The organism is Enterococcus termitis, from assembly GCF_001730305.1.
Classification (GTDB): Bacteria; Bacillota; Bacilli; order Lactobacillales; family Enterococcaceae; genus Enterococcus_L; species Enterococcus_L termitis.
The window spans coordinates 173,015-353,663 of record NZ_MIJY01000034.1; the positions used below are offsets into that span (position 1 = coordinate 173,015).

The following is a 180,649-nucleotide window of genomic DNA, read 5'->3' on the forward strand; positions in this document are numbered from 1 at the left end:
TTCTAGCTGATACTGTTCTTCTGATGTTATTTCGTCTTTCAGATGAATCAGCCAGTCTGTCTTGCTCCAGCCTTTTCGTTCTAAAAAAACATACAGAATACTATAGCCTTCTACTCCTTGCTTTTCTAAAAAAGAAGAAGCCCGTTCAAGGACTTCAAAATAACGGTTACCCATTTTGCATCTCTTCTAATTTTGATGTTTGATCGTATAAAACTAAGGCATCTACGATTTCATCTAATTTCCCAGCTAAAATCTGATCCAGCTTTTGAACTGTTAGACCGATGCGGTGATCTGTCACACGGTTTTGTGGGAAGTTGTACGTACGAATTCGCTCAGAACGATCTCCCGTACCAACAGCTGATTTACGATTTGCATCGTATTCGTTTTGTGCTTCTTGCTGGATTTGGTCATATACTCTAGCACGTAAAATTTTCATCGCTTTTTCACGGTTTTTGATTTGCGAACGTTCATCTTGCATCGCAACTGCAATCCCAGTTGGAATATGAGTCAAACGAACAGCGGATGCGGTTTTATTGACGTGCTGACCACCTGCACCGCTGGCATGGTAGATATCCGTACGAATATCTTTATCGGCAATGTCTAATTCTACTTCTTCCGCTTCTGGTAACACCACGACTGTTGCCGTTGATGTATGAATACGACCTTGTGATTCCGTTGACGGTACACGTTGAACACGGTGTGCACCACTTTCATATTTAAGTTTAGAGAAAACATTATCTCCTGAAATCATCATGATGACTTCTTTGTATCCGCCGATTCCTGTGATACTAGCTTCCATGACATCGATTTTCCAGCCTTGGGATTCTGCATATTTTTGATACATGCCAAATAGGTCACCTGCAAATAGTGCTGCTTCGTCGCCTCCAGCGGCACCACGGATTTCCATGATAATATTCTTATCATCATTTGGATCTGTTGGTAATAATAAAATTTTGATTCGTTCTTCCAGCTCTTCTTTTTCTTTTTTTAAATCAGAAAGCTCTTCTTTTGCCATTTCGGCCATCTCAGCATCTAGTTTTTCGCCTAATAATTCTTCTGTGTCACTGATCCCTTCGACCACTTGTTTATAGCGGCGATATACTTCAACTGTTTCTCGAGTATTCGCTTCTTCCTTGGATAATTGCATAAAACGTTTCGTATCACTAATAACTTCCGGGTCACTTAATAACTCGCCCAGCTCTTCATAGCGATCTTCGATTGATTGTAACTGATCGTACATAGTTGGTTGCTCCTCTTTTTAGTTGATTACGTATCATTTATTTTTTACTTGTTCACCGTCGATTGGCGGATGAAAGTAGTGATTACGGCATACTGGATAATAGGCTTCATTGCCGCCGATTTGGACTTGAGTTCCTTCATAAACAGGCTGACCATCGATATAATGTAAATTCATCGTAGCTTTCTTATGGCAAAACCAGCAAATTGTTTTTAGTTCTTCTAATTTATCAGCATAAAGCATCAAATATTTTGAACCTTCAAAAAGTTCATTACGAAAATCATTCTTCAAACCAAATGCCATGACAGGAATATTTAGTTCATCGACTACACGGGCAAATTCAATGACATGGTTTTTGCCTAAAAATTGTGATTCATCCACTAAAATACAATACGGTTTATACTCTAGTTCTTGAATCAATTCATAGACATTGGTTTCTTTGAAAATTGGAATTGCTTCTCTTCTGAGACCGATACGACTTGAAACAACACCTACGCCATCTCTAGTATCAAGTCCGCTTGTCATAATCACAACTGGTTTGTCTTGTTCTTCGTAATTGTGTGCTACTTTTAATATTTCAATGGTTTTCCCACTATTCATCGCGCCATATTTAAAAAATAATTGTGCCATTTATCCGTCGTCACCTTTCGTTTTGCTCCTCTCGTATTTTACTATATTTTCGGAGTTTTTTACAGTGGTAAATTTAAGGCTTATGTATCAAGGGTTTTCACTTACCTAAAAATTTCTATACCTGCAGTCATACCTGCTCCTTTTTTTAAGAGAATAAAAAAAGGATAATTATCCCACTTTAATTAGTGGAACAATTATCTCATCTGCTTTGTTGGCTATTTCGATTATATAATTTGGACTTGTATGAGTATAATTATCTGTCATACTTTTATCTTTTTTGACATGACCTACATATTTACTTAGTTTATTTTTAGTCGTTTCATATTCTGTTAATAGCGTTATAAAAGTGTGTCGAAAGGCATGAGCGGTAAATTTTTCTCTGCCCATCGATTCACACAAAACTTCCAATTTGTAATTGATTGTACTATTGATATATCTTCTTTCTTGTGCGATATTGTAAAAAACAACACCTGAATACTCACTACCTACACGATTAAATTTTTCTTCTGTTTTTTTCTGTGCCACTTTCCATTCTTTTAATAATTCTAGTAAATAATCTGAAGAAATCGGAAGAACTCTAGTAGAATCTGCAGTTTTAGGAGTTGATACATTTACTTTTCTTTTTAATTCCACTTGTATTTTATTAATTGTTAATGTCTTTTTGTTAAAATCGATATCTGACCAATTTAATGCTAACGCTTCTCCAATACGAATACCTGTCATTGCTAATAAACTAAATAATGCTTTGTATTGTACTACTCGACTATCGCTACCCTTCTTTAATTTACTTTGTTCCTCAAATCCTTTAAAAAATTCTTTTAATTCTGTTGCTGTCAAATACTTTTCCTCCTCTTTTTTCTTAGCTTTCAATTTTGATTTTTGTACTACAACAATATTTACTGGATTTAACCTAAAGATTTATATCAAAATTACTTTTATGAGCCACCAGATGTGTTCTAAGCATCTTTGAACTTGAATATACACTTCATAAACTCGGCTCTGGACGGCTCTCAGAGACTTTCATAATGTGAGTACAAAAAAGAGAGTACAATCAATATAATTGTCTCTCTAAGCCTACAGCCTATGATTTTATATGTTATCAAATTGTATAAAAAGGTATTATTTTAATACCTTTTTTCAAAAGCAGGTGGAAAAGTAGAGATTATGTCTATAAGGTCATTTTCTGTGATAATAACATAATGTTCTACATCACCACAAAAACCAGCACTTTCTTTTTCTATCCATTCAATATATTTTGATTGCTCTACCTTATAGATAGGATTACCAACAAAATTCTCTCTATATTTTTGGATGCCTGCTACTTCATTATATGTTCTAATTCGTCTTCCCTCATCTGTAATTCGTAAAGAATCAACAAAACCGAAAATAACATCAATATTATTTTCTTTTCCTACAAGCTTTATTATTGTTCCTTCTGAGTTTTGGACTATTTCAGATACTTCATAAGTATCAATCGGTATATTACTGTCATCGTATTCATACCATCGTTCTAACATATTTGTTTCTTCCTTTCTATTTTCCGTACCTAACTTTTATTAATGGTTTTCCTGGAGCCTTTATTTCTAAGGTTGAGCCTCCAGTACCACTACCAGGTCTTACCGAAATTCTAGTACCATCTTCTAAAACACCATGAAGTCCATCTCCATACTGAGTCTTAATTTCTTTCACATTTTTAGGATTTAATGAATTGAAATCATCAACAGCATCATCCATGTTACCATCTTTTTCAAAATTTTTTGCTTTCCCAATAGGTCTAGTGGTATCTTTAGCACCTTCAAGAATATCATCCACAGTTTTGTCACTACTTTTAGAATTGCTTATTTGTGGTGCATTGTTTATTATATCCAAAATAGATTGTCCGACTTTAATAGTTCCTGCGCCTTTTCTTATTATATCAATACCTTTACCTACTTTGCCAATGTTTCCTAATATCCCTCCCAAAGCAGGTGAAAAGGGCATTTCATTTCTCATTATTTTTACATTTTCGACTTTGTATTGGTCTTTACCTAGATAATCTTTACATTTTTCTAGTTGATTATAGAGATTAGGATGAGCATTTGGTGATACAATTTTGCCATTTTTCATTAAATACCATGTTTTTTTGGTTCCCAGTGCACTGCAAATAATGGTATAACCATTTAAACTTGCAATTGTCTGTTTCATTTCTCGATTCTTCGCTTCTTGTTTCATTTTTTCTCTTTGTTGCCAGCGTGCATTAATGGGGCTTGCCCATGTCATATTTAATCGACCAATGTCAAAAGTTCCAGAAGCTGAATTCCAAGCTTTACAATCCTTAACCTGTGCTAATCCATTATTAAATTCTTGCTGACAAGCTTCATATTCCGCAAAAATACTGGCTGAACGAGCATTATACGCATGGAATTTCTCAAGCTGCTCCCTTTTTTTAGAAATAACATCACAGGCATTCATATATCGGCGTTCTAAATTCGGTCGCATTGTTTTAGCTGTGTGCATTTGTCTTTCTAACTCTCGTTTTAACTGCTCAAATCGCTCTATCTGGCTTTGAATTTGGTCTTCGTCTGTATCAATGCTACTAACCATTCCTTGATACTCGCTTAACAATCGTTTATGTGCATTTTCAAGAGCTTCCCCAGTTAAAATAGCAGATCGACAAAGTGGTGTATACACAGTACCAAAGTAACTTTTTGCTGAATCATAAGCTTTACCAGAAAGTGGTGCAGATAAAAATTGTGAAATACTGCTTTGCAATGAGGAAATTGCTTGATTCGCTTGATTATTCATACGAGAAGCTTCATTTCCTTGTTGCTGTATCTCTCCTACATAAAATTTTAACCCCATCCTACTGCTCCTTTTCTTTCACTTGCTCTTTTCTTTGTTGAATGTACAATTCTTCTTTATCAATCAGTTGTCTTCTAGTATTTTTCAGCTCATCTTCTTGTTCTTCCAATTGCCGTTGTGCTTTTTTGGCTAAAGAGAAACTATCTTCTCTTCTGCTTTTAAAATACTGACGTTCTTCTGGAGGACTTGTTTCTACTATTTCTGAGTAAAGACGTTGTTCCTCTTGTTGTAGAGAGAAAAATTCTTCTTGTTGTTGTTCAACAGAACGAATTTCTTGCCTTATTGAATCTTGTTCATCTTGAACTTGACGGATTTTTGTTTGATAGTCTATCTCCATTATTTAAACCAACTTCCTAAAGAATTAGATTGAAATTGTTGAGAAGCTTGTTGGTCTATAGTAGCAAAGTCTTTTGCGACTGAATGAATCGCATTACCTGCCGAAACAATGCTTGTAGATAGTTGTTTTAATCCTTTTCCGTAATTAATTGTGGACGTTTTTGCTACTTCGTTTCCAGCAACATTTGTTCTTGATGCCACACTCGTAGAGGCATTGATACTATTTAATGCACTAGCAGATTTGCTAAATGAAGCGGATACACTGCCTGCAACAGTTGTACTACTTTTAATGCCCATTATCTTACTCCTCCTTAGATATATAAATGCAACTTATTATCTTGTTCAATATCTAATTGTAACAAATTTTCTATTTTTATGTTCTCTTTTTTTATCAATTTCCGCAAATTATTGTTTCTTACTTAGAATAGCTATCTATTATCCAATTAGACATTATATAACTCGTGGCTAGTTTTAAATAGGGTGGTATACATTTATGCAATTTCAATTTGAAACCTCATAGAACGAAAATGTGACCTTATTTTTTCATTTCCGTTTCCTCTCCATCTGAAACATCTGTTTTCAACACTTCTTTATTCATTTTTTTCTCAGAAATTTTATCTGCTAACTTTTGTAAATCAGAATTTATACGTTCTAATTCTTTTAGAGCCTTTTCATGCTTATTAATAATAGCTTGCTCAGATTTGTTTAAAACATAATCTTGTACCTCTAATTTAATACTTGTTGCCTCTTTTAAATACTTATTGGACATACCTGCTAAATAATTGAGATTATTGCTATTTAAAATGAATACATTTTTGCCTTCTGCATTCTTAATAATTTTAATTCCTTCTACAGCCTTCCCACCTTTTTTTATCTGAGTTTGTAACCTAACAACAATTCCCTCTCGTCTTTCACCATCAAATACTAATTCTTTAGCAAGTTCTTTATCTTCAAATAAATAATCCCAAAACTCGCTTACCGTAATTCCTTCGCTTTTTTCCTCTAAAACAGTATATAATTTTTTTAGTACTTTGCTTGTTGTAGACATCTCAGCCACACACCTTTCTTTATTTATATGTGATGATAACTCTATCTACATATGTAGTCAAACCTTTCTTTTGAAAAAACCATACCTGCTCTTGCAAAACTTCGTGCATCTTTCATACTCTCAACTGGATATCTCATTTTTTAAAACATTACTTTATCAGTGGTATTGCTCTGTTCTACTCTCATCGTTTATCAGCAAAGCAAAATTACTATATTTTCGGAGTTTTTTACAGTGGTAAATTTAAACGTTATGAATCAAGGTATTTTACTTATTGAAAATTTTCTTTACCTGTTACTTTTTCGGTTATCAAGCATTGTAACCTTTTAGATTTTTATGCCATTTTTAATTGTTAAAATTGATCATTTTATCCCTATTAGTTATTTAATCGTAAACATGTTATTGCTTTGAAATTTTAATAGTCTATGAAAAAGAGATAGCACGCTTTTCAACGTGCTATCTCTACTATTTTTTGACTACTATCGCCTTGTAAAGGAATTAATTAGCCAATATCAATTTCTTCGTTGTCTATTAACTACATCTTTTTTATTCTTTCTGAGTTCTTTTATTAAACAATAAAACAATTCCTATAAATGCTATCAATATCATCCCAATAATATTGAACAGTAAACGATTAGATTCTCCTAATGCTGGCAGTTCAACTTTACTAGTATTGCTTTTTTTATTTTCTTGACTGCCTTCATTGGAAGGTTCTTCTGGTTTTGAATTAGGTACTGGTGTTACAACATTCTCTTTATCTTTTGTATAGATATATATTACTGTTTGCTCTTGATTCGTAAATTTACCTGTTGGATCTCCTTGTACTTCTTTAAACGTATAACCAGCGATTTCTTGTTTCTCTGTTGTATAGTCTTCTCCTATAATGCCAGACTTCAAAATATCATCAGAAATTTGATTTCCTTCTGTATCAACATATTTTACAGTGATATATCCACTAACTTCAGGCAATATAGTTACAGTTACCTCAATCGGCTTAGCTTTAGCATCAGAGTCAATCGTTGAAGATAACTCAGTATCGAGCTGCACTTTATATTCTCCCGGCTTACTAAAATCAACTACTTCTAAAAAATTACTCGTTATTACTACATCTGATTCAGCTGGTAGTTTCGCTGCATAATCTGCAGAAATATCTGAAAGAAAGGTTTCCTCAGAGATATTTGCATTAACAGTATATGAAATTTCCGGATCTGCTTGAATCACAAAATCTCCATAAACCTGCACATTGAAATTGACCATGTAAAAGTAATATTGTATTTTCCACTCATTATCTGCAAAATACAATTCATCAATTAGATTATTAGCTGGGATTACCATCGTCCCATCATCAACCTCTGTAAAAAATAATCCTTTTTCTGAATCATAAGAAATATCTGATGAAGGAGATTCAATACTCAACTCCTCACTTGCAGTCCCCTCTCGACTGATAAATGGATTGGGAATAGCATATTTATATGCTGGACTAGGAACAATAATATCCAAATTCATAAAGTTGACATTTGGAGGAAATCCTCTGTCTAATAGCTCATTAAAGTGAGTCAAATCAACACTTGATTTTTCTGACGTTCCATTTGGAATTAAGGTATGCTCATTCCCTCCGTCACCATCATAAGTTAGCGTTTCAAGCTGCGTCAAAGGCAGCAGATACTGAATATCTTTTTCTGGATGGCCAATTCCTGTGAAAATAACTAATTCATTAAGATTAGTTAAATATTGAAATCCTTCCCACCCACTTGCAGATGCTCTTAAAGTCGTGATTGTGTCTAGTTGCTCCTGTGTCACTTCATCTGTTGGAAGTATACCTAGATTCTCACTGATATCCGCCACCGCTTCTGGATTGTTGGGAATCAGCTGTTCCAAAGTCCCTAAAGAATCTGCTAAGCCTTGGATCGAACTTGATTCTTTACTATCATCAGCTTGTTCTATTTCGCTTTTATTATCAGCCAGAATTTCACTTGATTCTAATAAATGATCTTCTATATCGTTTTCCTGACCGATAGTTTCCACAGTTGTCTGATTCTCAATTCCTTCTGATTCTGTAATCATCTGATCAGACATATGTCCTCTTTTATCTGTAGTCACTTCTTCTATATTTTCACTATAGCGTGTCGCAGTTTTTAGTTGACTTGATTTATCTAATTCCACAGCATGGGTAATCGCTGGCACCAACTGTGTGGTGCATAGTAGAACTGTTCCCAGTATTACTATACATCTTCTTTTTTTCACTATTCATCACCTTTGGTTTTAATTATTTTTGCTCCGAAGCAAAGGTTGCAGCTTCTGTTCCGGCTTGGCGACCAAAAATAATGATGTCTGCAACTGCATTACCGCCAATGCGGTTTGCTCCATGTAATCCGCCAGTCACTTCACCAGCAGCATAAAGTCCTTTGATTGCTGTTCCGTCTTCTTTAAGAACTTCTGTTTTTGTATTGATTTTCACGCCACCCATTGTGTGGTGGATACCTGGTGCGATTTTGATTGCATAATATGGACCAGTTGATAAATCATTGTCCATCCCAGTTTCACGTCCAAATTGTGCATCCGCTTTTGCTTGAACATCTTTATTCCATTGTTCAACAGTTTCTTTTAATGCAGCTTCTGGCATATCGATTTTTTTCGCAAGTTCTTCGATCGTATTCCCTTCAACAACAAATCCTTGCTCATCATAAAAATCGATCGCTGTTGCACGTTCACGCACACCTTGATCAAAGACTAAGTAAGCTGATTTTTCTGGTAATGCTGTGATCGCAGCAGAAACTTTATCACGTGTATCCATTTCATTGACAAAACGAGTCCCCTCTTGAGAAGCTAAAATCGCTCCTTCACCACGAACAACTTCACCGATCAAGAATGATTTATCTTGCTGAACGGTTGGGTGAATTTGAATTTCTTTCATATCCACTGTAGCGCCGCCTAATTTTTCGATCATTTTGATTCCGTCACCCGTTGTACCTTCTTGGTTTGTCGTTACGTAATCTTTTAATTTTGGATCATATTCTTCAAGCATTTCTTTATTCGCACCAAAACCACCAGTCGTTACAATCACTGCGTCAGCTTTGATTTCTTTCGTTTTACCATCTTCTAATTTTACTTTAACGCCGTTGACTTGATCGTCTTTTTCTGTTAGTTCTGTCACATCTGCATTAACAAATAGTGGAATGCTTTCTTCTTTTACATTTCGAACTAGTCCATCCACTAAATAACCACCGATTGCTGAACCATCAGCTGGACGATGCGTACGTTTTTCACTCATACCTCCTGTAATCGTTAAATTGCTCAGTTCAATTCCTTTTGTGTCTAACCAATCGATTGCATCTGCAGAATGGTCCACGAAAAAGCGAAGTAATTCTTGATCGTTTGTTCCTTTTCCGCCTTTTAAGGTTTCTTCAAAGAATTTATCATTGCTATCTGTGATGCCTTCTTCTTTTTGGAATTTCGTTTCTGATGCATTCATTCCTGAAGAAGATTTGATTGTGTTCCCACCAGCAACAGGCATTTTTTCTAAAATTACAGGATTCATTCCTGCTTCTTTTGCTTGTAATGCAGCGGTCATCCCAGCTCCACCGGCACCGACGATAACAATATCATAATTATCTTTCAATTCACTTATGTCAGTGTAGCCGTTCGCAGATGCACCTGACGTTACTTCTTCTGAACTGTCTTTAGATTCTTTGCTCTTAGCAGCTTTTTCTTGATCACTCGTGCAGCCAACTGCTAATCCAGCAAACAAGCTCAATGATACTAAGCTCATGATTACTTTTTTCATTAATTTCCCACCTCATCTAATTTGGACATCACAGTGTTTTCGTTGGTGAATAAAATCACAATCTTTGATAAAAAAATAAAGGCGATTAACACTGTTGCTACGTACAGCTACAATATAAAAAGATTATTTCAATTTTTTTCACAAACTAAATTCACTATCATTTGTCTTTTCATAAAATAGCATGTTCTGTTTCATTTGTCTTGATTTCTATATTTTTTTAATCAATTTCTTATCTTTTTTAAGAATTTTTCTTTATTTGCCCAGCTTTCATTTTCTGCTATACTTGATTTAATGATATTCAGGAGGTCCACTATGAATCGAAATCGGCTTTTGTGGCTGGCACAACGAAAAGGGAAACGCTTTTCCAATAATTTTTCATCTATTCAAATCATTGTTTCTTATTATATTATTATGACCGTCATTTCCTACTTACTGTTCTGCCTCCCTTTTTTTAGGGAAAAAGGTTCTCATGTTCATTTCATCGATATGTTGTTTATGGCAATCAGTACAGTCAGTGTAACAGGATTATCTACTTTTGATATAAACTCGGTTTTTAATGATCGCGGTGTAGTATTGCTTGAGATTTTATTTCAAGTTGGTGGTTTGGGCATTATGATGATTTCTACTGCGTTCATTATTTTATCCAAACGCAAGATTTCATTGAAGCAGCGTCAGTTGATTATGACCGATATGAATCAGCCAAAATTAAGTGGGATCGTTCGTTTGATTCGGATCACATTTACAATTATTTTGTGGTTCCAAGTGATTTTCGGTACATTTTTTTCAATTTATTTCTATTATGCTGGTTATTATAAAACCTGGCCAAAGGCGATTTTTTTCGGGTTTTATCAATCGATCTCTGCTGTAACAAACTCGGGGTTCGATGTAACCGGAGATTCGATTATTCCTTTTGCTAATGATTACCTGTTTCTGATTGTGATCATGTTCTTGATTTTTGTCGGTGGGATTGGCTTTCCAGTTTTGATGGAGGTGCGTGAGTGGCTGTTTTTCAAAAAGAAAAAACGCGGCTTGCCTTTTCGATTCTCTCTTTTTAGTAAAATTGCATTGTTGGCATTTGTGATTCTATTTGTCGGCGGAACTCTTTTGATTTACTTACTTGAAAAAGATCACTTATTTGTTGAAATGGGTGAGATTCAGCGTTGGATCACATCAATGTTTTATTCAATGACTACTCGAAATGCCGGCTTGCAGATCAATGATCTAGGCGATTTTCAGATCACCACACTGATCGTCTTCTCTTTGCTGATGTTTATCGGCTGTAGCCCTAGTTCAGTCGGAGGCGGAATTCGGACAACGACAGTTGCCATCATTGGTTTATACCTCTATGCTTTCTTAAAAAGTGAAGATAACATCAATGTTTTTGGACGTAGGATTGATGAAGATGACGTAAAAAAATCAATTGTTGTGTTTATGCTTTCATTGATCATGTGCTTTTTTGCAGTTTTATTTTTGACTGCGACTGAAGATCATCCACTGATAGCGATCATTGTAGAAGTTGCCTCAGCGTTTGGAACAACGGGTTTATCTTTAGGAATCACTTCTGACTTAACGACTGTTGGGAAATTGATGATTGCTTTGTTGATGTTTATTGGACGAATCGGCATGCTCTATACATTGATGCTGTTTGTACCAAAAGAAACACGAGACATCGGCTACGAATACCCATCTGAAAAAATTATTATTGGATAAGACAAAAGGAGTATGGGACAGCAGTGTTTAATCACGAACACCCGGTAGGGATTGTTCTGCATTAGTTCGTGCCTCACTGTGTTTCAACCCCAGCACCAAGTAGGTACTGTTCTACATCAGCTCGTACCTCACTGTGTTTCACAGCAATTTCAGCTTATTTCAGAAGAACTTGCTTCTGTTTCCATCGTTTATTCGGATTTTTAAGTGTCTGGGATGTAACTCATAGAGTTATGTCCCAGACTTTTTTTATAGTTCATTTAAATTAGTACATTAACGATCAGATACACTAAAAATAAACCAGAGATCAAGTACATTGGGAAGGACAGTTCTTTTTTCTTCCCAGCGATCCATTTCGTTAAGGGATACGCAACGAAGCCAAACGCCATGCCGTCAGAAATATTCATCGTAAACGGAATCAAAACGATCATCAGCATTGCTGGAAAATAGTCACTAAAATCCTCAAAATCAAGTGTCTTTATTTGTTGGATCATCAAAAAGCCTGTAATAATGATCGCTGGTGCCAGTGCAGAATCTGGTATGTACGAAAGAAGCGGTAAAGCTAATAAAGCTAAAAAGAAACAAATACCGCTTGTAATCGATGTCCAGCCAGTTTTTCCGCCTTCTTCAATACCTGTAGCACTTTCTGCAGCTGCAATTGTTGGACTCGTACCAAAAAGACTAGACAGCAATGTAACTACTCCTGTGACGCGATAAGCTCGTAAATACTTATCTTCGTCAGCTTCAGGCATCAATCCCTTTAAAATCCCCATTGACTCAAAAATCAAGATCATCGACAAAGCAAAAACACCTAACAAAAAGCTTTTTGTGAAAAAAGAATGAAAATCAAGCTGCATAAAAATCTGAGAAATATTTTTCAAGCTGCTTAAAGAAAAGTGTTCTGTTGGATTCACTAAGCCTAAGAGATTAGCAATTAAAGTCACCACGACGATTCCAATAAAGAAACTGCCCTGAACTCCTTTTAGAAAAAGAATGACTGTCAGCACCAACGAGAATAATGTTAAAAGAGTCAAGCTGTTATTCAACGGTGCCAGCTGAGTAAACGTATGCTCGCCACGTAAAATCAGCTGCCCTTTTTCCAATCCGATCAACACCAGAAAAAAGCCAATTCCGACAGTTATACCTGTTTTCAACGTTCCAGGAACAACTTCTGCAAATAATTTACTTAATCGGGTAAATGCGACGATCAAGTAAATGACTCCTGAACAAAAGCTGACTGCCAAGGCTTCTTGCCAAGTTAAACCTAAAGACAGCACCAGGGTATAAGTGAAAAATGAATTGACGCCCATACCAGTCGTCAATACGATTGGTGCATCTGCGATCAATCCCATCAGGATCGAACCAATGATCGAAATAAAAATCGTGCCGAAAATCGTTAATTCTTTCGGCATTCCTGCTTGAGACAGGATCACCGTATTCACCATAATAATATATGAAATAGCAAAAAATGAAGTTGTCCCTGCGACTATTTCCCGCTTAAATCCTTCTCTAGTCAACTTTTTCAAATGAAACATATGCTTCCTCCTCGTGTTCAATCGATTACTTTTTTATTGATTGAGCGTAAATTTGGTATTTTTTACTTAAATGCTGATTCTAAGGATACCATAATGGAAACGTTTTTTTCTAATTCTGATAATTTTTTTAGAATCAATCACAAAAAAACAAAAGCAAAACGATCGATTAGCCGTTTGCTTTTGTTTTAAGCTAAAAAAATGAGTTTATTTTTTGATCTGACTTACTAATTTCACGTAGTTTTCAGAGCGATCCTCAGCATCTTCTTTGGTTTTCGTTAATAAATGCTCAACCACTTCTTGGTTGTCTTTGATCGTATGCAATGCAGAGAAACGAGTTTGTTTTTCAAGGAAATCGCGCATTTTAGTAAAGTCAGCCTTTTTGTAATCAATGACCATTGGATCTTTGCCCTTTTCAACCAGCTGTGGATTGTAACGGTACAATTGCCAATAGCCAGATTCTACCGCTTCTTTAGCTAATGAAAGTGTTTCAATCATACCGCCTTTTACACCATGATTGATACAAGGTGTGTAACCGATAATCAATGATGGTCCAGGATAGCGTTCAGCTTCGTCGATAGCTTTGATCGTTTGCATCGAGTTCGCTCCAAGAGCGATCTGTGCCACATAAACATTGCCGTAAGTCATTGCCATCATGCCTAGATCTTTCTTAGAGGTTTGTTTACCACCGGCAGAGAATTTTGCGATCGCAGCTGCTGGTGTTGCTTTAGACGTTTGACCTCCTGTATTGGCATAGACTTCGTTATCCATAACAAATATATTTACATCGGCACCGCTTGCTAATACATGATCGATTCCGCTAAACCCAATATCATACGCCCAACCGTCACCACCAACGATCCACTGACTTGTTTTTACAAATAAATCACTTTGTTGGTAAATTTGTTCTAGTAAAGGATTGTTTTGGTATTCTTCACTTAAAACTGCCGCCAGTTTTGTCGCACGCTGCTGGGTTCCATCTCCTTCTAAATAGTGCTCATGCCAATCTTGAAGTAAGGCTTGAAGATCTTCTGATCCCAATTTTTTATCTATCGCTTCTTGAACTTGATCAGCTAAATATTGACGCTTCGTATTGTTCGCGACGTACATGCCATAACCATATTCTGCGTTATCTTCAAAGAGCGAGTTACTCCATGCAGGTCCTTGCCCACATTCATTTGTTGTATAAGGCGTCACTGGCGATGAACCACCCCAAATGGACGAACAGCCTGTTGCATTAGCCATCATCATTCGATCGCCGAATAATTGGGTCAAAAGTTTGATATATGGTGTTTCACCACAGCCTTCACAAGCTCCTGAAAATTCCATCAACGGCTGATTGAATTGTGAGCCTTTAACAGATAGTTTCCTGACTGGGTTTTCTTTTTGCTGCAAGGTCATTGCAAATGCCCAATTGATTGCTTGTTCTTTTTGCTCTTCATATGGTTTCATCAAAATTGCTTTTTCCTTCACTGGACAAGCTTGAACACAAAGTCCGCAACCTGTACAATCCTCCAATGAAACTTGAATACGATACATCAAGCCATCTGCTCCACGCATTTCTCTTGCTACAAAGCCTTCCGGTGCTGTTTCCATTTCAGCTTCGTCTGCTAAGAATGGGCGAATAGCCGCATGAGGACACACAAAGGCACATTCATTACACATGGTACATTTATCCATTTGCCATTCTGGAACTTCCAAGGCAATGCCGCGTTTTTCGTAGGCTGCTGTGCCCATTGGCATTTCACCTGTTTTCATACCATTATCGATCAAATCACCGACGGTTAAATCATTTCCTTCTTGTCGATTGATCGGTTGTAAAATATTCGTGATATATTTTGGCAGCGTAGGATCTACTGCTTCTGGTTTGATTTCGATCATTGCCCATTCTGCTGGAACTTCTACTTTCTGCAATGAATCAAAGGTACCATCGATTGCCTTGTAGTTTTTTTCAACGATTTCCATTGATTTTTTTCCATACGCTTTTTGCACTTCTGCTTTTAACAATGGTAAGTATTGATCCCGAGACATCAGGTCTGTTACTTCAAAGAAAGCAGTGGACATAACTGTATTGATTCGACGCCCTAAGCCTACTTCACGTGCTAGCTCGACTGCGTTGATAATATAAAATTGAATGTTATGTTCCCCAATATATTTTTTTAGCTTAGCCGGTAATAAACGGTAGACCTTTTCTTTATCCCAAATCGTATTGAGCAAGAAAATTCCGCCGTCTTTTAATCCTTTGAGCAAATCATAGTTATGGATATATGATGCATTGTGACAAGCAATGAAATCGGCCTGTTCTACTAAATAGGTTGAAGTGATCGGCTCTTCTCCAAAACGTAAATGAGAGACCGTCAGCCCGCCTGATTTTTTAGAATCATAGCTAAAATATGCTTGCGCATATAAATCTGTATTATCACCGATAATTTTGATTGCTTGTTTATTTGCGCCTACGGTTCCATCTGAACCAAAGCCCCAGAATTTTGCTTGGAAAGTCGAAGGAGCTGTTAAATCTAAAACCTCTCCTTGTGGTAATGAACGATACGTTACATCATCAACGATTCCGATAGTAAAACGTTGTTTCAAATCGGCAAACGGTAATAGTAAATGATCATAGACTGCTTTGATCTGATTTGGTGTCACATCTTTTGAGCCTAATCCATAACGTCCCCCAATCACGATAGGACGATTTTCATGCTGATAAAGCGCACTTTGAACGTCTAAAAGTAGAGGTTCTCCATCTGCTCCAGCTTCTTTTGTGCGATCTAAAACCGCAACTTTTTGAACCGTCTTTGGCAATTTCTCTAATAGGTTATCTGTAGGGAATGGACGATATAAATGAATATTGATAAAACCAACTTTTCTCCCTTGTTCGTTCAGATAGTCTACTGTTTGCTCGATCACTGGTGACGCAGAGCCCATAGAAATTATTACTTCTGTCGCATCTTTTGCCCCGTAATAATCAGTTAAATCGTAGGATGTTCCTCTTATTTCATTGATTTGTTTCATGTATTTTTGAACGATTGCAGGCATCGCTTCATAATTTGCATTGACCGTTTCTCTTTGTTGGAAATGAATATCTGGATTTTGAGCAGTTCCTGAAACGGTCGGATGATTTGGATTCATCCCTCTACGGCGAAAACGATCAACAGCTTCTTGATTCAGCATACCTTTTAAATCGTCATAATCGAGTACTTCGATTTTTTGTAACTCATGACTCGTTCTGAAGCCATCAAAGAAGTTTACAAATGGTATACTGCCCTCAATACTTGCTAAATGAGCCACTGCGGATAAATCCATCACTTCCTGCACACTAGATTCTGCTAGCATACAAAAACCGGTTTGACGAGTAGCCATCACATCACCGTGATCACCAAAGATACTTAACGCACTTGTTGTGATCGCTCTAGCAGCTACGTGAAAAACTGAAGGTAACAGCTCTCCTGCGATTTTGTACATATTAGGAATCATTAGCAATAATCCTTGCGAAGCCGTGTAAGTCGTCGTTAAAGCACCTGTTTTCAATGAGCCATGAACCACGCCGGCTGCTCCAGCTTCGGATTGCATTTCAATGACTTGAACTTTTTGACCGTAAATATTTTTAAGACCATTTTCAGCCCATTCATCGACTAATTCTGCCATTGTAGAGCTTGGCGTGATTGGATAGATCGCTGCTACTTCCGTAAATGCATAGGAAATATACGCTGCTGCTGTATTCCCATCCATTGTTTTTGTTGTTTTCATTTCTTTTCACCTTTTATCTTTCATCAGACTTTTGTTGTTACGGGCGTTTTCTTTTTTTCTTGGACATACTTGTCCATTTGAACTGCTGCAACTTTTCCAGCACCCATGGCCAAAATCACTGTTGCCGCACCTGTAACGATATCTCCGCCGGCAAAAACGCCGGGAATCGAAGTTTCTCCCGTTTTTGGATCCGCCTCAATATACCCCCATTTAGTCAATTCAAGTTCTGGGAAAGTGGATAACAACACTTTATTGGATCCTTGACCGATTGCTTCGATCACTGTGTCAGCTTCGATAATAAATTCACTATTTTCAATAGGAACAGGTCTGCGTCTTCCAGACGCATCCGGCTCACCTAATGCCATTTGTATACATTTTACTCCTGTTAACTCACCATTTTCGTCACCCAGATATTCAACCGGATTCGTCAGCCAGTGATAATGAATTTCTTCTTCAACAGAATGATGATACTCTTCAATTCGTGCCGGTAATTCTTCTAATGATCTGCGATAGACGATACTTACTTTTTCGGCACCTAGTCGTTTTGCTGATCGTGCTGCATCCATCGCCACATTTCCACCGCCAATCACGACAACATGTTTTGATCGTTTGATCGGTGTATCATATTTAGGAAATTCGTAGCTATGCATCAAATTGATTCGTGTTAAATATTCGCTAGATGAGTACACACCATTTAAGGAGGTTCCTGGAATCCCCATAAAATTCGGTGCTCCTGCTCCAACAGATATATAGCAAGCATCAAATTCTGCTCGAATCTCATCCATTGTGATCGTTTTTCCAACAACCATGTTCGTTTCGATCTTGACACCTAATGCTTCGATACTTTGTATTTCTTTTTTGACAATTCTCTTTGGTAAACGAAATTCTGGAATACCATAGGTCAAGACTCCGCCCGCTTCATGAAGTGCTTCGTATACGGTGACATCATAATTTAATTTTGCTAAATCACCTGCAACAGTCAATCCCGACGGACCAGAACCTATCACAGCGATTTTACCGCTGCTCGGTTGATCACTAACTACATGCTTTGAAAAATCTTTATTTTCTAATGCCCAGTCGGCAACTAAACGTTCTAGTTTACCAATAGCAACTGGCTCAAAATTTTTAGCTTTCCCCAATTTACACACTTCTTCGCATTGCTTTTCTTGTGGACAAACTCGTCCGCAGATTGCGGGAAGGTTGCTATACTTTCCTAAGATATCCGCAGCTTCTTGCATGTTTCCTTCTTTGATCGATAGGATGAATCCGGGGATATCAATCATGACTGGACAGCTGGCAATGCACGGAGCATTTTTACATTGCAGGCAGCGGGTTGCTTCTGCCTGCCCTTCTTCAATCGTATAACCTAAACAAACTTCCTCAAAATTCGTTTTTCTAATTGCCGGACTTTGTTCGGCAATAGGTGTTTTTGTTCTACTTTTTCTAGCCATTAGCTTGTCACCTGCGCTTTTTCATAGTCCGCTAAACACACTGCTTCTTCTGTTTTGTATTGTTTCATTCGATTGATAAATTCATCCCAGTCTACTTCTGTACCTTTGAACTCTGGACCATCAACACAGGCAAACTTAATACTGTCAGCCACCGTTACACGGCAACCGCCGCACATGCCGGTTCCATCAATCATGATCGGATTTAATGAAACATAGATTGGAAGGGTGTATTTAGATGCTGTTAATGTACAAAACTTCATCATTATGCTCGGACCGATTGCCCAACTACAATGAACAGGTTCTCTTTTGATCACTTGCTCCATGGCTTCTGTCACTAAGCCTTTCATTCCTAGAGAACCATCATCTGTTGTAATGATCAATTCATCTGAATACTGGCGGCATTCTTCTTGCAAAATCACTAATTCAGCTGTTTTAGCACCAAGTATCGTGATCACTCGATTTCCCGCTTTTTTCAAGCCTTTTACGATTGGATAAATCGCTGCAATCCCAACTCCACCGCCAACAATCATAACCGTTCCATAATTTTTGATTTCTGTTGGCATACCTAAAGGTCCAGTCAAATCCAGCAAAGCAGCTCCGGCCTCTAATTTGGACAATTCTGCTGTTGTTTTGCCGATCACTTGAAAAATCAAGCGAATCTGACCTTTTTTTGGATCTGCATCTGCGATCGTCAATGGAATTCTTTCCCCGACTTCGTTGATACGTAAAATCACAAATTGTCCTGGTTGGGCTTTTGCTGCGATGCGTGGTGCATCGATCCAAAAATCAAATTCATTGTTCGAAAGTTTTTCGCTTTTGGTTATCTTATACATATGCTTTACCATTAAGGAATCGTTTCATTCATTTTTCCTTCTTTCATAGGGTTTGCATCGCTTATAAACCTGCTGTTAGCTCAGTTACAAACTTTTTCAAGGCTTCTACATCTTCGTCTTCAGCGTTGTTCTCGATTTCTACTGTTTCTGCTACTTTTTTAGCCCCAGCTTTTTCCAATGCTTCAACAAAATCATGCGCTGATTTACAGAACAAATCACCATATTCACGATCTCCTGAACCAACGACACCAAAGATTTTTCCAGCCATATCTTTATCTTCCAGTTCATCATAAAAATCTTCAAATTCAAATGGCAGCTCACCGTCACCATAAGTATACGTGGCAATAATACACGCATCTGCATCATCAAAGAAATCAACGTCTACTTCTGAACATTCTTCTCTCTCTACGTCAAAACCAGCTTCTTGAACTGTGCTCTCCAAAATTTCTGAAATCTCCTCAGTGTTTCCTGTCATACTTGCGTAAACGATTTTAACTAGTGCCATATTTGCTCATCCTCTCGTCTTTTTTTAAAATATTTAAAGTATAAAAGTCGAACGTAACCCCTTTCATTCCTCTCATACTTAATATCGATGATATGTACAGATTTGTTGCATTCAAGAACAAATTACTTTTTTCACATACTAATAAAACGCTTTCTTTTCTAAAAACAGAAAGTAGCTAAAACTTCACTTATACTATACCACAAACCGCCCCTGTTAAACAATATTTTTTAGGTTATAAAAATATTTTTTAGCAAAAGAAACTCATTCTGTAAAATGTTCCGAGGAACAGCTCCCTCAAAATAATCCTTTTTGCCGTCCTACCAGGAACACAGCCTCTAAAACTGCTCCGCCTAAGGCTCTGGCTTTGTCAGAAATCGTCCGATAATCAACTTCCTCTGCTGACCTAGGATCAACATCTGCACATTTTAATCCTTTCGTACATTCTACCTGATCAGAAATTAATCCTCGCAACACACCATCCAGAGGTGAATAGACCGGTTGATCAGCGACATAAAACAGGAGTTCACCTTTTTGAACGACTGCACCAATGTCTTTTACATGTCTGACTTGTCCAGACGCGGGGGAATGAATCACTCGTTCAGCGCTTTTTCCGCCGATTTCACCTGGAATTCCAGTATTAGCTAGTGCAGAGCCGTCAGAGTAAAGCCTCCCTAAATGATGACCTCTCATCGTTTCGATCACCACATCGACATCTTCTGGCGCTGAAAAACCGGGTCCTAATGCGATGGTGATTGGCGCCATCGTTTTCTGTGTTCCAATATTTCTTTTAGCTAAAATAGCATCTACAAGAACTAGCGGCTGTAAAAGAGGCAGACAAGTCGCGTGTTCATCAATTAAAACAGGGAGCCATTTTTTAGACCAACAGTCAGCGCATTCTTCTATCGAATTGACTAAAACAGCGTTTAAATCTTCAACTTGCTGTTCTTTTTGAAAAACAGCATTACATAATGCAACTGTTCGTCTAATGGCTAATGGTTTGGCCGTTTCTAACACAATGACCTTAAAACCAGCATGATGCAGCTTTTGTATTACACCTGTTGCTAGATCCCCTCCACCACGAACAGCAACAATCGTTTCTGAAAGTATTTGACTTATTTCTCCCATAAAATGACCCCTTCTTTTGATTGAACATTACAGGCAATTACCTTGGATAATCGTTTCAGCAGCATATAAGGCAGCAACGACAAGATTTTTTCCGCCTGTTTTAATTGCTCCGCTGATTCTACTTGATTGATACACAAGATTCGTTGCCCCTGACTTTTCGCCCAAAGCCCTTTTGGACTTGAGATTACTTCCGCTAACGTCTCTTCTTGAATGATTTCTCCTTGCTCTACACCAGTTGCTCTTATAAATAGAGGCAGTCGATGCACGGTAGTTTGATCGATCGTTTTTCCTAAAACAGAAATAGGAATCATTCCAATCGTAACAGTCGTTTCAGGTGTTACAACAGGTTCAAAGGTTTCCCAGCCTTTCAAAGGTAATTGTTTGGACCCATCTGCTTCTAAAAAGATTTTATCGAATCGTGAAAATGACTGCTGGACGCTGGCTGGCGGTGCACTTAATTTGTGTCCATCTGCTGTAATAATTCCGGCTAACGTGATTCCTTGGTCGTCTTTTCCTAATCTAGAAAAATCGTCACTGTAAAAATAATCAAATAAACGATGCGTAGGATAACCAATTTTTGTTGTTGTACTGACTAAAACTTTTTCTTGACGATAGCAGTCTGCCAAATACCACATCATACTTGTTTTACCGCCGCTTCCGATCAGTGAAACAATTTGCCTACCTTGGAATGCAAAACAATCGATCAGTTTTTCCATGGTCTATAGCTCCTTCCTTCACCTTGATTTTCAATGATAAATATTCCTTCAATCGGCAAACCAGCCTGCAGCAAATGACGCCGACCTTCAATAAAGTCCTTTTCCTCTAGTCTTAAACATATTCCGCAAAAATCACCTAAGCTTGTTGGTAATGCCATCACTGCCACAGGAATCGTCTGTTCAACTAATACTTTTTCACTGTGAACAGCATAATGAGTATTTTGAAAAGTCAAAAGATACTCCATCTTAACACCTCATTTTTAAAAATTAATGACCTTTTTTGCCTGAGCCATTGTTTCAGCAATGCCATACATGTTTGTGATTTCTCCGATCGCCAATGTTTCTTTGATATGATAAAAATCTAAACAAGCCCCACACGTGCTGATTTGTGTCCCTTTTTCTTGCAGTAATTTTAGGTCTTTTAGAGCAGCAGAATTTTCATTTGTTAAAAAAGCTCCACTGTTGAAAAATAATAGATGTTCTGGTGGTGTATCTAGTTCAGTCAATGCATAAATATAGCTTTTCATCAACAGTTCTCCAAGATCCGAGTCACCATCTCCCATCGTTTTTCTACCAATAGCAACAACCCAGTCACGATCTGTCTGCTCGCTTCTTGTTTGCTCCATGTTTTTTGGAACTACGATTTCAACGACTCGTTCTTCCGCTTGGACCTGTTTACTTGTAGTGATCAAGCCTAATCCGACAGCCATTTTTTCAATATTTTTAACAGCAACCTCATTGTCTACTACTATCTCGATCGTTCCGCCGTCTTTCTGAAGTTCACGAATGGCTTTTTTTGCTTCAATAACTGGAATCGGACATGGTTTTCCTAAAGTGTTGATTCTTATCATTTGCTACCCTTCCTTCTTATAAAATGATCAATGGCTGATCCATCGTTCTCTCACAAACGGTGCCAATGATCGCCGCAACTGGATCTTCTTTTTGAATTGCTTTTAAACAGGCCTCTGCCTGATCAGGAGCTACACTAAGCAATAAGCCGCCAGAAGTTTGTGGATCGAATAATAGTTCTTGGTATGCTGGTGAGACAGAGGTTAGATCAATTTTCCCAGCCATGAATTGCCGGTTGCGCTCGCCTGCTGCTGTCGCTAAAAACTCTTCTGCGTAGTGATAAGCTTCAGGTAAAACTGGTAATTGCTCTGTATCGATCACTAAGGTAACCTTTGTATCCGCCATTTCAGCCGCATGAACCAGCAGCCCAAAGCCTGTGACATCTGTACAAGCATGAACAGAAAATTTGCGCATTTTTTCTGCAGCATATTTGTTTAAACGTTCCATTGATTGGATAGCAGCTTTTTCTGCCTCTTTTGATGCAACTTGACCTCTAACTGCTGCTTGAATCAATCCAACGCCAAGTGCCTTAGTCAAAATCAAAATATCTCCTGGTTGCGCCGTGTTATTATGAATGATTTTTTGTGGATCTATTTTACCTGTCACCGCTAAACCGTACTTTGGTTCATGATCATAAATAGAATGCCCGCCAGCTAACGATGCCTGTGCTTCTTTTAGCTTTTCTGCTCCACCGTAAAGGATTTCGGAAAGATACTTTTTATCAAGCGTTTCTGGAAAACAAACAAGATTTAAGGCAAAAAGCACTTCTCCGCCCATTGCATAAATGTCACTTAGCGCATTAGCGGCGGCAATCCGACCAAACGTTTTAGGGTCTTCAACCATTGGTGAAAAAAAATCAACAGTGGAAATCAGCGCTGTCTCTTCCGATAAGTGATAAACTGCGGCATCATCAGAGGAATCAAAACCTACTAATAAACGCTCATCTGTAAATACTGGTAATTCATTTAAAAGACCTGCTAATTCATTCGGTCCTATTTTTGCTCCACAGCCTCCTGAGGTACATTGTGATAAAAAATCCATTTTTATTCCCCTTTTAATTTACTAGAATTGCTTCTAGCGCTGATAATGTATAATCGATTTCTTCTGTAGTTGTTTCTAATCCAAAGCTAAAACGAACAGCGCCAGTTTTTAACGTTCCTGCTGTTTCATGTGCCAGTGGAGCACAGTGTAATCCTGATCGAGTAATAATTTGAAAGTCATCTGCTAATTGCTGGGCAAGTTCATTCGTATCTATAGTTGGCGCAACAATCGATACCACTGGAACAGAGCACTTTGCCTCTTGGGTGCCTAAAATTTGCACCGGCAATGCTTGTAATCCTTTTAAAAACCTGGCTGTCAGCATTCGTTCTTGAGCCATGATTTGCTCTAATCCGTATTCCTGAATCGCTCGAACTGCACTTTTCAAGCTAATAATTCCTAACATATTCAACGTTCCAGGTTCAAATTTGTCAGGTAAAAACGCTGGCTGCTTTAAAGACATAGAGGCACTGCCAGTTCCTCCTGTCAGCCAAGGATCGAGCTGTTTTTCAATATCTTTTCCTAAAACAAAACCGCCAATTCCACTAACTCCCATCAAACTTTTATGCCCTGTAAAGCTTAAAATATCAATGCTCATTTTCTCCATATCAATGGGCAGAAAGCCTGCTGTTTGAGCACTATCTAAAACGGTAATAAGTCCTTGTTTTTTCGCTTGTTCAAAACAAGCCTTCACAGGAAGTACGGTTCCTAAAACGTTTGATGCGTGAGTCATTACTAAAACTTTTGTTTCAGGTCGAATCGCTGCAGCGATCTGTTTGGGATCAAGCGTTCCATCTTTTTCGCAAAAAAGTCGTGTTACAGCAACATTTTTCTCTGTTTCAAGTAAATGCAATGGACGTGAAACTGCATTATGCTCGACCATTGTGGTCAACACATGATCTCCTGGTTTTAATAGCCCATGTAAAATCATATTCAAAGACATCGTTGCACTTGACGTGAAAATCACATGTGCTGGATCCGGTGCGTGAAAAAAACGTGCCAGTAGTTGGCGTGTTTCAAAAAGCAGATTAGCCTCATTCAGTCCATTTGCACTGCGGTTTGTATTATTGTTGTTGTTCTCTTTTAGGTAGGTGCACAACTCATTGACTGTTGTTTCAAATTTATGATTTGACGTTGCTGCATGATTTAAATAGACAGGCAATTTCATGGCAGATTCCTTTCGTAAGTCGTTTTAGCTAGTAATTCTTGGTAATCAGATATTGTATCAATATCGATTAATTTCTCTGATTCCTCAACGTTAATCTTGCACCATTTTTCTGGATATTTATTACGGACTTCCCGTCCTCCAGATGAACCTGTCACTTGCATTAATTCCGTGCGGAAGTCTTTTCCAAAATAGATTGGGCTGCTTGGATCACCTGCTTTGGTAACTGGAAAAACAATATTTCCAGTTGAAAAAGCTGTTAAAAGCGGTAGAAATACTGATTCATCTAGCAATGGTTGGTCCACCGTCAAATACAAATAACCCTCTCCGGAAGCTGCTTGAGTGCCTAAACGAACGCTAGCACTTTGCCCTTGATCTGCTTCATGATTAAGCACCACTTTTACTCCTTGAGGTAAGGAGACTTGGGCTAAATTTTCAGGAGAAATAACTAAAATTCGTTCAAAGAAGTCCAGTTGTTTCGCCAAATTTAAGCTATGCTCTAAAAAGGTCTGCCCTTGATAATCAAGAAATAACTTGTTCCTTCCCATTCTCTTTGAAAAGCCGGAGGCCATAATGATCGCGCTTGTCTTTTGCATAGAAGTTGCCCCTTTGTTTCTGATTTGATTATGAAAAGAAAAACACATCCAATCACCACAATTAGATGCGTTTTTCTACCGCCTGTTATGAGCGATTTTTCAAGCACATCACAGTGTTCATTTCTTATTTTTTCCTTTTTTGATAAAATGTATCTTCCATTGGCAAGGTTGGTCGTAATTTGCCATCAAGAGCGTAATAAGCACCTGCTAAAGCTGGTGCAGTCGGAATTGTGGCCAACTCACCGACGCCTTTAATCCCATAAGCTAATCCATCATGAATGTTTTCAGCTTGGACTAAGATCGTTTCGATTGGCGGAACTTGAACAGCGTTTAACAAACCTAAGGTCGCATATTTTGCTTTTACATAGCCTTGTTCCATTGCGAATTTTTCTGTCAACGCATACCCCATGCCCATCACGATCCCGCCTTCGATTTGTCCTTCGGCAGCTTTTGGATTAACGACTTGGCCCATGTCATAAGCAGCGACAAATTTTTCAACTTTGCCTTTTTCATCTAAAATCGCTACTTCCGCTGCATAGCCATAGCCAGCATGACTGACTGGACTTTTTTTATCGTTGATCAGAGGATCTGTTTTCGCTGAATATTCACCATAAAATTCTTGTCCTTCTAAATCGGATAATGCACGTCCCATATCTAATTCATAACGTAGCTGCATCGCAGCTCTTCGCGTTGCTTCTCCGGTAAATAAGGACTGACGAGAAGCTGTCGTTGTGCCTGAGTCTGGTGTACGACGTGTATCCGGCGCTTCGGCGATGATCATTTCTGGCGGTAAGTTTAAAGTTTCGCAGGCAACCTGTGTCGTTACTGTTGCCATTCCTTGACCGATACAAGCAGCACTCGTTCGTACATGAACTTTACCCTCTTCTACTGAAACAATACAACGACCGACATCTGATAATCCTACACCGATTCCACTATTTTTGAAAAAGCATGAAATCCCTGCAATATCGGCCGTTTCATAAGCCTCCTTGACTGCTAATAAGGTTTCTTTAAGAGCTGCATTGTTTGAGACCAACTGCCCATTTGGCAGAGAATCGCCTGGAGCTACAGCATTTTTGTAACGGATCTCCCATTGAGAAATACCAACTTTTTCTGCTAATAAATTTAGATTGCTTTCAATTGCAAAAGCTGTTTGGCAAACACCAAAACCGCGGAACGCCCCTGCTGGCGGATTATTCGTATAAACAGCAAATCCTTCTACATCGATATGCTGATACTTGTACGGTCCTGCTGCATGGGTACATGCTCGTTGTAAAACTGGTCCGCCTAACGATGCATACGCACCTGTGTCCGAATAAATCACAGCTTTCATTGCAGTTAAGTTGCCCTCTGCATCACATCCTGTTGTGAAATCCATCTCCATTCCATGACGTTTTGGATGGACCATCAAGCTTTCTTGACGACTTAATAACACTTTGACAGGTTTTTGTAAACACCATGCGGCAAGCGATGCATGATGCTGCACACTCATGTCTTCTTTACCGCCGAAACCACCACCGACTAATTTTGCTTGAACATGGATTTTTTCTTTATCGACACCCAGCATGCGTGCCACTTCCCGCTGTTCATCGTAAATACTTTGACCAGCACTATAAAGTAAAATCCCCTCTTCGCCTTCCGGCATTGCAATCGCACATTCCGGCTCCATGAAAGCGTGTTCATTAATAGGTACGGAATAATGCTGTGTAACCACATGTGCCGAAGCAGCCAACTGCTCATCTGCGTTGCCGCGAACCAGATGTTCATGAGATAAAGTATTTCCTTTTTCATGAATCAATGGGGCACCCTCTGCTAGAGCTTCTTCACAAGTAACCATCGGTGTTAACTCTTCATAATCAACTTCTACTAATGCTTTGAGCTCTTCTAGAGCTTCTTTTTCTTTTGCCACAACCAATGCGACCGCATCACCAACATAGCGAGTAATTTCTCCTTCTGGAATCATGACATCCCAATCTGAAATAAACTCTAAATGGCCAATCTTATTGTTGCCCGGCACGTCTTTAGCTGTTAATACAGCAACACATTCCGGGTGCTCTAGCGCTTTTTCTGTATTGATCTTCAATACTTTAGCGCGCGGATATTGACTACGGACCGCTGATGCATGAAGCATTCCTTCTACCGTGATATCATCGACGTAAAGACCGGTTCCAACAGTTTTTTCGACAGCATCAACACGCTTGAAATCTTCTCCAAGTTTACCACTTGATTCTTCTTCTGGAATGCTCAACTCTTCACGAAACATTTTAGCTGCCAATTGAATCGCTTCGATGATTTTTACGTATCCGGTACAGCGACAAATATTGCCTCTAATCGCCTTACGAACCTCCTCATCACTCGGATCATCCTTTTTATTCAGCAATCCTTGAGCAGAGATGACAATCCCTGGAATACAGTAGCCGCATTGCACTGCGCCCATTTTTGCAAAGGCATAAGCATAGACATCTTTTTGCCTCTGGCTGATTCCTTCAATTGTGATAATTTCTTTACCATCAAGTTTTTCTAAGTTGAACAAGCACGCTTTGGAAACCCTTCCATTAATTAGTACAGAACAAGCGCCGCATGACCCCTGATTACAACCATCCTTCGTACCTGTCAGCTTTAAATCTTCTCGCAGAAAATCCATCAGCTTTTTATTGGTACTGCATGTTTCAGTGTTGCCGTTTACTACGAATGAATACATTTTCCTTTACACCCCAATTTCTATTATAATATAGCTTTTGATCACTATGATTATAACACAAATCATGAAACTAAAAATTATTTTTTAGCAAAAAAATATTTTTATTTAATTTTGATGTAAACCGATAATGCCAGCTCCGATAGCTCCAGCATATTGAGAGAGCTCTCTGTCATAGTATACCTCTTTATTGGTATACTCCGCAATCAGGTTCGCCATTACTTTACTGTGTGACAAACCACCAGAAAAAAAGAGCGGTCCTGCTTCTGGATTGAGCTGTCTCAGCTGATTACTAATACGACTAGCGATCGAATGCAATACGCCTAAAGCAATGTTTTCTCTTTTTTCTCCTTTACCAATCAGACTAATTACCTCCGATTCCGCAAACACTGTACACATACTATTGATTTTTATTGGTGCAGCAGTTGAAACAAATGTATCGATTTTTTCAATTTCTTCCCCTAAGGTTCGCATCAAGACCTCTACAAAACGACCTGTCCCAGCGGCGCATTTATCGTTCATGCTAAAATCCAATACTTGTCCATATTGATCCAGCCGAATAACTTTACTATCTTGACCGCCAATATCGATTACGTTTTGAATATGTTCTCTTAAATAGGCAGCCCCTTTGGCATGACAGGTGATCTCAGTCACTACTTTGTCGGCTCTGATCAGTTTACGTCCATAGCCAGTTGTCACAACGTACGTGTCAGTTTCATTTTTTAAAGCCTCTAAAATACTTTCAGCAGCTTTTTTAGGATCACCTGATGTCAGTACGAGTTGTTTTTTCGTCAGTTTTCCCTCTTCAAAAAGAACGCCTTTGGTTGTGGTCGACCCACTATCTAACCCAATCACTCGCATGATTTTACCCCTCCAACATCTCGATAAAAGCTGTAACACGTGTATTGATTTGTTCGATATCAGCAGTTGAATAGTCAGTTTCTAAATAGAGATACGGAACCTTTTTTTCTTCCTGACAGAAACGTCTCACTTTTAAAGATTCGATCGAATATGGGTGACATGATTGTAAAACCATATCCAGTACACCATCGACCTGATAGTCATCGATCATTTGATCCAGTAAATCAAAGCGACTAGTATTATTTGACATACAGGCACAACCAATATCGATGTACTTTTCAGCTAATGCTTCATAGACATCTTCTTTTTCTTCATCAACAAGACGTTCAACAGCTTTAGCCACTGTACAGTTTTCAAAACCGACGATCGTTCCGCAGTTTTCTTCTACAGCACGAATGACTTTTTCTGTCACTCCGCCCATTGGAGAGCCCGTGATCAAAATACGTGGTTTACCACCTGGCTGATGTTTCTCCGGATAATGTGCTTCGATTGCCTTCGTTGTATCATTCAACGTTTGAATCAGCCCTTCTTTATCGAACGAATAATTAGCCCCATACATTACCTTGAAAATTTCAGAACCTTCAATTGCTGGCGGATTTAGTTTGCCTAACCCATAAAAATTTTTTCTAGCCTCTCGTTCTCTGTTTTTCAGATGAATAGCTTGGCGAATTTGCTCATCCGTGATTGTGACATTTAAAAATTCTTCTAGTTTTTCTTTGAAGCGAATGATTTCATCTTTCCATAAATCAAAAGAGGCCGCGGAATGGCGCATGTTTGGCAGCTGCATTAGATAAAGTGGTTTAAACTCTTCCATGTATTCATACATTTTTTTCTTGCCATCACACGTTGTTTCACCAACAACTAAATCTGAAAAATAGAAAAAAGGGCATTTATCTGTTTTGCCGAATCCGTAACTTGATTTAATTAGAGGACAAAGATTTCTAGGCAGATCTTCTTCTGCTGCAGCGATTGTTTCATCTGAGGTAGAGCAAAGACTGATTTGAATTGCTTTGGCGGCTAAAACAAGTTCTTCCGGCATAAAAGTACAATAGACACCAATAACAGGCACACCTTTTTCCTTTAATTCTTTCACTTGGATAAACCCTTGACGTCGTGCTTCATCAAATTCAGCAAAAATTTCTGGTAATTCTGTTTTGATTTGCATTTTTTATCTCCTTTTTTTAATTTATTGAGCATTTTCAAGCAGGCTATCTATCTGTTGTGACGTCGGTTTGACATGATAAAATAATTTGTAAAATTCTTCAACTGATGTTGCTATCGTTAATTGATATTCATTTGGATAAAGCAGTTGCCCCAGCCATTGGATGCCAATCATACGATTGACAGATGGAGGAGAGCCCAAGAAATTATATGGAGCAGTTGGGACTTGATAGACCTTTCCTTCTTTAACAGCTGTCAATTCTTTCCACGAATCATCTGTAGTGATCAGCTCGTATACATTTTTTGACTCTGCAAGAATGTACTCAGGTTGCCACTGAATCAGCTGTTCCATCGAGACAACTGTGCCGCTGCCTTTTGAAACGATGTCGACACCTATGGCAGCATTTTTAGCCCCGACCTCTTCGATGACTTGTGCGTGAAAAGAGCCTTCAGCGTTAGTATTTAATCCAGCATTTCCAGCCGCGTAATAAACACTTTTTCGCTCGGAATCTTTTAACTTTTTCCGAACAGCTTGTGCTTGAGTCAATACTTTTTCGCAATATTGACTTAATTGATCCGTATGTTTGGTTTCTCCAAGTAATTCACCTAGCTTTTTATAGGTATCTGGCAAATTATCTAAATTCGCTTCGATAAAGAGGGTCGGTATACCTAATTGGTCCTGTAACTTATCCATATCTTCCTCAACTGACTGCTTCACCTCGCCAATATCTATAACCACATCTGGATCAGCTGCGCTTAATGCTTCCATATTTAAACTGGCATTTTTCCCGTAAAACTGACCAAATTCTGGTAATTCTTGGTATTTTTTGTCGATGAATTCCTTAGCATCTTCAGAAAATGGACTTGCCAGGCCAACCAGTAAATCCGGTGAACTTGTATACAAAACGATTTGAGCTAATGGACCTGAAGGAGCGATTTTTTTGATTTCATTTGGAACTTCTACTTTTCTTCCAGCAGAATCAGTAAATATTCGTGTTTCTTTTTTGTCTTGCGAACTGCTGGCTTTAGTGTTTTCGCTATCAGCTGTTTGAGTATTCTTTCCTGTACAGCCTGTTATCACTAAAAAAATTAGTCCGAGTATTAAAAGAGCGTGTGTTTTCTTTTTCATATTTTCTGACCCTTTCCTTTTTCGATCATGATCGAATGACCGTATTTGCTGAGAGGCAAGCCGCCCGCCGATTTTTTAGCTTGTAATTCAGTGAGAGAATCCTCGTAGAGTGTACTGGCAAGTGTATCGATGCCGTGATTAAACAATCCTACACTTAATGGACAGCTGGACCCGACCAACACTGTTGTCGCATTTTCAGAAAGCTCCAACAAGCGGGGCAGCGTTTTATTGATCAACGTTGAACCAGTAATATAGACAAGCTCCATCTGAGGCAATAAGTACTCACATGCGCTTGCTGGATAATCACCTTTTCGAGGTTCCAGTTCAAAAATACTAATTTGTTTTCGAAGTTCAGGATAACGATCAATAAAAGGAAAATGACCGATCATACCGATTTTTTTCTGATTTGGTTCTGTCAACAGCTGATCAAACGCGTCTCTATAATGTATTCTTTCTGGTATAAAATTTTTGCTTACTTTTTCCCTTTCATTAAAAAAGCTATTGATAGTAGCCAAACCAAAACTAGCTTTTTGAAAATCCCAAGATTTAATCAAGGCAGCCGCTTCTTGAAGCTGAATACTTTGATATTGTTCAAGAGGCTGATTGCTCGAATTGAACTTCATAGCCGTTCCTATCGTTTTATTATTCGCGACAAATGTCCAGCGACTCGTTTGTGCTATATCAGAAATTTTGATTCCCGCAGGAATAGCTTCAATCAATTCATCATACAATTTCCACATACTCTTCTCTCTTTCTACTGGTCTCTTGTTTTTTTAGGCAAACAAACCCATTCTCCACTCTTCTTTATCTCATAAAGTGTGACTGGTACTTGATAAATTTCTTCTAGTTGTTGCCCAGTCAATACTGTTTTTGGCGGTCCTTGAACGAATAAAGCGCCTTCTTGTATGATCAATACCTTGTCGGCATATTGCAGTGCATGGTTTGGATCATGAGTCGCTTGAATTATCAAATAGCCTTGCTTACTTAACGTTCGAATCATTTCCAAAACCATGATTTGATTGCCATAATCCAAATTGGCACATGGTTCATCCATAATAATGATTTTACTCTGTTGTGCTACTGAGCGAGCAATAATGACAAGCTGCTGTTCCCCGCCACTGATTTCTGAAAAAATCTGATGCTTTAAATGAGTGATACTTAACTGCGCTAAGGCAGCTTCCGCAAGTTCATGCTCTGTTTTTCCCGGTTGTTGATAGGCTTTCAAGCGGGCAGTAGTTCCCATCAGCACCATTTCAAATACAGTAAAGTGGACATAGTTTTTTTGTTTTTGTGGAATATAAGAAATCAGTTGTGATAGCTGACTTCTCGAAAAGCTCCGAAGCTCATGACCATCGAGTAAAACAGTCCCATTCGTTGGCTGTAGCACATTTAATAAACATTTGAACAATGTACTTTTCCCTACACCATTTTTCCCTAACACGCAGACAGACTGCCCATAGTCTAATTCGAAGGAAATATTCTTTAGGATCTTTTCTTTTTTATAAGCAAAATCTAGATTTATCACTTCTAACATCGTCTCTTCCCTCCAACTCATTCCCGCATGGAACGACTATTTTTAGCAATCAGAATTAGGAAAACTGGTGCTCCAATAAAGGAAGTCAAAATTCCAATCGGTATTTCACTTGTCGAAACCAAACGAGACACATCATCGACGACTAACAAAAATGTGCCACCTAAAATTGCTGTCACAGGTATGCTATAGCGATGATCATTCCCAATGAGCAGACGTGAAGCATGAGGGACAATTAAACCCACCCAGCCAATCAAACCGCTGACTGACACTGCTGCTGCGGTAATCAAGGTTGCTGCGATAATCAATAGCACACGTAGTTGACCGCTATTGACACCTAAACTCAATGCCTCCTCCTCACCTAGAGAAATAATATTTAAACGCCAGCGCAATAGAAAAATTGGTACCATTCCTGCTAAAATCAACGGAACGGCAAAATGAAGATCTTGCATTTTGATTGCCGATAAACTGCCCATGAGCCAATAAGTGATTGCGGGCAAGGTATTTGTTGGATCTCCGACTAATTTTAAAAACGACACAGCTGACGAAAATAATGAGCCAATCATCATTCCGATTAGTACGATAGTTAAAACAGAGTGACTGCGCAGCCATCTATTGATCATCAACACTGCTCCAACAGCCAGTAAGCCAAAAGTAAAAGAGAGTGAAATAACCTGCTCATATCTAAGAGAAAAGAATAAGCCGATTGCAGCGCCAAAAGCTGCCCCTTGAGATGCACCTAAAATATCTTGGGAAATCATTTGATTTTGAAATAAGGCTTGATAGGTTGCTCCAGCGACCGAGATACCGCTTCCGATGACCACAGCCATGATAATTCTTGGAAAGCGTATTTTGAATAAAATCGTTTCAACTTGACTGCTCCAGGTTTGTTTTAACGGGATCATTTTATTAAGCACAGCTCGAAAAAAATCATTCATGGCAATGGGGTATTTTCCTAAGAAAAAAGATAGGATAAACACGCCTAAAAAAAGCACGATTGCGCCTAAAAGAATTCGTTTCTTCTGCTTGACCATTGATTGTTTATTTTTCACTGTGCCCACTCCTACAGACTAAATTTTATTTTTCTGATCGTTTGATGATTAGTTCTCCTGCCACACTAATAGCAAGTTCTGCCGGAGTTTCTGCTTTGATTTTCAAACCGATTGGCATGTTGATCCGCTCGATTTCAGAAGCTTCGAACCCACTCTCTTTTAGCCGTTTGATTTGAACGGCAATTTTATGCTTACTACCCATGACACCGATGTAATATGGCTTCATCGGTAAAAGCTGTCTGGTAACTTCAAAATCAAATTGATGCCCTCTTGTCATAATCACCATATAATCGTCAGCTGTCACGTGAATAGTTTCTTCAATATGCTTTAAATCAACCACTATAGACTGATCTGCATCAGGAAAATATTCAGCTGTCAGTAACTCTGCTCGATCATCTAAAACAACACAATAAAATGCCAATCGTTTCAAAACGGGAACCAGTGCTTGGGCAACATGACCGCCGCCAAAAATATAAACTTTACCAGTCTGCAAAAGAGATTCGACTAAAAAGGTTCCTCCTTCACTAGAAACAATGGAGATTCCCTGTTTAATATCTGCTTCCTTCAATCCTTGAAGATCAGAGCTTGAAAGGATAGATGCCTTGTCGTAAAGACTTATACGATTACTTGGCTTTTCGCCGATTTCAGAAATCAACCAGCATTGCTGATTCTTTGCATTGTATTCTTGAAACAGGTTACAAATTTCTAAATTACTTGGTTCTTGGTAGGAAAGAAATTGAAAAAGCACCTCAACGTTTCCACCACAGATCATTCCTAAATCGGCCACATCATTCGGAGCTAAAATAAATGTCTCCTGGATCGCTGTTCTTGTTTTCAGAACTTCTTTGGCCAACTGCTCAGCACGAAACTCAACTGCGCCACCGCCAATTGTCCCAGCAATTCGTCCACTATCAGAAATCAGCATTCGAGCTCCTTCGCTCCGTGGTGTAGAACCGGAACTTGAAATAACCGTTACTAAAACTGTATCTTGCTGCTGATTGATTGCCTTAGCTAGCTGCTCAAAAATCTCCCTCATATTTCTTCCTCCAACCGTTTCAAATCATCACTGAAGATTTCACTAAAATATTGGTTTGTAATGTGATACGTTTTTTTCTGGAAAAGAAGAAATTTTGCAGTCAATCGTTTTCCTTCCACTGTCACCGTTGAGCCACCGCCGTTACTTCCGCCCACACTTTTATGAATCAATGCGTACCCAAGCTCTTCCTCTGCTTTTTGGATCATGCGCCAAGCTTTGTTGTACGACATCTTCATTTGTTTAGCCGCTGTATTCAAGGAGCCCGTTTGAGAAATTCGTTGGAGTAATTCAACAACACCGGGACCAAAAAAAATCCGATTCGTCCGCAATTTTAAGCTGAGAGTATAATTAAATCGTTCTTGTTCCTGCACATTTATTCCCCCTTCATCCCCTTCGTTATACTCAAAAAAGATAACGAAGCTAAAAAAAATTAACTAGTCAGAAAATGACGTAATTCCGCTTCAACCATTTGATGATTCTGTTCAGTCAATGTCCTGATTTGCCCATCAGCTACATTAATAGCTTCTTTCAAGGTCTCTCTTTGTTCATCAATATCTAAGCTCTCCAGAGTATGCTGCTTTTGCCGTTGATAGTTTTTGTCAGATTTAAATACACCAATGATTTTTTGCGGCTGATTAAGAGTCAAATATAATTCTTTCATAAATGACTTTGATAATAGTTCTACTCCACCGATTTCATCTAAAAGTATCACCTGTTTAGACCTTCTAGCCTCTTGCAATAGACTGCAGCCATAGGTTTCAAAAACGGTTAAATTTCGACTTCGTTTTCCTTGTTTCATCTGAATAAAACAATGATCAGCAACAGCACTACTTTTTTCTGACAAAAGTAACTCAGAAGCTGGCTTCAATTCGAACCCAATGATTCTTTTTTGCTCATCTCGTCTTCGTTCAACATAAAAGCCACTGACTGGAAGTGCCATCTCTTTCAAAACCGTTTGAAGCAGCGTAGACTTTCCGATAAATTTGTCTCCTTCTAAAAAAAGCTGTTTCATCTCAACCTCCTTATCCTTGTTCAAGTATTACAACAATGGTGAGGCAAACGATGCTACGTCACCTCAACCATTGCTTGCAATGACAGAACGATTCTTTTCAGTTACTCAAGTGCTACTTCCTTTTTTTCTTTTAATAGTACATTCAAAATCACGGCAACGATGGTTGTCAGAATCACTTCAGAATTACCGAAAATGGTTGTTACCCATGGCGGAAAGCCACTTAAACTCCCTACCGATAGTGTCACACCGATACCAAATGCCAGCGCGATGCCAACCACGCCAGTATTTCTTGGTGTTAATTCTTGTGACGAAATCATTCGAATACCTGTCATTGAAATTGAAGCAAAAACAGAAATCGTTGCACCGCCAATTACTGCGTATGGGATAGTCGTTAAAATAGATGCCACTTTAGGCACGAATCCAGCAACCAGTAAAATGACAGAAGCAAAAACCATGACATATTTATTGATCACTCGTGTGACCGTGACTAACCCAACGTTTTGGCCGAAGGTCGCCACTGGTACTGACCCAAAAAAGCTGCCAACAAAATTAGAGAAACCGCTTCCCATAATTCCGCCGGAAAGCTCTTGATCTGTTGACTCACGATCCATCGCTCCAACAGTCGTTGCTGTAAATTGACCGATTGCCTGAACAGCATCAACAATAAACATGACAACTAAAGTCAAAATCGGAACAAGTTGAAAATCCAGTCCGAAGTATAGCGGTGTAATCACTTGAAAAACAGAGGCTTCTTGCACAGGGCCAAAATCGACCATGCCCAACACGAGAGAGACAATATAACCAATGATCATGCCATTCAAAATTGAAGATAGCTTTAGAAAACCTTTTGAAAAATAATTAAAGTAAAATACCACTGCAAAGGTCAACAACGCTACCAGCCAGTTTTGAGCTGAACCAAAGTCAGCACTGCCGGCGCCTCCTGCCATATATTTGATCGCCACTGGAAACAATGACAAACCAATACTCAATATAACTGTACCAGTAACGAGAGGCGGAAACAATATCCGAATTTTTTTTATTGACAAACCAACTAAAATAACTAAAATACTGCCCACCAACTGCGAACCAAATATTGCTGCGATCCCAAAGTCTCCACCAATCGCCATTAAAATCGGAACATAAGCAAAACTAGCCCCCATCATAACTGGCAAACGTGAACCGACTTTTCCAAAAATCGGAAAAAGCTGAATCAATGTGGCAATTGCAGAAAAAATTAGTGACGTTTGAATCATGATCGTTGTATCCCCAGAATCTAGATTACAAACTTTTGCAATCATGATACCCGGCGTAACGATGCCAACCACTGCTGCTACAACGTGCTGTAATCCCATTGGAACAGCTTCTTTGATCGATAATTTCGCATCGTATGAAAACAATGCTTTTTCTTCCTTTTCACTCATAGGCAAGTTTCCTTCTTCGCTTTTTATTTTAAAAAGGACTGCACTTATCGAGTCTTAACATTTCGCAACCCTTTTCTTCACACAGAGTTTTTCAAAAATTAATTTTTGACCGCGATTGCTTCTACTTCAAAAAGCCCATTCTTAGGTAGTTCACAGACTTCCACACAAGAACGAGCAGGAAGCGTGTTTGAGAAGTATTTTCCATAAATATCATTTATTTTTGCAAAATCAGACATATTCTTTAAGAAGACAGTCGTCTTCACAACATTGTCATAAGTCATATCTGTTTCTTTCAAGATTGCCCCTAGATTGATTAATGCTTGTTCGGCTTGTTGTTCGACCGTTTCTTTCATTTCTCCGCTGACAGGATCAAGTCCGAGTTGACCAGAAATATATTGTGTTGCTCCTGCTAAAACAGAATGTGAATACGGTCCAACTGCTGCTGGCGCATTAGCTGAATTGATCATTTTATTTGTCATCTACTTCACTCCTATTCCTACTTTGATTTGACTTTTTTATTGCTGAATAGTTGTTCCAGTTTTCCCAAGAATCCCATCTTTCGCTTTTTCCAATAATGTGATCAAGGTTTTACGTCCTGGTTTTGATTCAGCGAATTGAATCGCTGCCTCTACTTTTGGCAACATAGATCCTGGAGCAAACTGACCATCTTTGGCATATTGCTTCATTTCATCAATCGTGACATTGCTTAGTTCTTTTTGTGTTGGTTTTCCAAAATCAATACAAACTTTTTCAACTGCTGTCAAAATAATCAGTAAATCAGCATCAACTAATTCAGCCAATAATTCACTACAAAAATCTTTATCAATCACCGCTGGAACGCCGCTTAAATGATTGCCTTCTTTAACGACTGGAATTCCGCCACCGCCACAGGCAATAACTGTTTGCCCTGAATCGATCAACGATGTAATTGTTTGAACTTCTATGATTTCTTTTGGCTTGGGTGATGCTACGACTTGCCGATAGCCGCGACCAGAGTCTTCAATGACAGATACCTGTTTTTCCTGCACTAATTGATCCGCTTCTGCTTTTGACATAAAGCGACCAATCGGTTTTGCTGGTTTTTCAAAGGCCGGATCTTTTGGATCAACGCCTACTTGCGTGATTACTGTTGCTACTGGCTGCGTAAGATTACGGCTCAAAAGTTCCTCACGAAGGGCATTTTGTAAGTCATAACCAATATAGCTTTGACTCATTGCTACACAAACTGATAAAGGTACTGTTGGGTACTTCTCAGGATTTTTCAACGATAATTCTTCCATCGCTAATTGAATCATCCCAACTTGGGGACCATTTCCATGAGATAAAATCACTTCATATCCTGCTTCAATCAAATCTGCGATTGCTTTTGATGTTTCTTTTACTGCTGTCATTTGTTCTGTTAGATTATCGCCTAGGGCATTTCCGCCAAGAGCGACTACTACTCGTTTTACCATTCGATTATCCACCTCATTTTATAGGTATTTTTAGTAAAAAAAGTAAGATGCTTTCTCTTCAATAAATCATGTCAATGAGTGTTAAGAAAAAACGGAATCGTGCATGAAGTGGTCAGAACCTGTGGACAGCAGATTCTTATCAAAACAGTTTTTTCTTAACCGATAGCATACATAAATGGACTTGGAAAGGTCTTATTAGCTTTTCATTGTTATTTCTAAAAGAGAGCAAATTAGTTTACTGATGACTATCATCATTGATAGAAAAAGCATCTCACTTCATGCCGAAATTCAGTACGCCGTTAGTTTACTTCTCTTGGCGTTGCTTTTTGTTCAAGCTCTTTCAATGTTTTTTGCGGACTTTTCACTTTACTTAGGAAAATCATCGCAGCAATAATGTATGGTTTGTAGCTTGCTTCTTTATATAATGGTACACGGTAGCGATCAAATACAGATGCTTCCACTTCTCCTTCTTCACAACTAACACCCGTAATATCTGCAGGTAAACAGTGTAAATACAAGGCTTTGCCATCTTTAGTCGTTTTCATTAATTCTTCTGTACATTCCCAATCTTTGTGGTTCGCATTTTGAGCAAGCAATTCTTTTTCTAATTTATCAATGCCGTCAAAATCTCCATTCCCATATAAATCAGTTCGTTTTTCCATCATGGCAAATGGCGCCCAGCTCTTAGGATATACGATATCTGCATCTTTAAAGGCTTCCGCCATGCTATTTGTTTTAGTAAATGAGCCACCAGCTTCTGCTGCATTTTTCTTCGCAACTTCTTCAACTTCCGGCATGATTTCATACCCTTCTGGATGAGCTAACACAACGTCCATACCTAAACGAGTCATTAAACCAACGATTCCTTGCGGTACAGATAATGGTTTGCCGTAAGAGGGTGAATAGGCCCAAGTCATGGCGATTTTTTTGCCTTTAAGGTTTTCAATTCCGCCAAATTCATGGATCAAATGGAGTGCATCTGCCATTGATTGCGTTGGGTGATCGATATCACATTGCAAATTGACTAACGTTGGACGTTGCTCCAACACACCATCCTTATGTCCTTCTTGAACAGATTCAGATACTTCGTGCATGTACGTATTTCCTTTTCCGATATACATATCATCACGAATTCCAATAATATCTGCCATGAATGAAATCATGTTTGCAGTTTCACGAACGGTTTCACCATGAGAAATTTGGCTTTTGCCTTCATCTAAATCTTGCACTTCTAAGCCTAAAAGGTTACAAGCAGAAGCAAAGCTAAAGCGAGTTCTTGTAGAGTTATCACGGAATAATGAAATACCTAAACCACTATCGAAGATTTTTGTTGAAATATTATTTTCACGTAAATAGCGTAACGTATCAGCAACTGTAAAGACTGCTTCTAATTCATCACGTGTTTTTTCCCATGTTAAGAAAAAGTCATTTTCGTACATTTTATCAAATTCTAATTTGTCCAATTTTTCAATATATTCGTTAAACGTTTTCATATTCGTTCTCCCTTTTGATTAGTGATAGCGAATCGATTATCCCGACGCCCTTTACACATCGGGATAACCATTCGATGATTCCTATTGTCTTTGTACCTGTTTCTACTGGTAAATGATTAGTTATTTTCGCAATAAACGCTTGGTAATGCTGCATAAACTGCCGCACAGCGAACCAAATCGTCTTTCCATGTTTTTTCATTTGGCGCATGTGCTTGAGCTTCAGCACCTGGACCAAATCCAATACAAGGAATCCCATTACGACCCATGATCGATACACCATTTGTTGAGAAGGTCCATTTATCAAGAAGCGGACGCGCTTTACGCATGTCGATTGTTTCTTTTGACCCTTCACGTTCTTCACCATATAGGTTTCTGTGCGTTTCCATCAACGCTTTTGTCACGCCGTGATCTTCTGGAATGACCCACGTTGGGAAGTAGCATTCGATTGGATAAGATAATCCTGTGTATGATGGACGATCGTAGTCATACATTGAGACAACAACATCATCCCCATATTTTTTCACTGCCGGTAATTGACGGATTTCTTCTAAACAACTTTCCCAGGTTTCGCCTGCGGTCATACGACGGTCTAATGATACTGTACAACCATCTGCAACGGCACAACGGCTTGGAGATGAGTGGAAAATTTGTGATGCTGTAACTGTTCCACGACCCAAGAAACGAGCTTCTTTCCATTCTGGATTATATTTTGGATCAAGCATGCGAACCAAGCCTCTGATTGCAGTGCTTTCTGTATCTCCGTTATTATTTAATGCGCGTACATCTTGTAAAATATCTGCCATTTTATAAATCGCGTTATCACCACGCTCTGGTGCCGAACCATGACAAGAAACCCCTTTCACTTCTACTTTGATTTCCATCCGACCACGTTGCCCACGGTAGATTCCGCCATCCGTCGGTTCAGTTGATACAACAAATTCCGGACGAATATTGTCTTCTTTGATGATATATTGCCAGCACAAGCCGTCACAATCTTCTTCTTGAACCGTAACTGTTACCAATGCTGTATATTTTTCTGATAACAAGCCTAAATCTTTCATGATTTTTGCGCCGTAAATTGCTGAAACGATCCCACCTTCTTGGTCAGAAGTTCCACGCCCGCCGATTTCAGTATCCGTTTCATAGCCATCATATGGATCGAATTCCCAGTTGCTCATTTCACCGATTCCAACTGTATCCATATGTCCATCAAAGGCAATCAGTTTTTTCCCTGTGCCCATATAGCCTAATAAATTTCCTTGAGGATCGACTTCGATTTTGTCGAATCCTAATTTGGTCATTTCTGCTTTGGCCCGATCCATTTTTGCGCCTTCTTCAGCACTTTCTCCCGGAATTTTTACTAAATCACGTAAAAATTTAATCATGTCTTCTCTATAACCTTCTGCTGCTGTGTTAATTGCTTTGAAATCCATTTACCATTACCCCCATAAGATTTTTTTATAATTATCTGGATCTGTGTCGCCTTCTGTTGAGAACATCAAAACAGTTGAGTTTTCATCTAGTTTCAATGTGTCACGTAATTCTTTGTATTCAGGATCTTGCATAGCTGTTGCGACTAAGCCCATTGCTACGGCACCTGATTCTCCCGAAATAACTTGTGGATCTCCTTTTAATGGAGCACCTAGCATTCTCATTCCTTTTTCTGAAACCCAATCTGGTGCTGAAACAAAAACAGATGTATGGTTTTCTAAAATATCGAACGAAATCGTATTCGGCTCGCCACAAGCAAGTCCTGCCATGATTGTTTGCAGATCACCTTCGACAAAACGGATTTTTCCATCTTTTTCAATCGCTGATTTATATAAACAATCTGCTGCCTGTGCTTCAACCACAACCATCGTTGGCGGGTTATCAGGATAAAGATTAGCGAAATAACCTACGACTGCTCCTGCTAGACTTCCAACACCAGCTTGTACAAATACATGTGTTGGACGTTTATTGCCTGCGGCTTCTAATTGTTTTGAAGCCTCTAAAGCCATCGTGCCATACCCCTGCATAATCCATGTTGGGATTTTTTCATAACCATCCCAAGCGGTATCTTGAACCATGACACCGTTTTCAGTTTCTTCAGCCATCTTGTTGGCCATCCGTACACACTCGTCATAGTTGACTTCTTCGATGGTTACTTTAGCGCCTTCTTTTTCAATATTTTCCTTCCGTGTTTGAGTTGAACCTTTCGGCATTAAAACAACTGATTTTTGTCCTAATTTGTTCGCCGCCCAGGCAACTCCTCGCCCGTGATTTCCATCTGTCGCAGTAAAAAATGTTGCTTGACCAAACGCATCACGCAGTTGATCAGAGGTTAAAACATCGTAGGTCAGATCAGCCACATCTTTCCCTAGTTTTTCTGCAATATAGTTTGCCATTGCAAATGAGCCGCCAAGTACTTTAAACGCATTCAACCCAAAGCGATATGATTCATCTTTGACAAAGAAATCTTTTAGCCCTAGATAAGCTGCCATATTTTTTACCTCAGCCAAAGGCGTTTGACTGTATTGCGGAAAACTCTGATGAAATGCTAAAGCTTTTTCAATCGAGTCCTTTGACATCAGTGATAGATACTGATCATCTGTTTTTGGCATTTCATTTGCCGTCCATTTTATTTTTTCCAAAAATGTTCCCCTCCGTAGTTAGTATTTAAATCAACTAAGTTGATTGATTCCCTTCATTCATAGGATCGATCTTGCGGAAAACGAAGTTCCCTTGCTTTTCAGTGATTACGTGACCAGCTTCAGCAACCTTTTGCCCTCGCAGATACACAGCTCTCGCTGATCCTTGTGTTTCAAAACCGTCATATGGTGTATAATCGACATTTTGTAGCTGCGTTGCTGCTGAAATTACACCACTTGTTTCAGGATCCCAAATGACGATATCCGCATCACTACCTGTCTGAACAATCCCTTTTTGAGGATATAAAGCAAATTGCTTCGCAATGTCTTCAGACAATAAGGCGACCATTCGTTCTAAGGAGATTTTGCCGGTCGTTACGCCATAGGTATAAATCAGCTCCGGACGCGTTTCTACTCCCGGCATTCCATTCGGAATTTTGCTGAAATCTTCTCTGCCAATCGTTTTTTGTCCCTCAAAATTAAAGCTGCAATGATCCGTAGAAATCGTATTGACTGCACCATTTATAACACCTGACCATAAAGTCTCTTGATCTTCTAGAGACCGCAAAGGTGGAGAACAAACGTATTTGGCGCCTTCAAAATTAGGAGCATCATATAGGTGCTCATCCAAGACCAAATATTGCGGACAGGTTTCTACATAGACTTTTTGTCCTCTTGCACGTGCTCGACCTACTGCTTCTAATGAACGTTTTGTGCTTAGGTGAACAATATTTACCGGAAGGTCAGCTAAATGTGCAATCATCAAGTAACGTTCTACAGCTTCAGCTTCTACTGAATCTGGTCTAGTTAGAGGATGATAATGTGGACTTAGTTTTCCCTCTGAGACAAATTTTGCGATCATCTCATTGACCATGTCGCCATTTTCACAATGTATGCCAAGCATTCCCTGATAGTTACGAATCTCCTCCATCGCCTCGAATATCTCCGCATCTTTTGTACGTAAGTTATCGTAAGCCATGTACATTTTAAACGAAGTAATACCAGCGTCGATCATCTCTTTGATTTCTGCCTTAATTTCAGGATTCCACTCAATAATCGACATATGGTAGGTGTAATCGCACGAGCTATTGCCTTGTGCCAGCTTATCCCAAGAGGCTAAACAGTCTTTCAAGGAACTGCCTTTGTTTGGTGTTGCCATGTCGATAACCGTCGTTGTTCCTTTGGCTACGGCTGCTTTACTGCCGGTGGTGAAATTGTCTGCAGTTCCCATCGATCCTTTGCCATTGTTTAACTCTAAATGTGTATGTGCATCAATAAATCCTGGCAGTAGAAAACATCCGGAGACATTTTCTACTGTAGAATCATTGACCGTTAAGTTTGTGCCCATTTCCACTATTTTTTCGCCATCGATTCGGACATCTAATTGACGGCGCTCGTTTGCGGATACCACTACTCCGCCATTTAAAAGAATAGACATTTTTTAACCTCCATCAATTCAGAAGTTGTTTTTGCGCAACTCATGTCTTTTACATTTGCATACAATAATCATAGCTCTCGATCATCGTATCCATCAATTCAATAATATCCGCTGGAATATCCACCCCTTGATCCGTTAAACGAATCGTTGTGACATTGCCCCATAAACGAACGAGACATGTTTTTTCACGTGGATCAATTACATAGAACCCTGAATTTGTACTATCGTTGAAATCTGCTTCTGTATTGAACAAAGTAAATTTGTCTTTGTATGGTGCACTTGCATAAGGACAGAAGGTCTCACAGTTCCCACATTCATTACACATCCGATCGACATGGACAATTTGCGGTTGACCTTTGACAGTCACAACGATGTTGGCACGATTTGGACAAACATCCATACAGGATTCACAAATCGTTGAACATTCTAAACAGTTACTTGCTTGTCCACATAGTGCTTCATTAGGTTCAAGAATCCCGCGTTTGTTGCGGACAAAAGCCACATCATCATTTAAGTTTGTTTGTTCGTAATGCTCGTTATGGATCTGACAAATATTTTCAGCGGCTTTTGTTGCATCTGCGATTGCTTCAACGATCGTCGCAGGTCCTAAATTGGCATCACCGATCACGTAAACATCTTTTAGATTTGTTTCTAATGTTTCTGGGTTTGAGACAACTTTTCCATATTGATCTGTCGTGATTCCGATAGACTGATAGAAATCAGTATCCACCTTCTCACCAACAGCGGCAATAACAGTATCTGCAGATACTTCTGTCAGTTCGCCAGTTCCAACAGGTCTACGTCGTCCAGAAGCATCACGTTCACCTAAACGCATTTTTTCACAAGTTAAGCGACCATTTTCTAATTTGATCGGTGATAATAGCTCTAAGAATTCTACGCCATCTTCTAAAGCGAAATACAATTCTTCTTCGTCTGCTGGCATATTCCGTTTGTCTCTACGATAAACAACAGAAACTTTTTTCACACCTGGCAGCGTCGTCGCAGCTCTAGCACAATCCATCGCCGTATTTCCTCCGCCGACAACAACAATTTGTTCTCCATAAGGATTGACTTGTGTATTTTCACGATTTGCTTTTAAGAATTCAAGTGAATTGATTGTTTCACCAGCTTCTAGTCTTAATTTTCCATGTTTCCACGCACCGATGGCATAAATCACATTTGTATAGCCTTGTGTTCTTAGTTCTTCTAAACTTGGTGCAGCTTGTCCAGTTTTAAATTCAGCCCCCATGAATTTTGCCATTTCTACATCATTTTGAACTGATTTCATTGAGATTCTAAATTCTGGAACAATTTGGCTACAAACCCCGCCAATCGTCTCTGCTTTTTCAAAAACGGTGACTGGCATTCCTTCACGAGCAAGTAGATACCCGGCTGAAATCCCGGCTGGTCCGCCACCAACAACAGCGGTTTTAACAGCATCTTTCTTCTGAATCGGTTTTTGCATTGAAGCCATTAATTCATCATAGGCATGTTCTGCTGCTTCTAATTTTGCTTCACGGATTTTAATCGATCCCTCGTAAAATTGACGTGTACATTTTGTCATACATGGATGTGCACAAATAGTACCTGTAATAAACGGCAATGGATTTTTATCCACGATTACCTTCAACGCTTCTAAATAGTTTCCTTCACTCACATAACGAAGATACGCTGGAATATCCTGATTGATTGGACAGCCGCCGTCACTTCGACAAGGCGCCGTATAACAGTTGGTCAAAGGTACAGTCGCCCGTAATTTAGGACTTTCTGATAATTTTATTGACTTTTTATAACGTCCCTGCGTTTTTGCTTTTTCAACAATTTTTGTTAGTTTATCTAGGTCCACTTGAACTGTCGTTGGATAATCTGATTCACCAAGTAAGTTTGCAACTTGATTCATCCGTTGATAACCACCTGGTTTCAACAATGTCGTTGCCATTGTAATCGGCCAAATTCCTGCATCGAAAATTTCTTTAATATTGAAAATGTCTGCACCGCCGGAATACGAAATTTGTAATTTACCATCAAACGCATCTGATAGTTTTTTTGCTAAAGAAATACTCAATGGGAATAACGAACGTCCCGACATATACATTTCATCACCAGGCAGCTCATCTTCTGCAATCCCAACTGGAAAAGTATTCGTGATTTTCACGCCAAAATTAAGTCCTTTGCTATCAGCTAGCTTCTGTAAACGAGTAAGCATCGGTACCGCATCTTCAAACTGCAAATCTTCAAGAAAATGATGGTCGTCAAATACCATATAATCAAAGCCCAGTTCATCCATCGTTTGGCGAGTATATTCGTACCCTAACATGGTTGGGTTACACTTAATAAATGAATTAAGTCCTTTCGTCTCAAGTAAATAGGTGGTAATTCGTTCAATTTCATCAGAAGGACACCCATGCAATGTGGAAAGAGTGATTGAACGGCAAACCTTCGGACTAATAGCATCAATATATGCTTTATCAATCTGTTTAAACTGAGGTAAATAGTTATACGCTGCTTCAAGGCATTCCTGCCAGATTGGAGTATTTTCAGCATTTTGCATATCTGTAATGTATTTATCCACTTTCGGTGATTGGATTCCTGCCAAGTCATAGCCCACACTCATATTAAAAATAAAGCCATCTGGATCCCCCAAACCTAATTCTTTACTCAATATTTTTAAAATAAACCACGCTTTTACATATTCGTCATAGGCTTCTGGCACGCGTAACTCTGTTGACCATTCGACGTTGTAACATTCATCTGCTGCAGTGATACAGGGTTTACTGACTGGTAAATCTTCGCCATCAATAATTTGAACGGTTTTGACTTCAAAAAAGCGAGAGCCAGTTAAATAAGAAGCAATGATATTTTGCGATAATTGTGTATGCGGACCAGCTGCTGGACCACATGGTGTTTCCATTTTCTCTCCAAAAAGCGGAATCGTTTTTGTTGGATCTGCTTTATAAAACTTCCTTACACCAAATATTGTTGATTCGTTTTTGTATTCATTCAAAATCCAGTTCAATAACCCATCGACCGAAATCGGGTGCATGATGTCACTCATGTTTGTCACTCCTTTTTATTTTATACTTATCATTGCAACTGAAACAAAGGCGTTGATCCGCTGTACAATGATCAAAACATTTGTTTCAGCACGTTTTTCTTTTCACTGTCTAAGCGTTGATCCGATTCCAAAGTGATTGCGCTTGTGCTTGTGCTGCATGCCATATTTTTTCTTCATCAACACCTTGTACTTCACGATTTCTCATTCGAACCTCGCCATTGATGATCGTATCTGTAACTGCTCCTCCATTCATTCCAAATAGAATATGAGCATTATAATTATCTTTAGTCATAGGTGTCGGACCTTTGTAAGCTAAAACAATCACATCCGCTGCTGCACCTTCTTCTATGACACCAAGTTTTTTCTCAAAATAACGATTGGCCATTTTAGGATTATTGGTAAAGAGCATTTCAGGAATTTCCGCCCAAGCTGCATTTGGATCTGCCAAATGATGTTTATGAATGATGTTTCCCACCTTATAGGATTCTGTCAGATCATTGGTATAGCCATCTGTTCCAAGCCCCATCAAGATGCCATAGTCATTAAACATACGCATTGCCGGCGGACAACCAACCGCATTGCCCATATTAGATTCTGGGTTTGTCACAACCATTGTATTGGTATCGCGTAACATTTCCATTTCATGCGGACCAATGTGAATGCAGTGACCAGCCATTGTTTGTTTCCCTAAAATCCCAAGATCATATAAACGATTGATAATTGGTTTGCCATGTTTTTTCAATGAATCATAGACATCTGCGATATCTTCTGCGATATGAATATGATAGCCTACGCCTTCTGGAGTATACGCTGCGCAATGTTCTAATGATTTATCTGATAGAGTAAACGCTGCATGCATGCCCATCATTGCTTTTTGCATATCGTCGTTTCTAGCAGCACTTGCTTTGATAAAATCAGCGTTTTCCTTAACAGCGGCTTTCATCTTGTCCTCTCCGTCACGATCGGACACTTCATAACATAGACATGTACGAACGCCCAGTTCATCTGCTGCGTTTGATAATTGTGTCAAACTTCCTTCGATAGCTCCATAGCTTGCATGATGATCGAAAACAGTCGTTACACCATTTTTGATACTGTCTAAATAAGCAATTTTTGCACTATGATAAGAATCGTCTAAATTCAATGTACGATCGATCCGCCACCATTGTCCTTCTAAAATATCCATGAAATTTTTAGGATGATAGCCATTAATACTCAATCCTCTGGCAAATGTACTATAGATATGATTATGCATATTGATAAAACCAGGCATGATCACGCCACCTTTAGCGTCAATAAACTCTTCCTTTGGAAACTCTTTCCGTAATTCAGCTGTCGTTCCAACTTTTTTAATTGTCTGTCCCTCAATTGCGACACAGCCATCTTCGAAAAATGTTCCTTGTGCATCTCTAGCAATCAACCGCCCGTTTCCTATTAATAACATCCTTGCTCCTCCTATTACTTCATTTTATTTTTTTAAAACCAAAGAAATCGCTTTCAACAATGATTGTTCAAATATTCACGAAAAGATAAATCGTTGTTCGCTTCTCTCTTTTCTGTTATCCTAAGGCTAAGAATGAAAGCGTTAGCATCATTGCTTTCAGCCAACTATTTCCTCTAACTCGAATAAATTATACCACTTAACCTAAAAAAAAACAATGCTGCCTAAAAAATATTTTTTAGTGCATAATGCCCATTGTCTTGTATTATAATTTGACGCATGATATCATTACAAACAGAGACTGGTAAAGGACTTTCTTCTATCGAAAGTAGTACATATGGTTGTTTTTCACTACCACAGTAATGGATTAATAAAGTCAAAAAATATCTTATCCAGTTTTAAATCATCTATTCATAGAAAGGAGAAGCATATGCTTTCGGATGAAAAATTAATTTTTCTCACTCAAGTTGCTAAAGCTTTAGCTGGCCAATTTGGAGAAAATTGTGAAATCGTTATTCATAAAATCAACGAAGATAATGTGAACAATACGATCGTTTCGATCGAAAACGGTCACGTTTCTTCTCGTCAACTTGGAGATGGACCTTCTCAAGTCGTTCTTGAAGCCTTGAAAAAAGATCCTGCAGACCTAGTTGATCATATTAATTATTTGACAAGAACCCATGATGGGCGAATTTTAAAATCAAGTACCATTTATTTCAAGGATAAATCTGGCAGTCTAGATGGGATCTTTGCCATCAATTACGATATTACTTCTTTGATTGCAGCTGAATCAACCTTAAAATCTCTAATTTCAATCGACGAACAAGAAGATACGGATAAAGAACCAGATTATATTCCTCAAGATATCAATGAGCTTTTAGACGACTTAATCGAAGAATCTGTCAAACTAGTTGGAAAACCTGTTCCATTGATGACTAAAGATGACAAAGTCAAGTGCATCCAGTTTTTAAATAACAAAGGAGCATTCTTAGTAACAAAATCAGGCGACAAAGTAGCGAACTTCTTTAATATCTCGAAATACACGTTATATAGCTATATCGATGCAAAATAATCGTCGCTAGCTATAAACCATTTGAAGTGATAAGTTGATTAAGTGATCAAAAGATAACTTTTCGAAGTGTCTGATGATCACTTTTTATATGTGCTTGTAAATTCTTTATATTATAGTAAGAAAAAGCAAAAGGAATTAATTTTTTTTTTTAATTGTGGTATTATAGATTGAGTTTATTGTTGAATGAAACAATAATTTTTGAGACGAATTGGAGGACACTTTATGGGAATCAGAAGCCAAGCAGCTATCTTCGCTGGAAAAACTTCTCAATGGCTATTACAAACTTTTTTCAAAGGGGGCAGCAGCTACCCGGGAAAATTAGCATTAAAAATCGATCCAAAAATTTTAGATACATTAGCAAAGGATTACGAAATCATCGTTGTCACTGGAACCAACGGAAAAACCTTGACTACAGCTTTGACGGTGAATATTTTGAGACAGGAATTCGATCATGTTTTGACTAACCCAACAGGTGCAAACATGGAGCAAGGAATTGTTTCGACATTCTTATCAGCTAAAAACAAAGGTGCAAAGAACAAATTTGCGGTCCTTGAAATTGATGAAGCTAGCTTAAGCCGTGTAACAAAATACATCGAACCAAAATTATTTTTGTTTACCAATATCTTTCGTGACCAAATGGATCGTTACGGTGAAATCTATACGACGTACAAATTAATCGTAGATGGTGCAGCACAAGCGCCTAATGCGCCAATTCTATGCAATGGCGATTCTCCAATTTTTAATTCTGTTGAAACGGTCAACCCAAGAAAATATTACGGCTTCAATCATCAACCAGATAAGGAACAAATGGCTCATCATAATACAGATGGTTTACTTTGCCCTAAGTGCCACCATATCCTACATTATAAGATGATCACCTATGCCAATTTAGGGAAATATTATTGCCCTCATTGCGACTTCCATCGCCCAGAATTAGATGTCCAGCTAACCGAAATGGTTCGTATGGATAATGTTTCTGCTGATTTTGTTATTGATGGTGCAGAATATGGCATTGCAGTTGGTGGTATGTACAATGTCTATAATGCTTTGGCTGCAACGGCCGTAGCAGAACATTATGGAGTAGCTCCAGATAAAATCAGAGCAGGCTTAAGCTACGATGAAAAAGTTTTCGGACGTCAAGAAATCATCAACATCGAAGGAAAACAATGTACACTGATCTTAGTAAAAAATCCTGTAGGTTTGAATCAAGTTATCGATATGATGGGATTAGCTCCTTACCCGTTTTCTTTAGTTTCATTACTTAACGCTAATTATGCTGATGGAATCGATGTCAGCTGGATCTGGGATGGTGACCACGAGGCATTAGCTACTATGGATATCCCAGAAGTGATCGCAGGCGGTGACCGTCATCAGGATATGGCGTTACGCTTAAAAGTAGCAGGCATTTCTGAAGATAAATTGCGAGAAATTCCTGCATTAGATGATACAGTTCAAGCAATCAAAGAGCTGCCAACGGATCATGTTTACATTTTAGCAACCTATACCGCAGTATTGCAGTTACGAAAATCTTTAGCTGCTCAAGGCTATATTCAAGGAGGAATGAATGGTGCCTAAAGAATTAGTTGTTTGTCATTTATATGGCAATTTATTGAATACCTATGGTGATAACGGAAATTTATTGATGTTAAAATATCTTTCTGAAAAAATGAATGTTACCTACCGATCTGAAATCGTGAGCGTTTATGAAGATTTTGATCCCAATAAATATGATTTGGTCTTTATTGGCGGCGGGCAAGATTTTGAGCAGCTGATCATCTCAGATGACATTCAGACTAAAAAAGAAGCGCTAACTGAATACATCGAAAATGACGGTGTGATGTTGGCGATTTGTGGCGGCTTCCAATTACTTGGCCACTACTACATGGGCGCAAAAGGAGAAAAAATCCACGGCATCAGCGCGTTAGACCATTATACTCTTAGTCAAGATAACAATCGCTACATTGGAGATATCGTTATTCATAATGAAGAATTTAATGAAACCTATTATGGTTTCGAGAATCATAATGGCCGAACCTTCTTGGGCAAAGGTGAACGTCCTCTGGGAAACGTTGTTCAAGGAAAAGGAAACAATAGTGAAGACGGTTCTGAAGGCGTGATTTATAAAAATGTATTTGGTTCGTATTTCCATGGACCGATTCTAGCTAGAAACCAAAATTTAGGCATTCGGTTGATCAAAACAGCTTTAGAAAAAAAATATGGAGAACCTTTGGTCATTCCTCAGGAAATGATTCCAGTTGAATAACACGCTCTATAGAATAGCTTTACAAAAGTACACGAATTTTCACTAAAAATCGAACCGTAAATAACTGTTGTCTTTCTGATAACAATTATTTACGGCTCTTTTACGTTTGGTGAGCTTACATCGACACACGACCATGGATTTTTTCATTTTACTCTCCCCTTTTTTAATTACTTTTATTGATTTTTTTTATCCCCTCTACTCTTATTCATTTTGAACAACAATTAGACAGATTTACTCGAAAAACAAAGAATGTATCTCTTCCAAATTATGCTAGAAATAGTTAGACACAATACAACTTATTTTCAGCTGCTCTTCGTCAGTAAAATTTCACCCTTTATTCGTATTGTTAATTTGTAGCAACCTTCGTAATATGCTACAGTTAAACGAGCAGATGAGAATTATTTAAGAAAGAAACAGATTATTCTCACAGAATACATACTTATTTACAACGAATCATCTAAATAAATCAACTGGAGGTAACGATGAAGAAGAATTTATTTTTTGGGTTAATTGGGATCACTTTATTTTTTACAGTGGGGACAATTAGTGCTTCCTCCGAAGAAGTAGTAAATGAGCCTCAAAGTACTGTAGAAAATGAAATCACTGAAACAACAACTAGTGAACAAGCAATACAAAGCACACAAAGCACTACAGAGACAACAGAAGCAGTAACTACTAGCTCCGAAAGTATTACAGAGTCCAAGCCTGAGCCTACAGCAGAAAAGACTACAGCGCCAATGACTCTCAATTATTCAATTTACAATGAGCAATCTGGCTGGCAAGCAAACCAAAGCAACGGAGCCGTTGCTGAATATCCCAATGGCAGAATTGAAGCGTTAAAAATCAACATTGAAGGTTCTACTGCAGAACTAGGCACGATCCAATATCGTGCACATGTAGCCGATGTCGGCTGGCAAAATTTTGCTGATGTTAATAGCATTAGTGGTATCTCCGGCAAACGGATGGAAGCTGTCCAAATCCAACTAACAGAGACTCTTAAAGCAAATTATGATATTTACTACAGACTCCACGTCCAAAATTTTGGCTGGCTAGACTGGGCAGCCAATGGGCAAACCGCTGGTACGACTGGTTTTTCCTATGAGATCAAAGGGATCCAAATTCAACTAGTAGAAAAAGGACAAACGGTACCTGGCAAAACTGTGCGCCCCTTTGTCCAATATAAAAAACCGAATATAAAGTATCAAAGTCATATCCAAGACATCGGCTGGCAAGGGATCAAGACTAATGGTGAATTGAGCGGAACAACAGGTCAGTCAAAGCGGATGGAAGCGATGAAGATTACAGTGGATAATACACCTGTTTCAGGTGGTATTGAATACCGCAGTCACGTTCAAGACATTGGCTGGCAAGGTTATGTTACCAACAATGCAATGACTGGCACAATGAAGCAATCGAAACGAATGGAAGCACTGAGTATTCGTTTAACTGGGGAATTAGCCCAACACTTTGATGTCTATTATCACGTTCATGCAAAGAATTTTGGCTGGATGGACTGGGCAAGTAACGGTCAAGATGCTGGTACATCAGGCTTCAGCTATCAATTAGAATCAATTGAAATTCGTTTGGTTAAAAAAGGAACTGCCGCACCCGGCGCAGTAAAACGCTACTTTGTTCAATATAAACAGCCTACTGTTACTTACCAAAGCCACGTCCAGGATAAAGGCTGGCAAGCGCCAAGTACAAACGGACAAACGAACGGCTCTACCGGCCAAAGCAAGCGTGTGGAAGCAATCAAAGTAAACGTTGCAAATGCCCCTGTATCTGGCAGTATCGAATATAGAACCCATGTCCAAGATAAAGGCTGGCAACACTATGTAGCGAATAATCAGCTAAGCGGAACAACAGGTCAGTCGAAGCGTGTAGAAGCTTATGATATTCGTTTAACTGGCGAATTAGCCAAACATTTTGATGTCTATTATCGAGGTCATATTGAGAAAATAGGAAATTCAGGCTGGAATAAGAACAGCGGAATTGTCGGCAGCTCAGGATTTAGCTTACGTTTAGAAGCTATAGAAATCCAGTTGGTGCGAAAAAATCAAAAAGCACCGACCCTTTCTAAAAGCTTTTGGGAAAATAAATCAGCTGAATTGAATGTACCATTTATCAATCAATACGCTTCAAATGCACCTATGGGCTGTGAAGCAGCCTCTTTATTACAAGCACTCAAAACATTAGGCTATGCCAAAAACTATACGTTAACAGCATTTCTTAATGAAATGCCGATCTCATATAATAATGATCCTAATAATGGATTTGCCGGAAACCCTTATATAATCATGACAAATGGAGTTTACCAATCAATTTTTGCAAAACCATTAGCAAATTGGGGAACAAAATATGGCAACGTACAAAATATTTCAGGCAGCTCTGCTTCTAACTTAAAATTACAACTAACCTTAGGACGTCCGGTTGTTGTGTATGTCACTTATAATTTTGAATCACCAACTTACGGTTATTACTTTTGGGGCAAAGGAGTAGATAATGCACATATCATGACCTTAGCTGGCTATAATAGCACAACGAAGAAATATTTAGTTTCGGATCCGGCTAAAGGAAAATATTGGGTCGACTATGCTGTTTTTGAGAAAGCCTATAACCTTACTAAAGGAGCAGTCGTTGTTCGCTAATCTGCAAAATAAGCGCACTTAAGAACATAACCATTCAAAAAAAAAGCCAAAAAGTAACAGGGTCATAACTCTATGAGTTATGACCCTGTTACTTTTAATCCTAATAAACGGCGGAAACAGAAGTCACTCCTTCTGTCCATCCTGCTTTATACACTCCGATCAGATAGATCAACTATCTAATGCCTCAAACATTAGTAAATATATTCTTAATGCGATTACGCATCCACACCAGGTTCTGATGCGATGATCGTTAAATCACCTTCAATACGCCATTTGGTAATATCGCTTGGTAAAATAAAGCTAGTGCCTTTCGTTAATTCATAGCTTTCAGTTTTAGTAGTGTCATCCGTTTCAATGACTAAATGCCCAACACCAGCAATGACTGTTGCTAAAGTATATGGCGCATTTTTCTTTAATTTTAGAACACCATTGACTTGCCATTCATAAACATTGAAGAAGGTTGTTTTTAAATACGTAATAACACTTGATTGACCTTGATTTTGCTGATGAATGTTCAGTTGAGCATCCTTTGCAGGTACCGTTGTTACATCCACTGATTGTTGGATATGCAGTTCGCGTGTTTGACCTTGATCATCTTTTCGATCGTAGTCATAGACCCGATAAGTAGTATCGCTGCTTTGCTGCGTTTCTAAAATCATGATGCCTTTACCGATCGCATGGATTGTTCCGCTAGGTACATAGAAAAAGTCGCCTTTTTTCACAGGAACCTTTTTCAGTAAATCATCCCAACGCTCTTCTTTGATCATCGCTTCAAGCTCTTCGCGAGTCTTTGCATTATGTCCATAGATAATCGTTGAACCTGGCTCAGCGTCGATAATGTACCAGCATTCTGTCTTACCAAGTTCTCCTTCATGCGCTAGTCCATAGGCATCATCTGGATGGACTTGTACGGATAAATCGTCTTCTGCATCTAAAATTTTCGTTAATAAAGGAAAAACTTCTCCTTTGGCATTGCCGAACAATTCACGATGGTTTGTCCAAAGTTCATCAAGTTTTTGTCCTGCATATTCGCCATTTTCCACGACACTTACACCATGTGGATGGGCACTGATCGCCCAGTCTTCGCCAATTTTACTGCTAGGTAGGTCGAAACCGAAAACAGTGTGTAAACGATCTCCACCCCAAATTTTTTCTTGAAAAACAGGTGTTAAAAATAAAGGTTGCTGCATTGTTAAAGACTCCTTCCATTTTTACTCGAATCTATTATACCACTAAAAAGAAAGCGATTCATCTTTGATTGTTATTTTTCATTTAAATATAGTTGGATCAATTCATCACGCTTTTCGATATATTCCGTTCGTTGATCTACAGGATGAACACGATTAGAAAGAAAAATAAAGCCCTCTTTCTTTGGTATATCCATCAGTATAAAGGTTCCAGTATAGCCAGTATGAAACAATAAGGTTGAGCCGTCTACACCTTCTTTTAAATCCCAGCCGAGTGAACGGTGTCCTTTTTTATTTGGTGTCTGATCAACTAAAAGTGAATCGATCGTCTCTCTTTTTAATACACGAGATGGTTGATACGCACCTTCATTTAAATACATCCAAACAAATTTTTTCAAATCGGTTAAATTAGTAAAAAGTCCAGCATTGCCCGCATGTTCTGCTAAAACAAAGGCTTTAGGATCATGTGTCTGGCCACGAATCAATCCTCGGACAGGATGAATTTCTGTTGGGACAGTATCCGAAGCACGTTCAGGTAAAAAGCGACTTTCCGTCATAGATAACGGCTGCAGTACACGTTCTTGGAAAATCGCAACAGCATCTTTTCCCAAGATATTTTCCAGCATAAAACCCAATAAAATTGTTCCTGTGTCAGTATATGCAACCTTTGTTCCCAGCTGATCACCAGATTTCACATGATGATAGGCCTCTTTCAATGCTTCTTTTGACAACGCATCACGATTCTCGATATAACTTTGTATATCAGAAGTGTGTGTCAACAAATGACGAATCGTTATTTTTTCATCATCAAAAGCTGGATAATAGGTTTTAAATGGTTGATCAAGCTCGATCACACCGTTTTCAAGTAATTGTAGAACCACTGTTGTCGTACAGACAACCTTTGTCAATGAGGCCACATCAAAAAGCAGCGAACGCGTAAGCGGTTCAACTGTTGGTGTTGTTTGCGCCTTCCCCCATGTAAAATCTTCACTACTAGTTTTGGTGATAAATGAAAAACTAACACCTGAAAAAATACCATCATTCATTAATTGTTCAATTTTTGCTTTTGTTTTATCATACATCCTCGGATTCCTCTTAATTTCTTACAAACCACCATTCAATATTACTTGGGTCATAAATGGTTAATATCGTTTTTTTATTATCAATAAAAAAGTCTTGCTCATGCTCTTCTAGATGATTTTTTAAACGAACCATTTCATCTTCATGGTCAACATTTAACACAAAAAAATCAATACCAAGTGCCTCGTCTTCTGATTTTTGAGGTTTCATAATTTCTGATTTTTCTAAATGAATAGAAAAATTATGATTGTCTAACGTTAGTTTATCCGTTCTATCCTGTTGCGGAATCATTCCCAGCATATCTTGGTAAAACTGAAAATGCTCAGCTACATCATTCACAAATAGCTGAACTCGATCCAATCGAACACCTGAGGATAAGCTGGAATACAACACCTTACTATTCTTGATCAAGTCTGCAATATCTAATTCTTCCTTTTCTCTCACAGGTGACTCAATCCCCTCTTCGTAACTGACCTCAATACGATTTCCTTCTGGGTCACTTAAAAAGATACTTTTTCGACTGCCCAGCTGAACAGCACCCATAATAGGATAATTGTGGACAGTGATCCTCCTCAACAGACTGCTGAATTCTTCAAGCGTTGGAATCAACAACGAAAAACAGATAGAGTTCTCGTTGGATTTCATTAGCTCGTTTTCAACTTCAGTCTCCTCTAGTATCAATAATCGGCTATCCTTTTTTAAAGAACCGAAAATAGACAAATTATTTTCCTCTAGCTTTAAAACAAAACCCAACACATTCTTATAGAAGTTGATCATTTCATCCACTTCTTTTATTCGAATTGCAACCGTTTCTACATAGACATCTTTTGATAGTTTAAATTTCTCCATTCGACTTCCCCCTCCGAATGTCTCCTAAATTTCATTCTATACATCTCTACTAAATTCAGCAAGCAAATGCGCTTATCAAAAAAGTAAGTGTAGAAAGGGGTTTGTGAAAAAATTCTGCTTCTAAAATAAGCGTCTAGCTAAAATGATTTTTCAAGGTATTGTTGACAACCTCTTTGACATCCTTGACTACTGAAGAAAACGGCTGATTTGCATCCACGATGAAATGGGTTGGATAGTGCTTGATTATTTCTTTATTTCGAGCCTCCTGTTCATATAAAGCAGAACGTTCTTCAATAATCGTCGGAGCTTCTCCTCTTTCCTGCAATCTAGCTAACATATTTTCTTTAGAAACCTCTAAAAAAATGGGAATCACCAATGGTTTAAAAAGCTGTTCAATTGCTTGAAATCCTTGAATCGTCAGCACGTCATACGCAGGATGAGCTGTTGTCTTCATGATCAACTCATCGATGCCTACTCCATAATTGTATCCATTGTATGTATCAAATTCAGCTAAAGCCTTTGAACGGATCAACTGATCAAAGTGCTCTTGTGTTTCGAAATAATAATCAATTCCTTGCTTTTCGTTTACTCGTTGTGGTCGCGTTGTATGTGAAATTACTTTGTACTCTTTAGGAAAGACTGCTTCCGCAACTTTTGTTTTTCCAGATCCGCTCGGTCCGATAATAACAAAAAAAGGATGCTTCAATGCCCGTGTCTTCATCAAAATTCCTCCTTAACAAACTTACTATAACTATACACTAGCTTCAATAAAAAAACAGCTCTACTGCCACTAAAAAGTGACGGAGAGCTGTTGATTGACTTAGCTTAAATCTTGTCCGTTTGTTTCAATTACTTTTTTGTACCAGTTAAATGATTTTTTCTCATAGCGATTTAAAGTACCTTCGCCATTATCATCTAAATCTACATAGATGAAGCCATAGCGTTTGCTCATTTCTCCAGTTGAAGCACTGACTAGATCGATACAGCCCCAAGGAGTGTAGCCCATTAAATCAACACCATCTTTTATCGCATCTGTCATAGCTTCGATGTGTCGACGTAAATAGTCGATACGGTAATCATCCTCAACGTAAAAGTTTTCATCTACTTTATCGATTGCACCTAGTCCATTTTCAACGATGAACAATGGTTTTTGGTAACGGTCATATAATTCATTTAAAGCAATTCTCAACCCTTCTGGATCGATCTGCCAGCCCCATTCACTTGCTTCTAAGAATGGATTACGCACACCACCAAGCAAGTTACCAACTACTGTGTCCTCTTCTTCGGCAGTTTCGTTGACTGCTGATGACATATAGTAACTGAAACCGATATAGTCAACGGTATACTTCTTCATTAAGTCTAAATCATCTGGTCCGATTTCTAACTCTGACACACCATACTTTTCGAACATTCGTTGTTGATAAGCTGGATATTCTCCACGAACTTGTGCATCTGTACAGTAGAAATTAAATTCTTGATTTTGAGCAAGAGTCGCCATTTGATTAACTGGATTTGCATCGATACTATACGTTGTTGCATAAATGATCATACAACCAATTTGCATATCTGGATTGATTTCATGGCCGATTTTGACTGCTTTTGCACTAGCTACAAATTGATTATGCCATGCTTGGAAAACATTTTGATAATCGCCTGCACCAGTTGCTTTGACCATTCCTTGACTAAGAGCTGGGAAATGAAAAGCAGAGTTGATTTCATTGAATGTCATCCAATATTTGACTTTTTTACCATAACGATTCAGTACAACTTTGGCATAGTTTTCAAAGAAACCGATCAGTTGACGATTTTTCCAGCCGCCATATTCTTTTGCTAAATGCAAAGGCATTTCATAATGAGAGATAGTCACAACTGGTTCAATATCATGTTTTAAACATTCATCGATCACTTGATCATAAAACGCTAGCCCCGCTTCATTCGGCGTCACTTCGTCTCCTTTAGGAAAAATTCTTGCCCAAGCAATAGAGAAACGGTAACTTTTAAAGCCCATCTTTGCAAAAAGGGCAATGTCCTCTTTAAACCGATGATAATGATCGATCCCGCGATGATTAGGATAAATGTATTTATCTTCATCGATTTCCCAATTAAATGTATCACTACCTAAAACTTGGAAACGATGTTTACCGCCCGGCATTGCATCTGCAACAGACAATCCTTTTCCATCAGAAAGATACGCTCCTTCTAATTGATTGGCCGCTGTAGCTCCGCCCCATAAAAAACCTTCTGGAAATGCTGTAGCTTTAATTGACATACGATTTTCCTCCTTATTTTAACCTTCGCAGACTCTCTGCAAAGGATTCTAACAAAAATCAAAAAATAGTATCTTTTTTAAATCAACGTACAATAGCTAAAAAGTCTTCTCCATGCAATACATCTGTCTGCTCCATGTCCAATACGTCTAGAAAATCTCCACTGTTTGTTACAACGATCGGTGTAACGATTGGATGACCAGCTGCTTTAATTTTATCAATATCAAAGCGGATCAATAGATCTCCTTGTTTTACTTTGTTTCCTTGTTTTGCAAGAATTTCAAAGCCGTCTCCATCCATTTCAACAGTATCCATACCAATGTGCATTAAAACTTCAGCACCATCAGCAGTTGTGATCCCCACAGCGTGTCCTGTCGGGAATAAAGTTGTGATCTCTCCATCAGCGGGCGCATAAAGTTCACCAACTGTAGGTTCTACGGCAATCCCTTTCCCTAAAGCACCTGATGAAAACACTTGATCCTCTACCTTATTCAACGGAACGATCGTACCTGTTAAGGGACTTGTTAAAACAATTTTATCTTTTTTATTGTCATTTTTTATTTCTAAACTATTAGTTGAACTAGTTTCATTTGCCGATTTTGTTTTATCGTCAAATTTTAAAATGAAAGTAAGTACAAAAGCTACAACAAACGCAATAACGATACCAATAATTGCTGCAATAACGCCCGCCATACTTTTAGTGTCTTTTGGAATAAAGTTAGGTAAGCTAAACAATGTAGCTAATCCAAATGAATAATTTTTTACTTGACTGAAACCTACAAAAGCCGAACCGATTGCTCCACCAACACATGCTGCAATAAAAGGCTTTTTCAATGGTAGTGTAACACCATAAACCGCAGGCTCAGTAATACCAAAAAGTGATGTAACCGTTGATGATAATGCCAACCCTTTTAATTTAACATCTTTTGTCATAAAGAAAACAGCTAAAGTTGCACCGCCTTGTGAAATAACAGCTGGAATCAACAATGGCATCAATGTATCAACACCTCCGCCTGCTGGCGACAAGTTCAACATCATAATTGGAACAAAGCCCCAGTGCATCCCAAACATTACAAAAACTTGCCATAAACCACCCATAACAGCTCCGGCAATCAAAGGACTAAATCCATAAATACCATTATACCCTTTTCCAAGAAAATCCCCAATTACTGTTCCAATAGGACCAATTGCAATAAATGTAACTGGTGCCATTACTAAAAATACACCTAGTGGAACAAAGATAATCTGTAAAAATGACGGGACAATTTTTTTAAAGAATTTTTCAACATAGCTTTGTACATATACCGCTAAAATGATCGGAATTACAGAGGATACGTAGCCCATTTGACCAATAATCACAGGTATTCCCAAAAAGCTTAAGGTTTCGCCGCCCAATCCATTGATTGTCGGATGTACCAACGCCATAGCCAAACAAACAGCTAAAAACTGATTCGTATTAAATTTCTTAGCAGCTGTAAATGCCAATAAAATTGGTAAATAAGTAAAAATGCCATCTGCAATTGAGAATAATACTACGTAAATACCGTCAGTTTCAGCTACCCAATTTAATGTAAGAGCCAGTGAAAGGAATCCCTTTAAAACCCCTGCTCCAGCCATTGCACCTAAGAAAGGCGTAAATATAGAAGAAATAATATCGATCAATTGATTAAAAACATTCCCTTTCGGTCCTTGCTCTTTTTCTCCACTATCTTCACCTAAACCGCTGTGTGCCATCAATTCTTTATAGACATCGCTAACATGACTGCCAATAACCACTTGGTATTGTCCACCACTTCGAACAACTTGAATCACATCTGGATCTTGATTCAGTTTATCCGTTTCTGCCTTTTCCTCATCTTTTAATTTGAAACGTAAGCGTGTTGCACAATGAACCACACTATTTACATTTTCTTCTCCGCCGACCATCGATAAAACGCGTTCAGCAATTTCTTGATTTTTACTCATGTTTTTCTTCTCCTTTTCCTATTTATCAGGTGGATACATGTTTCCATGAAATGAATACAATAACACTATATCCGCTGTTTGATTTTTTTATATAAAAAAACCTAAACTGAAAAAACAATATTCGTCTACACGTGTTGAAATATGCGTATAGATGAATCGTTTGTTTTTTCAATCTAGGTTTTGCCTGCTAATCAGTAACAATCCGCTACGATTGAATATAAATGAGTTATTTGTGTATTACTTTTTATCTCCAACCACTCGTTGGATATGTATGGTCAGATAAATTTGTTCTGCTTTATCAATTGGTTTTTGATATGTTTTTACAAGATAATCATTGATTCGTTGAACCGATTGAAATGCTTTAGGATACTTACTTTGAATCAATTCATATAAAAAATCGTCTTCTTCATCATGGGCTTCATTTTGCAGATAACGCTGTGCGAAATATTGTAAATGCGTTACAATCCTTTGGTAGTTCAATGAATCTTCATCAAAGGGTTTCCCAAAATAACGACTAATGATTGTCAAGATATCACGGACCATTTCGGTTGCTGACATGGTTACTTCCATGTTGCCATTGGCCTGTTCACTGTTAACGATGTGAAAAGCAATAAATCCAGCTTCACTTTCTGAAAAATCAACTGCTAGCTTTTCTTTGATCAAAGCAACACCTTTTTTCGCAATCGCGAATTCTTTAGGATAAAACTTTTTCGTCTCGAACATCAAAGGGTTAGGCATTTCAAGTCCCTCTTTTGCCCGCATGATCGCATAGTGAATATGATCAGTCAATGTTAAATAAATATTAGAGGAAAGTTCGATCCCTAAATCTGCCTCCGCCATATCGACGATTTTTTTAACGATTTCCACTTCTTCCAGTGGAATATCTGCAAACAGTTGTTGGAATTGTCCCGATGTGACAGAATCCTTCAAAACGAATTCTTTTTCAATAAAAGTCGGATCAATCAAATCACCAATCTTTTTCTGAAACGCTAGTCCTCGGCCCATACAGACAATTTCTTCACCTGATTCATTTTTTGTCATAACGACATTGTTGTTTAAAATTTTCTCAATATACATAATGAACCTCACCTTTTACAAATACAAATGAAAAAAACCTAGAATCTGCCCATTACAATCAATTACGGACGATTCAGGTTTTGCCTGCCGAACAGTAACAATCCTTAGTGCATGCATAGCATAACATTAATTTAAATTAGATGCAACCCTTTTCAAAGAAAAATCTACTCATCTATTTTTTAGACAACTATTAAAAACTGTCAAAGACAGGTTGCAAAATCTAGAAAATGGCGTTACAATCCTTTCCAGAGAATTAAAAATACGTTTAAAGGATGTCAATCATGTTTGAATCAATGTCAGTGTTAGATTTTACAACTCTTTATAATGAAGACGAACTTAATGTCATCGATATTCGCGAAACAGACGCTTTCTTACAAAAACACTTAGCCCATTCGATTTCATTACCAGCGACGGTTTTACCGAATATGTTAGATCAACTCGATAAAGACAAAACCTATCATATCATTAGTAATGGCGGCCGTCGTTCTGAAACGATCGCAGCTTTTATGACTGCTAAAGGCTATCATGCAGTCCACGTTATTGGAGGAATGGACTCCCTCTCACTGTAGTTTTTTTAGTATCCAGACGTTTCTTGCGCTGGATACTTTTTTATTTTAGAGAACTATATAAAATATTTTTTATATAAGTTGCACAAAAACATTGCTTTTCTTACTTTTTATTAGTAAAATAAGATTGCTTATAAATAATGATACTTCGGTATTTAAAGGAGATTTTACATGTCAAAATTATTAGTTGTTAAAGCACATCCGCTTACAAAAGAAGAATCACGCTCAGTTCGTGCGTTAGAAACATTTTTAGAAAGCTATAAAGCTGAAAATCCAGCGGACGAAATCGATGTACTAGATGTCTACGCTGATTACGTTCCAGAGATCGATGAAGAATTATTGTCTGGTTGGGGCGCATTGCGTACTGGTACAGAATTCACCGCATTAAATGAAAACCAACAAACAAAAGTTGCTCGCTTCAACGAATTGACGGATCAATTTTTAGCAGCAGATAAAGTAGTTATCGCAAATGCGTTATGGAATTTAAACGTTCCAACACGTCTTAAAGCATGGGTCGACACAATCAATGTTGCTGGTAAAACATTTAAATATACTGAAGAAGGACCAAAACCATTAACTGAAGGTAAAAAAGCCTTACACATTCAATCAAATGGCGGTTTTTATGAAGGACAAGATTTTGCTTCTCAATATGTAAAAGGCATCTTAAACTTCATTGGCGTTTCTCAAGTGGATCAATTATTCATCGAAGGAATCGACCACTATCCTGATAAAGCAGAAGAATTATTAGCAACCGCTATGAATCAAGCAACCACTTATGGAAAAACTTTTTAATAGCAAGAGCCATTATAGAATTCCATAAAAGACAGCGAGAAAAAAGCATTTAGCTCCGAAAGAGTGGCTTTTTTCTCGCTGTTTCTTTAGAGTTTTTTTTGATTTTAAGGTACATAAAAAGCACATACCTGAGTGAGTGGAAGGAATCCAATCATACAGGCGTGTGCTTTTGTATTTAAAAATAGACCATCAATCAAACAAGTTTCCTGCTAAACATGAAAAAGCATATCTAAAAAACGATCTTATATTCCTTTTTCATTTTACAGACTGGGCTTTCTCAATCTCTTATGACGGAGGATTCTCTTCCTCTTGTTTAATTGACCCATCTTCATGATACAAGCTAGATACGTTTTTATACCACTCGAATACATGTGTAATAATAACTTTGGCTGCTGCGTATACTGGAATTCCTAAAATCACGCCAACAACACCAAACAACTTTCCTGAGGTCAACAGCACTACCAAAATGGTTACAGGATGGATATCTAATTGACTTCCCAAAACAAGCGGAGAAATCACTCGTCCTTCGATCGTTTGCTCAATGACAAACACCACTAATACTTTCACTAATAATACTGGTCCGCCAACAATGCCCAAGAAAATAGCTGGGATCATTGCTAAAAATGAACCTAAATAAGGAATCAAATTCAAGAAACCAGCCGTTATACCTAACGTGATCGCATAATCAAGACCAATAAATGAAAAGCCTAAAATAAACATCACAGCAACGGCAAAAGCGACTGTCAACTGCCCACGAATGTAAGAAGAGACCTGTTCATTTACTTCAACCAACACTTTCAATGTAGGCTTGCGCATTCTATTTGGTAAAAACTTCATTAAGTAAGGTGCTAACTGTTTACCATCTTTCAAAAGATAGAACAAGATAAACGGCATGGTCACAATAGCAACGACTACCGTAGCAACCGCCCCCACAAAACTACCTAAGCCCTGCACAGTAAACGTAGAAATATTACGAATAATATCGCCTAAAGAACTGGTCAATTTATCGCCCATATCCTCTAATTGTGTCCGGAATTGTTCAAAGAATGGGTCACTTAAGATTTCCTGCATCTTCTTATCGATCGTATCGATATATTGAGGAAAATGATTACCAAAACTAATCGTCTGCTCTTGAATTTTTGGAACGATCACAACGATCCCCCAAATGATCAAGGCAACTACCAGAATAAATAACCCAATGATGCTCCAAATTCGGGGGATTTTCTTCTTTTCAAGATAATCAACGACTGGATTCATCAAATAATAAAGAATGCCCGCCATAATCAACGGCAAGCCCACAACAGCAATAAACTGCCATACAGGCGTAAACAAATATGATACTTTGGTAAAAACTAAAATAATCAATAAAATCAGTAACACGATCAACAAAGCGGTAACGACTTGATTATTTAAAAACCAACGCCAGAACCATGAAAATCGTTTCTCTTTTTCTTTTTCATCACTCATTTACTCACACTCCTGAAGACACGTATTCGATTTCTGAGCCAACTTGAATCGTTGGCAAGGTTTTAGGAGTAAGATACAAGCCATTAACAATCGCATCCTCCTTGGGAACATCAGCAAAAACCAATGTCACATGAGAAATACTCTTTAAATTATCATTAGCGAATGAACCCACATGACGAATCGTATATTCTTGTCCGTCTATCTTAAGTGTATCGCCCTCTTTCATGGTTAATGATGGGGCATCTTGAAACTTTTGAATCACGGAATATTCTTTCAGTCCTTCTGTTGCACTCTCGCCAAACAGAATGATCATCGGTTCTTTTTCATCTAGTGCTTTGGCACCTATTTCAGTAACTACAGCTTTCATTGTATTCTCTCCCTTTCACCTATTAGTCACTCTTAATTATAACATAGAACATTTTTTCTGATTCAATAATTTGAGTCAAAGTCCACACTGTCTTCTATTCGTTCACTTAATTGCAAAATGAAAAAATCACCACAAACAAATAAACTGCTTGTGATGATTATAAATTATGATTTAAAAAAGTCTAGAATATGAGTCCAAATTTCTTCTTTGAACACATCTTTTGGATTTCCTCCGCCAATTACTCCGTAACCAATCATTGTGCCGGCCACAAATAAAATAATCACTAAAGAAATCACTACTAAAACTTTCAACAAAGTCACTATAATATAGCGTGTCGAACTCATATCTTTTTCCCCTTTTAACTAATTGCAGAAAGTGTTTTTTCAACTACTTTTTCGTCGTCTACGCGTTCCACTTTGGCTCCAAGTTTTTGAAGTTTTTCATGGAATTTATAATAACCACGGTCTAAATATTCTAAATGTGATACACGTGTGATTCCTTCTGCTCGCAATCCAACTAAAATCAATGCCGCTGCTGCACGTAAATCGGTTGCTTCAACTGCAGCCCCTTGTAATGCTTGTGTACCATTGATGATCGCAACATTGCCATCGATCTTCACATCAGCATTCATTCGTTGCATTTCTTCTAAATGTTGGAAACGATTTTCAAAAACAGTTTCAGTAATCACGCTTGATCCATCAGCAACCATTTGCATTGCTGTCATTTGTGCTTGCATGTCTGTTGGAAAACCAGGGTGAGGTAAGGTTTTAACATCTGTTGGTTTGATTACTTCTGGACCAACCACACGTAGTCCACCCTTTTCTTCACGAATCACAGCACCCATTTCAGTCAATTTAGAAATCAATGGACGATTATGCTCTGGAATGGCTTCTTCGATCAACACATTTCCTTGTGTCATCGCAGCAGCAACCATGAACGTACCCGCTTCGATACGATCTTGTACGATCGAATGCTCCACTGCATGAAGTTTGTCTACGCCTTCGATACGCATCGTTTCAGTACCAGCACCAAAGATCTTAGCGCCCATTTTATTAAGAACGTTTGCCAAATCAACGATTTCTGGTTCTCTGGCAACATTTTCGATCACGGTCATGCCTTTTGCCTTAACGGCAGCCATCATGATATTTTGAGTTGCTCCCACACTTGGGAAATCTAAATAAATCGTGTTACCAATCAATTCATCTGCAATAGCTTCGATGTAGCCATTTTTTTGGATGATCGTCGCACCTAATGCTTGAAATCCTTTTAAATGCAAATCAATTGGTCGTTTGCCGATTGCACAGCCACCTGGCATTGCCACTTTAGCGTGACCATTACGAGCTAACAATGGACCCATAACGACGATTGAGGCTCTCATCTGACTAACATATTCATAATTTGCTTCGATGCCTAACGGTTTTGTTGCATCTATGGTCACTTGGTTCAAGTCTTCATTAAAATCTACATCTACATTTAAGTGTTTAATTACTTGATTCATTGTAAATACGTCAGAAAGGATCGGCACATTATTTAAAGTTGTTGTTCCTTCTTCCGCTAATAAGGTTGCAGCTAAAATAGGTAATACCGCATTTTTAGCCCCTTCGATCTTCACAGTTCCTTTTAATTGGTTACCACCATGAACAATAATTTGTTCCATTTTGTTCCCCCCAAAAAAGTTAGAGTTGGATGTCTCAATCCAAAATCTTTTCTATTATACCACTATTTTATAAAAATTAGTACCTTTTCTTTTCAGTATCTAGCTTTATTGGAAAAATACGCTAAATAAGTTACGACATAACGCAAGAAATTCCAAAAAAAATGAACTTACTGTAAACCCAATCGCAATTGAAAAAAGTACGACTAGTAACCGAACTTGATTCGTTTGATGAGCTTTAAAAAACTGTTCGATCCGAATGGACTGCATCGCCCAAAAACTCACATAAATAAACATCATATGACAAATGATTCGAATCAAAGCATCAATACCATAAAATTGCATATCTTTCTCCTTTATCATAAAACCAAAACAAGTTGCTCACCACTGACTCTTAAAGCCAGTGAACCATAATAGTGGAAAAAACTATCTGTTCCTAAAAACAACATGGTTCTTTTGAACACTCCAGCCTTGTTCTATAAAAATCACTTCATAAAACGAGGTAATAAAATAAGTTTATCACAAATAATCAAAAACAAAAAATAATGTTTCTTATTTCTATGATAAATTTTCTTTTTAATAACATAGATGAGGGCGTTTTTCACAAAAAAAAAGCGTTAGGCGCATGGTAACTCTAGCATTCACTTAGAGTTGACCATTCGTCCTAGCCGCTTAAATTTTACGTATGTTTTGATACATTGATCCGATTGATTGCACGATGCAGCGCAACCGTTGCGCGGCGTAATTCATCTGTGTTTGAATTTTCCTTCGCTTTTTCGATCATGCGTTCAGCACGTTGTTTTGCACGTTCTGCCCGACTAACATCAATGTCTCTTTCGCGTTCTGCACTATCAGCGATGATCGAGATAATATCATCACGAACTTCCATGATACCACCATTGACTGCGATCCAGTCGACGTGAGTATCGGAATCGGTTCTTTTCACTCGAACCTCATCGATCGCTAAAGGAACAATGATCGGCGCATGTTTTGGCAAAATACCAATTTCACCGTCCGTTGTTTTAGCTACGACGATTGTTGCTCGGTGATCATAAACTAAACCATCGGGAGTAACCACATTTACAGTCAAACAGTCCATCTGTGTTCCCTCCTTCTAGTAGTTCAACGTTTTCGCTTTTTCAACGACATCTTCGATTTTACCGACGCTTCGGAAAGCTTCCTCTGGTAGATCGTCGTATTTTCCATCAAGAATTTCTCTAAATCCTTTTACTGTTTCTGCAACAGGAACGTATGAACCTGGTTGTCCAGTAAATTGTTCTGCTACATTAAAGTTTTGTGATAAGAAGAATTGAATCCGACGCGCACGTCCAACAAGAATTTTTTCTTGATCTGACAATTCATCCATCCCTAGGATAGCGATGATATCTTGTAATTCACGGTAACGTTGAAGGACATGCTGTACTTCTGTAGCAACAGCATAATGCTCTTCCCCTACAATCTCTGGTGCCAACGCACTTGAAGAAGAAGCTAATGGATCAACAGCGGGATAAATCCCTTGTTCAGTCAAACGACGTTCCAAGTTGGTTGTAGCATCTAAATGGGCAAAGGCCGTTGCTGGAGCCGGATCCGTATAGTCATCGGCGGGTACATAGATTGCTTGAATCGAAGTGATCGAGCCTTTTTTCGTCGATGTAATCCGTTCTTGTAATTGTCCCATTTCTGTTGCCAGCGTTGGTTGGTAGCCAACGGCAGAAGGCATACGTCCTAACAAGGCAGATACTTCAGAACCTGCTTGAGTGAAGCGGAAGATATTATCGATAAAGAGCAATACATCTTGTCCTTCTACATCACGGAAATATTCCGCAATTGTTAAGCCTGTCAATGCTACACGCATACGTGCGCCTGGTGGCTCATTCATTTGACCAAAAACCATGGCAGTTTTTTCGATAACACCAGAGTCTTTCATTTCAAAATAAAGGTCGTTTCCTTCACGTGTCCGCTCACCTACACCGGTAAACACAGAGATACCTCCATGTTCTTGTGCGATATTATGAATCAATTCTTGAATCAAAACAGTTTTACCAACACCGGCACCGCCGAAAAGTCCAACTTTCCCACCTTTTAAATAAGGTGCTAGCAAATCGATTACTTTGATTCCAGTTTCTAAAATTTCATTACTTGTGCTTAATTCCTCAAAAGCAGGTGCTTTTTTGTGAATACCACTACGTTCAGCTTCTTCTGGAAAAGGTGCTTCTAAGTCGATCGTATCTCCTAAAACGTTGAATACTCGACCTAGTGTTTCTTTCCCAACAGGAACTGAAATAGGTTTTCCAGTGTCGATAACTTCCATTCCACGCTGCAGACCGTCTGTAGATTCCATAGCGATCGAACGGATTACACCGTCTCCTAATTCTAAAGCAACTTCTAATACAACTTTTTGTTTTTGTTCGCCATTTTTATAAACGACCAATGCATTATTTATATCTGGTAAGGATTGATCTAGTGAAAACTCCACGTCTACAACGGGACCAATAACTTCAACAATCTTTCCTGAACTCATGTCTTTTCCTCCGTTTCGTTTATAGAGGTCATCTTAAAACCTGTCTTTCTTATTCTAGTGCAGCTGCACCAGCAACAATTTCTGTAATTTCTTGAGTGATGGCCCCTTGTCGAGCACGATTATAAGAAATCGTTAAATCACTAATGATATTTTGCGCATTGTCAGTTGCAGTTTTCATTGCTGTCATACCGGCAGCATGTTCTGCAGTTTTCGCATCAATGATCGCGCCATAAATCAAACTTTCCGCATACTGCGGCAACAAATTATCAAGAATCGCTTCTTTGGAAGGTTCCAAAATATATTCTTGTTCATAGGTTGTCGCTTCTTCGGGATCTAAATCTGAAATCGGCAGCATTTTTTCTACTCGGAATTGACTTGTTAATGAATTGATATGGTGATTATAGCAAACGTATAATTCGTCAAACACTTCATTTTCATACATCGTTGTTGCAGTAGAAACGATTTTTCTTACCTCATCAAAACTAGGTTGATCTGTTAATCCGCGCAATTCATAAGCTACATTAATGCCGCGAGCTTTAAAGAAATCTGCTCCGGTTCCGCCGATAGCGATCAACACAAACTCTTCTTGAGATTCGTGGTCATCGCCCATCATTTTCATCGTTTGTTTTAATATCGAGCTATTATAGCCGCCAACTAATCCTTTATCAGAAGTAATGACGATGTAGCCTGTCTTTTTTACGGGACGTGCTTTTAACATCATGTGATAATGTAACTCTGCAGTATCATCAGAACCGTAATTATCCAGATCTTCAAGATCCTTCAATTGAGCTGCAACAAGATGAGTAACGATCGAACGGATTTTTGACGCATATTCTTGAAAACTTCGAGAAGCGGCTTCTGACTTGGTCAGTTTTGCACCTGAAACCATTTGCATCGCGTTAGTGATCTGACTCGTTTTCTTCGTTGAGGCTATGCGTTGTTTGATTTCATTTAATGAAGCACCCATTTCCTGTCACCTCTCTTATGCATTTTGAATGGATTCAAGCGTATCTTTTGCAGATGATCCTTTTGAATCCGCCGCACTGAAAATTTCTTTAAATTCATTGATCGCAGCATCTAAATCCTTTGATTCTGGTAGATCTTTTGTTGTACGGATCGTTTCAAATAATTCAGGATGTTTCCCTTCTAGATAGTCAAACAATTCTGCTTCAAAATCTAAAATTTTAGCAACACTGATGCTGTCTAAAAATCCGCGTGTCAACGCATATAAAATCACAACTTGTTTTTCTACAGCTAATGGTGCATGTAGTTTTTGTTTTAAAATTTCAACAGTTCGACGACCACGATTTAGTTTGGCCTGTGTGGCAGCATCAAGATCAGAACCAAATTGGGTAAAGGCTTCTAATTCACGATAGCTGGCTAAATCCAAACGCAGCGTGCCGGCAACTTTTTTCATTGCTTTGATTTGAGCGGAACCACCAACCCGAGAGACAGAAAGTCCTGCATCAACGGCTGGTCGTGTACCAGCATAGAACAAATCGCTTTCTAAGAAAATCTGACCATCTGTGATCGAAATAACATTTGTCGGAATATATGCAGAAATATCTCCTGCTTGTGTTTCAACAAATGGTAAAGCGGTCATAGAGCCGCCGCCTAATTCATCACTTAACTTAGCTGCACGTTCTAATAGACGTGAGTGTAAGTAGAATACATCACCAGGGTATGCTTCACGACCTGGAGGACGACGTAATAGTAAAGAAAGTTCACGATAAGCGACTGCTTGTTTAGATAAATCATCAAAAATGATCAAAACGTGTTTGCCGTTATACATAAACTCTTCACCCATTGCTGCTCCAGCATATGGTGCGATATATAACAATGGTGCTGGTTGAGAGGCACCCGCAGTAACAACAATCGTATAGTCTAATGCACCGTATTGTCTCAAAGTTTCTACTTGGTTACGAACGGTAGATTCTTTTTGCCCAATCGCAACATAGATACAAATCACATCTTGACCTTTTTGGTTAATGATCGTATCAATGGCTATCGATGTTTTCCCTGTTTTACGGTCACCGATGACTAATTCACGTTGACCACGACCAATCGGTACAAGAGCATCGATTGCTTTTAAGCCCGTTTGCATTGGTTCATCTACTGATTTCCGTTGCATAACACCTGGCGCTGCTGCTTCGACAGGACGAGTTTTGTCCGTTTTGATCTCGCCTAGACCATCGACTGGTAACCCAAGCGGATTAACGACACGACCAATCATTGCTTCCCCTACAGGAACTTCCATGATTTTGCCTGTACGCGTTACTTTATCTCCTTCACGAATGGTTTCAAAATCACCTAAAATAATGATACCGACATCATTTGTTTCTAAGTTTTGTGCCATTCCGTATGAGCCGTTAGAGAATTCAACTAGCTCTCCGCTCATTGCGTTTTCTAAGCCGTGTGCACGTGCAATTCCGTCTCCGACGTAAGTGACAGTTCCGACTTCTTCAACTGCTAATTCTTGTTGATAGTTTTTAATTTGTTCTTTAATCAAGGCACTGATTTCTTCTGCTTTGATAGCCATTCAATTCACCTCTTTATTGTGCTGAACGTTATTTTAATAACAATTCTTGGATTCGTTCTAATTGTTTATGAATACTGCCGTCTATTACTTTATGATTTGCTTCAATAATAACTCCGCCAACAATTGCCGGATCGATTAAGTTGATCAGGCTTGCTTGCTCATATCCTAAAAGTGCAGCAGCTTTTTCTTCCATTTGCTGATGTTGCTCTTTAGACAACGGTACTGCGGTCAAAACTGTTCCTAGTAACAAGCTCTTATATTCGTCGTATCTTCGCTCGTATTCATCGATCATCAAAAGAAGATCGTTCATACGTGAATAGTTGTAAACAACGTATAAAAAGTTTTTCATCGTACCATCAAAACCACGAATTAATTGATTCATAATTTCGTCTTTTTCATAGGGTTCAAGGCGAACATCGCTTAAAATCCCACCTAGATCAGGTACTTCATGAAAAATCTCTCTAAGTGTCAGCAAATTTTGATAGATGCTATCGGCTTCTTGCTTTTCAATTGCCAACTCGAACAAAGCTTTACCGTAGCGTTTACCTACCGTATATTTATCTAATTTCATCTGACTTACCTAAGCCTTCAATATAAGAATCAATCAGAGCCTCGTGGGCATCTGCCGTTAATTCTTTGTTTAATATTTTCTCTGCAATTTGTAAAGACAAGTTTGCCACTTCATCTTTTACAGATGCCAATGCTTCATCATGCTCTTGAGAGATATCTTGACGTGCTTTTTCTCTTAAGCGTGATACTTCATCATTGGTTTCTGCTAAGATTTTTTGGCGGTTCTGGTCTCCGCTCTCTTTCGCATCCTTAATGATTTCTGCTGCTTCGGATTTAGAAGAAAGTAATTTTGCATGACGTTCTTCTTCCATCTTCGCTGCTGCTAGTCGAGATTGTTCTGCAGAATCTAAATCGTTGGCAATTTTATCTTCACGTTTTTTCAACATTTCAGTGATTGCTTCCCATGCAAACTTCTTGATCAGAAGCATCAAAATAAGAAATGCGCCACTTACGACGATCATTGTTCCAAGTGTTGTACTTGGGTTTGCTTCGCCGATTACTAAATGATCTAGCATGAAGTATCAACTTCCTTTCTCTGCAATTCTCGGTGATGATTGTTTATTTGAGTTGAATGACTTCTTAGTAAGGGGATTTTACCAAGAAATGTTTGAGATTTTTTCTATCATGGATAAAGATTGTGGTTCTTTACTTGGTGACTTTTATTGCTTGGTTTGCTAAATACCGTTTGACATCTGTTGTGATGTAGATGATTGCTGTGTTTCCTCGTTTGGTCACTTCGCTCATCTTCGTTCGCCAAGTACTGCTCATCATCTGTTCTGTCTGCCAAAGCAGTCAATCACAGTGTTTCCTCGTTCGGTCACTTCGCTCACCTTCGTTCGCCAAGTACTGCTCATCATCTGTTCTGTCTGCTAAAGCAGCCAATCACAGTGATTCATCGTTTGGTCACTTCGCTCACCTTCGTTCGCCAAGTACTGCTCATCATCTGTTCTGTCTGCTAAAGCAGCCAATCACAGTGATTCGCAGCAAAGAAAGCAGCACGCATTTCCTCAAACTTTGTGCGTCCTGCCTTCTAAGAAATTATTTGAACACTAATAACAATGCAATAACTACACCTAGAATTGGAACTGCCTCGATTAAAGCTACCCCGATAAACATTGTTGTTCTTAATTGGCCAGCCATTTCTGGTTGACGTGTCATTGATTCAAGTGTTTTTGAGATAACCTTTCCGTTACCATATGCTGCTCCGATTGCTGCTCCGAAAACTGCGATTGCAGCTGCGATATAATTTAATCCTTCCATGTTGTTTTCCTCCTAAAATAGTTGTTTTTATTATTTATTCTTCGACTTCAACTTTATGAGCCATGTAAACCATTGATAATGTAACAAAGATAAATGCTTGGATCGCACCAATAAAGATTGAGAATGCCAGCCAAATCATTTCCAGCGGAATTGCTAGTGGTATTGCCCACAGTCCTGTACTAGAAACAATACTTGCGATCAGACCCAATAAAACTTCTCCGGCAAAAATATTACCATATAAACGTAATGCCAATGTCAGTAAGTTCGTAAATTCTTCCATGATCTTGATCGGCATCAAAAATGCAACCGGACTTAAAAAGCTATTTTTGAAATAACCTTTTAGACCAAAACGGCTCACACTAAAGAAATGAGTCAATACGATCATGATCAATGCTAAGGTCAAGGTAACTAAAGGATCGGCTGTTGGGCTCTTCCAATAGGTATAGTCACCAATCACAACTTTTGTCACCAGGCCAATAATATTGGCAACTAGGACAAACATAAACATTGTAAATGAAAGTAGGTGAAAATTTGATACTTCTTTACTCGGCATATTGTCGGTAATGATTCCCCGAACAAAATCAATGAGATACTCGATCACATTTTGCTTGCCTTTTGGCTTCATTTGAAGGTTCCTTGTGCAAAAATAAACGATCCCAAAGACAATGACACATGTTAACAGTACCATTAAACAAATGGTGCCATCAAACCAAATCGGCCCAATTTTGAAGAGCAGTGTCTTCTCTTCCAACTTATTTCACCTCTTTTCCAACAAACTTACAAGAAGCTTGATGCGCTTCTCTTTTTTAACCACACGTATCATACCACCATCGATGAATAATATCAAAAAAATTCTATGAAAATAAGACACTTCTTTTAATATGACAAACGATTAAAAGAATGGGGTCTTAATGGTATCCGACGGCATGAAGACGAGTTACTGAAAAAACGATGAAAACTCATCAGTGCCCTTACACTCTAACAAATTTTTCGCATAAGATAAAGCAAAGAAATGAAATATGCGAAAAAGAATAAAATAACCACTTAAAAGCATTTTTTTTCAAAAAATACAACAAAAAATTCAATCATTTATCGCAAATTATTTTTTAATGTCCGATCGATTTCGCGGTTGATTTCTTTCCGTTTTAAATCTTCACGTTTATCATATTGTTTTTTCCCTTTGGCAAGACCAATTAGTACCTTGGCATAGCCATTTCGAATATACACTTTTAACGGAATAACTGTGATCCCAGTATTTTTTGTTTCAGTCATCAATTTTGCGATTTGTTTTTTGTGCAATAATAGTTTTCTCGTCCGTAAAGGATCATGGTTAAAAATATTTCCTTGTTCATACGGACTGATATGCACATTAAGTAAATAAGCTTCTCCATTTCTGACACGGACAAAACCATCCTTCAGATTGATACGGCTGTTACGAATCGACTTGATTTCTGTTCCTTGTAAAACGATGCCTGCCTCCATTGTATCAACAACAGTATAGTCATGCCTAGCTTTACGATTTTGGGCAATTAGCTTTCCTTCTCCTTTTGGCATAGCTGTACCTCCAGTTTCTATTTTTTCTTCTGTTTTTTCGTTTTCCCTTTTTTCTTTGCAACTTCTTTATAAAACGGCTTTTTGCCTTTTTTCTTATTTTTCTTTTGAGTGAACGGTTTCTTTCCGCGTTCACGTTCTTTTCGATCATCACGCCTTTTGCGTCCGTCTTGACGTTTTTTGGGCTTTGGCGCTTCGATTCGTTCAACTTCTTCTGCTTCTAAAAATTCAAAATCGATTTCTCTCGTTTCAGGATCCGCTTTTTCGACTTTGACTTTCACTTTTTGGCCGATTTTCAGTGTCATACCAGTCCGTTCACCTACAAGAGCCATATGATTTTCTATATAATGGAAATAATCTTGTTTTAAACTATTAACATGGATCAACCCCTCGATCGTATTTGGCAACTCCACAAAGAAACCAAAACGAGTGACTGAGCTGATAATTCCCATATATTCTTCGCCGATTTTATCCGCCATAAATTCAGCCTTCTTCATAGCATCAACTTCACGTTCAGCTTCTACAGCACGACGTTCCATTTTTGAACTATGATCGGCAATATCTGGTAAATGCTGTTCCCATTTATCCTTTAATTGTTCCGAAACGGTTCCTTCGTAACTGCGAATCAAGCGATGTACAATCAAATCTGGATAACGACGGATCGGTGAGGTGAAATGTGTATAGTATTCTGCTGCCAAACCATAATGTCCATAATTATCTTCGGAATAACGTGCCTGCTGCATGCTGCGCAAGAGCATCGTATTGATAACAGCTTCTTCCGGCTTATCCGCAACTTGTTCTAATACGTTTTGAAGATCTTTCGGCGTAATATCTGCTTTGGTCCCTTTAACTAAAATTCCCAGAACAGCTGCAAAATCAAAGAACCGCTGCATTTTTTCTTCTTTAGGCTGCTCATGGATCCGGTAGATAAAAGGCAATTTAAGGTCATTGTAATGCTTCGCTACAGTCTCATTGGCTGCCAGCATGAAGGATTCAATCAAACGTTCACCGACTCCTCGAGTCCGTAACAAGATATCATTTGGATGACCATTTCCATCAACTAATACCTTAGCTTCTCTGTCTTCAAACGAAATTGCTCCGCGTCTTGCCCGCATTTCTTCAAGAATCCGGTGAAGCTCACCCATTTCGTTAAACATAGGAACTAGCTCTTTATAGCGTGCCAACGTTTCAGGTTTTTGTTCTTCCAAAATTTCATTGACTGCTGTATACGTCATCCGTTCAGCAGTTTGGATCACACTTTGAAAAATATCATGCTTCACTACATATCCTTCAGGTGAAATCTCCATCTCACAGCTCATCGTTAAACGAGGCACATGTGGGTTTAAAGAACAGATTCCATTAGATAATCTTTGCGGGATCATCGGTACCACACGATCAGTTAAATAGACACTGGTTCCGCGTTCGTACGCTTCAATATCAAGTTCGCTTCCTTCAGTCACATAGTAAGAAACATCTGCTATGTGAACACCTAAGAAATAGTTGCCATTTTCTAATTTTCGGACAGTCACAGCATCATCCAGATCTTTTGCATCTTCACCATCGATCGTCACGATCAATTGATCTCTCAAATCTCTGCGACCTTTCATATCTGCTTCTGAAATTGCATCAGGAACTTTGTCAGCTTCTGCAATCACTACATCTGGAAAGCTTGTGGGAATGCCATGCGCAACAACGATCGATAAAATATCCATACCTGGGTCATTTTTATGGCCGACAACTTTTTTAACTAATCCTTCTAAGCTTCTTGGGTATTCCTTTTCAGGATAATGAGTGACCTCCACGATCACGATACTGCCATCCACTGGCTTAATTCCCTGTGCAGCAATGTTGAACGTTAGTCCAGTCATTTTTTTATCCTTTGGTACCGCATAACCATATAAATCAGTTTCACTTACTTCTTTCTCATCATAGGCAATAAATTCACCAACGACTTGTGTGATTGCTCTTGTTTTGATTTCAATGATCTTGCCTTCTGCTCCACGATCAGAAAAAGGATCTGCCGGTTGTACGATGTCGATAGCAACAATATCCCCATCCATCGCAAAATTGACTGCTTCTTTTGGGATATAGACATCTGCTTCTTCTGGATCAATGGTTACAAATCCAAAACCTCTTTCATTCGCTCGGAAAACGCCTTCCACTGTCATATCTTTTTGCGGCAATTTAATTTTTCCTTTTTTGGTAAATTCTACTGATTTTTCACGTTCCATAGCTGCAATTGTTTGAACCAGTAATTTAAAATCTGCACTTTTTTGCAGTTTAAGCCCTTCGGCAATTTCTTCCATTGAAAAACTTTTTTTGCTATGGTTTTCCATGAAAAACAGGATCTTCTCCTTGATTGTTTGTTTTGTCATTCGTTCTCCTCATTCCAAGACAGTGTGTTTAAAAATGCTGCCACGTCTTGTTCTAATTGTTTATGTTCTGGCCCAACCGTCACAGCATGTCCGCCGTTTGGATACCAGTTTAATGTAAATCGTGTATGTTGTAATGCCTTAGCGGTTTGATAAACACCAGAAGCGTCGATCATCTCATCATTACCGGCTTGCGCCATAAAAAACGGAACAGTGACTTTCCCTAGTTTATCCGCGGTCTTTTGAGAAAATGTTTCAATATCTTCTAACTGTACATGAGAATCCTGCGTGATTTTTTCTAAACGTTTTTTCCGTTCTTCCTCTGACACATCAGCTACTTTTAGCACTTGTTCAGCGTAGCTTACGAAATTTTCCGGTACATTATTTTTTACAGGGAAAATGGGTGAGCAAAAAAAGCCGCCGCCGATCATACCCTCTAGTTGATCTGCCAATGTAGCCGTCGCAAAGATGCCGCCCATAGAAAGACCAAAAACAGCAATTTGCTGATAGCCTTTCTCTTTTAAAAACTGAATAGCATCCAACGTGTCCTGCTGCCAATCTGCTGTCGTCTTTTCCAAAATATTCTCTGGATCAAACGTCGCATGACCTGAAAAATTTGGTGAATAAACTGTATAGTTTTCTTTCTCTAGATAACGACTAAGCATTCGTACATCATTGCTACTGCCTGAATAAGCGTGCAAAAGTAAAACCGCACGAGAACCATTTTCTGTAAATAATGGTTTAGGTAGATTTGTTATTTTCATTGTCTGTTTCACCTCATTCTCATTTTAGCACATTATTAGTTGAAAACCTTATGAAAAGGAAGTTCAGCAATTTTTTTCCGTAAGAAAATGCCACTCCAAAAATAGAAAAAAGCCCCTCAGTAAATGAGGGACTTCAAAGGTCTTACTTCGATGATAATAATACTAAAATAAATAATAGTAACATCCAAACAGCGCCAATAATTGCTGTTGCTCTTTGCATAACAGCTTCAAATCCACGGGCCTTTTGTTTACCGAAAAGTTTATCTGCGCCACCTGTAAATGCACTTGCTGCACTATTTTGTTTGCTTGGCTGCATCATAACGGCAATAACCATCACTACTGATAAGATGATTACAAGTGTTAAAATAAAATTATACATAGTTTAATTTCTCCCTTATTCACAAAATACATCTATTATACTTTAGCATATTTTCAATTTAAATGCTAGTTGAAATTGAACCCCTGTGCCTTTTTGTCTGAAAAAGGTCTGTGTTCGCTACAAAACACAGACCTTCTACTTATTTTCTCAATACATCTCCATATTCAGGTTTAGTATCAAATTCTTTTTTAGCAAATGGGCAAAGCGGAATGATCTTTTTACCTTCGCGACGTGCCTTTTCAACCCCTTGGTACACTAGTTTTTCTGCTAGCTTTTGTCCTCTATAAGCAGGATCTACAAACGTATGGTCAATGATCATCATTTCCGTACCGGCATCTGACCAAGTCATTTCGCCTATTTCTTGATTTTCATCGTTGAATAAAACAAATCGTCCTGTTTCTTCTTGGATTTCCATGACTAATTATCTCCTTTACGAATATATTTCAATGCACCACTAGGACACGTATCGATCACACGAATGTCCTCTTCTACACTGCCATTGTCTGTGATGATCCACGGACGACGGCCAACTTCGAATACATCAGGATTCCCTCGAACACAATTCCCAATATGTTCACAAATATCTTTACTATAATAAATGTCCAAATCCTCACCAGTATATTTCCGATATCCTTTTTCTAAAAGCAATTCTTCTGTCACCGTTTTTCCATTGATCTTACTACCGTCCATTTTGATTCCTCCTAATTTAAGAGCAAAACAAATCACTTAATCCCATAAAAAATCAGGAAATTGGTAATGAAACACTTCTTGCTTCAAAGACCATTTGCCTATTTTCGTGGGGATTGATTTGTACTGCTGGATAACTTAATGATCAACACTTTTTTGAACGTCTAGTGCTGTTAAACTTGTTTTTCTTTTTCCGAAACTGTAATTTAAAAAATTACATAACATCGTTTATCTATATTCACATTTTAACAACTTACCATCAGCATAGCAACTAAACGTTCCTGCCTTTAGCTTTCATTTATTTTAAGAATAAGCCTCTGCTTTTATGTACGGTTATCGTTAATTTAGTTGTCTGCGGAGTATCCTAGAAAGATTCGATAAAGTACAACACATAAAAAAACGGTAATAGAGCTTAAATGCTACTACCGTTTCGCTAATTCATATAAAATCAATGTCTTTTCAACTAAATGTCAACTAAACTCTTAATTATCTGTCTTTTGTTTTCTAAAACGTAGTCTGTTTAGCAACTAAATCACTCGTTTTTTATTTTTGATTGCCTTCTTCTCTTTACGCTTTTCAATCTCATATACCGCTCTAGTCATAAACAAAGAAATATAGTTGAAAATTGATCGGCTACCTAAAATTAATGGTAAATAAAAGAACACATTTTTTGTAAATAGCGACGTCAGCATGAAGAAATCACCAAAGAACAAGAAACAGATTAAAAAGGCTGTAAGTAAAAGCCCAATCATGATTTTCTTTTTCAAATCTAATGGACGAGCCGCTCTTAGCAGGACTTGAAAGCCGACACAGCCAGTTAACAGAACGCACATTGTTGAAACATCTTGATGAGACAAATCAAACCAAATTCCGGCTAACTGTAGAACGAGAATATTAAATACGACTGTCAATGCACCTGGTACAGAAATTCTCAAAATATTCGTTAAAAAGTGCCCTTTGATTCGTTGATAATTTGGTTCTAATGCTAGAATAAAGGAAGGAATACCTACCGTCAACGTATTGATAGGCGTCAACTGCAACGGAGCAAACGGATAAGGTAAAAATAAAAAGATAAAGGTCACAGCAAGGATTGCCGAATAAATGGTTTTGACCATGTACATCGACGCTACTCTTTCAATATTATTAATTACTCGACGACCTTCATTCAACACCTGAATCATCGAACTAAAATCCGAATTCAATAAAACAACATCCGACACAGCTCGAGCCGCATCACTTCCACTAGCCATTGCCACACTAACGTCTGCTTCTCTTAGCGAAAGAATATCATTCACACCATCACCTGTCATACAAGTCGTATGGCCGTTTTCTTTCAACGCTTGAATCAATTCTCTCTTTTGATAAGGTGTTACCCGACCGAAAACAGTCGTTTTTTCGACTAATTCATTGAAATTTTCGGTATCAGTTAGTTTACTCATATCCACAAAATTTTCAGCTCCAGCAATACCAGCCTGCTTGGCGATTTGTGAAACAGTGATTGGATTATCTCCTGAGATCACCTTTAATGTAACATCTTGCTTGGCAAAATAAGAAAAGGTGTCAACTGCATTTTCTCTAAGTGTATCTGCAATAACGAAAATGGCTACAGTTTCTTTTTCTTGCGGCAATACTGGGCTTGTCAGAGGTTCATTTGAATGAATCAAAATCAGCACACGATCGCCTTGCTCATTATATGGCGCTAGTCTTTCTCGTAGTTCTTCCGGTAATTCAGAATAAATGAATTCCGGTGCGCCCATCACAAAGCTCCCTTTTTCCTTAAAGCTCACGCCACTCCATTTTCTATCTGATGAGAAAGGGATGGTTTCACTAACAGTCCATTCTGTTTCTTTTAGGGGGAAATGTTTTCTCAACACTTTCGCTGTAGCATTTTGGTCCGACAAAGCAGCCATCATTTCACTCATCGCTCGTTCAATTTCACTAGCAGGAAAACCAGCCAAAGGAATCAGTTCTTTGAAGGATAAACTGCCATCAGTGATCGTTCCCGTTTTATCTAAACAAATTGTGTCTACTCGTGCCAAAGTCTCAATACAAGCTAAACGCTGAATCAAGGTTTGTTTCCGAGCTAAATTTGCGGCCCCAACTGCAAAAGCTACACTTGTTAGAAGCATCAATCCTTCTGGAATCATACTGATCAAAGCACCAGAAACGCCTAAAACAGTTTTGGGAAATGATTGTGTAGACTGATATTGAGACCAAAATAGAAGTAAACCGATCGGAACAATAGCAAACGTCAATCCTTTGATCAACAGGTTTAACGAGTTCATCAATTCTGACGTTGATTTTTTTTCTGTTTTTGCTTCTTTTGACAATTTAGAGACAAAATTATCTTCTCCAACTGCGGTGATTTTAACAAAACCTAAGCCAGAAGTGATGAAACTACCACTCATGATTTTATCCCCACTCATTTTTGTGATTTTATCGGATTCACCTGTTAAAAGAGATTCGTCAACTTCCATTCCTTCTCCATGAAGAACGAGTCCATCTGATGGTACTTGATTACCCAAAGTAAGAACTAAAACATCGCCTAAAACAATTTCATCTTGAAAAATCTTCGTTAATTGCCCCTGTCTTAAAGCGGTAGCCTCTGTTTTATTGACGATCGATAATTTGTCGATTGTTCTTTTGGCATGAATTTCTTGAAACACACCAATCGCTGTATTGATAATAATGATCCAGAAAAATAATGCATTTTTGGGATAACCTACAGCAAAAACAGCTACCGCTAAAAATAAGTTGATAAAATTGAATAGGGTCAAAGAATTATCTAAAATAATTTGTTTGGTCGTTCTAGACAGATCCTCGACTTCTTTATTATATTTTCCTTCGGCATACAACTGCTGCACTTCTTGATCAGATAGTCCTTTGATTGTATCTGGAATTCGAATTGTTTCATTCGTTACAGTTTGTTGCTTTTCCTCCGATGAAAAAAACGTTTCGTTGTCGATGTTCCTTTTTTTTCTAAACAATTTTTTCATAGTTCACCCAATTCACTTTCTTTGTGTATAGTTAAATTAATTGTAGATTACTTTTAAGATAATTGCTGTTTATAAGATCAAGTTTACACTTTTTTTAACCATTCGAACAAAAAAATGATTATTGAACAAAAAAAGAAAGACGAGAGAATTCGTCTTTCTTGGGTTGACTTAAAGAGAGCTAAATCAAAAGGTGAAGAAATATCGATCATTGATACAGAATTTCAAAAGATCTAGCTCTAAATAGAGCTAGACAGGTCGTAAATACATTTGTAGAAACGATCAATGATGTATTTCAATCCACTAGCTCTAAACAGAGCTAGACGTGAAGGAAACACCAACAGAAGAATCGAAAGAAATTTCAATCCACTAGCTCTAAACAGAGCTAGACTACAGCCACGATAACTATGCTCTAAAAATGATTGAATTTCAATCCACTAGCTCTAAACAGAGCTAGACTGCATCTTTGAGTGATAGAGGTTCTGTAGAAATATTTCAATCCACTAGCTCTAAACAGAGCTAGACGATTTCATTGTGAAAGATTTTATTCCAACAGTAGTTATTTCAATCCACTAGCTCTAAACAGAGCTAGACATGTATCTGGATCAATTAGCAAAGCGCAAATCCACTAGCTCTAAACAGAGCTAGACGAGTTCGCCCACAATATAGACAAACCCGAAGAAAAATTTCAATCCACTAGCTCTAAACAGAGCTAGACAGGTATCCATAAATATGGATACAATACGTTACGAGATTTCAATCCACTAGCTCTAAACAGAGCTAGACACGATTTATCCACCCCTAGTGATTTGCCAGTGGTTAATTTCAATCCACTAGCTCTAAACAGAGCTAGACTTAGAGACAGAAACAATAAGTGCTGTATTGATTGAATTTCAATCCACTAGCTCTAAACAGAGCTAGACTGTTAGTAAACCAACGCATCAAAGGATTATCTCCATTTCAATCCACTAGCTCTAAACAGAGCTAGACGATTATCGGTGGTGAGGTTGTACCAGTGGAGGGGATTTCAATCCACTAGCTCTAAACAGAGCTAGACATAAATAACTAATTTCTTTGGTAAGCTGTGTAGCAATTTCAATCCACTAGCTCTAAACAGAGCTAGACAACCCTTATCTTTTTGACAAGGGTTCATGATTATTATTTCAATCCACTAGCTCTAAACAGAGCTAGACTTATCCTCATGAATTCATTTTCCCGCTCTTCAAAATATTTCAATCCACTAGCTCTAAACAAAGCTAGACCAATGCAAAGAGATGCTCAAGATGCAGCGTTTGCTATTTCAATCCACTAGCTCTAAACAGAGCTAGACCTGCATGTACACTTCATTCTTAATTATCCAATTTTATTTCAATCCACTAGCTCTAAACAGAGCTAGACAGCCTCCCAAAGTTAACGATTTATAATTAACTAAATTTCAATCCACTAGCTCTAAACAGAGCTAGACATTGACCAGGCATGTGAGATCTTGCCGAAAAAGCATTTCAATCCACTAGCTCTAAACAGAGCTAGACTACCGTTGTTTGTATAATTACATTTATTTCATTTTTTATTTCAATCCACTAGCTCTAAACAGAGCTAGACAAAATGCCCATTAGCTTGCCTTACTGTTTCTGGGATTTCAATCCACTAGCTCTAAACAGAGCTAGACCATGATTTTGACAAAAATACATTACATAATCATCGAAAATCACTTTAATAAAGAACATACATTAAAAAAAAATGAGAAAAACGCCTTTTACCAACGTCTTTTTGCTCTTTTTTTGGTGCGAATCCCCCAGTGTTTTCATGTGCACTTAGGGTTCGCACCAAACGAAAGAACTTTTAATGGAGGATTACTTCCAAAAATCATCAAAGATTGAAATGGGCATATGACGTTTATGCTGTGTCTTTTTATACCAGCCTTCAATCGTTTCACGAGCTTGTTCAGAAACTTCTTTTCCTTCAACATAATCATCAATATCATCATAGGTTACACCTAAAGCTACTTCGTCCGCCACAAGTGGTTTATCATCTTCAAGATCAGCTGTTGGTACCTTCAAATAAAGCGCAGAAGGAGCTCCAAGTTCTTTCAAAAGTGCTTTTCCTTGGCGTTTATTCAAACGAAATAACGGTAAAATATCTGCTCCGCCATCTCCATATTTCGTATAAAATCCAGTAATATTTTCAGCAGCATGGTCTGTCCCGATAACAGCACCTGCTTTTTCACCAGCAATTGCATATTGAACGATCATACGTTGACGTGCCTTCATATTTCCCTTGTTGAAATCACTGATAACCACATCAGTCTCAAGCAAAGAAGCTACAGCTGCATCGATCGCTGGCTTGATGTCCACACGTAAAGAAACATCTGGTTGAATAAAATCCAAGGCTTTTTTTGCATCTGCTTCATCTGCCTGCGCACCATAAGGCAAACGAACAGCGACAAATTGATAGGCCTGGTCCTTTGTTTCAGCACGCATCTCTTCCATCGTAAGCTGAGCAAGTCTACCAGCTAAACTCGAATCTTGTCCGCCGCTAATACCTAAAACCAACGTTTTTAAAAAGGGATGCTTATATAAGTAGCTTTTCATAAAGTCAATACTTTTACGAATTTCTTCCTGTGGATCGATTTGAGGTTTAACACCTAGTTCTTCAATAATAGCTTTTTGTAGTGACTCCATAAAAAAACCTCCAACTTATTTATTTTCAGTCAATGCTTTTACATCTACCCGCACTTTTTCAAGGAGACGCATTTTGTGATTCCAGCACTCTGTAGATAGATCCACTGGATATTTTTGCGGGTTAAGATCGCGTTTATACTCTTCCCATAAAGAATCAAGATTTTCTTTAGCATAATGCTTGATCTCTTCCAAGCTGGGCAGTTCATACACGCGTTTCCCTTCAACAAAAATATCTTGTAATACAGCTCTAGCTTCAAAATCACGAACTGTTTTGTTGATAAATGTATGCACTGGATGGAACATGTAAATCTCTTCTTGTTCACGAGGGTCCTCATCCCACAAGGTCACATAATCGCCTTCAGATTTTTTATCCGATTTACGCGTGATTCGCCACACTTGTTTTTTACCAGGAGTAGTTACTTTTTCAGCGTTACTGGAAAGCTTGATCGTGTCTTTCATCTGACCATCCTTACCTTCGATCGAAACTAATTTAAAGACCGCTCCTAAAGCAGGCTGATCATAAGCGGTGATCAGCTTAGTCCCAACGCCCCAAACATCGATCTTCGCTTTTTGCATTTTTAAGCTTAAAATCGTGTTCTCATCTAAATCATTTGAGGCATAGATTTTAGCTTCATGAAAACCAGCTTCGTCCAGCTGTTCACGTACACGTTTAGAAATATACGCCATATCACCACTATCCAGACGAACACCAAGAAAATTGATGCTATCTCCCATCTCCTGGGCTACACGAATCGCACTCGGCACACCGGATTTTAACGTGTCATACGTATCTACTAGAAAGACACAATCTTTGTGGGTTTTCGCATAGGCTGTGAAAGCCTCATAATCATTTCCATACGATTGTACTAATGAATGAGCATGCGTTCCACTGACTGGTATCCCAAATATTTTACCTGCTCGAACATTGCTCGTGGCATCTGCTCCGCCGATCACCGCTGCACGAGTGCCCCAAATCGCAGCATCCAGCTCTTGTGCTCGACGAGTCCCAAATTCCATCAATGGATCATCACCAATCACAGACTTGATGCGCGCAGCTTTTGTTGCAATCAGCGTTTGAAAATTCACCATATTCAACAAAGCCGTTTCAATCAACTGACACTGAGCCAGCGGACCTTCGACTTGGATCAACGGTTCATTATTAAAAACTAAATCACCTTCTAAGGCAGAACGTACCGTACATTTAAACTCAAATTCTTTTAAATAGGTCAAAAAATCTTCTGGGTAATTTTCCACTTCTCTAAGGTACGCAATATCTGTTTCAGTAAATCGTAAATTTTCTAAATAGTCGACTAACCGTTCCAACCCAGCAAAAATTGCATAACCATGGTTAAACGGCATTTCGCGAAAATAGCATTCAAAAACAGAATGCAAATCTGCACGTCCTAATTCCCAATAGGTTTGCATCATATTGATTTGATATAAATCTGTATGTAACGTTAAACTATCATCTGCATAAACTCTTTTCATCTTACCATGCCATCCTTTACATTTTATCGAACTTATCCTTCATTATAACAAAACTTCAATCTTTCAACTAAAAACTTGGTTCCTTTACTCTCTATACTTTCTTTTTAAAAATGAAAAACTTACTAAAGAAGTAATTTAGCACGATAACTACAACTTGCGTCACCATTTTTGCCCAAAAATCTGAAATATGCAGCCATTCGATCATCACGACCATTAACGCCATATCGATCACAAACGATAAGATACGATACCAATAAAATAGGATCATCTCTTTGAAAAAGGCCAATAAATTTACATGCTGGCTGGCAAAAACAAAATATTTATTTGTAAAAAACGCAAACAAGACAGACAAAAACCAACCGATCGCATTACTGATTTTATAATCAATACCAAAAACATCTTTGCATATAAAGAAAACAGCGATGTTTACTACAGTAGTAGCTACACCAAATACTAAATAGGAAATCACTTCTTTATATTTATGAAATAGTTCTTTCAATTTTCACGCTTCCTTTCATTCTGCTTATATTTTATCAAAGATAGAATAGAAAGCCTACTGATTTTCTGTTTTTCATCATTAAGTTGCTTTAAAATCACAAAAAAGCACGAAAGTATTCTACGTAAACGTCAGACTTCAGTGCTTTTTTGGTATTTATTTGTCAGTAATCGTTTTTTGAATCACAATAATATCTTTTCTAGGTGCACTAAACGAGTAACCCGCTTCGATCATTTTATTTTTCACTCCGATGTGCACCTCAACCTCTTCTCTTGTCGTATTCAACAGTTTTTTAATTACAAAATCAACCTCATTTTTCGTAATTTTTTTCTTTGTATTGATCATGATCACATCGACTTTATCATAGGCGTCAGCATAAACGATCTGGGTTCGGTCAAGCGCATACAATTTAAAGAACTTAATGGCTTTTGATCCAAAAACAAATTTAGTAATGTTTGGATAAAAATACTCCAAGTTTAAATTTTTATTGATAGGTGTTTCGATTAATTTCATCTGTATAGCTCCTTTTTAATGAATAATGTCTGTTTAACTTTACATAAATTTTACTCTTTCTCTTCTTATTTGTAAATCACTGTTTTAGCGATTAGAAGAAAAAATATGTTAAGCTAGAGAAAAGTCTTGACCTTCACGTTAGGTAAAGGTTTATGCTTAATTCACAGGAGGGAAACAGATGGAATATACAATCAAAAAAGTTGCTGAACTATCCGGAGTCAGCACACGAACACTACGCTATTATGACGAAATCGAATTATTGAAACCTGCGCGCATCAATTCTTCCGGTTATCGCTTATATGGTACAAAAGAAATCGATCAGCTTCAGCAAATTCTATTTTATCGTTCGTTAGATATGAAGTTAGAGGATATCCAAAAATTGCTGAATGAGCCAGAATTTGATGCTCAAAAAGCTTTACAAACGCATTATCAGCAGCTTTTAGAAAAACGACAGTTGATCGATCATCTAATCCTCACTGTAGAAAAAACGATTCGTTATCAAAAAGGAGAGACAACTATGACTGATCAAGAAAAATTTATTGGATTTAAACAAAAGAAATTACAAGAAAATGAAGAACGCTACGGCAATGAAATTCGTGAAAAATACGGAAAGGAAGCTGTAGAAACATCTAACAAGCATTGGCTAAATTTGAGTGAAGCAGATTTAAACAAAATGGACATTGCTGAAAAGGAACTGTTTGCAGCACTTAAACTAGTGATGGAAACGCAAGATTATCAATCACCAGAAGCTGAAACAGCCTTTTTAAAACATAAAGAATGGTTGATGATCACCTCACCTAACTATTCTGCTGAAATGCATAAAGGTTTAGGACAAATGTACATTGGCGATGAACGTTTTGCTGCGTACTACAATGACCGAGTTGGCAGCTCGGCGGCAGAGACATTAAATCAAATCATTCAGACATTTGCTTAATAAGATCAAAAAAATGTTTGATTTCGAGAAATAGCAAGTCGTTGCTTTTGGCTCGTCGTTTCATCGGTGCACACTTTGACTGTAAGATCGTAGTCAATTCCAGTGCCTCTTGCAACATCACCATTTACGCTTTTTTATAAACATAAGAGGCTGGAACAGAAACGTTTAACCCCGAGAAATAAGCTGGAATTCACGAAAATTGTTCTTCAAATTTTTGTGAATTTCAGCTTATTTCCGAAGGGGTTGTTTCTGTTTCCGCCGTTTATTCGGATGTCAAGTGACTAGATTGTCACTCTTAGAGTTATGTCCCAGACTCTTATGTTTTACAATATCTACTTGATCAAAGGTACCTACTTTCATCTCCACGTCTTAACTCGTTTAAATCGCATTTTCTTTTCGCTCAAATTTAAGTGATTTCAACATTTCAAGTGTTGTTTCAGCTGGTAAACCCAACTGATCCTCATCATAGATACTTAAACTGACCGTGCCATAATTTCCTTCCGACTCAAAATAATAGGCGATCATTTTGCCTTGTTCTGAATCTTCCTTTGCTTCTTCTCGATATTCGTCGATAAAGAACTCTTCATGAACCTTTTCTGTGCTCTTGTTTACAGAGGATTCTTCCCTTGTCTGAGCTGCAGCTTTTAAGTAATCGGTAAAACTAGCGTATGCTGATTTTTGAATCATACTGACATCCATAAAATAGGTATCACTGATAAACGATTGATAGGAATAGCCTTTCTCGTTATCGATTTTCATATAATAGCCTGCTTGATCATGCAGCTTTTTAGGGATCGTCAACTTGATCGTTTCATCTCCCCTAGAAATAGCAACACTTTGAATCGTTGTTTTTTGTTCATTGATTTCCTCTTCAGCAGCTTCTTTCACTCTTTTTTCAAAAATTGTTGCATTCGTATCTGTCAGATAGGATTTTACACCAAAATAGACGACAGTCCCTGCTAAGGCAATTCCGAGCAAGGTAAAGATCAACGTCCGAATTCTTCTTTTTCGACGTTTTGCCATAAAATTAGTATGTTTCAATACCTCTTTTTTATAGCTGTCAGAATGTGTGATTGATGTAATATCATAATAATAAAAGTGCAGCGGCTGTTCAAACCTGACTTTATCCGTGTCATAATTGAACCCAACAAGCAATGTGAATTGACTGATTTTAGAGGGAAAATTACGAATATTCTTTTTGTTGAGCTTGATCAACTCTCCTTGACTATCCAAAAAATAATACGCTTGATTGTCTTCTTGCGGCGCACTTTCCTGCATCGCTGGAAAAGCCGCAGTAAGTTTTTCTGGAACTTCCTTAAAATAGGCTTCGAATGCGTCTTCTTTCAAAAAACGCAGTAAATATACTAAGACAGCTACCTCTCCAATAAATACAAGCAGCAGAAGTCCTCTAATCATAGCTGTCGAAACACCGATACCTGTTACAGTCAGTAGCAGCACGGCGATTACTCCAAACATATACATTTGGTAGCTTCTTTGATAAAGCTGTTTGATCCCTGATTTATAATAGTCTAAATCGTGATTGATTTTTTCATTTAAATTTTCCATTGAAACTCCTTTTAATCTATAGCTACATTTTAATTTATGATTTCAGCAAAAATAAAGTTGCCTACGCCTCCAGTAGCACTCTCACCGATAATTCGATCACATTGCGCTTTCACGCTATCCAATGCATTGCCTACGGCAACAGAAACATCCACGACTTCCAGCATCGCTAAGTCATTCTCACCATCTCCGATCCCATAACTAATGGCATCTGGAAAATCACTCATAAACTCTTTGATTGCATAGCCTTTGCTGCTCTTAGGATTGACTACTTCTAAACAATGAGTAAAGGAAGAAAAAACATTGGTCGCGTCGCTGTTTAGCAATTCTCGTAACATCGCAGTTTCGGCATCGTCCGCTTCCATCAGCTCGATTTTCATCACCTTCACTTCTGGATGCTCAGCTAAATAAGCAAGCGGATCTTCAACATGCAGACATTGTGTTTCAAAAAAATCTTCTTTGAAATCCATGATCTGCTTGCCCAAGTCTCCCATTGGTTTAAATTTTTCTCTTAAAGCCTTGATATTACTTTGATATTGTTCAATCGGTTTTAAGACGATGCCTTCATTGATATGAAGATGATAAAAACTATTTCGTTTTTCTAAAATACCTATTACCTTTTCGCAATCCTTTAGAGATAAGCAATGATTATAAACAACCGGTTCACCCACAAATTTGTGACCACCACCGTTACTAAAAATCACATCACATTCACCTTCCATTTGCGTCATCAATTCTTCCAGCTGTGCGTATCCTCTGCCGCTAATAAATACAAAATGATCCCCTTGATTTTGCAGGGCATAAATTGCATCAAAATTGACTTGCGGTACCTCATGTCCAATCTCTTGAAACGTTCCATCTATATCACAAAAAACAACATTCATTGATTCTTCCCTCTTCCTAACAAATTAGCTTTTTTTTGGCAAGCTGAGCTCTTTTTTCATGACTCCTACATAAATTATATCATAAAGAAGTTGCTATTTTTCCTCTTTTTAGCTCTCACATTCTTGTTAAGCTGTACAAAAGATTTCCATTAAGTTTAATCTGCTCATCAAAAAACCGTTACTCGACGAATCATCGCGTAACGGACTATTTTTTCTCATTTTTAAATTTGGTGTATTGCCAAACAAGCAGAATAAGCCAAGTTCCTACCGAAACACTAGCTGAAAATAGCTGAACAACTGTCCAATGATAAGACACACGAAGCGTTCCATTTCCGCTTACACGAATTTCGCTCAGTCCTGGAAATGTTGAACTATTATACACGTCAATTCTCTTGCCGTTTGCAACTGCTTGATATCCTTTGTAATAAATCAAAGGAAAGACAATGGTTTCTTTTGAATCGTTTTCTTTTGTTTCGTAATCTAACTCAATGGCGCCATAATCAAATGAAACATGTTCAAGTGTGACTCCTTTACTATTTCTGATCATTTTAGGCTCTTGGATCAATGAAAACAAATCCGTGTTGGAAGGAACATATTCATTGCCCCAGCCTAAAAACGCCGGCTGCAGCTGCTCGATCTCGCTTCTTGGAACAAACCGCTCTAAATCAGTCATAAACAAACTATGCGTGAAAACTAACATTACTGCTATTACCATACTGCCGTAAGCACATAGTTTGCTCCAATTTCTTTTTTTCTCTGCCAAAAGTGAATAGTTATCAGCAAATAGCCAACAAACACCAAAGGTAACAATCAAAAACAAACGCCAAGGAAATTGGATCGCATTGACCAGTGTTTTTTCAAGCAGCCTATGAGGAAAAAACGAGGTTGAAATCAGCAAAAACAAGCTTGTAGTTAAAAGTAGCCGTTTCGATTGCACAGAAATCTTGTTGTAGCTTAGAAGCAGCAACACCATTAATCCTATAATTAAAAGACCGAGATTATTATAACCGCTGTTTCTAAAAGCAATTTGGAGATATGCAATGAGCGATTCTGCTTCTTGACTAAGTTGTGCTACTTGGTTCGTTTGAAAATTGAACGATTGATTGACGATTTGCTCACCGATAGGCCCAAGAAACCCAACACATAATAGCACGGTCAAGAACACAGCTTTAAAAAAAGCGACGATTCGTTCCTTGTGACTGATGAAATGACGAATCCCTAGTAAAACATACACAAAAATAAATAAACTAAAAATGAATGCACTCAACACATGACTTAAAATTAGCCCGGACATACCAAGAGATAAAAGATAAAATCTGTTGCTTTCTCCCTGTAAGATCGACCATAAACCGACAAATGCTAAAGGAATAAAGGCAAAAGCTAAGACCTCTCCTACAGCTGCTCTTTCTGTCAGATCGCTTAAACGATAGGAAGAAGTACCATATAAAATAGCGAAAAGAAAAGCTTGGAATGGGACTTTTTTATACACTAAGAAGCTATGATATGCTATAACATACGTCACGAAGTTGATGCCGATCAAAAAGACAGTATAGCTATTGGCTACAGACAAGCCAAGCAGTCTCAAAATAGCGGCCGGATAAAGGAAAATATCTGAATAAAAAACTGGTGCCGCATACCCCATTCCATAGAGAAAAAAGGAATTGATTTTAGGAAATACATCGCCATTTTTGATTCCTAGATACAGCCCTTCGATCCGATTAAGATGAAAATAAATATCATCACCACGATACATCACAGCTTTTCCTATGTGCGTATAAAGCAGCGGTAGAATACTTGCTGCTAAAAATAGTATAAGGAAGATAATTTTCTGTTTGTTCCGTATTTTTTTGATCCTAATTGACCTCCTATCTCTGCCAAGCTAAAGCGAATGGTTCAGTTTTATTCACTATAATCCACAATAGCGGCATAAATTTCGCGAAGTTCTCTTTTCTCATTGAAACCAACACGTAAGGTTTGTGAAACTAATTTTTTATCCTTTGCTTCATCATCATTACCATAGACGACTGTTGTCTTGGATTGTGGTCGTTTCTCTACGTCTTTATAGTCTTTTTCAAAATTTTGAATAGCTAGATCTGCAGTATCTTTAGGAATATCAATAATTTGAGCAGCATCGAGCAATAGTTCACTGAAATTATCTTTTGGATATGCTTCTTCTTGACCATAATTAGAGATCGCTAAACTTTGAGAAGCTAAACGTACTTCTTTTAGTTCTTTATCAAAAGAATATTTTAGATCGATCAACGCAAAAACATTCACTTCTTCACCTTTGTACACTGGATAATAACCGCGAACCAATAGTTCATCTCCAGTAGCGTAAAGAGTATACTCTGGTGCCTTTTCTTCGACTTCTGACGTAATGATTTTCTGCTCAAACAACTGCTTTGTCTGTTCAATGATCTCGGGAATTTTCACATTAAATTTAGTTTTGAGCAAATCCAATGCTTCACCTTCAGAAATTTCAGGATAATCAAACGTTCCAAAAGGTTTTTCTCGTTTCTCGTGCCAGATCAGTTGCTGATGCGCTATCTCGGTGGATTGGCTTTTTTTAGAACAGCCAACTACTAGTAAAAAACAGATCAAAAGACCTAACGAAAATAAATACTTTTTCTTGCTCATTCGTCCTCTTCCTTTCCTGCCGCTACAACAATCGGTACCTCTTTGGCATCAACGAAGAGATCTTTTGAAGGAACTAATGTTACATCACTTGTATCAGTGAGTTCATACAAAGAAACACTTTCTCCAGTTTTTCCAACTTGAATCTCGTTTTTCTTTTGTTCGATCAATTTTGGAATATCCAGTATGGTGTTTGATTTAGGTAATTTCCCTTCTTTTAACTCTTTCCCCTGTTGGGTTACTTGAATGGCTTCATCCCACAGTCCAGCTGTGACAGCCGTTTTTTCACTAGTATTTTTTACCGTATATCTTAATGCAAGTAGTTTTTTATCTCCTTCGCCTTCTAAGTTCATAACGCCAGTCAATTCGATCGAAACCGTCTCATTTTTAAAAACGACTTCTTCACTTTCGGCTGAACTCTCATTTCCAGAATCTGCGATTTCTTTGACAGAACGTGCGGATTGATCAATAATTTCTGCTCTTTTTTCATGTCCGCCATCATTTGCAGAATAATAGTTCAATTGAAGGAAACCATGCTCTGTTTCGATGTAATACAAATGAAGCCAGGTCGAACGTTTTTCGAACATCGTATCGAGTGTATATTTAAATCCTTTATACTTCCCTATTTTAAACTCTTTCATATAAATCTCAGATTCTTTGTCATAGTTGTATTGTGTTTTCAATTCCTTGCGCATTCGTTTACCAAAATCATCATCAAGCTCAACGGTTTCTTTTCTTTCTCCCATCACAACCAATGTTGAATTACTTTTAGTATCCTGTGCTCCGAACACAGCCTCGTTACTGTACTTCACTTTGAAATCTGTTGTTGTTTCCCAGGTGCTAGGTAGCTGAATTGTATACTCGATTCCTTTTGCTTTAAATGATTCTTCTTTATCAGCTAATTTAGCGGAACAACCACTGAAAACGATCAAAAGCAATACTATTGGAATCATTATGCGTTTTTTGTACATGGTAACCTCCGTTCACGGTAATGTGAGTCTTAATTTTTATTCTTTTTTGTTATCTGCCAGTTGTAGAATCCAAAAAGAACAATGCATCCAGCAAAGAGGATAACACCCACTTTAAAGCCCTGAGGAACAAACACAAATTTGATTTTGTGACTGCCTTTAGGCACTGGCAGTGCAAGAAAAGCATCTTTAAAGGTTGGAATATCCACTTTTTTCCCATCAATAGTTGCCTGCCAGCCTTTATCATAAGGAATCGTCGTTAAGACGACTTGGTCTTTTTCATTATTCACTTCTGCTTCTGCGGTACGACCATCTGTTTCAAAGGAAACGCCTTTTGCTTTCACTTTTTCAATAGCCTCTTTAAAGGTATCCACATTGATAAACATCGCATTTGGTTTGACTAAATGGACCACGCGCTCGCCTGTGAAGCTCACTTCAACCTCGACCGTTTGCGCTTTTTCATAGAAGCCTAAATTGTAATACTGTCCTGTTCCTTCTAAACCAGCCCAATTTTCAACACCATTGACCTTCGTTTTCACATCAACTTCTGCCCCTTGACCGTATAAACTTAGATACGCTTGTGAGCGAGCTGGAACATCAACAGAATAGGTGATTGTTCTTACCTTATTAGGAGCTGTTTTGGAATAAAACAACACAGAATCATGGTCTTCGATCTGAACATTTTCTTCTTTGATTGTTTCGATTTCTGAAAAATAGAAAAATGAATCTGTTTTTCCCGATAAATACTGCAGCAATTCTGTTTGATTTTTTACAACATTTTTATCATAGATTCCTTGATCCGTCAGCATGCCCAAAGGTAGGGCAAATTCATTTTCATAAACGCCATATTTTCCTTCTGTTTTCTTTAAGGTAAAGCCAAATTTATTAGGATCGTTTTGAGCTAAATTGTATTTGATTCCTAATAAAGCATCCATCACTAATGTATTGTTGATATATTGGATTGTTAAATTCGTGCCGGTTGATCGAAAGCCTAATTCATTCATATAAATCGAAGAATGACGATTTCGAATCGATGAAAACATCGAGACACCACTATAGCCATGAATAAAACTTTCATTTCTTGAACTACTGTCCAGATTCGCCATACGGTATAACGTATCATTCTTATCTTTAGTCCATTCAACTAATTGATGGACATCCTGATAGTTTTGCTCATATGCGATACGTTCTGGATAACGCCATTCAGTTGCGATCCCCTCAACCAATCTTTGTGCATTCAAGGTCATTTCACCAATAAAAACCATAATTAACAGCACTAACCACCTGCTTTGCTTGCTCTTAAATCGATCTTTCAGTAAAAGAATCAGTAAATACACAATCAACAAAACCACACTCGCTAAGACCGATGTCTTATCCAAAAAGTCGTAACGTCTTCGATTTGCCAGAAAGACCATCAACACATATACGAAAATCATTCCTATGACGATGTTTACCATTCGACCACTGTCTTCTTTCGTCACTTTTTCCAACCCAAATCCTGCTAAAAGTAGACCTAAAAAAGAAAACAAAAAGCTAAAACGGAATAAAAACATATTCGGTGCATGGAAACCATGCCAAAATAAATTCAGCGGTTCAATATAAACACTGGCAATCAAAAGGAAGAACAGACCGCCATAAACGAATTTGTTTTTCCGAGGAATTTTAGGACTAACAAAATAAAAGAGACAAAATATCGTTCCTAATAAACCAAAATACAAGAACGGCGCACTGCCATACTTACTTGTATCATAAACACCGACCAGCGTTTTTACAGGAATATCCCAAATACCTGTATCGTTTGTAAAAAAGCCAGTTAATTTAGTTAGACTCTCGCCATTATTTTTTAAATCTAAAAGAGTAGGTAAAATCGTGACCATCGACGCTCCACCAGCCAACAATGAGGTCACTAAGTATGGAATCAGCGTACTTTGATACTTCTTCGGCGTGATGATGAACCGACAAAAAACATATAAAAAGGAAAAAACACCGATCATAAACGCCATGTAAAAATTAGATAAAAACAATAACAGGTAGCTGATAAATAGTACTGCTGGTTTTCTTTGGTCCATTAAACGATGAATTCCTAAAATGACCAATGGCAGGTACATCAAACCATCCAGCCACATTTGTTGCGGAGAATATGCGATAGAAAAACCACTTAAAGCGAAGCTAACACTCAACAACAACTTACTCCATTGCGGAACTTTAAATAGACGGTCACTCATGACCCAAAACGAGCCGCCGATCGCACCGAATTTTAACAACAGGATCATATACAGGGCATCTGGTATTTGACTATTATCAAAAAAGTAAACCAGCGGACTAAAAATTCCATTGATATAGTAGGCCATAAAGGACCAGTAATTTAAGCCTAAGGAACCGTACCATGTATATAAAAAGCTTTGCTTTCCATGTAATGCATTATTGAAACTTGCGAAAAAATTAGATGTTTGTGACAAAGCGTCACTCGCTAAAATCGTCTTCTCACTGCCTGGATAAATTCCTAGAAGAAAATAAACAAATCCCATGATTCCGATCGGTAAAAGAATGCTCAATAAAAATGACCAGCCTTTGTATTTGACCCATTCTTTCCTCTTCATTTCATTTTTCCTCCTAGATCATTTAAAATCATTCTCAATTTATTCCTCCTACACGAGCAAAAGGGAAATACCGATAAAATACCGTTCCTTCAATTTGTTCTGCATTGATCAATCCGAAAGATCGACTATCTTTTGAGGCTTTTCGATTATCACCTAAAACAAAATAACTTCCTTGTGGAATCACCTCTATATTGCGTAGGTTTCGAGCCACCTCTTCACTCACCGTTACCTTCAATGTACTGTCAGGTAGCTGAACGGCAGTCATTTGTTGTTCAGCTTCTTCGTGCCACTCCACCGCTTGTGCTGTTCGTAAATAAAGACTGGTTTGATCGGTCCAAATCTGATCGCCTGGCATACCAACGACTCGTTTTACATAACTGGATTCGTATGGTATTTCAGGATCGAAGGTGATCAAGTCGTAACGATTGGGTGATTGATTTTTTTTTACAACGATTCGATCATTATTTTTTAATGTCGGCAACATTGATTCTCCCTCGACTCGGTGTGTTTTTACTTGCAGGAGTCCGATGATCCCAATCCCAATAAGAAATAACAGCACTCCTTCTCGAAAAAGTGTTTGTCTTTTTACTTTTATTGCCTGCAGCTTTTTCTGTTGAGCGATTTTCTCCTTTGAAAAAGGGGATCTTTTCTTTATCGTAGACTGACCTTGTCTAGCCTTTTGCTCACGCACTTGTTTGATTGCCACCTATGCCCCTCCTATTGTGAAATGTTTACCAGATCAAATTAAAATTGAGTCATATTATGAAACGGTAAAACTCTTGTTTTCACCACACCTAAAATATTTTCTTTTTCGACCCAGCCAAACTGACGACTATCTGCAGCATAATGGCGATTGTCTCCTAAAACAAAATAGCTATCTGCAGGTAAAGCTCTCGATCCTGTCAATGAACCTAACGAGAAATCCTCCGTTAGTAATCGTTTTTCTGCTTGAGCTTCCTTCAATTCATTCGCTAAAAAGCGTTCAACTACAATGTTTTGATTGATCATCAACTGATCATCTACATAAGCAATTTCTTCTCCAGGTAAAGCAATCACTCGTCTGATCATCACCTGACCTGTCACTGGATTTTTAAAATAGATCATATCAAATCGCTTGATTTCCGAATGCTTACTAACATATAGACGATCGCCATCATTTAAAGTCGGGGTCATTCCATACCCATTAACCGTTGGAAGGCTAAAAAAAAGCCACTGTAATAGAAAAAAAAGACTCATCAATAAAAGAAAGCTAATCCCAATTTCTTTATAAAATTGACGCCTTCGCTCACGTCTTTTTCTCTTTTGACTCATTTTTTTACGTAAGCTTTTTTTTCTATTCACCTTTGCTTTTTTTGGCTTAGATGTTTTTTTGACCGCATTCGTGACATAATCCGTTTTAGAGGGTGCTTTTTGCGGTCGGTGCTTTTTTTTATTTGAGGGCTGCTCTATTTTTTTACGCTTCGTCTGACCTTTAGCACTAACCTTTTGTTTCATGTTGAGTCTCCTAATTTTTCTGTTTCAGCGCCGACTCATTGACTTTAAAATAGGTAAAGACTTCCTTTTGCCGTTCTTTGATTTTATTAATATCTTTCAAATAACCAGCAACGACTTCTTCTTGTCCAAGCTGCTCTTGGCTTAACGTCGATAAATTCATGCCAACGTATTTCATCGACACATAGTAACGCGTCAATAATTTTGCCCCTTCAGTGGATAATCCAGCTGAAACCGGTCGATTGCCATAAGTAACCAATAATGAGCTTACTTCTTGAAACTGAGGATACACTTTCTCAATACTTCCTCCTTCGGTGATCGTCACCAGCTTCTGCTCTAAATCTTCAGTCAATAAATAGCCTTGAACAACAACTTTCGCATCTTCTGCTGTTAAATTAGTTAATTGATAATATCGAGCATAGGCAGCAGAACCCGCTGAAAGAACCATCACGACTAAAAAGACAAGCGCCTGCCGAAAGTATCGTTTTTGACGACTGACCAGCAATCGTCTCTCACGTACCCATCTTTTTCGCTTCACTTTGTTTTTCGGTCGTCGTTTCCACTGATTTTTTTTCAGTTCTTTTTTTATAGTAAAGAAATAAAACAGACAAAAGATGACAAACAAAAAGCAAAGCATAGCGAAAGAAAGCAACCCTATAAAAAACCAATCTAATAGAACCATCCTACTGATCCCCTTTCTTATTTAGCTGCTTTTCGTTTCTTTTTCGCTCCATTCTTTTGGCCTTTTTTCTGTGCTTTTTTCTTTTTATTGATTGTACGAACACCAAAGAAAATAGCTAGGAATACAATAAATACGCCTCCTGCGATCATTGCAATCAACTTCCAATCGATTCCTCTTTCCTGAATCAAGGTTACATCCTGCGCATTGTATTTATCTGCATCTTCTTTCGTGATCTTAAATGCTTTATCCCATGTCCACTTTTGTTCACCGCTCGTTACTACGATATGAGCTTTATAGTCCCCAGCCTCCATTTGATCTCCGTTCATCTCCAAGGGAAATTCAATGAGTGAGTTAGGAGCCATACGCATGTCGGCACGCTTCGTATCATAAAGAACAGCTTCAGAGCCTTTTTTGCTGACTTCCATTTCGACCGTCATTCCACTCACAAATTCAGCTGAAATATTAGAAAAGTTAGCAAAAATACTATTCCGGTAGTTCGACAGTCCTGCATAAACATCATTCAATTTTAGTTCAGGAGTAACAACCGTATCATTTTCTTGCAAAACCATTCCAACCACAAAGGCGTATTCATTGATCACACCCGTTGCCTTCTTCTTCGCTTCCTCTTCCTTTTTACTTGGTTTTGACTTCATGTAAATTCCACCTACGATTTTTCCATCGTAGCTAGTTTCAGGCATTGTTATGTCTAAATTAAGCGGTGCAGTTTCTTTCGGACCCAACGTTACTTCGGTTGGCCCTTTTACAATGTCCTTGAAATCGTATTTTAATGAGGCATCATTTTTTATTGACGAAGGTCCATATTCAAGTACGCCATTCGAATTCGTTTTAGCGCCATTTAGACCAATTGTAATCGTTTGTTCTTCTTCTGCTCGGTTAGTCAACATAATTTGAACCGTTTGTTTTTGTCCCGGTTTCATCAAAAGATTGAAGTATTGTACATCTCCCTGATGATTTTCCGGCTTAATTGTTTCATAAGCAAATTGCTTTTCCGCGTGTGCAGGCAGTGCAAAGCCAAACAACGTTACTATGTATAAACCTATTAATAGGCATAAGCTGATTCTTTTTTTCATCTGATTTGTTTGTCCTTTCTCGTCCCATCATTCCATAAGCTAAAACTGACCGTTTTTAGCTTTCTATAGTTAAGTTACTCCAAATTTTATTTTTTCGTTGTTGCGTTCTTACTTATTCTTTAAAATAAACTATTAAAAGGCAGGAACAGAAGTTGCTCTGCTACGTTTCACCTTTTTGTCATCCAATGCTTTAGACGAATGTCTTAAACATTGAATGACTGTTTGGATCTACGTAGCTCACAAAGTAAAAGTCTTCTGCTCCAGCTTTAATGATTATTCTGAAATTTACTTACTTAACACGATTATGGTAATGGTGTTTCTGAAAGTGTCCAAGTAATTTCAGCAACATATTTTCCGTTCATGATTTCTTGTGCTTGGTTTGAAGGAATTTCTAATTTAACAGATTCTTCTGCTTTTTTAGCTGGATTATCGATATCACCAAAGTAAACAGCATAACGTCCACGTCCTTTAGAACCATTTGCTTCTGTACCATCAGTATTTGTGAATACTGCTGCTGGTGTTGTTTCATTTACTACAGCAGTTTTGATTCCATTAGAGCTTGGTTTCAATGATTCGTTTTCCGCATCAGCAACTAAAATTGGGTTACCATAAGTGATTTCAGCACCAGTAATATTTCTAACTTTTCCTTTAGCTGTATCGTTAAATTGGAAGTTTCTAGTGATTTTAGCTGTCAATTCATACGTATGGTCATCCGTTTGACGATCATCTTTAAATTGAACCCAGTTTGCACGTGCTGGCACGTGATCTGATGCTGTTGTTGGGTTTGCTGTTGTTGGTTTTGCCCATGAAGTCACTGCTCCAGTTGTTGCTGCTTGAGAATTGAAGACTAATTTAGACATACCTTGCACTAAGAATTCCCCATCTAATAAGGCAGTGCTGTCAGTATCTCTTGTTGATTGACTATCTGTGTTAGGCGGTACAACACCTGACGTATCATATGTTTCATACGTTTTACTTGTGAATTCAATTTCTCCTTCTCCAACCCCTGGTTTGTTTGGATCTGCTGCTTTTGTTGCTGGACCTGCTGCCGCTACTGCTAATGCCGCTAGTAAAGCTGTACCAGCTAATTTGTGTGTTAATTTCATTTGTGTTTCCTCCTAGTTTTTGTGTGTATTTATGGTAACTCGGCTAATATCCAAGTCAACACCGTTGAATAAGCACCTGTTTCTTTTTCTGTCTCTTTAGGAACAGTTAACGTAATCGCTTGATTACTATATACAGGTTTTTTAAAGATCGGATCTTCAATCGAATTGCCGGAAGAATCCTTTCTCAGTTCTAATGAATTTGGACGTCCGTTCTTATTTTCTTTCGAAGCCCCAAATACGATACTCCAAGTCCCAGAACCTTTTTCGTTTTGAGCTTGTGCTAAATTATATGTGTCTCCAATATTGCTCATATGAATCACTTCTTTGGAGACTGTTGGGGATAATGACGCATCCCTTGTTGAATTGGTCCAAGCCTGATCAAAAGAAATGACTGCTCCTTTTAATTCAGCTCCGATTTTTGTTACATGTTTAAATTGTTCTTCTTGTCTTACTTGCAATGTCCAGCCAGAAGAAGTGTCTCTATAATCTGATACTTGAATAAAATTCCCTCTTGCACTTGTCTCATCATGAAATAATTGTGCATTGATCGGATATACAGCCGCTTCATCCGTTCGTTTTACAGTACTGAAATTTAATTTGGGGACAAAGTCAATTCGCAGATCGCCATCTGTTTGAGGCGTTTCTCCCGGATCAACTTTATTCGCTGGATTTTCAGGATCTCGAATAATAGATTCTTCTTCTTTAAATCGCTTCAAATCGATCTCAGCTCCGCTTTTACGTGAAGTTTCTGCATGAACATGCGCCATTTCTCCTGAAAAAAAGAGAACAATACCAAGAAAAGCTGTAATAGTCAATGTTAATCTTTTCATTGATTTTGCCCTTCCTTCCTTCTAGTAGTCTGTTTCCGTTTGAATAGATAGAAACACGCTACTAAAACTATGACCGCCATTCCGCAAATCAGTAAGCTCTTTTGAACCAATTCTCCTGTCGATGGAAACTTTCCAGCAGGTTTCTTTGTTGGCTCTTCATCAGAGGACGATTGACTAGTTCCGGAGGTCGGAGTTGTGCTTTCTTCTGAAAAAACTATTTCTCCAACGGTCTGCACTTCAGCTTCCGCTCCATAGCTTACTACTGGCTTTACTGTGAAAAAACTACCAATAAAAACAAGGGAAAGGATAACAATTTGCGTTCGTATTCTTTTTAACATCATTCGTCTTTCTCTCCTTTAATTTTATGGCGTTTCTCCAACTACAAATTCAATCTTCGCTTGATATTTCCCAAGCTTTTTGACTGCATCACCTGGAACATCCAGCTTAAAGCCTTTGCCTTTAGGTGCCCACGTACTGCTTACGTTGAATTCGTTACTTGTGGTATGCGTATCGGTCAAAAGTTCTTGCGCATTATCTAGGATAAAATGCTTTTCTGTTTCTGAGCCATCGTTATAGCGCAAAATATTGGGAATAACTTTCTTAGAGCCGTCTGTTTCAGTAAGTGTAAATTCTTGAGTTACTTTTGCTTGAAGCGTCCATTGTTGTTTTGCTGCTCTTGTATCCGTTACGATCAAGGCTTTGTCCAATGTAGCTTCATTCACGCGAATCGCTTTATAACTAGCTTCTTCAATACCAAAATTGAGAATCTCTGGTGTTGAAGATAAAAACAGTCGACCTTCAAATTCGTACTCCACTATATTTCCTCCAGTTGCAAGAACAAATTCTTCAACTGGCGCATTGGTTTGTTCATAACCTGCATCTTTGATAGCCTGAATCGTATCCGTTACTGATTTGATATTTTTCAGATTGATTGGATCTCCAATCATTTGCGTTGAATCAACATAATCCGGATACTTATCCGTCATGTAATTGCCGTTGATTTTATACTTAACCCTTAATTCGGCAGTTGTAGGAGCTATAGTTACTTTTACAGGCACATCCTTTGTTACGCCTTTAGCTGTTGTTAGCGTTAGCACTAATGTAGTGTCTCCAAGAATTGATGTGTTTGGTAATGGCTGTTTATAAGTAACTTCTACAGGTTTATCTATCGGATTATCAGTATCTACTCGAATATTGTCTAAAAATGAGGTTCCAGGGTCTGGATAATCGGTATTAAAGTTTGTACCAAGAGGAACCTTGATATTTTGCTTAGGATCAGCATCAGGTTTCCCTTCGTAAAGAACTTTTGACATCGTTTGACCTGATATTACCTTAGATTCCAAAGTATCACTTAATACATTTCCGTTGACAGTATTATACGTATAATATGCATTTGTCTTAGGTCCACCAAGCTCAAACGTCATATAACCGTTGTCGTCACCACTGTTTTGATAACCATATAGACTATTATCTTTATCAAAACTAAATGAAGCATTCGCTTCTGCCGCAATTTTGATATCAAAAACTTTTCCATTAAAATTTTCTGCAGTTGTCGCATCCGAAAGGTTCGCTGTCAAAATAAGTTTGCTAGCATTCCCAGGATCTTTTTCAATAGTAAACAATCCTGTCCAATCAGTGTCTGTTCCATATTCAAGGACTTTCACTTTAGATAGATCGATATCATAGATACTTGGTACTTCTGTTTCAAGTTTAAATGTGTCATCTCTATTTTCGATTTTATTATCAGGGATCGTTTGCAAAATGGAGTACTTAATATCTAAATAGTTTTCTGTATCTGTGTGTTTCGCTTCATTTTTTATACCGTAAACAATCGGTGTTGCAGGGGCAATCCTTGCGAGTGATTGAGTACCATACATGACTGCCATTGCAGCTGGATTCGTATTTGTGGTCGCTGCTCTACGTTCCATACTTGTATTAAACTTATTACCAGAGAATAGTTGCGTTAACAAACTTCTCGAGCTGTTTGTCGTCGAACTGGTCCCATAAAGTTCAAGCTTACCTACAGTAGGTGTGTCTTTCAAATAGCCAATCCATGTATCTTCTAACACATATAACTTTTTAAAATCATCATCAAAATCTGTAGTAACAGCTTTTAACCCATTGATATTGTTAAAGTTCCAAGTTCCCTGAAAATCAATTGGTAAACCAGTTTGATGGTCATAAAACTCATAATGATATTGAACTTTATCCCCAATAGCGTACGTATCATAGTAGTCCGAAGCACTTCGGTTAGAACTTCCAAGCATCAGAAACATTGCTCCCCACGTCTTAATTGCTACGTTGGCAGTGTCATCTGTTTTGTCCCGATCATTATAGTTCACAGCAATAAAGTTCATATAAGGATATTTCCCAGTACTTGCATTTTTCGTAAGTGACATTTGGTCAATTACCAGCTTTAAATCAATGCTTTTCCCATTATAGAGTCCTGCATTTTTTACTAAGACACTTTTTTCCTCTGCAATATTATCTGGACTAAACCTAAAGATTTTAGAGGCATTCGGATCGTTTATCCCACTACCCGTTTTTACTAGCACGTCATTGACTGGATCTTTCAATCCCTTCACTTCATAGCTAGTATCTTTAGTCAATTTGAACATTGTTCCGTAATCACCTGGAATTTCAGATATTGTTCCTGAGCTACCAATGATATTCACGTCAGGTGCTAATAAAATATCATTATAGTCTGCCGGTGCAGCTGAAATTTTTTCGTTAGCCCCTGAAACAACATAGTTAATACCTACTAAAACCAAACATCCCGCAATAATGAAAGAAAGTCTTTGTTTAATTTTTTTCAATTTTCCACCTCCTCACCACAACATACTAAGTCAATACACACTATTTTTTGATTTTTGTTCGTCCAACAAAAATCCACGTTGGGAATACTTTTTCAAAAAGACAAATTATAATTGCTTAGCATCTATATTTTGTCATTCGAAAAGTTTTCCCAACTAAAAATGGTCAATCAATTGGCATTATTTTACTAGCCAAATTAATGACGAATTAGATTCCGCCACCAACTAGAGAGATTTTTCCATAATTTTCAAGTCTGAAGTTTGGTGAAATATCTCCAGTTGTTGATAATGTGGTACTGTTACAAATCTTACCAAAGTTAACTGAGAAGCTTCCGCCATCTAGATAGACAGGAGTATAATCGTAATCTCCACCAGTTTGAGCCCAAGTTGCGATTTCACTTACGTCAGTAGCATTGATTGTTGTATTCGTTGCATAGAATAGTTTTGAATTTGGTTTTTTATTTGTTAATTCAAAATTACGTGGTGCATCTAAATTGATTACAGCACCTTTGTATTCACTTTCAACAACTGCTTTTGTGCTGTTACCAGTAACAACTAGTTCAGCATCTTCAGAAACATTTACTTCTGATCCATAATATTGAAGTTTCATCGTTGCGTAGTTTCCGCCGCCACGTCCATTCAAGTGAACTGAGCTTCCTGATGCTAGATTAAATGTTGGTACTTTGTTTACATAATCGGCACGTGGGATAAATTGGAACGCAACCCCTGCTGCATCTACATCAAGTGATGCGTTGGCTCCTACATCAACTTTTTGAACTTTATCGTAAAATACTGGGTAGTAATAGTTCACATTACTTTGTGGTCCAATTTTTACATTGATTTTTGCATTATCACCGATGATTGCTTCACCAGTTGCTTTACCCTTGATCAATGCGCCATTAAAGTAAAACGCTGAAAATTGACCGTGGTCTTTATTTGCTGCAATCCCGTTATAAACAGTTCCAGGTAAGAATTCTAGATCATGAACCCACGCATTTTCAGCACGAGTGTTGATGTTATTGTTTTTACCTGCAAAAGTTAATTTACCTTCACTTAAGTGAACAAAACGAGCCCCTTGATACGTTACATCTTCAGCATAAACATCCCAGCCGTAGCTTGAAGGTCCATTACCAGATCCGCCAGTGAAGAAACGTCCATCACTATCAGCACCAACAATATTTACATTTTTAATTGAAATAGTATTTTTACCTTTAGTGTTTTGTTTTCCATAAATTGAATTATGCGCGGAATTGATCACAACTCCTTTATCTGCGTTTCCGTTAATCGTTAAATCACGATTTGGAATATTGGTGATATTTTTTCTGAATTGGATACTTTGATTCACATTGATCACTGTAATTGCTGGATTTTGTAACGCTGCTTCAAATTCAGCAATCGTTGCTACTTCAGCTGTTTCTTCTGCTGCATAAGCAACTACCGGGCTACCTAAAATTGGTGTTGGAACTGCTAGTACTACTGCTCCTAGTGCGGCCGCTGCTGCTAAAGTCAGCAAGCCTCTTTTCAATACGTGTGTTTTTTTCAATTTCTTTTCCTCCTTTAATGTGTGCGTTTGCCGAAACTTGTTTTTTCCCCCCTTCCTAGAAAGGACGAGTTTCCATTTCACTTCTCGTTCTTTCTATCCAGTTCCGCAAAATCTCTTTCGGACCGAAACCATTTCTCTATGCATATTATTCCCTCCTATTATTATCACATCGCGCATATTTTTTACTTTCCGATTCACAGTCTTGTATTCTGATTAGATACTGGATGGACTACTGTTAAACATTTAACATATACCCTTTCGAACGAATCGTTTTAATATATTTAGGTTTCTCTATATCTACTTCGATTTTTTGCCGTAAATGAAACACTAAATTAGATACACGATATTTCCTATCTTTATAAGTATCATTCCAAACATTCTTGTAAATTTCTTCGTATGTCATTGTTTTACGTGCATGTTTATGTAAATATTCGATGGTCAGAAATTCTAGTTTAGTCAGATTCACCTCTTTGCCATCCTCCAAACAAACACTCAAATTTTGTGGAATCAAACGGAAATCTTCTACACTGCTTGTTAGGGATTTTTTTGGGGATGTTCCTTGTAACCTAGATTGTTTAAAACGATTCATTAGATTTCTCATCACTAAGATGGTTTCATCTAAATCACGTTCGTAATCGATAACGCCATCGGCTCCTAATTGCAGATAAACAATGCGACTTGTTTTACTGACCTTATCTGATGATGTCACAATCCAAAGTGGTATATCTGATTGCTTACGTACATACATAATCATTTCACAGATCCAGTTGATGTTAGAAAAATCCTCGTCTTCAACGATCAACGTGTCGATTTTATTGCTCAAACAATCTTTACCTTCAAAAAGCTTAATAATCTCCTTTTTGTCAATTGGTTGTACAATGCACTGAAGGGGACTAAGTGCTTTTTCCCGCTCTGCATTCATTTGATTATTTAACGAGATGTAACCGATCGTATACATCACTGATGACCTCCTCACCATCACTTTTGTTTAAGATTAAGTGTTGCTAATAATTGAAGCCAAAAATTTTTTAAAATATAGATTTACGCTTATAATAGTTCCATGTATAGATTTATGATGAACGATTAGACGTAAACTAACGGCTCGGTTTACCCAAGAACACTTAATCAACTAAATTTCTTGAATGTATCAAGTATAAGAAAAACAGGCTCTTGTCTTTGATTTAACTTATCTGAAAAATTGAATTGACCACTTTATGACGGCTAATAAAAATAAGTTATCTGTTGGAAACGACTTTTTTACGATTATCGAATTCATGTAACTAAACAATAAAGAAGTTTTTTTCTTTTCTATTGAAACTAAACTTTTGGTTGCACGCTCATTTACAATCGAAAAAAGATCTGGAACATAATAAAAGAATCAGTTTTATTTTTAACTGTAAATACAAATAAACGGCGAGATAAAAGCAACACCTTCGGAGGTTTATGCTTTTATCTCAGCCGTTTTTAGCTATAACTATTTTTATGATGATGCCCTAAGCTGCTCGTCTAAGACAGAGACAGCCTTTTTTCTATTCTCCCACAATGAATCGGTATACGTGTCTAAAGTTAATTTGATTGAAGCATGTCCAAGTAATTTACTTAATGTAGCAATATCGATTCCTCTTTCAACACATCGCGTCGCAAACGTATGCCGCAACACATGAAAATGAATAGGCGGAACACCAGCTTCTTTTATGATCTGTTTAAAACGGTAGCTAATCACTCTAGGCTCAGCATACCCATTTTTGCACGAAATTACAAATTCAGACGTACTCATCTTTTTCTTATTCAATAGGTAACTTTTCAAATTTTCAGCTAGTGGAATTGCTCGTTTAGAACTTTTGGTTTTTGGTTCAGCCAAAATGATCTCTGTTTTTTTCTTCTCTTCTAAACTAGGTATTCTGTATAATGTTCTTTTCACGTAAATAATGTTCTTATCAAAATCGATGTCCGTCCATTTTAAGCCGCTGATTTCACCGATCCTTAGACCAGTATACAATGCTAATATTACTGCTGAACACGCTTGTTCTTTTAAGGCGACCGTTTCTATTTTCGCTTGATCTGCTAGACTTAAAGCAGTGATTTCATTCGTTTGTTTAGCGGATATTTCTAGATTTAGACTCGGATTCATTAGAATATAATTTTCTAGATGCGCCTTTTTTAAGGCACTTTTTAACACCATAACAACAGAATGGATAGTAGCGGAGGATAAATCGATTTGAATAAGATAATTTACGAATTCTTCAACATCTTGATTCTTCAGCTGACTTAATGCCTTATTTCCAAGAAATGGAATAATATATTTATCTATACGCAAACGATAACTTGTGTAGGTTGATTGTTTGATCCTTTTTTTCATCACGATGTTTAACCAATGATACAGCCAATCTTTTACAGTGCCTTTGTATAAATTGACATTCGCGTGGGTAAAAGAATATTGAACCTTTAGTTCGGCAAGTCTTTTCTTTACCTGAGCATATTGTCGCCCATAAATATATCCGTATACAATCTTCCCCTGTTCATTTCTGGCTTTGATGTATCTTCCTTCCCATCTGCCGTCCTTTCTTTTATATATATTTTCTCCTTTTCTGCTCACTTAAAACATCCCTTCTCAAAAAAAATTTGACGGCTTATTTGACGGCTTAAAAAATACAACCCGATTCAGTTTAGGTAAAATAGCAAGAGCAAAATAACTATTATTAATAAAAAAGTGATCTTTTTTATCGAAATGACCATTTTTTCATTTTAAAAACAAAACATCTCACTAACTATTCTCATTTTTTTATCAATTTCAATAAAAAAGTGATAAAAAAAAGAACTTTTCCTTATAGACTGCTATTATCTTTTGATATAGAATGAATGAGAAGTCGAAATCTTATTACGATTTGCTCGTTTATTGTTAGATAGTATTTTCTTATACTTGATACATTCAAGAAATTTAAGAAACGAATTCTCTCTATATTCATTATATCAATATACACAACAATTTCATCATTTTTCGTAAAAATTTTTATTTATTTTGATTAAAAAAAGTTATGAAAATGAGATATTTGTATTTGAACAATAAATTCTTCTGATATTAGTCGTAATTTCCTTCTTAACTCCAGATTATTATCTTCTCGAAACAAGTTATACCAATCCCATGGTTTTTCTTACTATCCTATAGTTCGTGATTTTTTTGTGGTACAATTACTTATCAAAACTATCCTAACTAAAGGAGAAATTATTGTTGGAATCGAGACCTTTTTTTTCTGGCAGTCAATTGAAATGGCTGGCAATCTTTACTATGCTGATGGATCATACAGCAAAAATCCTATATTTTCGCACTTCTATAACAATAGCTGTGCCCTATCAGACTGATACAAATCGCTTGTTTGAAGGAATCGAGAACCTTTTCCCTTTCTTCATTATGATCGGAAGGCTGGCTTTTCCGATATTTTGCTTTTTGCTCGTTGAAGGATTTGTCCATACGTCCAATATCAAACGATATAGCATTCGTTTATTCCTTTTTGCATTACTTTCTGAAATCCCATACGATCTTGCATTTTCAAAACGATTCGTCGATATTCACAGTCAAAATGTGTTTTTTACACTATGGATCGGTTTACTCGTGATTGCTGGACTTAAAAAATACTGGCATTCCTCTTTAAGAAGCTTGCCTCTTTCTTTAATGATAATAGGAAGTGGTGTTTTTGTAGCTGAGTGGTTACAAACGGATTACGGAGGATGGATCGGTGTTTTACTGATCGTCAATTTCTATTTATTTAGAAATAGGAAGTTGCTAAAATGCTTGTTTGGTGGGCTTATCTTACTTCAAAATAGTGTATTTGGTCTACTCGCTTTTTTATTCATTTATCTATATAATGGTCAGCGAGGCAGACAACTAAAATACTTCTTTTATTGGTTTTATCCGGTTCATTTGCTCGTTTTAGTAAGTATTCAACAATTTTTGATTGTTCCTTATTTACTGATGTTTATACTTAATCAATAAAAAAAGTGGATGTGACAAGAGAGCGGGACAAAACTCTTCGAGTCATATCCCACTCACTCTTCTATTTTTATAACAGTCCCAATTAATAAACACTCATCGATAACTCCAAAATAACGACTATCCGTTGCATAATTGCGATTATCTCCCAATACAAGATATTTGCCCTTTGGTATTATTCCGTTATTTGTTCCTAAAATTTCTTTTGAATCAAAATTTTCTGTGATTACGGACTCTTCTTTATAGTTGGTAATTGCTTTAAGTGAAAGAAAAGGTTCAGAAACTAGTTGATCATTGATATATAGCTCATTATCAACATATTTTATTCGTTCACCGGGCATCCCTACAATTCTCATCATTGATTTTTCTTTTGAATTTGGTAATTTAAAAAAAATTACTGAAAACCGCACAGGCTTTGCTAAATGATTAACTAGTACATATTCTCCAGTCTTCAATTTTTCTCGCATCGCATATCCTTTATTTTTTTCTATCGAAAAAACAAACAGCTGAATAACAAGTAATATGGTAAATAGAATAATGATAGTGCTACCCATCTCTTTCCATATTTTTTCTGAATCGGCTCTCTTGAATTTTCCTTTTTTCATCTTAAAACTCACATCATTTTCTTAAATCACTTATTTTTACGTGTTAATGTTGATTCCTTTACTTTGAAATAACGAAGGACATTATCCTGAATTTGTACGATATTTTTAATATCCTTCTGATATCCTTCAAAGATCTCTTCTTGTTGTAAACTTTCAACTGACTGATTATTTAAATTGAGACCTAGTTCCTTCATTTGAGCATAGTATCGATTTAGATGACGTTGTCCTTCTACAGTCAATCTCGGATCTGCATAGCGAACACCAAATCCCGATAATTTTGCTGCCAATTCACGGATATTTTTTTGTTTCTTTTCACTATTTTGTTGTTCTTTTATTGACGACAGTTGCTCAGTGACTGTATTTAGTAGATAATATCCTTCTGCAATTCCTTCTGAATCCAATTTCCCTAAGTTGGTTGCTTGATAATGTCTAGAAAATAAAGCAGAACTAATGAATAGAATCCCTAAAAAGAGGAAAAGAATACTCAATTGAACGCGCTTTTTCTTTTTTTTCTTTAATGAAATGACTTTCCTTTTAAACCTTTTTCGTTTCTTCTTATCTTTCTTTTTTTTCTCCATAATTGTTTGCACTTGCACTATTTTCTGTTTTATCCTAATCAAACGAACGAAAAATATACTTGAACAAAGCAAACAGAGGATAGCTAATGAAAGCATTCCAATAAATAGCCAATCTAATAATGATATCATCATAGTTCTATGCTCCTAAATAATAATAGCTATTGATTATCTATGCTTTTTTTTAGATTTTCTTAGCTCTTTTTTTCTCTTTTTATTTTTTTTACCAATAATATGAATAATTATAAAAATAATAGCTCCTAGCATCATAATTCCTAAAACAATAATTAAAATTATCCACCAATTAATACTATTTTCTTGTAATAAACTCACATCTTCTTTATTAAATTTATCCGCTTCTTCGTCAGTAATTGTAAATGATTGATTCCATTCCCATTTCCCACCATTTTCAGTAGTAATCAAAATATGTGCATTATAATCACCTGGAATCATTTTTTCTCCATTCATCAGAATAGGAAAATTAATTTGAGAGTTTGGAGCCATACGCATATTGTTTTGTTTTGTATCATATAAAACTTCTTTTGATCCTTTTTTTGTAATTTGACCTTCTAAAGTCATTTTATCTACGTAAGCTGGGTTAGTATTTGAAAAATTAACAAACACTGCGTTACGATAATTTTGCTGTTGCGCATAAACTTTATTTAGACTTAGCTCTGGTTTGATCACTGTATCTGTTTCAGTTAATAGCATCCCTACTAGATAGCCATATTCATTTTTTATCATCGCCTTTTGACCGTCAATCTGCCCTTTTTCGATCATATAAATACCACCAGATATCACACCATCGAATGAAGCATTTGGCATTTTAATGTTCAGTTTATAATCAATAGTTTGTTTTGCTGGGATTTTCACAGTCTTTTCACCAGTTGCAATGTCGGCAAAATCGTATTTTAATGAGCTGTCTTTTTTTAGCTCTGAAGGACCATATTCCACCACACCATTTGTATTTGTTTTAGCACTATTTAATGAAACCTCTACTGTAATTTCTTTTTCTGAACTATTGGTCATTTTGATGATGACAGTTTGTTCTTGACTGGGTGTGACACGTAAATCAAAATAACTTACTTCTTTACTATGTTGATTTTCCGGCAGAATGACTTTATATGAAAAGCTTGAGCTTTCTTCTTCTACTGCTTGTCCGATTAAAGTAAAACCATTCATCCCTATGTACATAATTGCCACTAAAAACATAAAATAAAATTTTTTCATCTGCAAATCCTTTCTTTAAAATATAACCAAGCTTCCTAAGAGGAATGCTTGGTTATATTTTTATAACAATTTTTTGAATTAACGAGCATCCTCAATCGTCCATCTAATGGTTGAAGAATAGCCGCTGCTTGTAGATAGTTTATTACCAGATGAAGGAACCCAGAGTTTTACTGATTCTTTATGTGTTCCTTTTGCTTTATTTCCGAATTGAAGAACAAATTGACCAAAGCCTTTATCCGCATCATCTTGAGTCACAAATGTTGTTGGCGTTGTTCCATCAGTTTCTAATGTTTGAGTTGCTGGAACACCAGCATCATTCACTTGGTTTTGATCTGCTTTATTAATTAAACCAATGTTACTGAATTTCAACTGTGCAGATTTTAACGTTTGATTTTCTCCATTTTTAAATGTTGTTGCTTTAGCCGACAATTTATGTTTATTTGCTAAATTATTTGAGCGAGTATCTTTAAATTGTACAAAGTTAGCTTCTTCAGATTTAGTACCATCTTTATATGTGATTTCTGCAGCTTTTGCAGTATACTCCCATCCATTTCCTGAAGCTGGGGTTACTTTTGCAGTTCCAAAATCTAAATCTGTTACAGCAATAACTTTTAATGGTCCTTTTCCTGGATTAGGCGTTGGATCTACGATAGGATTATCTGGATCATCTGGTTCTTCGGGATTTACTGGTTTATCATCGCCACCATCATCTTCCGAAAATTTAATGGTACCTTTTCCATCCCAGTTTAATGGATCATCTGCAGCGAAAGCTGCTCCTGGAAGTACTACAGAAGCACCTAATACAGTTAACAGAACTGCTCCGCATAATTTGTGTGTAAATTTCATTTGTGTTTCCTCCTAAAAATTTTTATGATTTATGGTAGCTCGGATAAAATCCAAGTTAACACCGTTTGGTAATTTCCTGGTTGCTTACTCGGCTTTCCAGGAACAAATAAGGATACTGCCTGATTTTCATAAATAGGCTGATTGTTAAAGATAGGGTCATGAACTGGAAGACCTTTTTCATCCAGCTTTGGCTTCAAAGTATCTGTTCGTTTTTGCGAATTATTGACAGAAGCGCCGAAAATAATCGACCACGTTCCTACGCCTTTATCTGGTTTTGCTTCAGCCAAATTGTAAGTTTCACCAATATTCATGAGCTTAATAACTTCTTTTGAAACAACTGGAGCTGTTGCTTGATCCATCATTGAATTTGCCCATGATTGATCCAAAGAAAGCATTGCCCCTTTTAATTCTTTTCCATGTTCATTTTTAAATTGAACATTTTGTTTTACTTGCAGTAACCAACCTGTATTTTTTTCTCGAAAATCGGATACTTGGATAAAGTTGCCTCTTGGACCTGTACTATCTTTGAACAGTTGCGCATTTACATAGTACATTTGATCCTGATCAGAGATCTTTGCTCTTTGAAAAATAAGTTTCGGAACAAAATCAATACGTAATGCCCGATCTGTGCTTGGACTCTCTCCAGGATCTGCAACAACTTCTGGATGTTCCGGGTCGACGATTTGTCTGTCTGGTTTCCCCTCAAAACAGATATTCCCAGTCCCAGAATATTCATCATCAGCTGAAACTTTAAGCGGACTTTCATTTAAGAAAAACAGAGCGAGACTAAAAGAACAGATAAGCATCAGTCTTTTTTTCATTTACTCAGTCCTCCTTCGTTTCTTTTCCGTTTGAGAAACCACTGACTCAACACAACTAAAATTATTATCAGTCCACTAAATAAAAAACTAAACTTAACTAGCTCACCGGTACTTGGCAATCTTCCAAGCATTTTTTTAGTTTGATTCTTTTTGGCACTGTCAATTGGTGGTTGTTTTTGTGTAGTCACTGAACTATCCTGATAAAACAGAATCGCCGCATCAGTTTCTACCTGACCACCTTCTTCGGCAGCAAAACTTACACTACTTCCATAAAAACATAGCAACAGAATCATCACAGGAACTAGTATAAGCAAAATAGTATGCTTTTTTTTCATTACGATTCCCTCCATTAATATGCTTCTTCAAGTTGCCAAGTAAGTGTCGTTTCATATTTTCCTACCTGTTTGACTGCACCCACAGGAACATTTAAACGTAGCCCCTGTTTCTTTGGTCCCCAAGTTGTTCCACTGACATCATATTTTCCAGAAAGCTGATGTTGGGAAAGGAAAATTTCCTGCGCCTCAGTAGAAATCATTTTTTCTTCCGAGCTAGTCTGGTAATATAAAGCATTAGGAAGTTTGCTTGTTGAATCACCAGGAATACTTAAATCATCAGACTGTTTTAGTTTTATTTTCCAGCGTCCAAGAGTTGCCCGATTATCCCAAATAACTAATGGGCTATCAAAGGTTGGATTATCAAAAACTTTATTGAAGGCACTGACTTTCTGCTCACCAAAATCAATCTCCTTTGGCGCGGATTCAATAAATAAGGTTCCTCTAAATGTGTATTTCCTTTCAACACCAGTCGCTGTTATCAAAAGATCTTTTTCATCTTCCGGAGGTGTATCAAGAATATAATTCTTAGACTTCACTTCAAGTAGCCTTTTAACAATCGTTTCATTTTTCGATAAATCAATTCGTTCTGATACAGTGGCATCAAAAAGTGCATCCTCAACAATTGATTCGTTTTTCTCATCAACAAATGAAACTTTAACCTTAGCAAGACGCGGGATGATTTTCAGACTATTTTGTACACCGTTATTTGATACGATGGTAATTCCATTGCGATCTGCTGAATCACCTGTAAGTGTATACGCTTGTTTGAGCTCAATCGGCTTAGATAGTGGCGGATTAGCAATCGCGGAAACAAGATCATAGGTAAGTGAGTATTCTTGATTTGGTTCCAATTGATCTAACCCAATCTTCAAGATTCCATTTGTGAATTGAACAGCTGTAGGCGAAACCAGCTTGCCGTTTAGTTTGACACTACTTAAATCAAACGTAACATTTTCTACTAATGGAACGACTGTTGAATAGGTGACATTTCTATAAACAGATGGCGACTTTGCCTTATTTTTGAAAGTCGACGTGAAGGTAGTCCGTTCTCCTTCCGTAATTTCTTCATTACCAATCATTAATTCTGCTGAAAGCTCTGGATTGTTATGAGGTGCTATTGTATAAGTTTCAATATTAGATACTTTTCCACGATTGTCTTGTAACCAGATTTTTAAAAGATGGCTACCTGAACCAAGCTCATTAGCTGGTATAGTTTTTATAAAGGTTTTAGCTGTATCTAATGGTTCACGATTCTCCTCTGTTCCGAGTACTTTTTCATTTGTACCATCAAGTGAATACATCATTGTAAGCATCGTATCTTCTGTGTCAATATCTTTAAACGTACCATTAACACTATAATCAGTTCCTGGAACAAACCAATTAGCTGATTTATCTACAGTTAATTCTGGTGGATTATTGTAAACTAGCTTTTGTGTCACTTGAGCAGATTGTTTCTCAGGTGTTCCATCATTTTTTGCATAAAATGTTAATATTCGCGTTTTAGCAGGTGTTAATTCTGATTCTGGCATATCACAACTCCATGTGTACTCCATACCTTGCAATTTGCTCTTTACTAACTGTACTTCTTTAAATGGTCCGTCATCTATTTTGCAAAAGATTTTTTCTAATTTATCTGCTCCAGTAGAATCAATCAATGTCCCTGTGACAGTGTGAGAACCACCATCATATTCCACTAAGCTCTCATCCAATGAAATACTTAATGTATTATTAACGAGCACTGTTAAGCCGACATCAAAATTATAGCCAGTCGTTTCTCCTGGGCCTAAGTTGATTGGCTGATTTTTCATATATACAGCTGTATCATATTTTTCAGAATTTGGCACTTGAGTTTTATCATAAGCGACTTCATTGTAATTATCTCCAGCCAATGCTTCTAGTCCTGTAGACCCAGAGCTATTGAATGCTGTATATGCAGGATCATAAAACTTTGAAACCTGACCAATTCCATAATTCTGTCTTACAGACCAATTATCAGGACCGCCTTTCTTATTAAAGAGAAAGTTTAATTTTATAGAAGCATCTCCCCGAAAATTTTCTTTTAGAAAATAGATACCTCGTTTTTCACCAATATATTGTACAGGTAGAGGTACACTAGATTCACTGCCTTCTATATCCGTATCATACCTTGACCCCAAAACAAAATCATTGATTGGTGTGTCCATTAAATTTGTTACCTTTGTTTCAATATTTATGCGTCCATTACTTCCACCAAAAATTATTTCCTCAACTTTTAGATGATAATCAAACATTTGAGACTTATCAGAGATTGCCGGATTATTTGTTATTTCATAGACAATTTTAAATACCTTTTCATCATTAGCATTGGTTGCCTTATAAAATTTTGTGTTGGATATAATCGATGCAGATTTAGTAAGATCTAAAGCGGATTTAGATCCATGACCGGCTTGATTCAAAGGTTCTTGAATAAGATTCCCTTTTCCGATGATCAGTGGTGCCGTCGTTATCAAAGCCCCTGCCCCATTCTTTGCAAGAGCTTTGACAGATGCACTCCACTCAGGTTTGCTAGGACCATAAATAATGAAGCCAAATTGTGGCTTATAATCTTCAATTGTATAAGCGCTAGCTGCTTTGCCCTCTGAAAACTGATAGCTTATAGCTAAACGTTCAAAACGATTCCACCCCAAATCATTATATGAAAAGAACTTCACCTCAGTCCAAATATAATCTCTGACTGTTTTTTCTTTAGAGCCAGCTTGTTTTGAGTCTAGGTCAACTTGTTGTGTGATTGTTTCTCTATCAGAAGAACTTTGGGTACTTTGTTCACTTGCTTTTATCCTGGTACTACTATAAAAAATAAACATGATAACAAAAGCACTAAAAATAATGAACAAACGACATATTCTTTTTTTCATCATATTCCTCCTTTCTCATCAATTCTTTTTTATTTTTAAAATAAAAAATTTATTTCAATTTTCCATATAAATATACTTAAATAATAAGAACCTATAGGAAAACAGAACCAACTTCACGCTTTCTTAGTTTTGACTATGTCCTTCAAAGTACTTTATAGATTCTTAATAGCTTTAGTAATTCAGCGTATATCCTTTTGATCTTACGGTTTTGATGATTGCAGGGTCCAAATCCCTTTTTTTAAATTTTTCTCTCAAATGAAAAACTAAATTACTAATCCTGTACTGTTTATCTTCTTTAGTTTCTCCCCACATATTCTTTGAAATTTCTTCATACGTCAGCATTTTTTCTTTCGACGAGGATAATAAGTCAAAGAGCTGATACTCACGCCTTGTCAAATTTATTTCTTTTTCTCCGTCAATTAGTAAAACAGATTTATTCGGAATCAACTGAAATCTTGTTTCTAATAATTGCTTCGATGGATAGAATGAATCATTTGATTTCTTTTGAATTAACTGTTCTAATCGTTTGATTAAATTTACTGTTGTTAAAATCATCTCGTCAATACTATTTCTTGTTTCCATGATTCCATCAACACCTAATTCCATATAAATCGATTGACGCTCCACAATTGTTCCTTGGGCAACTAACCATAAGACTGCATCTGATTTTTTTCGAATCATCAAAATTAGCTCGCATACTTTTATCAAATCATCACTTTCATTAATAAAAATAATATCTGTATCCGAAAAATTCTTTTGACTGACAACCTCTTCTTCTAGAAATTCAATCTCCAAATCAACATCCTGACAGGCTGGTTTCGTTATTGGTTTTGATATATTATTCATGCATATTATATTTATTATGTATCTAGTCAATTACTTTCCCTCTTTCTAAAATCACTTGACCTTTTTCGTTCCCTTTTAATATAAATTGGCCTATAATTAAAAATGCTACATCTGTAAATAGCTGTTTCTTGTTTTTTGATAAAACAAGAAATATCAATATTTTTTCATTATGTTACAGCTTTTTTTTTCAATCGACGGCTATTTTGACGGTGATAAAATGTGTCCTAAATTTATTCAGCTACTTAAAGAGCTTAATTTTTCGATTGCCATTCTTTGATCTTCAAAAATTGAATGTGTATAGATATCCAATGTCATTTTTGTTGACGTATGCCCTAGTAATGCACTGACAGTACTGATATTTACCCCTAGCTCGATGCACCTCGTGGCGAAGGTATGTCGTAGTGCATGAAAATGTAGTGATGGTAAATTTAAGGTTTTCTTCATCCGCTCAAACCGATAGCTGATTGTTCTAGGTTCAATTGATTCACCTCGATTCTCTACGACATATGGAGATGAGGACTGTGATTTAGCGTTCAAAAGTTGTTTCTTTAAAGCAGAAGTTAATGGTATCAATCGTTTGGATCTTTGCGTTTTAGGCGTTGTTTCGATTAGCTTTGTTTTACTTTTTCCATTTGATGTATTTGAAATTCTTTGTTTTGTTCTGCATACATAAATTAGATTCTGTTCAAAATCAACATCGCACCATTTTAAAGCACTAATTTCACCAATACGCATTCCAGTTTCCAAAGCTAAGGTGATAGGTAATCCTTTGATATCCTTTCTGCTTTCTGATAACAAAAGAGCGTGCTGCTGACGAGTTAAAGCCTTGACTTGTGTTCTTTCAACTTTCGGTAGAGAAATTTGTTCTGCCGGATTTAGCTGAATGTATCCTCGTTTTTTCGCTGCTTCCAAACAACTTTTTACTAATCGGAAGGTGATCCGAATAGAAGATGCAGAAAGTTTTTCATTCATTTTTGAAATCAAATATTCCAGTTGTTGAACATTTATCTGATCCAATGGAATGTTGCCTATGACGGGTAAAATGTGTAAATTGAATTTATTTTGATAACTTGTATAGGTACTTTCTTTTATATTTTCTTTAATTAGCTGATCAAGCCAAAAATCAACCAAATCGGCAAAACTCCCTTTGAAGCTCTGTTGTATCTTATCTTCAGAAGCAGAAATCAGCGATTTTTTTGCTAGAAGTTGTTCACGAACGATTCGATACGTTTTTCCGTAAATATAGCCATAATAAATCGATCCATCTGCATTTTTCTCTTTGGGATATCTCCCTTCCCAACGTCCATCTTTTCTCTTGTAAATATTTTCGCCTCTTGCCAAAATTATTCTCATCCTTTCATTCTTTTTGACGGTTAAACTGACGGCAACGAACACCTAGTAATCACAAAATCGAACAAATCTTCTCAATTCTAGAATGGATTCACTCTAAAAAAGTTCATTTTTTACGTTATTTTTTGTTTAAATAGAAAAAAATTAAAAAAACTCTTGTATTATTAACTAATAACCTTTAAAATGAATTTGTTGATTTGAAAAAAACTAATGACAGCTTAATTAAAAATAAAAATAATATTTCTTGTTTTATCAAAAAACAAGAAATATTATTTTTATTTTATATTTAATTTATACCATTTTTTCTATAATAAATTGTTCAAAAATTCCCTTTAGACTAGAATTTCATGAACAGAAAAAATGAATTTACTTATTTACATATACTCCAATGGTTCAGAACTTACCTTTTCTTCAATTAAATGTTCGATCACTTCAAAAAGTTTATGCATTGTAAATGAGTCTCGATAATTTGGTACATAAATTCTTTTCGCTTTACTATTCGGTGTCTCGTATTCTTTGTCCGTAACATAAAGATCTATATCCGGATGGTAGTGTTTTCTTATCTCTACTCGATTTGAAAATACTCTTTCTATTTTGTGTTGAATAATTTCCTCTGCATATTCTTTAGAGTTCTGAACATATATTGAAACAACTGGTTGAGAAAGCGGCGGCTCGTATTTTATTTTGAGATTGTAAATGAATGAAACCATTGAGTTGACGATTGCCTTTCTGTTTTTTTCATTTTTATGTTCTATTTCCTCAAAAAATATAGGAAAAGTCTGATATAACTTTTGAGCAATTTTTTCTGTACTTTGTCTCAGTTTTGTTTCAAACTGATTCCTTTGAAAATAGAATTCATTAATATTTATGTATTGGAAGCGAGCAATATCAAAAAAACTGCTTTCTAAATAGATAAAATATAAACTAATATTTGGTATTAGCTTTTTCTCACTCTCTTTTTTCTCTATAAAAAAATGTGTAATGATTTCTTTAGCGAAAAACGACATCACTTCATTATGCTCTTTGAGAGGTTCATAAATATTGAGTTCCTCTTCGTCTATTTTTTTTATTTGATTTTTCAAAATGAAAATGAATAAATATTGAGCCTCCGCAATTTTATTTTCAAAATACGGAAAACTATCTGAAAAATAAGATTCAATAGTTACATATAGTTCCTTCAAAGATCCTTCAAGATGTAGCTTAAGCGTTTTGTTAGATGGACAATTTTGATTATTTCGGACAATAATTATATAAATTGCCAGACGAAGCATTTGCTTTTTCCCAGGATCGATTTTTACCAATCCAGGAAAATGGGCAAGTAAAGAATGATTCAAAAAGTGTTTCATTTCTCTTGAAAACAGCCATTTTGAGCTTGCATTATAAAAAAGCAAAAAGTAGAAATTACGAATCTTCAGTTCCGGTCCATCTAACCTGTTTTGTTTAGTTAAACACAAACCAAAAGATAAAAATGTACTTTTCAACTTCGTTCTATTTCTAGAAAATGTTGCTGGACTGATAAAATAATCAGAACAAAACTTTTTCTTATTTAATACACCTTTTAAAAACAGTTCTTTGATCATTAAAAAAAGGATGGATTTTTCTAAATAATAAAATGAAGCGTCCGTTAGAGAACCATTGATAATTTTGACAGATTTCATTTTCCCTACTTTATTATAATTAATATCAATTGATTGCTCTTCAATATAGGGATTTTCTTCTAATGAGAGGATAATACTACGAACCGTTTTTGCTGATAAAGACAATCGTTCACTGATTTCAGATAATTTAACGTATTCGCCTCTTTGGATGATCATTGCTAAAACATTTACTTTCATGTTGTCTTGATCACTTAAGAAATCTTTCATCATTTCACCTTTTCTTTATGATTTTATTTACTGTTTTTAAACCTTCATAATTATACATAATTATTAAAATCTGTCAATTTAAAATAAAAATAAGGCTGTAATTCGAGTTATAACTCGAATTACAGCCTTGTCTTTGTCTTTACTATAATGATGCAGATTACATCATACCACCCATCAGTCAGCCGTAATTTCTGCTAGTTCAAATAGGTGTAAAATCCTATAAAATAAGGGTTTATGGCTGTTTTTCCTTTAGAAAGAAAATGTGCTAGTTTGTACTTGTGCGGAAGTTTTGCCCCTTTTTTGCCCCTTCTTTTTTATTGAATATGTGAAAATTAGCGCTTGACTTATGCGTATAAAATACGTATAATATAATTAGAGATAAGGAGTTGACGGTATGCCAATGACGCCTAAGCAGATGGTAAAACTGCTAGAACAAAACGGGTTCCAAGAAATGAAACAACGAGGAAGCCACAAGAAAATGTTTAATCCAATCACTAAAGCAACCACCATCGTTCCAATGCATAACAAAGATTTAGGAAAAGGATTAGAACAGAACATTCTCAAGCAAGCGGGTTTAAAATAACCCGTGCGCTTGTTGGTATAGCATACAGTCAATTAAAGAAAGGTATGATAATATGTCTACAAAATTAGTTTACCCTGCTACATTTGAGCAAGATGGTGATTATGTACTAGTGCAGTTTCCCGATGTGCCTTCAGCAATGACACAAGGCGATTCTATTGAGCAAGCTTATGAGATGGCTGAGGAAGTGCTAGGCCTAGTGTTGGAGGATGAAAAAGAAGCCCCAAAAGCCTCTACTGTTTCCGATATTCAGAAACGATATCCTGATAAACAGGTCGCTTTAATTGGAATTGATATGGCAGCTTATAGAAGAAAATACCATTCAAAAGGAATAAAGACAAATGTCACAATCCCTGAATGGTTAAAGGAATTAGCTCAACAAGAAAATATTAATTTCTCTCAAACATTAACTGAAGCACTAAAAGATAAACTCGATGTATAACAAAAAAGCCCTACTCTCAATTTGAGAGCGGGGCTTTTACTTTTTATTTTACTTCATCTGTTAATTTTTCGATCATTTTAAGCGCATAATTATCGTGGCTGTATTTCTCTTCTTTTGTAGAGTGTCCTGTGCGAGTCAACAGCAAGTTGGCATCTTTTAATTCTTTAGGTCCTAAATGTTTACGTTTATTCCCAAACACTAACCATACTTCTTCATTACCACTCTTTTGCACTTTAATATACTTAAACATAATATCATCATCCTTTTCTGTTATTTGTTTATTTGGTGCTTCGGGAATAGAAGCATTTCCACTACCTGCAGTTTTTCCGAAACCGTCGGCTATGGCATTAGCCATATCTTTAATGATAGAACTAAAATTATTATTATAAGCCTGCATGTCTGCAGCGTTATCTATAAAACACATTTCATAAAGACAAGAAGACATCCCTCGAAGCTTAGCGTTATAGATCACTGAAAAATTGGTTCGCTTCACTCCTCGACTGACAAAGTATTTACTCAACCTTTTTACAATATCTTGTTCTATAGAATCACTTGATTCTGAGCTTGTGATAAAGGCTTCTGTGCCTTTAGCCTGACTATTAAACGAGTTGAAATGAACCTCGAAAACATAGTCAAATGTTCCGCCAAAGTTCAAACGCCCTACTTGTGCCTCAGCGAAGGCATTTTTATTTTGATCATATACAGTGACATCCATTCCATTGTTTTTCAGCGGAGAAACTAATGCATTAACCACTCGGCGAGTTTCAACTGCTTCGCTAGTCCCGTTTCCGATCGCGCCTGGATCACCTGCACCATGACCAGCGATTAACAAAATCTTTGCCATTAAGCATCATCGTCCTTTCTGAAAGTGTTAGCACCCAAATCATAAAAGCCCCCTGCTGCTAAACCAGCAATAGCTCCGCCCCAAACAAAAACTATCATTTGATCAGGTGCAAATGAAAGGCTCCAAGCTATCCCTAAAAATAAACCTGTTAATAAATTTAAAAGCGGTAGCCATTTGCTATCCGCTTTCGTATATTTCTTAATCAGTTGTGTAAAGGCTAGTACAAACGCAATAATTGTGGTTGCTGCTGCTAAAATGTTATCCATTGCTTTCTCCCTTTCTACTTTTTAATTTGCTCTTTAATAGAGTGAATTTCAATCGTGATTTCTCTGACATTATTACTCGTCTCTTTGACCGTTTCTGATATCTCAGACATAGTCTTTGTCTGATCGCTGATAAACTGTTGCTGTTCTGTAATCACCTTATTTTTATCATCTAGGCGTTTAAGATACCGATTTTCTCGCTCGTCGTTCTTTCGCATGACCCAAATAAACAATGCCACAAACAGAACAGCAAAACTAATTTCTGTTGCATTAGCTAGTAAGGGTTCAATTCCCATAAATTCACCTTCTTTAATCGCTTTTAGATTTCATATAATTTATATTTAGCTGGATAAGACACTGTAAGGAAAACTCCTTCTGCGATATCTGAACCCATAATATACAAGTTCGTTCCGCTGTCGGTGATTCTAAATACAACACCTTTACCAGTTGATTGATGGGAACCTGTAAAACTCAATGTAGCCATATCACTTTGAAACTCTTTAGGTAATTCCCAAAGTAATGCGGCTCCCCAAGACTTAACTTTCCAAGCTGCTTGGAATGAAATTGTCACAACATCACCCGCTCGACCAATCCACACTGTACCACTAGTCCAGTAAGTTTTATCAATTTTGTCTGTAAAATTATAAGACTTAACACCTTGAACACGTTCTAGAGTATCACCTTTAACAGTCGGAGCCGTTTGAAAGTCCTTTGTGCCATTTACTGTCTGATTACCCGTTAAGGCAACAGCACCCGTTTGCGCAGCAGTTACTCCGTGAGGGTTTTCTTTATCATCTAAATGCTTGATAAAATCTTGTTTTGCGGTGTAGGAATCACTCAAACTTGTTGATATGGTGTATTCAAGAGCCGCATAATCTAGATTAACGGTACTAGCTACAACTCCGTCACTTACAGGAGCATAAACAATTATATACACACACCCGTCATTTTGAATTCTTTGTCCTGTCTGATTTTTATATTCGAGTAATGAAATTTTATTAGTAGTATTAACTGCACCGCCGTGCCAAGTTGTCCCCCAAATCTGCATATTCACTTGAGCACGTGTTGCTCCCGGATTAGTAGAATGTGCTCCACTTCCGCTTGCATAGACGATAGGGTGTATTGTCCCGTCCACTAGTTTTCTTACAAGTTCAATTTTTTGATCAAGGGTAGTTGCGTTATGCTGTGTGAACACCCAAGGTGTTTTTCTTTCGATATCTTCAACTACATTAAATGCAACGCAGATTTGTCTTATTCGGTTTACCTCTTTTATTTGGGAGATATAATGCAAATCATCTAAATTATTTACTAGTTGGTACCCAGGTGTAGATATTTCATAGTTAAATTTGTCAGGACTCAATAAATCAACACTAGTATTAGCATAGACAATATTTGGATTTTCCACTAAACTCCCATTAACTTTATCAACTAAGTTGCTTGTAAATTTGGTTTCGATATTTTCACCAGAAATAAAATTCAATAAATCAGTCTTGTTTACAATATCAGCCGATGACAATTTCGCTAACGCTTCATCTATTGCATCCAAGGCTCTTTTTAATGTGTCACTTATTTCAACTTTTGCATCTGCTGCAGTTTGATCAACCGAGGTCTGATAATCTGCAATCAATTTTTTCAAAGCTTCTAGTTCAGCCTCAATCTCTTTTACCCGTCCAGCAATCACTTCATAATCATCATCAAGCCTTTTCACAGCTTCCTCATAAGTTTTATTAAGTTTTTCAACTAACTTATTATATTCAGTGATAATCGTCTCAGCTTCGCTCGCATCGATATCTGAATTATCTGCTACGATTACGGTGAATTCGCCCGTCGTGTCTCTTTGACCACTTTTTACAAAAGAGAAATATGCACGGTGATATTTTCCAGCAGCCGAAAAAGCTTTGTTAGGAAATGTATATTGAAAAGTTCCAGTAGCTAAACTTGAACCATTAATGCCCGTAGTGTCATATATTTTGGTATTTCCACCCGTCACACCTTCAAAGGTTACTGTGTAACCTGTTAGATTAATCTGCTCATCTCGTCTAGTCACATTAACAGTAATGGTTTGCATATCTTGATCGCCCACCCGACCATAAATGATGGGGGTCAATTTGGGTTCTTTGGCTAAATCTAAATTTAAAATCTTATACGCCATCTGAAACCTCCTTTTCTACCCCAAGTAGTTGCTCTAATCGTGAAAGACGCTTTTCTTGTTCCTCAACGATCGAGATCAACTCTTGATTGGTTAAAGTATTTAAGTTTATTTGCTTGTTTACATCAATTTTAAGATAAGCATCCTCTTCACTTTTTGTAGATAAAAACGGAGAATACTGTGCAATCATCCCGAATTGGCGTTCTTTCGGTGGCTGAAGCTTGACATCTGTTGATCGATAATTCTGACGCCAATCGTAATCAACCATTTGAATTTTCTTTGTTTCCTTGATCCCATTCACTGTTGTAGCCTCAATATTTTCTTTAAGCCTAATATCTGATTGATTGAGAATTGAGTAACCGTTCATATTTAAATTACTGTAAAAACCTAGTGGAACATTATTATAAACAGTAAAAGACGACGTTACGCCTGTATTTTTAAGATAAGCATTCGAGATTTCCCCTGAACCGCCAACATAGGAGCCACCCATTATTAAATTTGAAATATGCGCACCTGCACTAGATACAGCAAATTTTCTTATGATATCTGTCGTCGAACCGCCTTCTTTAACACCTAAACTAGCGATATTACCTGTTTCTGCATAGATGTGTATTTCTTCTTTGCTTGTTGCCTTATCGCTTCCCCTTCCTAATCCTCCCAAAGGGGTGGAAGAGCTTTGTTTATTCATGCTGATTCCCCGTGAATCCAATGTCATTAAATTAATTCCATTGCTATCATTAACTTTGAAATCCGTAGGACTTAAAACTGAACGAATAATATTTCCATAATAATTCTTTATAGTGCCATCTGCCAAAATAATACGGTTGTAACCATTACTACTGGTGATAATACTGCCGTCAATAGTCGTACCTGTGATGCTAACACCGATAATGCTTATTGCCCTCAGAGTTCCCGTAGTCATACGATCTGCCACGATTGCGCCGTTATTAGTCATCGCTAAACCATAAGTTCCGTTATAGCCAGTAGAACTAAAGCCTAAGCCTCCGATATTCCAACGCCACACTTTTTTAGCTGTGTTGATGCTAGTCGTGTCTAAAATTAATAATTCTTGAGGATCAGCGATACTGGGATAGATAACTACGTGCCCTTTACCTGGGTTTTTAATAATGTCTGAGGCTTCTTTTTGAGCTTTTTCTAACCAATCAACTTTATTAATAATCTCTTTTACATCAGGTTGAGAATCTATGATTACCTTAGCAAAACTGGACCTTGCCTCGCCTAATTCGATAGACTCATAACGATTCAAATGTACATTCCATACTGTTTTTACGATTTGCGCCTCGGTATTAATATCAAGTTCGTTGAAAGCTACTGTGACATAATCACATAAATCAACTTCTTCGAGAGTTCTTAAATCCCCACTAATAACTGAACTTGCTAAATCAACAAAACTTGCTTTAATACTTACTTTGGGCACACCGACTTTGTTATTCTTTATAAAATTTTTTACAAGAGTTCGCAGCTGATCTACGGTCTGTGGTTCCTTATCACTGAAATCTACCATCTGAATACGTCTTTGGGTATAATTCCCTACATAATCGCTGTCTAGATAGGTTTCAGGTAGTGTGATTATTTTTTCATCCTCACCATTGCCAATCCTGGCCCATCCATAAACAGAGGAATATGTATTTTCGATTGATTCCTCTTGAACGATATCCGTTAAATTTTTCCCATAAGCGATCACAACATTCTTCTCAGTTCCTGCACTAGCAAATAATTGCACTTGGTTATTATTGAATACATATTCCCCGCCGTAAGTATCTAAAATAGAACCTTCAACGCCACCAAGAACTTCCTGAGCATTTGCATATTTAGACGGATCCGCAAAGCTAATATTCCCTCTTGTGAGTATGTCACTATAGAAGGTAAATTCCCCTTTAGGCTCCATTTGGTTCTTCAAATAATTTAATGCTGTTTGGGCAGGGATATTTCCATATTCTGCACCTGTCTTGACAATCGTTCTCAATAGTTGATATCTATAATGTTCACAATAGACTGATACAATTCCTTTAATTGGCTTAGATATACTCGCAATCTCTAGACGTTGATTCTGAGCTTGAATTGTAGGACCCGCATCAGTAACAATCCATCGACCGATTTTCAGTTCTTTGAACATAGGTCCATTCACAGGATAATCAAATGTCAATTCATAGCTGCTATTTTTCCCTCTTGTAACGAGAGGATTGATTGCATCGCTTAGGGGTCCTAAGCCGAGTGAACCCCAGTTATTGTTACTTTTATCATGTAAAATGAGTGTGCTCATACGGCTAAATTCCTCCATCGTGGTTTTATTTTAAATTGATTCAAATTGGTATAGCTAATTTCATTCCTCCCAGGCTCCAATACGATAGGATCATATTTTCCGTTTGCCATGAAACACTGTTTCGATACATTTACACCACCTGCTTTATAAGCTATGCCGTTCTCGCTATCAATGGTGATGATTCCAGTTCCTGCTTCCTTGGCTATTCTGAATTGACGGCCGTTTATATAAATATTACTGTCAACTGATGCTGTGGTTTTATTGAAGCTGATAAGAGGAAAACTAGAAAAGTTCTCAGGGTTTGTGATCCCTTCGCCACTTTTTACGTCTCGCTCATCTTCACCGTCTTTTCTAAAAACAAAAGGTTGGCATTTGAAAGAGAAATCAATATCGAGCCGATCTCTTCGTTCATCCTTCGCACTAGCACCGCTGTAGCCTAAAGCCTTATAAAAATATTCAGGATATTCACTGAATTCCAAAGGGCTATACCCTCGTTCTAAATAAAGCCACCCAGCAATATCTCGCAACTGGGCAGCAATGGTTCGATCACGCTCTTTATATATACGAACAGGAAATACCTTCTCAAAATCCTCGAACCTGTTACGGTCGTAAATAATAGATGAGCTTCTGCCATCTACTGATTGAAGTTCAAGTGCTGCCTGAGGGACAACAAAAGACATTTCATTTCTAATCCTCATACTAAACTCATTAGACTTACGTCCTCTAAATTGAAAGTATGGATAATCTAATAAATTCATGTTAAGCTCCCCCTCATTTCTCTTTCTGTTAAAAGTGCCAACTGTTTGGACGTTTCTTCAATTCCTCGATCACTGCTGAGATCGGCATGCTCTATGTTAATTGAAATAGTAGGTGCCTGATATCCACTAGAGGTGTCTCTAGATTTTATTATTTCAGTATGTTTGCTTTCACTGAAACGCGGAATATTTAATGCAGCTTCAGGAGTTATTCTGCCTGATAATAGATTGCTTAACTTATCGATCGCCGATAAAGCGACTCCTGTGTCTTTTTCAATACCTTCAGCCACACCTTGAGGCAAGAATCTACCAACCTCATCTCTCATGACTCTCGAAGGAGAATTAATGTCTAATGCAGATTTCATGGTATTTGTAATGCTATTAGCTACAGAACGAGCCGCATCCAAAGCTGCACCTGATCCAGAATAAATCCCGTTGGCTAAGCCCATCATTGCATATTGCCCAATACTCACCATATGATCAGAAAGTCCGTTAGTGCTTTGAATGATTTGTTCTACAAGTGTATGAACTGCTTGAATGGCTGCTGCAGATTGACCTTCAATACCATTTGATAAACCCTGAGTGACATTTTCACCAATTTCATGAAACACTTTAGAAGGGGAATGAGTATCAAGCTTAGTTTTAGCTCCTTTTATGAGGTCATCCGTCATCTCTGTTACTGATTTTATAGGCTGCTCTTTCCCATCAGTTACCCCTTTTTCTAGTCCTTGTGGGATAGAAAGACCTATATCCTTGAAATTAGAATTCTGTAGTTCTGTTCTCACAGCAGCTTCACTTTGAGTAATTATCCCTTTCATTGATTCATTAAGAGCGTTTCGAGCATTTTCTACACCTGAAGAAACGTTATCAACTGCATTTTTACCTACTTCACTGAAATTAGCTTCTGCAACTTGACTAGATAGAGTTTCTTTTTGTGTCGGTATTATTGAAGCGATTTCTTCATTTACGCCGTGTTTACCAAGTTGTAGCCCTTCTCTCATAGCGTTTAGTGAGGTTTCTCCTGATTGCCTATAGACTTCATTCAATTCCTGCAATTTTATATCTGATGAATTTACAAGTTCCGCTGCTTGGGCAGCTCCCTCAGGACCCATCTTTCTCAACTGTTCTAAAAGCCCTTGATCTATCCCTCTTTCAGCTAGGATTGCTATATTTTCGCTCCACTGAGAAACAGCTTCTTGATTCTTTTGAAGATTAGCTATCATTTGATCAGTTGAGATTGCTTGTTTTTGGTCGATTGCATCAAAAACATTCCCTACTTTTTCTTCTAGAGATTGGTACTCGGCTCTCAGAGCATCCATGACTTCCTTATTTTTTCCCTGCAAGGCGTCATATGAAACTGTTTGTTGTAAAACACTGCCCTCCGTCGCTGCTGCCGCACGCTGTAAAGAGCTTTCCGCATCATCGGCCGTCTTTATAATCTCAGCTTGCAAAGAACTTTGGGCATCTAAAAGTTTTTGTTCTTCTTCATTCATCTGTGATATGTTTTCTTTTGCATCTTTGATGCTTCCACTCGACTGCTTCAACGTCTCGTTCCAGCGCTCTCTTGCAATATTGATTTCCATCAACTTAGCTTCATTGTCGTTACGTTGTTTCAGCATTTCATTGATACGCTCTTGTGCGCTGGAAGCTTCGTCTAAGGCATGAAAAGCATCAATTTGCTGTTGGATTTTTTCTGGCTGTTCAGCAAGAATATTATTCTGTTCATCATAGACAAGATTAAGGTCCCCTAATTTACCATTAAGAACTTCAAGTATCTCTGTCATACGTTTTTTCTCGGAGTTACTAAGCTTCTCTTTATTTGAAAGCATGTCCATCTCTTCAATTAAAGCCGTGTAGTTTGCTTTAGTTTCAGCTAATTTGTCGATTTCGCCTTTTCTTGAGATAGCTGCATCTTCATTTTTTTTAGCCATTTCATCGGTGGTCTTGATTAGTTCTTCTTGCTCACCCCGTAAAGCTTTGACTTCTTCTGATTCCTTGTTGAACCATTTCCAAAGATTCACTGTAACCGCAACTAATGAACCTATGATAGCCACAGCCCAACCGATAGGACCAAGTAAGAATTGGATAGCTGCTGAAAGAGCTGTAGTTGCTGCGGCAGCCAAACTAGTAGTTCCTGTTAGCACACCCATTATTGTATTTTGGACAACCAGCAACGCTGTTTTAGCTGCAATCAAAACGTTATTCGCTTTGGTTGCTACAGACTGTAAAAGCTGCTCTCTAGCTAACGAACTAGTTGCTAAAGCAGCCAATTCTGTAGCTACAATATACAATCTGATAAAGGCTTCGGTATTACTAAAATAGGTACCTACTTCTTTTACAATCTTCAAAGCTACAAACGTAGCCACAAAGCTTGTGATAGTTGGAATCAGAGGTTTTATGGCATTTCCTAAACTAGATAAAACTGTAACGAAAGCGGCGACTATCGGCGTTGAACTCTTGATGACCGTTGTAATTGATTTAAACGTTGCATTTACTAAAACCTTCATGCTATCGAGGTTTTGAGCGATATTTTTACCCGTAGTAGCTTTTGATAAATCATTTAAAGCTTCAATGATATTCGCAATCCCTTTAGCAGCCGCATTTTTTAAGTTGCCAAATGAAGTTGCGATCCCCTCACTGTTAACTTTTGCAAGTTTAGCGAGTTCGCCTGTTCCTGTACCTAGTTCTATTAATTGATCTTGAAATTGATCGAAGGTGACTTTTCCTTCTTTTAAGGCTGCGTATAAATCGACCTGAGCAGTTCGCCCTAGAAACCCCATAGCCTCGGCTGTTTTTTGTAATCCGATAGGCATTGTCTCCTGCAAGGTTCTCCAACTCTGCATATCAACTTTACCCGTTGATAACATTTGAATATACTGTTCCATCCCCCGTGAAGCATCATCAGTAGAAGCCCCACTAGCAAGCATAGCGTTGTTTAGCGCTAACGTTGCATCAGTAGATTTATCAAGATTCCCTGTTACAGAAGTCATCCTCTGAGCCGTTGCTACTACGTCATCTAGTTTGGTTGGTAGCCCGTCGATTCCATCAGATAACTTATTCACGTTTCTGCTAGATTCATCTGCACTGAAGCCTAAAGCATCCATAACCTTAGGGAATTTTTGCATCGTATCAAAACGACTTATGGCGGCATCCAGTGAATTTTTAAGAACATCAAATGCTACAGAAGCGATTTTGACTAGCCCAATGGAAGTGACAAGGTCTTTAATACCACCTGAAGCTTTTGTACTGTTGCCGCCTAATTTGTCTAGTTGATCATTAAGGATTGTTACACCTTTGCCGTCAACATCGACAGAAATAACGATACTTCCATCAGCCATGTTCCTCACCATCCTCTAATTCTGTGCCTGGTAAAGCATATTTTTTTTGTAGCCGTCTCATTTCTGAAATATGTTCTTGTGAATCACCTTTAGAGGGCGACCACTGTCGGATATTGATTATTTTTGACATGACACTCTCGTCAGGTAAAGCTTCTAGAAGAGCTTGAAACTCAGTCCAGGATAATTTACCCTGCTGCTCAAAAAGATTGATCCCTAACACAAAAAAAGACGCATAAATGAATTTTGCGTCTAACTCAATATCTATGACTCTCTCTTCCTGATTCGGCATAGGGTTGCCTAAAATATCAACCTCTATAAATTGCTGCTCACTTGAATGAATATGATTCTCCAAGATGAAAGTAAACAGCTCCGACTGTTCAGTGAAGGAAAGTTCATTTTCTCCGATTAGTAGCTCACAGCAAGAGTCTACTTTTTCAAAATTTTCTAGAGTTTCATCTTTCAAGATTTCAAAAACATCTAAGACGTTATCAAACGAAAGATCAAGCGGAAAAGTCACGCCGTTAAATTCAATATCAGAAACTAAAGGATCATTTAATTTCATAACGAATCCCTACTGTTTTTTCTTTTTCATTTTTTTCTTCAACAAGTCCGCTTTTTTCTTATTGTATTTATCCGACCTTTTGGCTGTTTCTTCTGATATTCTTTCGGCGATTGCAAACATGATTGTGTCAAGCTGTTCAGCTAAAACATCCGTATGAGGAAAGACTTCATAAATTTTATCGAAAGCGCCGTCTCCTAGTGCGGCATCGTATTGAATACGAGTAAGTTCTTTCGTAAGCTCAACAGCTAACTCAAGTTCTTTTTGATTTGCTTTTTCTAAATTTTCAATGGTGTTTAACTGCTTACTTAAATCTTCAATTTTTTTGTCAATTTCTTCTTGAAGACCAAAAAAGCGTTGTAAGTCTTCAATTGATGTGCCGATAAAAAATTCAACTGGTCCAACATTGACTGGGAACCCCTCTCGTTTCAACTCAAAATCTAAACTTTTTGACATTTCCATTTCCCTCCAAAAAGGGCAAGAACCTATAATAGTTCTTGCCCATCAATTAGTATTCTTAGTGCTTTATTCGCCGCTGGGAGGTGCAGGCGTCACCTCTGGTTTTTTAATATAAGCGATTCTACCACTCAAGATTTCTTTTGCAGTCGCATCGCCACCCCCCGCCTTCGGATCAAAGATTTTGGCTAATCCAACCACTACCGAGCCATCTGTTTCTTCGATACGGTGCCACAATTTACGACCGTCATCATTTGCTCGTCGAGCATTTGCCACGATTTGATGTGCAGGGTCCTCCGCATCATATTGACCTTCAAAAGTCCATACTTCAGTACGGCCTAATAAAGATTCTTCCGCATTTCCGTCTTCTGAATCATAAAAAACAGATGCATCCGTTTCGTCTGAACTATCGTCAGTAATATTACTGATTCGATTGGCTAAGCGGTGAAAATCTGCTTCCTTTGGGGCGGTGTCACTACCTACCACATAGGGTGCTAAATAATGTTTTCTGATAAAATTTCCTTTTGTTGACATTTAGTTTTCCTCCTTGAATGTTGTTAGGCTTACTTGAAAATCTAATAAAAAAATGAACCAGTTCTGCTCATTCGCTTCGTTGATAAACGGCTTACTGGTAACTCTTAAACTATTAAACTCAAATGATTGGTCTTGGCTTTCAATCGTTTCTATCCGTTCTATATAATCGGAAATAAGCCACAACGTTTGTTCTATTTTGTTGCCATCGTTTGACCTCATTGCTAATTCATAATTAAGCAATTCATCTTTGGTCCCGTCATAATACTCTCTACTGACTTGCCCACCAGGTAGGGGATAAATGACTAAACTTTCATCAGTGGTCAGATATCCTTTTCTTAGTTGTATCGGCATATTCGGAATTGAATTGATTTTATTTTTTAATTGATCGATAAAGTCCATTAGTTAAAACCCGCCCCTTTCATAAAGCTTCGTTTCCAAGCAGGGAGGTAAAGTGATTTAGCTTTCAAATCCCATCTCTTGCCTGTGCCTGGTGTAGAATACTTTCTGAAAACAGCTTTTCCGTTTGTCCCATAATACTGAGCTTTAGCATATGGTGTATCATAAATAACTTCGGTATTATCACCTGAGAGGTGTGCTGTTTGCCTCAAAATTCCGCCCCCTGATTGCATCGGGACGAACTGGTTCATATCAGCGATCATTTGATTACCTAAAGCGTATCGACCTCTATCGAAAGCTTGTGCGCTAGTTTTAGCTTTTACGCCTTTCAAATCTATTTTGATTCCCATTAGATCACCCCGATTTCATAGGAATATATCTGATCTACATAAGGCTCTTTAAAAACAGCAGCACTGACAACGGTGTGCTCTCTTCCGTCAAAGATAAGCATGTCTTGCTCCTTAAATTCGGGTAAAGGTGTTGTCAATCCTACGTAGCAAAAGACAGTTGCATTGAACAGTATCTGTTTTCCTTGTGAACCGAAAGTATATTTAGGAGTTCGATCTATACGAACCGATTTCACCTTTATGCTTTCACCATATCGAGGTTTGTTATAATCCCCTTCGCCTAAAAATTCGCGATAATCAAATTCTTCTATGAGTGTTTCCTTAGGTGGTTTTTGAATCAACATGACGGAACACCTCGATATAATAGACCAGTGCCTTCTAAGTAAAGGTAGACATCTTCAGCTACTAAGGATTTACTCTCATTAGAGCCTCCTGCATTGTAACGACTAACATTGGAGACAGTTGTCGAACCAATTGTAAACATTTGAGGCTGACTATTTAGATTTTCAAACGTGTCAGCGTTGAGATCACCAAAGTAAATAATTTGAGCACATAATGCTTTTTTGAATTTATTTACTCGGAATGTAACTTCGTCTGTTTTAATATCATTAAACTGATAAAAGTCCTGTGTTTCGTGATCAAGGACCGCTTCAGCTTTTATCAGATATTTCTCAAATAATTCTTTGAAATCCTCAGTCTTACCTGTTAATTCCTGAAATTCGGAAAATTCAAGGTAGCTCATAAACTCCCTCCTTTAATAAAAAAGGGAGAAGCTTATGCTCCCCCACTTTTTTCTGTAATTGTCACATCACAGTCGGCAGTTAAGCCATTTGATGTTGTGACAATAATCTTGGCATTTCCTGTTTTAATGCCAGTTACTTTCCCCTGCTTTGGTGTTACTGTAGCGATTGACTCATCGCTTGAACTGAATGAAATTGTTTTATCTTCAGCGTTTTGAGGTTCAACTACAGCAGTCAAAATTTCATCAGCCCCTGTTTCAAGAGTTAAGGATGTTTTATTCAAACTCACTCCTGTTGGGGCTACGCTTTTGGGACGTAAGAAGCATAAATAGCTTTCTTAGCATTATCGAATACAATCGCATCGTAGTAGTCTAGCCCTTTGATCGTATCTCGGTAACCGCTGCGATCTTGAGAAGCAGGCACTGTATCAACCGTACCAAATTTCACAATCGGAGCCACTGCTTCTAGTGGTGTAACAATGAAATTAATCGTGTCATCAATAGTAAGCCCGTTGATGCGGTCTTTTGCTACCTTCATAATTGGAACACCGCCGTCAAGTTGTGCGACAGTACGATCAATACCAGCGATTGACATTTGGTTCACCGTGAAAGTTTTGCTAACACCTTTAGCGTTTTTAAGTAGACGATATGTCTTAGCAGATACAAACATTACATATCCACCTGGAACTTCATTGTCGGTCATATATTCTTCTGCTGCATCGTAGGCGTCAAGAATATTTTCAGTAGTCAACGTTTCACTTACTTTTTCACCTGCGTTGTCGAATAATACTTGCATTGCTACTCGATCACGGTGTGGCACAGAGATCAGACGTTTATGCTCTGTTACAATGTTGTTAATTGTTAATGCTGCACTTTCTGACTGATCTAGTTGATCCACATCATAACCGAACCAATCTTCGTGCGTTAATTTGATCGTTTCTTTTGAAATATCAATAGCTTTTCGGCTGTTGTCTTGATTACGTTTGTATTGAGTCGCATCCATAAAACCAGTCATTTTATTGATACGGACTTCATTAACTCCGACAAAATCGGCAGGAGTGATACTTTTTGCCCCTTGTGTCAAGATATCCCATACTTGAGAACCTGCTTTAAATTCCTTGTCAATAGTTGCTAAATCTTTACTATCTAATACTAATGCCATAATTATTCACCTAATCTTTCTTGAATTTTTTGTACCAAAGTTTTTGCACCTTCCCCAGAACCTGTCGGATTTCCACCCACCACAAACTGTGGAGTAGGTTTCCCTTCCCCATTTTCTTTCGGGTCTTTTTGCTGAAACAAGAAAGCTTTGTTCTCTTGAAGCCCTTTTAGTTGTTCTTCGAAGCCTTGTAGTTTACCGTCAACGACTTTCACTGTCTCTTTATCAATTTGACCGAGGACAATGTCTTCGTCTAAAGCGTTAGCTTCCTTCAGGGCTAATTTAATTGCAAAATCTTTCTGCTGCTCAGCAAGTTGTTTGTCAGAATTGGTTTTTGATTCATCAAATTTGGTCTGTAATTCAGACAGTTGTTTCGTCAAATCTTCATTGTCTTTGACGGAATCTTTAATCTTGTCTAATTCCTCTTGGTTGGTCTTTAATTGACCTTTGAACTGATCACGTTCCTGCTCTGCAGAAGCAAGCGCCTTGTTTAAATCAGTTACAGTTTGACCATGTAAAGCCATTACTGACCCCATTTGTTCATCGGTTAAACCTAATTCTTTTAGTTGTTCTCTTTTCATGCTTTTATCATCCTTTCGAGTTTTTACGTGGCAACGACCACGAATGGGCGACTTATCTTTAACGCCTTAGTCAGCTAAACAAGGCAAAATAAAAAGCCTTAGTAAATGCACTAGGCTTCGTTCTCATATTTAAAATCTTTTAGCAATGTATTCAAAGGTGTATAAACTCTTTCTCTTGCATAGTTCCTCGCAAGATAGTCGTTACTTTTTACCAGATCGCGAATAGCTTTTTGAGCGGTAGAGATATTTTTCTGCCAAGCTGCAACGCCTTCTTTATTCCCCATTGCCTCGGACACCATTCTATTTTTCTTAAACTTAACAATACGGCGTTCTAGTTCTCTCTGCTTTTGTGTAAGTTTAGCAACTTCTTTGTTTTCGGCTGCTTCATATTTAGGCTGATTGTTTGTAGTTACTCCTGGAATGAACGGGACATGTAAATGGCGGCAGTTGATGCCTCGGTGTCCTCCTGCTGTACCATAGTCAGCCCGCCAATAAGGATCATAAATACTTCTATACTCACTATTTGCTGGAATATTAGGCCGTAAATCAGCCACATTCCCCTGAATCAATGAACACTCTGATCTAGCTCCCATGTGACTGGTAACAAGCACCGTATAGACGCCATACTCAGCCATTCTATCCGTTCTTAGCTGGTTGTAAGTATTACTTAGTGTAGATTTCAAAACAGTTCTCACATAGCGTTCTAATGACCATGTATGACCGCCTTTATCTGTGAATGTACTCTTGATTCCTTTTTGAGCCCATTCTCTTATCGTTCGTTCTAGAGCTTCCTCGAATGTAAATAGTCCTGTGTTGAAAGCGGCAGCCGTTTTATTAATGATTTCGTTGTACATAAGTGTAGTTGCTTGTAAATGCCCGTAATTCGTAGATAGCAAGGTTTGATTCACATAGTTGTCTATATTTCCCCAAGCCTGATTAAAATAAGCTCTCATGATTGTATCTAGATTAGTGGGTAAAGCTAACGTTTTATAGGGCATTTCTTTGTCGATCTCTCCGATAATTTTGCCCCCTGAAGTTTCAAACATCCGTTTTACTTCTTTTTCTGATAATCCTGTAGCCTCAGAGATCAATTTCGCAGAATCTTGATTGAATAACCGTAATTCTTGCAGCTTGTCTCTCTGCCAATCAAGAATATTACCTGATCCATTATTTAATCGTTTAATGATTAATCGAATCAGTTCTCCCTCTAGTGACTGGTAAATATGGGACATATTGCTGGACCATAAACTTAATTGATGTGGCGTTATTGGCATCACTCATCACTTCCGTATTTTTCTCTCAACTTAGTCTCTTCATTCTCTGCATAATCCGATCCAAGAGTTTCTGCATTGATTTCAGAAATAATGGTCTTGGCTTCTTTTTCAGTAACTCCAAGAACCTTTTGTATCGCTCTTAGTTTAGAGGTTAGTCCTAATGTAGTCAGTTTTCCGTAATAATCCGCTTTTGCATCTTGCGATTGAAAAACACCGTCATCAAAATCAATGTTAATCCCAGGGGCCTCTGAAATCGGGTGTAATCCTGAAGCATTGGCTAACTCAAAAATAGTGACAACTAACTCTTTTAGTGCTTGTTCTACGATCAAGACATTATCTGAACGAGTAGAGAAAGTTTCTGAGTTCTCACTAATAATTTCAGTTGCTGTTTTAACAGATTGCCCATCGAACGAGAATGTTCCTGAACTGAATCCTGTCTGAAGCTCTATGATTCTTAGAATGAAATTTATGCTTGCGATGAACTCACTTGAACGTAGCGTAGGAGCGAATTCGTCGATGAGAGGTTCATCGGTTTTTAACCGTTGAAAGACGCTGGTCTTACTATCAAACCTCTGTATCGGATTTCCTTTGTCGTCATATCTGACTTTAAAGAAATGGTCCGACGCTAAAATTTTACGTCTTGCTTCCTCAATCTCCCACATGAACTCATCGTATTTTTCATTGATATCTTTAATTTGTCTTTTTGCGTTGTCAATGATTCCTAAGCTAATAGGACTTGATAGATTGATGTTGTTTTTTCCAGCAAGTTTGATATAGACAAAGATCGGACGACTAAAACCTTTCATCTCAGTTTCTTTCTCTAAGTCTTTGTATTTTTCAAGAGTCTTTAGCCCCACTTTAAGGCCCACAACGTCAGCTTTTTCTGATCGATATAGTTCATTACGGATAAAATATTTACCATTCTCCCAAACATGGAATTCCAAGAGAGTATAATAAACCATCGTTTGACCTTCTGCCTGTTGAGTAACTGTAGCGATTGCTGCTTCAGTCACGTCATTTGTGTTTGATTCTAGCGGATAGAAGGTATCAGCTCTGCAATAGGCGATCTTAATTGTCTGTGTGCCTACATCGAGATATGGACGGAGGACTATTCCTCCAATGGCATAGCCTGCTTCTAATTCCTCACCGAAATTTTTATCAAACTTATTATCTTTAAAGACTTGCTGCAGAAATTCATCCGCCTTTGGGTCATCGACGCTAATCGTGCAACCATCATTAAAAACAAGCTTTGATAGCTTTTTAGCTACGATTTTAGGTACATTCAGTGAGTGAAACGGTCTTTTGCTTGTCAATCCTTCGCTTGTTAGATAACTGACATCGGGAAAGACGGATTTATAAAGGACTTTATTTTCTTGAATGCGGTCATATTCTTTAGGATCAACTGAAATCTTCGGGTGATCTGTAATACTGTTTAGCTCTTGAACTACTCCCAATTTTGCGCCCCCTTTCTTAAAAAAATTCTTTAGTTTTTCTAGCATATTTACACCTCGATTCGTTAGGCAATGTAAGTTTTATAAAAGTAATTGTTGCCATATCTTGATTCATCCAATGCGTGATTATATTTATCAATCGGTAGCCCGTTATCGTTCCGAACGTACATAGATAATTCTTTTTCAAAATTGTAGTGGTCGAATTCATCACCGCTGTCTAGCAGAAGGAATTGCCCACCTGCAATCGTGTTCTGAAGCCTCTCTATTCCTACTTCAATCTTTAAGCCATTACTTGAAACTTTATCTTTGCTGTTGTTATCAGCCTTGTCTGTTAGTATTCCTTGCAAATCCAATTCGGTTCTTAGTGTCAAACAGGCAGGATCGACGAAGAAGTGATTCCAATGTGGCAGATGACTCCATTTTTTATAACACCACTCTATAAACTGCTTGATCTCTTTAGCATAAACGGACATGGCTTTCGTCACGCCTGTGTCTGATCCGCTGTCGTAGTAGTTCGCTAAGCGGTACAGGTAGTATTTGCCATCTTTGAACGTAACGACCCAGAAAGCGCACGTAGTTGCGTCTGATTGACCTCCGTCAGCGGTAAAGAATGTTTCTATCACATTACCTTGAATTCTGGAGACGACATTTTTCTTTTTGCTGAACATTGAGTAGATGACACCTTGCGGAAGCACTCGCTTCCCGTACCAGTCACGATCAAGCAAATATTCACTGCTGGATAATTCCTGATAAAGCTGTTCTTTTCTGTCCTTACTCAATATCGGGTTATCATCAGGAGTCCAATGACGAAATAAAAAACGCCCCGATTTCTCGAAACGTTCCAGTAATTCTAGGTTAGGGTGATTTGGTGCGGGCGGATTCTGCTCACCCAAATGATAGCGCCACTCTGCTGCAAACGTCCGCCTAAAACATTCATTGATGAAATCTTTATGCAGTAGATTGAATTCAAGAAAGGTCACACTGCCTAAGGACATACCTGTAATCGCACCAACAGAGTTTACCTTGCCGCCACCCTTGTAGTAGATTTTCTTGTCTCCGTTAGGTGCGTATAGTAACAGATGATCTCCGTGTTCATCGTGCCGTATATCAGATACGCCTTCAAAGATATGCATCAATCCCAGGCCGTCACCGTCCATAAACATGCGGAAGGCTTGCTCTTGGTTATAAGCACAGACTAGGTGATTCTGATCAGGTGATCTCAAATAAAAATCAGCCATCTTGAAGATATCAGAGGTTGTCTTGCCCGAACGAGGTGTGCCCTCATTAAGTTCAAAGGTAATCCCCTGAATGATTTGATTAATGTTTTGAGTCTGTTTCAGGCTGAACTGGATCGCCATTGACATTCCCCCCTGTCTTGACGTCTAACAAGGCTTGAAGCAACTCGTTTCCTTTTCCTCCTGCTGTCAGTTTATCAGCCGTATTTTCAAGGATGCGGGCTTCTGACTCGGCTTTTCTGATCTGTACTGACATCAATTCTAGTTTCTTACGTCGCTCATCTTCTTCGTCAGCAATAGCAACAAATTGCTTGATCGAATTGTTCAGCGTACTTATTGCCCTTGATTGGGCATTGAGGAAGTTCGCTTGCTTATCCCAGGCATATTGTAGCGCCAAAGTCGTTGAGCTGCCTCCTTCCCCTGAAGACCATCCTGATTCCTCTCTTGAGATATCATCCTGATCTGAAACATACATGATTTTTTGTGATCGGATGATTGCGGTGTATTGAATTCTGATATTATCCCAAAGTATATCTACAGGATCACACTCAGATAATACTTCTAAAATCTCAGATGTTTCAGCGGGTAGATGCTTTGCAAATAAGCCGTGACTAACAGCATTTTGATTTCTTGCAGGAGCCCCACCGCCTGAGTTCCCTTTTGCGTTCTGATTGTTCCTCATTGATTCGTAACGCACTTTTTCATTAGGAGCGCTCCGTTTAGAATCGCCGTCCCATTTATCTTCGGATTTCCATTTACGGACTGTAGAAGCTGTTACGCCTATTTCTTCCGCAATAGATTTCAATAGCTTCTTTTTATCTGATTCTATCCAGATTCGATATGCCTCATCACGTAATGGATTTCTTTTTCTCGCCACACTTACTCACCACCTCCGCTAATTGTGTTTGTTTTGAATAATTGAAAAAGCACCTCTGTGAAGAGATGCCTTAGAAATTCAATGCTATCCATAACGTTCTTTTAGCTCATTCATTTTATTATTAATAGTCTCAGCCAATGCTACCTTCTTAGGTCCATACGGCGTCTTCTCTTGTCTTTTTAGGAGTTGCCGAAGCTCTTTGTCAGTATAATATACAGTGACTTTATCGCCACATGACTGACAAACGGCATAGGTGTGTTGGATTCCACTGCCTAGATACTTAGTTCTGTATACTACAGGCGTGTATTCCCCACATTTGCCACATGTTACTAGTTTCTTAGACATTTATAGCTCCTCCTAATATTTTTGTATAAGCTCTCACAGGCAAGAATGGAATAAACTCTATGAGGGGGAGTTTTCACATCCTTATTTTAGTTTTTTTTGTTGTTAGCCTGTGAGTGCATAGTGAAACAGGTTCCCGCTGGCATGTTTAAAGGAGTTAAATTATGAAAATTGGAGTTTTCAGAAATGTTTTCGGGTTGCCCATTTATTTCACGCTATCATGATATATTTTAAATTCGGCGCTTTCAAGGCATGAAAATGGCATCCACTAAATCCTCTAAAGCGTCCACTCCGAAAAGGAATACCGAAAGTTCAGACGTAGCTTTCTTTTCGTCTCGACGAATTGTCGACTCGTCCACATTAAAAAGTTCAGCGATATCAACGTATTTCATTGTTTTTTGAAGAATGTATAGTTTTTCAAGAACCTTGCATCTCCTCTCAACACTTCCGCCTTTTTCTACACAATATGCTTTATATGATCCCCACACTGTGTCAAAATAATCTAGTAATTTTTTTGTTTTGGCTTTGTATTTCATCAATGCCCGCAGATTTAATTCCTCAGGCTCAAAAACAACATTTTCATATTCGTTTAAATCTTCTGTGATCTCTAAACAATGTTTTTTTAGAAAAATGTATTTTGTCAAAAGTAATTTAGTATTTCTTAAACGCCAATCTTTTTGTGTAACTTTCTTTGATTTTTTCTCTTGTCTTTTAATCTCAAGTACAATCTCTTTCGCTAAATCTTTTAACTGGTTCTTATTTATAATTTCTGACATAGTTTCACCTCCCGTATTTTCGCTTTAACGGCTGACATCAAAGATTCTTGACCCGCTTCTTTATTTTTCAGGGCTTCCATGACTTGCTCGTCTATTGTTCCTTTTGCTACAAGATGATGGACGATGACAGGCTGTTTTTGTCCCTGTCTATCAAGTCTTGCATTGGCTTGTTGATAATATTCTAGTGACCATGTAAGACCAAACCAAACGACGATATGCCCACCCCGCTGTAAATTTAAGCCGTGACCTGCAGATTGCGGATGGGCTAACAAAATAGGGATTTTACCTTCGTTCCATTTTTGAATATCCCCTGCTTTGACATCTAAAACTTTTGCTTGCTTAAACCGTTTCAGTATTCTCGCTAGATCATGCTTGTATTGATAAAAGACTAAAACTGGTTGTCCCTGAGAATCCTCTATGATTCGCTCAAGGGCTTCTAGCTTCTCTTGATGTATTTCCCTTGCGTCTTCGTTTTCGTCGTAAATACAACCGTTGGCAAGCTGTAACAGCTTGTTGGAAAGAGTAGCTGCATTACTTGCTACGACATCCGCTTCTGCTAACTCAAGGACATAATGCCTTTCCAGTTCTTTGTATTTCTGCTTACTCTCTTCTGACAACTGGATTTCGACGATATTGTCTGTTCTAGGTGGTAGCTTTAGATAATCTTTTGCTTTCATGCTGATGCAGATATCGCTAATTTTTGAATATATTTGTTCTTCAGCGCCTGGAACTAGCTGCCAACTGTAAACGATATGTCCGTTCTTTTGTGCTGGTACAAAATACCGATTGCGATATTCTGTGATCGTTTTTCCTAACCTTTCCCCTTGATCAAGGAGATAAATCTGTGCCCATAAATCCATCAAGCTGTTAGGGCTAGGTGTTCCAGTTAGTCCGATGACTTGGTTCATCAAGGGGCGCACTTTTCGTAGTGCTTTGAATCGTTTTGAACGGCTTGACTTAAAGCTTGATAACTCATCAATGATCACTGTTTTAAATGGCCATCTTCGCCCGAAGTGTTCAACAAGCCATACAACATTTTCACGGTTCACTAGATAAACATCTGCTTTTTTGCTTAACGCTGCTTTACGCTGTTTTTCACTCCCTAGAATCTTAGAAGTGGTGAGGTGCTGAAGATGATCCCATTTCTCTATCTCGTCAGTCCATGTCTTTTCTGCTACGCTTAAAGGGGCTATCACTAACACATTCTCAATAATTTCAAAGGCGGTCAATAATTCCACGATGGCAGTTAGGCTAGAAAGAGTTTTTCCAAGTCCCATATCTAAGAGTAACGCACAATAGGGGTGGTCTAGAATCCAGTCCTTTGAATAGCCTTGGTACTTGTGTAAAATAGCCCTCATTGCAACCAGCCCAATTCTTCAAACGTATTTATAAGCCAATCAGCCTCTTCTTTCGACCAACAATGCCAAACAGAATGATCTAAGTTTCTAAGCTTTTCAGCTATTTTCTCCTGTGACTTACTTACTACCCCGCCTTTAGGTCTTTTCATTTCTATGGCGGCCATTCTGCCTCTAGGGAAAAATACGAGTCTGTCAGGAACGCCTCTGATTCCAGGTGATTCCCATTTAGGGCACCAAGCTCCTTTTTCCTCAATTTTCTTTTTGAAGTATTTTTCTACATCCGATTCGAGTATCACCGTCTCACCTTCTCTAAAATATTTTTCTTACAAATTACAGGTTACTTTTTTTCTGAACTCTTTATATATATACGTAATATACATGTATATGTGTGTATCATATATATATTTATATACCCCCCTATATAAAGAGTTAGAGAAAAAGGTAACTTGGTAACTTTTATCTGAATTGACTTGATATGAAAGGTTTTCGAGGTTACTTTTCAGGTTACTTTTTAGGGATAAAGTTACCAAAAAAAGTAACCTTTTCCTTAAATCACTCATTTTGGTTACCAAGTTACTTTTTTCTCTAAACCTGAAAAATTCTTTAAGTTTGAAAAATTGGTAACTTGGTAACCTTTTTTCTTAGGTTACTTTTTTTTGGTAACCTAAAACGTACCGTTTCCTGTATCAACTCCGACCCAACATTTTACAGATTTCCCTGCAATCTTTACAGCCTTATTTTCAAAGCCTAGTTCTTCCATTCTAGTTTTGAACTTATTACGGGTCATTTGCTTATAGCCTGATCCTTTACAGTAAGTGACATAATCGCTATACGCTTCAGAAACGGGAGTCTTTTTGTCGGGGCCTGTCTCACATTCGTCTTGGATGAATAACGATAAGACATCATTCCCTTGAATCCATTGAAGAAGATGCTCGTCCATCTCTTTGGATAATGAGAATGCATTGCGTTCAAGTGCATTCCGTAATCCCTGCATTGCTTTGTTAAAAATGCCCGCCCCTTCTTGCTGCATTACCGCCAAAGGGTATTTCTTTTTCACTGCTGAAGTTAACTCTTTATCTATGCTTAAAATGATCACCCGCCGTCTTAGACCTCCTGTGAAATCCCGCATTGCAGGCAGCTCATTCATGGCAAAAGTCAGTTTTGCGTAGTTATAGAAGAAAATCGGGTCAAGGTTTTTCCTGTCTGCATAGATGGTATCTTCTCCCGTTAATTGCTTCAAAAGGGATCCGTCTGCTAAGTATTCGGGCTTTGCATCAGTGTCGAAATTTGCCGTTTTACTGTACAACCAAGCGGGTGCAAATCGTTCCGTCATCAAGCTTTTAAGGCTAACGGCTGAATAACTATCTGAGCCTAAGAGTTGCTTTAAAATATTGACCAGTGTTGATTTACCTGTGCCGCCTCGACCGTGTAAGAATAGAAGTTTTTGCAGCTTGTACTCTCTATAGAAGTTATAACCAAACCACTCATAAACAAAGTCTACATTTTCAGGACCAACTACATGCTGCAGATAACCATCAAAAACAGGACATTTAGCGGAGGCATCATATACGACAGGATGGCTATTTCTTGCGTATAGCTCTTTATCAAAACCTAGGGTGAAGCTGTTTTCTTTCAAATCATAAACGCCATTGGCTAAAACTAATTTATTGACGTTTGTTTCATTTAAGTCTTTTTCGACGAATACCAAATTCTTGATACTTGCAATACATTCATTGATATAGCGAATCTTTGATTCCTTCAAAAGCTTTCTATTAGTCAGATAGCTTTTTATAAATTCATCTGCCCCGCTGCGCCAAATGCCTTGTGCACTGTCATACCGCAAAAATTCCGACCCATTATAAAAGAACGGAATCTCTGAAGCGACCTCTTGGGCTAACAGATAGGTATTGATATCAGGCAAGCCTCTAGCGTCAAAGGTCAGCCAATTCGTTTCTATTGCTTCGTCGCTTACTTCTAAATCAACGCCGCTGAAATCATCCAGCGCATCGCCTAAGCGCTCCTTACGCATCTGAGAGATGATGGCTTCGTCTTCTTGCAGCCATTCGTTCATCGCTTGATAACTTTTCATCTTTTGTGGTGGCGTGCCCGCTTTGACATCTTCGTCCAGATCACCGTATAAATGAATACGAACCAAATCGAAAGCATTCACTAATTGATCACCTACAGGATCAGTACCATGGTGAGAATAGGCGAACTTATCATCATAGATCACTAGCCCACCTGAGGTGGAACCTCCTAAAAAAGTGTAGCGATCAGGGTGCATCGTGGGCCCATAAATTTCAGGAAGAAATTTCTCAATCGCTGCAACGATGTCATAGCTGCGACAAAACGCACCGACGACACCCTTCTTCTCTAATGGATCGCCCGCTTTTTTCGCTTGGCGCTCTCTTATTGAATGACCTCTGCTGGACTCAGGCCAAAAGCTGCTATCTTTCCAATCAACATATTCGGAAAGAATCTCATCAGGATCGACCCACGATAAATCTTGGTAATCAGTGAAGTATTCTCCGTCCAAGCTACGACTTGCCCAGTACATGAGGCGTTCGGGCTGATACGTTGTATCATCGAAATTATCCATGCCGAACATTTCCGCAAGCTTACGGGCTAAAGGCTCATATTCCTCAGCAGTTACAGGGCGACTAAGCGGAAAGATCAGTCTATATCTTGGTTTTTTACTTGTATGGCTGTGAGTCGTATAAATGGCAGCAGCGTGATCAAACAGAAGATTCACTGCCTCCCATAAATCCGCCGTAGTGCTGTCAGCGTCGAGAGTCACGAGGCTACGCATTTCTGCGTTGCCCCGCTTTCTCTTTCCTTCCTTCAGGAAACCGCCGACGAAGCCGCCAACGTCTTTTATATCATCACGGCGACTCTTTGGCATTGCCGCATAATCAGCCGCCGTCTCTTGTGTAATAGTAGGGGTCTGCAAACGTTGGAGGAACTCAGACCATTTCATCGTCCGATTTTTCCAACGTTTTTCTGTTTTTGTACTAGCAAGTGAGAGATTCAGTTCACCGTCAAAACTCACTTGCGGGGTTATTTCGTCTTTCGGACGTTGCATATAACCTACTTCCTTTCAATTATTCTAATTTTCCTGCCAACCGTCTTGAACCATTTTAGGCTTATACTCCTTGTCAGAATAGCCGTGTCCATCGCACAATTCACATTGCGATCTTTTGTACTCAATGCTATCTGGAACCCAACCCGAATCAGGCAATCCCCTAGGATATGGAACAACTACTTTTTTCTGATAGAATCCAGTGCCCTCACATTGCGGGCATTCATAGGGTCTTCCGAAATCTTCAAAAATTTCCCCCAAAGTGGCACTTGCTGAATAAAATTTGATCAATTTTTTAATTTCATAAGCTTTCACTTTCTAATACCTCCTATCTTTGAAACCATGTAATCTGATTCCAAGCTTCCTCAGGGACTAGACCAATATCTTGACCGTTATCCTTTGTGATTACACTGAAATCGTTCTCTTCTGCGATTTTGTTAATAGCACATTCTACTTCATCGTCAGACATCTCAGCTACTTTTTCGGGAGAATACCCGTCAACTTTAGCGAGATAAGTACGAGCATCTGCTACTTGCCCTGTACACCATAGATCAATCTTCTTTTTCATTCTGATGTCACCCCTTCACTTGGTTCATCGTCTTCAAACGATGCAGGCCATTTGTTGATCCCATCCAATAAGATTCCCACAGTGACCTCTGGACTAAGCTTATGCTTATGAGCTAGATACTCGATTAACATGCCGATGAAAATTATTTCAGTTGCGTCATCCATGTCACCTGATTTTTCAATTTTGTCCATTCCTTGGCGGTTAAACAGACGAAACTCACCTAGTATTTTTTTATCTTCCTCAACAAGTTGGGCATAAATCGCAGAAGCTTTTTCTTTTCCCGCTCTCAACCGTCTTTGTATTGTTCCAACCGTGAAATCATCGCCTTGGCCTACTTCCTCAAAATCTTTCTTTAACTTACGCATAGAGTTCAACTCAACAGTGTTGTACAGTTTATTCATTTCTCTTCCTCCAAGTAGTCTTTTATTTCTTCTAGCCATTCAATAATCGCATTAACACTAGAAAGCCCGCCTTCTGTTTTAGGGAAATAAAAAGCGAATAAAGGCTCTGATTTGTCCATAGTCAAACGCTCTACTTGCTCCTCAGGTGTAGCTTTTGAAAAAGGCTCTTGATCCGCTTTAGTATCAATGATGATTAGCGAATAATCGACCTTACTTTCACAGATAAGCGGTAAAAGATTACCTTTCCCTGTTTTTACATATTTTCCCGAACTTCTGACTTCAGAATGGTAATGATCAGAAGCCTTTTTTAATTCGTTTTTATATTCCTGCTTCATTGCTCTTCCTCACTTTCTGGAACGACATTGCCTTTTACTATATGAGCCACAGCAAAGGCCCTCTTACGATCAGTAAACAGAATCGCACCAGAATCATGTTTATCTGAATTGCCTGTCCAACCACTAGAAAAACCTTGGCTGATGCTTAAACTTGTCAAATAACCTTTTTCGCTCTTTACCAACCAATAGCATTCTTTAACCACAGTGAAATTATCTGAATAAACTGCTTCGATAGCTAAGTCTATATTTTCATATAGCCATTTTCCTAATTTAGAATTATAAGGAATTCTGTCATCCGCTACGTCATTAAAACCAAACCCGAACCCCTGGCGACAAAGTAGATACAGCGCACACCTTCTTGCTGATTTTTGAGGATACCTCTTTTTGATTTGAGAATACCAGTCTTTAAATTCTTGAGGCACCTCAATCGGTTTAGGCAGCGATGATTTAAGCTCATCCATATCTGATAAAACTGCTCTAATCAAAATACTTCTATCTGTGGCTTCTCCTTTTGAGTGCCTAGCTAAACAGTCACGCCATTCATTTATTTTTTCATCGATTATTTTTTCCATATACTTTGTCCTCCTTTAATCTTTCATATAATATTCTGTTTCAAAGCCTTCAGCGTTGAGAGGTAATCCCTCAGCCCAATCAGGTTGAACTGTCAAAAGTTCATTCATCGCTTCTATTGACCCTTGACCATACGGAAGTTCAGCTACTGCCTCATCATGTACATGAAAAACGATGGGGTAGTTATTTTTATCTAATCGAACCATTGCTTCAGCTAAAACATCTCTCGCTGTTGCCTGTACAATGTTCTCGACCAATTTGCCGCCATACGTCTGTAATTTCTGAAAAGCTACCTTGTCCCCTTGACCTTCGTAAAAGATGGCGGGACCATAATTCCCTTCTTCTAAATGCGCTTTTGCATAAGATAAGCGTCGACCACTAGGTAACTGAATAAAGAGAAAGCCGCCTTTCTTGAAGAACCTCAGCCCTTTTGGTCCTTTCTTTACCTCACCTTCAGACAGGCACTGGATAACAGCCCTCTGAGTGTTGTACCAGAAGTTCACTATTTTCTTATTGGCTTCACGCCAACGCTGCACGATATCAGGCAACTCTTCCTCACTGATCCCTTGTTCTAGTGCGCCCATTGCTGTGAGTGCGCCTGCTGCCCCCTGATAGCCCAGGGCTAGAGTAGCCACTTTCCCACGTTGTCTCATTTCTTTACCGTCATTTGATTTCCAATCGTAGTCCTCAACTGCCCCAAGATGAAACATCTGTGCCGCTGTCGCTTCATAGATTTTCCCATGAGTGCGGAATACATCGAGAACCCATTCTTGACCTGCATACCAAGCGATGACACGGGCTTCAATCGCAGAGAAGTCAGAAACGATGAAACGATTTCCTTCTTTAGCAATCAATCCTGTACGGATTAACTGCTTCAAGGTATCAGGTACACTGTCATAAAATACTTCTATCGCCTCACGCTCTTGCTGCTTCACAAGTTGACGGGCATAATCTAAATCTGATAAATAGTTTCTAGGTAAATTTTGAACCTGTAACAAGCGCCCTGCCCATCTGCCTGTTCGAGTAGCACCATAAAATTGAAGCAAACCGTGAATCCGATTATCTGAACAAGTGGCGTTATCCATCATGATATATTTTTTTGTACTGCTGTTAGAGAGCTTCAGACGTAGCTGTAGTGCTTCTTTCACTTGCACGGGTAAATCTTCATTCTGAAGAGCAGCGACTACTAAATCCTTTCCCAGCGATTCAAAAGGAGCACCCTGTTCAGCTAACCACTCTTTAAACTGTTTCAAGCTATTTGGATTTTCCAGCCCTGTGATCTCTTTTAAGCGATCCATGTTCTCTGCAGCAACTTCTTCCATTAAATAAATAGCTGATTCTGCAAGAGTTTTGTCAACTTCAGTCCCTCGATCATTTATGTGCTGATCAAGGGCGTACAACTCCCACTCTTGATCAAATACAGGGAATCGCTGAAGTTTATCTGCGATCGCCATTTCAGTGCGCACATCTTGAATACAGTAGTCGATGAAAAGCTGCCACTTTTCAGGATCATGTTCAGGCAGATTCCTCGTTCTATACCCGTTTGCTTTTGTTGGCTTACAAGGTTTAGAAAAGAAATTGATCAACTGCGTTCCTTTGTTGTCTTTTTTCTCTGTCACATTGATGTATTTCGCACATTGACCTAAACTCATAGGAAGCCCAAGCTGACAAGCATGCACCATTGTACAGTGCCATTGGCTAGGGTCAAGCATCTCTTGAAACGTCCATTTCGGATTGAAGAGAGAACTTTTTTCAAAGAGGTACTTACTCAAACAAACACGTTCAAACTGTGCGTTGTAAGCAATTTTTACAGTGTAAGAATTTGACAAAGCGTTTAGAATTTCAGTAGGAATTTTCTCGCCTTGTGCCAAATCAACACATTTTCTTTCGCCACCATTCACCGAATAGGCGAACAGTAATATCTCAAAATTTGGGGAATCAACGTATCTATATACGCCGTATTTAATATCTACATCAGAATAAGTCTCTATATCAATATTTAAAGTATTAATGACTAATCACCAACTTTCTTGGTATAATATAATTATCATATGATGATTGGAGGCTAATTAATTTTGAAAGTAAAAGTTCCTGTATATTACAATTCCAGCACCACAGCAAGCGAAGCCACTTTTGATTTGCCTAACAAATGCCCTCATTGTGGAGAAACTATTTTCCCCAGAGCTTATAAAGGAGTTTCCGAGCAAAGCTACGGAGAAGACAAGAAAACCGTCGCTATAAGTGCTCAATGCTCGAATGATTCTTGTAAAAAATATTTCATTGCTGCTTACAACTACAATAGCTACACGGAGATTAGCGAATATATACCTTACTCGTATCGTCCCCCTATCAAAGTCGAATTACCAGAAAATATAGAAAAGGTCTCTCCTAATTTTGTAGAAATATACTCACAAGCCACTACCGCTGAATCTGAAAAATTGAATCAGATAGCAGGAGTAGGATATAGAAAAGCCTTAGAGTTCTTAGTTAAGGACTATGCAATCAGATATAATCCAGATGAAACAGAGAAAATAAAAACAATGCTTCTAGGTCCTGTTATCAAACAATATTTATCTGATTTTAAAAAACTACAAACTTTAGCAACTGCAGCGACATGGATTGGAAATGATGAAACTCACTATGTTCGCCGACATGAAGATAAGGATATCAAGAGCATGAAAAGGTTCATAAGAGCAGCTGCTCAGTATATTGCTGCTGAATACGACACTGAAGATGCAACCGATTTTACAGAAGAGAGAGCCTAAAAGGGCTCTCTTTTTCCATTCACTTTTTACCCGAAAATGCTGTCTGTGTCGTCCTCATCATCGTCCCAATCTAAATCACCGAAGTCAGACTCAGCATTTGCACGACCTCCGAGAAAGTCACCTTTACACGTAGTCAAAATATTATTTAATCCTGCAGAAACACCCTTGTTTCCTGCTGTATTGAAAGCGTAGAAGTTCATTGACACGACTGCATAAACACCTGAGTAAACATCATCGGCACTGTCAGTTTTTACTAGAATGCCTTCTTCTCTCTTAACTACTTGGGGTTTAGTTTTTGATGAAACATTGATAAACATCATCCCTTTTAATTCAGGAAATTCTTCTTCTGTGTCAAATTCTTCGTCAGCGTCTCGTAAAGTGACTTTCAAATTCTTAGGTTTTACGCCTTTTAACTTGTCATTTTTCCCAGCTTCATAAGCAGCTTCAATCGCTTTTTTAATAGCACCTAGTGTTTCTTTATCATCTTTTGGGATTAAAACCATCGTCGAGTATTTAGGTTCTTGTCCTTCAAAAGCATGTGGTTCCAATACATGCACAAAACTCAATCTCACTTTATTTGTAATTACTTTCGTTCCTGTTAATTTAGCCATAATTATTTTCCTCTTTTCGTTTTATTGTAGTAAGTCATCTAATGACAACGGATCGTCATCAGTTGCTGTTTTGTTTAAATGTTTATCAATGTCTTGTAGCAGTTGATTCTTTACCTTTTCTATTTGTTCCAGATAACTTTTAGCGCCTAAACGTTGCGCTCGATCGATAAGCAAATCTCGCCTTACAATGGAATGAAGTGCTTTCTGAATATCAGTGTAATACCCTTGAAACTTGTAATTGTCAGTGCTTCTCTGTAATTCTAAAACGACGTTCATGTCGTTGAAGTCAAGAATTCGGTAACCCGTCCCTTGAAACAAAATCTTTTTGTCAGCCATCTTCATTCACTCCCTCAAAATCTTCGTTAGCAGAATCAAGGCTAGACAGTTCAGGGCGTTTATCCGTCTCGACCACTAGCACAGGGGCACCTTCAGGCTTCACGATATATGGACCAACTAAGGCAGAAAGGTTTTTCTTGCCAACTAGCTTTTCTAAATCCGTTAAAGATCGCAAACTTTCAGGCTTCATGATTTGTTCTTCTGTGTAACCCTCTGCGTCTAGCAGCAGAGTAACTGCATCAGTGTCAGTAATTTTCCGATTGCTTCGCCCTTCAACTAACTTCCAACCTGGGATATGCAAGCCATGATCTCGAACTTTTTCAAGGCTAGAGTCCTTAATGTCTTTCAACCAGTTTTCAATTTCTTTTGCCCGTCCTAAAATGTCTGCAATATCCTCAGGGGTTAATTCGTTCGGATCAGCAAATTCATACTGAACAATTTCTAAATTTTTATCAGCACGAGCTTTACAAATCGCTTTAGCCTTACACCATTGACAAGTATCTTCAGAAGGAAAGAACTCGCCTTTCCCTTCTTCCGCCATCTGAGCTCTCGGCCTAACGTAATCATTTGCCCATTGCAGCAGATCAGGAACAGATATTTCAAAGGTAGAAATATCTCCTAAGCGGGGTTGAACAATAGTCATTCTTACCGTTTCAAAGTCATAGATCATATCATAGGCGGCATAAGCTCCTAACCCGTAAAGCATAATCTGCGGATTATTTTCAGCAGACACTGGGATTCCTTTTCCATATTTCAGGTCTATCACTTCAATCAATTTATCGCTTGTGATCACTACGTCAGAAGTCCCAAATCCCCCAGGCACCCACTCACTGAAATCGACTTTCACTTCTAGCTCAATCACTGGATTTTCTAAGGCGTGATAATGTTCTAAAACAACGGCGACATACTCGTCTGTGTAATCATCCATAGCAGCATTGTAGTAATCGCTGTGCTTTTCCTTAAATCGGGCAAATCTTTTGTTGTAAATGGTTTTAGTCATTTTTCCTGTTTCATACTTCAGCTTTAGCTCTGACAAGCTATGAGCGACTGTCCCTTCCTCTGCGTACACAGAAGATTTATCAGAAAACCCTTCTTCCATCCGTACTGAAGGAGGACAGCCCAGCCACCGCTTAGCACCTGAGGCGCTAAGTTTGGCATGTATTTCTGGACTAGCCATTCTCCTGCACCGCCTCTATTACTGAATCGGTAACGTTGAAAATCCGTTTGAAATTCTCTTTGAAGTGCATTGATGGTACTGGAGTAGTGGCTTTTTCAATACAAACGATAGTCCCAACGGGTAACTGCAGACGTTCAGCCAATTCTTCACGGCTCATTTTATTCTCACGCCGAATTTTCATATAAGCGTTCATGAGATCACCCTTCCATTAAATTTTTCAGGTCAGTCATAAAGGCTGAATAATGTTCTTCTTTCAAGCCACTGATTTTGTCAGCATTGAACCGTCCTAGCGCTGTTTTTACTGCAGAAAGTTTTCCTGCTTTTTGAGCTTCCTGCATCATTTTGATAACATCGTCTTTTGTTGCATCAGGGAATTTACCATCTGTAGCCGATACACTGTTTTCTACGTCTTCATCACCAGTTAGCGATGTTTCTGTGTCTGAGGTCGAGTCCGTAGAGGCTTCTGACTCTGTTGTATTCTCCGACTTTTTTGCCACTTCTTTTTGCTGCTTAATCCCTGCATCATATTCCTTTTTGGATATAGGGGTGCAAATTGGGAAGTCTGCATCTTGTGGGATTTCCTCACCTTTTTTGTACATCACATAGCTATCACTTTCAGCGTGATAGAAATAGCTGTTCTTTGTAAAAACTTCAGGTTTAGATTCTGTAGCTTTCTCCGATTCTTTGAATACCGCAACCTTTGAAGGTTCTGCGATTTGAACCTGCCTAGTGTCGTCCAGCCCTTCTGATAAAGTTTGTAAAGCGTGTTTGTACTCACTTGCCGATGTTGCTTCAATTGAAATAGTAATTAACATTCTTTTTCCTCCTAAATTATGCTACAATGTAGCTGTCTAAATATTTATTTAATGGCTTGTATCGTTTGCAGACGATGCAGGCTCTTGTTTTATTAATTTGTACTTTTCGATAACTTTGATGTAAGGCTCTCTTACAAATACAGATTCCCCACTAGTTAATGTCAGGACTGTTGCAGACCGTTTATCTGCAGGTAGTTCGGCAATCTCTACTATTCGACCGGCTAAAATTGATCTCTTATAGCCCCCCGCTGTTGTCAATTCAATCATTTGAAATTCCTCCCTTTCCATTTCCTCTTTGTTCAAAAAACATCTGTCTAAAAATCGCCATAAGGACTGCTTTTACAATAGAGTTACCAGCTTGCTTATATAGCTGACTATTACTGCATACTTTTTGAGCTTTATAAAAATCCTCGTCATTAAAATCCATTAAACGCCAACATTCAAGAGGGGTTAACTTACGGATGCGATAATTTTGATTGATAACGTAATTATCTTTTAGTACCCCTGTTAAAGTATTTGAAGCTTCACCTCTGTTTATTTCTAAGTGTTGCTCATATTTTCCTGACTCGGAAGGACGCCCTCGACTTGCCCCTATCGCCGGTAAAATGACTTTAGGCTGTCTATTTCCACCTTGCATTGTGTTCAAGGTAGGACTAACACCTTCGGCGTCATAAACTCGCCCCGCTTGAGGATTTCCTCCAAACGAATCGGTTTGAAACAATTGTCCAACTTGCACTAATCTAGGTTCTTTATACTCCCTTGCCGTGATAGTTGGAGAATAGACGTCATAGCCCCTAACATAGCCATCCATGCCAAGCATAGATTTGTCTTGCATCACAGCTTCGGGGTTGTTTGATTTCTTGAGTAAATTTTCTGCAGCTTCATCGCTGATGTAAAATTTTTCTTCGACTTCCTTCTCAAGAACATCTTTCAATCTTCTGTTTGATGGTTCGTGTGATGGAAAGATAAACTCCTCATGTGGGCCTAATACGCTGATCATAAAAACTCTTTCCCGATTTTGGGGTACCCCATAATCTTTGGCGTTTAAAATTTTCCAGTAATTCGTATACCCTTGATTCTCAAGCCAATTACACCATCTGTTAAAATTCAGTTGATGCTTCTTTCCAACTAAGGGCTTTACATTCTCTAAAAGTAAGAACTTTGGTTTCTTAACCTCTATAATCTTTTTACATTCCCATAAAAGTCCGCTTCTTGTCCCGCTACCCTCATCAAAACCTTCACCTTTTCCAGAAATTGATATATCTTGACAGGGAAAGCTGTAAGTGAAGAAATCATGATCAGGGATAGTATCTGATGTAAATTCCATAATAGATCCAAGATTATTCGTATTGATAAAAGAGTTGTAAATGTCTTGTTTTTTCTGATTTGGTAATCGTTTTATTTGTTCCAATGTCATTGGCTTTTTACCGTCACTTGAGATTTTAAGCTTAAAAAGATATTCAACGATTTCATTAATCTCAATATCTTTTGCATAATCAATCGGATTATCCGTATGAATCGCGTTGTAGGATAGTGTAGCGTGATAATCCCAATCGGATGTTGCTACAACTTCATAGTCAATGCCTAAATCCCTGAGGGCCATTGCTTGAGAACCAACACCAGAGAAGGCTTCAAAAACTTTTAGAGTCATTAGAGTCCCACTCCTTATTTTGTTCATGGTGCCGATGTTTGGTTCTAGCTTTGAACATTTCTTTCACATGGAAGAAACCTACAGTCAAATAGATACCGATAATAATAAACAGAAAATTTGTTGGAATTTTATTTGATAGAAATATCCCGAATAGAAAATAAGTTAAAGCCAAGAAATAATTCTTCAATTTGATTCTACTGAACGTTAGATTTTTCATTTTTTTCTTCCTTCCATAAAAGTGATAAATTACCTACTACCCACAAAATAATTAGAAACAAAATACCTTGTACCTTTTCGCCTACTGAAAAGCAGATAATGGATTGGCTTAATAAAATTAGTATTGCGAGTAGTTTCACGATATCTCACCTTCTAGCTTTAATAAGAAATCTTTAGCTGATACTTTTCGAGTTCGGTATCGGTTTTCTTCCTTCCATTTTAGAAACAGAATGAAAAGTGCTAGATTTATCCATGTGACACTGTGAGTCGGTTTTAGAACACCTTCTTTAAACTCAGGTATTTCTTCCATTTCTTTCTGATAGGTATTGAGTGTTGATTTCGATAAACCATTAAAACGTTTCATGAGCTCATCCCTGCGATCCCATTCAGCTTGTACCTCTTTCCCTTCTATCTGTTTTAGAAGCTCTTCTACAGTTGGTTTCTTCATCTCTTTCACTCCTTTCAAATAGCTTTTACACACATTAGAGCTTTTTAATTTGTAATAAATTAGCATTTGCGCTATTATACCAATAAGAACTAACGTTCGCATTGGATGCTTAATAAATCTTTGATTTGCTGCTTTCTTTCCAAGGAATTTCTATTTCCATTCAATAAGTCCTGTAAATAAGAAACAGTGATTCCCATTTGCCTAGCAAGTTCTCGCTGGCTCCAACCTTTTTCAACTAAGGCAATTTTTACAGTCTTTTTAAAGCTTGACATCATCACACCTCCTATATTTTTAGAATATAGTACAAAATCCCATTGACACATGAGGTAATATATTCTATTATGTAAGCATAGGAAATACAGCACACACTTATTGCGCACTTATTGCTTTGTCTTGGCGGACTAGAGTATTATTTATGCACCCTATGTATGCTGTACTATTATTGCTTACAAAACGAGTATAAGGTATTATTTTACCTTTGTCAACAATTAATTAGAATATTTTACCTCGTTTTGTATTTTTAGGAGGATAAAACGTGTCGTTATACAGTAAAATACAGGAGTTAGCTGCTCAAAAAAAAATCTCTATAGCTGAGCTAGAAAGAAATCTAAATTTCCCGAACGGGAGTGTGAGAAAATTTGATAAGCACCCACCAGGCATAAAAAAACTCGAAGAAGTCGCTGATTATTTCAACGTTTCTACTGATTTTTTATTAGGCAGAGAAAGTGAGAAAACCCCTTCGTGGGCAACCGAAAAAGATATTCTAGAACTAGATAAAATGTTGAGCTCAAACGTGAACATGAGTTATGGAGGTGAAAATTTGACTGAAGAAGAAAAGCAAAGAGTCAAGGATGTACTGACGGGCATTTTCTGGGAGAAACTAGAGAAACAAAAGAAAACACAAAAATGAGGGTGACGTGATTGCAGATATCTAAAATGATGGATGATTTAAAAATTAAATACGGTACTATGAATCCATTTATTCTGTCTGAACACATGAATATCGAAATTAAGTATGTAAACTTTTTAAAAAATCCTAGAGGTCAATACACAACTATACTAGGTGACCAAGTGATCCTACTAAGTAATTCAATTCAAGATACAAATGAGGAGTATTTTGTTTGTGCCCATGAACTCGGTCACGCTCTGCTGCACACAGACACATCAGGATATTACTCTTTGAATAACTCGACGAAAAATAAATCAGAATACGAAGCGAGCAGGTTTGCTACTAAACTTATCTATGAACTTTATAAGGAGGAACACGATTTTGAACTCTGTAAGGTCGATCTGCTTTCAAAAGAATATGGACTTCCTGAAACATTCTATTTTATCTTAGAACAAATAAGCTAGCTAGTACTCAGAATACTTACCAGCTTAAAAACCTTTCAACTTTGTAAAAAATATCATAAAAGCGAGGAACTAATGTAAATGAATAATTTTGAAGCGAAATTTGGATTTTTACCAAAGAAAAAAGTTATCTTAAAAGGAGACAGCATAAGCATAGGAAAAAACGAGTTTGCTCTCGATGACATACAATGTATATATTATAGACCTTTCAATTTTTCTAAAAATGAGTGGGGCTCAGTATACTTTAGTTTTGATGGTGAAAAACCTGAACAAGAAAATTTATTTGCTAAAAATGTTTTTAATTTTACTAACGGGCAAACTTCAGCTGTTAATGAACTATTAGCTCTTCTTGATATAAAAGTAATAAACACAAGAGGAGATTTCAAAAGCCAAGAAAAAGGTGAAGACCTAGAACTTCAACAACGACAATTAGATGAAAAACGTGAAAGAACTCAGGCGAAAATCGCTGCAATGCGAGATAAAAAAGAGATGTCAAAAAAAATAATATGTCCTAACTGTCAAAGTACAGACGTTTCATTCATGGGAAATGATAGAAAGAGCTTCTCAGTAGGCAAAGCTGCTGCAGGAACTATCTTAACGGGAGGAGTCGGAGCTTTAGCAGGTTTCACTGGAAAAAAAGGAAAAAATCAATGGTTTTGCAAGAATTGCAACCAAGTATTCGAAACAAAAAAATAAAAAAGATTAGCCTTAGGGCTTTTCTTTTTAAGAAAGGAGCAATTCATAATGTGGGTTGAAGAGTTAGACAATGGAAAGTTTAAATACTTTGAACGTTATACAGAGCCTTATTCCGAAAAAGTAAAAAGGGTCAGTGTGACATTGGAGTCAGACTCTGGGCGGGCAAAAAATAAAGCAGTAAAAATACTTGCGGACAGAATCGATGAAAAGCTTAAAAACTATAATCGATCGGACATGAGATTCGATGAACTTTATAAAGAATGGTTCATTTATTATAAGATGCATGTTAAAAGAACGAGTTGGACTAAAGTCCCTAAGATGATGAAACATATCAATAAAGTGATTCCAGGTGATACATTGATAAGGAACATTGATGAAGAACTTATCCAAAAAATAGTTGAAGAAATGTATACCTTTGGAACCCTGTCTCTTAACTATACCAAGCAGACAAAAACCACTCTATCTGTCATGTTGAATTATGCACAACAAAAAAAATATATCTCTAACAATCCCGCTTTACTGGTAAAGATACAACCTAAAAAGAGTGAGGAAGAAAAACGAAGAAAGCAGATGGATGAAAAATATCTGGATCAAAAAGAAGTGAAAGTAATCCTTGATCATGTGAGAAAAAGAAACAGTCGTTCGCTTCATGCCTATATTGCTGAATTTCTTTATCTAACGGGGTTAAGATATGGAGAGCTTCAAGCACTACAAATTAAAAACTATGACGGCGAATCAATCCGAGTTAATGGAACGCTGGATTATTCATTTCTAAAAATGGCGGAAGCTGTAAAGACAGCGCCAAAGAACGTTTATTCTAACCGTATTGTCGAATTGTCAGATCGAGCAAAAGAGATACTAAACCAAGTTATCGCTGACAATACTTTCAGACAAGGAGAACAGGCACCCGACAATTATATTTTTACATCAAACAGGGGAACTCCCCTATCTCTCCACAGTTTCAATGCTATTCTTCATAAGGTAGAGGAGGAATTGTCTTTCGAGAAAAAATTGTCCTCGCATATTTTCCGTCACAGTCATGTATCACTTTTATCTGAACTTAATGTACCGCTAAAGGCAATCATGGAGCGTGTAGGACACTCTGACGCAAATACAACGCTATCAATATATAACCATGTTACGAAAAAAGCTAAGAAACAGGTCATAAACAAACTCAACTCTCTATAATTTTTTTAGATTTTTATGCCCCCTTCTTGCCCCTTAGCTAAATAAACATCTATAAAAAATAAAAAGAACCTCGATTTCTCAAGGTTCTTAAAGGGATGTTACATCATACCACCCATACCCATTGATGGATCCATTGGTGGCATAGCTGGAGCTGCTGGTTCTGGTTTGTCTGCAACAACCGCTTCAGTTGTTAACAATAATGCAGCAACAGAGGCAGCATTTTGTAGTGCTGAACGTGTAACTTTTGTAGGATCAACGATTCCTGCTTCAACCATATTGACCCATTCGCCGTTTGCAGCATTAAAGCCAATACCAAGTTCAACGTTTTTCAACTTATCAACAACGACTGAGCCTTCATAGCCTGCGTTTTCAGCAATTTGACGAATTGGTTCTTCTAATGCACGTACAACGATTTTCACACCAGTAGCTACATCGCCTTCAGCTTCTACTGCTGTTACTTTATTAATCACATTGACTAAGGCCGTTCCTCCACCAGAAACCATGCCTTCTTCAACCGCTGCACGAGTAGCATTTAACGCATCTTCTATACGAAGTTTTAATTCTTTTAGTTCTGTTTCAGTTGCAGCACCAACTTTGACAACGGCAACCCCGCCAGCTAATTTCGCTAAACGTTCCTGTAGTTTTTCGCGGTCAAAATCAGAAGTTGTTTCTGAAATTTGATTTTTGATCAATTGAACACGTGCATCGATACCTGCTTTTTCGCCTGCACCTTCAACAATTGTTGTATTATCTTTGTCAACAACGACTTTGCTTGCATTTCCAAGATTTTCGATTGTTGTATCTTTTAGTTCAAGTCCTAGATCATCTGTAATTACTGTTCCGCCAGTTAAAACAGCGATGTCTTCAAGCATTGCTTTACGACGATCACCAAAACCAGGCGCTTTTACCGCAACCACGTTGAATGTTCCACGGATTTTATTTAACACTAATGTTGGTAAAGCTTCTCCATCAACATCATCAGCAATGATCAATAATGGACGGCTTTGTTGTAAGATTTGTTCTAACAACGGTAAAATATCTTGGATGTTAGAGATTTTTTTATCTGTGATCAAGATATATGGATTTTCTAAAGAGGCTTCCATTTTATCATTATCAGTGACCATATATTGAGATAGGTAGCCGCGGTCAAACTGCATTCCTTCAACGACATCTAATTCTGTTTCAATCCCTTTTGATTCTTCGATCGTAATAACACCATCATTGCCGACTTTTTCCATTGCATCCGCAATCAATTGGCCAACACGGTCAGAGCCAGAAGAAACTGCTGCTACTTGAGCAATCGCTTCTTTTGAATCAACGACTGTTGAAATGCTGTGTAATTCTTCAACAGCTGTCTTCGTTGCTAATTCGATCCCACGGCGAATTCCTAATGGATTTGCACCTGCAGTTACGTTTTTCAAGCCTTCACGAACAATTGCTTGTGTTAAGACTGTCGCAGTTGTTGTTCCGTCCCCTGCGATATCATTTGTTTTTGAAGCAACTTCCGAAACTAATTTAGCACCCATATTTTCAAAGTGATCTTCTAATTCGATTTCTTTAGCAATCGTTACACCATCGTTTGTGATCAATGGTGAACCAAAAGATTTTTCTAAAACTACGTTACGACCTTTAGGGCCTAATGTTACTTTTACTGTATCCGCTAAAATATCTACCCCACGAAGCATAGCTGCTCGTGCATCTTCTGCAAATTTAATTTCTTTTGCCATGATTTCTTCACCTCAAAATTAGTTTTGTATTTAAAATGTTTTCACTCTTTTTTACTCAACGATTGCAATAATGTCTTTTGCAGAAACGATCAAATAGTCGTTGCCTTCGTATTTGACTTCTGTTCCGGCGTATTTTTCGAACATTACAACATCGCCTTCTTTAACGTCAGTAGGAACTTTTGTACCGTTATCTAACACACGACCTTCACCTACTGCGATAACTTTTCCAGTTTGTGGTTTTTCTTTGGCAGCAGAAGCTAAAACGATGCCTCCGACAGTCTTTTCTTCTTCTTGTGCGACTTCAATGATGACGCGATCGCCTAATGGTTTTAACACAATAAATCCCTCCATACAAAATTGATTTTCATTTTTAGCACTCTTATACATCGAGTGCTAACTTACACTTTTTATAATACTCATTTCGCTATCATTTTGCAAGTCTTTTGGCTAATTTAATAAAATAATTATTACGTCTTTTCTATTGCCCTTCTTTTAATAGTAGAATAGAGCGTTTTGCTCGTTTTTCCACTCTGATTCATTTCATGGTAAACTATACTTACAAAGGGAGGCGATTTAGATGAAACAACGAATTATAAGTGCTTTATTGGCAACTGGACTTTACCTGATTATTGCAAACATTGGCAATTTCTTTTTTGGTGTCAATCGACGCTTTGACTGGACGACCACTTTATGGGAGGCTGCGTTTTTCTTCGTATTTATCTTTCTTTTGTTAGGCTATCGCAGAAACAATCGAAAATGAGCTTCTTTCATTCTTTCTGATACTGCATAAAGATTGTGGTATACTTTTTACATGACTATCGAAAGGAGTTCCAACTTTTTATGCTGACAAATTTATCAATCAAAAAAGTAAGTCTTGCAACGGTTTTATTATACTTGCTGGTCTTTTTCTCTCCATATGCATTTCAGCCTTTTTCACCAAATCTAGTGATCCTAGGAACCACAGTGACGTACATCCTCGGTGCTGCTGGTATGATTTGGCTATATATGAAAAATAAAAAAAGTGCCGCAACGATTACGGAACGCGAAGCAAAATTAACCTCTCCCGTTTTTATTTTTTTATTAGGAATCAGTGGAATTTTTCTGGCAATGATCATTCAAGCAGTCGTCTTTAGTATTGAAACTGCCATTACTGGAGAACAACCAAGCTCTCAAAATACTCAAAATATTATTGCTATTATTTTAGCGAATCCACTTTTTATATTGGCAACAACAATTGGCGGTCCTATTATGGAAGAGTTTGTTTTTCGTCGTTCGATGATTGGCACAATCGAAACATATTCAGGTTTTTGGCTCGCTGCGGTCATAAGTTCTGCTTTATTTTCTGTGATCCATCAAGATGGTCATTTCTTCGTTTACTTTTTCATGGGTCTTTTCTTTGCTATTTTGTATAAAATGACCGGAAAAATCTGGACATCGATCCTTGCACATTGCGGAATGAATACACTGGTGGTGATTGCTCAACTAATTTTACATTATGCAAATATTGAATTGCCACAATAGTATAAAAAAAGCCTATGGTTAAACATGCTGCGCATGTCTAGCCATAGGCCTATTTTTTTATTCGCTTTTTTCTTCTTCCAATTCTGTATCGATCAATTCACTATCATGGTGCAAGAAGTAAATCAATGTCTGTAACTCATTCGTTAAATCAACATTTTGAATCAATACATCTGATGGAGCTACCAAACGAGCCGCAGTAAAGTTCAAGATACCTTTGACTCCAGCATCTGCTAACTGATTGACCACTTCCTGTGCTTTTCGAGCTGGTAAGGTCAAAATAGCAACTTCGATTTGCTGTACGCGAATCTGTTCCATCATATCACTCATCGGATAGACAGGAATCCCATCCACAATTCTACCAACGATGTTTTCATTCACATCGAATGCACAGCTTACGCGAATGCTGTTGCTTTGATGGAATTTATACTTAAGTAATGCACTACCTAAGTTCCCCACCCCGATCAGGGCGACATTTGTTAATTCATCATCATTCAATGTCTTAGCGAAGAAATTCATTAAGTTCTCCACATCATAGCCATAACCACGTTTGCCCAACTCACCGAAATAAGAAAAATCACGTCGGATCGTTGCACTATCAACTTGAACAGCTTCACTCAACTCTGTTGAAGAAACTTTATTTTTTCCTGCATCATGCAGAATTCTCAAATAACGATAATATAGGGGAAGGCGTCTTGCCGTTGCTTTTGGAATAATTTGGTCTTTCACAATGGTACCTCCAATACTCTAAATATAGACAAATATCCATCTCTCATAATAGCAGTTTTTCTCATCAAAAAGCAATCTTACCGCTCACAAAAAAAGATTTTTTTCAAATTATTCTAATTTCCTAAAATGATTTTTCCTTTGTGTCGGCAGTATAGGTGCTATTTTGCCACAAACTATGCTAAACTAAAGACATTCAAATAGAAATGAGGATGTCCCATGATTTTACTCCAAGCAAATCAAATCGCCCGTTATTTTGGTGCGGAAACTTTGTTTGAAAACATACAAATGGAGATCAGTACGAACAGCCGAATCGCTTTAGTCGGTAGAAACGGTGCTGGAAAATCTACGTTACTTAAAATACTTGCTGGAATCGATGCTCCTGATGCAGGAACGATTGCTAAAAATAAAACAGCCAGTCTTGGTTACTTGGCTCAAGATACAGGTTTAACTTCAGATAAAACCGTCTGGTCTGAAATGCTCGAGGCTTTTGACGAAATCATCACAATGGAAAAACGAATGCGGGAATTAGAACTGATTATCAGTGAGCTAGTGCCTAGCGATACAAACTACGAATCAGTGATGAAAGAATACGATCGACTACAGCACGATTTTTCCGAACAAAACGGGTATGGCTATGAAAATGAGATCCGTTCTGTCTTACACGGCTTTGGTTTTCAAGAAGAGTTCTATGAAAAAGCCATCAATACTCTATCTGGTGGTCAAAAAACACGTTTAGCTTTAGCACGAATGTTACTACAAAAACCAGATATCTTGATTCTCGATGAACCGACTAACCATTTAGATATCGATACCCTTTCTTGGCTGGAAAATTATCTGCCAAGCTATTCTGGAGCATTATTGATCGTCTCGCATGACCGCTATTTTCTGGATAAGGTCGTCAACGAGGTGTATGAGATCAGCCGCCACAAGATGCGCTACTACAAAGGAAACTACTCAAAATATTTAGATTTAAAAGCTGAACAGCTGACAAGTGAATGGAAAGCCTATGAAAAACAGCAGGCGGAAATCAACAAGCTGGAAGATTTTGTGGCACGGAATTTAGTCAGAGCATCCACAACTAAACGTGCTCAAAGTCGAAGAAAGACGCTTGAGAAAATGGAGCGCTTAGATCGTCCGCAAGGAGACGAAAAATCAGCCAATTTTCTTTTTTCAATAGAAAAAATGTCAGGAAACGTTGTGTTACAGGTTGAAAATGCCGCAATTGGTTATGATTCACAAATTTTATCAGAACCAGTGTCATTGGATATTCGGCGGCAAGAAGCTATTGCTTTAGTTGGACCAAATGGTATCGGCAAATCAACATTATTAAAATCGATTATTGGTAAACTCCCCTTCATCAAGGGTGAAGCAACTCTTGGAACAAATGTCCAGATTGGCTACTATGATCAAGAACAAGCCGAACTACACGGAACAAAAACAGTCTTGGCTGAGCTTTGGGATGAACATCCAACAACGCCAGAAAAAGACATTCGTAGCGTATTAGGTAGTTTCCTATTTAGTGGTAACGATGTAGAAAAAACAATTCCTTTATTAAGTGGTGGAGAAAAAGCTCGTGTTGCTTTAGCTAAATTATCAATGGATAAAGAAAATTTTCTGATCCTTGATGAACCAACTAACCACTTAGATATCGATAATAAAGAAGTGCTTGAAAATGCATTGATCGACTACGAAGGAACATTGTTGTTCGTTTCCCATGATCGCTATTTTATCAATCGAATTGCAACAAAAGTCATTGAACTTTCTGAAGCTGGCAGTAAACTTTACTTAGGTGATTATGATTATTACGTCGAAAAGAAAAAAGAAGAAGAAGAATTAGCCGCTTTATTAGCTGAGCAAACAGCTAAGCCAAACGAAACAGCAAAACCCCAAAATGACTTTTATCAAAATAAAGAGCAACAGAAAATATTGCGGAACTTAAAAAGAAAGATCACTCAAACCGAAGAGGATCTGACAACCCTAGATACTGTGATCGCCCAATTAGAACAATCAATGAATGATCCTGTCCTAGTGGATGATCATTTAAAATTGATGTCTTTAAATGAAGAACTTGAAGCTCAGCGAGTCAAACAAGAAGAATTACTCTCTGATTGGGAAAATCTCAGCATAGAACTAGAAGAATTTGAGCAAATGAACGAATGAAAGGTAGATCAATATGACGTCTAAACGTATGAATGTCACCAAGCCGAAATACCAGCAAATCGCTGTTGATGTAGCATCAAAAATTGCAGATCAAACATTCCTAGTCGGCGATAAGCTCCATGCACGTTCTACTCTTGCAAACAAATACAGTGTTTCTCCTGAAACTGCTCGAAAAGCGATCAGCGTCCTAGTAGACCTTGAAATCGTCCAAGCCAAACATGGCAGCGGCTTCTATGTCCATTCGGCAGAAAAAGCCAAAGTATTTGTTGAACAATATCAAGATGTCCAATCTATCCATAACTTAAAAGAAGATCTCATAGAAAGTGTGGAAAAACAAAAAGAAGAATTAAGCTATTTTTCTGAAATATTGGATAAATTGGTCGATCAAACCAAACGATTCGACTCATTAAATCCTTTGAATCCTGTCACATTTACATTAACAGATGAAGCTTCTCATCTGGATATGACAATCAGCGACCTAAACTTATGGCAAAGCACCTCTGCTACTTTGATCGCTATCAAGCATGGAGAAGAACTTCTCGTCTCCCCTGGTCCATATGCAAAATTGATTGCTGGAGACACGATTTACTTTGTCGGACATGAGTCCACATTGCAACGAGTACAAAATTTCTTTTATCCAAACTCATAATGAATTACGTTGAATAAGAGTATCTGTTTTCAAGATATAATTGTCTTTTCACTCGTTTATTCCTATATAAAGGAAGCTGAGATCGTAGCCTAATTCTAAATATAGCAAATTTCAGGTGACTGAGTAGTGACTCATAGAGTTATACTCAGCCACCTTCTTTTTGTTTTCTCATTCGAATTGCCAGCAAGTTGACAAAGTGACTACACGATGTTAATCTAAAATGGTCACTTTTTTTTCAGAAAAGAAATGATTTTCTTTTCATAAACCGAAGAAAAGATCAAATCTGTCTGTAGTGTAAACCTACTACCTACTGATTTGTCTATTTGTCTGTCAGAGCTGAACAATGAAAGAGTATGGTATATCTGCTCAGCTCTTAAATTTAAGGAGGAAATTAGTTTTGTCCAAGGTAAAAGTTTCACATTTAACAAAGATATTCGGCAAGAAGTCGAAACAAGCGCTGGATATGATCAAAGAAAACAAGTCAAAAACGGAGATTTTAAAAAAAACGGGTGCGACTGTTGGTGTTTATGACGTTAATTTCGAAGTTGAAGAAGGAGAAATTTTCGTTATCATGGGCCTTTCCGGTAGTGGTAAGTCGACGTTGATTCGCTTATTAAATCGTCTGATCGAGCCTACTTCCGGCAATATCCTTATCGATGATCAGGATATTGCAAAGTTAGATAAAGAAGGTTTACGCGCAGTTCGCCGCAACAAAATGAGCATGGTTTTTCAAAATTTTGGTCTTTTCCCTCATCGAACGATTTTGGAGAATACCGAATATGGCTTAGAAATTCGCGGTATTCCTAAAGAAGAACGAACTGCTAAAGCAGAACAAGCACTAGAAAATTCAAGTTTACTGGCATTTAAAGATCAATACCCTAACCAGCTATCAGGCGGAATGCAGCAACGGGTCGGATTAGCTAGAGCCTTAGCGAATGATCCAGAAATTTTACTTATGGACGAAGCCTTCTCTGCTCTTGATCCATTGATCCGTCGTGAAATGCAGGATGAATTAGTTGATTTACAAGAGAATGTTAAGAAAACGATCATTTTTATCACTCATGATTTAAATGAAGCTTTGCGTATCGGTGATCGTATCGCATTAATGAAAGATGGACAAATCATGCAGATCGGTACTGGTGAAGAAATCTTGACCAATCCTGCCAATGATTATGTTCGAACTTTCGTAGAAGATGTCGATCGTTCTAAAGTTTTGACTGCTCAAAATATCATGGTGCCGGCTCTTACAACAAATATTGAAATTGATGGACCAACCGTTGCACTAACTCGCATGCGTCAAGAAGAAGTCAGCATGCTAATGGCCGTAGATAAAAAACGTCAATTAAAAGGTGTAGTTCGAGCAGAACGCGCATTAGAAGCTCGAAAAGCTAGTTTGCCTTTAACTGATTTTGTAGATACAGAGATCACAACGATCGATAAAGATATGTTAGTTAATGATATCTTACCGATCATCTACGACTCTCCTACCCCAGTTGCAGTAACTGATAATAATAAATTGCTAGGTGTTGTTATTCGAGGCAGCGTACTTGAAGCACTTGCAGAAACTGAGGTGACGATCAATGACTAATTATCAATTACCTGTAGCCAGTTGGGTCGAAACAATCACAGAATGGATGACCAACACATTTTCTGGGTTATTTACCTTCTTCCAATCAACTGGACAAAGTTTGATGGATGCTATTACAGCTTTCTTAGTTGCAATTCCACCCCTTTTATTTATCGTGATACTGACAGCCATTGCCTTTTTTATTTCTAATAAAAAAATTGGTTTAAGTTTATTCACTTTGATCGGTCTGCTTTTCATTTATAATCAAAATTTATGGACTGATTTGATGAGTACGGTCACTTTAGTTTTACTTTCTAGTGTCGTTTCGATCATTATCGGCGTTCCACTTGGCATTTTGATGGCTAAAAGTAATAAAGCTCAAAGTATTATTACACCTATTTTGGATTTCATGCAGACGATGCCGGGATTTGTTTATCTGATTCCAGCAGTTGCTTTCTTTGGCATCGGAATGGTGCCTGGCGTTTTTGCCTCTGTGATTTTTGCCTTACCGCCAACTGTTCGTTTTACTAATCTCGGTATCCGTCAAGTGCCAAAAGAATTAGTTGAAGCATCCGATTCCTTTGGTAGTACTGGCTGGCAAAAACTGTTCAAGTTAGAATTACCTCTTGCTAAAAATACAATTATGGCTGGGGTCAATCAAACAACAATGTTGGCTCTGTCAATGGTTGTTATTGCTTCAATGATCGGTGCTCCTGGACTTGGACGCGGTGTTTTATCTGCATTACAGCGGGCACAAGTCGGAAATGGTTTTGTCAATGGTGTTGCCCTGGTAATTCTTGCAATCATCATCGACCGTTTCACTCAAAACTTAAACAAGAAAAAGACCGCTCCAGCAAAATCAACGTTTTCTAAAAAACAGAAAGTCGGCGGGCTTATTGCTGTCGTTGTCATGATCATCGGTGCTATTGCTGCTCCTTCCCTATTCTCATCTGCAGATAATAAAAACAAAGAAATTTCACTTTCTTATGTAGAATGGGATACCGAAGTCGCTTCAACACATGTGATTGGCGAAGTTCTAAAAGATGCTGGCTATAAAGTATCGTTGACACCCTTAGATAATGCGATCATGTGGGAATCTGTCTCAAAAGGTGAAACAGATGCAATGGTTGCTGCTTGGCTGCCTGGTACACATGGCGAGCAATACAAACAATACAAGTCAAAAGTTGAAGATTTAGGAGAAAATCTAAAAGGAGCAAAACTAGGAATCGTTGTCCCTGCTTATATGGATGTTCAATCGATCGAAGATCTAAAGGATCAAGCAGGCAAAAAAATCACTGGTATTGAACCTGGCGCAGGAGTTGTCGCTGCCGCCGAAAAAACACAACAAACTTATAGTAATTTAGCTGACTGGTCCGTGGAAACTTCTTCTTCTGGTGCAATGACCGTCGCTCTTGGACAAGCAATTAAAAACAAAGAAGAAATTGTTATTACAGGCTGGTCTCCTCACTGGATGTTCGCAAAATATGATTTAAAATATTTAGAAGATCCTAAAGGAACGATGGGTACAGAAGAAGCGATCCATACAATGGCACGAAAAGGATTGAAAGCTGATAATCCTGAAGCTTATACTATTTTGAAAAACTTTCATTGGACAAAAGAAGATATGGAATCTGTCATGTTAGCGATCAACAGTGGTACTGACCCTGTAGAAGCTGCCAGAGACTGGATCGATAGTCATCCAGATGAAGTCGCTAAGTGGAAAAAATAAATTGATAGTCATTTCAAAAATTTTTGAAGTAACTGGCTAATTTCAGCAACTATTTGACATTAATCTGAGGTGTTTATTCAGATTTTAGGTGTCTAGGACAAAGTACTATGAATTGAGTCCTAGACACCTATTTTTTGCAAAAAAATACCACTCGGCTGATGATTTATATTATTAATTAAACTACTTATCTATCCATTTTTTTACTTTGAATTGATATTAATATGAATATTCAATATGCTTTTATTCCATTTTAATATACTCTATGAAAAATAATTTTTTATCAATTATTAAGAAAATTTCTCAACGTAAATTGTATAGATATAATGATTTTTGACTTTTGAAATTTTTGTTATTATTTTATATTGTGAATGATTAAGGACATCTTCCGAAACTAATGTACTTGAAGCTATTTCATTATTTTTCAAAAAATTACTTTTAAGTTTTTTTTTGAAGGATTTTCCATAATTAAATTTGACAAGCTACTGGATTTATTGGCTCTGTATATATAATTAACTATTTTATCCTCTGATAATTCAGAAAAATTGAATCTTCTCTGATAGTGTATATCTTTATTTTTGATATGCTTATCTATCGAAGCATCCCACTTTATCAATGGTACCTGACCTAGATAAGGAACTTTAATGTAATTAAATTTCAAGTAAAAAATCCAACTACTACTAAAATAACTGTTAGTAAAAATATCCATTTCTTCTTTTTCATAGATAACCTACTTCTTTTGGCATTCCACTCGTTCATCATTTCTTCCAACGCCATTCTCACTATAAATGTAATTACAATTTTGATGCTCTGCTCTAATTACTTTTTCTTTACCATCCCCTTATTGATTAATGTATTTGTGTTGTAAGTTTTATAAATAAGTATCTTTATTTCAAAATAATAATTATTGGATTTTTTTTATAAAAATAGTATATACATATTGTCGTTTCTCTTTGGATAATTGTGTTGTTATTACATATCTAGAATGATGTAATGTATCACCAAACACTTGCGTACTAGAAGATATACTTTCATATTCTCTGAATATTCTTTTTAATTCTTTTCTTGAAGGACGCTCTGTAACTAAACCTGCAGTATTACTTGATTTATTTGCTTTATAAAAATAATCAATTATTTTATCTTCCGATAAGCTAGATAATTCTAACTTACGTTGATAGTATATATCTTTATTTTTGATATGCTTATCTATCGAAGCATCCCATTTTATCAATGGCACCTGACCTAGATAAGGAACTTTAATGTAATTAAATTTCAAATAAAAAAATCCAACTACTACTAAAATAACTGTTAGTAAAAATATCCATTTCTTCTTTTTCATAGATAACCTACTTCAGTGAATTATTTGAATTGATTACATTTAACAAAAATTCTGCAAACACTTTTTGTTCTTCTACACTCATATCTTTATATGCACCACCGTTAATAAAATCATTATATTGCTGTTGTAATATTGCTATTCCTTCATTATATGACCCATTTCCTATATTAGTTACAAATTCTTCTGCTCTATTCGTTTTTCCATTTGTTAATTGATTAAAATATTGATTCATAGCTTCTAAAGAGTTAGTAGACTCTGAAATTCTATTAAATATGTTGACACTATCTAAATCTGCACGATAATCATCATTTCCTAAACTTGGCTTAGCTCCAGGTACTCCAGCTATATCTCCAATATAGCCAGAATTATTATTTAATCCACCTACTCCATTAAATAAACCAATTGATTCACCTAAAGAATCTTCTAAAATAGCGTTATTCATATATGAAGCTATGATAGCAGCCATGTGTGAAAAATCAACTTTATTGTTAAATTGGTTGAATAAATCTATATATTTTTGTTGTTCATTTACACTAAGTTTATTCCAATCAACGTTTTGATTTGCTACAAAACTATTATAATACTGTTTTGGATTTTTATAAATTCCTGAACATAAATTGTATTGATTCCAAATCATATTTTCTAAAGCATTTAATTCTTCCTTTGTTAATCCTAACTTGCCTAAAGAAGTCCTCCAGTCAGAGTTTAGTCCCCCAGTATAACTCCACATCCCCCAATCTTTAAGGTTTCCTGTATATACCGGTGATGCAAGCAACTGCCAAAATAATTTATTTGCTTTATCTGCTCCATACTCATTTTTTAATTTTTGATAAATATCCATTAATAATTGGCTTTCTTCATTACTAAATCCAAATTGAGTTTCTAAATTCCTTAGTAATTTTTGTTCACTAGTCATATTTTTTTCTTGATAACTTTTCCATCGCTCATTAATAGTATTTTTCCACGATAAATCTTTTGGAATTGAAAACGTTCCTGTTGCCTCATTCCATGCAGTTTTTGTTTGAGCTAATCCAGTATTCATAGCACTTTGCAAGCTAGAGATTTCAGAAAATATTGAAGGTGAACTTGCATTAAATGCTAATAATTTACGTAATTGCTCTTCTAATTTTTGTTTGGAAGCACTATACATCCCAATTAACATCGAGTTAGCTATTAATTGAAATGTTTTTGTAATATCAGGAGTTTTTGATGAATTAATATCTTTACGGATATCTTCCGCTTGATTCAGTAATCTATCTGCTCTTCTAATCTTTTCTTCTAATTCAGATTGTTTTAAATCCCCACTATCTACTTGAGAAATATATTCTTCTGGAAATTTCTTCACTGCTTTTTCTACTGCTTCAGATAACAGTATCCCACCTTGTGCTAAAGGATACAACACCGATTGAAAATAGTCTTTTGCTGAATCATAAGCTTTACCCGTTAAAAATGGACTTGCTACTACAAAATCTGTAATTGCTTTTTGTAATTCATGATATCCTTCCACTTGTGATTTACACATGGTGGATACACTTGATGCTTGACTTCGAGAAGTAGAAACATACATATCAACACTCATTATTTGCTATCCTCCTCTGACAATACTTTTCTTTTTTCATATCCAACATCTTCTAATTGATTCAGAATTTTCTTTTTTTGTACACGTAATTCCTCTTCATCATTTTCTAAATAATCCATTACTTGTCTTGATTTTTGAGAAAATTCATCAAATACTGATTTAAAAAAATTTCCTTGTTCATTTTTATCAAACTGATAACAGACATCATCAAAAAAATGCCTTGCTTCGTAAAAATGTTGGTCATAGCTTTCTTTGACTCTCTTTACTTGATTTACTTCACTCGATAGTGTTTCTTCTTTTAAATATAATTGCTTTTCTTCTTTTTGAATCTCTTCTAATTTTCTCATTTTCCTAAACCACCTAAAGGTTTAAAAATAGTGTTTGCAACGGTTTGGTCTAAAGCTTCAAAATCCTTTGCTACACTTTGGAGATTACTAGATGCTGCAAATATTGCCTGTGCTATTTTAGTAGCAGTTTCTTGAGCTGTAGTAATGGCTTCTTGTGCATTATCATTACCTAGCACTGTTGTTTGAGTATCGCTATTTATGTTAGATTGCTGTATTAATCTATCTGTTGCATTTTTTAGTGCAGTAGCCTTTTGGCTTGCTCCAGTCAAATCACTTTTTATTGCCATTAGTTACTCCTCCTCGCGATTAAACTAATTGTAATAAAATTTTACCACATATATTCGAAACTTAATAGTTTAAATTATCTTTATGAAATTTATTTATTCTATAAATAATAATATTTTATCCATAGTCCTGTTAATATATTTGTCTTTTATACTTATTTTAAATAATATAAAAAATAGAAAAGACACCTCGATATTCTTTAGAATTAAGTCGACTAAAACCATTCAAAAGGAGAAATCAAGATGTCCTACAGAATTCTTATCAAAAATACCTTAGATATTCTAGACTGAAACATTACCTTTAATAAAAACTCTTTAAAATAAGAACGCATCAAAGGACGGATCTACCAGGAATTTTCTGGTACATTGGGTTATTTAGCCCACTTTTGTCCTCTTTTTGGTGTTAAAGAAGAAGAGTCGATTTCAAAAATTCAAACTGGCATTAAAAATGCGTTGGATTTACCTTATTCAACCGGTCCGTTAGAATGCTTGAATAATTATATAAAAATACTAAAAAGAATTGCCATATCTTTCATAACTTCTACAATTTTAAATTGAGAATTACTTTATGCTTTGGTACTGTTCTTTTTCAACCAAATAAAAAAGTCCTAGAAGAAGACCTCTAAGACTCATAATAACTAATATAATTCTTTGAATTTTTTTATCAACATTAGTTGATAAAAATCTTAAAAATAACCACCGCTGGGTGGGCGGTGGCAAGGAGTTCTTTTTACTTGAGGAGTAAAAATGAAAAAGTGTTTTGTTTGGGTTTGTTATTGGGTATGTATTTATAATACCGACAAGATTTGAAGAAAGTATGCCTAATTTGTTTCGATTTTCTATAGAATCCTTAAGAAAGAGTAAACAATAAAAAAACAGTACCCGCACTTACCGCTGGTACTGTTTTTTTATTATTTTGGTGTTACATAAGCAAGCGTGTTGGCTGTATTTTGGTCGATCACTCGGAAAGAAACCATTCCTAAACCAGCAACATTCATTTCTGAAATCAGAATAGAACCATCTTCATAAACATGTTCAACAAATGCCACATGTCCATATGTTCCATCTGCTCCTGCCACAGTTGGCTGGAAGCTGACTGCTGTACCAGCTTTTGGTTTGTTGCTTACTTCATAACCATTGGCTTTGCCAGTCGCACCCCAGTCCATGCCGTTCCCCATTGTCGTCTCTACATAACCGCCTAATTGAACGATACGGTTATAGACATATTGCGTACAATTTCCTTCAGCGTAAGCCTCTGCCCCGGAGAATGTTTCGCCAGAATAATCTTTAAAATCACTATCTGCATGAGTATCTGCAACAATGATTCCTGCCGCTGTCTTAGACGGCTGAGCTTTATCATATTCTGTTAAATTGTATTCTTCAATGAACGCATTCAGCTTTTTATCGTAGCTAGTATCTGTTGCATATACACCAGTCAAAGACTTCGTTGCTTCTTGATAGGAAACAGCATTTGTCTTCCATGTTCCAGAATAAATTTCTGAGTTTGAGTCAATACCTTCCTTCATCAATTTCGCATAATCTTCGAAAGATTCTTTGTAGCTTGGGTATTTTTTAAAAGCTGCATCGATTGTATACATGTTTCCAGAACCATCATCTTCCTGTGTTGAAAAGACAACTTGTTCACCTTTGTACTCACCCTTGATTCCAAATAAATTGTAATAAGGCTGCTGGCTTAATTGACTGCCTCCAGCTCCTGTTTCTAAAATTGCTTGTGCAATCATGACAGAAGCATACAGATCATTTTTTTGTCCAACCGCACGTGCCTTTTCACCAATACGGCGAATGAAGGTTTCAGTTGGCTCATTTTTTACGACAGAAATTTCTTGATCTGGTTGAACAGTAAGTCCGTTGTCTGTTACCACTGGGACATCTTCAACGACCGCTTCTTCTTGTGGCTCAGCTGGCACTTCAGGTTGGACAGGCTGAGGTGCTTGATTTTCCACTGGCGGCTGTGGTGCTTCTGATGAAGGTGTAGTGGTTGTGTCGCTTGATTCTGTCGTACTTGTTTCAGTTCCAGATGTTGAAGAATCCGTTGTTGTTGTGGACGAGTCCTCTGTGGAAGAACTATCGGTCGTCTCAGTAGTTGAACTATCTTCGACTGCGCTCGATTCTGATTGGTTTAATTCATCCGCGTAACTTGCAACTGGAATCAAATTTACACTAAGAAGTGCAAAAATCATCTGGAATGATAGAAGTTTTCTTTTCATTCACTTTAGTTCCTCTCGTTAAATCACTAATAGTCAGACTATCTTTCTCAATAGCCTTTATTCATTATTGTATTGGTTGTTGCCCTCTTATTTCATAATGCTTAAATCCTTACTTTTTGCTCGCAGGTTCAATGAGAGATTTATTTTATATTTCTTTTCACTGAACGTCTTGCGACAAGCTTGCATGAATCCACCTACCTTTTATTCTATAAATCGATTTAAAGCTTCCATAAGTTGAGTTTATTTTACCATAAGTCTGACCTGAAATCTGCTACTTGGCTCAAAAATTTACAAATTTTCTTAAAATATTCATGATTAATACTAGAATTATCCTCATTTTAAAAAATACTTATCGTTTTCTATTAAAATAGAAGCTTCGTTACGCCTTCTTTCATTGTAGTAATCTTGAAATCAGGGAATCGTTTCTTAAATTTTTCTGAACTAAAGTTATTATCAACCTGATATCGTGGAAGAAGCTCTTTTAATTCTTTCAACCGTTTGTTGAAAAGACTTCCTAAGTTAAATTGCCACATTTTTAAAACAGAATAGGTAAGTTTTTTGTTTAAAATCTGTTCAGATAATTGAATGATTTCAGAATAGGTTTTGCTATCATCACAGGGTAAATGCCAGGTCTGACCATACGCGTCTTCGGTGTTTCCAATCAAGGCCATTGCGCGACTTGCATCTGGTGTCCAAATAAGTGTGCGTAAACATTTATCATTGAGAGGAACTCGAATGCTCTTTCCCTTTTTTATATTTTCAAAAACCATTGTGTTCGTAATGCTTTGTGTTTTATCAGGACCATAAAATTCTGGTGCGCGACAAATAACAGCATTTATCTCGTTAGCCTCCATCTTATCAAGTAACAGTTGTGCGATTTTTGCTCGAACCGTTGCTTTTCTGCCTACAGGTCGAAAAGGACTGTCTTCTGTCTGAAGCTCACTATTTTTTGAATACATATAAGTATTATCAAAAAAAACTAATTTTGCTTGATTTTCGATACAAGCTTTAATCACATTTGCCATCATTATAGGGAACTGTTCCTCCCACATGCTACTATCCATCGGAAGTCCAGCTGTAAAATAGACAATCTCGCTTCCAGTGATTGCTTTATTCGTTTCTTCGTACTCTAGAAGATTTGCTGCAACTAGCTGATCGCTGTCGTTGACTTTTTTAGGACTACGACTAACTAAGCGAATATCTGTGGTAAAATTTTTATGAAGTTCCTTAGCAAGTTCTTGCCCAATTTGTCCATTACTTCCTACTATTGTTTGCATTCTAATTTCCTCCTAATGTTCCTTCGTTTACCAATAATTTTGCGACTGAACGAACGGAAAAGGGATTTTGTCCAGTGATGATCCGCCCATCTTTTATGGCATAGTCCTTATAAAAACGTTTCTTTTTAAAAATAGCTCCATTCTTTTCAGCCAGCTCTTTATTTAAAAAAGGTACAACTGATTTTTTTCCAGCAAGTATTTCTTCAGCCGTTGTAAAGCCGGTAATAGATTTATTTGCAATAAGATAGTTTCCATTATCGTCTTTAATGTTTAATAACCCTGCAATGCCATGACAAACGGAAACTAAATAACCATCATGTGTATAAATTTCTTTAGCAATTAACTGTAACTCCTTATTATCGGGAAAATCCCACATGACTCCATGTCCGCCAGTATAATACACCGCAAAATAGTCATCCGGATTTACTTCAGCTGGTTTTAAAGTATTCGTCAATCCTCGATGAACAAAATCTGGATCTTCGTACACACTTATGATCGATTCATCCGTATAGTTCATCCCTCGGGGATCTAATGGAACAAAGCCGCCCTTTGGACTGACAAAATCATAGTCAATCCCCGCTTTATTTAATTCATCTACAAACTCAGCAGCTTCCCCTAACCATAAGCCTGTGGCCTCTTTTGTTCCTTTGTATCTGGTAACATTGGTTTCTACAATCAATACTTTTTTCAATTTATTCACTCTTTTCTGTAAAATCAATGATTTGTTCTATTAACTGTTTTAATTTGTTGATTTCTCCTAATTCATGGGTCAAATAGTAGAAATTTTTCGTGCCTTCTCGTCGATAATCCACAATATTGGCATTTTTTAACACTTTTAAATGATGAGAAACAGCAGGTCTTGATAAGCCAGATGCTTCAATCAAATCTGGCACTTGTAACCCTTGACAGGCTCGATCTTCCATAAGTCTAAGGATGATTTTTTGGCGCTTTTCATCACCCAAAGCAACGAAAAATGGACTAAGTTTGGCAAAGTTTTCTTTTAATTCATTCAGTTTATTCATATGAAGGCTCCTAATTTTTTGATTGGACAATTATACATTATCTTTTTTGGATCATTAGTTTAAACAATTAAACCAATTAAATAGATTTTTGTCAATTAATGCGATTTGAATCATATTAATGATTCTGTTGAAATTTTTTTGATCAGTTTATTGAAAATGAGGATGGGACAAACACCCATGAGGGCTATCGCCCTCACCAAACAGAATGAAAACGAAAGTGATCGACCTGCAGGCTTTTTCCTGTCATACTTAGAGATGACAGGAGTGGCTTGTAGGTCGATCGCTTATTGAGGTTCTTCTCCAAGTAACCTTGAGGGACAAACTAGATCATTCTACTTATTTGTACCAATCATTAGGTCTTAGAACCTGCGTATAAAAATAAATTGTTTCTATAAGTAGAATAGCCCCTTCTGTACTTTTTTTCAAGGAGGAATGTTGAAA

General features: G+C 37.5%; 175 protein-coding genes, 2 pseudogenes and 1 CRISPR repeat array (1 of these 178 only partly in view). Of the genes and pseudogenes, 23 read left to right on the forward strand and 154 right to left on the reverse strand.

Features of this window, described 5'->3' with window-relative positions:
* The 11 genes from prmC to BCR25_RS13245 form a co-directional block, all read right to left on the reverse strand.
* A protein-coding gene (prmC, locus tag BCR25_RS13195; protein WP_069664049.1) for a peptide chain release factor N(5)-glutamine methyltransferase crosses the window boundary here: on the reverse strand, nt 1-174 show its 5' portion. It extends 678 nt beyond the left edge of the window; 174 of the gene's 852 nt are visible here — the first part of the coding sequence; the start codon lies at nt 172-174; its stop codon lies beyond the left edge, outside the window.
* Nucleotides 167-1,240 carry a peptide chain release factor 1 gene (gene prfA, locus BCR25_RS13200; protein ID WP_069664050.1) on the reverse strand — a complete coding sequence of 358 codons (1,074 nt, stop codon included), beginning with the start codon at nt 1,238-1,240 and terminating at the stop codon, nt 167-169. Before prfA ends, prmC begins: the two co-directional genes overlap by 8 nt.
* 33 nt (nt 1,241-1,273) lie before the next feature.
* Nucleotides 1,274-1,867: a thymidine kinase gene (locus BCR25_RS13205; protein ID WP_069664051.1), complete on the reverse strand. Its 594-nt coding sequence runs from the start codon at nt 1,865-1,867 to the stop codon at nt 1,274-1,276.
* Nucleotides 1,868-2,035: 168 nt separating this feature from the next.
* Nucleotides 2,036-2,704 (reverse strand): site-specific integrase, encoded by a 669-nt coding sequence (locus tag BCR25_RS13210; protein ID WP_069664052.1) that lies wholly within the window; start codon nt 2,702-2,704, stop codon nt 2,036-2,038.
* A gap of 287 nt (nt 2,705-2,991) precedes the next feature.
* Nucleotides 2,992-3,384 (reverse strand): hypothetical protein, encoded by a 393-nt coding sequence (locus tag BCR25_RS13215; protein ID WP_069664053.1) that lies wholly within the window; start codon nt 3,382-3,384, stop codon nt 2,992-2,994.
* A gap of 16 nt (nt 3,385-3,400) precedes the next feature.
* Complete coding sequence (locus BCR25_RS19945; protein ID WP_083242686.1) at nt 3,401-4,708, reverse strand: T7SS effector LXG polymorphic toxin; 1,308 nt, start codon at nt 4,706-4,708, stop codon at nt 3,401-3,403.
* 1 nt (nt 4,709) lies between these two features.
* Nucleotides 4,710-5,045 carry a DUF3958 family protein gene (locus tag BCR25_RS13225; RefSeq protein ID WP_069664054.1) on the reverse strand — a complete coding sequence of 112 codons (336 nt, stop codon included), beginning with the start codon at nt 5,043-5,045 and terminating at the stop codon, nt 4,710-4,712.
* Entirely contained in the window at nt 5,045-5,341 is a 297-nt protein-coding gene (locus BCR25_RS13230) for a TIGR04197 family type VII secretion effector (RefSeq protein WP_069664055.1), read from the reverse strand. The genes BCR25_RS13225 and BCR25_RS13230 overlap by 1 nt, the downstream gene beginning before the upstream one ends.
* A 238-nt stretch (nt 5,342-5,579) precedes the next feature.
* Nucleotides 5,580-6,092 (reverse strand): hypothetical protein, encoded by a 513-nt coding sequence (locus BCR25_RS13235; protein WP_069664056.1) that lies wholly within the window; start codon nt 6,090-6,092, stop codon nt 5,580-5,582.
* Nucleotides 6,093-6,635: 543 nt separating this feature from the next.
* Nucleotides 6,636-8,333 (reverse strand): MucBP domain-containing protein, encoded by a 1,698-nt coding sequence (locus BCR25_RS20730; RefSeq protein ID WP_245792153.1) that lies wholly within the window; start codon nt 8,331-8,333, stop codon nt 6,636-6,638.
* Between the two features lie 22 nt (nt 8,334-8,355).
* Nucleotides 8,356-9,873 carry a flavocytochrome c gene (locus BCR25_RS13245; protein ID WP_069664058.1) on the reverse strand — a complete coding sequence of 506 codons (1,518 nt, stop codon included), beginning with the start codon at nt 9,871-9,873 and terminating at the stop codon, nt 8,356-8,358.
* A 312-nt stretch (nt 9,874-10,185) separates the two neighbouring features.
* Between BCR25_RS13245 and BCR25_RS13250 the strand changes: the two genes are divergently transcribed.
* Complete coding sequence (locus BCR25_RS13250) at nt 10,186-11,583, forward strand: TrkH family potassium uptake protein (protein ID WP_069664059.1); 1,398 nt, start codon at nt 10,186-10,188, stop codon at nt 11,581-11,583.
* A 257-nt stretch (nt 11,584-11,840) separates the two neighbouring features.
* Here BCR25_RS13250 and BCR25_RS13255 read toward each other — a convergent pair whose 3' ends face one another.
* From BCR25_RS13255 to ssnA, 31 genes are all read right to left on the reverse strand, one after another.
* On the reverse strand, nt 11,841-13,115 hold the full coding sequence (locus BCR25_RS13255) for an NCS2 family permease (RefSeq protein WP_069664060.1): 1,275 nt from the start codon (nt 13,113-13,115) through the stop codon (nt 11,841-11,843).
* Between the two features lie 204 nt (nt 13,116-13,319).
* Nucleotides 13,320-16,859: a pyruvate:ferredoxin (flavodoxin) oxidoreductase gene (nifJ, locus tag BCR25_RS13265; RefSeq protein ID WP_069664062.1), complete on the reverse strand. Its 3,540-nt coding sequence runs from the start codon at nt 16,857-16,859 to the stop codon at nt 13,320-13,322.
* Between the two features lie 23 nt (nt 16,860-16,882).
* Nucleotides 16,883-18,310, reverse strand: coding sequence for an NADPH-dependent glutamate synthase (gene gltA / locus BCR25_RS13270; RefSeq protein WP_069664063.1), 1,428 nt, complete (start codon nt 18,308-18,310; stop codon nt 16,883-16,885).
* Complete coding sequence (locus BCR25_RS13275; RefSeq protein WP_139124594.1) at nt 18,310-19,143, reverse strand: sulfide/dihydroorotate dehydrogenase-like FAD/NAD-binding protein; 834 nt, start codon at nt 19,141-19,143, stop codon at nt 18,310-18,312. Before BCR25_RS13275 ends, gltA begins: the two co-directional genes overlap by 1 nt.
* Before the next feature lie 61 nt (nt 19,144-19,204).
* Complete coding sequence (locus BCR25_RS13280; RefSeq protein WP_069664065.1) at nt 19,205-19,648, reverse strand: flavodoxin; 444 nt, start codon at nt 19,646-19,648, stop codon at nt 19,205-19,207.
* A gap of 294 nt (nt 19,649-19,942) precedes the next feature.
* On the reverse strand, nt 19,943-20,773 hold the full coding sequence (yqeB, locus tag BCR25_RS13285; protein WP_069664066.1) for a selenium-dependent molybdenum cofactor biosynthesis protein YqeB: 831 nt from the start codon (nt 20,771-20,773) through the stop codon (nt 19,943-19,945).
* Complete coding sequence (yqeC, locus tag BCR25_RS13290) at nt 20,761-21,489, reverse strand: selenium cofactor biosynthesis protein YqeC (RefSeq protein ID WP_069664067.1); 729 nt, start codon at nt 21,487-21,489, stop codon at nt 20,761-20,763. The genes yqeB and yqeC overlap by 13 nt, the downstream gene beginning before the upstream one ends.
* The gene (locus tag BCR25_RS13295) at nt 21,477-21,734 is read right to left on the reverse strand and encodes a putative Se/S carrier protein (RefSeq protein WP_069664068.1); all 258 of its coding nucleotides are present in this window, start codon (nt 21,732-21,734) and stop codon (nt 21,477-21,479) included. The genes yqeC and BCR25_RS13295 overlap by 13 nt, the downstream gene beginning before the upstream one ends.
* Nucleotides 21,735-21,749: 15 nt before the next feature.
* Nucleotides 21,750-22,340, reverse strand: a complete 591-nt coding sequence (yedF, locus tag BCR25_RS13300) for a sulfurtransferase-like selenium metabolism protein YedF (RefSeq protein ID WP_069664069.1) — start codon at nt 22,338-22,340, stop codon at nt 21,750-21,752.
* Between the two features lie 16 nt (nt 22,341-22,356).
* Entirely contained in the window at nt 22,357-23,379 is a 1,023-nt protein-coding gene (gene selD / locus BCR25_RS13305) for a selenide, water dikinase SelD (RefSeq protein WP_069664070.1), read from the reverse strand.
* Nucleotides 23,380-23,392: 13 nt separating this feature from the next.
* Nucleotides 23,393-24,544, reverse strand: a complete 1,152-nt coding sequence (gene sclA / locus BCR25_RS13310) for a selenocysteine lyase SclA (RefSeq protein ID WP_069664071.1) — start codon at nt 24,542-24,544, stop codon at nt 23,393-23,395.
* Nucleotides 24,541-25,137 (reverse strand): NTP transferase domain-containing protein, encoded by a 597-nt coding sequence (locus tag BCR25_RS13315; RefSeq protein WP_069664072.1) that lies wholly within the window; start codon nt 25,135-25,137, stop codon nt 24,541-24,543. Before BCR25_RS13315 ends, sclA begins: the two co-directional genes overlap by 4 nt.
* Before the next feature lie 124 nt (nt 25,138-25,261).
* Nucleotides 25,262-27,838, reverse strand: a complete 2,577-nt coding sequence (gene xdh, locus BCR25_RS13320; RefSeq protein ID WP_069664073.1) for a selenium-dependent xanthine dehydrogenase — start codon at nt 27,836-27,838, stop codon at nt 25,262-25,264.
* 105 nt (nt 27,839-27,943) lie between these two features.
* Complete coding sequence (locus BCR25_RS13325) at nt 27,944-28,696, reverse strand: acyl-CoA dehydratase activase (protein ID WP_069664074.1); 753 nt, start codon at nt 28,694-28,696, stop codon at nt 27,944-27,946.
* Between the two features lie 4 nt (nt 28,697-28,700).
* Complete coding sequence (locus BCR25_RS13330; RefSeq protein ID WP_069664075.1) at nt 28,701-29,861, reverse strand: double-cubane-cluster-containing anaerobic reductase; 1,161 nt, start codon at nt 29,859-29,861, stop codon at nt 28,701-28,703.
* A 21-nt stretch (nt 29,862-29,882) separates the two neighbouring features.
* Nucleotides 29,883-30,986, reverse strand: a complete 1,104-nt coding sequence (locus BCR25_RS13335; protein WP_069664076.1) for an ABC transporter substrate-binding protein — start codon at nt 30,984-30,986, stop codon at nt 29,883-29,885.
* Nucleotides 30,983-31,726 (reverse strand): Rossmann-like domain-containing protein, encoded by a 744-nt coding sequence (locus tag BCR25_RS13340; RefSeq protein WP_069664077.1) that lies wholly within the window; start codon nt 31,724-31,726, stop codon nt 30,983-30,985. Before BCR25_RS13340 ends, BCR25_RS13335 begins: the two co-directional genes overlap by 4 nt.
* Before the next feature lie 14 nt (nt 31,727-31,740).
* Nucleotides 31,741-32,520 carry an ABC transporter ATP-binding protein gene (locus tag BCR25_RS13345; protein WP_069664078.1) on the reverse strand — a complete coding sequence of 260 codons (780 nt, stop codon included), beginning with the start codon at nt 32,518-32,520 and terminating at the stop codon, nt 31,741-31,743.
* Between the two features lie 17 nt (nt 32,521-32,537).
* The gene (locus BCR25_RS13350) at nt 32,538-33,569 is read right to left on the reverse strand and encodes a FecCD family ABC transporter permease (protein ID WP_211272510.1); all 1,032 of its coding nucleotides are present in this window, start codon (nt 33,567-33,569) and stop codon (nt 32,538-32,540) included.
* 25 nt (nt 33,570-33,594) lie between these two features.
* Nucleotides 33,595-34,605, reverse strand: coding sequence for an XdhC family protein (locus tag BCR25_RS13355; RefSeq protein WP_069664079.1), 1,011 nt, complete (start codon nt 34,603-34,605; stop codon nt 33,595-33,597).
* Nucleotides 34,602-34,976, reverse strand: coding sequence for a winged helix-turn-helix domain-containing protein (locus BCR25_RS13360; RefSeq protein ID WP_069664080.1), 375 nt, complete (start codon nt 34,974-34,976; stop codon nt 34,602-34,604). Before BCR25_RS13360 ends, BCR25_RS13355 begins: the two co-directional genes overlap by 4 nt.
* A gap of 59 nt (nt 34,977-35,035) precedes the next feature.
* Nucleotides 35,036-35,617, reverse strand: coding sequence for a nucleoside-triphosphatase (locus tag BCR25_RS13365; RefSeq protein WP_069664081.1), 582 nt, complete (start codon nt 35,615-35,617; stop codon nt 35,036-35,038).
* 101 nt (nt 35,618-35,718) lie between these two features.
* Nucleotides 35,719-37,038, reverse strand: coding sequence for a nucleobase:cation symporter-2 family protein (locus BCR25_RS13370; protein ID WP_069664082.1), 1,320 nt, complete (start codon nt 37,036-37,038; stop codon nt 35,719-35,721).
* 98 nt (nt 37,039-37,136) lie between these two features.
* Nucleotides 37,137-37,517: a Rid family detoxifying hydrolase gene (locus tag BCR25_RS13375; RefSeq protein ID WP_069664083.1), complete on the reverse strand. Its 381-nt coding sequence runs from the start codon at nt 37,515-37,517 to the stop codon at nt 37,137-37,139.
* A gap of 36 nt (nt 37,518-37,553) precedes the next feature.
* Entirely contained in the window at nt 37,554-38,492 is a 939-nt protein-coding gene (arcC, locus tag BCR25_RS13380) for a carbamate kinase (RefSeq protein ID WP_069664084.1), read from the reverse strand.
* A 299-nt stretch (nt 38,493-38,791) separates the two neighbouring features.
* Nucleotides 38,792-39,985: a knotted carbamoyltransferase YgeW gene (ygeW, locus tag BCR25_RS13385; RefSeq protein ID WP_069664085.1), complete on the reverse strand. Its 1,194-nt coding sequence runs from the start codon at nt 39,983-39,985 to the stop codon at nt 38,792-38,794.
* A 116-nt stretch (nt 39,986-40,101) separates the two neighbouring features.
* Entirely contained in the window at nt 40,102-41,418 is a 1,317-nt protein-coding gene (locus tag BCR25_RS13390; RefSeq protein ID WP_069664086.1) for a YgeY family selenium metabolism-linked hydrolase, read from the reverse strand.
* A gap of 6 nt (nt 41,419-41,424) precedes the next feature.
* Entirely contained in the window at nt 41,425-42,618 is a 1,194-nt protein-coding gene (gene dpaL / locus BCR25_RS13395) for a diaminopropionate ammonia-lyase (RefSeq protein ID WP_069664087.1), read from the reverse strand.
* Nucleotides 42,619-42,652: 34 nt separating this feature from the next.
* Entirely contained in the window at nt 42,653-44,053 is a 1,401-nt protein-coding gene (gene hydA, locus BCR25_RS13400; protein WP_069664088.1) for a dihydropyrimidinase, read from the reverse strand.
* A gap of 49 nt (nt 44,054-44,102) precedes the next feature.
* Nucleotides 44,103-47,108, reverse strand: coding sequence for a putative selenate reductase subunit YgfK (gene ygfK / locus BCR25_RS13405; protein WP_069664089.1), 3,006 nt, complete (start codon nt 47,106-47,108; stop codon nt 44,103-44,105).
* Between the two features lie 109 nt (nt 47,109-47,217).
* Nucleotides 47,218-48,552 (reverse strand): putative aminohydrolase SsnA, encoded by a 1,335-nt coding sequence (ssnA, locus tag BCR25_RS13410; RefSeq protein WP_069664090.1) that lies wholly within the window; start codon nt 48,550-48,552, stop codon nt 47,218-47,220.
* Between the two features lie 427 nt (nt 48,553-48,979).
* On the opposite strand from ssnA, the gene BCR25_RS13415 reads away from it, so the two are divergent.
* The 4 genes from BCR25_RS13415 (at nt 48,980) to BCR25_RS13430 (ending at nt 54,532) form a co-directional block, all read left to right on the forward strand.
* Nucleotides 48,980-49,621, forward strand: coding sequence for a helix-turn-helix transcriptional regulator (locus BCR25_RS13415; RefSeq protein WP_069664091.1), 642 nt, complete (start codon nt 48,980-48,982; stop codon nt 49,619-49,621).
* Between the two features lie 222 nt (nt 49,622-49,843).
* Nucleotides 49,844-51,196, forward strand: a complete 1,353-nt coding sequence (locus tag BCR25_RS13420; RefSeq protein ID WP_069664092.1) for a Mur ligase family protein — start codon at nt 49,844-49,846, stop codon at nt 51,194-51,196.
* Entirely contained in the window at nt 51,186-51,884 is a 699-nt protein-coding gene (locus BCR25_RS13425) for a type 1 glutamine amidotransferase (RefSeq protein ID WP_069664093.1), read from the forward strand. Before BCR25_RS13420 ends, BCR25_RS13425 begins: the two co-directional genes overlap by 11 nt.
* Nucleotides 51,885-52,366: 482 nt before the next feature.
* A complete protein-coding gene (locus BCR25_RS13430) occupies nt 52,367-54,532 on the forward strand; it encodes a C39 family peptidase (RefSeq protein ID WP_069664094.1) in 2,166 nt (721 codons plus the stop codon).
* A 215-nt stretch (nt 54,533-54,747) separates the two neighbouring features.
* Here the strand turns inward: BCR25_RS13430 and manA are convergent, their stop codons facing one another.
* The 7 genes and pseudogenes from manA to licT all read right to left on the reverse strand — a co-directional run bounded on the left by manA (nt 54,748) and on the right by licT (nt 62,957).
* The gene (manA, locus tag BCR25_RS13435; RefSeq protein WP_069664095.1) at nt 54,748-55,722 is read right to left on the reverse strand and encodes a mannose-6-phosphate isomerase, class I; all 975 of its coding nucleotides are present in this window, start codon (nt 55,720-55,722) and stop codon (nt 54,748-54,750) included.
* A gap of 42 nt (nt 55,723-55,764) precedes the next feature.
* Nucleotides 55,765-56,801: pseudogene (locus BCR25_RS13440) on the reverse strand (serine hydrolase domain-containing protein).
* A 13-nt stretch (nt 56,802-56,814) separates the two neighbouring features.
* Complete coding sequence (locus BCR25_RS13445; RefSeq protein WP_069664097.1) at nt 56,815-57,648, reverse strand: VOC family protein; 834 nt, start codon at nt 57,646-57,648, stop codon at nt 56,815-56,817.
* Nucleotides 57,649-57,781: 133 nt separating this feature from the next.
* Nucleotides 57,782-58,369 (reverse strand): AAA family ATPase, encoded by a 588-nt coding sequence (locus BCR25_RS13450; RefSeq protein ID WP_069664098.1) that lies wholly within the window; start codon nt 58,367-58,369, stop codon nt 57,782-57,784.
* Between the two features lie 99 nt (nt 58,370-58,468).
* The gene (locus tag BCR25_RS13455) at nt 58,469-59,917 is read right to left on the reverse strand and encodes a glycoside hydrolase family 1 protein (RefSeq protein ID WP_069664099.1); all 1,449 of its coding nucleotides are present in this window, start codon (nt 59,915-59,917) and stop codon (nt 58,469-58,471) included.
* Between the two features lie 82 nt (nt 59,918-59,999).
* Complete coding sequence (locus BCR25_RS13460) at nt 60,000-61,880, reverse strand: beta-glucoside-specific PTS transporter subunit IIABC (protein ID WP_069664100.1); 1,881 nt, start codon at nt 61,878-61,880, stop codon at nt 60,000-60,002.
* 237 nt (nt 61,881-62,117) lie between these two features.
* Nucleotides 62,118-62,957 (reverse strand): BglG family transcription antiterminator LicT, encoded by an 840-nt coding sequence (gene licT / locus BCR25_RS13465; protein ID WP_069664101.1) that lies wholly within the window; start codon nt 62,955-62,957, stop codon nt 62,118-62,120.
* Nucleotides 62,958-63,238: 281 nt separating this feature from the next.
* Here licT and BCR25_RS13470 point away from each other — a divergent pair, with 281 nt between their 5' ends.
* A complete protein-coding gene (locus tag BCR25_RS13470) occupies nt 63,239-63,526 on the forward strand; it encodes a rhodanese-like domain-containing protein (protein WP_069664102.1) in 288 nt (95 codons plus the stop codon).
* Between the two features lie 168 nt (nt 63,527-63,694).
* The gene (locus tag BCR25_RS13475; RefSeq protein WP_069664103.1) at nt 63,695-64,315 is read left to right on the forward strand and encodes an FMN-dependent NADH-azoreductase; all 621 of its coding nucleotides are present in this window, start codon (nt 63,695-63,697) and stop codon (nt 64,313-64,315) included.
* Nucleotides 64,316-64,600: 285 nt separating this feature from the next.
* Here the strand turns inward: BCR25_RS13475 and BCR25_RS13480 are convergent, their stop codons facing one another.
* The 25 genes from BCR25_RS13480 to BCR25_RS13600 form a co-directional block, all read right to left on the reverse strand.
* Nucleotides 64,601-65,782, reverse strand: coding sequence for an AI-2E family transporter (locus tag BCR25_RS13480; RefSeq protein ID WP_069664104.1), 1,182 nt, complete (start codon nt 65,780-65,782; stop codon nt 64,601-64,603).
* Nucleotides 65,783-65,786: 4 nt separating this feature from the next.
* On the reverse strand, nt 65,787-66,149 hold the full coding sequence (locus BCR25_RS13485; RefSeq protein ID WP_069664105.1) for a PTS glucitol/sorbitol transporter subunit IIA: 363 nt from the start codon (nt 66,147-66,149) through the stop codon (nt 65,787-65,789).
* Between the two features lie 164 nt (nt 66,150-66,313).
* The gene (locus BCR25_RS13490) at nt 66,314-66,493 is read right to left on the reverse strand and encodes a DNA-directed RNA polymerase subunit beta (protein ID WP_069664106.1); all 180 of its coding nucleotides are present in this window, start codon (nt 66,491-66,493) and stop codon (nt 66,314-66,316) included.
* 14 nt (nt 66,494-66,507) lie between these two features.
* Entirely contained in the window at nt 66,508-67,806 is a 1,299-nt protein-coding gene (murA, locus tag BCR25_RS13495) for a UDP-N-acetylglucosamine 1-carboxyvinyltransferase (protein ID WP_069664107.1), read from the reverse strand.
* 105 nt (nt 67,807-67,911) lie between these two features.
* Nucleotides 67,912-68,148 carry a DUF1146 family protein gene (locus BCR25_RS13500; RefSeq protein ID WP_069664108.1) on the reverse strand — a complete coding sequence of 79 codons (237 nt, stop codon included), beginning with the start codon at nt 68,146-68,148 and terminating at the stop codon, nt 67,912-67,914.
* 334 nt (nt 68,149-68,482) lie between these two features.
* Entirely contained in the window at nt 68,483-68,902 is a 420-nt protein-coding gene (locus tag BCR25_RS13505; protein ID WP_069664109.1) for a F0F1 ATP synthase subunit epsilon, read from the reverse strand.
* Between the two features lie 15 nt (nt 68,903-68,917).
* A complete protein-coding gene (atpD, locus tag BCR25_RS13510; RefSeq protein WP_069664110.1) occupies nt 68,918-70,324 on the reverse strand; it encodes a F0F1 ATP synthase subunit beta in 1,407 nt (468 codons plus the stop codon).
* Between the two features lie 49 nt (nt 70,325-70,373).
* Nucleotides 70,374-71,291, reverse strand: a complete 918-nt coding sequence (locus BCR25_RS13515; protein ID WP_069664111.1) for a F0F1 ATP synthase subunit gamma — start codon at nt 71,289-71,291, stop codon at nt 70,374-70,376.
* 15 nt (nt 71,292-71,306) lie between these two features.
* The gene (gene atpA / locus BCR25_RS13520; RefSeq protein ID WP_069664112.1) at nt 71,307-72,863 is read right to left on the reverse strand and encodes a F0F1 ATP synthase subunit alpha; all 1,557 of its coding nucleotides are present in this window, start codon (nt 72,861-72,863) and stop codon (nt 71,307-71,309) included.
* A gap of 28 nt (nt 72,864-72,891) precedes the next feature.
* Nucleotides 72,892-73,434 carry an ATP synthase F1 subunit delta gene (atpH, locus tag BCR25_RS13525; RefSeq protein ID WP_069664113.1) on the reverse strand — a complete coding sequence of 181 codons (543 nt, stop codon included), beginning with the start codon at nt 73,432-73,434 and terminating at the stop codon, nt 72,892-72,894.
* Complete coding sequence (atpF, locus tag BCR25_RS13530) at nt 73,421-73,948, reverse strand: F0F1 ATP synthase subunit B (RefSeq protein WP_069664114.1); 528 nt, start codon at nt 73,946-73,948, stop codon at nt 73,421-73,423. The genes atpH and atpF overlap by 14 nt, the downstream gene beginning before the upstream one ends.
* Before the next feature lie 130 nt (nt 73,949-74,078).
* Nucleotides 74,079-74,204, reverse strand: coding sequence for a hypothetical protein (locus tag BCR25_RS20850; RefSeq protein WP_281247173.1), 126 nt, complete (start codon nt 74,202-74,204; stop codon nt 74,079-74,081).
* 267 nt (nt 74,205-74,471) lie between these two features.
* Nucleotides 74,472-74,693 (reverse strand): F0F1 ATP synthase subunit C, encoded by a 222-nt coding sequence (gene atpE / locus BCR25_RS13535; protein ID WP_069664115.1) that lies wholly within the window; start codon nt 74,691-74,693, stop codon nt 74,472-74,474.
* A 34-nt stretch (nt 74,694-74,727) separates the two neighbouring features.
* Nucleotides 74,728-75,444, reverse strand: a complete 717-nt coding sequence (atpB, locus tag BCR25_RS13540) for a F0F1 ATP synthase subunit A (RefSeq protein WP_069664116.1) — start codon at nt 75,442-75,444, stop codon at nt 74,728-74,730.
* A gap of 338 nt (nt 75,445-75,782) precedes the next feature.
* Entirely contained in the window at nt 75,783-76,247 is a 465-nt protein-coding gene (gene smpB, locus BCR25_RS13545) for an SsrA-binding protein SmpB (protein WP_069664117.1), read from the reverse strand.
* 17 nt (nt 76,248-76,264) lie between these two features.
* Entirely contained in the window at nt 76,265-78,619 is a 2,355-nt protein-coding gene (rnr, locus tag BCR25_RS13550) for a ribonuclease R (protein WP_069664118.1), read from the reverse strand.
* Complete coding sequence (locus tag BCR25_RS13555; RefSeq protein ID WP_069664119.1) at nt 78,616-79,380, reverse strand: alpha/beta hydrolase; 765 nt, start codon at nt 79,378-79,380, stop codon at nt 78,616-78,618. The genes rnr and BCR25_RS13555 overlap by 4 nt, the downstream gene beginning before the upstream one ends.
* A gap of 142 nt (nt 79,381-79,522) precedes the next feature.
* Entirely contained in the window at nt 79,523-79,759 is a 237-nt protein-coding gene (gene secG / locus BCR25_RS13560) for a preprotein translocase subunit SecG (RefSeq protein ID WP_010765524.1), read from the reverse strand.
* Nucleotides 79,760-79,898: 139 nt separating this feature from the next.
* Nucleotides 79,899-80,174, reverse strand: coding sequence for a GNAT family N-acetyltransferase (locus tag BCR25_RS13565; protein ID WP_069664120.1), 276 nt, complete (start codon nt 80,172-80,174; stop codon nt 79,899-79,901).
* A gap of 2 nt (nt 80,175-80,176) precedes the next feature.
* Nucleotides 80,177-80,449 (reverse strand): (4Fe-4S)-binding protein, encoded by a 273-nt coding sequence (locus BCR25_RS13570; RefSeq protein WP_069664121.1) that lies wholly within the window; start codon nt 80,447-80,449, stop codon nt 80,177-80,179.
* Between the two features lie 524 nt (nt 80,450-80,973).
* Nucleotides 80,974-83,442: a cation-translocating P-type ATPase gene (locus BCR25_RS13575; protein ID WP_069664122.1), complete on the reverse strand. Its 2,469-nt coding sequence runs from the start codon at nt 83,440-83,442 to the stop codon at nt 80,974-80,976.
* 289 nt (nt 83,443-83,731) lie between these two features.
* A CRISPR array of direct repeats spans nt 83,732-85,108; the repeat unit is 33 nt; unit sequence ATTTCAATCCACTAGCTCTAAACAGAGCTAGAC.
* Between the two features lie 184 nt (nt 85,109-85,292).
* Nucleotides 85,293-86,120, reverse strand: coding sequence for an NAD(+) synthase (gene nadE, locus BCR25_RS13585; protein WP_069664124.1), 828 nt, complete (start codon nt 86,118-86,120; stop codon nt 85,293-85,295).
* Between the two features lie 15 nt (nt 86,121-86,135).
* Nucleotides 86,136-87,608, reverse strand: coding sequence for a nicotinate phosphoribosyltransferase (locus BCR25_RS13590; RefSeq protein ID WP_069664125.1), 1,473 nt, complete (start codon nt 87,606-87,608; stop codon nt 86,136-86,138).
* 91 nt (nt 87,609-87,699) lie between these two features.
* Nucleotides 87,700-88,107, reverse strand: coding sequence for a GtrA family protein (locus tag BCR25_RS13595; protein WP_069664126.1), 408 nt, complete (start codon nt 88,105-88,107; stop codon nt 87,700-87,702).
* A 153-nt stretch (nt 88,108-88,260) separates the two neighbouring features.
* Nucleotides 88,261-88,617, reverse strand: a complete 357-nt coding sequence (locus BCR25_RS13600) for a DUF1827 family protein (RefSeq protein ID WP_069664127.1) — start codon at nt 88,615-88,617, stop codon at nt 88,261-88,263.
* Between the two features lie 178 nt (nt 88,618-88,795).
* Here BCR25_RS13600 and BCR25_RS13605 point away from each other — a divergent pair, with 178 nt between their 5' ends.
* Complete coding sequence (locus BCR25_RS13605; protein ID WP_069664128.1) at nt 88,796-89,551, forward strand: MerR family transcriptional regulator; 756 nt, start codon at nt 88,796-88,798, stop codon at nt 89,549-89,551.
* Nucleotides 89,552-89,929: 378 nt separating this feature from the next.
* Here BCR25_RS13605 and BCR25_RS13610 read toward each other — a convergent pair whose 3' ends face one another.
* From BCR25_RS13610 to BCR25_RS13690, 17 genes are all read right to left on the reverse strand, one after another.
* Nucleotides 89,930-91,117, reverse strand: a complete 1,188-nt coding sequence (locus BCR25_RS13610) for a hypothetical protein (RefSeq protein ID WP_069664129.1) — start codon at nt 91,115-91,117, stop codon at nt 89,930-89,932.
* Between the two features lie 29 nt (nt 91,118-91,146).
* Nucleotides 91,147-91,998: an HAD-IIB family hydrolase gene (locus BCR25_RS13615; protein WP_069664130.1), complete on the reverse strand. Its 852-nt coding sequence runs from the start codon at nt 91,996-91,998 to the stop codon at nt 91,147-91,149.
* A gap of 205 nt (nt 91,999-92,203) precedes the next feature.
* Nucleotides 92,204-93,751 carry a hypothetical protein gene (locus tag BCR25_RS13620; protein ID WP_069664131.1) on the reverse strand — a complete coding sequence of 516 codons (1,548 nt, stop codon included), beginning with the start codon at nt 93,749-93,751 and terminating at the stop codon, nt 92,204-92,206.
* Between the two features lie 146 nt (nt 93,752-93,897).
* On the reverse strand, nt 93,898-94,635 hold the full coding sequence (locus BCR25_RS13625; RefSeq protein WP_069664132.1) for a hypothetical protein: 738 nt from the start codon (nt 94,633-94,635) through the stop codon (nt 93,898-93,900).
* The gene (locus BCR25_RS13630; RefSeq protein WP_069664133.1) at nt 94,632-95,603 is read right to left on the reverse strand and encodes a DUF5067 domain-containing protein; all 972 of its coding nucleotides are present in this window, start codon (nt 95,601-95,603) and stop codon (nt 94,632-94,634) included. The genes BCR25_RS13625 and BCR25_RS13630 overlap by 4 nt, the downstream gene beginning before the upstream one ends.
* A gap of 29 nt (nt 95,604-95,632) precedes the next feature.
* Nucleotides 95,633-98,200 (reverse strand): YfhO family protein, encoded by a 2,568-nt coding sequence (locus tag BCR25_RS13635; RefSeq protein ID WP_069664134.1) that lies wholly within the window; start codon nt 98,198-98,200, stop codon nt 95,633-95,635.
* 34 nt (nt 98,201-98,234) lie between these two features.
* Entirely contained in the window at nt 98,235-98,906 is a 672-nt protein-coding gene (lepB, locus tag BCR25_RS13640; RefSeq protein WP_069664135.1) for a signal peptidase I, read from the reverse strand.
* A 38-nt stretch (nt 98,907-98,944) separates the two neighbouring features.
* Nucleotides 98,945-99,694: a signal peptidase I gene (gene lepB, locus BCR25_RS13645; RefSeq protein ID WP_069664136.1), complete on the reverse strand. Its 750-nt coding sequence runs from the start codon at nt 99,692-99,694 to the stop codon at nt 98,945-98,947.
* Nucleotides 99,695-99,704: 10 nt separating this feature from the next.
* Nucleotides 99,705-100,373 carry a hypothetical protein gene (locus BCR25_RS13650; protein WP_069664137.1) on the reverse strand — a complete coding sequence of 223 codons (669 nt, stop codon included), beginning with the start codon at nt 100,371-100,373 and terminating at the stop codon, nt 99,705-99,707.
* Nucleotides 100,374-100,390: 17 nt separating this feature from the next.
* Nucleotides 100,391-101,464: a WxLIP family cell surface protein gene (locus tag BCR25_RS13655; protein ID WP_069664138.1), complete on the reverse strand. Its 1,074-nt coding sequence runs from the start codon at nt 101,462-101,464 to the stop codon at nt 100,391-100,393.
* A 302-nt stretch (nt 101,465-101,766) separates the two neighbouring features.
* Nucleotides 101,767-102,570, reverse strand: a complete 804-nt coding sequence (locus BCR25_RS13660) for a WxL domain-containing protein (protein ID WP_069664139.1) — start codon at nt 102,568-102,570, stop codon at nt 101,767-101,769.
* A gap of 29 nt (nt 102,571-102,599) precedes the next feature.
* Complete coding sequence (locus BCR25_RS13665) at nt 102,600-103,400, reverse strand: WxL domain-containing protein (protein WP_069664140.1); 801 nt, start codon at nt 103,398-103,400, stop codon at nt 102,600-102,602.
* Nucleotides 103,397-103,741: an EF2685/EF0750 family sortase-dependent surface protein gene (locus tag BCR25_RS13670; RefSeq protein ID WP_069664141.1), complete on the reverse strand. Its 345-nt coding sequence runs from the start codon at nt 103,739-103,741 to the stop codon at nt 103,397-103,399. Before BCR25_RS13670 ends, BCR25_RS13665 begins: the two co-directional genes overlap by 4 nt.
* A gap of 21 nt (nt 103,742-103,762) precedes the next feature.
* Nucleotides 103,763-106,216, reverse strand: a complete 2,454-nt coding sequence (locus BCR25_RS13675; RefSeq protein ID WP_069664142.1) for a hypothetical protein — start codon at nt 106,214-106,216, stop codon at nt 103,763-103,765.
* Between the two features lie 205 nt (nt 106,217-106,421).
* On the reverse strand, nt 106,422-107,756 hold the full coding sequence (locus tag BCR25_RS13680) for a pectate lyase-like adhesive domain-containing protein (RefSeq protein WP_069664143.1): 1,335 nt from the start codon (nt 107,754-107,756) through the stop codon (nt 106,422-106,424).
* Between the two features lie 235 nt (nt 107,757-107,991).
* Entirely contained in the window at nt 107,992-108,714 is a 723-nt protein-coding gene (locus BCR25_RS13685) for a winged helix family transcriptional regulator (protein WP_069664144.1), read from the reverse strand.
* A gap of 522 nt (nt 108,715-109,236) precedes the next feature.
* Nucleotides 109,237-110,352 carry a tyrosine-type recombinase/integrase gene (locus tag BCR25_RS13690; protein WP_069664145.1) on the reverse strand — a complete coding sequence of 372 codons (1,116 nt, stop codon included), beginning with the start codon at nt 110,350-110,352 and terminating at the stop codon, nt 109,237-109,239.
* Between the two features lie 633 nt (nt 110,353-110,985).
* On the opposite strand from BCR25_RS13690, the gene BCR25_RS13695 reads away from it, so the two are divergent.
* Nucleotides 110,986-111,747, forward strand: coding sequence for a TraX family protein (locus BCR25_RS13695; protein WP_071879597.1), 762 nt, complete (start codon nt 110,986-110,988; stop codon nt 111,745-111,747).
* 53 nt (nt 111,748-111,800) lie between these two features.
* Here BCR25_RS13695 and lepB (BCR25_RS13700) read toward each other — a convergent pair whose 3' ends face one another.
* The 10 genes from lepB (BCR25_RS13700) to BCR25_RS13745 all read right to left on the reverse strand — a co-directional run bounded on the left by lepB (BCR25_RS13700) (nt 111,801) and on the right by BCR25_RS13745 (nt 123,114).
* Entirely contained in the window at nt 111,801-112,349 is a 549-nt protein-coding gene (gene lepB, locus BCR25_RS13700) for a signal peptidase I (protein WP_071879585.1), read from the reverse strand.
* Nucleotides 112,350-112,375: 26 nt separating this feature from the next.
* Nucleotides 112,376-113,059: a hypothetical protein gene (locus tag BCR25_RS13705; RefSeq protein WP_245792298.1), complete on the reverse strand. Its 684-nt coding sequence runs from the start codon at nt 113,057-113,059 to the stop codon at nt 112,376-112,378.
* A gap of 33 nt (nt 113,060-113,092) precedes the next feature.
* Nucleotides 113,093-114,154 carry a WxLIP family cell surface protein gene (locus BCR25_RS13710; RefSeq protein ID WP_069664146.1) on the reverse strand — a complete coding sequence of 354 codons (1,062 nt, stop codon included), beginning with the start codon at nt 114,152-114,154 and terminating at the stop codon, nt 113,093-113,095.
* Between the two features lie 78 nt (nt 114,155-114,232).
* On the reverse strand, nt 114,233-115,000 hold the full coding sequence (locus tag BCR25_RS13715; RefSeq protein ID WP_069664147.1) for a WxL domain-containing protein: 768 nt from the start codon (nt 114,998-115,000) through the stop codon (nt 114,233-114,235).
* A 29-nt stretch (nt 115,001-115,029) separates the two neighbouring features.
* Nucleotides 115,030-115,821, reverse strand: a complete 792-nt coding sequence (locus BCR25_RS13720; RefSeq protein ID WP_069664148.1) for a WxL domain-containing protein — start codon at nt 115,819-115,821, stop codon at nt 115,030-115,032.
* On the reverse strand, nt 115,818-116,156 hold the full coding sequence (locus BCR25_RS13725) for an EF2685/EF0750 family sortase-dependent surface protein (protein WP_069664232.1): 339 nt from the start codon (nt 116,154-116,156) through the stop codon (nt 115,818-115,820). The genes BCR25_RS13720 and BCR25_RS13725 overlap by 4 nt, the downstream gene beginning before the upstream one ends.
* Before the next feature lie 14 nt (nt 116,157-116,170).
* Nucleotides 116,171-119,050, reverse strand: coding sequence for a WxL domain-containing protein (locus BCR25_RS13730; protein ID WP_069664149.1), 2,880 nt, complete (start codon nt 119,048-119,050; stop codon nt 116,171-116,173).
* 171 nt (nt 119,051-119,221) lie between these two features.
* Complete coding sequence (locus tag BCR25_RS13735) at nt 119,222-119,845, reverse strand: winged helix-turn-helix domain-containing protein (RefSeq protein ID WP_069664150.1); 624 nt, start codon at nt 119,843-119,845, stop codon at nt 119,222-119,224.
* 285 nt (nt 119,846-120,130) lie between these two features.
* Entirely contained in the window at nt 120,131-121,237 is a 1,107-nt protein-coding gene (locus tag BCR25_RS13740) for a tyrosine-type recombinase/integrase (protein WP_139124586.1), read from the reverse strand.
* A gap of 383 nt (nt 121,238-121,620) precedes the next feature.
* Complete coding sequence (locus tag BCR25_RS13745; RefSeq protein ID WP_083242689.1) at nt 121,621-123,114, reverse strand: helix-turn-helix domain-containing protein; 1,494 nt, start codon at nt 123,112-123,114, stop codon at nt 121,621-121,623.
* A 391-nt stretch (nt 123,115-123,505) separates the two neighbouring features.
* Here BCR25_RS13745 and BCR25_RS13750 point away from each other — a divergent pair, with 391 nt between their 5' ends.
* Both BCR25_RS13750 and BCR25_RS13755 read left to right on the forward strand, forming a co-directional pair.
* Entirely contained in the window at nt 123,506-123,694 is a 189-nt protein-coding gene (locus BCR25_RS13750) for a type II toxin-antitoxin system HicA family toxin (protein WP_069664153.1), read from the forward strand.
* Nucleotides 123,695-123,746: 52 nt separating this feature from the next.
* The gene (locus BCR25_RS13755; protein WP_069664154.1) at nt 123,747-124,133 is read left to right on the forward strand and encodes a type II toxin-antitoxin system HicB family antitoxin; all 387 of its coding nucleotides are present in this window, start codon (nt 123,747-123,749) and stop codon (nt 124,131-124,133) included.
* 43 nt (nt 124,134-124,176) lie between these two features.
* Here the strand turns inward: BCR25_RS13755 and BCR25_RS13760 are convergent, their stop codons facing one another.
* From BCR25_RS13760 to BCR25_RS13915, 32 genes are all read right to left on the reverse strand, one after another.
* Nucleotides 124,177-124,977 carry an N-acetylmuramoyl-L-alanine amidase gene (locus BCR25_RS13760; RefSeq protein WP_069664155.1) on the reverse strand — a complete coding sequence of 267 codons (801 nt, stop codon included), beginning with the start codon at nt 124,975-124,977 and terminating at the stop codon, nt 124,177-124,179.
* On the reverse strand, nt 124,977-125,243 hold the full coding sequence (locus BCR25_RS13765; protein ID WP_069664156.1) for a holin: 267 nt from the start codon (nt 125,241-125,243) through the stop codon (nt 124,977-124,979). The genes BCR25_RS13760 and BCR25_RS13765 overlap by 1 nt, the downstream gene beginning before the upstream one ends.
* 14 nt (nt 125,244-125,257) lie before the next feature.
* Nucleotides 125,258-125,536 (reverse strand): BhlA/UviB family holin-like peptide, encoded by a 279-nt coding sequence (locus BCR25_RS13770; protein WP_069664157.1) that lies wholly within the window; start codon nt 125,534-125,536, stop codon nt 125,258-125,260.
* Nucleotides 125,537-125,559: 23 nt separating this feature from the next.
* Entirely contained in the window at nt 125,560-127,392 is a 1,833-nt protein-coding gene (locus tag BCR25_RS13775) for a BppU family phage baseplate upper protein (protein ID WP_069664158.1), read from the reverse strand.
* Nucleotides 127,382-129,673, reverse strand: a complete 2,292-nt coding sequence (locus BCR25_RS13780) for a phage tail spike protein (protein ID WP_069664159.1) — start codon at nt 129,671-129,673, stop codon at nt 127,382-127,384. Before BCR25_RS13780 ends, BCR25_RS13775 begins: the two co-directional genes overlap by 11 nt.
* Complete coding sequence (locus BCR25_RS13785) at nt 129,670-130,431, reverse strand: phage tail protein (protein WP_069664160.1); 762 nt, start codon at nt 130,429-130,431, stop codon at nt 129,670-129,672. The genes BCR25_RS13780 and BCR25_RS13785 overlap by 4 nt, the downstream gene beginning before the upstream one ends.
* Nucleotides 130,428-133,766: a tape measure protein gene (locus BCR25_RS13790; RefSeq protein WP_069664161.1), complete on the reverse strand. Its 3,339-nt coding sequence runs from the start codon at nt 133,764-133,766 to the stop codon at nt 130,428-130,430. The genes BCR25_RS13785 and BCR25_RS13790 overlap by 4 nt, the downstream gene beginning before the upstream one ends.
* A complete protein-coding gene (locus BCR25_RS13795; protein WP_069664162.1) occupies nt 133,759-134,328 on the reverse strand; it encodes a Gp15 family bacteriophage protein in 570 nt (189 codons plus the stop codon). Before BCR25_RS13795 ends, BCR25_RS13790 begins: the two co-directional genes overlap by 8 nt.
* Before the next feature lie 9 nt (nt 134,329-134,337).
* Nucleotides 134,338-134,781 carry a hypothetical protein gene (locus BCR25_RS13800; protein WP_069664163.1) on the reverse strand — a complete coding sequence of 148 codons (444 nt, stop codon included), beginning with the start codon at nt 134,779-134,781 and terminating at the stop codon, nt 134,338-134,340.
* 69 nt (nt 134,782-134,850) lie between these two features.
* Nucleotides 134,851-135,315: a phage tail tube protein gene (locus tag BCR25_RS13805; RefSeq protein WP_069664164.1), complete on the reverse strand. Its 465-nt coding sequence runs from the start codon at nt 135,313-135,315 to the stop codon at nt 134,851-134,853.
* Nucleotides 135,316-135,714, reverse strand: a complete 399-nt coding sequence (locus tag BCR25_RS13810) for a minor capsid protein (RefSeq protein WP_069664165.1) — start codon at nt 135,712-135,714, stop codon at nt 135,316-135,318.
* Complete coding sequence (locus tag BCR25_RS13815) at nt 135,714-136,061, reverse strand: minor capsid protein (protein ID WP_069664166.1); 348 nt, start codon at nt 136,059-136,061, stop codon at nt 135,714-135,716. The genes BCR25_RS13810 and BCR25_RS13815 overlap by 1 nt, the downstream gene beginning before the upstream one ends.
* On the reverse strand, nt 136,061-136,402 hold the full coding sequence (locus BCR25_RS13820) for a putative minor capsid protein (protein WP_069664167.1): 342 nt from the start codon (nt 136,400-136,402) through the stop codon (nt 136,061-136,063). The genes BCR25_RS13815 and BCR25_RS13820 overlap by 1 nt, the downstream gene beginning before the upstream one ends.
* The gene (locus BCR25_RS13825; protein WP_069664168.1) at nt 136,396-136,800 is read right to left on the reverse strand and encodes a head-tail connector protein; all 405 of its coding nucleotides are present in this window, start codon (nt 136,798-136,800) and stop codon (nt 136,396-136,398) included. The genes BCR25_RS13820 and BCR25_RS13825 overlap by 7 nt, the downstream gene beginning before the upstream one ends.
* Nucleotides 136,801-136,832: 32 nt before the next feature.
* Nucleotides 136,833-137,081, reverse strand: coding sequence for an Ig-like domain-containing protein (locus tag BCR25_RS13830; RefSeq protein ID WP_069664169.1), 249 nt, complete (start codon nt 137,079-137,081; stop codon nt 136,833-136,835).
* Nucleotides 137,082-137,098: 17 nt separating this feature from the next.
* On the reverse strand, nt 137,099-137,959 hold the full coding sequence (locus tag BCR25_RS13835) for a capsid protein (RefSeq protein WP_069664170.1): 861 nt from the start codon (nt 137,957-137,959) through the stop codon (nt 137,099-137,101).
* A 2-nt stretch (nt 137,960-137,961) separates the two neighbouring features.
* Nucleotides 137,962-138,537, reverse strand: coding sequence for a phage scaffolding protein (locus BCR25_RS13840; RefSeq protein ID WP_069664171.1), 576 nt, complete (start codon nt 138,535-138,537; stop codon nt 137,962-137,964).
* 110 nt (nt 138,538-138,647) lie between these two features.
* Nucleotides 138,648-139,811, reverse strand: a complete 1,164-nt coding sequence (locus BCR25_RS13845; RefSeq protein ID WP_069664172.1) for a phage minor capsid protein — start codon at nt 139,809-139,811, stop codon at nt 138,648-138,650.
* Nucleotides 139,811-141,310 carry a phage portal protein gene (locus BCR25_RS13850; protein WP_069664173.1) on the reverse strand — a complete coding sequence of 500 codons (1,500 nt, stop codon included), beginning with the start codon at nt 141,308-141,310 and terminating at the stop codon, nt 139,811-139,813. Before BCR25_RS13850 ends, BCR25_RS13845 begins: the two co-directional genes overlap by 1 nt.
* Nucleotides 141,311-141,327: 17 nt before the next feature.
* Nucleotides 141,328-142,620, reverse strand: a complete 1,293-nt coding sequence (locus BCR25_RS13855; RefSeq protein ID WP_069664174.1) for a PBSX family phage terminase large subunit — start codon at nt 142,618-142,620, stop codon at nt 141,328-141,330.
* Nucleotides 142,580-143,374, reverse strand: coding sequence for a phage terminase small subunit (gene terS, locus BCR25_RS13860; protein ID WP_069664175.1), 795 nt, complete (start codon nt 143,372-143,374; stop codon nt 142,580-142,582). The genes BCR25_RS13855 and terS overlap by 41 nt, the downstream gene beginning before the upstream one ends.
* 84 nt (nt 143,375-143,458) lie before the next feature.
* On the reverse strand, nt 143,459-143,719 hold the full coding sequence (locus BCR25_RS13865) for a hypothetical protein (protein WP_069664176.1): 261 nt from the start codon (nt 143,717-143,719) through the stop codon (nt 143,459-143,461).
* Between the two features lie 242 nt (nt 143,720-143,961).
* Complete coding sequence (locus BCR25_RS13870) at nt 143,962-144,492, reverse strand: hypothetical protein (RefSeq protein ID WP_069664177.1); 531 nt, start codon at nt 144,490-144,492, stop codon at nt 143,962-143,964.
* Nucleotides 144,477-145,850, reverse strand: coding sequence for an SNF2-related protein (locus BCR25_RS13875; protein ID WP_069664178.1), 1,374 nt, complete (start codon nt 145,848-145,850; stop codon nt 144,477-144,479). The genes BCR25_RS13870 and BCR25_RS13875 overlap by 16 nt, the downstream gene beginning before the upstream one ends.
* Nucleotides 145,847-146,146, reverse strand: a complete 300-nt coding sequence (locus BCR25_RS13880; RefSeq protein ID WP_245792269.1) for a PDDEXK family nuclease — start codon at nt 146,144-146,146, stop codon at nt 145,847-145,849. The genes BCR25_RS13875 and BCR25_RS13880 overlap by 4 nt, the downstream gene beginning before the upstream one ends.
* A gap of 368 nt (nt 146,147-146,514) precedes the next feature.
* Nucleotides 146,515-148,932: a DNA primase family protein gene (locus BCR25_RS13885; protein WP_069664179.1), complete on the reverse strand. Its 2,418-nt coding sequence runs from the start codon at nt 148,930-148,932 to the stop codon at nt 146,515-146,517.
* Between the two features lie 24 nt (nt 148,933-148,956).
* Nucleotides 148,957-149,244, reverse strand: a complete 288-nt coding sequence (locus BCR25_RS13890) for a hypothetical protein (RefSeq protein ID WP_069664180.1) — start codon at nt 149,242-149,244, stop codon at nt 148,957-148,959.
* Nucleotides 149,245-149,257: 13 nt separating this feature from the next.
* Entirely contained in the window at nt 149,258-149,497 is a 240-nt protein-coding gene (locus BCR25_RS13895; protein WP_069664181.1) for a hypothetical protein, read from the reverse strand.
* Entirely contained in the window at nt 149,494-149,898 is a 405-nt protein-coding gene (locus BCR25_RS13900; protein WP_069664182.1) for a hypothetical protein, read from the reverse strand. Before BCR25_RS13900 ends, BCR25_RS13895 begins: the two co-directional genes overlap by 4 nt.
* The gene (locus tag BCR25_RS13905; RefSeq protein ID WP_069664183.1) at nt 149,895-150,233 is read right to left on the reverse strand and encodes a hypothetical protein; all 339 of its coding nucleotides are present in this window, start codon (nt 150,231-150,233) and stop codon (nt 149,895-149,897) included. The genes BCR25_RS13900 and BCR25_RS13905 overlap by 4 nt, the downstream gene beginning before the upstream one ends.
* Nucleotides 150,230-150,805, reverse strand: coding sequence for a hypothetical protein (locus BCR25_RS13910; RefSeq protein ID WP_069664184.1), 576 nt, complete (start codon nt 150,803-150,805; stop codon nt 150,230-150,232). Before BCR25_RS13910 ends, BCR25_RS13905 begins: the two co-directional genes overlap by 4 nt.
* 15 nt (nt 150,806-150,820) lie before the next feature.
* Nucleotides 150,821-152,815, reverse strand: coding sequence for a DNA polymerase (locus BCR25_RS13915; protein WP_069664185.1), 1,995 nt, complete (start codon nt 152,813-152,815; stop codon nt 150,821-150,823).
* 63 nt (nt 152,816-152,878) lie between these two features.
* On the opposite strand from BCR25_RS13915, the gene BCR25_RS13920 reads away from it, so the two are divergent.
* Entirely contained in the window at nt 152,879-153,568 is a 690-nt protein-coding gene (locus BCR25_RS13920) for a DUF4145 domain-containing protein (RefSeq protein ID WP_245792271.1), read from the forward strand.
* Nucleotides 153,569-153,594: 26 nt separating this feature from the next.
* Here BCR25_RS13920 and BCR25_RS13925 read toward each other — a convergent pair whose 3' ends face one another.
* The 10 genes from BCR25_RS13925 to BCR25_RS13970 all read right to left on the reverse strand — a co-directional run bounded on the left by BCR25_RS13925 (nt 153,595) and on the right by BCR25_RS13970 (nt 159,094).
* Nucleotides 153,595-154,179: a DUF2815 family protein gene (locus BCR25_RS13925; RefSeq protein ID WP_069664187.1), complete on the reverse strand. Its 585-nt coding sequence runs from the start codon at nt 154,177-154,179 to the stop codon at nt 153,595-153,597.
* 21 nt (nt 154,180-154,200) lie between these two features.
* Nucleotides 154,201-154,521 (reverse strand): hypothetical protein, encoded by a 321-nt coding sequence (locus BCR25_RS13930; protein ID WP_139124587.1) that lies wholly within the window; start codon nt 154,519-154,521, stop codon nt 154,201-154,203.
* A complete protein-coding gene (locus BCR25_RS13935; RefSeq protein ID WP_069664189.1) occupies nt 154,508-155,692 on the reverse strand; it encodes a DUF2800 domain-containing protein in 1,185 nt (394 codons plus the stop codon). The genes BCR25_RS13930 and BCR25_RS13935 overlap by 14 nt, the downstream gene beginning before the upstream one ends.
* On the reverse strand, nt 155,685-155,885 hold the full coding sequence (locus tag BCR25_RS13940; protein WP_069664190.1) for a helix-turn-helix domain-containing protein: 201 nt from the start codon (nt 155,883-155,885) through the stop codon (nt 155,685-155,687). Before BCR25_RS13940 ends, BCR25_RS13935 begins: the two co-directional genes overlap by 8 nt.
* Nucleotides 155,886-155,889: 4 nt before the next feature.
* Nucleotides 155,890-156,507 carry a hypothetical protein gene (locus tag BCR25_RS13945; RefSeq protein WP_069664191.1) on the reverse strand — a complete coding sequence of 206 codons (618 nt, stop codon included), beginning with the start codon at nt 156,505-156,507 and terminating at the stop codon, nt 155,890-155,892.
* Nucleotides 156,508-156,555: 48 nt separating this feature from the next.
* Nucleotides 156,556-156,774: a flagellar FlbD family protein gene (locus BCR25_RS13950; protein WP_069664192.1), complete on the reverse strand. Its 219-nt coding sequence runs from the start codon at nt 156,772-156,774 to the stop codon at nt 156,556-156,558.
* Nucleotides 156,767-158,158 carry a DNA (cytosine-5-)-methyltransferase gene (gene dcm, locus BCR25_RS13955; RefSeq protein WP_069664193.1) on the reverse strand — a complete coding sequence of 464 codons (1,392 nt, stop codon included), beginning with the start codon at nt 158,156-158,158 and terminating at the stop codon, nt 156,767-156,769. The genes BCR25_RS13950 and dcm overlap by 8 nt, the downstream gene beginning before the upstream one ends.
* Nucleotides 158,139-158,375, reverse strand: coding sequence for a hypothetical protein (locus tag BCR25_RS20430; protein ID WP_069664194.1), 237 nt, complete (start codon nt 158,373-158,375; stop codon nt 158,139-158,141). The genes dcm and BCR25_RS20430 overlap by 20 nt, the downstream gene beginning before the upstream one ends.
* Nucleotides 158,376-158,510: 135 nt before the next feature.
* Nucleotides 158,511-158,822, reverse strand: coding sequence for a hypothetical protein (locus BCR25_RS13965; RefSeq protein WP_069664195.1), 312 nt, complete (start codon nt 158,820-158,822; stop codon nt 158,511-158,513).
* Nucleotides 158,823-158,911: 89 nt separating this feature from the next.
* The gene (locus BCR25_RS13970) at nt 158,912-159,094 is read right to left on the reverse strand and encodes a helix-turn-helix domain-containing protein (RefSeq protein WP_069664196.1); all 183 of its coding nucleotides are present in this window, start codon (nt 159,092-159,094) and stop codon (nt 158,912-158,914) included.
* 263 nt (nt 159,095-159,357) lie between these two features.
* Between BCR25_RS13970 and BCR25_RS13975 the strand changes: the two genes are divergently transcribed.
* The 4 genes from BCR25_RS13975 to BCR25_RS13990 all read left to right on the forward strand — a co-directional run bounded on the left by BCR25_RS13975 (nt 159,358) and on the right by BCR25_RS13990 (nt 162,056).
* On the forward strand, nt 159,358-159,732 hold the full coding sequence (locus BCR25_RS13975) for a helix-turn-helix transcriptional regulator (RefSeq protein WP_069664197.1): 375 nt from the start codon (nt 159,358-159,360) through the stop codon (nt 159,730-159,732).
* An 11-nt stretch (nt 159,733-159,743) separates the two neighbouring features.
* Nucleotides 159,744-160,175, forward strand: a complete 432-nt coding sequence (locus tag BCR25_RS13980; RefSeq protein WP_083242691.1) for an ImmA/IrrE family metallo-endopeptidase — start codon at nt 159,744-159,746, stop codon at nt 160,173-160,175.
* A gap of 78 nt (nt 160,176-160,253) precedes the next feature.
* Nucleotides 160,254-160,868, forward strand: a complete 615-nt coding sequence (locus BCR25_RS20735) for a hypothetical protein (RefSeq protein WP_245792273.1) — start codon at nt 160,254-160,256, stop codon at nt 160,866-160,868.
* Between the two features lie 48 nt (nt 160,869-160,916).
* Complete coding sequence (locus tag BCR25_RS13990; protein ID WP_069664198.1) at nt 160,917-162,056, forward strand: tyrosine-type recombinase/integrase; 1,140 nt, start codon at nt 160,917-160,919, stop codon at nt 162,054-162,056.
* A gap of 98 nt (nt 162,057-162,154) precedes the next feature.
* Here BCR25_RS13990 and groL read toward each other — a convergent pair whose 3' ends face one another.
* Both groL and groES read right to left on the reverse strand, forming a co-directional pair.
* Complete coding sequence (gene groL, locus BCR25_RS13995) at nt 162,155-163,783, reverse strand: chaperonin GroEL (RefSeq protein ID WP_069664199.1); 1,629 nt, start codon at nt 163,781-163,783, stop codon at nt 162,155-162,157.
* 51 nt (nt 163,784-163,834) lie between these two features.
* Nucleotides 163,835-164,119: a co-chaperone GroES gene (gene groES / locus BCR25_RS14000; RefSeq protein WP_069664200.1), complete on the reverse strand. Its 285-nt coding sequence runs from the start codon at nt 164,117-164,119 to the stop codon at nt 163,835-163,837.
* Between the two features lie 241 nt (nt 164,120-164,360).
* Here groES and BCR25_RS14005 point away from each other — a divergent pair, with 241 nt between their 5' ends.
* Both BCR25_RS14005 and BCR25_RS14010 read left to right on the forward strand, forming a co-directional pair.
* Nucleotides 164,361-164,543, forward strand: coding sequence for a hypothetical protein (locus tag BCR25_RS14005; RefSeq protein WP_069664201.1), 183 nt, complete (start codon nt 164,361-164,363; stop codon nt 164,541-164,543).
* An 80-nt stretch (nt 164,544-164,623) separates the two neighbouring features.
* On the forward strand, nt 164,624-165,304 hold the full coding sequence (locus BCR25_RS14010; protein WP_069664202.1) for a CPBP family intramembrane glutamic endopeptidase: 681 nt from the start codon (nt 164,624-164,626) through the stop codon (nt 165,302-165,304).
* A gap of 57 nt (nt 165,305-165,361) precedes the next feature.
* Here the strand turns inward: BCR25_RS14010 and BCR25_RS14015 are convergent, their stop codons facing one another.
* Nucleotides 165,362-166,030, reverse strand: a complete 669-nt coding sequence (locus BCR25_RS14015) for a redox-sensing transcriptional repressor Rex (RefSeq protein WP_069664203.1) — start codon at nt 166,028-166,030, stop codon at nt 165,362-165,364.
* Nucleotides 166,031-166,246: 216 nt separating this feature from the next.
* Between BCR25_RS14015 and abc-f the strand changes: the two genes are divergently transcribed.
* The 4 genes from abc-f to BCR25_RS14035 all read left to right on the forward strand — a co-directional run bounded on the left by abc-f (nt 166,247) and on the right by BCR25_RS14035 (nt 172,135).
* Nucleotides 166,247-168,190, forward strand: a complete 1,944-nt coding sequence (gene abc-f / locus BCR25_RS14020; protein ID WP_069664204.1) for a ribosomal protection-like ABC-F family protein — start codon at nt 166,247-166,249, stop codon at nt 168,188-168,190.
* Nucleotides 168,191-168,203: 13 nt separating this feature from the next.
* Nucleotides 168,204-168,839, forward strand: a complete 636-nt coding sequence (locus BCR25_RS14025) for a GntR family transcriptional regulator (RefSeq protein WP_069664205.1) — start codon at nt 168,204-168,206, stop codon at nt 168,837-168,839.
* Between the two features lie 397 nt (nt 168,840-169,236).
* Nucleotides 169,237-170,427: a quaternary amine ABC transporter ATP-binding protein gene (locus BCR25_RS14030; RefSeq protein ID WP_069664206.1), complete on the forward strand. Its 1,191-nt coding sequence runs from the start codon at nt 169,237-169,239 to the stop codon at nt 170,425-170,427.
* Nucleotides 170,420-172,135, forward strand: coding sequence for an ABC transporter permease/substrate binding protein (locus BCR25_RS14035; protein ID WP_069664207.1), 1,716 nt, complete (start codon nt 170,420-170,422; stop codon nt 172,133-172,135). Before BCR25_RS14030 ends, BCR25_RS14035 begins: the two co-directional genes overlap by 8 nt.
* A gap of 901 nt (nt 172,136-173,036) precedes the next feature.
* Here the strand turns inward: BCR25_RS14035 and BCR25_RS14045 are convergent.
* The 4 genes from BCR25_RS14045 to BCR25_RS14060 are packed head-to-tail and all read right to left on the reverse strand — an operon-like array spanning nt 173,037 to nt 175,684.
* A complete protein-coding gene (locus BCR25_RS14045; protein ID WP_069664209.1) occupies nt 173,037-173,471 on the reverse strand; it encodes a hypothetical protein in 435 nt (144 codons plus the stop codon).
* 7 nt (nt 173,472-173,478) lie between these two features.
* Nucleotides 173,479-175,050: a T7SS effector LXG polymorphic toxin gene (locus BCR25_RS14050; protein WP_069664210.1), complete on the reverse strand. Its 1,572-nt coding sequence runs from the start codon at nt 175,048-175,050 to the stop codon at nt 173,479-173,481.
* Entirely contained in the window at nt 175,050-175,397 is a 348-nt protein-coding gene (locus BCR25_RS14055; RefSeq protein ID WP_069664211.1) for a DUF3958 family protein, read from the reverse strand. The genes BCR25_RS14050 and BCR25_RS14055 overlap by 1 nt, the downstream gene beginning before the upstream one ends.
* Nucleotides 175,394-175,684 (reverse strand): TIGR04197 family type VII secretion effector, encoded by a 291-nt coding sequence (locus BCR25_RS14060; protein ID WP_069664212.1) that lies wholly within the window; start codon nt 175,682-175,684, stop codon nt 175,394-175,396. Before BCR25_RS14060 ends, BCR25_RS14055 begins: the two co-directional genes overlap by 4 nt.
* A 438-nt stretch (nt 175,685-176,122) precedes the next feature.
* On the opposite strand from BCR25_RS14060, the pseudogene BCR25_RS19960 reads away from it, so the two are divergent.
* Nucleotides 176,123-176,307, forward strand: a pseudogene (locus BCR25_RS19960) (transposase); the annotation flags it as partial.
* 285 nt (nt 176,308-176,592) lie between these two features.
* Here BCR25_RS19960 and BCR25_RS14065 read toward each other — a convergent pair.
* The 4 genes from BCR25_RS14065 to BCR25_RS14080 all read right to left on the reverse strand — a co-directional run bounded on the left by BCR25_RS14065 (nt 176,593) and on the right by BCR25_RS14080 (nt 180,208).
* A complete protein-coding gene (locus BCR25_RS14065; protein ID WP_069664213.1) occupies nt 176,593-177,909 on the reverse strand; it encodes a glucosaminidase domain-containing protein in 1,317 nt (438 codons plus the stop codon).
* 362 nt (nt 177,910-178,271) lie between these two features.
* Nucleotides 178,272-179,186 carry an NAD-dependent epimerase/dehydratase family protein gene (locus tag BCR25_RS14070; RefSeq protein ID WP_069664214.1) on the reverse strand — a complete coding sequence of 305 codons (915 nt, stop codon included), beginning with the start codon at nt 179,184-179,186 and terminating at the stop codon, nt 178,272-178,274.
* Between the two features lies 1 nt (nt 179,187).
* The gene (locus BCR25_RS14075; protein WP_069664215.1) at nt 179,188-179,877 is read right to left on the reverse strand and encodes a type 1 glutamine amidotransferase domain-containing protein; all 690 of its coding nucleotides are present in this window, start codon (nt 179,875-179,877) and stop codon (nt 179,188-179,190) included.
* Between the two features lies 1 nt (nt 179,878).
* Nucleotides 179,879-180,208 carry an ArsR/SmtB family transcription factor gene (locus BCR25_RS14080; RefSeq protein WP_069664216.1) on the reverse strand — a complete coding sequence of 110 codons (330 nt, stop codon included), beginning with the start codon at nt 180,206-180,208 and terminating at the stop codon, nt 179,879-179,881.
* Nucleotides 180,209-180,649 lie beyond the last annotated feature (441 nt).

Coding starts and splice junctions, on each gene's coding strand:
- prfA (WP_069664050.1), bottom strand. CDS start 1,240: ATGTACGATCAGTTACAATCAATCGAAGATCGCTATGAAGAGCTGGGC.
- BCR25_RS13205 (WP_069664051.1), bottom strand. CDS start 1,867: ATGGCACAATTATTTTTTAAATATGGCGCGATGAATAGTGGGAAAACC.
- BCR25_RS13215 (WP_069664053.1), bottom strand. CDS start 3,384: ATGTTAGAACGATGGTATGAATACGATGACAGTAATATACCGATTGAT.
- BCR25_RS19945 (WP_083242686.1), bottom strand. CDS start 4,708: ATGGGGTTAAAATTTTATGTAGGAGAGATACAGCAACAAGGAAATGAA.
- BCR25_RS13225 (WP_069664054.1), bottom strand. CDS start 5,045: ATGGAGATAGACTATCAAACAAAAATCCGTCAAGTTCAAGATGAACAA.
- BCR25_RS13230 (WP_069664055.1), bottom strand. CDS start 5,341: ATGGGCATTAAAAGTAGTACAACTGTTGCAGGCAGTGTATCCGCTTCA.
- BCR25_RS13235 (WP_069664056.1), bottom strand. CDS start 6,092: ATGTCTACAACAAGCAAAGTACTAAAAAAATTATATACTGTTTTAGAG.
- BCR25_RS13245 (WP_069664058.1), bottom strand. CDS start 9,873: ATGAAAAAAGTAATCATGAGCTTAGTATCATTGAGCTTGTTTGCTGGA.
- BCR25_RS13250 (WP_069664059.1), top strand. CDS start 10,186: ATGAATCGAAATCGGCTTTTGTGGCTGGCACAACGAAAAGGGAAACGC.
- BCR25_RS13255 (WP_069664060.1), bottom strand. CDS start 13,115: ATGTTTCATTTGAAAAAGTTGACTAGAGAAGGATTTAAGCGGGAAATA.
- nifJ (WP_069664062.1), bottom strand. CDS start 16,859: ATGAAAACAACAAAAACAATGGATGGGAATACAGCAGCAGCGTATATT.
- gltA (WP_069664063.1), bottom strand. CDS start 18,310: ATGGCTAGAAAAAGTAGAACAAAAACACCTATTGCCGAACAAAGTCCG.
- BCR25_RS13275 (WP_139124594.1), bottom strand. CDS start 19,143: ATGTATAAGATAACCAAAAGCGAAAAACTTTCGAACAATGAATTTGAT.
- BCR25_RS13280 (WP_069664065.1), bottom strand. CDS start 19,648: ATGGCACTAGTTAAAATCGTTTACGCAAGTATGACAGGAAACACTGAG.
- yqeB (WP_069664066.1), bottom strand. CDS start 20,773: ATGGGAGAAATAAGTCAAATACTTTCAGAAACGATTGTTGCTGTTCGT.
- yqeC (WP_069664067.1), bottom strand. CDS start 21,489: ATGGAAAAACTGATCGATTGTTTTGCATTCCAAGGTAGGCAAATTGTT.
- BCR25_RS13295 (WP_069664068.1), bottom strand. CDS start 21,734: ATGGAGTATCTTTTGACTTTTCAAAATACTCATTATGCTGTTCACAGT.
- yedF (WP_069664069.1), bottom strand. CDS start 22,340: ATGATAAGAATCAACACTTTAGGAAAACCATGTCCGATTCCAGTTATT.
- selD (WP_069664070.1), bottom strand. CDS start 23,379: ATGGATTTTTTATCACAATGTACCTCAGGAGGCTGTGGAGCAAAAATA.
- sclA (WP_069664071.1), bottom strand. CDS start 24,544: ATGAAATTGCCTGTCTATTTAAATCATGCAGCAACGTCAAATCATAAA.
- BCR25_RS13315 (WP_069664072.1), bottom strand. CDS start 25,137: ATGCAAAAGACAAGCGCGATCATTATGGCCTCCGGCTTTTCAAAGAGA.
- xdh (WP_069664073.1), bottom strand. CDS start 27,838: ATGTATTCATTCGTAGTAAACGGCAACACTGAAACATGCAGTACCAAT.
- BCR25_RS13325 (WP_069664074.1), bottom strand. CDS start 28,696: ATGCGAGTGATTGGGTTAGATAGTGGGTCGACCACAACCAAAGGCGTT.
- BCR25_RS13330 (WP_069664075.1), bottom strand. CDS start 29,861: ATGCAAATCAAAACAGAATTACCAGAAATTTTTGCTGAATTTGATGAA.
- BCR25_RS13335 (WP_069664076.1), bottom strand. CDS start 30,986: ATGAAAAAGAAAACACACGCTCTTTTAATACTCGGACTAATTTTTTTA.
- BCR25_RS13340 (WP_069664077.1), bottom strand. CDS start 31,726: ATGTGGAAATTGTATGATGAATTGATTGAAGCTATTCCTGCGGGAATC.
- BCR25_RS13345 (WP_069664078.1), bottom strand. CDS start 32,520: ATGTTAGAAGTGATAAATCTAGATTTTGCTTATAAAAAAGAAAAGATC.
- BCR25_RS13355 (WP_069664079.1), bottom strand. CDS start 34,605: ATGAGGGAGATTTTTGAGCAGCTAGCTAAGGCAATCAATCAGCAGCAA.
- BCR25_RS13365 (WP_069664081.1), bottom strand. CDS start 35,617: ATGAAACAGCTTTTTTTAGAAGGAGACAAATTTATCGGAAAGTCTACG.
- BCR25_RS13370 (WP_069664082.1), bottom strand. CDS start 37,038: ATGAGTGAAAAGGAAGAAAAAGCATTGTTTTCATACGATGCGAAATTA.
- BCR25_RS13375 (WP_069664083.1), bottom strand. CDS start 37,517: ATGACAAATAAAATGATCAATTCAGCTAATGCGCCAGCAGCAGTTGGA.
- arcC (WP_069664084.1), bottom strand. CDS start 38,492: ATGGTAAAACGAGTAGTAGTCGCTCTTGGCGGAAATGCCCTAGGCGAT.
- ygeW (WP_069664085.1), bottom strand. CDS start 39,985: ATGAAAACGTTTAACGAATATATTGAAAAATTGGACAAATTAGAATTT.
- BCR25_RS13390 (WP_069664086.1), bottom strand. CDS start 41,418: ATGGATTTCAAAGCAATTAACACAGCAGCAGAAGGTTATAGAGAAGAC.
- hydA (WP_069664088.1), bottom strand. CDS start 44,053: ATGTCTATTCTTTTAAATGGCGGAGTAGTGGTATCCGCAAACGAGCGC.
- ygfK (WP_069664089.1), bottom strand. CDS start 47,108: ATGAGTGACATCATGCACCCGATTTCGGTCGATGGGTTATTGAACTGG.
- ssnA (WP_069664090.1), bottom strand. CDS start 48,552: ATGTTATTAATAGGAAACGGGCGGTTGATTGCTAGAGATGCACAAGGA.
- BCR25_RS13415 (WP_069664091.1), top strand. CDS start 48,980: ATGCTTTCGGATGAAAAATTAATTTTTCTCACTCAAGTTGCTAAAGCT.
- BCR25_RS13420 (WP_069664092.1), top strand. CDS start 49,844: ATGGGAATCAGAAGCCAAGCAGCTATCTTCGCTGGAAAAACTTCTCAA.
- BCR25_RS13425 (WP_069664093.1), top strand. CDS start 51,186: ATGGTGCCTAAAGAATTAGTTGTTTGTCATTTATATGGCAATTTATTG.
- BCR25_RS13430 (WP_069664094.1), top strand. CDS start 52,367: ATGAAGAAGAATTTATTTTTTGGGTTAATTGGGATCACTTTATTTTTT.
- manA (WP_069664095.1), bottom strand. CDS start 55,722: ATGCAGCAACCTTTATTTTTAACACCTGTTTTTCAAGAAAAAATTTGG.
- BCR25_RS13445 (WP_069664097.1), bottom strand. CDS start 57,648: ATGGAGAAATTTAAACTATCAAAAGATGTCTATGTAGAAACGGTTGCA.
- BCR25_RS13450 (WP_069664098.1), bottom strand. CDS start 58,369: ATGAAGACACGGGCATTGAAGCATCCTTTTTTTGTTATTATCGGACCG.
- BCR25_RS13455 (WP_069664099.1), bottom strand. CDS start 59,917: ATGTCAATTAAAGCTACAGCATTTCCAGAAGGTTTTTTATGGGGCGGA.
- BCR25_RS13460 (WP_069664100.1), bottom strand. CDS start 61,880: ATGAGTAAAAATCAAGAAATTGCTGAACGCGTTTTATCGATGGTCGGC.
- licT (WP_069664101.1), bottom strand. CDS start 62,957: ATGTATATTGAGAAAATTTTAAACAACAATGTCGTTATGACAAAAAAT.
- BCR25_RS13470 (WP_069664102.1), top strand. CDS start 63,239: ATGTTTGAATCAATGTCAGTGTTAGATTTTACAACTCTTTATAATGAA.
- BCR25_RS13475 (WP_069664103.1), top strand. CDS start 63,695: ATGTCAAAATTATTAGTTGTTAAAGCACATCCGCTTACAAAAGAAGAA.
- BCR25_RS13480 (WP_069664104.1), bottom strand. CDS start 65,782: ATGAGTGATGAAAAAGAAAAAGAGAAACGATTTTCATGGTTCTGGCGT.
- BCR25_RS13485 (WP_069664105.1), bottom strand. CDS start 66,149: ATGAAAGCTGTAGTTACTGAAATAGGTGCCAAAGCACTAGATGAAAAA.
- BCR25_RS13490 (WP_069664106.1), bottom strand. CDS start 66,493: ATGAGTTCGACACGCTATATTATAGTGACTTTGTTGAAAGTTTTAGTA.
- murA (WP_069664107.1), bottom strand. CDS start 67,806: ATGGAACAAATTATTGTTCATGGTGGTAACCAATTAAAAGGAACTGTG.
- BCR25_RS13500 (WP_069664108.1), bottom strand. CDS start 68,148: ATGCAATTTTATGGTATTGATGCTTTGATTCGAATCATTTGTCATATG.
- BCR25_RS13505 (WP_069664109.1), bottom strand. CDS start 68,902: ATGGACTGTTTGACTGTAAATGTGGTTACTCCCGATGGTTTAGTTTAT.
- atpD (WP_069664110.1), bottom strand. CDS start 70,324: ATGAGTTCAGGAAAGATTGTTGAAGTTATTGGTCCCGTTGTAGACGTG.
- BCR25_RS13515 (WP_069664111.1), bottom strand. CDS start 71,291: ATGGGTGCTTCATTAAATGAAATCAAACAACGCATAGCCTCAACGAAG.
- atpA (WP_069664112.1), bottom strand. CDS start 72,863: ATGGCTATCAAAGCAGAAGAAATCAGTGCCTTGATTAAAGAACAAATT.
- atpH (WP_069664113.1), bottom strand. CDS start 73,434: ATGAAATTAGATAAATATACGGTAGGTAAACGCTACGGTAAAGCTTTG.
- atpF (WP_069664114.1), bottom strand. CDS start 73,948: ATGCTAGATCATTTAGTAATCGGCGAAGCAAACCCAAGTACAACACTT.
- BCR25_RS20850 (WP_281247173.1), bottom strand. CDS start 74,204: ATGATGAGCAGTACTTGGCGAACGAAGATGAGCGAAGTGACCAAACGA.
- atpE (WP_069664115.1), bottom strand. CDS start 74,693: ATGGAAGGATTAAATTATATCGCAGCTGCAATCGCAGTTTTCGGAGCA.
- smpB (WP_069664117.1), bottom strand. CDS start 76,247: ATGCCAAAAGGAGAAGGAAAGCTAATTGCCCAAAATCGTAAAGCTAGG.
- rnr (WP_069664118.1), bottom strand. CDS start 78,619: ATGACAAAACAAACAATCAAGGAGAAGATCCTGTTTTTCATGGAAAAC.
- BCR25_RS13555 (WP_069664119.1), bottom strand. CDS start 79,380: ATGAAAATAACAAATCTACCTAAACCATTATTTACAGAAAATGGTTCT.
- secG (WP_010765524.1), bottom strand. CDS start 79,759: ATGTATAATTTTATTTTAACACTTGTAATCATCTTATCAGTAGTGATG.
- BCR25_RS13565 (WP_069664120.1), bottom strand. CDS start 80,174: ATGGAAATCCAAGAAGAAACAGGACGATTTGTTTTATTCAACGATGAA.
- BCR25_RS13570 (WP_069664121.1), bottom strand. CDS start 80,449: ATGGACGGTAGTAAGATCAATGGAAAAACGGTGACAGAAGAATTGCTT.
- BCR25_RS13575 (WP_069664122.1), bottom strand. CDS start 83,442: ATGAAAAAATTGTTTAGAAAAAAAAGGAACATCGACAACGAAACGTTT.
- nadE (WP_069664124.1), bottom strand. CDS start 86,120: ATGGAGTCACTACAAAAAGCTATTATTGAAGAACTAGGTGTTAAACCT.
- BCR25_RS13590 (WP_069664125.1), bottom strand. CDS start 87,608: ATGAAAAGAGTTTATGCAGATGATAGTTTAACGTTACATACAGATTTA.
- BCR25_RS13600 (WP_069664127.1), bottom strand. CDS start 88,617: ATGAAATTAATCGAAACACCTATCAATAAAAATTTAAACTTGGAGTAT.
- BCR25_RS13605 (WP_069664128.1), top strand. CDS start 88,796: ATGGAATATACAATCAAAAAAGTTGCTGAACTATCCGGAGTCAGCACA.
- BCR25_RS13610 (WP_069664129.1), bottom strand. CDS start 91,117: ATGGAAAATTTAAATGAAAAAATCAATCACGATTTAGACTATTATAAA.
- BCR25_RS13615 (WP_069664130.1), bottom strand. CDS start 91,998: ATGAATGTTGTTTTTTGTGATATAGATGGAACGTTTCAAGAGATTGGA.
- BCR25_RS13620 (WP_069664131.1), bottom strand. CDS start 93,751: ATGTATCGTGGTGATGATATTTATTTTCATCTTAATCGGATCGAAGGG.
- BCR25_RS13625 (WP_069664132.1), bottom strand. CDS start 94,635: ATGAGCAAGAAAAAGTATTTATTTTCGTTAGGTCTTTTGATCTGTTTT.
- BCR25_RS13630 (WP_069664133.1), bottom strand. CDS start 95,603: ATGTACAAAAAACGCATAATGATTCCAATAGTATTGCTTTTGATCGTT.
- BCR25_RS13635 (WP_069664134.1), bottom strand. CDS start 98,200: ATGAAGAGGAAAGAATGGGTCAAATACAAAGGCTGGTCATTTTTATTG.
- lepB (WP_069664136.1), bottom strand. CDS start 99,694: ATGAAACAAAAGGTTAGTGCTAAAGGTCAGACGAAGCGTAAAAAAATA.
- BCR25_RS13650 (WP_069664137.1), bottom strand. CDS start 100,373: ATGGTTCTATTAGATTGGTTTTTTATAGGGTTGCTTTCTTTCGCTATG.
- BCR25_RS13655 (WP_069664138.1), bottom strand. CDS start 101,464: ATGAAAAAAAGAATCAGCTTATGCCTATTAATAGGTTTATACATAGTA.
- BCR25_RS13660 (WP_069664139.1), bottom strand. CDS start 102,570: ATGAAATTAACACACAAATTAGCTGGTACAGCTTTACTAGCGGCATTA.
- BCR25_RS13665 (WP_069664140.1), bottom strand. CDS start 103,400: ATGAAAAGATTAACATTGACTATTACAGCTTTTCTTGGTATTGTTCTC.
- BCR25_RS13670 (WP_069664141.1), bottom strand. CDS start 103,741: ATGATGTTAAAAAGAATACGAACGCAAATTGTTATCCTTTCCCTTGTT.
- BCR25_RS13685 (WP_069664144.1), bottom strand. CDS start 108,714: ATGTATACGATCGGTTACATCTCGTTAAATAATCAAATGAATGCAGAG.
- lepB (WP_071879585.1), bottom strand. CDS start 112,349: ATGAAAAAAGGAAAATTCAAGAGAGCCGATTCAGAAAAAATATGGAAA.
- BCR25_RS13705 (WP_245792298.1), bottom strand. CDS start 113,059: ATGATGATATCATTATTAGATTGGCTATTTATTGGAATGCTTTCATTA.
- BCR25_RS13710 (WP_069664146.1), bottom strand. CDS start 114,154: ATGAAAAAATTTTATTTTATGTTTTTAGTGGCAATTATGTACATAGGG.
- BCR25_RS13715 (WP_069664147.1), bottom strand. CDS start 115,000: ATGAAATTTACACACAAATTATGCGGAGCAGTTCTGTTAACTGTATTA.
- BCR25_RS13720 (WP_069664148.1), bottom strand. CDS start 115,821: ATGAAAAAAAGACTGATGCTTATCTGTTCTTTTAGTCTCGCTCTGTTT.
- BCR25_RS13725 (WP_069664232.1), bottom strand. CDS start 116,156: ATGAAAAAAAAGCATACTATTTTGCTTATACTAGTTCCTGTGATGATT.
- BCR25_RS13730 (WP_069664149.1), bottom strand. CDS start 119,050: ATGAAAAAAAGAATATGTCGTTTGTTCATTATTTTTAGTGCTTTTGTT.
- BCR25_RS13745 (WP_083242689.1), bottom strand. CDS start 123,114: ATGATGAAAGATTTCTTAAGTGATCAAGACAACATGAAAGTAAATGTT.
- BCR25_RS13750 (WP_069664153.1), top strand. CDS start 123,506: ATGCCAATGACGCCTAAGCAGATGGTAAAACTGCTAGAACAAAACGGG.
- BCR25_RS13755 (WP_069664154.1), top strand. CDS start 123,747: ATGTCTACAAAATTAGTTTACCCTGCTACATTTGAGCAAGATGGTGAT.
- BCR25_RS13760 (WP_069664155.1), bottom strand. CDS start 124,977: ATGGCAAAGATTTTGTTAATCGCTGGTCATGGTGCAGGTGATCCAGGC.
- BCR25_RS13765 (WP_069664156.1), bottom strand. CDS start 125,243: ATGGATAACATTTTAGCAGCAGCAACCACAATTATTGCGTTTGTACTA.
- BCR25_RS13770 (WP_069664157.1), bottom strand. CDS start 125,536: ATGGGAATTGAACCCTTACTAGCTAATGCAACAGAAATTAGTTTTGCT.
- BCR25_RS13775 (WP_069664158.1), bottom strand. CDS start 127,392: ATGGCGTATAAGATTTTAAATTTAGATTTAGCCAAAGAACCCAAATTG.
- BCR25_RS13780 (WP_069664159.1), bottom strand. CDS start 129,673: ATGAGCACACTCATTTTACATGATAAAAGTAACAATAACTGGGGTTCA.
- BCR25_RS13785 (WP_069664160.1), bottom strand. CDS start 130,431: ATGAATTTATTAGATTATCCATACTTTCAATTTAGAGGACGTAAGTCT.
- BCR25_RS13790 (WP_069664161.1), bottom strand. CDS start 133,766: ATGGCTGATGGAAGTATCGTTATTTCTGTCGATGTTGACGGCAAAGGT.
- BCR25_RS13795 (WP_069664162.1), bottom strand. CDS start 134,328: ATGAAATTAAATGATCCTTTAGTTTCTGATATTGAATTTAACGGCGTG.
- BCR25_RS13800 (WP_069664163.1), bottom strand. CDS start 134,781: ATGTCAAAAAGTTTAGATTTTGAGTTGAAACGAGAGGGGTTCCCAGTC.
- BCR25_RS13805 (WP_069664164.1), bottom strand. CDS start 135,315: ATGTCAACAAAAGGAAATTTTATCAGAAAACATTATTTAGCACCCTAT.
- BCR25_RS13810 (WP_069664165.1), bottom strand. CDS start 135,714: ATGGACTTTATCGATCAATTAAAAAATAAAATCAATTCAATTCCGAAT.
- BCR25_RS13815 (WP_069664166.1), bottom strand. CDS start 136,061: ATGGGAATCAAAATAGATTTGAAAGGCGTAAAAGCTAAAACTAGCGCA.
- BCR25_RS13820 (WP_069664167.1), bottom strand. CDS start 136,402: ATGTTGATTCAAAAACCACCTAAGGAAACACTCATAGAAGAATTTGAT.
- BCR25_RS13825 (WP_069664168.1), bottom strand. CDS start 136,800: ATGAGCTACCTTGAATTTTCCGAATTTCAGGAATTAACAGGTAAGACT.
- BCR25_RS13835 (WP_069664170.1), bottom strand. CDS start 137,959: ATGGCATTAGTATTAGATAGTAAAGATTTAGCAACTATTGACAAGGAA.
- BCR25_RS13840 (WP_069664171.1), bottom strand. CDS start 138,537: ATGAAAAGAGAACAACTAAAAGAATTAGGTTTAACCGATGAACAAATG.
- BCR25_RS13845 (WP_069664172.1), bottom strand. CDS start 139,811: ATGCCAATAACGCCACATCAATTAAGTTTATGGTCCAGCAATATGTCC.
- BCR25_RS13850 (WP_069664173.1), bottom strand. CDS start 141,310: ATGCTAGAAAAACTAAAGAATTTTTTTAAGAAAGGGGGCGCAAAATTG.
- BCR25_RS13855 (WP_069664174.1), bottom strand. CDS start 142,620: ATGGCGATCCAGTTCAGCCTGAAACAGACTCAAAACATTAATCAAATC.
- BCR25_RS13865 (WP_069664176.1), bottom strand. CDS start 143,719: ATGTCTAAGAAACTAGTAACATGTGGCAAATGTGGGGAATACACGCCT.
- BCR25_RS13870 (WP_069664177.1), bottom strand. CDS start 144,492: ATGTCAGAAATTATAAATAAGAACCAGTTAAAAGATTTAGCGAAAGAG.
- BCR25_RS13875 (WP_069664178.1), bottom strand. CDS start 145,850: ATGAGGGCTATTTTACACAAGTACCAAGGCTATTCAAAGGACTGGATT.
- BCR25_RS13885 (WP_069664179.1), bottom strand. CDS start 148,932: ATGCAACGTCCGAAAGACGAAATAACCCCGCAAGTGAGTTTTGACGGT.
- BCR25_RS13895 (WP_069664181.1), bottom strand. CDS start 149,497: ATGAAAAAGAAGATTGATCTATGGTGTACAGGGCAAGTAGCAGATGCT.
- BCR25_RS13900 (WP_069664182.1), bottom strand. CDS start 149,898: ATGAATAAACTGTACAACACTGTTGAGTTGAACTCTATGCGTAAGTTA.
- BCR25_RS13905 (WP_069664183.1), bottom strand. CDS start 150,233: ATGAAGCAGGAATATAAAAACGAATTAAAAAAGGCTTCTGATCATTAC.
- BCR25_RS13910 (WP_069664184.1), bottom strand. CDS start 150,805: ATGGAAAAAATAATCGATGAAAAAATAAATGAATGGCGTGACTGTTTA.
- BCR25_RS13925 (WP_069664187.1), bottom strand. CDS start 154,179: ATGGCTAAATTAACAGGAACGAAAGTAATTACAAATAAAGTGAGATTG.
- BCR25_RS13930 (WP_139124587.1), bottom strand. CDS start 154,521: ATGAAGATGGCTGACAAAAAGATTTTGTTTCAAGGGACGGGTTACCGA.
- BCR25_RS13935 (WP_069664189.1), bottom strand. CDS start 155,692: ATGGCTAGTCCAGAAATACATGCCAAACTTAGCGCCTCAGGTGCTAAG.
- BCR25_RS13940 (WP_069664190.1), bottom strand. CDS start 155,885: ATGAACGCTTATATGAAAATTCGGCGTGAGAATAAAATGAGCCGTGAA.
- BCR25_RS13945 (WP_069664191.1), bottom strand. CDS start 156,507: ATGTTAATTACTATTTCAATTGAAGCAACATCGGCAAGTGAGTACAAA.
- BCR25_RS13950 (WP_069664192.1), bottom strand. CDS start 156,774: ATGATTGAATTGACAACAGCGGGGGGCTATAAGAGATCAATTTTAGCC.
- dcm (WP_069664193.1), bottom strand. CDS start 158,158: ATGACTCTAAAAGTTTTTGAAGCCTTCTCTGGTGTTGGTTCTCAAGCA.
- BCR25_RS20430 (WP_069664194.1), bottom strand. CDS start 158,375: ATGAAAAATCTAACGTTCAGTAGAATCAAATTGAAGAATTATTTCTTG.
- BCR25_RS13965 (WP_069664195.1), bottom strand. CDS start 158,822: ATGAAGAAACCAACTGTAGAAGAGCTTCTAAAACAGATAGAAGGGAAA.
- BCR25_RS13970 (WP_069664196.1), bottom strand. CDS start 159,094: ATGTCAAGCTTTAAAAAGACTGTAAAAATTGCCTTAGTTGAAAAAGGT.
- BCR25_RS20735 (WP_245792273.1), top strand. CDS start 160,254: ATGAATAATTTTGAAGCGAAATTTGGATTTTTACCAAAGAAAAAAGTT.
- BCR25_RS13990 (WP_069664198.1), top strand. CDS start 160,917: ATGTGGGTTGAAGAGTTAGACAATGGAAAGTTTAAATACTTTGAACGT.
- groL (WP_069664199.1), bottom strand. CDS start 163,783: ATGGCAAAAGAAATTAAATTTGCAGAAGATGCACGAGCAGCTATGCTT.
- BCR25_RS14005 (WP_069664201.1), top strand. CDS start 164,361: ATGAAACAACGAATTATAAGTGCTTTATTGGCAACTGGACTTTACCTG.
- BCR25_RS14010 (WP_069664202.1), top strand. CDS start 164,624: ATGCTGACAAATTTATCAATCAAAAAAGTAAGTCTTGCAACGGTTTTA.
- abc-f (WP_069664204.1), top strand. CDS start 166,247: ATGATTTTACTCCAAGCAAATCAAATCGCCCGTTATTTTGGTGCGGAA.
- BCR25_RS14025 (WP_069664205.1), top strand. CDS start 168,204: ATGACGTCTAAACGTATGAATGTCACCAAGCCGAAATACCAGCAAATC.
- BCR25_RS14035 (WP_069664207.1), top strand. CDS start 170,420: ATGACTAATTATCAATTACCTGTAGCCAGTTGGGTCGAAACAATCACA.
- BCR25_RS14045 (WP_069664209.1), bottom strand. CDS start 173,471: ATGAAAAAGAAGAAATGGATATTTTTACTAACAGTTATTTTAGTAGTA.
- BCR25_RS14050 (WP_069664210.1), bottom strand. CDS start 175,050: ATGAGTGTTGATATGTATGTTTCTACTTCTCGAAGTCAAGCATCAAGT.
- BCR25_RS14055 (WP_069664211.1), bottom strand. CDS start 175,397: ATGAGAAAATTAGAAGAGATTCAAAAAGAAGAAAAGCAATTATATTTA.
- BCR25_RS14060 (WP_069664212.1), bottom strand. CDS start 175,684: ATGGCAATAAAAAGTGATTTGACTGGAGCAAGCCAAAAGGCTACTGCA.
- BCR25_RS14065 (WP_069664213.1), bottom strand. CDS start 177,909: ATGAAAAGAAAACTTCTATCATTCCAGATGATTTTTGCACTTCTTAGT.
- BCR25_RS14070 (WP_069664214.1), bottom strand. CDS start 179,186: ATGCAAACAATAGTAGGAAGTAATGGACAAATTGGGCAAGAACTTGCT.
- BCR25_RS14080 (WP_069664216.1), bottom strand. CDS start 180,208: ATGAATAAACTGAATGAATTAAAAGAAAACTTTGCCAAACTTAGTCCA.